The sequence below is a fragment of the Mucilaginibacter sp. OK283 genome, assembly GCF_900110415.1.
Lineage (GTDB): Bacteria > Bacteroidota > Bacteroidia > Sphingobacteriales > Sphingobacteriaceae > Mucilaginibacter.
On the sequence record NZ_FODR01000001.1, the window covers coordinates 805,391 to 1,036,076 of the forward strand.

199 protein-coding genes (2 of these 199 cut by a window edge) are annotated in these 230,686 nt (G+C 44.0%); 125 read left to right on the plus strand and 74 right to left on the minus strand.

From position 1 onward, the window contains the following. From BMX56_RS03430 to pepT, 4 genes are all read right to left on the minus strand, one after another. Nucleotides 1-68: the beginning of a hypothetical protein gene (locus BMX56_RS03430; RefSeq protein ID WP_090640798.1), read on the minus strand. The gene continues 487 nt to the left of window position 1, outside the view; 68 of the gene's 555 nt are visible here — the first part of the coding sequence; it begins with the start codon at nt 66-68; its stop codon lies beyond the left edge, outside the window. Nucleotides 69-493: 425 nt separating this feature from the next. Continuing rightward, nucleotides 494-2,512, minus strand: coding sequence for a M13 family metallopeptidase (locus tag BMX56_RS03440; protein ID WP_090640803.1), 2,019 nt, complete (start codon nt 2,510-2,512; stop codon nt 494-496). Nucleotides 2,513-3,030: 518 nt separating this feature from the next. Beyond that, nucleotides 3,031-3,525: a GNAT family N-acetyltransferase gene (locus tag BMX56_RS03445; RefSeq protein ID WP_090640806.1), complete on the minus strand. Its 495-nt coding sequence runs from the start codon at nt 3,523-3,525 to the stop codon at nt 3,031-3,033. Between the two features lie 48 nt (nt 3,526-3,573). After that, on the minus strand, nt 3,574-4,824 hold the full coding sequence (gene pepT, locus BMX56_RS03450; RefSeq protein WP_090640809.1) for a peptidase T: 1,251 nt from the start codon (nt 4,822-4,824) through the stop codon (nt 3,574-3,576). A 74-nt stretch (nt 4,825-4,898) separates the two neighbouring features. On the opposite strand from pepT, the gene BMX56_RS03455 reads away from it, so the two are divergent. The 4 genes from BMX56_RS03455 (at nt 4,899) to BMX56_RS03470 (ending at nt 8,513) form a co-directional block, all read left to right on the plus strand. Next, nucleotides 4,899-5,660 (plus strand): hypothetical protein, encoded by a 762-nt coding sequence (locus BMX56_RS03455; protein ID WP_090640812.1) that lies wholly within the window; start codon nt 4,899-4,901, stop codon nt 5,658-5,660. After that, on the plus strand, nt 5,657-6,013 hold the full coding sequence (locus BMX56_RS03460) for an MmcQ/YjbR family DNA-binding protein (RefSeq protein WP_090640814.1): 357 nt from the start codon (nt 5,657-5,659) through the stop codon (nt 6,011-6,013). The genes BMX56_RS03455 and BMX56_RS03460 overlap by 4 nt, the downstream gene beginning before the upstream one ends. 124 nt (nt 6,014-6,137) lie before the next feature. Continuing rightward, nucleotides 6,138-7,883 (plus strand): M14 family zinc carboxypeptidase, encoded by a 1,746-nt coding sequence (locus BMX56_RS03465; protein ID WP_090640817.1) that lies wholly within the window; start codon nt 6,138-6,140, stop codon nt 7,881-7,883. Next, nucleotides 7,884-8,513, plus strand: coding sequence for a rhomboid family intramembrane serine protease (locus BMX56_RS03470; RefSeq protein WP_090640819.1), 630 nt, complete (start codon nt 7,884-7,886; stop codon nt 8,511-8,513). It abuts the gene before it with no gap. Here BMX56_RS03470 and BMX56_RS03475 read toward each other — a convergent pair. Then, the gene (locus tag BMX56_RS03475) at nt 8,482-9,498 is read right to left on the minus strand and encodes a hypothetical protein (protein WP_255369760.1); all 1,017 of its coding nucleotides are present in this window, start codon (nt 9,496-9,498) and stop codon (nt 8,482-8,484) included. The genes BMX56_RS03470 and BMX56_RS03475 overlap by 32 nt on opposite strands. 27 nt (nt 9,499-9,525) lie before the next feature. On the opposite strand from BMX56_RS03475, the gene BMX56_RS03480 reads away from it, so the two are divergent. From BMX56_RS03480 to BMX56_RS03610, 27 genes are all read left to right on the plus strand, one after another. After that, nucleotides 9,526-10,545: a dipeptide epimerase gene (locus tag BMX56_RS03480; RefSeq protein ID WP_090640822.1), complete on the plus strand. Its 1,020-nt coding sequence runs from the start codon at nt 9,526-9,528 to the stop codon at nt 10,543-10,545. A 178-nt stretch (nt 10,546-10,723) separates the two neighbouring features. Further along, nucleotides 10,724-12,208, plus strand: coding sequence for a 1-hydroxycarotenoid 3,4-desaturase CrtD (gene crtD, locus BMX56_RS03485; RefSeq protein ID WP_090640824.1), 1,485 nt, complete (start codon nt 10,724-10,726; stop codon nt 12,206-12,208). A 195-nt stretch (nt 12,209-12,403) separates the two neighbouring features. Then, on the plus strand, nt 12,404-13,807 hold the full coding sequence (locus BMX56_RS03490; protein ID WP_090640828.1) for an aminopeptidase P family protein: 1,404 nt from the start codon (nt 12,404-12,406) through the stop codon (nt 13,805-13,807). Nucleotides 13,808-14,247: 440 nt separating this feature from the next. Beyond that, entirely contained in the window at nt 14,248-14,925 is a 678-nt protein-coding gene (locus tag BMX56_RS03495) for a tetratricopeptide repeat protein (protein ID WP_090640830.1), read from the plus strand. Between the two features lie 272 nt (nt 14,926-15,197). After that, complete coding sequence (gene ribH / locus BMX56_RS03500; RefSeq protein WP_090640833.1) at nt 15,198-15,692, plus strand: 6,7-dimethyl-8-ribityllumazine synthase; 495 nt, start codon at nt 15,198-15,200, stop codon at nt 15,690-15,692. 378 nt (nt 15,693-16,070) lie between these two features. Next, nucleotides 16,071-16,400, plus strand: coding sequence for a bacillithiol system redox-active protein YtxJ (gene ytxJ, locus BMX56_RS03505; RefSeq protein ID WP_090640836.1), 330 nt, complete (start codon nt 16,071-16,073; stop codon nt 16,398-16,400). 341 nt (nt 16,401-16,741) lie between these two features. Further along, the gene (locus BMX56_RS03510) at nt 16,742-17,065 is read left to right on the plus strand and encodes an ArsR/SmtB family transcription factor (RefSeq protein WP_090640839.1); all 324 of its coding nucleotides are present in this window, start codon (nt 16,742-16,744) and stop codon (nt 17,063-17,065) included. A gap of 5 nt (nt 17,066-17,070) precedes the next feature. Next, the gene (locus BMX56_RS03515; protein ID WP_090640842.1) at nt 17,071-17,538 is read left to right on the plus strand and encodes an SRPBCC family protein; all 468 of its coding nucleotides are present in this window, start codon (nt 17,071-17,073) and stop codon (nt 17,536-17,538) included. 8 nt (nt 17,539-17,546) lie between these two features. Further along, on the plus strand, nt 17,547-17,948 hold the full coding sequence (locus BMX56_RS03520; protein ID WP_090640845.1) for a DoxX family protein: 402 nt from the start codon (nt 17,547-17,549) through the stop codon (nt 17,946-17,948). A 1-nt stretch (nt 17,949) separates the two neighbouring features. Continuing rightward, nucleotides 17,950-18,507: a DUF4256 domain-containing protein gene (locus tag BMX56_RS03525; RefSeq protein WP_090640848.1), complete on the plus strand. Its 558-nt coding sequence runs from the start codon at nt 17,950-17,952 to the stop codon at nt 18,505-18,507. A gap of 33 nt (nt 18,508-18,540) precedes the next feature. Continuing rightward, nucleotides 18,541-19,122, plus strand: coding sequence for a YdeI/OmpD-associated family protein (locus tag BMX56_RS03530; RefSeq protein ID WP_369829625.1), 582 nt, complete (start codon nt 18,541-18,543; stop codon nt 19,120-19,122). A gap of 442 nt (nt 19,123-19,564) precedes the next feature. After that, entirely contained in the window at nt 19,565-19,876 is a 312-nt protein-coding gene (locus tag BMX56_RS03535; RefSeq protein ID WP_090640851.1) for an STAS domain-containing protein, read from the plus strand. Further along, a complete protein-coding gene (locus BMX56_RS03540) occupies nt 19,876-20,250 on the plus strand; it encodes a response regulator (protein ID WP_090640853.1) in 375 nt (124 codons plus the stop codon). The genes BMX56_RS03535 and BMX56_RS03540 overlap by 1 nt, the downstream gene beginning before the upstream one ends. Further along, on the plus strand, nt 20,250-22,253 hold the full coding sequence (locus BMX56_RS03545; protein WP_090640856.1) for a chemotaxis protein CheA: 2,004 nt from the start codon (nt 20,250-20,252) through the stop codon (nt 22,251-22,253). Before BMX56_RS03540 ends, BMX56_RS03545 begins: the two co-directional genes overlap by 1 nt. Continuing rightward, nucleotides 22,244-22,717, plus strand: coding sequence for a chemotaxis protein CheW (locus BMX56_RS03550; protein ID WP_090640859.1), 474 nt, complete (start codon nt 22,244-22,246; stop codon nt 22,715-22,717). Before BMX56_RS03545 ends, BMX56_RS03550 begins: the two co-directional genes overlap by 10 nt. A 15-nt stretch (nt 22,718-22,732) precedes the next feature. Then, complete coding sequence (locus tag BMX56_RS03555) at nt 22,733-24,292, plus strand: HAMP domain-containing methyl-accepting chemotaxis protein (RefSeq protein ID WP_090640862.1); 1,560 nt, start codon at nt 22,733-22,735, stop codon at nt 24,290-24,292. A gap of 24 nt (nt 24,293-24,316) precedes the next feature. Further along, nucleotides 24,317-25,966, plus strand: coding sequence for a methyl-accepting chemotaxis protein (locus BMX56_RS03560; RefSeq protein ID WP_090640865.1), 1,650 nt, complete (start codon nt 24,317-24,319; stop codon nt 25,964-25,966). Nucleotides 25,967-25,989: 23 nt separating this feature from the next. Beyond that, complete coding sequence (locus tag BMX56_RS03565; protein ID WP_090640868.1) at nt 25,990-26,847, plus strand: CheR family methyltransferase; 858 nt, start codon at nt 25,990-25,992, stop codon at nt 26,845-26,847. A gap of 21 nt (nt 26,848-26,868) precedes the next feature. Then, on the plus strand, nt 26,869-27,351 hold the full coding sequence (locus BMX56_RS03570; protein WP_090640870.1) for a chemotaxis protein CheD: 483 nt from the start codon (nt 26,869-26,871) through the stop codon (nt 27,349-27,351). 12 nt (nt 27,352-27,363) lie between these two features. Further along, nucleotides 27,364-28,449 (plus strand): protein-glutamate methylesterase/protein-glutamine glutaminase, encoded by a 1,086-nt coding sequence (locus BMX56_RS03575; protein ID WP_090640872.1) that lies wholly within the window; start codon nt 27,364-27,366, stop codon nt 28,447-28,449. A gap of 83 nt (nt 28,450-28,532) precedes the next feature. Beyond that, nucleotides 28,533-29,879 carry a M28 family peptidase gene (locus tag BMX56_RS03580; protein ID WP_090640874.1) on the plus strand — a complete coding sequence of 449 codons (1,347 nt, stop codon included), beginning with the start codon at nt 28,533-28,535 and terminating at the stop codon, nt 29,877-29,879. A gap of 625 nt (nt 29,880-30,504) precedes the next feature. Then, a complete protein-coding gene (locus BMX56_RS03590; RefSeq protein ID WP_090640879.1) occupies nt 30,505-31,377 on the plus strand; it encodes an EamA family transporter in 873 nt (290 codons plus the stop codon). A 334-nt stretch (nt 31,378-31,711) separates the two neighbouring features. Further along, nucleotides 31,712-31,855 (plus strand): DUF6728 family protein, encoded by a 144-nt coding sequence (locus tag BMX56_RS30020; RefSeq protein ID WP_177183700.1) that lies wholly within the window; start codon nt 31,712-31,714, stop codon nt 31,853-31,855. Continuing rightward, a complete protein-coding gene (locus BMX56_RS03595; protein WP_090640882.1) occupies nt 31,852-32,229 on the plus strand; it encodes a RidA family protein in 378 nt (125 codons plus the stop codon). The genes BMX56_RS30020 and BMX56_RS03595 overlap by 4 nt, the downstream gene beginning before the upstream one ends. A gap of 234 nt (nt 32,230-32,463) precedes the next feature. After that, a complete protein-coding gene (gene recG / locus BMX56_RS03600) occupies nt 32,464-34,566 on the plus strand; it encodes an ATP-dependent DNA helicase RecG (RefSeq protein WP_090640883.1) in 2,103 nt (700 codons plus the stop codon). 203 nt (nt 34,567-34,769) lie between these two features. Further along, complete coding sequence (locus BMX56_RS03605; protein ID WP_090640886.1) at nt 34,770-36,155, plus strand: M20/M25/M40 family metallo-hydrolase; 1,386 nt, start codon at nt 34,770-34,772, stop codon at nt 36,153-36,155. Nucleotides 36,156-36,462: 307 nt separating this feature from the next. Beyond that, nucleotides 36,463-37,785, plus strand: a complete 1,323-nt coding sequence (locus tag BMX56_RS03610) for an MFS transporter (RefSeq protein ID WP_255369761.1) — start codon at nt 36,463-36,465, stop codon at nt 37,783-37,785. Between the two features lie 118 nt (nt 37,786-37,903). On the opposite strand, the gene BMX56_RS03615 is transcribed toward BMX56_RS03610, so the two are convergent. Further along, nucleotides 37,904-38,851, minus strand: coding sequence for a tryptophan 2,3-dioxygenase family protein (locus BMX56_RS03615; RefSeq protein WP_090640891.1), 948 nt, complete (start codon nt 38,849-38,851; stop codon nt 37,904-37,906). Nucleotides 38,852-39,122: 271 nt separating this feature from the next. Here BMX56_RS03615 and BMX56_RS03620 point away from each other — a divergent pair, with 271 nt between their 5' ends. Continuing rightward, nucleotides 39,123-39,590 carry a universal stress protein gene (locus BMX56_RS03620; RefSeq protein ID WP_090640895.1) on the plus strand — a complete coding sequence of 156 codons (468 nt, stop codon included), beginning with the start codon at nt 39,123-39,125 and terminating at the stop codon, nt 39,588-39,590. 144 nt (nt 39,591-39,734) lie between these two features. Here BMX56_RS03620 and BMX56_RS03625 read toward each other — a convergent pair whose 3' ends face one another. Both BMX56_RS03625 and BMX56_RS03630 read right to left on the minus strand, forming a co-directional pair. Beyond that, on the minus strand, nt 39,735-41,024 hold the full coding sequence (locus tag BMX56_RS03625) for an HAD-IB family phosphatase (RefSeq protein ID WP_090641689.1): 1,290 nt from the start codon (nt 41,022-41,024) through the stop codon (nt 39,735-39,737). 70 nt (nt 41,025-41,094) lie between these two features. Beyond that, nucleotides 41,095-42,081: an acyltransferase family protein gene (locus BMX56_RS03630; RefSeq protein WP_090640900.1), complete on the minus strand. Its 987-nt coding sequence runs from the start codon at nt 42,079-42,081 to the stop codon at nt 41,095-41,097. Between the two features lie 7 nt (nt 42,082-42,088). On the opposite strand from BMX56_RS03630, the gene BMX56_RS03635 reads away from it, so the two are divergent. Further along, the gene (locus tag BMX56_RS03635; RefSeq protein WP_090640903.1) at nt 42,089-42,319 is read left to right on the plus strand and encodes a hypothetical protein; all 231 of its coding nucleotides are present in this window, start codon (nt 42,089-42,091) and stop codon (nt 42,317-42,319) included. Between the two features lie 298 nt (nt 42,320-42,617). Here the strand turns inward: BMX56_RS03635 and BMX56_RS03640 are convergent, their stop codons facing one another. The 3 genes from BMX56_RS03640 to BMX56_RS03650 form a co-directional block, all read right to left on the minus strand. After that, complete coding sequence (locus tag BMX56_RS03640; RefSeq protein ID WP_090640906.1) at nt 42,618-43,340, minus strand: hypothetical protein; 723 nt, start codon at nt 43,338-43,340, stop codon at nt 42,618-42,620. Next, entirely contained in the window at nt 43,333-43,671 is a 339-nt protein-coding gene (locus tag BMX56_RS29810) for a hypothetical protein (RefSeq protein WP_143065350.1), read from the minus strand. The genes BMX56_RS03640 and BMX56_RS29810 overlap by 8 nt, the downstream gene beginning before the upstream one ends. 162 nt (nt 43,672-43,833) lie before the next feature. Then, nucleotides 43,834-44,802: an NAD-dependent epimerase/dehydratase family protein gene (locus BMX56_RS03650; RefSeq protein WP_090640912.1), complete on the minus strand. Its 969-nt coding sequence runs from the start codon at nt 44,800-44,802 to the stop codon at nt 43,834-43,836. A gap of 247 nt (nt 44,803-45,049) precedes the next feature. On the opposite strand from BMX56_RS03650, the gene BMX56_RS03655 reads away from it, so the two are divergent. The 3 genes from BMX56_RS03655 to BMX56_RS03665 all read left to right on the plus strand — a co-directional run bounded on the left by BMX56_RS03655 (nt 45,050) and on the right by BMX56_RS03665 (nt 48,772). Further along, nucleotides 45,050-46,231 carry a formimidoylglutamase gene (locus tag BMX56_RS03655; RefSeq protein WP_090640915.1) on the plus strand — a complete coding sequence of 394 codons (1,182 nt, stop codon included), beginning with the start codon at nt 45,050-45,052 and terminating at the stop codon, nt 46,229-46,231. 56 nt (nt 46,232-46,287) lie between these two features. Continuing rightward, nucleotides 46,288-47,460: a TlpA disulfide reductase family protein gene (locus BMX56_RS03660; RefSeq protein WP_090640919.1), complete on the plus strand. Its 1,173-nt coding sequence runs from the start codon at nt 46,288-46,290 to the stop codon at nt 47,458-47,460. Nucleotides 47,461-47,638: 178 nt separating this feature from the next. Beyond that, nucleotides 47,639-48,772: a TlpA disulfide reductase family protein gene (locus BMX56_RS03665; RefSeq protein WP_090640922.1), complete on the plus strand. Its 1,134-nt coding sequence runs from the start codon at nt 47,639-47,641 to the stop codon at nt 48,770-48,772. A gap of 96 nt (nt 48,773-48,868) precedes the next feature. On the opposite strand, the gene purD is transcribed toward BMX56_RS03665, so the two are convergent. After that, nucleotides 48,869-50,143 carry a phosphoribosylamine--glycine ligase gene (purD, locus tag BMX56_RS03670; protein ID WP_090640928.1) on the minus strand — a complete coding sequence of 425 codons (1,275 nt, stop codon included), beginning with the start codon at nt 50,141-50,143 and terminating at the stop codon, nt 48,869-48,871. Nucleotides 50,144-50,592: 449 nt separating this feature from the next. On the opposite strand from purD, the gene BMX56_RS03680 reads away from it, so the two are divergent. Next, complete coding sequence (locus BMX56_RS03680) at nt 50,593-52,326, plus strand: discoidin domain-containing protein (RefSeq protein ID WP_090640939.1); 1,734 nt, start codon at nt 50,593-50,595, stop codon at nt 52,324-52,326. Nucleotides 52,327-52,389: 63 nt separating this feature from the next. Further along, a complete protein-coding gene (locus BMX56_RS03685) occupies nt 52,390-52,584 on the plus strand; it encodes a hypothetical protein (RefSeq protein ID WP_143065351.1) in 195 nt (64 codons plus the stop codon). Between the two features lie 69 nt (nt 52,585-52,653). Here the strand turns inward: BMX56_RS03685 and BMX56_RS03690 are convergent, their stop codons facing one another. Together BMX56_RS03690 and BMX56_RS03695 are read right to left on the minus strand one after the other, a co-directional pair. Then, nucleotides 52,654-53,133, minus strand: coding sequence for an anthrone oxygenase family protein (locus BMX56_RS03690; RefSeq protein ID WP_090640944.1), 480 nt, complete (start codon nt 53,131-53,133; stop codon nt 52,654-52,656). Between the two features lie 48 nt (nt 53,134-53,181). After that, nucleotides 53,182-53,988 (minus strand): helix-turn-helix domain-containing protein, encoded by an 807-nt coding sequence (locus tag BMX56_RS03695; protein ID WP_090640947.1) that lies wholly within the window; start codon nt 53,986-53,988, stop codon nt 53,182-53,184. A gap of 248 nt (nt 53,989-54,236) precedes the next feature. Between BMX56_RS03695 and BMX56_RS03700 the strand changes: the two genes are divergently transcribed. Then, a complete protein-coding gene (locus tag BMX56_RS03700) occupies nt 54,237-54,485 on the plus strand; it encodes a 4a-hydroxytetrahydrobiopterin dehydratase (RefSeq protein ID WP_255369762.1) in 249 nt (82 codons plus the stop codon). A 669-nt stretch (nt 54,486-55,154) separates the two neighbouring features. On the opposite strand, the gene BMX56_RS03705 is transcribed toward BMX56_RS03700, so the two are convergent. The 4 genes from BMX56_RS03705 to BMX56_RS03720 all read right to left on the minus strand — a co-directional run bounded on the left by BMX56_RS03705 (nt 55,155) and on the right by BMX56_RS03720 (nt 61,004). Further along, nucleotides 55,155-55,763, minus strand: a complete 609-nt coding sequence (locus BMX56_RS03705) for a murein L,D-transpeptidase catalytic domain-containing protein (protein ID WP_255369763.1) — start codon at nt 55,761-55,763, stop codon at nt 55,155-55,157. Nucleotides 55,764-56,172: 409 nt separating this feature from the next. After that, complete coding sequence (locus BMX56_RS03710; protein WP_090640954.1) at nt 56,173-57,039, minus strand: Rid family detoxifying hydrolase; 867 nt, start codon at nt 57,037-57,039, stop codon at nt 56,173-56,175. A 367-nt stretch (nt 57,040-57,406) separates the two neighbouring features. Continuing rightward, the gene (locus BMX56_RS03715) at nt 57,407-57,649 is read right to left on the minus strand and encodes a hypothetical protein (RefSeq protein ID WP_090640958.1); all 243 of its coding nucleotides are present in this window, start codon (nt 57,647-57,649) and stop codon (nt 57,407-57,409) included. A gap of 682 nt (nt 57,650-58,331) precedes the next feature. After that, nucleotides 58,332-61,004, minus strand: coding sequence for a PAS domain-containing sensor histidine kinase (locus BMX56_RS03720; RefSeq protein WP_090640960.1), 2,673 nt, complete (start codon nt 61,002-61,004; stop codon nt 58,332-58,334). A gap of 210 nt (nt 61,005-61,214) precedes the next feature. On the opposite strand from BMX56_RS03720, the gene BMX56_RS03725 reads away from it, so the two are divergent. Beyond that, a complete protein-coding gene (locus BMX56_RS03725; protein ID WP_090640963.1) occupies nt 61,215-61,406 on the plus strand; it encodes a hypothetical protein in 192 nt (63 codons plus the stop codon). Between the two features lie 102 nt (nt 61,407-61,508). Here BMX56_RS03725 and BMX56_RS03730 read toward each other — a convergent pair whose 3' ends face one another. Continuing rightward, complete coding sequence (locus tag BMX56_RS03730; protein ID WP_090640965.1) at nt 61,509-63,980, minus strand: TonB-dependent receptor; 2,472 nt, start codon at nt 63,978-63,980, stop codon at nt 61,509-61,511. Between the two features lie 574 nt (nt 63,981-64,554). On the opposite strand from BMX56_RS03730, the gene BMX56_RS03735 reads away from it, so the two are divergent. Further along, nucleotides 64,555-66,489, plus strand: a complete 1,935-nt coding sequence (locus BMX56_RS03735; protein ID WP_090640968.1) for a PAS domain-containing protein — start codon at nt 64,555-64,557, stop codon at nt 66,487-66,489. A 206-nt stretch (nt 66,490-66,695) separates the two neighbouring features. Here BMX56_RS03735 and BMX56_RS03740 read toward each other — a convergent pair whose 3' ends face one another. From BMX56_RS03740 to BMX56_RS03765, 6 genes are all read right to left on the minus strand, one after another. Then, nucleotides 66,696-68,402 (minus strand): sodium:solute symporter family transporter, encoded by a 1,707-nt coding sequence (locus tag BMX56_RS03740; RefSeq protein WP_090640971.1) that lies wholly within the window; start codon nt 68,400-68,402, stop codon nt 66,696-66,698. Nucleotides 68,403-69,024: 622 nt separating this feature from the next. Next, complete coding sequence (gene araA, locus BMX56_RS03745) at nt 69,025-70,515, minus strand: L-arabinose isomerase (RefSeq protein ID WP_090640973.1); 1,491 nt, start codon at nt 70,513-70,515, stop codon at nt 69,025-69,027. Nucleotides 70,516-70,567: 52 nt separating this feature from the next. Then, on the minus strand, nt 70,568-71,935 hold the full coding sequence (locus BMX56_RS03750; RefSeq protein WP_090640975.1) for a glycoside hydrolase family 27 protein: 1,368 nt from the start codon (nt 71,933-71,935) through the stop codon (nt 70,568-70,570). A 2-nt stretch (nt 71,936-71,937) separates the two neighbouring features. Then, a complete protein-coding gene (locus tag BMX56_RS03755) occupies nt 71,938-72,636 on the minus strand; it encodes an L-ribulose-5-phosphate 4-epimerase (protein WP_090640978.1) in 699 nt (232 codons plus the stop codon). Then, nucleotides 72,633-74,351: a ribulokinase gene (locus BMX56_RS03760; protein WP_090640980.1), complete on the minus strand. Its 1,719-nt coding sequence runs from the start codon at nt 74,349-74,351 to the stop codon at nt 72,633-72,635. The genes BMX56_RS03755 and BMX56_RS03760 overlap by 4 nt, the downstream gene beginning before the upstream one ends. Before the next feature lie 107 nt (nt 74,352-74,458). Further along, nucleotides 74,459-75,160, minus strand: a complete 702-nt coding sequence (locus BMX56_RS03765; RefSeq protein ID WP_090640982.1) for an NUDIX hydrolase — start codon at nt 75,158-75,160, stop codon at nt 74,459-74,461. A gap of 307 nt (nt 75,161-75,467) precedes the next feature. On the opposite strand from BMX56_RS03765, the gene BMX56_RS03770 reads away from it, so the two are divergent. Both BMX56_RS03770 and BMX56_RS03775 read left to right on the plus strand, forming a co-directional pair. Continuing rightward, entirely contained in the window at nt 75,468-76,643 is a 1,176-nt protein-coding gene (locus BMX56_RS03770; protein ID WP_090640984.1) for an aldose epimerase family protein, read from the plus strand. Between the two features lie 52 nt (nt 76,644-76,695). Then, the gene (locus BMX56_RS03775) at nt 76,696-77,286 is read left to right on the plus strand and encodes an RNA polymerase sigma-70 factor (RefSeq protein WP_090640986.1); all 591 of its coding nucleotides are present in this window, start codon (nt 76,696-76,698) and stop codon (nt 77,284-77,286) included. Nucleotides 77,287-77,432: 146 nt separating this feature from the next. On the opposite strand, the gene BMX56_RS03780 is transcribed toward BMX56_RS03775, so the two are convergent. The 3 genes from BMX56_RS03780 to BMX56_RS03790 all read right to left on the minus strand — a co-directional run bounded on the left by BMX56_RS03780 (nt 77,433) and on the right by BMX56_RS03790 (nt 79,804). Continuing rightward, nucleotides 77,433-77,792 carry a hypothetical protein gene (locus BMX56_RS03780; protein ID WP_090640988.1) on the minus strand — a complete coding sequence of 120 codons (360 nt, stop codon included), beginning with the start codon at nt 77,790-77,792 and terminating at the stop codon, nt 77,433-77,435. Between the two features lie 85 nt (nt 77,793-77,877). Continuing rightward, nucleotides 77,878-78,552: a cyclase family protein gene (locus BMX56_RS03785; RefSeq protein WP_090640990.1), complete on the minus strand. Its 675-nt coding sequence runs from the start codon at nt 78,550-78,552 to the stop codon at nt 77,878-77,880. 226 nt (nt 78,553-78,778) lie between these two features. Then, nucleotides 78,779-79,804, minus strand: coding sequence for a PDDEXK nuclease domain-containing protein (locus BMX56_RS03790; RefSeq protein WP_090640992.1), 1,026 nt, complete (start codon nt 79,802-79,804; stop codon nt 78,779-78,781). Nucleotides 79,805-79,973: 169 nt separating this feature from the next. On the opposite strand from BMX56_RS03790, the gene BMX56_RS03795 reads away from it, so the two are divergent. The 8 genes from BMX56_RS03795 to BMX56_RS03830 all read left to right on the plus strand — a co-directional run bounded on the left by BMX56_RS03795 (nt 79,974) and on the right by BMX56_RS03830 (nt 94,492). After that, on the plus strand, nt 79,974-81,068 hold the full coding sequence (locus BMX56_RS03795; protein ID WP_090640994.1) for a FecR family protein: 1,095 nt from the start codon (nt 79,974-79,976) through the stop codon (nt 81,066-81,068). A 221-nt stretch (nt 81,069-81,289) separates the two neighbouring features. Next, on the plus strand, nt 81,290-84,568 hold the full coding sequence (locus tag BMX56_RS03800; protein ID WP_177183701.1) for a TonB-dependent receptor: 3,279 nt from the start codon (nt 81,290-81,292) through the stop codon (nt 84,566-84,568). Nucleotides 84,569-84,588: 20 nt separating this feature from the next. Next, nucleotides 84,589-86,148, plus strand: a complete 1,560-nt coding sequence (locus BMX56_RS03805) for a RagB/SusD family nutrient uptake outer membrane protein (RefSeq protein ID WP_090640999.1) — start codon at nt 84,589-84,591, stop codon at nt 86,146-86,148. A 144-nt stretch (nt 86,149-86,292) separates the two neighbouring features. After that, nucleotides 86,293-88,347, plus strand: coding sequence for an alpha-L-arabinofuranosidase C-terminal domain-containing protein (locus BMX56_RS03810; RefSeq protein WP_143065352.1), 2,055 nt, complete (start codon nt 86,293-86,295; stop codon nt 88,345-88,347). A gap of 17 nt (nt 88,348-88,364) precedes the next feature. Then, entirely contained in the window at nt 88,365-89,852 is a 1,488-nt protein-coding gene (locus tag BMX56_RS03815) for an arabinan endo-1,5-alpha-L-arabinosidase (RefSeq protein WP_090641003.1), read from the plus strand. A gap of 283 nt (nt 89,853-90,135) precedes the next feature. Further along, nucleotides 90,136-92,109, plus strand: coding sequence for an alpha-L-arabinofuranosidase C-terminal domain-containing protein (locus tag BMX56_RS03820; RefSeq protein WP_218152370.1), 1,974 nt, complete (start codon nt 90,136-90,138; stop codon nt 92,107-92,109). 270 nt (nt 92,110-92,379) lie between these two features. Continuing rightward, nucleotides 92,380-93,384, plus strand: a complete 1,005-nt coding sequence (locus tag BMX56_RS03825) for a family 43 glycosylhydrolase (RefSeq protein ID WP_218152371.1) — start codon at nt 92,380-92,382, stop codon at nt 93,382-93,384. A gap of 124 nt (nt 93,385-93,508) precedes the next feature. After that, nucleotides 93,509-94,492 (plus strand): glycoside hydrolase family 43 protein, encoded by a 984-nt coding sequence (locus BMX56_RS03830; protein ID WP_090641008.1) that lies wholly within the window; start codon nt 93,509-93,511, stop codon nt 94,490-94,492. Nucleotides 94,493-94,499: 7 nt separating this feature from the next. On the opposite strand, the gene BMX56_RS03835 is transcribed toward BMX56_RS03830, so the two are convergent. Together BMX56_RS03835 and BMX56_RS03840 are read right to left on the minus strand one after the other, a co-directional pair. Further along, nucleotides 94,500-94,781 (minus strand): type II toxin-antitoxin system YafQ family toxin, encoded by a 282-nt coding sequence (locus BMX56_RS03835; RefSeq protein ID WP_090641010.1) that lies wholly within the window; start codon nt 94,779-94,781, stop codon nt 94,500-94,502. Nucleotides 94,782-94,790: 9 nt separating this feature from the next. After that, on the minus strand, nt 94,791-94,988 hold the full coding sequence (locus tag BMX56_RS03840; protein WP_090641012.1) for a hypothetical protein: 198 nt from the start codon (nt 94,986-94,988) through the stop codon (nt 94,791-94,793). A gap of 186 nt (nt 94,989-95,174) precedes the next feature. Between BMX56_RS03840 and BMX56_RS30025 the strand changes: the two genes are divergently transcribed. The 3 genes from BMX56_RS30025 to BMX56_RS03850 all read left to right on the plus strand — a co-directional run bounded on the left by BMX56_RS30025 (nt 95,175) and on the right by BMX56_RS03850 (nt 98,432). Continuing rightward, on the plus strand, nt 95,175-95,339 hold the full coding sequence (locus BMX56_RS30025; protein WP_177183702.1) for a hypothetical protein: 165 nt from the start codon (nt 95,175-95,177) through the stop codon (nt 95,337-95,339). Between the two features lie 2 nt (nt 95,340-95,341). Then, nucleotides 95,342-95,821, plus strand: coding sequence for a nucleotidyltransferase (locus BMX56_RS03845; protein ID WP_090641014.1), 480 nt, complete (start codon nt 95,342-95,344; stop codon nt 95,819-95,821). Between the two features lie 151 nt (nt 95,822-95,972). Next, on the plus strand, nt 95,973-98,432 hold the full coding sequence (locus tag BMX56_RS03850) for a PIG-L family deacetylase (RefSeq protein WP_090641016.1): 2,460 nt from the start codon (nt 95,973-95,975) through the stop codon (nt 98,430-98,432). Nucleotides 98,433-98,585: 153 nt separating this feature from the next. On the opposite strand, the gene BMX56_RS03855 is transcribed toward BMX56_RS03850, so the two are convergent. Continuing rightward, the gene (locus tag BMX56_RS03855; RefSeq protein ID WP_090641018.1) at nt 98,586-99,140 is read right to left on the minus strand and encodes a DUF922 domain-containing protein; all 555 of its coding nucleotides are present in this window, start codon (nt 99,138-99,140) and stop codon (nt 98,586-98,588) included. A gap of 21 nt (nt 99,141-99,161) precedes the next feature. Further along, a complete protein-coding gene (locus tag BMX56_RS03860; protein ID WP_090641020.1) occupies nt 99,162-100,100 on the minus strand; it encodes an SPFH domain-containing protein in 939 nt (312 codons plus the stop codon). A gap of 91 nt (nt 100,101-100,191) precedes the next feature. Here BMX56_RS03860 and BMX56_RS03865 point away from each other — a divergent pair, with 91 nt between their 5' ends. Beyond that, nucleotides 100,192-100,377, plus strand: a complete 186-nt coding sequence (locus BMX56_RS03865; RefSeq protein WP_090641022.1) for a hypothetical protein — start codon at nt 100,192-100,194, stop codon at nt 100,375-100,377. Nucleotides 100,378-100,451: 74 nt separating this feature from the next. Here the strand turns inward: BMX56_RS03865 and BMX56_RS03870 are convergent, their stop codons facing one another. The 5 genes from BMX56_RS03870 to BMX56_RS03890 all read right to left on the minus strand — a co-directional run bounded on the left by BMX56_RS03870 (nt 100,452) and on the right by BMX56_RS03890 (nt 104,855). After that, a complete protein-coding gene (locus BMX56_RS03870) occupies nt 100,452-101,285 on the minus strand; it encodes a maleylpyruvate isomerase N-terminal domain-containing protein (protein ID WP_090641024.1) in 834 nt (277 codons plus the stop codon). Nucleotides 101,286-101,500: 215 nt separating this feature from the next. After that, nucleotides 101,501-102,013 (minus strand): shikimate kinase, encoded by a 513-nt coding sequence (locus tag BMX56_RS03875; protein ID WP_090641026.1) that lies wholly within the window; start codon nt 102,011-102,013, stop codon nt 101,501-101,503. A gap of 150 nt (nt 102,014-102,163) precedes the next feature. Then, nucleotides 102,164-103,222 carry an ABC transporter permease gene (locus BMX56_RS03880; RefSeq protein ID WP_090641030.1) on the minus strand — a complete coding sequence of 353 codons (1,059 nt, stop codon included), beginning with the start codon at nt 103,220-103,222 and terminating at the stop codon, nt 102,164-102,166. Nucleotides 103,223-103,224: 2 nt separating this feature from the next. Further along, complete coding sequence (locus BMX56_RS03885; protein ID WP_090641031.1) at nt 103,225-104,376, minus strand: BT_3928 family protein; 1,152 nt, start codon at nt 104,374-104,376, stop codon at nt 103,225-103,227. Beyond that, on the minus strand, nt 104,373-104,855 hold the full coding sequence (locus BMX56_RS03890) for a DUF1599 domain-containing protein (RefSeq protein WP_090641033.1): 483 nt from the start codon (nt 104,853-104,855) through the stop codon (nt 104,373-104,375). Before BMX56_RS03890 ends, BMX56_RS03885 begins: the two co-directional genes overlap by 4 nt. A 164-nt stretch (nt 104,856-105,019) precedes the next feature. Between BMX56_RS03890 and folP the strand changes: the two genes are divergently transcribed. Both folP and BMX56_RS03900 read left to right on the plus strand, forming a co-directional pair. Then, nucleotides 105,020-105,871, plus strand: a complete 852-nt coding sequence (gene folP / locus BMX56_RS03895) for a dihydropteroate synthase (protein ID WP_090641035.1) — start codon at nt 105,020-105,022, stop codon at nt 105,869-105,871. 9 nt (nt 105,872-105,880) lie between these two features. Next, complete coding sequence (locus BMX56_RS03900; RefSeq protein WP_090641037.1) at nt 105,881-106,372, plus strand: GNAT family N-acetyltransferase; 492 nt, start codon at nt 105,881-105,883, stop codon at nt 106,370-106,372. A 186-nt stretch (nt 106,373-106,558) separates the two neighbouring features. On the opposite strand, the gene BMX56_RS03905 is transcribed toward BMX56_RS03900, so the two are convergent. From BMX56_RS03905 to recJ, 3 genes are all read right to left on the minus strand, one after another. Then, a complete protein-coding gene (locus BMX56_RS03905) occupies nt 106,559-108,082 on the minus strand; it encodes a GH3 auxin-responsive promoter family protein (protein WP_090641039.1) in 1,524 nt (507 codons plus the stop codon). A 12-nt stretch (nt 108,083-108,094) separates the two neighbouring features. After that, nucleotides 108,095-108,835 (minus strand): LPS export ABC transporter ATP-binding protein, encoded by a 741-nt coding sequence (gene lptB, locus BMX56_RS03910; protein WP_090641041.1) that lies wholly within the window; start codon nt 108,833-108,835, stop codon nt 108,095-108,097. Nucleotides 108,836-109,499: 664 nt separating this feature from the next. Beyond that, nucleotides 109,500-111,200, minus strand: a complete 1,701-nt coding sequence (recJ, locus tag BMX56_RS03915) for a single-stranded-DNA-specific exonuclease RecJ (RefSeq protein WP_090641042.1) — start codon at nt 111,198-111,200, stop codon at nt 109,500-109,502. Between the two features lie 85 nt (nt 111,201-111,285). Between recJ and BMX56_RS03920 the strand changes: the two genes are divergently transcribed. Further along, nucleotides 111,286-112,062, plus strand: a complete 777-nt coding sequence (locus BMX56_RS03920) for an MBL fold metallo-hydrolase (protein WP_090641043.1) — start codon at nt 111,286-111,288, stop codon at nt 112,060-112,062. On the opposite strand, the gene BMX56_RS03925 is transcribed toward BMX56_RS03920, so the two are convergent. Further along, the gene (locus BMX56_RS03925; protein ID WP_090641044.1) at nt 112,059-112,478 is read right to left on the minus strand and encodes a response regulator; all 420 of its coding nucleotides are present in this window, start codon (nt 112,476-112,478) and stop codon (nt 112,059-112,061) included. The two genes, BMX56_RS03920 and BMX56_RS03925, sit on opposite strands and share 4 nt — an antisense overlap. 811 nt (nt 112,479-113,289) lie before the next feature. Between BMX56_RS03925 and BMX56_RS03930 the strand changes: the two genes are divergently transcribed. Next, a complete protein-coding gene (locus BMX56_RS03930) occupies nt 113,290-114,024 on the plus strand; it encodes an acyl-CoA desaturase (protein WP_090641046.1) in 735 nt (244 codons plus the stop codon). A gap of 226 nt (nt 114,025-114,250) precedes the next feature. Further along, nucleotides 114,251-115,507, plus strand: coding sequence for a pyridoxal phosphate-dependent aminotransferase (locus BMX56_RS03935; protein WP_090641048.1), 1,257 nt, complete (start codon nt 114,251-114,253; stop codon nt 115,505-115,507). Nucleotides 115,508-115,621: 114 nt separating this feature from the next. Here the strand turns inward: BMX56_RS03935 and BMX56_RS03940 are convergent, their stop codons facing one another. The 9 genes from BMX56_RS03940 to BMX56_RS03980 all read right to left on the minus strand — a co-directional run bounded on the left by BMX56_RS03940 (nt 115,622) and on the right by BMX56_RS03980 (nt 123,613). Further along, complete coding sequence (locus BMX56_RS03940) at nt 115,622-116,623, minus strand: glycoside hydrolase family 43 protein (protein ID WP_090641050.1); 1,002 nt, start codon at nt 116,621-116,623, stop codon at nt 115,622-115,624. Between the two features lie 99 nt (nt 116,624-116,722). After that, complete coding sequence (locus BMX56_RS03945) at nt 116,723-117,709, minus strand: helix-turn-helix transcriptional regulator (RefSeq protein WP_090641051.1); 987 nt, start codon at nt 117,707-117,709, stop codon at nt 116,723-116,725. A 387-nt stretch (nt 117,710-118,096) separates the two neighbouring features. Next, complete coding sequence (locus BMX56_RS03950) at nt 118,097-118,600, minus strand: cupin domain-containing protein (RefSeq protein ID WP_090641053.1); 504 nt, start codon at nt 118,598-118,600, stop codon at nt 118,097-118,099. Nucleotides 118,601-118,647: 47 nt separating this feature from the next. Next, entirely contained in the window at nt 118,648-119,721 is a 1,074-nt protein-coding gene (locus BMX56_RS03955; RefSeq protein WP_090641695.1) for an alkene reductase, read from the minus strand. Nucleotides 119,722-119,831: 110 nt separating this feature from the next. Further along, on the minus strand, nt 119,832-120,551 hold the full coding sequence (locus BMX56_RS03960; protein ID WP_090641055.1) for a LytR/AlgR family response regulator transcription factor: 720 nt from the start codon (nt 120,549-120,551) through the stop codon (nt 119,832-119,834). Continuing rightward, a complete protein-coding gene (locus BMX56_RS03965) occupies nt 120,548-121,564 on the minus strand; it encodes a sensor histidine kinase (protein ID WP_090641056.1) in 1,017 nt (338 codons plus the stop codon). The genes BMX56_RS03960 and BMX56_RS03965 overlap by 4 nt, the downstream gene beginning before the upstream one ends. Nucleotides 121,565-121,626: 62 nt before the next feature. Further along, complete coding sequence (locus tag BMX56_RS03970; protein WP_090641058.1) at nt 121,627-122,040, minus strand: c-type cytochrome; 414 nt, start codon at nt 122,038-122,040, stop codon at nt 121,627-121,629. 20 nt (nt 122,041-122,060) lie between these two features. After that, entirely contained in the window at nt 122,061-122,591 is a 531-nt protein-coding gene (locus BMX56_RS03975) for a YceI family protein (protein WP_090641060.1), read from the minus strand. Nucleotides 122,592-122,593: 2 nt separating this feature from the next. Beyond that, nucleotides 122,594-123,613 carry a metallophosphoesterase family protein gene (locus BMX56_RS03980; protein WP_090641062.1) on the minus strand — a complete coding sequence of 340 codons (1,020 nt, stop codon included), beginning with the start codon at nt 123,611-123,613 and terminating at the stop codon, nt 122,594-122,596. 236 nt (nt 123,614-123,849) lie between these two features. On the opposite strand from BMX56_RS03980, the gene BMX56_RS03990 reads away from it, so the two are divergent. Continuing rightward, complete coding sequence (locus tag BMX56_RS03990) at nt 123,850-124,518, plus strand: MgtC/SapB family protein (RefSeq protein ID WP_090641066.1); 669 nt, start codon at nt 123,850-123,852, stop codon at nt 124,516-124,518. A 170-nt stretch (nt 124,519-124,688) separates the two neighbouring features. Further along, on the plus strand, nt 124,689-126,638 hold the full coding sequence (locus BMX56_RS03995) for a glycoside hydrolase (protein ID WP_090641068.1): 1,950 nt from the start codon (nt 124,689-124,691) through the stop codon (nt 126,636-126,638). 98 nt (nt 126,639-126,736) lie between these two features. Here BMX56_RS03995 and BMX56_RS04000 read toward each other — a convergent pair whose 3' ends face one another. The 5 genes from BMX56_RS04000 to BMX56_RS04020 all read right to left on the minus strand — a co-directional run bounded on the left by BMX56_RS04000 (nt 126,737) and on the right by BMX56_RS04020 (nt 130,600). Continuing rightward, the gene (locus tag BMX56_RS04000; protein ID WP_090641070.1) at nt 126,737-127,591 is read right to left on the minus strand and encodes a hypothetical protein; all 855 of its coding nucleotides are present in this window, start codon (nt 127,589-127,591) and stop codon (nt 126,737-126,739) included. A 68-nt stretch (nt 127,592-127,659) separates the two neighbouring features. Beyond that, nucleotides 127,660-128,958: a DUF3570 domain-containing protein gene (locus BMX56_RS04005; protein WP_090641072.1), complete on the minus strand. Its 1,299-nt coding sequence runs from the start codon at nt 128,956-128,958 to the stop codon at nt 127,660-127,662. Between the two features lie 35 nt (nt 128,959-128,993). Then, entirely contained in the window at nt 128,994-129,215 is a 222-nt protein-coding gene (locus BMX56_RS04010) for a DUF4266 domain-containing protein (protein WP_090641074.1), read from the minus strand. A gap of 13 nt (nt 129,216-129,228) precedes the next feature. After that, entirely contained in the window at nt 129,229-130,176 is a 948-nt protein-coding gene (locus tag BMX56_RS04015) for an FAD:protein FMN transferase (RefSeq protein ID WP_090641076.1), read from the minus strand. Beyond that, complete coding sequence (locus tag BMX56_RS04020) at nt 130,163-130,600, minus strand: thioredoxin family protein (RefSeq protein ID WP_090641078.1); 438 nt, start codon at nt 130,598-130,600, stop codon at nt 130,163-130,165. The genes BMX56_RS04015 and BMX56_RS04020 overlap by 14 nt, the downstream gene beginning before the upstream one ends. A gap of 407 nt (nt 130,601-131,007) precedes the next feature. Here BMX56_RS04020 and BMX56_RS04025 point away from each other — a divergent pair, with 407 nt between their 5' ends. From BMX56_RS04025 to BMX56_RS04040, 4 genes are all read left to right on the plus strand, one after another. After that, nucleotides 131,008-133,767 (plus strand): glycoside hydrolase family 2 protein, encoded by a 2,760-nt coding sequence (locus BMX56_RS04025; RefSeq protein ID WP_143065353.1) that lies wholly within the window; start codon nt 131,008-131,010, stop codon nt 133,765-133,767. 356 nt (nt 133,768-134,123) lie between these two features. Continuing rightward, on the plus strand, nt 134,124-136,064 hold the full coding sequence (locus BMX56_RS04030; protein WP_090641082.1) for a sialate O-acetylesterase: 1,941 nt from the start codon (nt 134,124-134,126) through the stop codon (nt 136,062-136,064). 21 nt (nt 136,065-136,085) lie between these two features. Further along, nucleotides 136,086-137,615, plus strand: coding sequence for a glucuronyl esterase domain-containing protein (locus BMX56_RS04035; RefSeq protein ID WP_255369764.1), 1,530 nt, complete (start codon nt 136,086-136,088; stop codon nt 137,613-137,615). A 24-nt stretch (nt 137,616-137,639) separates the two neighbouring features. Next, nucleotides 137,640-138,437: a polysaccharide deacetylase family protein gene (locus tag BMX56_RS04040; RefSeq protein WP_090641084.1), complete on the plus strand. Its 798-nt coding sequence runs from the start codon at nt 137,640-137,642 to the stop codon at nt 138,435-138,437. Nucleotides 138,438-138,536: 99 nt separating this feature from the next. Here the strand turns inward: BMX56_RS04040 and BMX56_RS04045 are convergent, their stop codons facing one another. After that, nucleotides 138,537-139,283 (minus strand): SDR family NAD(P)-dependent oxidoreductase, encoded by a 747-nt coding sequence (locus BMX56_RS04045; RefSeq protein ID WP_090641086.1) that lies wholly within the window; start codon nt 139,281-139,283, stop codon nt 138,537-138,539. A 16-nt stretch (nt 139,284-139,299) separates the two neighbouring features. Further along, nucleotides 139,300-140,331: a LacI family DNA-binding transcriptional regulator gene (locus BMX56_RS04050; RefSeq protein WP_090641088.1), complete on the minus strand. Its 1,032-nt coding sequence runs from the start codon at nt 140,329-140,331 to the stop codon at nt 139,300-139,302. Nucleotides 140,332-140,695: 364 nt separating this feature from the next. Between BMX56_RS04050 and BMX56_RS04055 the strand changes: the two genes are divergently transcribed. The 24 genes from BMX56_RS04055 to BMX56_RS04170 all read left to right on the plus strand — a co-directional run bounded on the left by BMX56_RS04055 (nt 140,696) and on the right by BMX56_RS04170 (nt 172,961). Then, the gene (locus BMX56_RS04055; RefSeq protein ID WP_090641090.1) at nt 140,696-142,879 is read left to right on the plus strand and encodes an alpha-glucuronidase family glycosyl hydrolase; all 2,184 of its coding nucleotides are present in this window, start codon (nt 140,696-140,698) and stop codon (nt 142,877-142,879) included. Nucleotides 142,880-142,902: 23 nt separating this feature from the next. Next, nucleotides 142,903-144,012 (plus strand): glycoside hydrolase family 43 protein, encoded by a 1,110-nt coding sequence (locus BMX56_RS04060; RefSeq protein WP_090641092.1) that lies wholly within the window; start codon nt 142,903-142,905, stop codon nt 144,010-144,012. A gap of 46 nt (nt 144,013-144,058) precedes the next feature. Then, complete coding sequence (locus BMX56_RS04065; protein WP_177183703.1) at nt 144,059-144,859, plus strand: alpha/beta hydrolase; 801 nt, start codon at nt 144,059-144,061, stop codon at nt 144,857-144,859. Nucleotides 144,860-144,926: 67 nt separating this feature from the next. Continuing rightward, on the plus strand, nt 144,927-146,555 hold the full coding sequence (locus tag BMX56_RS04070; RefSeq protein WP_143065354.1) for a GH35 family beta-galactosidase: 1,629 nt from the start codon (nt 144,927-144,929) through the stop codon (nt 146,553-146,555). Between the two features lie 547 nt (nt 146,556-147,102). Then, entirely contained in the window at nt 147,103-147,675 is a 573-nt protein-coding gene (locus BMX56_RS04075) for a Crp/Fnr family transcriptional regulator (RefSeq protein ID WP_090641098.1), read from the plus strand. Nucleotides 147,676-147,784: 109 nt separating this feature from the next. After that, complete coding sequence (locus BMX56_RS04080) at nt 147,785-148,303, plus strand: YceI family protein (RefSeq protein ID WP_090641100.1); 519 nt, start codon at nt 147,785-147,787, stop codon at nt 148,301-148,303. A 29-nt stretch (nt 148,304-148,332) separates the two neighbouring features. Further along, the gene (locus BMX56_RS04085; protein ID WP_090641102.1) at nt 148,333-148,551 is read left to right on the plus strand and encodes a tautomerase family protein; all 219 of its coding nucleotides are present in this window, start codon (nt 148,333-148,335) and stop codon (nt 148,549-148,551) included. A gap of 4 nt (nt 148,552-148,555) precedes the next feature. Next, on the plus strand, nt 148,556-149,290 hold the full coding sequence (locus BMX56_RS04090) for an SDR family NAD(P)-dependent oxidoreductase (RefSeq protein ID WP_090641104.1): 735 nt from the start codon (nt 148,556-148,558) through the stop codon (nt 149,288-149,290). A 73-nt stretch (nt 149,291-149,363) separates the two neighbouring features. Next, nucleotides 149,364-149,744, plus strand: coding sequence for a nuclear transport factor 2 family protein (locus BMX56_RS04095; RefSeq protein WP_218152372.1), 381 nt, complete (start codon nt 149,364-149,366; stop codon nt 149,742-149,744). Nucleotides 149,745-149,753: 9 nt separating this feature from the next. Next, complete coding sequence (locus tag BMX56_RS04100) at nt 149,754-150,842, plus strand: NAD(P)H-dependent flavin oxidoreductase (RefSeq protein WP_255369765.1); 1,089 nt, start codon at nt 149,754-149,756, stop codon at nt 150,840-150,842. Nucleotides 150,843-150,846: 4 nt separating this feature from the next. Beyond that, nucleotides 150,847-151,686: an SDR family oxidoreductase gene (locus tag BMX56_RS04105; protein ID WP_090641110.1), complete on the plus strand. Its 840-nt coding sequence runs from the start codon at nt 150,847-150,849 to the stop codon at nt 151,684-151,686. A gap of 244 nt (nt 151,687-151,930) precedes the next feature. Continuing rightward, nucleotides 151,931-152,512 carry an RNA polymerase sigma factor gene (locus tag BMX56_RS04110; protein ID WP_090641698.1) on the plus strand — a complete coding sequence of 194 codons (582 nt, stop codon included), beginning with the start codon at nt 151,931-151,933 and terminating at the stop codon, nt 152,510-152,512. 75 nt (nt 152,513-152,587) lie between these two features. Then, entirely contained in the window at nt 152,588-153,739 is a 1,152-nt protein-coding gene (locus BMX56_RS04115) for a FecR family protein (protein WP_090641112.1), read from the plus strand. Between the two features lie 228 nt (nt 153,740-153,967). Continuing rightward, the gene (locus BMX56_RS04120; RefSeq protein WP_218152373.1) at nt 153,968-157,237 is read left to right on the plus strand and encodes a TonB-dependent receptor; all 3,270 of its coding nucleotides are present in this window, start codon (nt 153,968-153,970) and stop codon (nt 157,235-157,237) included. Between the two features lie 19 nt (nt 157,238-157,256). After that, nucleotides 157,257-158,879, plus strand: coding sequence for a RagB/SusD family nutrient uptake outer membrane protein (locus BMX56_RS04125; protein ID WP_090641114.1), 1,623 nt, complete (start codon nt 157,257-157,259; stop codon nt 158,877-158,879). Nucleotides 158,880-158,927: 48 nt separating this feature from the next. Further along, a complete protein-coding gene (locus BMX56_RS04130; protein WP_090641116.1) occupies nt 158,928-160,289 on the plus strand; it encodes a BNR repeat-containing protein in 1,362 nt (453 codons plus the stop codon). Further along, on the plus strand, nt 160,286-161,515 hold the full coding sequence (locus tag BMX56_RS04135) for a DUF2264 domain-containing protein (protein ID WP_090641117.1): 1,230 nt from the start codon (nt 160,286-160,288) through the stop codon (nt 161,513-161,515). The genes BMX56_RS04130 and BMX56_RS04135 overlap by 4 nt, the downstream gene beginning before the upstream one ends. Before the next feature lie 609 nt (nt 161,516-162,124). Next, entirely contained in the window at nt 162,125-163,381 is a 1,257-nt protein-coding gene (locus BMX56_RS04140) for a glycoside hydrolase family 88 protein (RefSeq protein ID WP_090641118.1), read from the plus strand. Next, entirely contained in the window at nt 163,382-165,277 is a 1,896-nt protein-coding gene (locus tag BMX56_RS04145; RefSeq protein ID WP_090641120.1) for a glycoside hydrolase family 97 protein, read from the plus strand. 99 nt (nt 165,278-165,376) lie between these two features. Then, the gene (locus tag BMX56_RS04150; protein WP_090641122.1) at nt 165,377-166,324 is read left to right on the plus strand and encodes an ROK family protein; all 948 of its coding nucleotides are present in this window, start codon (nt 165,377-165,379) and stop codon (nt 166,322-166,324) included. Further along, entirely contained in the window at nt 166,314-167,546 is a 1,233-nt protein-coding gene (fucP, locus tag BMX56_RS04155) for an L-fucose:H+ symporter permease (protein ID WP_090641124.1), read from the plus strand. Before BMX56_RS04150 ends, fucP begins: the two co-directional genes overlap by 11 nt. Before the next feature lie 32 nt (nt 167,547-167,578). Further along, nucleotides 167,579-169,207, plus strand: a complete 1,629-nt coding sequence (locus BMX56_RS04160; protein WP_218152374.1) for a glycoside hydrolase family 43 protein — start codon at nt 167,579-167,581, stop codon at nt 169,205-169,207. A 13-nt stretch (nt 169,208-169,220) separates the two neighbouring features. Next, the gene (locus BMX56_RS04165; protein WP_090641127.1) at nt 169,221-170,888 is read left to right on the plus strand and encodes a hypothetical protein; all 1,668 of its coding nucleotides are present in this window, start codon (nt 169,221-169,223) and stop codon (nt 170,886-170,888) included. 57 nt (nt 170,889-170,945) lie between these two features. Then, nucleotides 170,946-172,961, plus strand: coding sequence for an alginate lyase family protein (locus BMX56_RS04170; protein ID WP_090641704.1), 2,016 nt, complete (start codon nt 170,946-170,948; stop codon nt 172,959-172,961). A 51-nt stretch (nt 172,962-173,012) separates the two neighbouring features. Here the strand turns inward: BMX56_RS04170 and BMX56_RS04175 are convergent, their stop codons facing one another. After that, nucleotides 173,013-176,186: an ATP-dependent helicase gene (locus BMX56_RS04175; RefSeq protein ID WP_090641129.1), complete on the minus strand. Its 3,174-nt coding sequence runs from the start codon at nt 176,184-176,186 to the stop codon at nt 173,013-173,015. A 126-nt stretch (nt 176,187-176,312) separates the two neighbouring features. Between BMX56_RS04175 and BMX56_RS04180 the strand changes: the two genes are divergently transcribed. Then, nucleotides 176,313-176,546, plus strand: a complete 234-nt coding sequence (locus tag BMX56_RS04180; protein WP_090641131.1) for an addiction module protein — start codon at nt 176,313-176,315, stop codon at nt 176,544-176,546. A gap of 13 nt (nt 176,547-176,559) precedes the next feature. Beyond that, nucleotides 176,560-176,859 (plus strand): type II toxin-antitoxin system RelE/ParE family toxin, encoded by a 300-nt coding sequence (locus BMX56_RS04185; protein ID WP_090641133.1) that lies wholly within the window; start codon nt 176,560-176,562, stop codon nt 176,857-176,859. 105 nt (nt 176,860-176,964) lie between these two features. Here the strand turns inward: BMX56_RS04185 and BMX56_RS04190 are convergent, their stop codons facing one another. Beyond that, nucleotides 176,965-178,689: a glycoside hydrolase family 3 protein gene (locus BMX56_RS04190; protein WP_090641135.1), complete on the minus strand. Its 1,725-nt coding sequence runs from the start codon at nt 178,687-178,689 to the stop codon at nt 176,965-176,967. A 214-nt stretch (nt 178,690-178,903) separates the two neighbouring features. Between BMX56_RS04190 and BMX56_RS04195 the strand changes: the two genes are divergently transcribed. Continuing rightward, nucleotides 178,904-179,587: a porin family protein gene (locus BMX56_RS04195; RefSeq protein ID WP_090641138.1), complete on the plus strand. Its 684-nt coding sequence runs from the start codon at nt 178,904-178,906 to the stop codon at nt 179,585-179,587. A gap of 81 nt (nt 179,588-179,668) precedes the next feature. On the opposite strand, the gene BMX56_RS04200 is transcribed toward BMX56_RS04195, so the two are convergent. Then, nucleotides 179,669-180,697, minus strand: a complete 1,029-nt coding sequence (locus BMX56_RS04200) for a hypothetical protein (protein ID WP_143065355.1) — start codon at nt 180,695-180,697, stop codon at nt 179,669-179,671. A gap of 287 nt (nt 180,698-180,984) precedes the next feature. Between BMX56_RS04200 and BMX56_RS04205 the strand changes: the two genes are divergently transcribed. Beyond that, nucleotides 180,985-181,878 carry a glycosyltransferase gene (locus tag BMX56_RS04205; protein ID WP_090641142.1) on the plus strand — a complete coding sequence of 298 codons (894 nt, stop codon included), beginning with the start codon at nt 180,985-180,987 and terminating at the stop codon, nt 181,876-181,878. A 6-nt stretch (nt 181,879-181,884) separates the two neighbouring features. Here BMX56_RS04205 and BMX56_RS04210 read toward each other — a convergent pair whose 3' ends face one another. The 4 genes from BMX56_RS04210 to BMX56_RS04225 all read right to left on the minus strand — a co-directional run bounded on the left by BMX56_RS04210 (nt 181,885) and on the right by BMX56_RS04225 (nt 186,770). Beyond that, nucleotides 181,885-182,682, minus strand: coding sequence for a DUF5672 family protein (locus BMX56_RS04210; protein ID WP_143065356.1), 798 nt, complete (start codon nt 182,680-182,682; stop codon nt 181,885-181,887). A gap of 22 nt (nt 182,683-182,704) precedes the next feature. Continuing rightward, nucleotides 182,705-184,573: an ABC transporter ATP-binding protein gene (locus BMX56_RS04215; RefSeq protein ID WP_090641146.1), complete on the minus strand. Its 1,869-nt coding sequence runs from the start codon at nt 184,571-184,573 to the stop codon at nt 182,705-182,707. 143 nt (nt 184,574-184,716) lie between these two features. After that, entirely contained in the window at nt 184,717-185,778 is a 1,062-nt protein-coding gene (locus BMX56_RS04220) for a glycosyltransferase family 4 protein (protein WP_177183704.1), read from the minus strand. Then, complete coding sequence (locus BMX56_RS04225) at nt 185,775-186,770, minus strand: glycosyltransferase family 9 protein (RefSeq protein WP_090641152.1); 996 nt, start codon at nt 186,768-186,770, stop codon at nt 185,775-185,777. The genes BMX56_RS04220 and BMX56_RS04225 overlap by 4 nt, the downstream gene beginning before the upstream one ends. Before the next feature lie 184 nt (nt 186,771-186,954). Here BMX56_RS04225 and meaB point away from each other — a divergent pair, with 184 nt between their 5' ends. After that, nucleotides 186,955-187,821, plus strand: coding sequence for a methylmalonyl Co-A mutase-associated GTPase MeaB (gene meaB, locus BMX56_RS04230; RefSeq protein WP_255369766.1), 867 nt, complete (start codon nt 186,955-186,957; stop codon nt 187,819-187,821). Nucleotides 187,822-187,901: 80 nt separating this feature from the next. On the opposite strand, the gene BMX56_RS04235 is transcribed toward meaB, so the two are convergent. Continuing rightward, nucleotides 187,902-189,194 carry an aminopeptidase P N-terminal domain-containing protein gene (locus BMX56_RS04235; protein ID WP_090641157.1) on the minus strand — a complete coding sequence of 431 codons (1,293 nt, stop codon included), beginning with the start codon at nt 189,192-189,194 and terminating at the stop codon, nt 187,902-187,904. A 148-nt stretch (nt 189,195-189,342) separates the two neighbouring features. On the opposite strand from BMX56_RS04235, the gene BMX56_RS04240 reads away from it, so the two are divergent. Together BMX56_RS04240 and BMX56_RS04245 are read left to right on the plus strand one after the other, a co-directional pair. Further along, the gene (locus BMX56_RS04240; protein WP_090641159.1) at nt 189,343-190,650 is read left to right on the plus strand and encodes an OmpA family protein; all 1,308 of its coding nucleotides are present in this window, start codon (nt 189,343-189,345) and stop codon (nt 190,648-190,650) included. Between the two features lie 168 nt (nt 190,651-190,818). Next, on the plus strand, nt 190,819-191,622 hold the full coding sequence (locus BMX56_RS04245; RefSeq protein WP_090641161.1) for an alpha/beta hydrolase: 804 nt from the start codon (nt 190,819-190,821) through the stop codon (nt 191,620-191,622). An 85-nt stretch (nt 191,623-191,707) separates the two neighbouring features. Here BMX56_RS04245 and BMX56_RS04250 read toward each other — a convergent pair whose 3' ends face one another. From BMX56_RS04250 to BMX56_RS04260, 3 genes are read right to left on the minus strand one after another with little or no spacing between them, the layout of a single operon-like run. After that, nucleotides 191,708-192,505, minus strand: coding sequence for an ABC transporter permease (locus BMX56_RS04250; protein ID WP_090641163.1), 798 nt, complete (start codon nt 192,503-192,505; stop codon nt 191,708-191,710). A 5-nt stretch (nt 192,506-192,510) separates the two neighbouring features. Further along, complete coding sequence (locus tag BMX56_RS04255; protein WP_090641165.1) at nt 192,511-193,410, minus strand: ABC transporter ATP-binding protein; 900 nt, start codon at nt 193,408-193,410, stop codon at nt 192,511-192,513. Beyond that, nucleotides 193,404-193,616, minus strand: coding sequence for a hypothetical protein (locus tag BMX56_RS04260; protein WP_090641167.1), 213 nt, complete (start codon nt 193,614-193,616; stop codon nt 193,404-193,406). Before BMX56_RS04260 ends, BMX56_RS04255 begins: the two co-directional genes overlap by 7 nt. A 234-nt stretch (nt 193,617-193,850) precedes the next feature. On the opposite strand from BMX56_RS04260, the gene BMX56_RS04265 reads away from it, so the two are divergent. From BMX56_RS04265 to BMX56_RS04285, 5 genes are all read left to right on the plus strand, one after another. Then, nucleotides 193,851-194,903, plus strand: coding sequence for a sensor histidine kinase (locus BMX56_RS04265; RefSeq protein WP_090641169.1), 1,053 nt, complete (start codon nt 193,851-193,853; stop codon nt 194,901-194,903). A 129-nt stretch (nt 194,904-195,032) separates the two neighbouring features. Next, nucleotides 195,033-196,367 (plus strand): 3-keto-disaccharide hydrolase, encoded by a 1,335-nt coding sequence (locus BMX56_RS30030; protein ID WP_177183705.1) that lies wholly within the window; start codon nt 195,033-195,035, stop codon nt 196,365-196,367. Between the two features lie 41 nt (nt 196,368-196,408). Next, a complete protein-coding gene (locus tag BMX56_RS04275) occupies nt 196,409-196,720 on the plus strand; it encodes a hypothetical protein (protein ID WP_143065357.1) in 312 nt (103 codons plus the stop codon). 39 nt (nt 196,721-196,759) lie between these two features. Beyond that, complete coding sequence (locus tag BMX56_RS04280) at nt 196,760-197,485, plus strand: LytR/AlgR family response regulator transcription factor (RefSeq protein WP_090641173.1); 726 nt, start codon at nt 196,760-196,762, stop codon at nt 197,483-197,485. Between the two features lie 208 nt (nt 197,486-197,693). Beyond that, the gene (locus BMX56_RS04285) at nt 197,694-199,442 is read left to right on the plus strand and encodes an ABC transporter ATP-binding protein (protein WP_090641707.1); all 1,749 of its coding nucleotides are present in this window, start codon (nt 197,694-197,696) and stop codon (nt 199,440-199,442) included. Between the two features lie 83 nt (nt 199,443-199,525). Here the strand turns inward: BMX56_RS04285 and BMX56_RS04290 are convergent, their stop codons facing one another. Further along, on the minus strand, nt 199,526-199,729 hold the full coding sequence (locus BMX56_RS04290) for a hypothetical protein (RefSeq protein ID WP_090641175.1): 204 nt from the start codon (nt 199,727-199,729) through the stop codon (nt 199,526-199,528). A 334-nt stretch (nt 199,730-200,063) separates the two neighbouring features. Here BMX56_RS04290 and BMX56_RS04295 point away from each other — a divergent pair, with 334 nt between their 5' ends. From BMX56_RS04295 to BMX56_RS04345, 11 genes are all read left to right on the plus strand, one after another. Then, nucleotides 200,064-200,942 carry a cell division protein FtsX gene (locus BMX56_RS04295; protein WP_090641177.1) on the plus strand — a complete coding sequence of 293 codons (879 nt, stop codon included), beginning with the start codon at nt 200,064-200,066 and terminating at the stop codon, nt 200,940-200,942. 127 nt (nt 200,943-201,069) lie between these two features. Next, a complete protein-coding gene (locus tag BMX56_RS04300; RefSeq protein ID WP_090641179.1) occupies nt 201,070-201,357 on the plus strand; it encodes a DUF3098 domain-containing protein in 288 nt (95 codons plus the stop codon). A gap of 122 nt (nt 201,358-201,479) precedes the next feature. After that, on the plus strand, nt 201,480-202,283 hold the full coding sequence (locus BMX56_RS04305; protein WP_090641181.1) for an undecaprenyl-diphosphate phosphatase: 804 nt from the start codon (nt 201,480-201,482) through the stop codon (nt 202,281-202,283). Between the two features lie 492 nt (nt 202,284-202,775). Beyond that, nucleotides 202,776-203,477, plus strand: coding sequence for a tRNA pseudouridine(55) synthase TruB (gene truB, locus BMX56_RS04310; RefSeq protein WP_255369767.1), 702 nt, complete (start codon nt 202,776-202,778; stop codon nt 203,475-203,477). Between the two features lie 134 nt (nt 203,478-203,611). Next, the gene (locus BMX56_RS04315; RefSeq protein WP_090641183.1) at nt 203,612-204,541 is read left to right on the plus strand and encodes a bifunctional riboflavin kinase/FAD synthetase; all 930 of its coding nucleotides are present in this window, start codon (nt 203,612-203,614) and stop codon (nt 204,539-204,541) included. A 302-nt stretch (nt 204,542-204,843) separates the two neighbouring features. After that, on the plus strand, nt 204,844-208,155 hold the full coding sequence (gene secA / locus BMX56_RS04320) for a preprotein translocase subunit SecA (RefSeq protein ID WP_090641186.1): 3,312 nt from the start codon (nt 204,844-204,846) through the stop codon (nt 208,153-208,155). A 212-nt stretch (nt 208,156-208,367) separates the two neighbouring features. Then, nucleotides 208,368-208,832, plus strand: coding sequence for an SPOR domain-containing protein (locus BMX56_RS04325; RefSeq protein ID WP_090641188.1), 465 nt, complete (start codon nt 208,368-208,370; stop codon nt 208,830-208,832). After that, complete coding sequence (locus BMX56_RS04330; RefSeq protein ID WP_090641189.1) at nt 208,825-210,009, plus strand: M20 metallopeptidase family protein; 1,185 nt, start codon at nt 208,825-208,827, stop codon at nt 210,007-210,009. The genes BMX56_RS04325 and BMX56_RS04330 overlap by 8 nt, the downstream gene beginning before the upstream one ends. A gap of 186 nt (nt 210,010-210,195) precedes the next feature. Beyond that, complete coding sequence (locus tag BMX56_RS04335; RefSeq protein WP_090641190.1) at nt 210,196-211,119, plus strand: hypothetical protein; 924 nt, start codon at nt 210,196-210,198, stop codon at nt 211,117-211,119. 246 nt (nt 211,120-211,365) lie between these two features. Further along, nucleotides 211,366-211,674 (plus strand): GIY-YIG nuclease family protein, encoded by a 309-nt coding sequence (locus BMX56_RS04340; protein ID WP_090641192.1) that lies wholly within the window; start codon nt 211,366-211,368, stop codon nt 211,672-211,674. A gap of 264 nt (nt 211,675-211,938) precedes the next feature. Next, on the plus strand, nt 211,939-213,915 hold the full coding sequence (locus BMX56_RS04345; protein WP_090641193.1) for a gliding motility-associated C-terminal domain-containing protein: 1,977 nt from the start codon (nt 211,939-211,941) through the stop codon (nt 213,913-213,915). A 128-nt stretch (nt 213,916-214,043) separates the two neighbouring features. Here BMX56_RS04345 and BMX56_RS04350 read toward each other — a convergent pair whose 3' ends face one another. Beyond that, a complete protein-coding gene (locus BMX56_RS04350; protein WP_090641195.1) occupies nt 214,044-214,565 on the minus strand; it encodes an NADPH-dependent FMN reductase in 522 nt (173 codons plus the stop codon). 289 nt (nt 214,566-214,854) lie between these two features. Between BMX56_RS04350 and BMX56_RS04355 the strand changes: the two genes are divergently transcribed. The 7 genes from BMX56_RS04355 to lepB (BMX56_RS04390) all read left to right on the plus strand — a co-directional run bounded on the left by BMX56_RS04355 (nt 214,855) and on the right by lepB (BMX56_RS04390) (nt 223,266). Further along, complete coding sequence (locus BMX56_RS04355) at nt 214,855-215,658, plus strand: ParA family protein (protein ID WP_090641197.1); 804 nt, start codon at nt 214,855-214,857, stop codon at nt 215,656-215,658. 4 nt (nt 215,659-215,662) lie between these two features. Continuing rightward, the gene (locus BMX56_RS04360; protein ID WP_090641200.1) at nt 215,663-216,586 is read left to right on the plus strand and encodes a ParB/RepB/Spo0J family partition protein; all 924 of its coding nucleotides are present in this window, start codon (nt 215,663-215,665) and stop codon (nt 216,584-216,586) included. 330 nt (nt 216,587-216,916) lie between these two features. After that, entirely contained in the window at nt 216,917-217,597 is a 681-nt protein-coding gene (locus BMX56_RS04365; protein WP_090641202.1) for a DUF5683 domain-containing protein, read from the plus strand. A gap of 186 nt (nt 217,598-217,783) precedes the next feature. After that, complete coding sequence (gene dapB / locus BMX56_RS04370; protein ID WP_090641204.1) at nt 217,784-218,533, plus strand: 4-hydroxy-tetrahydrodipicolinate reductase; 750 nt, start codon at nt 217,784-217,786, stop codon at nt 218,531-218,533. A 15-nt stretch (nt 218,534-218,548) separates the two neighbouring features. Further along, nucleotides 218,549-220,006 carry a signal peptidase I gene (gene lepB, locus BMX56_RS04375; protein ID WP_090641205.1) on the plus strand — a complete coding sequence of 486 codons (1,458 nt, stop codon included), beginning with the start codon at nt 218,549-218,551 and terminating at the stop codon, nt 220,004-220,006. 624 nt (nt 220,007-220,630) lie between these two features. Next, entirely contained in the window at nt 220,631-221,773 is a 1,143-nt protein-coding gene (lepB, locus tag BMX56_RS04385) for a signal peptidase I (protein WP_090641209.1), read from the plus strand. Nucleotides 221,774-221,796: 23 nt separating this feature from the next. Continuing rightward, nucleotides 221,797-223,266, plus strand: coding sequence for a signal peptidase I (gene lepB, locus BMX56_RS04390; protein ID WP_255369768.1), 1,470 nt, complete (start codon nt 221,797-221,799; stop codon nt 223,264-223,266). Nucleotides 223,267-223,405: 139 nt separating this feature from the next. On the opposite strand, the gene BMX56_RS04395 is transcribed toward lepB (BMX56_RS04390), so the two are convergent. The 4 genes from BMX56_RS04395 to BMX56_RS04410 all read right to left on the minus strand — a co-directional run bounded on the left by BMX56_RS04395 (nt 223,406) and on the right by BMX56_RS04410 (nt 226,559). Then, on the minus strand, nt 223,406-223,942 hold the full coding sequence (locus BMX56_RS04395) for an RBBP9/YdeN family alpha/beta hydrolase (protein WP_090641211.1): 537 nt from the start codon (nt 223,940-223,942) through the stop codon (nt 223,406-223,408). A gap of 32 nt (nt 223,943-223,974) precedes the next feature. Further along, entirely contained in the window at nt 223,975-224,460 is a 486-nt protein-coding gene (locus BMX56_RS04400) for an SRPBCC family protein (RefSeq protein WP_090641213.1), read from the minus strand. Nucleotides 224,461-224,595: 135 nt separating this feature from the next. Beyond that, entirely contained in the window at nt 224,596-226,032 is a 1,437-nt protein-coding gene (gene asnS / locus BMX56_RS04405; protein WP_090641215.1) for an asparagine--tRNA ligase, read from the minus strand. Nucleotides 226,033-226,067: 35 nt separating this feature from the next. Further along, nucleotides 226,068-226,559: a hypothetical protein gene (locus BMX56_RS04410; protein WP_090641216.1), complete on the minus strand. Its 492-nt coding sequence runs from the start codon at nt 226,557-226,559 to the stop codon at nt 226,068-226,070. A 175-nt stretch (nt 226,560-226,734) separates the two neighbouring features. On the opposite strand from BMX56_RS04410, the gene BMX56_RS04415 reads away from it, so the two are divergent. The 5 genes from BMX56_RS04415 to BMX56_RS04435 all read left to right on the plus strand — a co-directional run. Next, entirely contained in the window at nt 226,735-227,595 is an 861-nt protein-coding gene (locus BMX56_RS04415; protein WP_090641217.1) for a DMT family transporter, read from the plus strand. A gap of 30 nt (nt 227,596-227,625) precedes the next feature. After that, nucleotides 227,626-228,117 (plus strand): hypothetical protein, encoded by a 492-nt coding sequence (locus BMX56_RS04420; protein ID WP_090641234.1) that lies wholly within the window; start codon nt 227,626-227,628, stop codon nt 228,115-228,117. A gap of 98 nt (nt 228,118-228,215) precedes the next feature. After that, entirely contained in the window at nt 228,216-230,159 is a 1,944-nt protein-coding gene (dnaG, locus tag BMX56_RS04425) for a DNA primase (protein ID WP_090641242.1), read from the plus strand. Beyond that, a complete protein-coding gene (locus tag BMX56_RS04430; RefSeq protein ID WP_090641244.1) occupies nt 230,159-230,530 on the plus strand; it encodes a YraN family protein in 372 nt (123 codons plus the stop codon). Before dnaG ends, BMX56_RS04430 begins: the two co-directional genes overlap by 1 nt. A 5-nt stretch (nt 230,531-230,535) precedes the next feature. After that, nucleotides 230,536-230,686, plus strand: partial view of a glutaminyl-peptide cyclotransferase gene (locus BMX56_RS04435; RefSeq protein WP_255369769.1) — the start only. 929 nt of this gene lie beyond the right edge of the window; only the first 151 of its 1,080 coding nucleotides appear in the window; it begins with the start codon at nt 230,536-230,538; its stop codon lies off the right edge, out of view.

Sequence of the window (230,686 nt, forward strand, 5' to 3'; positions counted from 1 at the left end):
CTAATCTTTGGACGGATTTGATCGAACAATTTTTGCGCCTGCGGTTTTAATGGTTTAGAAGGATACATCTATAGAAAATTACTATTGCATTCAAATGTAAAGAGCAAAGTCTTTATAATGAGCGATGTCGCAATGTAGCGAAAATACAGTCATACGAAAATAGTTGACAAGAATTAATAAAATAAAAGGTGTATTTTAACAAAAATCTGTTAATCAAGGTAAAAGTATTCGTTGATTTAATGGTAGTATGCTCGATAATTAAATATTTATTGACTATTTGGAGAGTAATTAATATAATAGTTGTTAAGTTACTGATTTAATTTTAGCGAAGTGGTGAGGAAAAACAGGTTCTGTTTTTCGTTAGCCGATTGCAATTCTGTCCCAGATACCCGCATGCTAATTATCCTAATATGCAAATCCCGGATGTTAATTGTATCCGGGATCTGGTAATATAAATAGGAAAAAGGGTAACACAAATTGATCGGGGCCCTCCCTACCAAATCTTCACCCGCTCCCCTTCCGCCTTGTAATTTTTATCGCCCGGCTGAACGTTGAATGCTTTGTAAAACGGGGCGAAATTCATTAAGGGGCCGTTTACACGCCACATGGCCGGCGAGTGGGGGTTGGTGTTTACGTAGGTGCGCAGGAACGCGTCCCTGGTTTTTACCCTCCAGATGCGGGCTATGGACAGGAAGAAGCGCTGATCCGGCGTAAAGCCGTCAATTTGGGTGTTGCCTTTGCCTTGTTCGGTCATTTTAAAGGCGTCGTAGGCAATGGCTATGCCGCCATTGTCGGCGGTGTTTTCGCCCAGGGTGAGCGCGCCTTTTATATGTACGGAATCTAAAACGGTAAACGAGCCATATAAACTGGCCAGCTGTTTTGTTTTCGCCCTAAACTTTTCGTAATCTTCTTTTGTCCACCAGTTTTTTACATTGCCGTCTTTATCAAACTGCGCGCCCTGATCGTCAAAGGCGTGGGTCATTTCGTGGCCAATTACCATGCCGATGCCGCCGTAATTGATAGCGTCGTCTGCCGAAAAGTCGAAATAAGGGAATTGCAGGATGCCCGCCGGGAAAACAACCTCGTTAAACGACGGGTTGTAATAAGCGGTAACCGTAGATGGCGTTGTGCCCCATTCTGTTTTATCAACCGGCTTGTTCAGTTTGGCCAATTGAGTTTGATAGTCGTTTTGTTTCAACCACAGAATGTTTTCAAAGTATTTGCTGCGGTTAATCTGTACCTTATCGTAATTGCGCCATTTATCGGGGTAGCCTAATTTTTTGGTGATGGCGTATAATTTTTCTTTGGCTTTTTGTTTGGTGCTGTCGCTCATCCAGTCCAGGTGGTTGATCCTGTTTTCGAACGATTTTTGCAGGTTGTTTACCAATACCAGCACGCGTTTTTTGGCATCCTCGTTAAAATATCGTTTTACATACAATTGCCCCAAAGCCTGCCCCAAATAATTGTCGACGTTTTGCGTCATGATTTGCCTGCGGGTTTTTTGTACGGCCTGCCCGTTTAATACTTTGTTAAACTCAAACGAGGCATCTACAAATGGCTTGCTCAGTATTTCGGCGTAGTTTTGGAGGGTGGCGGCTTTTAAATAAATTTTCCAGTCGGTTATGGGTACCGATTTCAGCAATCCGTTCAACTTATCGTAATAAGCGGGCTGGCCCATATCCAGTGAGTCGGTTTTGGCACCCAGTTCGGCCAGCAATATTGGCCAGCCTATGTTAGCCTGTGTTTTGCTGATGGCGGCAACCGCCACCTTATGGTAATTGGCATTAACATCCCTTAATTGGATATTGGTTTTATGCGATGCCGCGTTTTGCCGCTCGATGCCGTAAGCAATAGCTGCATTTTTTGTGGCGGCGGCAGGGCTACTCCCGGTTAACCGGAACAGCGTGCTTATGTATTTTTTGTAGGCCTGCTGAATGCCAAGCGTAGATGAATCTGTTTTAAAATAATAATCCCTTTCTGGCAAGCCAATGCCGGTTTGGGATGCATGGGCAATATTGATGCTGCTGTTTTTGTTATCGGGATAAATACCAAAGTCGATAATAAGGCCGTTGCCTGCTTTTAGCTGCGCGGCTACAAATTTGATGAGTGAGGGTACATTGGCAATGGCGTCAATTTGTGCCAGTACCGGTTTAATGGGCTGGTACCCGCGCTGGTTAATGGTTGCGGTATCCATACCCGAAGCATAAAAATCGCCCACCTTCTGGTCGATACTGCCCATGGGGTTCCGGGCTTTTGAAACGCTATCCAGGATATTTTGCAGCAACAGTTTTTGCGGGATGTTCATGAAACTATATGAACCCACGCCCGATTGATCGGCAGCAATTTTGGCGGTATCGTACCAGCGCCCGTTAACAAAGCGAAAGAAATTATCGCCGGGTTTTGTCAGGGAGTCGATACCGGCAACATCAACAAAACCTTTTTTATGATCGTCCTGGTATTTCCAGGCACCCAAAACAACTATTGCTACACACAGGTAAAATACTTTATTCATAAACAGTCAATTTGTTTAAAGGTAATTACTTTTTGGAATATGTTGGGGTAGGGAAAGGGGGGAATTTCAAATGGGGGTGCCTGCACCTCTCCGCCCCTCAAACGCTATCGCGTGTTGTATTCATCTTTTAACAAAAGAAAAATGTCGAACGAGCAGGCGCAGGGCAAAAGAGGGGGGCGAAGAGAAACTATATCCTGAGCGACAGCGAAAAATCTTTAACGTCTTGTATCACGAAAGGCTAAGACGATGCAGGGGGTATAAGTTCTCCTCACGCCTCATTCGGGACATTTTCTTTCTTTAATCAGATGTGTACACTCAGTAGTCTATTGAGAGAGGTGCAGATGCCAATGAGCGCAAAAGCAGGGGGGCACCGCACGACTATAAAACGTGCACCTGAACGCTTGACTTAACCCCTATCTTCCCTTCCCCAAGTAAGCAATTGCACACTCTCCCGCTCTTTTATTTCTTTCGAACATTATGGTGTCCAGAGCGATAAAAGATAGAAACTCAGTCGTTCCTTACAACTCTTTTCGCATCACATAATCATTCATCCAGTAAGGGCCTATGGCGATGTCTTCTTCATAAGCAATTACAAAGCCCATTTTTTCATAAAATGATTTGGCCTGGTTATACCGGTTTACGTTAAGTTCGAGAACTTTTTTTCCTGCCTCCCTGGTCTTTTCCGCTATTTCGTTTATCAATATTTTTCCGTAGCCTTTGCCTTGTGTTTGCGGCAGGCAGTATAATTTGTGCAGTTTATATATGTCGGGGTTTTCATCGCGCGGCGAGTATGCCGCAAAAGCAACGGGTGTGCCCTCTTCTGCCAGTAGCAAATAGGTTTGTAGGTTTTGGAAAATTTGTTTTTCTATTTTTTCTGCCGAATAAATCTCGGCCAGCATAAATGCAATTTGCTCTCGCTCCAATATAGCCGAGTAGGTTGCCCACCAGGTGGTATCAGCTATTTGCAGTATGGTATCAATATCGTTAACTGTTGCCTTCCTTATAGTATACATTTTTTATATTTCTGTTAATCTCAAAATTGCTTTCTGCTTTAAGCTTTATCAGGCTTTTTCTTCCCATATCATACAAAGATGCAAAATGGTTTCTACCGCCTTTTGCATATCCTGTACCGATACCCATTCTTGCTTGCTGTGAAAGGCGTGTTCGCCGGCAAAAATATTGGGGCAGGGCAGGCCCATGAACGATAGCCTGGAACCATCGGTGCCGCCCCGTATACTGCACAATTTGGCGGTTAAGCCTGTACGGTTTATGGCTTCCATAGCGTTGGCAACAATTTCGGGATGCTGCTCCAGCACATTTTTCATATTACGGTACTGCTGACTGGTGGTTAAGGTATAGGCAGAATTTGGGTATCGCTTTAAAACTTTGTCGGCCGTTTTCCGAATTACCTCCGCATGGCTTTTCAAATTATCCTCGTCAAAATCGCGGATAATAAAATCAATACCGGCCGTTTCAACATGGCCTTCTATGCTCACAGGATGCACAAAGCCCTGCATTGCTTCCGTATGCTCCGGCGATAGTTCGTCCGGCAAAGCCGCTACAATTTCGCCGGCTATTTTTATGGCGCTTTCCATTTTACCCTTCGCAAAGCCAGGGTGTGCGCTTACACCTTGTATGATCAGCCGGGCGCCATCGGCGCTAAAGGTTTCATTTTCCATATTGCCGGCGCTTTCGCCATCAATGGTATAGGCAGCATAAGCACCAAGTTTGGCAATATCAACATGATCTACCCCGTGCCCTACTTCTTCATCAGGCGTAAATAATATCCTGATATCGCCATGCTTTATTTCGGGATGATTGATTAGCTGGTAACAGGCATCCATAATTTCGGCAACACCGGCCTTGTTATCAGCGCCCAACAGGGTTGTGCCGCTGGCTGTTATTACATCATGTCCAAATTGATTTTTAAGATCGGGATGCTCTGCCAGTTTAATAACCTGGGTGTTATCATCAGGAAGTATAATATCCTGGCCCCGGTAATTTTTATGTACAATAGGTTTTACATTGGCGCCGCTGCAATCGGGCGCTGTATCCACGTGTGAGCAAAAGCAAATTACGGACACCTGTTTACTGGTATTTGATGGAATAGTGGCGTATACATAACCAAATTCGTCGAGGTGGGCATCATGTACACCCATGGCCAGCAACTCATCAACCAATAGGCGGCTTAAGTTTTTTTGCTTTTCTGTTGATGGAAACGTAACCGAAGTGGGGTCTGATTGCGTATCAATGGCAACATACCGTAAAAAGCGGTCGGTCACTGTAAAACTTAGCGGGGAATTAAAACTCATAAGCTATATTAGTAAAATTTTAAAGCCGTTTGTAAATCAGCATCTGCTTTTGTAAATATTGATAAAAATTAACGTTGAAAAAATATATTCTGTTTTTTGTTTTGACGCTTGCTGCTGTAACCGCAGAAGCACAGACTTATTACAACTATAACCAGGTTGGCTTTTCTATTAGTGGGAGTTATGGAAAGGCTGAAGCAGATTTAAAAAAGCAAGATTACCATCCGGCGTTTGGTGCTGCATTTGTATATAACTACAGCCCATATCTACCTATTGCTTTTGAACTACAAAAAGGTACATTTTCGGGAGGTAGCCGTAATCCGTCTATTGATAAGTCGGGCCGGATTTTCAATAACAATTATCTTTCATTAAATATCCACGGAGATTTACAGGCTGGCGAAATTATCGACTACGCGGATAGCTGGTTTTTAGACCGGGTGAAAGGTTTTTACATTGGCACCGGATTGGGCTTTGTGTTTAATAAAATGACAGATATTCAACGTACCAATCAGATTTTGGCTAATGCCGCGATAGGTGATACTGAAGGTTTCCAAGGTAAAAACTCAAGCGTCAATCTAATAGTGCCGATAAGATTAGGCTACGAATTTAAGATTTACGGGGGCGATGAATCAATACCCTTGTGGGGAATTGATATAGGGATACAACATTACTATGCTTACGGTGAAGGTATTGATGGATACAATGATCCAACAAGTAAATATAAAAATAACGCAACAGATCAGTATACCTATTTTACAATTGGCGTTAAATATAACTTTGAATTATCATTCCTGCCGAGAACATCGTATAATAAACCAATAAGAAGATTTGGCTATTGAACATAGAAGAATTACGCGATTATTGCCTGCAAAAACCAGGTACAACCGAAGGGTTCCCATTTGGCGAGGAAACCCTTGTGTTTAAAGTTGCCGAAAAAATATACTTGCTCATAGGTCTTACCAATGGCAACCGTTTCAACGTAAAATGCGACCCCGAACTTGCCATTGAACTGCGCGAGCGTTACCCGGAGGTTATTCCCGGTTATCACATGAATAAAAAATTATGGAACACGGTTTATATGGATGGCTCTTTAACCCGCAGGCAGCTTTGCGAAATGATTGACCACTCTTATGAGCAGGTGGTAAAAAGTTTATCAAAAAAGCTGCAGGCAGAGCTCTCGGATTTAACATAGCAGCGAATGTTTTGCAGCTGTCTTTGAATCTCGATTCTTTTCTCCCTCATTTGTAACGGAATTATTCCACATCTTAAACCTTGAATCTTCACGCTTGATTCTATCTTTGGCCAAAAGTAATTTCATGAGATCATTTTTATCGGCTATACTTCTTTTTTTTGTTTGTATCAGTGCTAATGCCCAGTTAACGCCGTTTGAGCTCAGCAAGGATAAAAACTATACGGCTACCTATGCCGAGGTAATTAGTTACTATCAAAAGGTAAATAAACTGTATCCGCAGCAAATGAAAATGATTAATTACGGTACAACCGATGTGGGTAAACCGTTAACATTGATTGTGCTATCAAAAAATGGTGTTTTCGATCCCGCGCTGATAAAAAAACAGGATAAACGCGTATTGCTTATCAACAACGGTATTCACCCCGGCGAGCCGGAAGGGATTGATGCCAGCATGATGTTGGTGCGCGATCTGCTTAAAAAGAACCAGTTGCCAAAGGATGTTGTGATTTGTTTAATTGCGCTTTATAACATCGATGGCAACCTTAACCGCGGCCAAAGTCGTGTAAGCCAAAACGGACCGGTAGCCTATGGCTTCCGTGGCAACTACCGCAACCTTGATTTAAACCGTGATTTTATTAAAGCTGATAGCCGCAACGCGCTTGCTTTTACACAGATATTAACCACCTGGAAACCGGAAGTGTTTTTAGATAACCACACCAGCGATGGGGCCGACTATCAGTATGTGATGACACTGATAGAAACCCAGAAAGATAAGCAAAACCCGATACTGGCCGATTATACCTCGAAAACATTAACACCCTACCTTTATAGCCACATGAAAAAAAGCGGCTATGAGATGATTCCTTATGGCGCAGGTGAAGAAGGCCTGCCAGACTCGGGTATCGTGAGCTTTTTGGAAACGCCCCGGTTTGCAACCGGCTTTACTGCCCAGCATAACATCATTAGCTATATTACTGAAACCCATATGTTAAAAACCTTTGACAAAAGGGTTTATGCAACGTATGATTTTATGCAGCATTTGATTGACATAAACCAGCGTGATGCTAAACTGATTGGCGACCTGAAGAAAAAAGCCGATGCGGCCGTTATCAGCCAAAAAACATTCCCCTTAAAATGGGAGGTGGATATGAAAGCTGTGGATACCATCACCTTTAAAGGGTACGAGGCCGGCTACAAAATAAGCGATGTAAGCGGGCTAAAACGCTTGTATTATGACAGGAGTAAGCCTTATACCAAAGTCATTAAATTTTACAATACCTATAAAGTAACCGCGACAGCTGATAAGCCCCTGGCTTACATAATACCACAGGCATGGGGTAAAGTGATAGACCTTTTTAAGCTGAATGGTGTAAAAATGCAGCAACTGGCACATGATACCACGTTAAACCTGCAGATGTATTACTTTGGCGATATTAAAACACCAACACGCCCGTTTGAAGGCCATTACCTGCATAGCAGTGTGCAATTAAACCCCGTTGATATGGCCGTGAAATTTTATGCAGGCGATTACGTTGTATATACCAACCAGGCCATTAACCGGTATATTGTAGAAACATTGGAACCACAGGGTGTTGATTCATTTTTTGCCTGGAACTTTTTTGATTCGATGTTGGGCGAAAAGGAATACTTTTCGGACTATGTTTTTGAAGATAAAGCCGCCGACCTGCTAAAGAAAGATCCCGCCCTGAAACAAAAGCTGGATGATGCCAAAACAAAAGACCCGCAACTGGCCAACAGCGCGCAGGCGCAGCTGTTTTTTGTATATAAAAATTCGCCTTACTTTGAAAAAACATACATGCGCTACCCGGTAGGCCGCATTTTAAACGATACAAAACTCGACCTTAAATAAATGGATTACCTTATTGCAACACCTGTAGCATCTTTGATATTTGCTATAACGCTGATTGTTTCTGTTATGGCGTTTTACAATCAGAACTTATATGGAAAATTAATGCTACACCCCTATAATGTTTCGCGCGGGCATTATGTTTATACTATTATAACCAGTGGCTTTATCCATAAGGATGTGATGCACCTGGTGTTTAATATGTTATCGTTTTATTTTTTTGCTTTTACGCTTGAGCAAACCATAGGGCATTGGCAATTTGGTATGTTATATATGGTAAGCCTTATTTTAAGCGATATGCCATCGGTAATAAAACACAAGGAAAATTATAGCTATTACAGCCTTGGTGCTTCGGGTGCCATAAGCGCTGTAATATTTGGATTTATATTGTATTACCCCATAGCGCAAATGGGGTTGCTTATTTTACCTTTTATGGTACCTGCATTCGTATTTGGTATTTTATACCTGGTGTATTGCAGCTATGCATCCAAATACAGCCGGGATAATATTAACCACGATGCCCACTTATACGGTGCATTGGCAGGCTTACTCATTACGTTTTTATTAAACCCGCCGGTATTATCAGAATTCATTCACCAGGTTACCGGGAAAGTTCAATCGTTGCTGCACTAACAAAATCGCCATTGGCATTAAACAGGAAGCTCATGGGGGCATTGGGGTTTTTAATGATCTCTAACAGCAGAAAACCCCAGTTTTTCCAAAAGCTTTCCAGTACCTGGCCATAGGTTTTGTTCATCCAATCATCAAACAAGGGTTTGCTGCTGGTACCGCGTAAGGGGGCGGCTTCTATGTAAATGGTATCGCCCACCGGCATCACCTCATATTCTGGCAGGCGGTTAAACAGGTAGGCCGAGTAAAAGAAGCGCGCGTTCACCTCCTCAAACTGGATGGGGTGTAAGGGCTGACCGGCAATTTTATCCAGCATTTCCTGGTGATAGCGGCCATTTGAGCCATTATCCTGCAGACATATTACCAGGCCAAAATCATTTATCCGCAGCGAGAATGTCAGGGTATTGATCTCATCGCGATAGCCAAAAACATTATCGGCATTATCAACCTTAAACAAAGCAATGCTGTAGGGTTTAAAGCCATCCAACTCGATAGGCAGGTTAAGCGTTTGCAGCATCAGGTGCAGGTTGCTAAACCGGTGAATAATGGCCTGCGAAATATTAAACTCTTCGCCCTGCGCATGCTGCTGGCGGATGCCGGCCTGTATCTCGTTAAAAATTATACCGTATAATAATTTGCCGGCCCATTGAAATAGCTTCAACTCATCAAGTTCTTTTACAGCTTCATAGCCCGTTTCAAACGCGGCGGCTATTTCGGCCTCCAGCGGTTCCAGATATTGTTCGTTTACGGTTGCGCTGCAAGGTAGTTTCAGGTCCTTATACGTGGCCATACTTTCGTCGAGCAATTTAAAGGGCTTGTCTTCCAGGTTATAACGGCTCATGAGCCATTGCGGAAAAACCTGTATCTTTTCTTCTTCAGAATTTAAAGTCTCGCCCGTAAGGAAACATTTGCTGTTGCTGAAATTAAAACGCTGAAACGGTGAATAAATTTGTGCCGGCATGGCCGCAAAGATAAGCACGAAATTCATTCTAAACTTTTAGCTTTGGTTTTTAACATGGAACTGACATATCAACCCTTCGAATTACAACTTAAACACGCTTTTACCATAGCCAAATTTTCGCGCACCACCACGCCGGTTATGCTGGTGCAGGTAAAACATGAGGGCTTTACCGGTTACGGGGAAGCATCGATGGTGCCTTACATGGGCGAAAGCCACCAAAGCGCCACCGAGTTTTTAAGTAAAGTTGATATAGGCCGGTTTAGTTATCCATTTGATTTTGGGTCGGTAATCAGTTACTTAGATAGTATTGCGCCCGGTAATCCTGCGGTAAAGGCGGCGATTGACATTGCCCTGCATGACCTGGATGGTAAGGTTAAAGGGCAGTCCTGCTGGCAGCTTTTTGGCAGCAACCCGGCCCTGATGCCCGTAACCAGTTTCACTATCGGCATTGATACGCCCGAGATGATTATCAAAAAAGTAAAGGAAGCCGAAGGTTTTAAAGTGATTAAGGTAAAGCTTGGCCGCGATACCGATAAAGAACTCATAAGCACCATTCGTTCGGTTACAAACGTGCCATTATACGTAGATGCCAACCAGGGCTGGACAGATTTGCAGCAAAGCCTGGATATGACCTATTGGCTGCAGGAGCAGGGTGTACGACTGATAGAGCAACCCATGCTTAAAACCGACCCCGACAGCAATGCCTGGCTCACAGAGCGCAGCCCTATCCCCATTATTGGTGATGAGGCCGTACAGCGTTTTGAGGATGTAGAGAAAGCCAAAGGCGTATACACGGGCATCAATATCAAACTCATGAAATCGGGCGGGATGTATGAAGCTAAACGAATGATAAACAAAGCACGCGAACTGGGCCTGCAAATTATGATTGGTTGCATGACCGAAACCAGTTGCGCCGCATTGGCCGGTTTAGCCCTCGCCCCCCAATGCGATTGGGTTGACCTGGACGGCCCCTTCCTGGTAAGCAACAACCCCTACCAGATGCCCGGTTTTGCCGATGGCAAGTATATCTTAAATAACGACCCCGGATTGGGGATTCACACCAATTTTAATTAACACGAATTTCACGAAGTAAAGCGAATTTTCTCAAATCTGCTTGGTTAGATAAATTCAAATAATTTGCCCGATATATAAGATTCGTGGAATTCGATTCAATTGATAAAATTCGTGTCTCATAAATTCGTGTCTGTTTAAGATTCGTGTAATTCGCCTAAATTCGTGACATTCGTGTGAAATGAAAGCATTAATCATCGGTTCGGGCATAGCGGGCATCGCGACAGCGATAAGGCTTGCGGTGCAAGGGCACCAGGTTGAGGTTTTTGAGGCGAACAGCTATCCTGGCGGTAAACTATCTGAATTTGAACAGGATGGTTTTCGCTTTGATGCCGGGCCAAGCCTGTTTACCATGCCGCAGTACGTGGATGAGCTTTTTACCCTTGCAGGTAAAAACCCTAAAGATTTTTTTTGCTACCAGAAGCTGGATAAAGTTTGCCGGTACTTTTATGAAGACGGCACCCAATTAAACGCTTATGCTGATACTGAGCAATTTGCCGCCGAGGTAAGTAATGTTACCGGCGAACCTGTTGCATCAGTAAAAAAATACCTGGCCAACAGTGCAACTATCTACAATATAACCAATCACGTTTTCCTGGAACAATCGCTGCACAGGCTTAAAACATTTTTGAGACGGGATACTGCAAAGTCGGTTTTGGGGCTACCGGGAATAGATGCCTTCCGGACAATGCACAAGGCTAACGCGGGTTATTTTAAGGATGACCGCCTGGTGCAGTTTTATGACAGGTATGCCACCTACAACGGATCAAATCCGTATGCTGCCCCGGCCACCCTGAACGTGATACCGCATTTAGAGCAGCATTACGGCGCTTATTTTCCTGTTGGTGGTATGTATAGCATCACCAGCAGTTTGGTTAAACTGGCCGAATCATTGGGTGTTATATTTCATTACAACTCAAAAGCAGATGAGATCGTTTTAGATGACCGCAAAGCTACCGGCCTTAAGGTAGGAGGTAACATCATCAACGGCGACGTCATCATATCCAATATGGATGTTTGGTTCACCTATCAAAGGCTGCTTAAGTCGTATCCCGGGTTGTTTCCTAAGAGAATCCTTGGCCAGGAGCGTAGCAGCTCGGCGCTGATATTTTACTGGGGTATCAGCAGGCGGTTTCCAGAACTTGATTTGCATAACATCTTTTTCAGCACCGATTACAAAGCCGAGTTTGACCATATCTGGAAGGATAAAAACATCTTTCATGATCCTACTATCTATCTCAATATCAGCTGTAAATACAAGCCGGATGATGCCCCCGACCGCTGCGAAAACTGGTTTACCATGATCAACGTACCGGCCAATGTGGGGCAGGAATGGGATACACTGATTGCCACCGCCCGCGAAAACATCCTCAAGAAACTCACCCGTATTTTGGGCGACGATATCGAAAGCCTCATCGTTTCCGAAACCATGCTCGACCCGCGGCGCATCCAAACCAAAACTTCATCGTACCAGGGCTCGTTGTATGGCACCAGCAGCAACAGCCGGTTCGCGGCATTTTTGCGGCACGCCAATAAATCGTCCAAAATTGAAAACCTGTATTTTTGCGGGGGGAGTGTCCATCCGGGCGGTGGGATTCCGCTCTGTTTACTCTCGGCAAAAATCGTAAGCGGGTGGATTGCCGATGATTTTTCTCCAACTTCTTAAATCGATTTTTTTGAGCAAAAAAGCACATTTTTATAGCTAAAAACAGCAAAAAATACATACAAACCTGCTATTATTCCGATAAAAAAACTACAAAAATTAACACTTTTTATCACTTTAAAAAGTACCCTCGCTTTTATTAAAAATTTTCCCGCCAAAGTTCCCCCTTCAGGGGGTTAGGGGGCTTATATTTGCGGCATGGATCTTCAACTATTCGATAAGCAGGTTTATGCCGATAGGCGGCAAGTGTTAACCCAAAGCATGGTCAACGATGGCCTTATTGTGCTGCTGGGCAACGAGGAAAGCAGCATGAACTATAAGGATAACCATTTCAGCTACCGCCAGGATAGCAGTTTTCTGTATTACTTCGGGCTGGATGTTGCCGGGCTGGCCGCAGTGATTGATACCGACACCGGCGAGGCCCTGATCTTCGGCAACGAGCTGAGCATCGACGACATTATCTGGACCGGCGTATTGCCAACCGTGAGCGAGATGGCGGCCCTGGTTGGTGTTACCCAAACCCGCCCGTACAACGATATTACCCACTACATCCACAAAGCGCAAACCACCGGGCGCAAGGTGCATATACTGCCGCCTTACCGCCCCGAAAATAAAATTAAACTGGCCGCCTGGCTCAATGTGAGCCTGCAGGATGTGGCCGATCACGTTTCGGTAAAACTCATCAAATCCGTAATTGCCCAGCGGGTGATTAAAACCCCGCTGGAGATTGCCGAAATGGAAAAAGCGGTATCCATTAGTGTAGATATGCAGCTGGCCGTTATTAAAAATACCCGCCCCGGCATTAAGGGCTACGAGTTGGTGGCCAAAGCCAACGAGGTAGCCATTGCGGCCAACTCCCGCCTGGGCTACCCGGCCATTATTACACCCCGCGGCGAAACCCTGCATACCCATTACTACGGGCATACCTTGCAGGATGGCCAGATGCTGCTATCCGACATCGGCGCCGAAAATGCCATGCACTACGGCGGCGACCTTACCCGCACCGTGCCCGTGGGCGAACGGTTTACTACCCGCCAGGCCGAACTATACGAGGTGGTGCTCAACTCCATGGACCACGCCATCAGCATGCTGAAACCGGGTGTGCGATACAAGGACATTCACCTGGCTGCCTGCCAAAAACTGGTAGAAGGCCTGAGTCAGGCAGGCATCATGAAAGGCGACCCTGCTGAAGCCGTTGCCGCCGGCGCGCATACCATGTTTTTTCAATGCGGCCTGGGCCACATGCTGGGCATGGATACCCACGATATGGAAGACCTTGGCGAACCCTACGTAGGCTACACCGACACCCTGAAAAAAGAAACTACCGTTTTCGGCCTCAAATCCCTGCGCCTGGGCCGCGAGCTGGAAGCCGGCTACGTACTCACCATCGAACCCGGCATCTACATCATCCCCGAACTAATCGACCGCTGGCAGGCCGAAAAAAAATATGCCGACTTTATCAACTACGACGTACTGAACACCTACCGCGATTTCGGCGGCATCCGTGTAGAGGATAACTTTTTGATAACCGATACCGGCAGCCATTTGCTGGGTAAGTACTTGCCCAAGAGTTTGAAGGAGATAGAGGGGGTGAAGGGGTAGATGTGCAGATTTCAGATGTGCAGATGGTTTTTTGAGGTAAGGTTGGTGCTATATAATAAACGACGTCGAACGAACGAGGTACGAGGAGAAATCTGCCCTGCAATACGTTAGGCTTTGAGATGTAAGATGTATAAGATTTTTCGCTACGCTCAGGATATAGCTTCTCTTTCGCGCCACACAATCCTACCGCGTGCGCTATCGACATTTTCGTTTAGTTAAAAAATGTGTACACAATAGTTCTATGAACAGGAAAACACCTTTGTTGGGTGAATGGTTAATCGGGCTAAAATATTCTTATATGGTGAGTGGTTGATTGCTGTTCGCGGCAATCAACTACTCACCTAATCCGGCCCAATAAACTTGCCCTTAAATAATTAACACTAAGCTATTGCCAGAAATTTTGAAAACCGTAACTTTGCAAACTTAATTTTGTTATAACAATGTCAAAAACCCAGGCGAATACCAAAGTTGCAACACCGGATACTACTTTCGGCCAGAGTGGCAACTTCGTACGCGAGAATCAAAAAAGCTTACTTTTTATAGGCGGTGCTGTAGTGGCCCTTATTGTAATTTACTTTTTATACCTTAAAGTGTACTTAGGTCCGCTGGAAACCAAGGCCGCCAATCAAATGTATGTTGCGCAGGATTTTTGGGCTAAAAAAGACTGGGACAAAGCCATCAACGGCGATGCCAGCTACCCGGGCTTCAAAAAAATAATAAGCGATTACAGCAATACCAAAGCTGCAAACCTGGCTTATTTTTACCTGGGCACCGCTTACCTTAACAAAGGCGAATACCATAAAGCGATAGAAAACCTGACCAATTACCGCGGCGATGACAGCATGGTTGCTGCCGAAGCTTTTGGAAGTGCAGGTGATGCTTATGTTGAGCTGAAAGATTACAGCAATGCCGCAACCTATTTTAACAAAGCTGTTGATAAGGCAAAAAATAAATTTTTATCGCCGCTTTACCTTAAAAAATTAGGTTTGGTTTACGAAGAAACCAAAGACAATAAATCGGCAAGCGAGGCTTACAACAGGATTAAAACAGAATATCCTGAAAGCGCCGAAGCACAAAATATTGACGAGTACATTGCTCGTGTAGACGCGAAGCTATAATTTCGGATTCGGAATTCAGATGTTCGATTTCGGATTTGCAGATTGGTAATATTACCTTTGGCAAATCAGGAATCGAACATTTGGTTTATAACCACCTGTCATGCTGAGTGGTAAAATTTCCGAAACTCTGAAGGGGGAATGACAATCAAAAATAAACGACTGTCGTCCTGAGGTACGAAGGATCTATTCGCGAACTTTTCTATCGGTCAGGCACAGCTGATAGATCCTTCGTGCCTCAGGATGACAGGTTAAAAAAATAACGAAAATAAACAATGGCATCGCAATTAAAAAACCTTTCAGATTTTTCGCATACCACCATACCATCTGCGGCGCCGTACCGTTTTGGCATTGTGGTGGCCGAATGGAACGCCGAAATTACCAACGCGCTATACCAGGGCGCTTACAATAGCCTGGTTGCCAATGGGGCTTTAGCCGATAATATTATGAGTTATACGGTACCCGGCAGTTTTGAGCTTACATCCGGCGCCGACCTGCTGCTAAAAACCGGAAAGCTTGATGCCGTAATTTGTTTGGGTTGCGTAATACAGGGCGAAACCCGCCACTTTGATTTTATTTGCAATGCGGTTGCAAATGGTGTAAGCAATGTTGCCGTAAAATATGCAAAACCTGTTATATTTGGGGTATTAACTACTGATAATCAGCAGCAGGCTATTGACCGCGCGGGCGGCAAGCATGGCAATAAAGGCGACGAAGCCGCAATTACCGCTATAAAAATGGCAGCGCTGGCCGAAACATTGAAGGGTTGATTTACGTTATACTGTTAAGCACAAAACACAATGAAAAAATTTATTTACATAGCTATTATAACGCTTGCGGCTGGTAGCATATCGTCATGCTCAAACAAATTATGCCCTGCTTATGGTTCATACCCTAAGAGTGGCCGCTAACAGGAAAATGTCATTTTTGTAATCTGCCGACCACTATCGGCAGATTTTGTGTTATAATTACGTTTGTGACAGAGTCAAGAGGTTAGAATAAAGAGTTAAGACAAAAATAAAATATTACAGTCAGGCAATGTATGCCCATGTAATATTTATAAAAACATCTTATACCTTTTAGCAGAAATTGCATACATCATTGCAGCTATCTTGATACTTGGTTCTTGATACTAAATACTAAAAAAAATGAACTGGATATTGCTTACGTCGGCCGACCAGCTGCACGAGATAAAGAACCGTAATGGTTACAGCCTGATTTTTAAACATAGCACCCGCTGCTCTATCAGTATGATGGCCAAGCGCCGTTTTGAGCTGGATTGGGAAGACCTTCCCGAAGATATGCCCCTTTACTTTTTAGACCTGATTAGCTACCGCGAGTTATCGGCCCAGGTGGCCCAGCTTTTTCATGTTCACCACGAGTCGCCGCAATTGTTACTGATCAAAGACGGCGAGTGCGTGCTTGATCAATCGCATGGCGCCATTTCTGTAGAAGAAGCGCTAAGTGTTTTAAGTTAATGTCCCTCGGCAGGCAGCCAACAGCCTGCCAACCTATAGTGCCGGCGATACAATACGTTTTTACCGACGGCAGGAGGCCCGTTTTCTTATGAAATTGGGGCTGCAATTGTTTTAGGAAGCCCGGGCTTTACCTCTCCCTGATAGTATCTGCATCAAGTTTTGTTAAAAGGCGCAGAATCCGGTGAACAATATTTTCAATATTGGATATCCGCCGGAAGCCCTGCCAGCTATTGACGTATAGAAAGTTCAATAGAAGTGTGCAAATATTTTCAAAAAAAAAATCTGAAAAAAATTGCGTAGTTAAATAGCTACATTTATATTTGTAGTCAAATAGCTACGCAATGAATTTAAGACGAGACGTGTTTCAAGCCATAGCCGATCCAACAAGAAGGGCTATACTGCTGTTGGTTGCCTCACAATCTATGACGGCAGGCGCAATAGCATCAAACTTTGACACTGCGAGGCCAACAGTTTCAAAACACCTGCAAATACTTACCGAGTGCGAATTACTTGAGCAAAAGCAAACCGGCCGGGAAATATACTATTACATTAATGCAAAAAACATGAAAGAAGTAGCCGACTTTATTGAGCCATTCCGCAAGATGTGGGATGACCGGTTTAATAAACTGGAAGATATCATGAAAAACTATCAATCAAAAAAATAGCATATATGGAACTGAAAACAAAAATAGATGCCGGGGAAGGTCAACAGTACCTGGTGATTACCAGGGAATTTGATTTGCCGTTAGAATTGCTGTTTAAAGCTCATGTAGAGCCCGAAATTGTTGAGCAATGGATGGGGACCAAGGTTTTGAAGCTCGAAGGCAAAAAGCACGGCAGCTGGCAATTCGAAACATCTGATGCCAAAGGGAACGTAGTGTTTAGGGCCAATGGGGTTATCCACGAGTTTGTTCCGGAGCAAAAAATTACCCGCACATTTGAAATGGAAAACACGCCTTTTCCTGTTCAGCTTGAGTTTTTGGAATTTGAGCGGCTTACCGATGCTACCAGTAAGATCAGCATCCGCATTGTATATAAATCAGTTGAAGACAGGAACCAATTGCTGAAGCTGCCCTTTGCCCAGGGCCTTAATATGGCGCATAACCGGTTGCAGGATATAGTAAGCAAATTAAAATAATACACATCATGACAAAAAAAAATAAAATCATTTATTGGGTTGCCACTATCTGGCTTGCATTAGGTATGGTATCAACCGCGGCAGTACAATTGCTTAAAATGAAAGAGGGGCAGGGCGGGGTTGATAGCATCATACACCTGGGTTACCCCGTCTATTTTTTAACCATAATAGGTGTTTGGAAATTTTTAGGGGTTATAGCGGTGCTGATACCTAAATTTACTTTGCTGAAAGAATGGGCTTACGCCGGATTTTTCTTTGTGACATCGGGGGCGGCATTTTCGCATATTGCGTCAGGCCATCCGGCTATTGAGATATTTCCGTCATTATTATTGTTAATCCTGACCGTAGTGTCGTGGTATTTCAGGCCTGCCGATAGAAGATCAATTCAGTTAACCAATAAAAACGAATAGCATGAATCTAAATTTGTCGCCAGAACATCGCGAAGATCTACTCAAAGTATTGGAAGCCCGCTTTGAGAAAAACAAGAGCCGCCATAGCAGTGTTGAATGGATTAATGTACAAGCAAAGCTGGAAGCGGATACAAAAAAATTATGGTCGCTTAACGAAATGGAAAAAACCGGCGGCGAACCGGATATTGTTGCTTATGATAAAAGCACAAACGAGTACATTTTTTTCGATTGCTCGGCCGAAAGTCCCAAAGGTCGCAGAAGCCTTTGTTATGACCGTGAAGCGCATGAGGCAAGAAAAGAATTTAAACCGGAAAATAACGCCGTTGATATGGCGGCTGCCATGGGTATTGAGCTTTTAACAGAAGAGCAATACCGGGAACTGCAAAAGCTTGGGAAGTTTGATTTGAAAACATCGAGCTGGGTAAAAACACCTGCCGGTATCAGGAAACTTGGCGGGGCTGTTTTTTGCGATCGCCGTTATGATACCGTATTCCTTTATCACAACGGGGCCGAATCCTATTATGCTGCCAGGGGTTTCCGTGGCTGGCTAAAAGTGTAAATTTGTGCAAGCGATAAATTTAAACCCGAGAATATGATAAATCCTAAGGTTGATTTTTATTTTAACAAAGCCCAAAAGTGGCAACAGGAACTGGAACAACTGAGAATGATTGTTCTTGACTGTGGCCTTACCGAAGAATTAAAGTGGGGCGTTCCTTGCTACACCTTTCATAAAAGCAACATTGTTTTAATACATGTATTTAAAGAATATTGCGCGGTTTTGTTTTTTAAAGGCGCGTTGTTAAATGATGCCAATGGTATTTTAATACAACAAACAGAAAATGTACAGGCGGCGCGCCAGGTGCGCTTTACCAACGTAACGGAGATAGTTGAAATAGCCTCCATCCTGAAAACCTATATTTATGAAGCTATTGAAGTAGAAAAAGCAGGTTTGAAAGTGGAGTTTAAAAAAACTGCAGAATTTACAATTTCTGAAGAGTTTCAACATAAATTGGATGGGATGCCGACCCTGAAAACTGCTTTTGATGCATTAACCCCCGGACGGCAAAGGGCATACATGCTGCATTTTTCGGCCCCCAAACAAGCCAAAACCCGGCAGGAAAGGGTTGAAAAATGCATACCGCAAATTCTTAACGGAAAAGGCTTAAATGATTAATCTTGATAACAGATAACCAATCTTTAAAGGTCATCACTGCATCATGCTGGCCTTTGAAGTTTTAAAAATGGGATTGGGAAATTAAATTCTATATACTTACCTGGTGCCATGCGTTAAATGCACCTTTTTACGGGCAGCTATAATCAACCGCCTGAAACGAGACTATAACCATTATATACTACCCAATTTGTTTTAGGCATACCATTTAAGGCCCGCACATGGGCAGTTTTTTTTGCCTGGCTTACTTGCTATCGTACCCGTCGCCATTGCAATTTTAAAATATTCTGAACTGGCCAATATCACTTCGCGGCCAAATTTTTTAACGGGTTTATACCTGTTATTTTGAAACTAAAACCTGTTTTGCTCAAAACATAACCTTGACTGCTCATTATGCGTTAAAGACCAATAAGTTAAATAAACACGCTAATTAATTGGCTTATACATGGAAAATGTTTCTTTCGAAAATACTTTAATAAGCAACACCGGTATACAGGTACTGATTAGCGGCAGCCTGGAGATCAGGGATGCTGCCGAAATAAAAAATGAGCTTTTGTTGCTCCTTACCAATCATGGCCACGTTGAGTTACTTTTTAAAAATATCGAAAAAATAGACCTCACAGCTTTACAACTGCTCATGGCCTTATCGCGAAGTGCATCAGACCAGGGCAAAAAAGTTGACTATATTTTTGAGCCAACGGCATACATCAGCGAAGTGTTAAATAATTCGGGGTTTAATAAATTCATATCTGTTTAATGAACGGTGCAAGCAAAACAGTGTTATTGGTTGATGACTCTGAAATGGTGATAAGGTTGATAAGCTCCATGCTTAAAAAAGCAGGCTACCAGGTTTTAACCGGTTGCGATGGCGAAGATGCTTTAATTCAATTTGATAAAAAAAATATCGACCTGGTGATTACCGATCTTAACATGCCCAATAAAGATGGCCTGCAACTGATTAACGAGATAAGAAACATGCAGTATTACCGCTTTTTACCTGTTGTGCTATTTGTTTCGGATAGTACCATCAGTATACGCGATTACATCAAAACTTCTGGCGCAACTGTGTTATTGAACAAAGATGCTATCAAAGAAAAATTGGTTTCCACGGTTAAAAAAATGATAGGATAATGGACCAATACCAACAAAACTTTAGCGACGATGCCATGGAGGTGATAGCCGATATGGAAAAGAGCCTGCTTTTAATGGAAACCAGTCCGGACGATCCTGCGCTGATACAGCAGGTTTTTAGGGCCATGCATACCTTAAAGGGCAATAGCTCGATGTTTGGCTTTAAGGTAATTACAGAATTTACTCACCACCTTGAATCAATATACGAACACGTACGTAGCGGGCAGAAAAAAATCACTAAAGAAATTATTGATGTTACCCTCGATTCGCTTGACCACTTAACTTACCTGGCAAAAAACCAGGGCGAATTGGATATTCAGCATCAAAAAACACACGATAGCCTTACTGCAAGAGTAGTGAAAATTTTGAAGGATATTTTGGCCGGAGTAAACATAGAAAGCAACCCGCTTGGCCCGGTTGCCCAAGCAGCAGCATATGAAAATAACGGGTTAAAAAATTATCACATCATTTTTGCGCCCGATAAAGAGATATTTTACAATGGCACTAATCCTGTTTACCTGTTAGAGGAATTGCAAACACTTGGTAACTGTACAGTTATTCCAAATATCGACGACATCCCTTCGTTGCAGGATATCGAGCCAACATATTGTTACACCTCCTGGGATATTTACCTTGCTACCGGCGTTGATATCGATACCATCAGGGAGGTGTTTGTTTTTGTTGAAGGCCGGTGCAAGCTCGAAATTAATTTAATGCCCCAGCCCGAAGAGGCCATGCTGCAGCAAAATGAGAGCGCCGGCTATCCCGAAGAAGCTAAAGATGTTGTGCCGCAGGTTTCAAAAACGGCAGCTGCAGAACCAGTCAAAAAAAACGTGATATCGAGCATCAGGGTGCCATCCGAAAGATTAGACAGCCTCATGAGCCTTGTAAGCGAGTTAATGACCTTACAGGCCAAGCTTGGCACACTTACCGACCAAAACCCGCAATCGGAGTTATTGGCAGTTACCGAAAACCTCGAGAAAATATCAACCAGGCTTCGGGACAACGCATTTAGTATGTGCCTTGTGCCTATTAAAAATATGCTCAACCCGTTTAACCGCCTGGTTAGGGACCTGGCTAACGAGTTGAATAAAGAAATAGATTTTGTTACCGAAGGCACCGATACCGAACTGGATAAAAATATCATGGAGGGCCTGGCCGACCCAATCATGCACCTCCTCAGAAACAGCATCGATCATGGCATCGAATACCCGGATGACAGGGTTAAGGCTGGCAAAAAAAGGCATGGCAAAATTTTATTCAAGGCCTTTTGCGCCGGGGTTAATGTTTACATCGAAATTCAGGATGACGGAAAAGGCATCGACCCGCAAAAAATAAGGGATAAGGCCATACAAAAAGGAATTATTGGCAAAGATGAAGTACTGAGCGAAAAAGAAATATTCAACCTTATTTTCCTCCCCGGTTTTTCAACTGCAGAACAGGTAAGTGAAATTTCGGGCCGGGGTGTGGGTATGGATGTTGTAAAACGCAGGATTGAAGATATCAGGGGGCAGATTAAAATAACTTCTCAGCCAAATACCGGCACAACCATTACTATAAAATTACCAATCACGGTATCTATTATTGATGGCCTGCTGGTAAAAATTAACGATGTTTCATTTGTTATTCCGCTGGCGGCCGTCGATCGTTGTTTTGAAGCGCCTGCCGTGCAGCAACTAAACCGCTTCAACAACCTCATCATACTTGATGGCGAACAAATCCCTTTCATCAGCTTAAGCGAAGAATTTGATGGCAAAGAAAACCTGTCGGGTTCGCAGGAAATCATATTGGTATACTACGATGAAAAAAGGGTAGCCTTAATTGTCGATAATATCGTTGGGAAATTTCAGGCCGTTTTAAAGCCGCTTGGGAGATATTTCCAGAACATGGACCACATTTCGGGGGCAACCATATTGGGGGATGGCAAAATTGCTCTTGTATTAGATACCAATAAAGTTGTTGAAGAATACTTACACCAAAAACGCCTTGCAATATGTCAATAAAACTGCAAACACAATCTTACTTAACGTTTAAGCTTCAAAACGAGCTTTTTGCTATCAATGTGGGCGATGTATTAGAAATTTTAGAAATGAGCCCTATTACTAAAGTGCCCAAATCGCCGGCATTTATGAAAGGGGTAATTAATTTACGAGGCAACATTTTGCCCGTAATGGATGCCCGCAACAAGTTTGCCATGCCCGATGCCGAATTTACTATTGATACCTGTATTGTGGTATTAAATATTGATAGCGGAAAAGAACCATTACTGGTAGGCGCCATTGTCGATTCGGTACAAAAGGTAATAGATATCCCCGATGAAGACATACAGGTTTCGGCAAGTATGGGCGCTATGTACCGCGAGGATTTTATAACCGGCATTGGAAAGGTAGAGGACAACTTTGTGATGATATTAAATATCGATAAAGTTTTCTCGGCCGACGATGTGTATGCTATTACTGAAAGTTAATTTTTAAACGTTTATATGATATTACAAAACATAAAAGTTTCGGCCAAACTTTACATCCTGGTTGGCGTCCTGTTCCTCACAATTGGGGCAATTGGTATTAACGGGCAGCTTAATTTAAAAGAAGTAAACGGATCGCTCCAAACTGTATTTGAAGACCGTATTGTGTGCCTTAAACAATTAAAAGCTGTTTCAGACATGTACCTTATCAATATTAAAGGTGTTACTCAGCAAATAAATGATGGCAGTATCAATTTTAAAACCGGCAAAAAAAGAATAGCAAAGGCGCAAAAGGAAATTAAGACTAATTGGGCGGCGTATGTAGCAACCGGCGCTATTCCCGAAGAAAAAAAACTATCGGCACAAACTACAGAGCTGATGGCCAGCACAGATGAATCGTTAGAGTCGCTTAAAGTTCTTATGGACAAAGAGGATAAGCCCGCGGTAGCGTCCCTTGCTTTCAGCGATGTTAACCCCAAAATTGATTCTATTCTCAATAATGTTAATGCGCTTGTTGATATCCAGGTTTCAGTAGCAAATGACGAATATATAAACGGCCAAAATGTATATTCAACGGCTAAAACCCATGCCTATATCGTGATATTTTCGGGCATAACCATTTCGCTATTACTGGCCTTTTTTATCATTAAAAACATCAACAGTATTGTTGCCAAGCTTAAAGACCTGGTTTCATATGCCCAGGTAGCTTCAGAAAATATTTCATCGGCCAGTTCGCAAATGAGTTCATCGGCGCAGCAAATGTCTGAGGGCGCTACAGAACAGGCTGCATCTGCCGAAGAGGTTTCGTCGTCAATGGAGGAAATAGTATCCAGCATACAGCAAAACACCGAAAACGCTTTGCAAACCGAAAAAATAGCCCTAAAGGTTGTTGAAGATATTGTTGAAGGCAACAAGGCGGTTAATATTACCGTACAATCCATGAAAGAGATTGCCGAGCGGATTTCAATTATTGGTGATATTGCCCGCCAAACCAATCTTTTAGCGTTAAATGCCGCTGTTGAGGCCGCAAGGGCCGGCGATAACGGGCGCGGTTTTGCCGTGGTAGCTGCCGAAGTAAGGAAACTTGCCGAACGCTGCCAAACTGCAGCCCATGAAATTAACAACCTGTCTAAATCGGGTGTAACTATAGCCGAGAGATCGGGTAAGTTACTCGATTTAATTGTGCCCGAAGTTCAGAAAACGTGTAAGCTGGTGCAGGAAATTAGCATATCCAGTATGGAGCAAAATACCGGCGCCAATGAAGTTAATAATGCCTTGCAGCAATTAAACCAGGTTATACAGCAAAATGCTGCAATTTCTGAAGAGATGGCTGCAAGTTCGGAAGAGCTTTCGGGCCAGGCAGATCAGTTGAAGGATATTGTAAATTTTGACATCGGAAACGATGTTAAATCCCGGACAGAGATACGACGGGTTCCGGCTGTTAAACCATACCAGAAAACTTTTGCCGGTAGCCATTATCCGGTTAAGAAGAAACCCGTACCCGAACGTTTTTATAAAGGTATCAACATAGATATGAACGGGAAAGACCCGATAGACGAAAAATATGAGAAATATTAAACCGAACTTAAACGACCAGATGTTATGAACAATATTAAAATTTCGACAAAACTATTTGTCATGGTTTTCCTCACTTCATTTACCCTTGTGGCAATAGGTTTATATGGGCTGAACAACTTAAGCAACGTAAACGGATCGCTGGAAACGGTATTTAAGGACCGCGTAGTATGCCTTAAACAGCTGACTTTAATTGACGAAATGTACGCTATAAATATTGAAGGCGTTACTCAAAAAATGAAGGACGGCGTTATTGATTTAAAAGCGGGTAAAAGAAAAATCATCAGGGCCCAGGAAGAAATTGATGCCAACTGGAAAGCCTATACAGCTACCTATGCCACACCTGAAGAAAAAAAACTGTCGGCTCAAACCGAAGAGCTGATGCGCAATTCCGACGAATCGTTGGAGTCGCTCCAGTCGATTATAGACAAAGAGGATAAAGTTGCCCTGTCAGCTTTTGCCCAAAATGAGCTATCTCAGAAAATAGACCCCATTATAAGCAATATCAACGCATTGATTGACCTACAGGTAGCGGTATCTAAAGAGGAGTATGACAAAGGCCAGGAAATATATTCAGACGCAAAAGTGCACTCTTATATTATTATATTATTTGGCATAGCCATTTCACTATCAATATCATTGCTTATTGTATACAGCATCAAAAAGGCCATTTTAAATGCAACAACAGTAGTATCAAAACTTGCCGAAGGAGATTTAACCGTTGATATTAACGTGGCTAACAATGATGAGATTGGCTTTTTGCTGGAAGATTTAAAAGGCATGATCAATAAGTTTAAAAATGTTATTTCGTACGTAAGCTCGGCTTCTGATAATATTGTGGCGGCAAGCCAGGAGTTAAGCTCATCGTCGCAGCAAATGTCTGAAGGGGCTACCGAACAGGCTGCCGCTACCGAACAGGTTTCGTCGTCGATGGAAGAGATGGTGGCAAGCGTACAGCAAAACACCAACAACGCCCATCAAACAGAAAAAATAGCCATTAAGGCCTCGGCCGATGCCCAGGATGGCAGTGTTGCTGTTAATGAAGCGGTTAGCTCGATGAAGCTTATTGCCGAGAAAATTACCATTATAAGCGATATAGCGCGGCAAACAAATATACTTGCCCTTAACGCTGCCGTTGAGGCCGCGCGCGCCGGCGACCAGGGACGGGGCTTTGCCGTTGTTGCAGCCGAGGTAAGGAAACTGGCAGAAAAATCGCAGGTTGCCGCAACCGAGATTAATGAACTTTCAAAATCGAGCGTTACCATTGCCGAAAAATCGGGCAGGCTCCTGGGCGAAATTGTGCCTAATATTCAGCATACGGCCAAACTGGTTGAAGAAATTAACGCGTCAAGTTCTGAACAGAACCTGGGCGCGGGCCAAATCAATAGCGCCTTGCAACAACTAAACCAGGTTACCCAGCAAAATGCCGCTACCTCCGAAGAGATGGCTGCCAGCGCCGAAGAGCTTTCATCCCAGGCCGATCAGCTAAAGGAAATTATTTCATTTTTCAGGTTCGAAAACGGCTCAAAATACAAGGCGTCAATTGCCCAGCCTAACTCGTTAACAAGGCCCAGGAGGAATACAGCCAAAGTAAGCCATCTTCCAAAATACAAATCATCCTCAAACGGGGTTAGCTTGAACATGGATAGCCTTGATGCCGATTATGAAAAGTTTTAACATGATGTTTTGAGCTGTCCCGTATGGTATATTTTAATATTGATAGTTTTGATAATTCCAAAATGACCGACCTGGACTTTAACAGGCTAAGTACATTTATTTATACCAATTATGGAATTAAGTTGCCGCCATCAAAAAAAATAATGCTGGAGGGACGTTTGCTTAAACGGCTCAGAACTTTAAATATACCATCATATAAAAAGTATTGCGAGTTTATATTCAGCAACGAAGGCCAGCGTTCTGAACTTATTCACATGATTGATGTGGTGACTACCAATAAAACCGATTTTTTCAGGGAATCTGTACACTTTGATTATTTATCAAATAACATATTGCCCGGGGTTTTTCGCGATTATTCCGCCGCAAAACCTTTTAAGGTATGGAGCGCCGGCTGCTCTACCGGCGAAGAGCCCTATACATTGGCCATGGTTTTAAGCCTGTTTGCCGAAACACATATGGGTTTTAGCTTTAATGTATGGGGTACCGATATTTCGAGCAGGGTTTTGCAGGCTGCGGCATTAGCGGTATATACCGAAGATAAAGTGGCCCCCGTGCCAATTGCATTAAAACGCCAGTTCCTGCTTAAAAGCAAGGATGTGCATAACAAAACTGTGCGCATTGTACCCCAGTTACGGGAAAAAGTAAAGTTTGGCCGTTTAAATTTCATCGACGAAGATTTTGGCCCGATAGCAAATTTCAATGTCATTTTCTGCCGCAATGTTTTGATTTATTTTGACCGGCCAACACAGGAAAAAGTTATTCTGAAGCTATGTTCGAAATTAGAGCCGGGAGGGTATTTGTTCCTGGGCCATTCAGAATCCGTGTCGAATATGAATTTACCATTAACGCAAATACGCCCCAATATTTTTAAAAGGAAATAAACGGCCACTATTATTTTTATAATGGATAGATATTATTTATACCCCGGGTCGATTTTTGCGAGCAGAAAGCCTCACATTGTCGATACTATTTTAGGCTCATGTGTAGCAGTGGCCCTTTGGGACCCGGTATTGGAATTTGGAAGTATTAACCATTATATGCTGCCGTACTGGAATGGTGAAGGCACACCATCAAATAAGTATGGCGACATTGCCATCCCGGCTATTATTAATAAAATGCTGGCCTTGGGCAGCAATAAAAGTAATTTAAGGGCCAAGGTATTCGGAGGTTGCGAAACTGGCGCCCCCAATGGCGTATTCCATATTGGCGAACGCAATATCGGGCTGGCTATTGAGGTGTTAAAAAAGGAGCAAATACCGGTTTTAAGCCATAATGTTGGAGGATACCGTGGGCGGAAGGTTTTATTTTACTCGGAAAGTGGTAAGGTAATGATCAAATATATTAAACAAAACTTTCCTGATCAGCAAATAGATACCAAGGGCTAATACCTCACCCGTATGAAGAATAAAATTAAAGTTCTTATTGTTGACGACTCTGCCATATTCAGGCAATTGCTGGGCAAAATTTTAAGCGCCGACCCGGTAATTGAAGTTATGGCCACAGCAGCCGACCCATATATTGCAGCAAGCAAAATGACCATGCAGGTTCCGGATGTTATTACCCTTGATTTGGAAATGCCCCGCATGGATGGGATTACCTTTCTTAAAAAAATAATGTCCCAGCACCCTATTCCGGTCATCATTATAACCGGGCACACCGGGAGGGATATGGAAGTAACGCTGAAAGCATTGGAGTACGGTGCTGTTGAGGTACTTACAAAAGAGATGTTTAACGAGCACGCCCTCACTAATGAAGTCAGAAGCCGGATTTGCGAAATTGTTAAATCGGCAGCACTTACCAAAATTGCCCGCAAATCCATTGCCGAAAAACCTTCGGTGGTGCCTAAATTATCAGCCGATGCCGTGCTGCAATACGTTAAACCTAAAAACCAAAGCATTATTAGTGATAAAGTAATTGCAGTAGGGGCATCAACCGGCGGTACCGAAGCCATAAGGGTATTTTTAGAAGGCCTCCCGGTTGATATTCCGGGTATTGTAATAGTACAGCACATGCCCGAAAACTTTACCCGCCTGTTTGCCGAGCGGCTGGACGGTTTATGTAAGATTGGCGTTAAGGAAGCAGAAGACGGAGACCTGGTTAAGCCCGGCATGGCCTTAATAGCCCCCGGGAACCGCCACCTTTTACTTAAAAGAAGAGGATCGCAATATTATGTTGAGTTGAGTGATAGTCCGCTGGTAAACCGGCATCGCCCGGCTGTGGATGTATTATTCCGCTCTACAGCTATTTATGCCGGGCAAAATGGCATCGGAATAATTTTAACAGGCATGGGCGACGATGGTGCGCGGGGCTTACTTGAAATTAAGCAGGCAGGCGGTAAAACCATAGCACAGGATGAAAGTTCCTGTGTTGTGTTCGGAATGCCAAAGGAAGCTATTTTGCTGAATGCTGCCGATAAGATTTTACCGTTAAAAGATATTTCGCGATACGTAGTCCAACTGGTGAACGACAAGAGGTTTGTTTAAACAGAGGCTAATTGCATTAAAGCCTGAAAATTAAATGCGGCAGATGTAATTCCTCGTCAGCATAAAAACAGCTAAATTGCCGTATGAAATACATTACCATCTCCCTGCTGTTGTTCATTACTGCAGCCGCCTCGGCCCAAACCATCATCAAACCCGATGCCCGGATTAAACAAATGGCCGATGAGGTATCCTCCCAAAACATTGAAACAACCATTCGCAAACTGGTAACCTTTAAAAGCAGGCATACCCTAAGCGATACAACCAGCAAAACCACCGGCAGCGGCGCGGCACGAAACTGGATAAAGGCCGAAATGGAAAAATATGCCCTGGAATCGGGCGGGCGGATGACCGTTGCTTTTGATACATTCACCCAGCCAAAAGGTACAAGGATTGATAAGCCGGTAAAGCTGAAAAATGTACTGGCTATACTGAAGGGTACCGACCCAACAGATAGCCGTGTTTACCTGGTATCGGGCCATTATGATTCACGGATTAACGATGTGATGGACGCAAACGGGGTGGAGCCTGGGGCTAATGATGATGCATCGGGCACGGCGCTTTCGATGGAGCTGGCCAGGGTGATGGCCAAACGCCAATTCCCGGCCACCATAATTTTTATGGCCGTGGTAGGCGAGGAGCAGGGCCTTTACGGTTCAACCAATGTGGCCAAACGCGCCAAAGCCGAAAACTGGAACGTAGATGCCATGCTGAACAATGATATTGTAGGCAATACTCATGGCATGGAAACCGATTTAAAGGATAACCGCAGTGTTAGGGTGTTCAGCGATGGTATCCCCACCAATGCTACCGATAAGCAGGTGGCTGCGCTAAAATCATTGGGCGGCGAAAATGACAGCCCATCGCGCGAGTTGGCCCGGTATGCCAAAGAAACCGGCGAACGCTACGTTGACCAGCTGGATGTAAAATTGATATACCGCCGCGACCGCTACCTGCGCGGCGGCGACCACCTCCCGTTTTTAGAACAGGGCTTTACCGCGGTAAGGTTTACCGAAATGAACGAAGATTTTAACCGCCAGCACCAGAACATCCGCACCGAAAACGGTGTAGACTATGGCGACCTGCCCGACTTTGTTGATTTTAACTACGTACAAAAAGTAGCCCGCATGAACCTGTCGGTACTGGCCAACCTGGCATTGGCCCCTGCCCGGCCCCAAAATGTAGGCATCATAACCAGCGACCTCACCAACAAAACCAAACTTACCTGGGAAGCGCCATCTACAGGCAAAAAGCCCGCCGGCTATTACGTACTGATGCGCGAAACCACCAGCGCCTTTTGGGAACGTAAGTTTTATGTAACCGATACAACGGCTACGCTGGCCTACTCCAAGGATAATTACTTTTTTGCGGTACAGGCTGTGGATGCTGATGGGCATGAGAGTTTGCCGGTGTTTCCCAAGCCGATACGTTAAATATTAGGGGGATGGAACTTCAGTATGTTATCAACTTGGTTGTAAAAGGTATCTTCGAAGGCACCCTCGTTATAACCCCTTTGCTTATTATTGTTCATCTTTTTAAGATCCGGCTATTTAAAATTGATAAACAAGTATTAATACAGTCTGTCAACACCTGTTTACTTTTTGGATCGGTAATGTTTTTAATATCGTTATTTGCCGAATTTTTTAGGGCCTATTATTCTCAGGTAGAATACGAACAGTATGTTTTTGTTAACCGTTACAGCGGCCCCTTTTGGTATTTAGGTTTTGTAGAGATTGCTTGTAAACTGTTAGTGCCTCAAATACTATGGTTTAAAAGACTTCGGAAGTCTATATACACTTTAATGGTGATCTTTAATTTATGGGTCTTTTTATATATAATAAGGTTTGCGTTCGTGTTATTTACACCAGTGTGGCGAATGAGAACTTCTCCAAATGCGGGTGCAGGGATCAATTACCAAATAGGCTACCCCTGGCAAGACCTCTTGGTTTATACCATACTTTTAACAGCCGTCTATTTTATTTTGAAAAGAAAATCTTTAACCAGGGCCGTATTGGTCTGATCGTGATTAATTTTGCTTCAAACTAACGCATCTCGTCAATGCAAAAAAACAAAATTCCAATACGTCCATTATTAGCAGTTTTAGGTTCGATATTAAGCGTACAGGTAGGGGCTGCTATTGCTAAGGGATTGTTTCCGGCTCTCGGTGCTTCAGTTACCGCCACCTTGCGGATAGGATTATCGGCATTGATACTGCTTGTCGTGAACAGGCCAGGGTTAAAAACATTAACCCGCGAACAATGGAATGCGGTTATCCCTTACGGTTTATGCCTGGGTGCCATGAATTTAATTTACTACCTGGCCTTATCGCGTATTCCGTTGGGGATAGCAGTCACCCTTGAGTTTATGGGGCCGTTGCTGCTTGTGGTGTTTAGTTCAAAACGCACCATCGAATTTTTATGGGTACTACTGGCCGCAGGCGGAATTGTATTGATGACACCCTGGAATAACACCAATATTGATTTGTTTGGCGCGGGCATGGCTTTGCTGGCCGGTGCCTTTTGGGCCGGCTATATTGTGTTGGGCCGGCGGGTATCTGCGGTGTTAAATGGCGGTCAGGCCGTTACCATAGGTATGCTGTTTGCGTTAATGGCGACATTGCCATTTGCTTTCGCAAGTGACGGGATGATGAATTTTAAAAGCAGTATGATTATCCCGGCTATGGGGTTGGCGTTATTTTGCAGCGCCATTCCGTTTTCTTTAGAGATGTACGGACTTAAATATATCCCCACCAAAACATTCAGTATCCTTATGAGCATGGAACCAGCCGTTGGCGCCATCTGCGGGTTGATATTTTTGAAAGAATATCTCTCCATACAGGAATATGCCGCCGTAATATTGGTGGTAATTGCAAGCGCCGGGGCAACAATTGGTAACCGGCAGGAGATGGGCAACATAACACCGGAAGGTTAATATATTGCAGGCAAAAAGCTTATTTAAAGAACCTGGTCCTTTCGAACCCTTGAAGGGTGGGCAGCAGCGTAGAAAGGGTTCGAAATCTTTTACGCCCTGCATCTCAAAGAGTTGTTCGGAATGTAGGTTGGATATAGCAAACCCAAAATTGGCATGGCGTAACTCGTAGGGGCAACCAGGTATAAACATATCAATACCCGCTTGGCATGGGCAGCTGAAAGCTGCAACCATGGTACCCACGAGCTAAAAGCTCGCGGGAGCGATGTATGCAAATCAAAAGCCCTCTCCTTTGGAGAGGGTTGGGTGAGGCTCTTTTTTTTACTAAGTTTGTATTATGTATTTCTTTAGAAAAAAAGATCCCAACAGGCCGGATAACATTAACCTGCGCATTATGCATTTTATAAATGCACTGGCCATCCTGATGTTTTTAGCGGGCATCATCTATAAGCTGATACAAGTGTTCATACTTAAAAAATGATGGAAATAATAAACACCAATAACGCGCCTGCACCTATCGGGCCGTACAGCCAGGCTACTGTTGCCGGTAATTTTGTATTTGTATCTGGCCAGATACCCCTTAACCCCGCCACCGGCGAGCTGGTTACCAGCGGTATTAAAGATGAAGCCGTTTTAGTAATGGAAAATATTAAAGCTATTTTAACCGAAGCAGGCATCGGCTTTGTCAACGTTGTAAAAACCAGCATATTTTTAACCGACCTTGGCAATTTTGGCCAGGTAAATGAAGTATACGGCACCTACTTTACATCAAATTTCCCCGCCCGCGAAACGGTACAGGTATCGGCATTACCAAAAGGCGTTAATGTAGAGATATCGGTTATTGCGGTAAAATAAAGCCTCACCCCGGCCCTCTCCAAAGGAGAGGGAGGAGCGACTATATGTCATTGCGAGGAACGAAGCAATCGCGAACTACGAACATCCGCCCTGAAAAGTAGGAGATTGCTTCGTTCCTCACAATGACATAATCCTTTGTGATGGAGAGATACTGAGGATGACGATTATAACACATGGTTTAACAAACACGCAAATCAAAAGTCCTCTCCTTTGGAGAGGATTTAGGTGAGGCCTATGGATCCTTTTCAAACACCACTTACATATTTAAAAGGCGCGGGCCAAACCCGGGCCGAGGTGTTGAAAAAGGAATTGGGTATTGCCACTTTTGAAGATTTGCTGCGCCATTTCCCCTTCCGGTATATCGACCGGACTAAATTTTATAAGGTAAAAGATATTAATCCCGATTTGCCTTACGTGCAGGTTTTGGCCCGTGTTATTAGCAAGCAAATTGTTGGCGAGAAGCACACCAAACGGCTGGTTGTACAAACCCGTGATGATACCGGCACGTTGGAACTGGTTTGGTTTAAAGGCATCAACTGGATAGATAAAACTATTGTGCCCGGCACGGTATACATTGTGTTTGGCAAGGCTGGTTTCTTTAACGGGCAAGCCCAAATGGCGCATCCCGAAATGGAAATCTACTCGCCTGCCAATATGCAGCGGCAGGGTAATGCTACCTTGCAGCCGGTTTACAACTCTACTGAAAAGCTTAAGCAATTTCAGCTGGATAGCAAAGGCATCCAAAAATTAACGGCTACTTTACTTGGCCTGCACGCTAAGGATATTAAAGAAAATTTGCCCTTGTACATTATCCAGCACTTTAAGCTCCTGGGCAGGGCCGAGGCTTATCGCAACATCCATTTCCCGGCCGACGCCAATTTGCTGAACGAGGCTTTGCACAGGCTTAAGTTTGAAGAATTGTTTTTGCTGCAGCTTAAACTCCTGCGCAATAAAATGTTGCATACTCAAAAGTTTAAGGGTAATGTATTTAGCACTGTAGGCCATTACTTTAATGATTTTTACCACCATAAACTACCTTTCCAGCTAACCACGCCGCAAAAGCGGGTGTTAAAGGAGATAAGGCAGGATACCCAGCGCGGCGTGCAAATGAACCGCCTGTTGCAGGGCGATGTAGGCAGCGGCAAAACCGTTGTTGCCCTGATGGCGATGTTGATTGCTATTGATAACGGCTTCCAGACCTGCATTATGGCGCCCACCGAAATATTGGCTAGCCAGCATTACCAAACCATCAGCAGTTTGGTTGGCGATGGTTTTATCGAGGTGGCCCTGCTCACCGGATCAACCAAACAAAAAGACCGCAGGGTGCTGCACCAGAAACTGGAAAGCGGCGAAATGAAGATACTGATTGGTACCCACGCCCTGATAGAGGACAAAGTACAATTCAAAAACCTGGGCTTCGTGGTGATTGATGAGCAGCACCGTTTTGGGGTAGAGCAGCGGGCCAGGCTTTGGCGAAAGAACGTTGTACCGCCCCATATCCTGGTGATGACGGCAACCCCCATCCCCCGCACCCTGGCCATGACCCTGTACGGCGATCTGGATGTATCTGTAATTGATGAGTTGCCGGCTGGCCGTAAGCCTATTCAAACACTGCATTTTTTTGATAACCAGCGCCTGCGGGTGTTTGGTTTTATGAAAAAGGAAATTGCCCTGGGCCGGCAAATTTATATTGTGTACCCGCTGATTAAGGAAAGCGAAAAACTGGACCTTAAAAACTTGGAAGAGGGCATCGAAATTATCTCGCGTGAGTTTCCGTTACCCGGGTATAAGATCAGCATTGTGCATGGCAAATTAAAACCCGCCGATAAGGAGTTTGAGATGCAGCGCTTCATCAAAGGGCAAACTCAAATTATGGTGGCCACCACCGTGATAGAGGTTGGGGTTAACGTGCCCAATGCCTCGGTAATGATAATTGAAAATGCCGAGCGTTTTGGCCTGTCGCAACTGCACCAGCTGCGCGGTAGGGTAGGGCGCGGAGCCGAGCAATCATACTGTATTTTGATGAGCAGCCACAAGCTAAGCCACGACGGTAAGATCCGCCTGGATACCATGGTGAAGACTAACAACGGTTTCGAAATCTCCGAGATCGACCTGCAGCTGCGCGGCCCCGGTAACCTGGACGGTACCCAGCAAAGCGGCGTGCTCGACCTGAAGGTTGCCAACCTTGCTACCGACCAGGAGTTGTTGTTTAAGGCCCGCAAAACGGTGGAGCAAATTTTTGCCAAAGACCCCCAATTGGCCCTGCCCGAAAACCAGGTGCTGCACCATGCCTTCGAAACAAAAAATGCCGGTTTAAGCTGGGATAAAATTTCCTGAGGCTTCCATTATTGCCGCAAAATATTAAATTTGTTTCCGACTGACTTCATTTGATAAGCGCACAGAAATTTCTTTGCAAGAAAGGTGATCCAAAGGTGTTGTAAAGGTATCTGCAGGTAACCGAAAGGTTATTCAAAAGGTGGCCAAAGGATACTGAACGGTGACCCGCAAGAGTGCTTATCGCATAAAAAACAAACATTTAAATGAAAAGAAAATTTACTTTTTTAATCTCCTCCCTGCTGTTATCAGCCAACCTCATCCATGCCCAGGATTCATTAATGATCCGCAAAATTTACGACGAAGCCCTTGTAAACGGCAAAAGTTATGAAAGCCTGCGCTACCTGTGTAAAAACATAGGCCAGCGTATCAGCGGCTCGGCCAACGCCCAAAAAGCTGTGGAATACAGCAAAAAACTGATGGAAAGCTATGGCTTCGATAAGGTTTATTTACAGGAAGTTATGGTGCCCCATTGGGTACGCGGTGCCAAAGAAACAGCTTTTATTATTGATGGCAAAAAACGTATCCCGGTGCCTATTGCCGCCCTGGGGATGACAGTTGCTACCCCTAAAGAAGGTATTACAGCCAATGTTATTGAGGTACAAAGTCTTAAAGAGCTGGCAACCCTTGGAGAAGCGGCTATTAAAGGCAAAATCGTATTCTTTAACCGTGCTTTTGATCCACGGTTTATTGAAACCGGACAAGCCTACGGAACCGCTGGAGATCAGCGCTTTATGGGGCCTGCTGTCGCCGCCAAATATGGCGCAGTAGGCGTTATAGTGCGTTCGCTGACAGAGAGTTTAGATGATTACCCCCATACCGGCGCTACCCTGGCCGATAAAGATGGCAAAAATATCCCGGCCGCGGCAATATCTACCAAAGCGGCTAACAAGCTGAGTGCCATGCTTAAAATGCGTAAATTCCCGGCAGCTAAATTTTATTTTAAACAAAGCTGCCAGTTATTGCCCGACGTATTATCCTACAACGTAGTTGGCGAACTGACTGGCACAGAGCATCCTAATAAGTTCATCACGGTAGGCGGCCACCTTGATTCCTGGGACCTGGCCGAAGGCGCGCACGACGATGGTACCGGTGTAATACAATCGGCCGAGGTGCTAAGGATCTTTAAGGCAATAGGTTACAAACCTAAAAACTCCGTTCGGGCGGTGTTTTTCATGAACGAGGAGAATGGCCACAAAGGCGGCACCAAATACGCCGAACTTGCCGCTCAAAATAAGGAGGAGCACATTGCCGCTATAGAAACCGACGAAGGCGGCTTTACCCCGCGGGGCTTCAGCTTTTCGGATGTATCTAAAGATTTTATAACAAAAGTGAACACCAACTGGAAATCAATATTAGAGCCATACGAAGTTGACCAGCTGACTATAGGTGGGTCGGGAACAGACATTGAGCCGATGAAAGAAAAGTTGCCAAGCGTTGTGCTGATCGGCTTTCGCCCTGATTCTCAGCGCTATTTTGATATCCACCACACACCAAACGACGTATTTGAAAACGTAAACAAACGCGAGCTTGAACTGGGGGGTGCCGGTATCGCAGCGCTGATTTACCTGATAGATCAGCACGGATTTTGATGCGTAGATGATTATTTATTGATGAATTAATTTTTCCGCCGCATGTGTCCTCACATGCGGCTTTTTGCATTAAGGATAGTAGCGGATACCCGTCAATGTGGCTAAGGCCCGTGCAGTATAAGCGCATAGCCTGACCCGAGGAACGAGGGTAATGCCCCAATCTGAATTTTAATAGGTACGATTTACCACCGGCACTTCCACAGGCGTTTTTTTGCTAAAATCTGCACATTTGTAATCTGAAATCTGCAGATTTTTTAAAAATCCTGAAAATCGTGTTGTAAATTTGCGGCACATCTAAAACAACACTGTGACCGAAGAAGGCGAGAGTAAACCCAAAATTGATTCCTTTGCAGCATTGCGATATAAAGATTTCCGGTCTTATATCGGTATGCGTTTTTGTTTCACCTTTGCATATTCTATGCAAGCCGTTATAATCGGTTTTTATATCTATGAGTTAACAAAAGACCCATTTGCTTTGGGTTTGGTAGGCTTATGCGAGGCTATTCCCGCGGTTTGTATCGCTTTATACGGCGGTTATATTGCTGATAAATCTGAGAAACGTAAGATGTTGCTGTTAATATTCAGTGGGGTGATATTCACCTCGATGGTGATGTTTACTGTTACGCTTAAAAGCATGAGCGATATTATTCACGTAGGTTGGGTGGTTCCTATAATTTACGTGATGATATTTTGTAACGGAATTGCAAGGGCGTTTTATGGTCCGGCTACTTTTACTATTTACGCGCACAGTATTCCTAAGGAAGTTTACCCCAACGGCAGCACCTGGAGCAGTTCGAGCTGGCAGGTGGCATCCATTGTGGGCCCGGCTGCGGGCGGGTTGATCTATGGCTATTCTGATAAATTTTTTGGTATAAGCGGCATTACTGCAACTTTTGGTTGTATTATCTTTTTTCTCATAGTATCATTAATACTGGTTGCGCGTTTACGCAAATATCCGCCTGTTTTTGTGCCTAAGGAGAGTATTTATAAAAGTCTTTCAGAAGGAATTTCCTTTGTGTTTGGCAATAAAATGATGATAGGGGCCATGAGCCTCGATTTATTCTCGGTGTTTTTTGGCGGCGCCGTTGCGTTACTACCAGTGTTTGCCAACGAAATATTGAAGGTAGGAGCCGAAGGTTTGGGAATTATGCGGGCAACATCGTCATTGGGGGCTGTATTAACCATGCTGGTGATGACCAGGTTTTCGCCTATGGGCAAGCCATGGCGCAATTTGTTGATAGCGGTAACCGGGTTTGGGTTGTCTATCATTTGCTTTGGTTTATCTAAAAGCTTTTACCTGTCATTGTTGTTTATATTTACCGAAGGAGCTTTTGACAGTGTAAGCGTAATTATCCGTGGTACAATTATGCAGTTATTAACGCCCGAACATATGCGCGGGCGGGTATCGGCTGTTAACCAGATGTTTATCGGCTCATCAAATGAGATAGGAGCTTTTGAATCGGGCACGGCGGCACGTTTATTAGGCACGGTGCCGTCGGTTATATTTGGCGGTAGCATGACTATGCTCATTGTGGGTATAACGTATTTAAAAACCAAACGGCTTGTACCGCTATCCTTAAGCCAAATACAGCCACCGAGCGTTGCGAAGGGAGAAATGGCTGTTAAATAAAATAGCGCGCGGAAGGAACTTGTTTCGGTAACCCAATACCAAGTAGTACACTTCAGGCGGGCCACCTACCCTCTGGGACCTGAAAACAAGTCCGAGATAACGTTTATGTCATTGCGCTCTACCCCAGCACGCTATCTACCCAGGCCTTGCCCCAGTTTTCCACTTCATCGGTGCTCCAGAGTGATGGATAAAAAATGCGTTTCTGAAAGCGCGGAGGCAGGTATTTTTGCCAGTTGGTACCGCCGGTGGCTTTTATTTCTTCGGGTTCGCGGTTAAGATAGCGCACGGCCGATTTGTAGTGCGATAGCGGCCAGTTTACGTTTACATTTACATCCAGCTGGCACAATTCGGCTTTTAACTCAGGTGTAAGGTTGCCTTCGGCTTCAAATTTTAAAGCCAGTGAGTTAAAATTATAGTTAGCATTTGCCTTACCCAGCTCTATAAATGTTTTGGCATACTTTTTTTCGAACTGTTTAAGTGTCAGCGTTTTTTTACCGGTTGATAATTCGGTAGCGCCAAACTTCCAGTACAGGTATTCAAATTGCTCTTCAATAGTGGCTGTACGTAGTTCCTCGCGTTTATCTTTGGCTACCAGGTTGATAAAGTCGGTGGCATATATCTCGATCATCCTGTACTGGCCCGATTGAAAACCGCTGGCGGGTAATAACGACATCCTGAACTTCAGGAACTGCTCTTTTTCCATCCCGTCAACCATAATCTCGAATGATTGGGTTAACGCGCCAAAATACCTGTTAATGCGCTTTAAACGCGCAGTAAAAAAAACGACAGTTAAGGGCTGGGCGGCAGCTATCTGCTGGCACTCATGCAATACCAGCTTAAAATATAATTCGGTTATCTGGTGATAGATGATAAAAATCTCTTCGTCGGGAAAGGGCGTTTTAGGGCTTTGCAGGCTCAATAATGTATCCAGGTGTATATAATCCCAGTAGGTTAAAAAATCGGCGTATAGCAGCCCGTCAAGGTAGGAGTTCATATCCTGGCCCATGGCCTCGTATTTTTCCTGTAACTGCGCCAGGCGCCCTTCAATTTCGGGAGAGAATTGCATAATCAAAGGTAGCAAAAATGGTATGAGGTTAAATAGGGTAAAGTGACATCAAAAATTAAAACATTTCTTGACGCGGGCTGTCTTATGTCTGAATCAGAATTTACAGAATTAAAGAATTTTCAGAATTAAAAAAATGAAAACGCGTGGCTTAATATTTTGTCCGATTTATTCTGTTCATTCTCAAATTCTGTAAATGGCATAGCCCTCTTGAACACCTTTGAAAACAATATACGTGTGAAAAATTCTGATTCAGACAATAACCTTAAACATCATGAAAATCAGTAAAATATTAATAGGTATTGATGATAGCACATACGCGCATAATGCCGCAGCATATGGGTTTGATATTGCACATACTTACAAGGCTGCAGTTGGTTTGGTTCATATTATCGAGCCGGCTGTTTTTCCGCCAGACGCCAATGATAGCTTAGTAGGAATGCCGATTGGAACTATGGGGATAGATCAGTCTGAGTTAATTGATATCCAATCCAGGCAATCTTCATCGCTAATTGATAATATTAAAAAGGAATATGCGGGCGAGCTTGAAGTTACCTCGTTTACCGATTTTAATATTACTGCCGATGGTATACTTAGCTGTGCAAAACAATTTAATGCCGATCTGATTGTATTAGGCACTCATAGCCGCACTGGCCTTGATCGTTTCCTTATGGGCAGCGTAGCCGAAAACGTTGTTCGCCATTCAACTATCCCGGTATTGGTTGTTCCTTTTATCGCTTAATCAGGGTCGGGGTTCGTGTGGTCTGGCTCGGGGGGCGAGTTGCCAGGTTCGGGGTTCGGGCAGCGAGGTTTGTGTAAAACTTTAAATCGGGAGTGCAGGTCAATAACCCCGTAACCCGAACCGCGCAACCCGATCCTCGTAACGCTAATAAAGCAGTCTGAATTTAATGGTATGCTCAATCGCCTTTAACTCGTTGAGCACCTGGGTGTCATAGCCAGTATTTACATCGGTAATTACGTATCCTATTTGTGGATTGGTAACCAGAAACTCGCCAACAATATTGATATTGTGGCGGGCAAATACATCGTTTATTTTAGCCAGGATGCCGGGCACGTTTTTGTGGATGTGGATTAAACGGTGTGCATTGTTAACCCTTGGCGGCTGTAAATCCGGAAAATTGCAGCTGGTATGTGTTTTGCCCTCGTTCATGAAAGCCAAAACCCTTTTTGGCAAAAAATCGCTGTTATGCGGGTTATGCCTCGGATCGTCAAATATAATAATGCCATTTTCGGTGGCTGTTTCGGCAAGTTTGTTATTGCATTTGCCAAAAATACCTATCACTTTTAACCGGCCGGAATTTTGTACCTGCTCGGGCGTTGGCTGGTGGTCTTCATCGCAAAATAAAACACCGGCTTCTTCTAAATATTTATCTTCAATCTCATCCCGGTTACGAATGTTGTACCCTTCTTTTTTCATCTGAGCCTGTGCCTCTTCATCAATTGCACCAACTACTAGGCATTTAATGCGGTTTTTGGGATATGATATGGCGCGAGGTAATTTGTTCAGGTACAGGAACTCGTCAAAGCTTGGGGTAACGTGGTCGGCCTTTTCGGTTACCGATTTACGCTCAATATTTTCGGTAAAGGCATAAAACTTCTTGATCATGCCCGATTCCTTCAGCTGGAAATCGGAGTAGCCATCGCCTATGCCATAAATATCGCCGGGCAGTTGCAGCTCTTTAAGCAATTTAACCTTACCCCCTTCTTGCGACAGCGGGTTGGTGCGGTCATAACCTATAATATTGCCTTCGTCGTCAAACTCGAAAGTATTGGCGTATATGTTTTCTTTTTTAATATGATACTCGGTAACTACAGGCGTAATAAACTCTTTAAAACCGCCGGATACGATCAAAACCTCGTCCTGGTGATTTTTAAAAAAGATGGTATTGCGCGAGAATGAAGTAGATACCTTTTTTTTAAGATGGCTGATGAGTTGCTTTAAATGATCGCGGTTGGCACATAATAATTTAACCCGGGCTTCTAAACTTTGGGTAAAGGATAGCCTGCCTTCCATCGAGGCATTGGTTAAATCTTCTATCTGTTTGTAAATACCCTCACGGTCGGGATGATTTTTGAGGGATATGCGGGCCAGTTCGTCAAGGGCCTCAACCTGTGTAAACGTGCTGTCGAAATCAATAATAAAGTACTGCTCCATCTTGGGTGCAAATGTGCGAATTTTTTTGTTGATAGGATAAGTAGAGTTTTTTTTGTTGTCATGTGGCAACTCACTTCCCAAACCGCTTGCCATATTTAATAGCGGGCAATTCGATATACCGGTGCATTAGCCCGGAAATAAACACCAGGAATATCAATATCGCCACGTCAAAAACAATATTTAAAGCAACATTGGTTTGTATCGCGGTGGTTTTCAAATGCCCTAACAAATAGATGCCGATGGGCACGTGTACCAGGTAAAGCGAATAGGAAACATCGCCATAACGGCTAAGCAAGTTGTTTTTTAGCGGTTTAAAGTGGTTGATAACAATAAGCGCCCCAGTAATTAAGCAAAGTACAATGTAAATATAGGATTGATGGGTTGCATAAAAATCAACTGCTGTAAAAGCCAATAAGGCTATATTAAACCATTTATAGGCAGGCTGATGCAACAACTGGTATAAGGCTACACCAAGGCTAAACAATGGCCACAGGTTTAAAAAGAACAAAGGCCCCGATTCAAATCGGGGTAAAACGATACTCAACAGCGTAACCACTGTTAAAGCAATTATAAAATATTGTTTTTTAAAAAAGGCGCAGGCAAACACAGCCAGGTAAAAAAATACCTCGTACGATAGTGTCCAGTACACCCAGTTGATGGTTTTTATATCGGTTATGGGCGTTGTGGTAAGTGTAATTGTGGCTAATATGCCCGAAATATTTTTAGGAAGCACTGCTACAGAATTTACATGGTTTATCACCTTGAGTAATAAAACTATACCAGCAGTAATAACCAGGCTAAACCAATATGGCGGGAAAATACGGAAGAAGCGCCTTACCGCAAATTCGGTTGGTTTTTTGGCATGGTGCAGCGCAATGAGTATACAATAACCGCTTATGATAAAAAATACAGGTACACCCAGGTGTCCGTATTTACAAAAATTGCGATACCAGTTATCAATAGGTTTTATAGGCTGGTTAAGATGAAAAAAAACTACCCATGAAGCTGCCAGTATCCTCAGCAAATCTATCAGGTGGTTTCTTTTGTCGGGTTGCATTTGAAAAATGAATGGGCAAGGTAATGATATTGTATTTGAATCTGTTTCGAAGCAAAACAGATTTGTTGTAGTTATCTTTTCTTGTTTTTATTTTTTTTTGCCTTGTGGGGCATCTGCTTTTGTTTTATCGCATCATAAGCTTCCAAAAGCTCTTTTCTTATTTGTTTTAGTTTGGCCGGAAAAAGTAAATACAAATCCTCATGGTTATCGAATTTTAATTTTGCTGCCCAGCTTATAACTAAAGTAAAGAGTTTTCGAGTGCAAATTCAACTGTTCCTATACAATTATCAACAAAACGAAAGCATTTTAAGGTGATGGACTTGTCATTTGCATCAAATGTTTTTGCGTATATCTTGCAAAACAACTTACTTGTAGTAGAAAAAGATCGTCATAGTCCTCGTCTAAAACTTTATCTTTTATTTCAGAAGATTTGGCAAGGTCCCGGTTTGAAAATGAATATTTCGGTTCTCCGGTTTGGGTAACGCCCTTTCTAAAAAATGGAAGTTCATTGCTGTGCTATAGCGGTGCACTTTGTGCTACTTCTTATCAGGTTTGCGGATATCTTTCGCCTTATTAAAAGTTGCTAAACAGCTATCCAGCGGTTGACCCTGTTTATAAATGCAATCGCAGAAAACTTCACAAGCTGCGGGGTTTTTGCTGGAAGTACATTGATTTCTGCATTCAGCTTCAGAGTTGCCTGGTACGATCTCATATAAATAGAAAGAACCGACAATGATAAAAGCCAGGACTGCGAAGGAACCTGCAAAAAATATGATCCGAAGACGCCTGCCCAGGGGCTTTTTTAACACCTGAGGCGCCGTTTTCGGCTGCTTAAATGGCAAAATGTATTTTAAACGATCGTAGTCCCAAATTAGTAAAAACAAGTTTGCCAATAACAGCATCGTGACGCCCCGGGTACCGTCAAAGCGGGTAGCATAAGTCAGCACGCAAATGTTGACGATGAAGCAAAAATACATCAGTGCACCGAGAAGGGCTGTTCTCGGGATCAGTAATAATATAGCTGTTATAATTTGAGCAACTCCAATAAAGGCATAGTAATATCCTGTGAGATGTAAGGCATCGAAATAATGTCCCAGGGGGTTATTGGACGGCAGGCCTGCGGCGAATCGTTCGCCCATGATTTTAATATAGCCTGCGGGAATAAAGCTGGCTGCCAGAGCGACGCGGCAAAAAACAGCAAACCGTTTAAACCACTTATCAGCTTTGACCTCGTAGTATAGTTCTTCAATTCTACTCATGATTTTTACGGGTGATTATTTTACTGAGGAGATAATAAAGAACTAATGCCATGGCGGTCCAGTATAAAGCAAACGCAAAAACCAAAATTGGAGGTGCCGGATCCGGCTCTTTAAATAAAGGCGGCAAGGGTCCTATCAAAACCATTTTGATAGGGTATAAAATTGCGGCTACGGTGCTCTTCCAGGCTATTGATGATCCGGTTCCCGGGAACCATTCGCCGGTTACAGGAAAGAGCCGAACTTCAGATCCCAAAATTGAATTAGACATAAATTGAAATGCAAACGCCGAAACGAGGAAGAGAATAACGAATTTTGTTCTTGTAATCTTCATACCGCTGGTTTTTATATTTAACAAAAGAACTTTGAAAAACAAAGTTAAATAAGTTGTTTTATATTTCAATGTATTTTAAGAAAATTTTAAACTGAGATACTACCGGAAAGCTCGTTGCAAAGCATCAATAAATTCGGCTTTAGTTTTTTTGATAATGAATTATTATTGGCCTAATGCTTCACAGATCTCCAGAACGGTTTTACTTATTGGCTTAAACTCAATCCCGATTGCATTCTTAATTTTCGAGTTATCAAACTCCCGGATCACCGATGCCGCCTGTGCCGATGTTTTATCGATAGCCGGATCGCCACCTGTTAACGCGGCTATTACTGCGGCACCGCGCCAGCCAATTTCCATTACCCAGGGTTTGGCTAAAATGGCGGGCGGCTTAATCCCAAATCCGTTTGCTGCTTCGGTAGTTATAGATTGATAGGTGCGATTTTCGGCGCTGATAATGTAGCGCTCGGCGGTGATAACACTGTTCATCAAGCCAACCATACATTTGGCCACATCCTCCACATCAACAAAGCCAATAGTGCCGGCAGTATAAAATTTAAGGCCTTTACGGATGGTTTCAAACAAAGCACCGCTGCCAGCTTTACCCGCGCTTGCACCAATAATAAGCGATGGATTCACAATTACAGCATCCAGCCCTTCGGCAATACCGCGCCATACTTCCATCTCACTCTCCAGCTTTGAAATGGCGTAACCGTCGTTTTCTGTTGATTGTTCCAGGTGATGGTTTTCGGTCGTAAGGTCGCCGGGTTTGGCCAGGCCTATGGCGGCTATCGAGCTTACGTGAACCATCCTGATGCCCTTTTCGGCACATAAATTAACGAGGTTGGCCGTGCCGGTCACGTTAGTATTGATCATCGGCTTTTTATCGGCCGATTTTAACGACACCCACGCCGCGCAATGATAAACCTTGGTTACGCCAGCCAAGGCATTTTCCAAAGCAAAAATATCAAGAATGTCGGCCTCCACCCATTCAATTTGCGATTGAAAAGGAGCAAGTAAGGCAGGTATGGTTGATGTAGCCCGTTTGGTGCAACGAATGTTTGAGCCAGATGTAACCAGCAGTTTCGCCAGTTCGGCCCCGAGAAAACCTGTTGCGCCAGTAATTAGAATCATATATACGGATTTCAGATGTGCAAATATGTTCATAAATGTGCAGATTTTAGATGTGCAGATATGCAGATGCAGGATTTTGATTTTTGAGTGCCTGTTTGGTTTGTTATTCGTCAATTCTACTCATTCAATGATTCTGAAAATTCAGTTCAGGCAAAAAATGTTCACCTGAAATCTGCCCATCAATCATTTGCACATCTGCCCATCAATCTGCACATTTGCACATCTGCACATTTGCACATCGAACATTATGTCCTTAGCTGATTTTTTTAAACCCATCGATCTGAAAAAGATCACTCCTAAAAAGGGCTACTATACCAGTCAGCTTGGCGATAAAATTGTGCATTATTCTGTCGATTTTCCCAACCTGGAGGAGAAAACCGACATGGCCATCATTGGCGTTATGGACGATCGGAATGCTACAGATAACCAGGGCTGTGCCCTTGGGCCCGACTATATCCGCGAGAAACTTTACCAGCTTAATGAGGGTGGCTACAACTTAAAAATTGCCGACCTGGGCAATATCGCCGCAGGCGCATCAGTTACCGATACCTACTTTGCGCTTAAAACCGTGGTATCCGAACTGGTAAAAAAAGATATTATCCCCATTATTTTAGGTGGCGGGCAGGATTTAACTTACGCCCAATACCTGGGTTACGAGGATTTGGAACAGAAGGTTGACCTGGTGGTAGTAGATGCCCGTTTTGACCTTGATGAGGACGAAACCCCGGCCGGATTGGAAACAACATCGCAATCATACCTCAACAAAATATTTTTGCACGATCCTAATTACCTTTTTAATTTTAGCAACCTGGGGTACCAAACTTATTTTGCCAGCCAGGAAAGTTTGCGGGTGATGGATAAGCTTTATTTTGATGTACACCGCCTTGGCGAACTAAGCGGCAACATTGCTGTAACCGAGCCCGCCATTCGCAACGCCAGTATGGTAAGCTTTGATGTGGGGGCCATCCGATCGGCCGATGCTGCAGGCAACGCCAATGCTACCCCCAACGGCTTTAACGGGCAGGAGGCCTGCCAGCTATGCCGGTACGCCGGTTTTAATGATAAGCTAAGCTCTATAGGCTTCTATGAATTTAACCCGGCCTATGATAATAATGGCCAAACGGCTATGTTGCTGGCGCAGATGATCTGGTATTTTATTGATGGTTTTTACGGCCGCAAGCGCGATTTTCCGCTCAATCCAAAATCGCAATACCTTATTTACAAAACCAGCCTGAAGCATGAAGACCAGGAGGTTGTATTTGTGAAAAGCAAAAAATCAGATCGCTGGTGGATGCAGGTGCCCTATCCAACAGGGGGCTCAAAAAACGAACGTTTTCACCTGGTGCCCTGCAGTTATGCCGACTATAAAACGGCCACATCCGGCGAGTTGCCCGACCTTTGGTGGCGCACTTATCAAAAATTAAACTGATAATTGCAATTATAGCAGCATTTTAACGTTATCAATCCTTATAGTTTTTAACACTGATGAAGAAAATATTTTTTTTAATTATAACCTTATTACCGGCCATTGCATATGCCCAAAGTACCGATACCTTTACTATAAATGGTAAATTGGGTAATATAGGCGCGCCTGCAAAAGTTTATTTATCGTATCAGCTGGGCGCCAACAGCGTTATTGATTCGGCCGATATTGTAAATGGTGTTTTTAGTTTTAAAGGTTCGATGCTAAACCCGGTTAATGCCACGCTGGTGGTTGATTACAAAGGCCTGGGAATAGAGAAGTTTACCCAGCAATATAGCGATGGCCGGGCATTATCAAAAAATGCCGATAACCTTAACTTTTTTATTGATAAAGGCACGCTGACTATTACCAGTAAAGATTCTGTTTCAAAAGCGCAGATAACCGGCTCGCAGCTTAACCTTGATAATATTAAACTACAGGCCCAGCTGAAAAGTATCAACCTGCGCGGTGAGCATTTGATGGCCGAAGTGAAGGCCGCTACACCTGAGCAACAAAAGTCGCCCGCATTTCAGAGTGCTATACAAAGTAAGTATAAAGCATTGCAAACGCTGCAAAGCTATACCTTAAAAAGCTTTATAACCGATAATCCTAATAGTTACCTAAGCCTGCTGGCTTTAAGTTCGGTAGGTGGCCCGGCTCCTGATCCCGGTGAAATTGAGCCTTTGTACAACTCGCTTTCGGCCGATGTAAGAAATACCGAAGCAGGTAAAGTGATGAAAGCGCAGCTTGATGCCCTGAGGGTTACGGCAATAGGTGCCACAGCGCCCGATTTTGTGCAAAATGACGCGAATGGTACGCCGGTTAAACTTTCGTCATTCAGGGGCAAATATGTTTTGCTTGATTTTTGGGCTTCGTGGTGCGGACCCTGCCGCCAGGAAAATCCTAACGTGGTGCGTAACTATAATAAGTATAAAACCAAAAACTTTACTATTGTTGGCGTATCGTTAGACAGGGCCGACAGCAAATCGGCCTGGCTTGCGGCTATCAAAAGCGACGGATTGGACTGGACCCAGGTATCTGACCTTAAGTATTGGAATAACGCTGCCGCGGCCCTTTATTCGGTAACCTCCATCCCACAAAACTACCTGATTGGCCCTGATGGAAAGATCATCGCCAAAAATCTTCGTGGCGAAGACCTTGATGCCAAGCTGGCTGAGCTTTTTGGGAAGATATAGATTAGTGAGTGGTTGATTGGGTTAGATTAGGTCGATTGTGTTGGCTCGAAAAAATTAAAAAGTTGTTGAGTGGTTAATTGTCATTGTTTGAGTAAATCCAAAACAATGTAACTTTTTGTTGACTATAAGTAATATATAGTTTTTACGTATTATATTGCAGTTTAAACTTTATCGCTTTATGAAAAAGATAATATTATTTGCATTAACTACTTGGCCTGCTATTGTTTTTGCCCAGGATAACAAGTATGATATACAAGGTAAAATAGGTGATTTTAATGCTCCTGCCAAAATGTACCTGGAATACAGGTTCCCGAAGGGTAAACCCATTTATGATTCATGTACCGTGGTTAATGGTAAATTCCATTTTGCAGGCTCGGTTGGTGCAGCACCACTTAACGCTTATTTATTGTTTAACTCAAAAGGTACCGGCACGGGTAAGGCCGATGGCTATCGGGCCATTTATCTTGAACCTGGTTTAATAAACATAAACGCAACTGATAAAATAGAAAATGCGACAGTTGATGGCCCTAAAACCAACCAGGAAAACGAGAAATATCAGTTGCTGCAAAAGCCCGTAAATGAAGCTTATACCGCTTTGGACGAAAAGCAGAAAGCGGCCACGGACGAGCAAAAGGCCTCTCCTGAATATATTAAAAAAGCAAAAGCCGACGAAAAAGCGATTGACGAGATGAGCGCGGCTATAGATAAAAAATTCATCAGAGAAAACCCCAATTCAATCATCAGCCTGAATGCCCTTGAATCATTAGCCTACAGCGCCGATTATGTAGATCTTAAACCTTTATATGACGCCCTAACGCCTGCTGTAAAAAGTACCGACGCAGGTAAGGCATTAGGCGAGAGGATGCCTAAGCTTAAGGCTGTAGCCCTGGGCGCTGTTGCACCGGAATTTGCCGAGGCTGATACCAGCGGAAAAGTTATCAACCTGTCTTCATTCCGCGGGCAATATGTTTTGATTGATTTTTGGGCATCATGGTGTGGCCCCTGCCGCAGGGAAAACCCCAATGTGGTAAAAGCTTATAACCATTACAAAGGTCAAAAATTTACCATCCTGGGCGTATCGCTTGATAAGCCAAATGCTAAAGACAAATGGTTGGCTGCCATTCACAAAGACGGCCTAACCTGGAACCACGTTTCTGATCTTAAATTTTGGGATAGCAAAGCGGCAGGTTTATACGCCGTTCGCGGCATCCCGCAAAACTTTCTGTTAGATCCCAACGGAAAAATAATTGCCAAAAACCTGCGCGGCGACGATCTGGAAGATAAACTTGCCGAGATTTTTGGGAAAATATAGTTTGGTGAGTGGTTGATTGAGTTAGATTAGGTTGATTAAGTTAGCCAGGTAAAAACCCAATCAACCACTCACTCAATCAACCTAATCAACTGCCTTCTAAAGCAGGTCAAATCCAATATCTTTCCTGAAGTACATGCCGTCGTAATAAATACGGCTGGCATCGGCTGTGGCTTGTTGCAGGGCGTTAAACATGTTGTCTTGCAGAGTAGTTATTGCCAAAACTCGGCCGCCTGTGGTAATCACGTTTTCGCCGTCAAGGCTGGTGCCTGCGTGAAATACTATACTGTCGCGCACGTTTTCGGTGCCGGTTATTACTTTGTTTTTTAGGTATTCGCCGGGATAGCCGCCTGCTACCATAACCACGGTGGCGGCAGTTTTCGGCGAAATAATCAGCTCTTTTTCGTTAAGGTTACCTTCGGCTACGCCCTGCAGCAGGTCAACAAAATCGCTGTCGATGCGGCGCATTACGCTTTCGGTTTCAGGGTCGCCCATGCGGCAGTTGTATTCTATCACCCAGGGTTCGCCATCTTTATTCATCAGGCCTATAAAAATGAAGCCTTTGTATGGGATGCCATCTTTTTTCAAACCCTCTACCGTTGGGATGATAACTAAATCTTCAACCTTTTTAATATAGGCGGCATCTGCAAACGGTACGGGCGAGATTGAACCCATGCCGCCGGTGTTCAGCCCGGTGTCACCTTCGCCAATACGTTTATAGTCTTTAGCTTCAGGTAGTATTTTGTAGTTGCTGCCATCGGTCATTACGAAGACAGATAGTTCAATGCCTTGCAGGAATTGTTCAATGACCACACTTGAGCTGGCATCACCAAATTTGGCTTCGGCCAGCATTTGGGTAAGCTCCAGTTGGGCTTCTTCAAGCGATGTACAAATAAGCACACCTTTGCCGGCGGCCAAGCCATCGGCTTTAAGTACAACGGGAAGGCCGGCGGTGGCCAGGTAAGTAAGACCCTCTTGCAAAGTATCTTTAGTGAAAGTTTTATAAGCAGCCGTAGGGATGTTATGCCTTTGCATAAACTGCTTGCTGAAATCCTTACTACCCTCTAACTGGGCTGCTTCCTGTTGGGGGCCTACAACGGGTACATTTTTTAATTGCTCGTCGGCCAAAAAGAAATCATGAACGCCTTTTACCAGCGGCTCCTCGGGGCCTACCAATACCAGGTTAATGCCTTGTTCCAATACCAGTGCCTTAATGCCCTCAAAATCGGTAACCTTAATGTTAACGTTGGTGCCGTACTGGTGAGTGCCGGCATTGCCGGGGGCTATAAAAAGCTTTTCACATTTAGGGCTTTGCGCAATTTTCCAGGCGAAGGCGCTTTCCCTTCCGCCCGAACCGAGGATCAGGATATTCATGGGGGCAAAGATAGTTTTTTTGGATGAGTAGCATTACTATGGGTGTTCGCTTTTTTGAGTGGATACAGGTAGTGTTCGGGCTTTGTTTGTTAATTTGTTGTTTTATAGTTGTTTAGGTGTTCGGGTTGTTTAAGGTTCAAAAATAGCTTTTGTTGATAATCAATTAGTTATGTATTTTGGTTTAGTTTGCTCCGAACACCTGTTTTGAATAAAATTTCGAATTTTCCGGGCAACATTACGGTGCGATGTTTGGTACCTGCCGGCTCCCGAAATGAACCCAATGAGCACCCGCTGGCCCCCGGTAATACACCGCAGTATACCTGTAATCACCCTATCGGCACTGCCAGAAAAAAAATATTTTTGCGTATTGACGGGAATAAAATATTGAGATATATTTACGTTAAATAGCAGCCGCGCTACCTCGTGTTAATAACCTGCCAACCTTTATCATGAGTAAAATTTTGCGCATATTGCTTCTAATAATTGCTACTTTATTTGCGGGCTGCAACAAAGATGTAGTAGAAATAAACACAAAATCTGCAATTACGTCTAACAGCCAAAGCCTGAAAATATCGCCGGTACATACCGATATTCCTGTTGTGAGCATTTCGGCATCATCAACCTATCCTATGTGGGACGCATCAAATGCAATTGACAGTAATACTGCTACCAGCTGGAGCTCGGCCAGGCATTTAAGTTCAAATGGTGTGGAGTTTGTTCAATTTTATTTTAGCGGTGCCGTTGATATAAATTACGTGAAGCTTACCCCAAGGTACGGCAGCAATAATGCAGGCTTATGCTTCCCCTTAAATTTTACAATTTATTATTATACGGGTTCATCATGGGTGGCGGCAAAGGCGTTCACTAATTTTGCTAATCCGCAAAAAAGCGACAACTATGATTTGCCGGTGACCATACCGCTGCCGGTTACTGTGCATGCCAGCGGCATAAAAATAGAAGTTACCGGGCTACGCGCCGATGGCCCAAACTATTATTTCCAGCTGGCGGAAGTTGCCGCGGGATTTGATGACGGCTTCAATCATTTTAAATGGACCGGCAATGATAACGCGGTCAGGCAAAACCGGATTAATAACGCCGGTTCGGACTCATTTAACCCGGACCGCATTTTCAACTGGACACAAGACGACCGCGACCCCATAATCCGGGGCACAACCAACGCTATTAATCCTAATATTTATGCGCCAAACATAGTTTATAACGGCAGCAATTGGCATATTTATTATGGTGGCTGGGACAATACATCAGCAAAAAACGACCGGATATTTACAACGGTTACTTATGACGATTTTTTAACTTTTGGCACCCATACTTTAGTGATTGGCAATGGCGACAGGCGCCACGTAAACAACGAAACTGTATTAAAGAAGCCAGATGGCAGCTGGCTGATGTATTATACTTCGTTAGCTCAAAACTCGGTTGCCAACAAGCCCAGCTTTGCAACCTCGGCCGATGGCATTGCCTGGGCCCCAAATACCGGCTCGGGCAATGCCTTTTTAAATATGGCCAATTACCCTAACTGGGCCACTGCCGATGTAAACGGATCAAATGTTGCCTATCTTGAAAACGGCATCTATCATTTGTATTTTAATGATTTTGCAACCAGGCCCAAAGCGGTCCATCATGCGGTAAGTACCGATGGGATAAATTTCAATTACACCGGCGATGCGCTGGCCGAGAATCTTGTTGCACAGGACGTAAAAGCCTTTACGTACAACAATGCCACTTACTATTTAATGGGAATGCACCATAACCGGCAGGAATTAAGATACAGCCTAAGCAACAGCCTTACCAGTTTTCCGGCCAGCAGCTTTTTGCTGGGCAATTACAATGCAGCCGATTTATATATTGTGTCGATGGGGTTTGTAACCAATGCCAACAGGTTATACGGCATTATTTATGGCGCAGGGCCTACAGGCGATTTGAGCCACAATTCGTTACACGCCAGGTGGCTTACAAAAAAAATAATTTTTATAAGCGACAGAACAAACGCCCGCTGGGGCGATATTGAAAGAGCGCACGGGCCAAACCAGGTTGTATTATACATGAGTACCGTGATGGAAACCGGCCGCTTTTATGTTTACGACACCGACGGAACCACCCTGCTGTATACCAGCCCGCAGGTTACTATGCGTTCGGGTGATGTGTGGACGTATAAGCAATGATTGATTAGTGGTTTTTCCTTTTTTATGTTTATTTTAAGGACGACCTTTTTCACTGCTTTGCACATGATGATCATTGTAGCTTTTATTTTTGCCAAAATCGGCTCGAAGCGCGTTATCGGGGGCTTCACCAGCTTTTTGCTTTGTTTATTTTTAGCGCCGGCAGGCTGGTATCTTGTTTTGTCATCAAGGCGATTGGATGACCAGGTGTCAGACGCTGCGTTGATAATTGAATTTAGTCAGGGAAAAAGGGAAATATAATTGGTTGCAGAAAATAGCTTCTATCCGTCCAGGTTCTCCTGGAGAGGAACCTGAACGAATGAAATGTTGTTATTTATACCGAAGCAAATAAATTTTATGCAGCGCCATAAAAGAGAAAAAGAGGCCTGCCAGTATAACTAAAGAACGCAGCCAATTCATCCCGCTCCATTCCGATACTGTTCTTTTAAGCAAATCAACATCGGTGAGTTGGGCAGTCTTAAACATAATGTCATTGCGGGGATAGAAATAGGCAAAGGTGAATACATCGGCTAAAATGTATAAAACAAACGCTGCTCCTAGACACAACCGGATGGAAGGAGATGTTTTCCAAAAAAGTACCAGAACTACCAGGCCCAACACCTGGTTCACAGGCGAAAATATCCTGAAGAAATTTCCGGGGTTTACCGTTTTAAAATAATCTCTTGTAACGGCAATGGAGTGAGGAATATCGCTTCCCCACGATTTTACATCAACCAGGGAAGTATACAGGTTTACAAACAGCAGGCCGCAGGCAATACTGATAGAAGCAAATAAAATTATTGTTTTCATGTTTTTTTTTCTGCAAAGATGGCTACCGGATGGGCCGCAGAATTGTATTTAACGGACATCTGTATAAATATGCCCCTTTATTTTGCTCATGTTCCGTTTGTATTCGCCGGGTGTTATTGCCGCGTAAGCTTTAAAAGTTTTGATAAAATGCGATTGATCGGCGAAATGACTTTGAAAAGCAATTTCCGTCAACGATAATTCGCCCTGGTGAATTAAATCCACCGCATGCAGGTATTTTTTGTAAAGTAAAATTTCTTCGGTATTCATTCCCGTTGCATCAAAAAGTTTCCTTGATAAATGACGGGGTGAATAGCATAGTGAATTTGCCAGCACAGTTACCGACGCATCATGTTGATTAGGTGCGTATATAAAACTATTCATTAATTGTTCGCGGGGTTGCCAGGCAATCAAATTTGGCCTGAGCCAGGCCAGGAAAACAGATACCCGCGCATCAAAATCATCTTGTTCGGCAAGTTGCTGCCAAAGTGAGTTGAATGTTGAATCAAGCAAGGTTAAGTCGACTGTAATATTTAAAAACTCGCAGGCGGGCACTTTAAAAATCTCTTTTATGGCCAAAGGTTGAAACTGGACACCAAAAAAAACCTGTTGTTTGGGGAGATGAAGCTGTATTGGCGTTGTGTTGAATCCACTAATAAAGCAATTGGATAAATAATGTAATTTGCCGCCAAGTTGGGCCGGAATAAATGAGCTGTCGCTAAAGTTGAAAATAACCTCTACTACGCCTTTGGGTATAATGTATTCCTTATGAAACTGGTGGAAAGTATCAACCTGCCAAATAGCATGGATAGCATGCTTAAAGCAATACTCGGTGGGTATATAGTGATTGTAGTTCAATTTTTAAGGAATTGATTATAAGGCCCCGTTTAAAAATTATCACTAATGCGGCCAGGAAGCTGAAGATGTGAAATTTCAATTCCTTCGGCTTTGTCGGTTAATATAAAGGAACGGATTTTTATTTTTCGATGCAAGCTACTCAGCGTGAATTGTTTGCGTGCCATCAGGTTCTTTTAGATTGATACTTATCAGCTATAAATAAAACACGATGTTATTTCGCCTGTTAAACAGAAGGAGGTAAAATAAAAATGATGTGGCAGAAAATTGATAACAAACTTTACAGGGCATTTAAATTTAAAGATTTTTCGGAAGCATTTTCTTTTATGACCCGGGTGGCCTTGCTGGCCGAATCGAATAATCATCACCCCACCTGGAAAAATGAATGGAATAAAGTTGAAATCTGGCTGTCGACTCACGACCAGGGAGATATCGTTACTGATAAGGATAGATCGTTAGCCTCCTCTATTGATAAAATATTGGAAGGTGTTTCGGTTTAAGGTTTTTGTGTTCTGCGAGATCCTTTTGCAGATGAATCTATCGGAATGGCGGTTACAAAATAGTTCATAGCCCGGTACGCGGTCTCAGGGTCCTTTTTCAAAGAGACCCTGAGGGGACATAAGAGCCCCTCAAAGCAATTGAGCGTTTTCAACCCCGTAGGGGTATAACATTTGTAGAAAAGATAGAAAAATAATGCCCGTGCCGTAGGTACGGAACTTATGTGGCGTACCTACGGCACGCAAAAATGTTAAATTACGATTGCTACAAATGTTTTGCTCCGATGGAGCAGCCTGTCATTTTCTTAACTTAATAGCTTGAAGGAGAGGAACCAGAGGGAGGATGCCTGTTGTATTGAAATAGTTCATCGCCTTGCATGCGGCCTAAGGGGCTTTTTTCAAAGAGACCCTGAGAGGACATAACTTCGGTGTTGGACATTCGAAATTCAGTGTTCGATATTATTTTTACTTTTGTCCCCTCAGGTGCTCTCGCAGAGGAACCTGAAGGAGAATTGCTATCGTATAAAAATAGTTCATAGCCCGGTACGCGGCCTCAGGGTCCTTTTTTCAAAGAGACTTTAAGGGGACGTAAAGTTGAATTTTTTGCCTTTTCGACTTAGACCTTAAGACTTTGGGCTAAATACAATCCGCCAATTTATTGTTGACACATCCCTAACTATATATCCACATCAGCATCCGTTTTTTTTGCTTCCTGATCAGCGCATCGACAATTTTAAGGGTGTTGTTTGATATGGCGGGGCAGCCCCAGCCTTCGGGCGTACCGTTGGGATATACATCGGCTTCGGCAACTTTTTCCCAGGAGTGGAATACGATTTGCCTGACATAGGCATTATTATTGGTGCTCTCCAACCCGGTTAAAAAGTATTTTACGTGGATGCCCCAGGCGCTGTAAGCCCGGCCATTAATCTGGTATTTCCCCAGGGCGGTACAATGGCTGCCGTCACTATTGCTGAAAACGGGTTTGTCTTTTGTCCACACGCCCGACCACGGCGCACTGGCGCAGCCATGGCTTACCAGGCCGGTAATCATGGTATCGTTTTTACGAAAATCCCAAACCATAAATCGCTTAACACCCGAGTGCAGGCTCATGTCTATCAAAATACAGTAACGGGCATTGTAGCCTTTCTGTTTGCAAAAAGCAAGGCTTTGTTTGGCCTTTTGCCTGGTACGGTTAACGTCGATATGCGGGGCAGCAGCGTTAGCGGCTGCGGTTAACAGCAGGAACTGCAATAGGGCGAGGAATTTAAGATAAGGTTTCACCGGTAATTAATAAATATTGTGATGATGTGAAACGTTTGAAAGAAGCGATTAGTATTCAGGGGGGTGCGTTTTAAATTTTCCGGGCCTTTTGGCCTCTCAGGTTCTCTCAGAGAGAAACCTGAGGGAATGGATGCCTGATGTGTAAAAATAGTCCATAGCCCGGTACGCGCCCTCAGGGTCCTTTTTCAAAGAGACCCTGAGGGGACACAACCTGAGGGAATGGATGCCTGATGTGTAAAAATAGTCCATAGCCCGGTACGCAACCTCAGGGCCCTTTTTCAAAGAGACCCTGAGGGGACATAACTTCGGTGTTGGACATTCGAAATTCAGTGTTCGATATTATTTTACTTCTGTTTTCCCTTAACTTAATAGCATTAAAGAGACCCTGAGGCCGCACATCATGCAATAATTAGTTATTAAAGCCTGCAACCGCCGCAATCTCAATCTGTGCCTGGCGTGGTAACTCCTTAACGGCTATGCAAACCCTGGCCGGGAATTTATGGTGAAAATATTTGCTGTAAACAGTGTTGGCAGCAGCGTAGTTATCCATGCTGGTAAGGTAGATGGTTACATTGACCAGGTCCTGGTAGTTAAGTTTATTTTTACGCAATACCTTGCCAAGGTTTTCCATTACCTGTGTTGCTTCTGCTTCAAATCCGTTGCTTACCAGTGTGCCGGTGTTATCAATTCCAATCTGCCCGGATATATACAATGCATCGCCGTAAATATAAGCATCAGAAAAGGGCAGGCCTGTTTTAGTTTCGCCGGATTTAGCCTTCCCATTATTCTGTTGCTGAATTTCCGTACCTTTCCTGTCAACCTGTATCCAGTATTCAACTATTTTTCCGTTGTAAACCCTGTAAACAGCGCTTCCTATTTCAGTTACTGGCAGCCCTGTAGCTTTAAATTCGTCCACATCCCCAATTTGATTGCCGGTTTGTTTCCAGCGGGCATAAACTTTGTCGTTACCGGCAATAAGTTCGGTAATTTCAAATTGGTAACCGCCATAGCTTTGCAGGAATTCATTGACATGCTGCCTGTAGTTTTCCGGTGTCCTGACAACGGTTTCCGGGTGCTCTGCATTAAGCTGATGTGCTTTTACCGAATCTGCCATAAATTCTGAGGCCCTTTCGGGTGATTTTCCGGAACGAACGATTTCTAAAAAAGCCCTTACTGTTTTTTCTGATTGTTGTGTAGTGCTCATAATTGTATTTTGTGCTTTGCTGCCAAAGGATATTGCTAATAAAAGCAATAGCGTAATGGTGTAATTTTTCATGATCCTGAGTTTAAATTAACGCAACAAATTTGAGCAAATATTTAAAAGCATAACAGATACAGTTTTTGCTTATTTAGACATAACAGATTGATTTTGGAAGTATAAAGCGCGGGAGAGAATGCGCCTGTACGTTGAGATGGCTCATTCACCTGGCATGCGGCCTCAGGGTCCTTTTTCAAAGAGACTCTGAGGGGACAAAAGGACAAATAATATCGAACACTGAATTTCGAATGTCCAACGCCGAAATTTTTCCTTCATTATCCGATATTGGACATTCGGTGTTCGATATTAAACCGACCTTAATTCCTTAACTTAATAGCATTAAAAAGGGCCCGGGCGACAAAATTGTTTTGAGTGCTATCTATTATCAAACAGCCGTAATCAGCGCAGCTCCGGCTTCGTCGATGTGCACGCGGCAATCGGCAACAGAAATATGGTGTTTGAATTTGCCGATGGGTTCAATCCAATCGCGCGAGGTAAAAACAGGGGCCTGGATGTTTACAGATTCTACCAGGATCTCTTGGCCATCCAGCACCAGCCGCCAGCATTTGTCATGGCCGTTGCTTTCGGTATTAAAACGGATTTGGGCAAGGTTAACTTGTATATTCATTATCAATAGGGGTATTGTAAATAATGATGTAGAAACGCCTGGCTTTAAGGATTATTATTTTGACGGATGGGGCGTTACCAAATTGTTACAAAATCTTGTTTACAGCCTCCGCAGCTCAAAATTCAACATATCATGGTAGGCGCAAAGGATTTATCGGGAGCCTTTGTATCTGTAATGTATAGCTGATAGATTCTTCGTATTTACCTATGACAAATCCCATTTTCCTGTCATCCTGAGGAACGAAGGATCTATCAGCTATGCATGACCGATAGAAAAGTTGGCAAATGCTTCGTTCCTCAGCATGACAGTCTTTTATTTTTAAATGTCATTCCTCCTTCATAGTTTACCTAAATTTGATAACTACCCACGACATATTGGGTTTTGGATAAACATTGGGCTTTGAACGCCGGCTACGACTCACCCCGGCTACGCTACGCTGGCCGACCCTCTCTCCGGCTTACGCCGCAAAGAGGGTGAAGCTCAATTTTGGTTTTATTGCCCCTCTATGCGACGCAGTCGGAGAGCGGGGCAGACGGGCGGTGCCTCGTCGGGGTGAGTCGACTAGCCGACATATATCATTTCTCCCTTCAAAATCCGCGGATTTCGCTAACCAGGATTGACACGGGAATTAGGCATTTCCTGCTAAATTTTGATACACGGTACAAGCGATTGGGTATTGCTGTTAACGGTATTCGGAGACCTGGACGGCTTCGGGCGCTAAATGGCTTGATGCGGGCAGGCCTATAGTAAAAACAGATCCGCTGCCTTCCTCGCTATCAATGGTAATATAGCCGCCGAGCGCCTCAATATGGCTTTTGACCAAAAATAAGCCCAGTCCCTTACCTTCAATATTTAAATTGAACCTTTTATAGGGCTTAAAAATGCTGTCCCGGTGTTTTATTAAATCAATGCCTATGCCGTTATCTTCTACGGTAACTATGGTACCTGTAACATCATCAACAATAGTGATAGTTACGCGTGGCGAATTGTTTGATCGGTATTTGATGGCGTTGCTCACCAGGTTATAAAATACACTGTACAAATAAGCCTTATGCGAGTAAATGATATGCGAGCCGCCGTGTATAGAAACCTCGACCTCCGTATGGTATATAACATCTTCAAGGTCGGTAACTACCTGGGCTATCAATGCGTTTAAATCAATTTTTTCTTTGGTAAGGGCTGTCGAACCATCGGTGATGGATACAATTTGGCTTAAGTCTTTTATAACGCTATCCAGCCTGTTCACTACAATTTTTAAATCGTGTGTGCATCTGGCTACCGTATCGGGGTCGTCGCTATCCAGTTCCAATAAATTTGCTATCCCCATGATATTAGCCACCGGCGACCGCAGGTTATGCGATACAATGTATCCAAACTGGTTAAGCTCCTTGTTACGTTCATATAAATCGCCGGCAAACAGTTTAAGCTCCAGTTCTGCCTTTTTTTGTTCGGTAACATCGCGCTGAATGGCCACATAGTGGGTTAAAATGCCCTTGTCGTCCATTACCGGATTAATAGAAAAGTTTGCCCAAAACTCTTCTCCGTTTTTTTTGTAGCTGATGGTGGTAATTTCGCATGGCTGGCTTTTACGTAAGGCTATACCCAGGCGCCGCAATTCGGCCACGTCCGATTTTGGGCCTTGCAGTATCAGGGGCGTTTTACCCATTACTTCATCGGCATTATAGCCTGTCATCCTGGTAAATGCTTCGTTTACATAAACAATGTGCGGCCCCAATCCATCAAACATGTTGGCATCGGTAATTAAAACAGCATCGGTAGTGTGCGTTATTATAGATTGGATTAGTTTTAAATGGTGCACTTCTGTTTTACGTTTGGTAATATCATGCATAGCGCCTACCATCCTTATGGCTTTACCCTTGGCGTTGCGTATTACAAAACCCCTGTCAACAACATAAGCGTAAGTGCCATCGGCTTTCAGGTAGCGGTATTCGTCTTTCCATTTGGTTTCGGTGCCGTCAATTACGGCGTAAATGCCTTTTATTAATTTATCTATATCTTCCGGGTGTATATGGTTTGTCCATGAACTGATGTTGCGCTGAATGCTTTCGCTGTTATATCCAAAAATAATTTCGAAGCCCTCGCCCCAATATAAGTTGTCATTTTCCAAATCCCAATCCCAAATAGCGTCTGAAGTTGCCTTGGTTACATAATTATAGCGCAGGTTAATTTCTTCCAGCGATAACGATAAAAGCTTCCGGGGCGTAATATCCTGCACCGTTCCCCGGAAAACTGCCGGCTGATTGCTGTTACCGGCAACCAGTTTGCCAATTTCATGTACCCATTTCATCGATCCATCGGGCAAAATAATACGGTATTCAAAATCTATTTCCCTGGCGTTATTTACGGCAAAGGCCTGCTCCCGGGCAAACCGCTCCCTGTCATCGGGGTGAATGGTTTTATAAAACAGGCTGTAATCGGCCGCGAACGAATCCCTGTCGGCCCCCCAAATGGTATATACCTCGTCAGACCAGTACCTGTTTTTGCCATCCAATTGCACCTGCCAATAGCCCAACCCGGCAATTTTTGTAGCAATACGTAGTTTCTCTTCCGAGTTTTTTAGTTCGTTTTCTGCTTTTAGTTTCTCTGTTATATCATTTACGAGCACCAGTGAAGCTTTGCGGCCATTAAACTCAATGACATGACCGGTAACTTCAACGTGTATCAGATCGCCGTTTTTTTTCAGGTGCCGCCAGCTTTTTTTGTGGATAGAGCCATAAGATGCTTCGCTTTTTGTGGCTTCATTAATAAGGGCAATGTCTTCCGCGGGGCGTACCTGCCTGATGTTTAACTTTAAAAACTCCTCCCTGCTATAGCCATATTTTATCAATGCTTCTTCATTGCAATCCACAATCTGCAGGGTTTCAAAATCCCAGATAAACATGGGCGATGGGTTGTTATCAAAAAGGAGCTTGTATTTTTGTTCGGATTCGGTTAAGGCTGCTTCCTTGTTTTTTTGGTCGGATATATCGCTAAAAGCAATAACTATTCCTTTAAAAATGCCATTATCAATAATTGGACTTGAGGAATGCCTGATATTGAACGCCGATCCATCGGCCCTCCGGTAAACATGGTCAAGATTGTGTTGTCCGTTAACGGCCTTATTTACGGTGCATATGGCGCATTCGCTTTCGGGGTATACGTTACCATTTATGTCGCGATAATGGATAAGGCTATGCATGTTTTTGCCAATGCAGGCCTGGCGCGGGTAACCAAGCATCTGTGTGGCCGCCTGGTTAATAAACATACAATTGCCTTGGGTATCAATGCCATATACGCCCCTGTTCAGGGTGTCAACAATTTGCTCAAAGTTTAAATAGTGCTGTTCGGCAGGCATCCGGTGTAATTAACTTCCCCTTTTTTACGCAGGTTAAACACAACTTGTTGTTATTGTTTGCATTTTAGTAACCAGCCGGGTTATAACAGGAAGGTGTTTATAAAACAGGTTTATTATATTATTATTAGTGGCCGGGTTGGCAAATATTAATTATTAAAACAAATGTAACCTTTGTTTAAGCGGTGCGTACAAATCAAAAATGATTAAATTATGGATATTGTTGTAATACTGGGTGCCATACTATTGGGTTTAGGTATTTTATTAATAGCGGCTATTCTGTTTTTTAGCGGGGTAAAATATATTCAAAGAAAATATTACCCCACCTGGAAATTTCCGGATTATATTAGCGTGGGATATGCCGAATACCTGTACAGGAAGTATATAAAAAGAAGTAAATCTTAACCCTGAAATCCAAACCTGCCCTGCAAGATTTAAATTAAAAGATAAGGTGAAGGCTATCCGCCCGCCACAAGTGCATAGCACCCTGAATGGGGGCGGTTTTTATTAATTATTGTTATTGCTGCTGCCTTCCTTTAAATCATCATTATTGATGGTTTTTTTAGGTTTTTTGGGCTTTTGAACAGACATGCCACCAAACTTATAAGTAAACGTTACCTCGATGCTGCGGTTGTGCATTATGTTTACGGCATTCTGGTTAATGTTGCCTGAATTAACAACTGTAGGTATTCTGAAGCCGTTAGTCAGAAAGTTATCTGCGCCAATGCCAATACTGCCTTTTTTGTTGGCAAACTTCCTGTTAAAACTTAAATTATATACTCCGAAACTTCCCTGGTAACCCTGTAGCTGTATTTGGCGCGAACGGTGGAAGGCAAATGCCTGTACCGAGTACTTGTCTGACAGGTCATAGCTGCCAAATATGCGGTAGTTGGCCACCCAGCCATGGTTGGATGCCCGGAAAAGCGGATCGGGGTCCTGGTTATCCAAATCAAGGTAATACATATCAAGGCCGCCATTAAGGCTTAGCTTGCTGGTGAGTGTAAGGTTGGCCGATAGGCTCATACCATAGGCATTTTGCTTGCCCAAATTTTGATAGCTGGTTTTTATAGTATCGCCGCTGCTTGTCCGGATGGTTTGGATAGCATCGTTGGTATTGCGCATAAATGCCGAAATATTGAAATGGTTACTTTTAATATTGGTGCTGTAGGCCAGTTCAAAATTGTTGGTAAACTCGGGCTGCAGGCCAGGGTTACCGCTGGTTATATTCAGTGGGTTGGATGCCTGGATATTGGGGTTTAAAAACTCGATGGATGGGCGCTGAATGCGGCGGTTGTAGCCCAGTTTAATCATATCGCCATTATCAAACTTTTTGCTGATGTTGAGGCTGGGTACCAGTATGCCATAGTTGGGAATGGTAACTGCCTGCCCGCTCAGAAAATCGGCGCTGATGGAGGTATACTCGTACCGGGTACCTGCTTTAATGGTGTAATTCTTAAAAGGGTTAAAGGTAAATGATAAATATCCCGATGCCACATTTTGCTTGTAGTTAAACGCGTTTGACAGGCTGGCCGACGATACCGGCTGATAATTGAGTGAGCCGTCGGCTGCCGACAGGTACGTGTAATCGCTGGTTACTGTTCTGATAATATCCTTGGCGCCAAATTCCAGCAGCTGGTTTTTGGCAAGCGGTGTTTGGTAATCGGCCTCCAGGGTAAGCTCCTTATTAACGCTGTTGTTATTATTTTTTAATCCGCCAATTGACGATCCATCGCTTTGATCAAGAAAAATACTTTCAAAATTATTGTGGCGGTTATTCTGGCTGTACTCTGTCAGGAAGCTGAATTCGCGCTCGGGCTTTTTGCCGGTGAGGGTATAGGTTAACGTAGCATCAACCGAAGTGGAGTTGTTGGTGATATTGTTTTTTTGTAGGGACGAACCGGTAAGTACGTCATTCAGATAGCTATTGGTCAAAAAGTTATCCTGTACAGTTGGGTGGTTGTTGGCGCCAAATACCACGCCAAGGCTAAGTGAATTGTGCTCGTTAATATCATAATCAACCCCCGCGTTATAACGGGCAAACAAAAATTTATTATGCGTATTGGCCGATTGTGTGGTGAGCAGGGCATCGCCCGAGGTAAGGCTGGTTATGGTTTGGCTATTGTTAAACTCGCCGGGGATATTGTAACCTGTACGGCCAAAACCACCCAACGAAAAAGTGAGCTTACCTGTTTTGTAGCCGCCGTTAAGGCCCAGGTCGGCGCCGCGTGTGCCGGCTGCCGAGTTTAAGTTTAGCGTAAGCCCCTGCAGTGTGTTTTGTTTCAGGATGATGTTGATGATTCCGCCCGATCCTTCTGCATCGTATTTGGCCGATGGCGAAGTGATCACCTCCACGCTTTTAATCAAATCGGCAGGGATTTGCTTTAACGCGTCAGATATGCTTGCCGAAGCCATAGCCGAGGGTTTGCCATTGATAAGCACTTTAATGTTTGAGCTGCCACGCACGCTCACATTACCGTCAAGGTCAACCGATACCATGGGTACGCGTTTCATTACATCTGTGGCATCGCCGCCGCGGGCAGTCAGGTCGTTTTCGGCGTTGTATACGGTGCGGTCTATCTTCTCTTCAATCAATGCTTTTTTGCCGGTAACCTGTACTTCCTTCAACAGCTTACTATCGGGGCTAAGCAATATGCGGCCCAGCTTAAGCATACCGCCATCAACTTTAATATTGGCGATGGTTTTATTGGCATAGCCCAAAAAGTTTATCCTTAAGCGGTAAGTACCGGCAGGTAATTTATCGATGGTAAATTTACCGTCGGTGGCAGTTATTGTGCCGTTTACAACCTTATTGCTCGCCTGGTCAAAAACAGATACGGTAGCATAATCCACGGGTTTCTGGCTCACCGAATCGATAACAGTACCGGTAATGCCCGTGCCTGCATCGGTAATTAGGTTAGCTGCTTTTACCATGGTGAAAGGTAAAAGGAACAAGAGCAGGAATTGTAATTTTAGTTTCATGCCCCAAATAAAAACCAATACAACCGTTTGGTAAAACGCGATAGACGGGCGTAAAGAAATAATCGACCACGGGGCAAATCACCGGGACGGAGGGTTGTTTAAGTATAGCGGGCAAGGCTTCATCGGCACAAATGGGCGTTTGGTCGATAGATGGGGAGCAATAGATCGTAACAGGGCCTGATGTTCTAAGGATATCCAAAACAGTTGATAAAACCGAGTACAGCTCGCTACCCCCTTCCCCCCGTTAGCGATAGACGCGGATACCGGCCTCGTGCCTAACGCCTGTGCAGTATGAGCAGATAGCGCGGGCAGCAGGTAACGGCATGAAAAGAATCAGTACGCTGGCAATCAATCCTTTTGTCACGATTATTTTACACGATATTTCTTGGCAAACGGGGTATTTTATTTGTGGGCTTTAATATTGGGAGCTATATATTAATTACATTGACAACATACAATAATACGCATGTTTGTTAAAAACCGTACAGCGCTATGGTTGATGCTTATAGATATTTATTGTAACCAATAATGTATTTAAACGTTTAATTTAATTAAATAATTTAACCCGAAGCTAATGCGGCATGGTGCTTTACGGATAGCCCTTATTTACATCATTATCAGTTTGCTCTGGATCACTTTTAGTGATCGTTTGCTGTTTTATCTGGAGCATAACTTTACCGGCGAACAGGTTTTATTCATTAGCAGTGCCAAAGGGTATTTTTTTGTAATTGCCAGCGGGGTGTTTTTGCATTACCTGATAAAAAAGAACGACGCAAAGCTTAAGCAAGGCGAAACCCAGTACCGCAATATGTACGAGGCTAACCCGGTGCCTATGTGGATATATGACGAAGCCCTTAATATAGTTTCGGTTAATGACGCCGCCGTGAGCACATACGGTTACAGCAAGGCCGAGTTTTTAACAAAAAGTATCCACGATATCCGCCCACCCGAAGATGCCGGAAAGGCGATCGAGGCGGTCGGGAGCTTAGCGCCCAATCTGAATTTAAGCGGTAGGTGGCGGCATATCAAAAAGGATGGCAGCATTATCCAGGTAAGCGTTACATCGCATAAAATAACTTTCAACAACAACCCCAATATACTGGTAATGGTGCGGGATATGACCGAACAGCTATTATTTGAGCAGCGGTTAGAAAAAATAAACCAGGATATTTCAAACAAGAAACAAAATTTAAGAGAAACGCAGCTGATATCAAAGGTGGGCGGCTGGGAGTATTTTCCGGATACCCGTAAGCTGCTATGGTCGGATGAGTTGTACACGCTTACAGGTATTGATAAGAATGATGAGCGGGAGCCCTTCGACATTTACCTGGAACATATTTTTCCGGAAGACAGGCCAATGATGATGGCCGGGCTTAACGATTTGATGACCAATGGCAAAACCCTTGATGTAACCCACCGCACTAAAGTGCTTAACGGCGAAACCCGGTATATGCGGCAATTGGCCCGTTTAGAAACGGTACCGGGCATGCCACTAAAAGTAATTGGCTCGATGCAGGACATTACCGAGCTTAAGGAACTTGAAGTAGAAAAAAACAGGCATTTAAGCAACCTTGAAAATACGCTGAACAGCATTAGCGATGCCTTTTTTGCCCTGGATTACAACATGTGCATCACCCGTATTAACCAGGCTTTTAAAGATATTCTTGACGGAAAATTTACCAAAATTGTTGGCGAAAGTATTTTTACGCTCTTCCCCAAAGAGAGGAACCGTATGTACCCTTATTATCAAAAAGCGCTGGAAGAGCGTGTAATTGTACGGATGGAAGAGTATTCGCTGGTGTTAAACAAATGGATCAGGCTGGCCGCCTACCCAACGGATGACGGCGTGGCAGTTTATTTTTCGGACATAACCGAAAATAAATTGAAAGATATTAAGCTTAAAGAAGCCGTAGAGCGGTATGAACTGTTGGCGCAGGCTACCAAGGATGTGATTTATGATTTAAATATACCTGCCGACACCATTATTTACAATGCCAGCCTAACCCAGCTTATTGATGTTTCTTATGAGCAAATAACCTATAACCTGGAGTGGTGGCGCAGTTTGATCCACCCTGATGATGTTGCCGAAGTAGTAACAAGCCAGCAAAAAATTAAAAACGAAGGCAAAACAAACTGGGCCTGCGAGTACCGTATAAATTGCGGCAATGGCGTATATAAGTATATTATGGACCAGGGATACTTTATTTATAACGAACAAAAGGAACCTGTAAGGCTGATAGGCGTTATTAAGGATATTAACGATTTAAAACAATCTATCCAGGAAAATAAACGGCAGAATGAATTTTTAAAAGAGGTGGCCTGGCTAAGCTCGCATGAGATAAGGCGACCGGTTGCTACCATGCTGGGGCTGATGTACCTGGTAGATATAGCCGACAGTAATGACGAGAAAGAAGAAGCATTTGAATTGCTGAAAGTTACTATCAAGGAGATGGACGGCATCGTTCACCTGATTCACAACAAAATTAATGATGCTGTTGATTTATCGTAACAGATTATAACAGGCTGGATCCTTATGCAATAAAAAATCCCCCGGCAATTAAGCCGCGGGGATTCAATCAACGAAACCTATAACAAAGTTTTTGTATTACTGTCGCGTCAACGATAAATTGACGGATAGTCTTTAGCCCAAAGTCTTAAGTTCTAAGCCAAAAAAAATCAACTTTAGACTTACGACTTAGTACTGTTGACTTAACACTACCAGAACTTGGCATAAAGCATGGTAAGTAATAACAGCGTAACTATAATTAATGCCAGGGTTTGTTTATCAACCTTAAACATAGCACGTGGAATATCAAAAGCTTTAGGATTGATTTTTGGCCCGGCCAGGCTGATGATCACCATCACAATAATGGTAAACATGAACGATAAGCCCATACAAATCAGGAATGGAATTTCCCAACCACCTTTACCATTAGGGAAGGCTGTGTAAAGGATGGTTTCGTGACCAAATAAAGCCGGTGCGTAGTTATTAAACAATACCGACATAGCGAAGCCTGTAAGGATCCCCGCGATGGCTGCCGCACCCGTAGTACGTTTCCAGAAGAAACCTAAAATGAATATGGCGAAGATACCCGGGCTGATAAAACCGGTGTATTTTTGGATAAAGGTAAAGCCACCTTCGCCGCCAATACCTAAAAGATCTTTCCAGGTAAGGATGATTGAGAATATAAGCGCAGCAAGAATTGTGAGCTTACCCACCCAAACCATCTTTTTCTCGTCGGCATCCTTAACCATGTGCTTTTTGTAAATATCCAGCGTAAAAATGGTAGATATACTGTTGGCTTTACCAGCCAATGAAGCCACAATAGCCGCAGTAAGCGCCGCTACCGAAAGGCCTTTAAGCCCGGTAGGCAAAAAGCCCAATATAGCCGAGTACGCATTATCCGAATTGAAATGCCCGCCCGATGCCATTTCGTGTTGCAAGCCACCATTTTTGTATAATACATAAGCTGCAATACCCGGTATTACCACGATGATAGGCATGGCCAGTTTCATCAAACCGGCAAACAGGATGCCTGTACGTGCGGTTTTTAAATCGGCACCTAAAGCACGTTGGGTAATGTATTGGTTACAGCCCCAGTAGTTCAGGTTCACAATCCATTGGCCTGCAAAATACATGGCTATGCCCGGCAGTGCCAGGTATTTGGTAATTTCGGCTTGTGGCGCGTCTGGTTTGGGTTTAGCCATCATCATTTTAAAGTGCTCGGGCGAGTCTTTAAACATCATTTTTAAACCGGCTATCGCATCTTTGCCTAAACCAAAATGCTCGCTCACCAGCGTTAAAGCTATGTAAGTGGTAGCCAGGCCGCCTATTACAAGCACCAACACCTGTATTACATCGGTAAAGCCAATAACCTTCATACCGCCAAGGGTAATGAATAAGGCAAACACAGCCAGCGCAATGATGATGTTGTGCATCGAGCTGATGTCGCCGCCTATCAGGTTATTAATGGCCAGTGCGCCCAGGTATAATATACTGGTAAGGTTAACAAACACGTATAAAAACAGCCAGAAGATGGCCATAATAAAGCTCACCGTTTCGTTATACCGCGTATGTAAAAACTGCGGCATCGTGAAAATCTTGTTCTTCAGGTATACCGGGATAAACCATACGGCCACTATAATGAGCGCTATTGCTGCCACCCACTCATAAGCCGCCACAGCTAAACCCACCGCGAAACCTTGTCCGCTGGTGCCGATAAACTGCTCGGCCGAAATGTTGGATGCAATAAGCGAGGCTCCGATGGCCCACCAGGTAAGCGAACCCTCGGCCAAAAAGAAATCATGACTCGCCGATATGCTGGCCTTTTTTTTGCGGCTGTACACCCAGTAACCATAACTGGATACCACAATAAAATAGATCACGAATATGACGTAATCAATGGTTGAAAATTTGTTCATAAATTGGGTTTAAATTAGTTTTATTGTATTTCGTTCTCTCTTTTGCTTTTTATATAAAACACACAACCGGAATCCCATCGTGGGTTGCGTGTTTGATTGTATTTGTTTTAATTAATACGCATGTTATTAAAACACTTGTCATTGCTAAAACATTTGTCATTGCGAGCGCAGCGTGGCAACCTCGTAGTATGCACAGCGGCTCTGCACAGTTCGCGATTGCTTCGTTCCTCGCAATGACAAATTGGTTTTATTTATTTATTTATTCTTCCGTCGTTATCCACCAATCCTCAAAAGTCTTAACTCTTGATTCTAATTTCTTGACTCTTTCCCCGGGCGTTGCCTTTGGCCCGGGCTATCCGCTCATACTGCACAGACCTTAGTCACGGGCCGGTATCCGCTGCTATCCCTAACGCATTGTCTGAATCAGAATTTTCAGAATTAACAGAATTACTCGTTTTCTGCTAATTCTTAAATAATCCGTCATTGCGAGGTACGAAGCAATCTTCAACATGCTAAATCCCACATAGTTCGGGATTGCTTCGTACCTCGCAATGACGGGTTGATATCATGCAAATCAAAAATCTCCCCCTGAAGGGGGAGATTTAGAGGGGGCTTCTTCTTCCTATTTATAAGCCACCTCGTTCCACAAAATCTCATTTCTGAATTGTGGTATTGTTGTATCCTTACCAATTCTTAAAAACTCAATTCCGGCCATATCCGCAAAATCCTGCATATGTTCGGCTGTCAAATTCTGGCTGTAAGCGGTATGGTGTGCACCGCCGCCGTAAATCCAGGCTGCGCAGCCGGTTTTCATGTCGGGCAGTGGTTTCCAAAGTACGCGGGCAACAGGCAGGTTTGGCAGGTCTTCAACCGGTTCAACGGCTTCAACCTCGTTAACCAGCAGGCGGAAACGGTTGCCCATATCCACAATTGATGCGTTAAGCGCAGCACCACCGGCCACGTTAAATACCAAACGCGCAGGATCGGCTTTGCCGCCAATTCCCAGCGGGTGAACTTCTAAGGCTGCCTGGCCATTAGCCAATGACGCGTCCACCTCCAGCATATGCGATCCTAATACCAACGCATTGTTAGGGTCAAAATGGTAGGTATAATCTTCCATGAAGGCGTTACCGCCTGGCAGGCCGGCACCCATCACTTTAAATGCGCGTACCAGGGCCGCAGTTTTCCAATCGCCTTCGCCGGCAAAGCCAAAGCCATCGGCCATCAGGCGCTGGGCGGCAATACCTGGTAATTGGATCATGCCGTGCAGGTCTTCAAACGTATCCGAGAAGCCTTTAAAGCCTCCGTCAACCAAAAATTTGCGCAACCCCAACTCAATCTTAGCGGCATCATATACCGATTGATGTTTAGCCCCGCCTTTTTTAAGGTCGTCGGCCATGGTGTAGGTGGCCTCATATTCTTCTATCAGTTCGCTAACCGATTCTTCGCTTATCGCGTTAATCACCGCAACCAGGTCGCCGATACCATAAGTATTTACCGAGAAACCGAATTTTAATTCAGCCTCTACTTTATCGCCATCGGTAACGGCTACAAAACGCATGTTATCGCCGAAGCGTACAAATTTGGCGCCTTGCCAGTCGTACCAGCCGGCAGCAGCGCGGGTCCAGGTTTCAATCTGGGCCAAGGCTTCGGGATCTTGCCAGTGGCCAACAACCACCTTACGGTTCATGCGCATACGCGACACCATAAAACCAAACTCGCGGTCGCCATGGGCGCTTTGGTTCAGGTTCATGAAATCCATATCTATCGAACTCCATGGAATATCGCGGTTATATTGGGTATGCAGGTGCAGCATCGGTTTTTTAAGGATGCTTAACCCACGGATCCACATTTTAGCCGGGCTAAATGTGTGCATCCAGGTAATGATACCGATACAGTTTTCGGCCACGTTGGCAGCCTGCAGGGTTTCATAAATTTCTTCAGTCGATTTTACAACAGGTTTGTAAACCACACGAACGGGGATATTGCCGGTAGCATCAATGCCTGCAGCTATTTCCTGCGAGTGTTCGGCAACTTTTTTCAGCGTTTCTTCCCCATATAAGTTTTGGCTTCCTGTAATAAACCAAACTTCAAATTTTTTAAGATCGATCATTTTATAATTATTGAATTACTGACTTATTGAATTATTGATTTTTGTTTTTTAATTATTTTGCGGGCGAAAGTCTTAGCAAGGCTGCGCCGTGTAGGTTTATATTTTGCTGATAGCTGGTTTTAAATTGGCCGGCATCCTGTTTTTTCCACAAGTCGCGCACCTTTACTTTGCCTTTAAGGCCCAATGCAGCAAAATCAACCGCAACGCCTTTATTTACATCGCCAATGTTAAACAGGGCCACGTAAACATCTTTGCTGCCGGGGATGGTGGAATACCAAACCATGGCGCCATCTTTTTTATACAACTGTTTGGGATTGGCCCCTTTTTGGTTGGCTGCCAAAACCTCATCGTTGGTAAATAGCTTTAGTTCAAAGTCGCGGTTCTCGGGCATGTTGCCGCCAATCATTAAAGGCGAGCGGAAAATGCTCCAAAAGGTCATGTGGGTAATTTCTTCATCCTGGGTAAAGCGGCTGTAGCGCTCCTGCCCAACAGGGCCGCGTTTACTTAGCTTGCCAATTTGTATCATATCGCAATCGGGCCAATGACCGGGGCCGCTTACGCCTTCCCAGCTTTTGGCATAATCAAACATGTGCAGTATCTCTTTCCAGTTATCCCAAAAATCATCTGCCATGCGCCACATATTGGCATATTTGGTAGCGTGTGCCGCCTGGGCAACCGGAGTTTCGCCTGGCGAAAGGCTTAATACTATAGGCCTGCCACAATTTTGGATGGCTTTTTGGTAGCCTTCCACCTCGGCATTACTATATGGGCGCGATAAGTCATCTACTTTAATAAAATCTACGCCCCATGAGGCATATAATTCTAAAATAGAGTTAAGATATTCCTGGGCACCGGGCTTTTTCATGTCCAGTCCGTACATGTGGTTCATCCAGGGGCATTTGCTGTTGGTATCGGCCACCATGTCGGCAGTGATACCGTTGGTGCCTTTAACAGGTGATTTTGACCAGTATGCTTGCCTTGGAATACCACGCATTACGTGGATGCCAAATTTTAATCCTTTGGCGTGTACGTAATCGCTTAAAGGCTTAAAGCCATTGCCGCCAAAGGCCGAAGGGAATTTGGTAGGCTGCGGCGTTAAACGCCCCCATTTGTCCATAGTAAGCCAGGGCAGGTAGGAGCCATCCTGCAAGCGTAATTGAAACGGGTTACCAATATTGCTACCCGGCGGGTTATCGTACGACCATAAAAAATCGACCACAATGTATTCCCAGCCATGTTGCTTCAGGTTTTGGGCCATATAATCGGTATTGGCCTTTACTTCATCCTCATGCACAGCCGAGCCGAAGCAGTTATAGCTGTTCCAACCCATAGGTGGCGTAGCAGCAACGGTTTGTGCCGATGATGCCTGTGCTCCAAGCAGACCGGCTGCCAGTATAATGATATAGCGTAATGATTTCATAATTATTGGCCGTAGTATGAGTTTGGTCCGTGTTTACGCTCAAAATGTTTTTTGATAAGCGAGTCCTTTAAACGTGGGGCCTGGTTATTAATTTGCTCGGTTAAGTAGGCCATTTGGGCAACAGCCTCTAAAACGGCGCTGTTATAAACTGCCTTATGCGCTGTTTTGCCCCAGGTAAACGGCGCATGGTTGCCTACCAACACCATTTCTACTTCGTTATAATCCAGGCCAGCGGCTGTAAAATGATCCATGATCTGGAAACCGGTTTGGTACTCGTAGTCGCCCTCAATCATTTCATCGCTCATAGGCGGTGCACAAGGGATGTCGGCTGTCAGGTGGTCGGCATGTGTGGTGCCGAAGATAGGAATGTCACGCTGAGACTGTGCCCAGGCAGTGCCATAAGTGGAATGTGTATGCACAATACCCCCAATGTTTGGCCAGTGTTTGTAAAGCACGGCATGGGTTTTTGTATCTGACGATGGGCGCAGATCGCCCTCTACAGTAACCCCATCAAAATCAACGATCACCATTTTCTCGGGCGATAGATCTTCGTAAGGTACACCGCTTGGTTTTATAGCGAAAACGCCCAGTTCCCTATCTACAGCGCTTACGTTGCCAAAGGTGAAAAGCACCAGCCCCAATTTGGGCAGCTGCATATTGGCTTCATAAGCCGCTTGTTTTATGTGTTGATACTTACTCATGCCAAAACAGAATTATCTTTAACGCCCAGGGTAGCTTTTGCCGCTATTTGCTGCGCTATAAAACTGCCTAAGGTTTTGTATTTATTATAACGGGCCAGGTATAAGGCCTCTTTTTCTTTATTTGGATAATACTCTACATCAAATCCGCGGCCCATACCCTGCATGGCATCTTCAACCGTTGGGTAAATGCCCGCAACAACAGCCGCAAACATGGCCGCGCCCAAAGCACAGGTATGTTTAAACTGGTGGATGCGGATAGGCATACCCAATACATCGGCCATCATCTGCATTACAAACGGCGATTTTTTGGCCACACCGCCAATCCCTATAATACCTTTAACCGGGATACCCTCGCTGATAAAACGCTCCACAATGCTTTTAGCCCCAAAGCAGGTAGCTTCGGCCAATGAGCGGAATACGCGCGGTGCATCGCTGCCTAAGCCTAAGCCGGTTATTGCGCCTTTTAATTCCTGGTTGGCATCCGGTGTACGGCGGCCGTTAAACCAATCGATAGATAATTCGTTATCAAAATCCAAAGGCAACAAATCGGCCTGGCGGCTTAATTCAGGGATGATCAGTTCGGCCATTTCGGCTTTTAACGCCTCGGCGGTTGCTGTATCTATAATGGCTGACTGCGATAACAGGTTATTTAAAGGCCATAAAAGCACATTTTTAAACCATGCATAAGTGTCGCCAAAGGCCGACTGACCAGCTTCTAACCCTGTCATCCCTGGTATAACCGAGCCATTTACCTGTCCGCAAATACCGGCTACCAGCTTGCCTTCAACCTCAACAGATGGCGCAACCAAAATATCGCAGGTAGATGTACCCATTACCTTACTTAAATGGTATGGCTCAATCTGGCCGCCTACCGCGCCCATGTGCGCATCGAAAGCACCGGTACCTACAATAACATCGGTAGATAAGCCTAATTTTTCGGCCCATTCTGCGCTCAGTGTTCCTGCGGCTTCGTCGGCGGTGTAAGTATCTTTAAATAGCTTACCGGTGATACCTGTCAATAACGGATCAAGCGACGAGAAAAATTCATCGGGTGGTAAGCCGCCAAATTCCTCGGCCCATAAGGCTTTATGGCCGGCAGAACACCGGCCACGTTTAATTTCTTTAACATCGGTACCTCCGGTTAACAGGAATGGGATCCAGTCGCAATGTTCTACCCACGAGTGCAGGGCGTCGCGTACCTGGGCGTCAACCCTTACAATATGCAGTAATTTGGCCCAAAACCATTCGGATGAGTAGATGCCGCCAACATATTTTAAATAATTGGTATCAAATTTTGTAGCATGTTCGTTTATCTGGGCGGCTTCCAATACCGAGGTATGGTCTTTCCATAAAATGAACATGGCATTGGGGTTTTGCTCGAAACCGGGGGTTAAAGCTAATGGCGTACCTGTTTTATCAACCGCTATTGGGGTCGATCCGGTAGTGTCTACCGATAAACCTTTTACTGCTTTGGCTACTTCGGCTCCGCCAGCCTTTGCAATACAATCTTTTATAGTAGTTTCTAATCCTTCTATATAGTCAAGAGGGTGTTGCCTGAACTGGTTTTCGGCCGGTTTGCAAAATAAGCCTTGCTGCCAGCGCGGATAATTGAATACAGATGAGGCTATTTCTTCGCCGTTGTGCGCGTTGATTAACACGGAGCGAACGGAGTCGGAACCATAGTCCACTCCAATCACAAATTGGTCTTCTCTCATATTGGTTAAATAATTCGTGTTGAAGTAACACTTATTTTTTTACAATAAAAAATTTTTATTAAAAAACATTTAAATTGTTACTGAAACAAGGGGCTTAAAAGCTTAGTTTAAAGTGTATCCGGGTTGGGAATAAAATTCATAAATGCCTGAAATTTAGCATAATAATTTTGCATGTTCAGCTGATAATAGTACGCGCCGCGTTTTGAGCCGGTTTTATCTTTATCGTTTAGCTTAATGAGTAAACCCGTGGCCAAAACGCGTTTGCTGAAATTGCGTTTATCAATCTGGGTGTTAAAAACGCTCTCGTAAAGGGTTTGCAATTGCGGAATTGTAAACCTTGCCGGTAAAAGTTCAAACAAAATAGGGTGCATGGCGGCCTTGTACCTGATGCGTTTTTTGGCTGCCTCTACCATTTCCTGCTGATCGAAAATGAGTTTAGGTACGCGTTTTAGCGGGAACCAATCGGCGTGGTAATCTTTACTTAGCTGTATCTCGTATTTATTTATATCTATTAATGCAAAGTAGGTAATTGATACGGTGCGTTCAATAGGATCGCGTTTTGTGCTGCCAAATGTGTGTAATTGCTCTAAATAGACGCCTTCGAGCCCGGTAAGCTGTTTTAAAATACGGTTGGCAGCCTGGTCAAGGCTTTCGGTAACCTGTACAAAACCACCCATCAAACTCCAGTTCCCCTTCTCGGGCTGGAACCCTCTTTTTATCAGCAGAATTTTTAAAGTATCGCCATCAAATCCAAATATAATGCAGTCAACTGCCAGTAAAAGTCGCGTCTGTTTCGAGTATTTTTGCATGTGATGGGGTAAAAAAAAGCGCCAAATGTAATTTTTTTGACCGCTAAAAATCTAAATATAATGCCATTTTACTGGCAAAACAGCTTTAAAATTGATTTAGCAGGCTTTATTGGTGTTTGGCTTACACCAATAAAAGTAAAAATATTTTAATTGTTTTTTTCACAATTAAATGAATTTTATTCTACCTTAGATTTTGATTAGGGTGGCCAATTGCCCCAATCACAAAACCAAACACCAAATTATAACCAGTTAAACCGCTCAAAAACTTCAAAAAAGTTTAAAAAAGCGACAAAAACTTTCAGGAATTATGCAAAAAGTATACAAAAAACAGTACTTAATTTACAGCTTCGCGTTATCGCTATTGGTAAGCTGCAGTGGCCCGGCCGAAAAAAAGGAAGCAGCGGCAGATTCTACATCAACAGTAGCCGCCGCGGCACCTGATGCCAAAAACTTTGAGGCTACTATAAACGGCAAGGCTGTTAAGCTTTACACATTAAAAAACAACAAAGGCGCCAGCGTAGCCATCACCAATTATGGCGGCCGCGTTGTAAGCCTGCTGGTACCCGATAATAAAGCAGCTTTAACCGATGTGGTTTTGGGCTATGATAGCGTAAAAACTTACCAAAAGCCTAAAGAACCATTTTTTGGCGCCATTATAGGCCGTTATGGCAACCGCATTGGCAAAGGAAAATTTAACCTTGACGGCAAAGCTTACCAACTGGATATAAACGATGGTGTTAATACCCTGCATGGCGGCTTTAAAGGGTTTTATGCACAGGTGTTTGATGCCGCGCAACCAAACGACAGTACCCTTAACCTTACTTATGTATCTAAAGACAGTGAAGGCGGTTACCCCGGCACGCTTACAAGTAAAGTAACATACACCTTAACCGCTGATAACGCGCTTAAGATAGAATATACGGCTACAACAGATAAAACTACCATAGTAAACCTTACCAACCATGCCTATTTTAACCTGAACGGCGCGGGCGACTCTACTATTTTAGATAACATAGTGAAAATTGATGCCGACAACATAACACCGGTTGATACCACACTGATCCCGACAGGGAAATTACAGCCGGTAAAAGGCACGCCTTTTGATTTTACTACTGCAAAAGCCATTGGCGCCAACATTAACGATAAGGACGACCAACTGAAAAATGGTAAAGGCTACGATCATAACTTCGCGCTTAATAAGCATGATATCACCAAATCTATAGCTACGGTAAGCAGCCCAAAAACAGGTATTGTGATGGACATATATACCGACGAACCGGGCCTGCAGTTTTATAGCGGTAACTTTTTAACCGGTGCAACCAAAGACGGTAAAGGCGGTAAAGCGTACCCGCACCGTTCGGCATTTTGCATGGAGACGCAGCATTTTCCTGATGCGCCAAACCAGCCTGCGTTTGCATCAACCGTGTTAAAGCCTGGGCAAACTTATCATACTACAACCATTTACAAATTCAGTAATAAGTAGGATTGTTTGTTTAATTAGTGTTATCGTTTGATGATTATTATCCCGAATTGAGATGTTGGATACCGAAATAAAATATCTGCTAAATGATATTGCTTTAAATAACAACAGGGCATCCTTTAAAAGGGTGTACCTGTTTTATTACAGCAAATTATTTTGGTTTGCCAAATCGTTTGTAAAAACCGATGAGGCCGCCGAGGAGATCATAGACGACGTGTTTTTAAACCTTTGGATGCAGCGCGCGAGGCTAACCGATATTGGTAATTTTAGTAATTATTGTTACATGTCGGTAAAAAACAAATCATTAACACATGTTTCAAAAGCAAAGCTGAACCAGGTAAATATTGATGATGTTGAGGTAGAGATTGCCGATTCGGCAGCTACAGGCGAAGACCGGCTGATCTGTAATGATACTACAGCGCTTATCAACAATTCGCTCAGTAAATTAACCGACCAATGCAAACTGGTTTTTAAACTGGTAAAAGAAGATGGTCTTAAATATCGCGAAGTTGCCGAACTGTTAAGCCTATCTATCAAAACGGTAGAGTACCACATGGGTAACGCGCTGCGGCAGATTTCGGTCGGGATCGTTAATTCGCAAAAAGACCAGCTGCCGGCTCAGGGAAAAGTGGTTTCTGAAAAATAATGGGGGATGGCATCTGTTTATGCTTTCAAAGGCAGCCTGTTTGCCTATGTATGAGTTACAGGGTGGCTAATCTGGCCATAATAAACAGGTCTGTTGCTTCTTTAATTTGGTTGTGATATGCTTCAGTAGCGGTTTCTTTTTCCGCTTTATTTTTTGCTGATCAACTTAAGCTTTAAATACCCACCTAAAATAGATACCGGCGCAAAAATCAACATAGCAAATAGCTGCGTCCAATGGCTGCTGGCAGATGTCAGCATTGAGATGGCTGCCGGCAAAAAGATAACCAAAGCTAAAATGAAATTTAGTGTAAGTTTTGTTTGCCTGGCTATCAATTGCAATATAAATCCGGCTAAAACCGAAAAAAATGTGCCGTAAACTATGGTCAACATTTTAAAAGTGAGTTGCGCATCCTGGTGAGGAGGCTGTGCCGCTAACTTAAACAGCAAAACCGAGCTTGCTGCAAATACAACGTAGCCCACAATTACCGACAATATTTTCCTGGTCATTTTATTATTTTTTAATCAAATATCTGGTATATAAAGCTAAACAGGCTATTGAAAATTGCTTTGTTAACACCACGAAGCTTCCTCGTCAGCCCGTCACTATCGCGTAAGCCCTTACCGGGAAAGTGCCCACACCTTTAAACTTAGGTGGCACGGCGTTAAATTTATAACCATCCGGGGGGAGTTTGTCCAGGTTACATAAATGCTCTACTATTAAAATCCCCGCGCCCAATAAAGTGGTGTGTACCGGCCGGCTTTTACCTGTAGTATCATCAATGTTATGGCTATCTATACCAACCAGTTTTACTGCCTGGTCTTTTAAATATTGGGCAGCATCGGCTGTAACGTAGGGGTGGTTTTCAAAATAGGTATCGGTATTCCAGTGTTTGCTCCAGCCGGTAAATACAATTACTGCCTTACCCCGAACATCTGTATCACGAAAGAAATCGGGCCCAATTGCTGTTACATTGCAGGCATTTATGGTGGTGGCCTCAAGGTTGGCAAATTGTTCTAAAGAAACTTCAGACATATCGGCGCCGTGCTCAAACCGGTGGAAAGGGCAATCAATGTATGTGCCCGTATTGGTTACCATTTCAATTTTTCCTATCTGGAATTCGGTACCGGTTTCATAAAACCCTTTTGATTTTTCGCGGCTTAAATAATCGCAAATGATTGGGGCTGGCAGGCCTTTATAGGTTATCAATCCGTCGAAAATAACGTGGCTGAGATCTATCAGTTTGGGGTTGTTATTGGATTGTTTCATGGGGCACGTTATTGTTGATCTGGGAGTGTTTATAATGGTGTTTAAATGAAATGATAAATTTCCCAGACACCGTGTGGGGAATTTATAACTGATTAAACTTCTTAATCATTGATTAGGAAATTTCGATTTTGGTTACAAAGTAAATTTGCTAAATCGCTCAAAATTATCACGACATTCTTTTTGGAAGTTCTCTTTTTGATAGCCGAAACGGAAAGGACATTTTTGATTAATTTAAACTCTCATCACTATTTAATTGCTCCTCAATGATAGCCCTTAGTTCCTCTCTATCCGGTAAGTAAAGCTGGTATTTACTGACAAACAATTGAGAAGAAATGTTATGCATTGCATATTGTATAAGCAAATCATCCTTTTGTTTGGCTAGGACTATACCTATCGGAGGGTTGTCACCTTCGGTATTTTCTTCGTTCTCGAAATATCCGAGATACATATTCATTTGGCCTATGTCTTCATAACCAGCTTCTTCCTTTTTCAGGTCAATCAGGACAAAACATTTGAGTATGCGGTGATAAAATACCAGGTCTACGTAGTGGTGCCGGTTGCCTAATGTAATGCGGTATTGTCTGCCAATAAAAGCAAAACCCTTGCCTAACTCAAGCAGGAAGTGCTGTAAATGCTCAATAATCCGTCTTTCCAGTTCTGACTCGGTGTACTGATGAGGTTCGGGTATTTTGAGGAAGTCTAATATGTAAGGGTCACGAATAATATCATTAGGGCGTGAAATAGCCTGACCCTGTTTGGCCAATTGCAGTATTGCATCTTTATCTTTTGCAATAGCTAACCTAAGAAATAACGATGCTTTCTTTTGGCGTCTCAGTTCTGGGATCGACCATTTTTCTATTATAGATTGCTGTTCATAAAAACTCCGTTCTAATTTATCGTCAATCTTTAATAATTCAACATAATGCGACCAACTTAATAAGTGAGAAGGCTTCTCACTTATTGGATACCCCAAGTATAAAAGCCTCATATAAATCAGATTACTTCTACTAAACCCTTTACCGTGAATATTGAATAAATCGTCAGCCAGTTTATTAATTAATGATTTGCCATATTTTGCACGTTCAGCACCACCTTGCTCAAATTCGACAATATACTGCCCGATTTGCCAATAGGTTTCCAGTAAATTGATATTCACTGCATGAATTGCTTTAAGCTGACCTTGTTGATAAGTACTGGATATCTGACCTATCAACTTTTTATACTCAAAATTGAAATGAATTGATTCAGTCATAGTTTAATGGTTTTTATAAAAATTGTAAAATATAAAGAGACAGGTTTTTAATTTGCTTTTTGCAAAGGTGAAAAAAGGACCTCTAATTTATATTTAAAAAAAATAATTTTCATTTCCCACCAGGGTGTTTCCATTAATTACAGTCTTTACAATTAGAGAGACGTAAATAATGATCAACAATATCTGGATACTTATTGGTAAAAAGTTAAGTGGGGAGGCTACCGCCGAAGAGCTGGCCGAACTTGAAGAACTTTTGCGGCAAGGCGGTACCGATTTATACCCGGTTGATTTACTGGAAAATTTATGGCGCGAAGAAAATAAAATAAAAGCCGACGACAAGTTGGAAGCTAAATGGGCTGCCTTTGAAGATAAACTTGACGTAGCCGATAAAGCAGAGGCCGACGAGTTGGCCCAATCAGAAAACCAGGAGCACGGTAAATCTAAATCGGGCATTATTAAGTTTCTTAAGTTTTTTTCGATGGTAGTGGCCGCTTGTTTTGCGTTGGTGTTTATTTTGATAAACAAAAAAGATGTAACGGGTCCTGTTAAGTCAAACCAAATAACCGCTCCGCAAAACGGCATCAGTAAAATTCAGCTGTCTGATGGTACAAGGGTATGGCTAAACGCCGGCAGTAAACTAATTTACGATGCCAGCTACGGGCTTGAACAAAGAAAAGTTAGCCTGCAGGGCGAGGCGCTGTTTGATGTGGTTAAAGATGCCCAACACCCGTTTATAGTTACCACATCAACAATCAGCATTAAAGTACTGGGTACCCGGTTTAATGTAAGGGCCTATAACAACGATAAAACATCCGAAGCATCGCTGATACATGGGCGTATAGAATTAACCATTTTAAAAACCCCCGAGAAAAAGATTATTTTAAAAGCCGCCGATAAACTCACCATTAATAATGAGCAGCCTGTTTTAACCGGCAAGGCTTTAGTGCCATCAGATAAAAGCATAACCGAAGAAACGCCATTGATGGTTTTGGGGCAGATTCATCAGGCAAAAAAAGACACGCTGCCTTCTGAAGCCCTGTGGGTTGAAAACAAGCTGGCCTTTGACGCCGAAGACTTTGAAAGCCTGGCCAAACAGCTGGAACGCCGCTATAATGTTACCATTGTTTTTAAAAACGAGGACCTGAAAAAATTAAGGTTTACCGGCAAGTTTAAAAACGAAACCATAGCCAAAGCCTTAAAAGCACTTAAAACAACAACCTACTTCCATTATAAAACCGACAATAATCAAGTTTTAATTTATTAACCATTAAACCATTAATCAAATAGCCTATGCTTAAATAAGTATCTAAACTGAAAACCAAAAAGCGGAAGAATGTTCCACCATTCCCCCGCTAATACGGTAAAAGTTAACTACCAGCCCTTTTGAAAACCAAATAGTTAAAACAACCTTAATGCTAAATTATGAAAAAAAATGTACCCCGCATTAACCAAGTGCGGTTAAACCAATTTTTGAAAATATTTCTTATGTTTAAATTTATCCTTGCCCTGGTGATTGTATCGTCATTTCAGGTTTTTGCAAAAGGATATGGCCAGACAGTTATCAATGTTAATTTCCAGAATGTTACCTTAAAGAAGGCGTTCAAGGAGATCGAAAAAAAATCTGACTACCGCTTTTTGTATAACGACGATATCCTGGCAAAAAATGAATTGCCCGCCAGTCTTAACGTTGCCAATGCATCGTTAGATGAAACAATGGCCGCCCTGCTTGCCAAAACCAACCTGGTTTACAAGCTGAGCGAAAATAACCTGGTGATACTGTCAGAAAAAGGTGCCACAGTATCGATACTTACCGTAACCGGTAAGGTTACCGACGAGGCTGGTATGCCTATGCCCGGCGTAAGCATCAAAGTAAAAGGAACAAGCGCCGGTTCGCAAACTGATGTGCAGGGAAGGTATGTACTGAACATTCCGGACGCCAGCGCCAGTAATGTAGTGTTGGTGTTTTCGTTTATAGGATATACTACGCAGGAAGTACCGTTAAATGGCAGTTCGTCGCTTAATGTTCAGCTTAAAGCATCGTCAAATTCATTAAACGAAGTTATTGTTGTAGGGTACGGATCGGTAAAAAAGAAAGACCTTACAGGCTCTGTATCGGTAGTAAACGTTGATAATGCCAAAAAAACAGCATCATATGATGTAGCCAAACTATTACAGGGCCAGGCAGCCGGTGTAAGTGTACAGGGATCTGGCGAGCCGGGTGGTTTTGTACAAATCAAAATCAGGGGTATATCTACATTTGGTAACAATAGCCCCCTGTTTGTTATTGATGGCGTACCCGTTGATGCCCCGTTTGATTTTCCTACCGATAATATAGAAACCATACAGGTATTAAAAGATGCATCCGCAGCTGCAATTTATGGTTCGCGTGCTGCTACAGGAGTGGTTATCATCACGTCTAAAAAAGGGAAATCGGGCCCTTTAAAAGTTAATTATAACGGCTATTACGGCCTGCAAAATATTGCCAAACGAATGGATGTTACCGATAGGGTAGGTTATCAAAAAATAACTACTGCTGCGGAGTTAAATGCCGGCTTAACCATAGCCCCTGCAAATGATCCTTCAAACGCGGCCTTCATCAGTAAAACCAATACCGACTGGCAAAAGGAAATGTTTAAAACCGGCAAAATACAGGATCATAACCTGAACTTATCCGGCGGCAGCGATGCCATAAGCTATAATGTTGGTCTTGGTTATTTTGATAATACCAGTACATTATCTGGTCCGCAAAGCTACAGGCGTTATAACTTTACCGGTAGCTTCCAGGGTAAAAAAGGCATATTTAGCTTTGGTGGTAAAACAGCATACACCCAATCGCACAAAAATAACCCGGCTATTACAAGTTCGCACGCGGTATTTGGCGGTGGCCTTACCAGCATGCTAACTGCTATACCAACTATGCCGGTTTATGACCCTAACAGGCTGGGCGGCTACGGGGGCAGCGATAACGTAACCCAAAGGGCTATTACCCTTAACGTTATTGGTATGAATAACCTGGTAACCGATTACAGCAACCGTAACAGGATGTTTGGCAATTTTTGGGGCGAGCTGGAGCTGGTAAAAAATCTTAAATACAAGGTTAACGTAAGCTACGACCGTACCGATTATGAGAACTTTCACTACGAACCATCATACGATCTGGGTTTTTATTACCTGAATACCAAATATTACCTTAACGATCAAAACGGTAACGCGCATACTGGCCTGGTTGAAAATACCTTATCGTACCAGTTAACCGCGGGCAAACACAAGCTGGATGTTTTGGCGGGTACATCATACCAGGAAGATCATAACCAGTTTGTTACCGGTACAGCGTCGGCCGCCGGCAGCCTTCAGTTTTTTACCTTCGGTTCCATTGCCGATCCAACCTCAAAAGGCTTAGATGGTTATAAAGACGCCAGCACTTTGTTATCATACTTTGGCCGGTTAAACTACAACTACGATAGCCGTTACCTGTTAACTGTAAACTTCAGGCGGGATGGTTCATCAAGGTTTGGTCCTAAAAACCGCTTTGGTAACTTCCCTTCAATTGCCGCTGCCTGGAACGTTGGTAACGAAAAAGCTTTTCATTTACCATCATTCATAAGCAGCTTAAAGCTCCGCACCGGCTATGGTGTATTGGGTAACCAAAATTTTGCCAACTACATGTACCAGTCATACATCAACGGCAACGCCAGCTACCTGTTTGGCAACACCCTTGCACCTGGTGCAACCACAGTTGCCGTTAGTGATCCTAACATTAAATGGGAATCTACATCAACAGCAAATGCTGCGGTTGACTTTGGCTTTTTCAATGATAAACTGGCATTTACCGCCGAGTATTTTTATAAAAAATCTACTGATATCCTGGCTGGTATTCCGTTGCCTTTATCAGTGGGTTCGGTGCCTGCATCGGTGACGACCAACGCGGCATCAACAGAAAATAAAGGTGTTGAGTTTTCTGTGAGCTATCGCGAAAACATTGGCAAACTACAATTGAACATTACTGCCAATGCCAATACACTTAAAAACAAAGTATTAAAATTAGGCGGTACCAACAACCCTATATACGGCGCGGGCAGTAAAACTGAAGTTGGCCGCGAAGTAGGCGAGCTATATGGCTTTGTTACTGAAGGCATTTTCCAAAACCAGGCCGATATTACCAGCCATGCTACCCAAACATTGGCAGCGCCCGGCGATGTTAAATTTAAAGATGTTAACGGCGACCATGTGATTACTGATGCCGACAGGGTTTACCTGGGTTCGGTAATTCCTAAACTTTATTACGGCTTAAACGTGGGGGCATCGTACCAAAACTTTGATGCATCGTTTTTCCTGCAAGGCAGCGCCGGCAACAAGGTATTTAACGGTGTATATCACGACCTGATGGTTGGCCAGTACGGCAACTCATCAACAGCCGAACTGAATTTCTGGACGCCGACCAATACCAATACCAACATACCGCGACCAATCATTGGCGACCCGAACGGCAACTCGCGCTTCTCTGATCGTTTTGTGGAAAGCGGCAGTTATATCAAATTACAAAACGCGCAGTTAGGTTATACCATACCTAAAAATATTTTAAATAAAACACATGTTTTCAGCAGCTTAAGAGTGTACCTGTCTGGTCAGAATTTATTGATCATTTCTAAATACCGTGGCTACGACCCTGATTTTATAAGCGACGGTTTATTTAGCCGTGGCTATGATTATGGATCGTTTCCAAATCCAAGAACGGTTATGTTAGGTGTACAGGTAGGATTGTAAAATTTATTAAAAACAGAGTCATGAAAACAAACACAAAATATTTTATATGGGCATTCGCAGCTGTAGTATGCCTTAGCGCCTGTACTAAGAAGTTAGACCAGGTAAATCCAAATCAGCAAACAGCGGCGTCATTCTGGAAAACACAGGCCGATGCTATTGCGGGCTTAAATGCCGCTTATGGCAGTTTAATTATTGATGGTACTTACATGCGTTTTACACCGGCTATGCTGGATATCAGGGGCGACGATGTACGCAGCAACAGCCCATGGACAGCATTTTATAACATTGGCCGTTTTGCATTAGGCACAGCAGATGGTGCAGGCTACGGCTGGGCTTATGGCGCATATTACGAAGGTGTTGCCCGTGCCAACCAGGTGCTGGATAATGTGCCCAACATTACAATGGATGCCGGCTTAAAAAGCCGCATACTTGGCCAGGCCCATTTTTTAAGAGGATTGTATTTTTTTCACCTGGTTAACTTTTTTGGCAAGGTATCGTTGCCTACCCATTATGTAAAAACATCGGCCGATTATTTTGTAAAACAATCAACCGAGGCCGAAGGCTGGAAACAGGTAGAAGATGATTTTACCGCGGCTGCTGCTTTGCTGCCGGCATCCTACACATCAACCAACGGACCGGATGCAGGACAGATTGGTCGTGCCACTAAAGGCGCCGCCATGGCATTCCTGGGCAAAGCTTTATTGTTTAACAAAGATTTTGCCGGAGCCGCTACGCAGTTTAAAGCGATTATTGACGCAAACGTGTACAGCCTGGTTGCAAACTACAAAGACAATTTTACCGAAGCCAACGAAAATAATTCAGAATCGATATTTGAAGTGCAGTTTTCACGCGACGCCGGGGGTACAGACCTTGGCTGGGGCGGTGCGCCGGTATCAACCTGGGGCCGTACATCGGCAAGGGCCATTACATTTGCTCCACGCAGTTTTGGGTGGACAGACGTGCAACCTACATTTTCGGCATTGAACGAATACATGATCGAAAAAACAGTTGACGGTAACGTTGACCCAAGGGTTGATGCCACCATTTATTACAACAAACCCGGCGAGACCTTATATGGCCAATCGTTTTTTGAGAGGTACAAAAATAACCCTGCCGATTTGAACGACATATTTTGTCGCAAATATGAAAACGGTGATACCCGTGCTGATGAATTTGACTGGCGCTCGGGCATCAACGAAAGGATTATGCGCTACGCCGATGTGTTGCTGATGTATGCCGAGTGCCTGAACGAGACCGGCCAAACCGCACAGGCTTATCCGTACATACAAATGGTACGTACCCGTGCCAAACTTCCCGACCTGGCAACTACCAAACCAGGCATGACCCAGGCCCAGATGCGCGATCAGCTGGCACATGAAAGGTTGTTGGAGTTTTGTTTGGAAGGTCACCGTTTTGATGATATCCGCCGTTGGGGATGGTTGCAGGATCCGGCCAAACTGGCTTTATTAAAATCGCGCGATGCCGAGTTTAATACTTACCAGGCAGGCCGCGAATATTTTCCTATCCCGCAATCAGAAATTGATAACAACCCTGGTTTTAAACAAAACGCTACTTATTAAGTAAGGTTAAATGTTATGCAGGGGCGCTTGTTTACGCCTCTGCATAAAATAAACACAGATTAGGTTAAAGCTGTGCCGTTTTTTATAAACGGTGCGGCTTATTTAACTCCAAACAAAATTTTTGCGGTGATAAAAAAACTTTGCTTGATAATTTGCATATGCCTCGCGTTTCAGCAACGGGTTAATGCGCAATCCATAAATCAAAAGGAAGCCGTTGTTGATGTTACCATTGATGCAGGCCGCAAAGGGCCGCTAATATCAAAGCTGGTATACGGGCAGTTTATTGAATTGCTGTTTAATTATTTTGAAGGGGGCCTGTGGGCCGAAATGCTGGGCGACCGGAAATTTTTTTACCCGGTAAATTCAAATGAAAAATTAATCCCCGGCAACTCCCGCAATTATTTAGGCCGATGGAAACCGCTTGGCCCCGATGCATTTGTAAAAATGGATAGCGCGAACGCCTATACCGGCGAGCATTCGGTTAAGGTTGTTATGGACAATAAATCAACGCATGGTATACAGCAAGGCGGGCTCACCTTTTTAAAGAATAAGGCTTATGCCGGTTACATAATTGTTAAAGCCAAAAAAGGCGCAATAATTAACATTGATGTTATTGCCGATGATAACTTAGGTAACCTGAACATCGCCCTCCCGGTGATAGCTAACGGGTTTCATAAATACTCCTTTAAGTTTAGGGCTACTGCAGGCAACGCCACTTTTAAGGTATGGGCAAAAGGCAATGGTTCCTTTAATGTTGGTGCGGTTTCTTTAATGCCTGCTGACAATGTACAAGGCTTCAGGGCCGATATTTTACATGATTTAAAGGAGATGAATTTGGGCATCATCCGCTGGGGTGGTAATGCTTCATCCGGTTATGATTGGCGAAATGGTATTGGCGACAGGGACAAGCGAGCCCCCAAATATGATTACGCCTGGAGCGCCATGGAATCAAATGATGTGGGCACAGATGAATATATGACCCTTTGTAAGTTACTGAATGTGGTGCCCTACATAGGCGTAAATGCCGGTTTTGGCGAGGCATATTCAGCTGCTCAATGGGTACAATATGTTAATGGATCTGCATCGACACTAATGGGTAAACTAAGGGCTCAAAACGGGCATCCGCAACCCTATAATGTAAAATGGTGGGGTATAGGTAACGAGATGTATGGCGAGTGGCAACTGGGCCACATGCCTATAAAATACTACGTGATTAAACACGAGGTTTTTGCCCGGGAAATGAAAAAGCAAGATCCATCAATAATCCTGGTGGCATCCGGTGCATCACCATTTGAAATGGGTGCGACATCGGTATACGTTAGCCACCCCGAAATTGCACATGTGCCATATAGCTACGGCTCGGAGCAGGATTGGTCGGGCAATTTACTGACCCACGATGCTAAGTACATGAATTTTATAGCCGAGCATTTGTACCCCATATCCGATTCGGCCTACAACGAAAAAACGCAGCAGTTTGATCATGTAAACGATTCGTTGCCGCAACGCATCAGGCGCCTGCCTAACCGCATCAAGGGCGCGGCCGAAGCTTTTGAGCAATACATGAACACTATTCCCGAAGTTAAAAGCAGGAACATCCTGATGGCGATGGACGAATGGCGTATGAAAGATGGCTGGGGACTGGAAGACGCACTGGCAACCGCAGAAGGCTTTAATGAGATAGCCCGGCATACCGATATTATCAAAATGTCGGCCTATACATCAACAAGCGCGCCGCTGGGTTTGTTGTACAACGCGACTGCAAGCGCCATGCAGCCCAACGGCCTCGTTATTAAACTATATGCTGATCATTTTGGCAGTATCCCGGTAATGGTAAGCGGCAACGCCAATCAGCCCCAGGTTGCCGGTACCACCGGTGCCGACAGGCCCGCCACGTCATCAGGCAGCAGCACTTATCCATTAGATGTAATGGCCGCGCTGACTAACGATGGCAAGAAAATAACCATCGCGGTGGTTAACCCAACAAGGCAAACACAAACACTGCAAATACTATATAAAAATATAAGCATTGCTGCCGACGGGCAAAAATGGACCATAGCAGGCAGCGATTTAAAAGCCATCAATGTGCCGGGAGCTAAACCAACTATCGGCATTGTGCCATCGGCAGTTAAAAATGCCGGCGAGTCGCTCAGCACCGAGCCGTTAAGCGTAACACTATTTGAACTGAACATTAAACAATAACAAAACCGGGAAATAGCATGATGAAGAAAGCAAAATACCTATTGGCGATAACAGGGCTGGCAACAGTAATGATATCCTGCTCAAAAAAGGACACGCCTACGCCAACCAAAACGGATACAACTACAACACCGGTAACGCCGGCAGCTTTCAATATTAATTCGATTACGGATACTTATGCCGATATCTCGGCTTTTACTTATTACCCAAAATGGACGGTATACAATGTACACGATCCATCCATCAAAAAATTTGGCGATTACTATTATTGCTACAGTACCGATGTTGGTTTTGGGATAGATGTCCGTTCGGGCCTGCAAATCCGCCGGTCGAAAGATCTGGTGCAGTGGGAATATGTGGGTTGGGTATTTTCATCTTTACCTGCGCAGGGTTCGGCATACATTACCGGTAAAGGCGGCACCCCGTTCAACTCGTTGTGGGCACCTTATGTAATGAAGGTAGGATCTGAGTATCGCCTGTATTATTCCCTCTCATCGGCGGTAGCGCGGTTAAGTGTTATCGGTATGGCAACCGCCACATCGCCCGAGGGGCCATGGACCGAGAAGGGGGTAGTGGTAACATCGGCCAATGATGCATCCATTCAAACCAACGCTATCGATCCAACGGTGGTAACTACAACCGCAGGCGAGCAGTATATGTATTACGGTTCGGCATGGGATGGTATCTATATTTTAAAGCTGGATGCTTCAACCGGCCTTGCGGCATCACCCGGCGATAAAGGCAAACGGATTGCCAACCGCGGTTTTACAGGCGGCAAATACAATGGCAACATTGAAGGTGCCGAGGTGATTTATAACCCCGACCTGAAAAAATATTTCCTGTTTATCAGTTACGATTGGCTGCAAACCAAATACAACGTTAGGGTAGGCAGGGGCGATAGCCCAACCGGTCCGTTTTATGATTATAACGGACAAGATATCAATACCAATGTTGATCATGGGCCAATGATTTTGGCCCCATACCAGTTTAACGGCCATGGCGGCTGGCAGGGAACCGGGCATTGCGCGGTATTTGATGATGGCAGCGGGCAATATTTTATGGCACACCAGGGCAGGCCGGGCGTTAACTCCTATTTCATGGACCTTCATGTTCGCAAAATATCATGGACACCTGATGGCTGGCCGGTGGTTTCGCCGGAGCGTTATGCCAATGTTGCCCAAACAGCTATTGCTAATGCCGATGTCGTGGGTACTTACGAGAAGATAACTTTAGGTTACCATATTGTACCTGGCTACGGAACCGAGCAAACCAATCCCGATTTCCAGGTAGCTACTACATTTAAACTGGATGCTGCCGGTACCATAGATGGCAGCGCCACCGACACCTGGACTTATGCATCACCATACATCACCCTAAAATACGCTGCCGGCGCCACCTACAAATTAAAAGTTGAACGCGAACGCGACTGGGAAAACAAAGTAGCATCAACCTTAATATTTACCGGGCTGGATAATATAGGCACGGCTGTTTGGGGGAAGAAGAGGTAAACAGTAACAAGTTGTAGGATATAGTCATTCTCGCTTATCCAATTTTCCTGTCATCCTGAGGTACGAAGGATCTATCAGCCGTTCATAACCGATAGAAAAGTTCACTAATAGATCCTTCGTGCCTTAGGATGGCAGTCTTTTATTTTTGAATGTCATTTCCTCCGTCAGAATCCGTGGATTTTAAAACTCGAAATGACATTTTTTTATTTTTTAAAATAATGATTGTGAAAATTACACTTATTAATATTTTTTTGTAGTTTTAGCGTACCAATACAAACCAACAATGATCAGGAAAGCTTTTTTTACTTTTTGCGGTGCAGGCATGCTTTTATCTGCACAGGCGCAAACGCCACGGGTTTATACCATACAGGCCGATAAAATTAAAACGCCCATACAAAAAACCATGTACGGTATCTTTTTTGAAGATATTAACCAGGCTGCTGATGGCGGTGTTTATGCCGAATTAATAAAAAACCGGTCGTTTGAGTTTAACATGCCGATGATGGCCTGGGACGATCATAAAAAAGACGGCGGCGAAGGCCGGGTAGAAGTAATTAACCGCGCTACAGAAAGGCCGGAAAACCCGCACTTTATAAAGGTTTATGTAACATCAGAAACCGGATCGTTCGGTTTGGAAAATGAAGGCTTCCGTGGCGGAACCGGCATTAAGGAGGGCGAAACATACAGCTTTTCGGTAATGGCAAAGCAAAACGGCGACAGTAATGTAAAACTGAATATAGAACTGCATGGCGATAATGATGCCATTATAGGCAAAGCCGATTTGAGTGCACCCGATAAGGAATGGAACCGTTACAGCGTAAAATTTACTGCATCGGCCACAGCTAAAAAAGCAAAGGTTTATGTTTGGCTAACAGGCAAAGGTGTTATCGACCTGGATATGATCTCGCTGTTTCCTGAACATACCTGGAAAAACAGGCCGGGAGGTTTACGCGCCGACCTGGTACAAAAGCTTGCCGATATTAAACCTGGCTTCCTGCGTTTTCCAGGCGGATGTATTGTAGAAGGAAGAGAGTTGAACACCCGCTACCAATGGAAAAAAAGTATTGGCGATATTGATAAGCGCACCAATATTATTAACCGCTGGAACACCGAGTTTGCGCATCGTCCGGCGCCCGATTATTACCAAACATTTGGCCTGGGCTTTATGGAGTATTTCATGACCGCCGAAGATATTGGTGCATCGCCGCTGCCTATCCTGAATTGCGGTATGGCCTGCGAGTTTAATACATCCGAAATGGTTCCGCTTGATCAGCTTGATCCTTATTTGCAGGATGCACTTGACCTGATTGAATTTGCCAACGGCGATGTAAATACCAAATGGGGTAAGTTACGTACTGATCTTGGTCACCCGGCTCCTTTTAACCTGAAATTGATTGGTGTGGGAAATGAGCAATGGGGCCCGCAATATATTGACAGGTGGAAAATATTTGCCAAAGCTATTAAAGAAAAATATCCCGATGTAAAAATTGTATCGGCCTTAGGCCCGTTCCCGAAAGGGCCGGAGTTTGATTTGCTGAACAAAACTTTCCGCAGCCTGGGTGCCGACATCCTGGACGAGCATTATTACGCATCCCCAAAATGGTTTAGGGACAATGCCCGCCGTTATGATAATTACGACCGCAAAGGGCCAAAAATATTTGCCGGCGAATATGCCGCGCAAAGTGTACAAACCGGTAGCCCCCTGAACAAAAATACCTGGGAATGCGCCCTTGCCGAAGCAGCCTTTATGACCGGTCTTGAGCGTAACGCCGATGTTGTTAACATGGCATCATACGCGCCGCTTTTTGCCCATGTAGACGGCTGGCAATGGACCCCCGATTTGATCTGGTTTGATAACCTGAAAAGCTACGGTACACCAAATTACTATGTACAACAATTGTTCTCGCTAAATAAAGGCACCGATGTAGTGCCCCTGATGCTGGGCAATGAGTCGGTTGCCGGGCAGGATGGCTGTTATGCCACCGCCAGTTTAGATAAAAACACCAATGAGCTGATCATCAAATTTGTAAATACTGCCGCCACTGCCCAAAACGTAAGCTTTAAAATAAACGGTGGAAGCTACCAGAAAAAAGCTACTGTAATAACACTGCATAGCGAAAAAGGCAGCGACGAAAACTCGTTGGATAACCCAACGGCAATAAGCCCGGTACAAAGCACCATGGCGGTAAGCGGTAAATCGGTAAATGTTAATGTGGAGCCTAATACGTTTAAGATAATCAGGTTGAAGAATAAGTAGAAACTAAGTTTATGTCATTTCGAAACGAGGCACGAGTGAGAAATCTTATACGCTTTGCAGCCTAGTCAGCTTGTTAAATGTAGGTTGTTCAAGATTTTTAGCATAGGTCAAGAGAGGGTTTCTTACTTGTTATTTGTTTACGTATAACATATCCAATTTTCCTGTCATCCTGAGGTACGAAGGATCTATCAGCTATACGTGGCCTTATAGAAAAGTTCGCAAATAGCTCCTTCATACCTCAGGATGACAGTCTTTTATTTAAACATTATTTTGAAAAAACTAACTATCGCCATCCTCCTGATAACCTCCTGCATCATCACTCATGCGCAGGAGTTAAAAACTGGTATCTCGGTGCATGATCCGGTGATCATGAAGCAGGATAGCGCGTATTACATTTTTTGCACGGGCATGGGGATATCCATGTGGTCGTCGGCAGATAAGGTGCATTGGAAGCGCGAACAGCCTGTGTTTGCCAGTGCGCCACAATGGGCTGTTGATGCTATCCCCGGTTTTAAAGGGCATATCTGGGCACCCGATATTTCGTATTATAACGGCCTTTACTACCTGTTTTATTCAGTATCGGCATTTGGCAAAAATACCTCGGCTATTGGCGTGGCTACCAATACTACTTTACATCCTAATGATGCGGCTTATAAATGGGTTGATCATGGTAAAGTGATCCAATCTGTCCCCGGTAACACCAATTGGAATGCTATCGACCCTAATTTAATTATGGATAAAGATGGCACGCCATACCTTGTATTCGGCTCGTTTTGGGATGGACTGAAATTGGTTAAGCTTAATAACGACAGGTTAAGTGTTGCCGAAAATATAGAGAATATCCCAACCATCGCAACGCGCAGAAAAGCAGTTAACGAAAATCTGCCCGCTGTGGATGGCAACCCGGTTGATGCCGGTGGTAACGCCATTGAAGGCCCGTTTATTTACAGGCACGATAAATACTTTTACCTTTTTGCATCGATAGACTACTGCTGCAAAGGACCTAAGAGTACTTATAAAATGATCATTGGCCGCTCAAAAACGTTAAAAGGGCCTTACCTTGATAAGACCGGCCTGGCCATGAACAAAGGCGGCGGCAGCATTTTATTGGAAGGCGACAGCAACTGGTATGGCGTTGGCCATAATGGTGTTGCCCACTTTGACGGCGACGATTACATCATTTACCATGGTTACGACGCGGCAGACAGAGGCATATCCAAATTGCAATTAAAAAAACTGAACTGGGTTAATGGATGGCCGGTGATAGGGGAATAGAATTTAGATAAGAATCTTGTCATGCTGACGAAGGAAGCATCTATTTGCCGATTTGCTTAGCCCGGCGGAAGGGCTTGTAAATAGATCCTTCGTTCCTCAGGATGACAACAGGAACAGAAATTATATGAAAACATCAAAATATCTACTCGCATTGACAACCATTTTGGGCTGCCTTACCTCGGTACAAGCCCAAACGGTAAAATCGGATTCCATTATTCATACCGATGGTAACCCCATTATCCGCCATGAGTTTACCGCAGATCCGGCTGCGATGGTATATAAAGGCAAAGTATACCTGTATACCGGCCATGACGAAGCGCCAACCAACCACAACGGTTACGTAATGCATAATTGGACGTGCTTCTCGTCGTCGGATATGGTCACCTGGACAGAACATCCTTCGCCAATGAATGTAAAAGATTTTACCTGGGCACGGGATGATGCCTGGGCATCGCAGGTAATTGAGCGCAATGGCAAATTTTATTGGTATGTAGCTGTTGAGCACGCCACCATACACGGCAAAGCCATTGGTGTAGGCGTTAGCGACAGCCCAACCGGCCCCTTTAAAGACGCCCGCGGAACGGCCTTGGTTACCAACGATATGACCAAAGCCGTTAAACACTCCTGGGACGACATCGACCCATCGGTTATTATTGGTAAAGACGGGCAGGCCTACCTGTTTTGGGGCAACGGCATTTGCTATTATGCCAAGCTAAAACCCAACATGACCGAACTTGACGGAGAAATTAAAACCATTACCCTGCCGCATTATACCGAAGCGCCATGGATACATGAACGTAATGGATGGTATTATCTTTCATACGCCTATGAGTTTCCCGAGAAAATAGCCTACGCCATGAGCCGCAATATCAATGGCCCTTGGGTTTATAAAGGCATCATCAACGAAATTGCCGGCAACTCCAACACCAATCACCAGGCTATCATCAACTTTAAAGGCAAAGATTATTTTATATACCATAACGGCGCCCTGGTGCCCGATGCCGGCAGCTTCCATCGCTCGGTATGTATCGATTATTTGTACTATAATAAAGATGGTACAATAAAAAGAGTGGTGATGACAAGCGAGGGGGTGAGTAAGGTTAAATAGGATTTGATTAAAAAAGATCGGAATGCGTGCCTGTGCGCACCAACTCAAGAAGCATTATTTGTTCATTTTCATCCCAAATAAGTAGCAGATCTGGTTTTACGTGACATTCCCAATAACCCTTATAGTCGCCGCTGAGTTTATGGGCATTGTGTTTTTTTGACAGTCCGCTATGCCCTTTTTCAGCAAGCGTAGTAATAACCTGTTGCAATAATTGTAAATCTTTAACGGATCGTTTTTTAAGCAGTTTTAGATCTTTTAAGAATTTTGTGGAAGTAACTATTTCAAACATCTTCCTTGATCAGATACTGTCGAACAATTCATCTACGCTTTTGTATTTCCGTCCTTTTCCGGCTTTAAGTTCCGCCATAGCGGCAATAGTATCCGCATTTGGAATGCCGGATTGCTTTTTTACTTTAACAGTCACTCCAAGTTCCTTTAAAAATTGCTTAACAAGGCGGGTTTTATTATCTGGTACATTTATTTCAAGTATTTGCATAACAAACTTTTTGGATGTAATACAAATTTACTTAATTGTAATCAGCTTGAATAAAAACATGTCATATTTTTATAAGCCGGATCAAGTTTGCAATCACTTTAGCTTTAGTCGTTATGCTTAAATACCTGTGTTAATTATTTTGACCGGTATTTTCCTTAAATTTGATAATATTTAATGGCTTAAGTTATGGAAAAAGTGAAGCAATCATTTGATCAGGCCGAATTAGAACTTTTAAAAGAAGGTTTAAAGCGAAGCTATAAAGAGCGTTTTGAAATGGCTACCCGTTTATATAAAATACAGCAAGCTGCCAGCAAAGCTTCAATAACTCATAAACCATTTATCAGTAAATAATTGTGGATGTATTTGATGAGGAAATTGTTAATTTCTGGAAAGCCCTGCAAGATTACCATGTGCAATATATTCTGATAGGTGGCTACGCTATAAATTTTCATGGTTATCAGCGTTTCACAGGTGACCTGGATATTTGGATTAACGACAATTTAGAAAACAGGCAAGCCTTACGTAAAGCTTTCATAGCCTGTAATATGGGTGATTATCCAATAATAGAAACCATGCAATTTGTGCCTGGCTGGACTGAATTTCACCTAAACAACAGTCTCCGGCTTGATATACTCACCGAAATGAAGGGCCTGGAGCAATACAGCTTTGAGGAATGTCTGCAAATGGCTTCTGTGGCCGATATTGAAAATGTAAAAATACCATTCCTGCATATCAATCAACTGATAATCAACAAAAAACGGGTTAACAGGCCGAAAGATCAAAGCGATGTTTTGGCGCTTGAACAGATACGTAAATTAAGGGATGATATCTAAATTTGTTTATCTCCGGGGTATCGGGCCTGTGCGATACCAATAAATTAAGCAGCGCCAGTGATTCTACTGCGCTTTGTGCCAAAAGTCGGCCTAATGTTATATTATTGATACAGAAAATTGTAAATAGGTATCTTTCAATATATTTGTTTTCATGAAGCGTACCTCCTTTGTTATAGCCTTATTATTCCTTTATAGCTGTGTAACCGCCCAAACTTCGCCACCAACGGATATCGGCACTATTCAGCAAAATCTTAAAAAGCTAAATACCCTGGGCAGCGTATTGTACGTGGCCGCCCACCCCGATGACGAAAATACCCGCCTGCTGGCCTACCTGGCGCAGGAAAAGCATTACCGCACGGGATATTTATCGGTCACGCGCGGTGATGGGGGACAAAATTTAATAGGTAACGAGCAAAGCGAGCTGCTGGGGCTTATACGCACGCAGGAACTGCTGGCCGCCAGAAAGGTGGATGGTGCCGAGCAATTCTTCACCCGTGCCAACGACTTTGGTTTTTCCAAAGGGCCCGAAGAAACTTTGAAAATTTGGGATAAAGAAAAGGTTTTGGGCGATGTAGTTTGGGTTATCCGCAAGTTTAGGCCGGATGTGATCATTTGCCGTTTCCCTACTACAGGCGAAGGTGGCCACGGGCATCATACCTCATCGGCTATATTGGCCCAGGAGGCTTTTAGCGCGGCTGCCGACCCAGCCAGGTATCCCGAACAATTAAAATATGTAAAACCATGGCAGGCCAAACGCCTGATGTGGAACACCTTCAACTTTGGCAGTACCAATACCACCGCCGCCGACCAGTTTAAGATTGATGTTGGCGTATACAACACTACCCTTGGCAAAAGCTATGGCGAATTAGCCGCCGAGAGCCGCAGCAACCATAAAACCCAGGGTTTTGGCTCGGCTAAGCAAAGGGGCGAGTCCTTTGAGTTTTTTAAAACTATTTTGGGAGATGCCCCGCAAACCGACCTGATGGATGGGGTAGAAACCGGCTGGAAGCGTGTTAAAGACGGCGCGGATATTGGCGAGTCGATAAAAGTAATCAGGCGGAATTTTGATGTGGAAGCCCCCGAAAAATCGGTAACGCCATTGGTGGCATTGCTGGGTAAGGTTGAAAAGATATCGGACGTATACTGGCGCACCCAGAAGACAAAAGAACTGGGCGATTTAATAGCTGCCTGCGCAGGCTTGTGGTTTGAGGCTTATGCCACGGAGGCCACTTATGCGGTAGGGGATAAGATACAGATCCGGTCGGCAGTGGTGAATAGGTATAATGATAAGGTGAAGATCAATAAAATAGGCGTTGGCAACGATGTTTTGGACCTGGGGCCAAAAGTTATTCCAGCCAACCAGCAGCAAAGTTTTGAAAGTTCAACTATAGCCGATAAAATAACACAGCCTTATTGGTTAGCGTCAGATCATAAGATAGGCACCTACAATATCCCTGATGATGCAATGGCCGGCAACCCCGAAAATCCGAATCTGCTTACCGCCAGCTTTCAGTTTATAATTGAGGGCAAACCGGTAAACTTTGAGCGCAGCCTGGTATACAAATATGTTGACCCGGTACGCGGCGAAGTTTATCAGCCATTGGAAATTACCCCGCCGGTTACCGCTAACATCGACGGAAAAGACTGCATTTTTAACAGCCAGAAACCGCAAAGCATCCAGGTTAAACTCAAAAGCTTCACTGTAGCCAGCGGTAACGTGAGCATAAAACCTGTAGATGGCTGGAAAATAAGCCCGGAAAAAATTGAGTTCAGTGATAAAAATAAAAACGATGAGTGGACGGTTTCTTTTACTGTAGCGCCCGCCGATAATAAGCCAAAAACTGCCGACTTGCAGGTTATTGTGATGGCAAACGGCAAGCCGTATTCACTATCGTTACGCAGGATAAGGTACGATCATGTGCCTGCTATTACCCTGTTCCCTGCGGCCGAAGCCAAGCTGGTAAACCTCGACCTGAAAACTGCAGGCAAAAAATTAGGCTACATTGCCGGTGCCGGCGATTTGATGTCCGAGGCCCTGCGCCAGGTTGGTTATGATGTGCACATGCTATCAGAAAACGAGATCATGAACGGCGATTTATCAACCTATGATGCCATTATTACTGGGGTACGTGCTTACAACGTAAACGAGCGCCTTGCTTTTGAGCAGCCCAAGTTAATGGAATATGTAAAAAATGGTGGCAACCTGGTAGTACAATACAACAATAATTCGGGCCTGGTTACCAAACAAATTGGCCCATATCCCTTTACCGTAGTTAACAGGAGGGTTACCGATGAGGATGCGGTTGTAACCGTTTTAGATCAGCCGAACCCCGTACTCAACTACCCCAACAAAATTACCCAAGATGATTTTAAAGGCTGGATTCAGGAACGCGGCCTATACTTTGTAAGCGACGTGGACCCCAAATACAAAGCCATTTTGCAGATGAATGATAAAGGAGAATCGCCCCTTAACGGATCGCTCATAGTTGGCGACTATGGCAAGGGCAGGTTTGTTTATACTTCGCTTGCCTTTTTCAGGGAACTGCCCGCCGGAGTACCGGGGGCGTATCGTTTGTTTGTGAATCTATTGAGTAAACCCGGTGGTGAGTAGTGAGTAGTGAGTAGTGAGTTGGATTTGTTAAATAGTTAAAACAATCTTCGTCAAATCAACTTTTCACACTGACCACTGACCACTGACCACTGACCACTGACCACTGACCACTGACCACTGACCACTGACCACTGACCACTGACCACTGACCACTCACTCCTCAGATGGTTCAAACTCCAGCCGTTTTTGGAAGTATAAATCCCAGCTGCGTTGTTGCTGGCGGTTGGTCATGTGCTGGGTGTCGTCGTCGTAATTGGAGTTAAGCTGCTTGTATTTGGCATCTATGCGGTTAAAAAGCGCCATCGCTTCATTTCGGTAATTGTAGCTGAAACGGGTTTTGCCTATCTGCCTTAATATCTCCTGCTGCTCCAGGTAAGCAATCAGGTAGTGGCCCTGTTCGTGCTTCAGTATTTCAGAAAGCATCTCCTGCGATGTTACACGGCTCCTGTCAAGCCATGATTTGTAGTTATTGAGCAGCAGGTTTACGGTTGCCGTAAGGATATACGACCCGCTGCGGTTACTGGCCTCGTATTTAAAATCGATGGTACAGTTGGTGTATGCAACAACACCACGGGCATCTGGCCTCGGGGTTCCTAAAAAATCATTAATAGTTAGCGGATGATAACGTTGGTACTGCTGCGCTCTGGCAGTCATCGTCATTAAACATATGGCGGCAGCGCCAATCAACTTCACTAATCGTACTTCCATTAAGTGCAGGGTTTAAAACTTTCACTTTTTGACGTCGTCGGTATGTAAAAGGTTTAAGGCCATCATTTCTTTTAATGTATGCTGCATGGCATCGGTAGATCCATCCAGGAAAATCACGTTCCCTTTTGAGTTTTCAGAGAAGTGTTTGATAGATTCTGTCCACATGGTAAACAGTATTACCGAAGTATCCATGTTGGCACCGGCCATTTCTTTGGCGGCAACCGTCATACCACGGGCAACTTCCTCGCGGAATAAGGCTATACCCTGGCCACGTAGCTGTGCAGCCTCGCGCTCGGCCTGGGCCGAAATCTTGATGGCATTACCCTCCGCTTCCGCAGCTTTGGTTTTGGTGATGAGCAGGGCCTGGCCTTCGTTTTCGGCGGCGGCCTTCAGGTTGTTTGATGCCACTACCTGGCTCATCGACTTCATGATCACATCATCAAAAGTGATGTCGTTCAGCTGCAAATCCTGCAGGTGGTAGCCCCAGCCTTCCAGTATCACATCTAATTGTTCCTTAACATGCTCCACAATATCGCGGCGCAGTATCAAAACCTCGCTCTGGCGTTTGGTGGCCACAAACGCACGGATTGAACCTTCAACGGTGCGGATAAGCGCCTGCATCAGGTTGCGTTCATCAACAAATTTAAAAGCTACATTTTTGATGGTTTCTTCCTGCTGATCCAATACCGAGTACAACAACATCGCCTTAAAGTAAACGTTAGCCTGATCGTAAGTTACCGCCTGGAATTCTAATTCCACCGATCGGTTCTGAATTGAGATTTTGGAGTAAATGTTTTCGATAAATGGCAGCTTAAAATTAAGCCCCGGTGTAAGTATGCGGCGATACTTGCCAAATACGGTAATTACCACTATTGTGCCCTGTTTTACAGACACAAAGGATGATAATATGATTGCCAAAATAATAAATACAATGAGTAAAGTGATGATTGAACCTGTCATAAGGGCTTATTATTAATTAAATAAATATAGGTAAATTATTGGTGTGCTATTTGTTTTTATAAAAAAGCTTATTTAAACGGCATACACTATCATGAACTTAAAACGCACTTTCGGAGCCATACTTACCGTACTCGGTATCATCGGCTTAATTTATGCAGGCATTGGTGTTATAAACCATAGTAGCCAGGTTACCACACTAATTGTAGTAGCCATAATAGCTATTTTATTTTTCTTTACAGGTATCAGCCTGGTGCGCAATACTAAAGACGAGGCCTGATTATAGTCTTAAGTTCTAAGTCTTGAGTTCTGAGTCAATATCTTGACTTAAGACTTCTGACTCAAGACCTTCCGCTAAGCCATCACCGATACCATATTAAGCACCTGCCCGGCAAGCGTCGCATTCCCGGTTATTTCAACCCGCGTTTTTACATCGTCCGGGCGGATGCTTTTCGAAAATAATTTCCAGGCGATATCCGGGGGGATTTTTACGGTAGCGGCAAAGCTCTCTGTATCGGCCTCTTTTAATAAATGCCATCCGTCTTTTATTTTCTTAAGGTACCAGTTACCGCCAATTCCGGATGTGATGGTAATTTTTATAAGGGTATTTACCGGTGCCCCCGTGTTTTTAAAAGTATGGGGCAGTCCTTTGAAAAAAGTATCGATAAAGGGATAAAAAAACTCGCGCGTCATAATGCCATCGCGGCCGGTTGCTTCTCTTATTTGCTGCTGGTGATGCCATTTTTCGGTGTATTCGCGGGCAAGGTGCATCCAGTTAAGGCTTTCCTGTTCGCCGGCCCAGCCAACAGAAAATATGGCGGTGTCATTAGGATTCAACGATTCATAATAGGCAGATGCCAACCGCCCGGTTGTTTTATGCAGCAGGAGCAATATATCGGGGCTTATTCTTTTGGTGGCGTTCACCCAATCGGCATTGAGTTTATTCAGCCAGTCAACCAGGTCGTGATAGTTGTTGTTGGCAGGCGCCAGGTCGCCAAAATATTTATCGCGCTGAATGGATAAGGCGCGGATGTTACCATCAAGCAGGTGCGATACCACATCTTTCACTTTCCAGGCTTTGGCCACAGTTTGCTTGTTCCAATCTGCCGGAGTTAATGATTCCAGCAATTCCATCAGTTTTCCATCCAATGGTTTAAAAAGATGCCTTACTTCAACGCGGTTTTCCATGGCGATAAATTTATTGGTGTGATAAAACAATTTAGCATATCGTTTTTAATTCCCTCCCATGGGAGGGGTGTGGCTGGAAAATGAGCGCAAAGGCAGGGAGGGGTTTCTACGCCATGTAGTCCCGAAAGCTCATAAACCTCTACCTTCCCTTCCCCAAGGAAGGAATCGCACATCCCCCGGCACGTTTATTATCAGTCGTGAGGTCTATATTTCTTCTATACCACCTCGCCCAGTCCCAAAGCACCTTCCAGTTTCTCAACCGACATGTCGATACCATCTACATGATGATGTGCTTTCAAATAAAACCCTTCGCGCTCGGCCAGTTTGCCGGTTATAAATTCAACCAGGTCATCGCCTTTTTTGCCTTGCAGTACCGGGCGCACGGTTTTGCTGTTTTCCAGCCTGTCGGCCAGTGTTTTGGGCGATAGTTTTACGTAAAGGGTTTTGCCGTTGGCATTCATCCAGTCCATATTATCAAAAAAGCAAGGTAGGCCGCCGCCGGTTGATACCACAACGTTTTCGGGGTATTTGGTTTGCTTTAGCAGATCTGATTCCATCTGGCGGAAGGCATCTTCGCCAAAACTCGAAAAATATTCGGCTATACTCATGCCTACTTTAGCTTCCAGTGCATGGTCAAGATCAATAAATTCGTAGCCTAATTTGGCAGCCAGCTTACGGCTCCAGGTGGTTTTGCCACAACCCATAAACCCGACTAAAAAGTACTTCATAATTTTTATAGATGTGCAAATTTCAAATATGCAGATTTCAGATTATTCAAAAAAATCCGACTCCAAAAACTCCTTTATCCTTCCGCCTTTGCTCCTTTGTCCCAAAGTCCTTGCTCCTTTATACCATATCCAAAAATCCTTGCTCCGCCTTCAACTTAATTTTACCCGCGGATCTATCCAAACGTAAATTATATCTACCAGGATACTAATCACTACAAATATAAAGGCAATAAAGAGGATTGAACCCATCACTACCGGAAAATCCGACATTTCCAGCGCATCAACCGTGGCTTTGCCCAGGCCGTTATAGCCAAAAATGTATTCTACAAAAAATGAACCGGCCAGCAGCGATGCAAACCAGTTGGCAATGGCGGTTATTACCGGGTTTAGTGCGTTTTTTAGCGCATGTTTATAAATGATGGTATTGTTGCTTAATCCTTTGGCTTTTGCCGTACGGATATAATCCTGCCCTAAAACATCGAGCATGGCATTACGGGTGAGCTGGACAATAATAGCCAGCGGACGCAAGCCGAGGGTGATCATGGGCAGCACCAGGTTTTTAAGTGTCATCACTTCGCCCCGGAAAGGATCGTAACTAAATAAACTGCCCGACATGTTGAGGCCTGTATATTTACTCAGCTCAAAACCAAATATCCAGGCGATGATGATACCCGCGAAAAAAGCCGGCGCGGAGATACCCAAAGTAGAAAAGCCTATTGCCAGTTTATCAATCCAGGTATCTTTATGTACAGCACTCAGCACGCCTAAAAATACGCCAATAACAATAGCGAAGATCATAGCCGTGGTAGCCAATACCATAGTATTTGGGATAACCTCTAACAGTAAACTGGCCACATCCTTATGGGTTTGGTACGAGCGGCGCAGGTAAGGCCATTTTAGCCCAAGCACTTTGGCATCGCTTACCGCAAATAGTTTTACGTAGTGATACCGTTGCTGTTCTTCGGCAGTATTCAGGTGGATACCTACGGGCGAAAGATCATTGATGTAATATAGAAATTGTACAGGCTTTGGCTTATCCAGCCCAAATTCTTTGCGTACGGCTTGTAACGATTGCACGTCGGCCCGCTGGCCCTGCGTCATGCGGGCGGGATCAACCGGTAAAATATTAAACAAAAAGAAAACTACCAGCACCACCCCCAGCATTACGGCCAGCCCGTAAAATAATTTGCGGATAAGGTAGCTGATCATGGTTATTGTTTTTGAAAATACGTTTTCGCCAGGTCATCATACTTAGGCACCGAATGGTAATGCCATTTATTGATGACGACACCATTCTTCAGCAGGATTACCCCTGGGTTAGAACGGATCATGGTTTTAAGCGGTACGCCATCGGCATAAAAAACCTCGCTGATCATCCGGTGTTTTTTTACGAACGCCTGCGCGCTTTGCGGCGAATTTGCGGTAAGCAGCATGGTGCGGATATTAAAGTTTTGGGTAGCATTGATGGCCAGGGCATTTAGTTTGTTTATCGCGTCATCATCGGTTTTATCCAGATCGTAAGCTACGATGATAATGCTGTAAAAAGGGCTTGCCAGCAACTCTTTGGTAAAATCATTACGTTGGGCATCCTGGATAGACAGATCGCGGATTGGCGGCTCGTAACCTTTTGTTACCAGGCGGTTTTCCGGGTCGCCGTCGGTTTCCCAATTGGCATCTTTCCAGATGCCGGAAGTCAGGTATTCCTTATCGGTCATTACCTTAGTTTCCTTAGTCTTCTTGTTTTTTAGTTTATAAGTAAGCACGAAAACATCTTTGGGCGCATTGGGCGGGGTATCCATTTCGGCCGAAATATTGGCGCCTATTTTATAGGGCAAAAAGTCGATTACCGGCAAAAAGTTATAGGTGTAAAGGCCAAACCCTACCGAAACAAGGGCAGCGCCGATAAGCCATTTGTCACCTGCTTTTGCGCTAAATATGGGTTTTATTTTAGCCCGGTTTACAAATATCACGGCCACTAAAACCAGTAATACCATATCCTTGCTAAACGACTGCCATGGGGTAAGCGGTATAGCATCGCCAAAGCAGCCGCAGGTTTGCACCACTTTAAAAAAGGCTGAGTAAAAAGTTAAAAAACCGAAAAAGATAATGAGCAGCAATAAGCCCCAGGCTACTTTTACCGGCCGCACGCCAATAAGCAGGGCAAAACCCAGGATCATTTCCAGGGCGCAAAGCAAAATAGCTATGGTTAACGAAAGATCATTAAGGAACGTGATATGGAAAACCTCGAAATACTCCACCAGTTTATAGGAAAAGCCCAGCGGGTCATTAGCTTTTATTAATCCGGAAAATATAAACAGTAAGCCTACCGCTATCCTGCAAAACCAAATCAAAGCGTTTTTCATTTTACTCCAAGTTTTATAAGGGCAAATACCGCGTAGTTCAGCATATCCTGGTAATTGGCTTTTACCCCTTCAGATGCTTCGGTAAGGCCCTGGTTGTCTTCAATTTGTTTTACACGCAGCAGTTTCATGAGTATCAGATCGGTTAATGAGCTGATGCGCATATCGCGCCAGGCCTCACCGTAATCGTGGTTTTTGGCAAACATGAGCTCTTTGGTTTCCACGACTCTTTCGTCAAACATGCGTTCCACATGGTCAACTGCCAGTTCCTGTGGCGTTTCGGGCGAGCTGTCCAGCTGCATCATGGCTATAACGCAGTAGTTTACAATTCCAATGTATTCGCCGGTAATATCGTCGCCCACTTTCGAAATCTTTTTTTCTTCGAGTGTGCGGATGCGTTGTGCTTTAATAAAAATCTGGTCGGTGATAGATTGCAAACGAAGGATGCGCCAGGCGGTGCCATAGTCGCGGGTCTTTTTCATGAAAAGACCCTTACAATTGTTTATTACCGCGTCGTATTCTGCTGATGTGTTAGCCAATGGTCTGAATATTTTAAAGTTGGGGCGTTGTAATTACGGGGATATGCTACCGCGATAAAGTTATTAACTTTACCGCATTAACCCCTGTCAATATTACAACAAACAAAGTGGCTAAAGATACATTTTTTCGTAAAAAGATAACCCTGAATGCAGGAGGGAAACTTATCAACCTGGCTGCGCCGAAGGTAATGGGCATTATCAATATTACCCCCGATTCTTTTTATGCCACCAGCCGCAAGCCATCTGTTGATGAAGCTTTGCAGCAAGCCCAAAAGATGCTGGCCGACGGTGCTGCGTTTTTAGATATCGGTGCTTATTCGTCTCGCCCCGGTGCTGTTGATATTACTGCTGCCGAAGAGGCCGACAGGTTGCTGCCTGTTATTGAGGCAATTGTAGCTGCCTTTCCCGATGCTGTTTTATCGGTAGATACCTTCCGCTCACAGGTTGCCGAAGCGGCGGTTAAAGCGGGTGCGCATTTGATTAACGATATATCAGGCGGCACGTTGGATGCCGGTATGTTTGCCACGGTGGCCCGCCTGCAGGTACCTTATATTTTAATGCACATGAAGGGCACCCCACAAAACATGGTGCAAATGGCGCAGTACGATGATGTTTTTAACGAGGTGCTGGATTATTTTGTAAGTAAATATCAGCAGCTAAAACAACTGGGCGTACATGATGTGATTATCGATCCCGGATTCGGCTTTGCCAAAAAACAGGAACACAATTATGCACTGATGAAGCGCATGCAGGATTTTGATATTTTGGAATTGCCGTTGCTTGCAGGTATATCGCGCAAAAAAATGATCTACGGTTTATTGGGAGGCACCGCTGCGGATGCATTAAATGGCACAACCGCTTTAAATACCATCGCACTAAGTAAAGGCGCCAATATTTTGCGGGTACATGATGTAAAAGAGGCTGTTGAGGCGGTGAAGATATGGGAGGCTTGCCAGTAAGTATTTCATATGGAAATCCAGGTAGCTACAACGGCAGATATTGAGGCGATAACCCGTGTGGAGATTGACAGTAAATTACAATCGTTTCCCGAATTGATGGAGCCGCACGATATCGACTTTGAAACAAGGGCTTACCGCTGGAAAACTTATTTTGCAAAACAATCGCCCGCCAGCGCCAGGCCGCAAAGGATTGTATTAAAGGCTATTGACCAGGATAGGATGGTAGGCTATCTGGCGGTACACCTTACAAGCCGCTATGATAAGGATGCCGAAATTCAATCGTTTTACGTGTTGAAAGAATATCAGCGCCGCGGCATTGGTACCGCACTTTTAAAGGAGGCCGCAAGCGGGGTTATGAACCTTAATGCCAAAAGTTTGTGTGTGGGCATAGCCCCGGAAAATCCATATCAACAATTTTACCTGAAATATGGCGGCACTTTTTTAAACCCGCACTGGATTGTTTGGGATGATATCAATCTGCTGAAATCAAAATTGGGCTGAAGATGATTTCCCGACTGCCGCGAGGTTCCAACTCGTGGCTAAACATGGTTTCAGCTTTCAGCTGAACTGAAGCCAAAGGCTTCAATCGGTTTTACCCACGAGCTACGCTACGCTAATCTCGCGGGAGATTAATAAGATTCAAGGTTTTTGTCTTAACTCTTGGTTCTTGATTCTTACCTCTAACGTCTATTCCTCCACCAATTCCATCACCTTCAATATAGCATCCACATACTCGCGGTCATTAGCCAGGCGGGGTACTTTATGCTGGCCGCCTAATTTACCTTTTTCTTTCATCCAGCTAAAAAAAGTGCCTTCGGGGGCGCGGCGTACTATGGGGCGGCGCAGGGCCAGGTCTTTAAAGCGCTTGGCGTCGTAATCGGAGTTGATGCGGCGCAGGGTTTCGTCAAGGATATCCACAAAACGTTCAAATTCGTTGGGTTGCTTTTCAAACTCAATTATCCATTCGTGGGCGCCACAATCGTTACCGTTAAAATAAACAGGCGCGGCAGTGTACTCGCAAATGACGGCGCCGGTTTGCTGGCAGGCTTCTTCCAGGGCTTGCTCTGCATTGTCAATAATCACTTCCTCGCCAAAGGCATTGATAAAATGTTTGGTGCGGCCCGTTACCCGGATGCGGAAAGGGGCCAGCGATGTAAACTTAATGGTATCTCCTATCATATACCGCCAAAGCCCGGCATTGGTACTGATGATGAGCGCGTAGTTTTTATCCAGCTCCACTTCATCCAGCGTAAGCGTTTCAGGATTATCGTGGTGCAGGTGTTCAAGAGGTAAAAATTCGTAAAAAATGCCATAATCCAGCATTAACAGCATATCGCCCGGTTCGCGGGTATCCTGGATGCCGAAGAAGCCTTCGGATGCATTGTAATTTTCCAGGTAGTACATGTCGTCGCTGGGGATCAGGGCTTTAAACTGATCGCGGTAGGGGCCAAAGTTAACCGCGCCATGGAAATACATTTCCAGGTTGGGCCAAACTTCCAACATGTTTTTTTTGCCGGTTATTTCCAATATCCGTTTAAACAGCACCAAATTCCAGGTAGGCACGCCGCCAATGCTGGTTACGTTCACATCCTTGGTTGCCTGGGCTATTTTTTCTAATTTTTCTTCAAAGTTATCCAGCAGGGCAATTTCCAGTTGCGGCGTACGGTGAAGCTCGGCCCAAAGGGGCAGGTTTTTCATGATCACCGCCGATAGATCGCCAAACGAAGCCTCCGGGTTTATGGTGCTTACCTGGTGACTGCCGCCAAGCGTAAGCACCTTACCGGTAAACATGCGGGCGTTGGGCTGGTTGTTAAAATAGATGGTGAGCACATCCTTGCCGCCCTTAAAGTGGCACTCTTCCAGGGCTTCCTCGCTCACGGGGATAAACTTGCTCCTATCATTAGTTGTCCCCGATGATTTGGCAAACCAGCGGATCTCTGACGGCCATAACACATTTTTTTCGCCTTTGAGCATGCGCTCTATATAGGGCTTAAGCGTATCGTAATTTTGGATAGGCACCCGCTCCTTAAACTGGGTAAGGTTTTCGATGCTTTTATATTGATACCTGCGGCCCCACTCGGTACTCTCGGCCATGGATATCAGCTGCTCAAACCATTCCTCCTGTACTTCGTTGGGGTATTTCATAAAAAGCTCAATCTGGTGAATGCGCTTTTTCATGAACCATGTAAATACGGAGTTAAAAATTGTCATACAGCTGGTTTATTATTGGGGGAATACTTTTCTCTTCAGAACAAAGTTAGCACCTAAATATACTTTCCGCACCATCTCATTTTCGGCCAGTACCTCGGGCACGCCCGATTCTAAAATTTTACCTTCAAAAAGCAGGTAAGCGCGGTCGGTTATTGACAGCGTTTCCTGTACGTTGTGATCGGTAATCAGGATGCCTATGTTGCGGTGCCTAAGCTTGGCTACCATCGCCTGTATCTCTTCTACCGCAATCGGGTCAACCCCGGCAAAGGGCTCATCCAGCAAAATAAAATTAGGTTCGGCTGCCAGTGCACGCGCAATTTCCGTACGGCGACGCTCTCCGCCGGATAGCAGGTCGCCCCGGTTTTTGCGCACTTTGTGCAGGCTAAATTCGTCAATCAGTTCTTCCAGTTTGTCTTTTTGCCTGTCTTTAGGCATGCCGCCCATCTCCAGCACCGCTTTAATGTTATCCTCAACCGTCAGTTTGCGAAATACCGACGCTTCCTGCGCAAGGTAGCCTATGCCTTTTTGCGCGCGGCGGTACATGGGGTCCTGGGTTATATCCTTATCATCCAGAAAAATAGTGCCTTCGTTAGGCTTTATCAAGCCAACTATCATGTAAAACGAAGTAGTTTTACCGGCGCCATTCGGCCCCAGCAAACCCACAATTTCGCCCTGCGCCACATCAAACGATACATCGTTAACAACGGTACGCTGTTTGTACTTTTTTACTAAATTTTCTGCTCGTAGTATCATTTTTCAAATTCAAAAGTCAAAATTCAAAAGTAAAAACCTGTCGCTTTACCTCTGCTTTCAACTTATACGTTTTCAAATTCAAAAGTCAAAATTCAAAAGTAAAAACCTGTCGCTTTACCTTTGCTTTCCACCTATATCTATAATCCTCCGGCCAAAATTTTTGACTTTTGACTTTTTAATTTTGACTTTAACCCGGGCGTTCCTTCGGCCGGGCTTTTTGTTCATACGCCTGCAGGCCTTAGTCACGGGCCGGTATCCACTTCAATCCCTAACGCGTTTTACTCCGGCCTGAACGCTGGTCACGACTCACTCCGGCACCGCTTCGCTGGCCGACTCTCTCTCCGGCTTACGCCGCGAAGAGGGTAAACCCCATATTTATTTTTTTCGCCCCTCTATGCGACGCAGTCGGAGAGAGGGGCAGACGGGCGTAGCCTCGTCGGGGTGAGTCTTCGCCGACATGCATTGCCGACAGAATGTTCATCAACAAATCTATCATTTCCCAGGTGATGCTTTTTTGTCATCCCGAGGAACGAAGGATATCAGCTATGCATGACCGATAGAAAAGTTCGCGAATAGATGCTTCGTTCCTCAGCATGACAGTCTTTTATTTTCGTGTGTCATTCCTCCAGCCAAAATTTTTGACTTTGAATTTTTAATTTTGCCTTTAAAACCTTATCCCCTTTATGTTCAACTGTATGCTTCTCCTCTCACGCCAAATGTTTTCTTCAATGCTGTAGCAAATATCAAAGGGCACGCCTGGCTTTAATTGCGGCAGGTATTCGCCGTGGTTAAAGGCAATACAATCAAACGCCGCCGTACCTTCCTGCATTACGGCCATTTTAATATGTGCCTGCCCCACCAGGCCTGCGTTACCGCTAACATACACATTTTTACTTATGAAAACCGGCGCCATATTTTCGGGCCCGAAAGGCGCAAACTGGTTCAGTATCCTGAAAAATTTCGGTTCTATCTGGCTTAAACGTAATTCGGCATCAATTTGTATCTGCTGAATCAATTGTTCTGGCGATATTGTAGCGCTCACCACTTCTTCAAACCTATCCTTAAAAGCTTCTACGTTTTCGGGCAATAGGGTTAAGCCCGCCGCGTATTTGTGCCCGCCAAACTGGATAAGCAGATCCTTGCACTCGCAAAGCGCCTCGTAAAGGTCAAATCCCAAAACAGAACGTGCCGAACCGGCCACATGCCCGTTTGATTGGGTAAGCACAATGGTGGGGCGGTAATATTTTTCGGTAAGGCGCGATGCCACAATACCAATAACGCCTTTGTGCCAATCTTTGTTAAATACCACGGTTGATTTTCGGCCTATCAGCACTTCGTCGCCATCTATTATATCAAGCGCCTGGTCGGTAATGGTAAGGTCGTGCCCTTTGCGCTCGGTATTGCGGGTGTTTATCATGAGGCCTTTTGCCCTGGCCACGTTTTCATCACAAGCTATCAGCAATTCAACGGCGTGTTTGGCATCGTCAATACGCCCGGCGGCGTTTATCCGTGGGCCTATCAGGAACACTACGTCAGATATAGTTAAGTTTCCGGGTGTTTTGCCGGCAACCTCAATCAGCGTTTTTACACCAATGCACGGGTCGGTATTTATTTTTTGCAGGCCAAAGTGTGCCAGCACCCGGTTCTCGCCGGTAATATGTACAATATCGCAGGATATGCTGATGCAGACCAGGTCAAGGTATTGCGCTACCGCTTCAAATTGGATCCCGTTTTTTTCGGCATAAGCTTGTATCAGCTTAAAGCCAATACCGCAACCCGATAATTCTTTGTAAGGATATTCGCAATCGGCGCGTTTGGGATCAAGCACCGCTACGGCGGCGGGTAGCTGCGCTCCGGGCAGGTGATGGTCGCAAATTATAAAATCTATCCCCAGGGTATTGGCGTAGTCAATTTTATCAACCGATTTAATGCCGCAGTCAAGTGCAATAATAAGGCTGAAGCCATTTTGTGCAGCATAATCAATCCCCTGGGTTGATATGCCATAGCCCTCTTTATACCTATCTGGAATATAATATTCCATGTTTTTATACTGCTTGTTAAAAAAGCTGTAAACAGTGGCAACAGCGGTTGTACCATCCACATCGTAATCGCCATAAACCAGTATCTTTTCGCCGGCGGCAATGGCGGTTTCAATACGTATAACGGCTTCCTCCATATCCTTCATCAAAAAAGGATCGTGCAGGTGCCGCTGATCGGGCCTGAAAAAGTACCTGGCGCTCTCGAAATCACTTATCCCCCTGTGTACCAACAGGCTGCTTAAAACGGTATCAATATTCAGTTCGGCAGATAATTTGCGTACCAAATCCTCATCGGCATTATCCCTTATCGCCCAACGTTTATTCATATCTTTGCAGCTTTTATAACAGTAAATATATTTTTTTGGTATTTAAACGGCCAAAGTTACATTCAAAATCTGATACATCGCAGCTATGGAAATTTTCGCGTTAGGAGAAGGCTCATATTCAGTTGATTCGACTAAAAAATTTATCCCTTTTAATCCCGAAACCGACAATTTCAGGGACCGCCCGGGTTCATTGTTCATCCATGTAAACCCATTCCTGATAAAAACCAGCCACCACCTTATTGTGCTGGATACCGGCCTTGGTTTTAAAGATACCCGCGATGAGCTTATCCTGCATCAAAACATCCGCAATGCGGGATTTGATCCGGACGATGTAACACTGGTGCTCATGTCGCACCTGCATTATGACCACTCGGGCGGTTTGGTTGTGGAGCGTAATGGCAAGCTGCAGCCCAGCTTTCCGCAGGCCAGGCACGTGATACAAAAAGGGGAGTGGGAGTTTGGCATTACCGGCAAATCATCATCATACCATAAAGAGATTTTTGAAGCCCTTGACGGTGCAGTAGATATTATGTTTGTAGAGGGCAGCGGCGAATTGCTTCCGGGTATCCGTTATGAATTATCCGGCGGGCATTGCCCCAATCACCAGGTATTCTGGATAGATATAGAAGGCTCAAAAGCGCTGTTTGGCGGCGACGAATTACCTGAGCCTGAGCAACTGATACGAAAGTTTATAGCTAAATATGATATGGATGGGCGTAAGGCAATGGAGCTGCGCCAGGAATATGGAAAATTAGCATCCGAAGAAGGATGGACCTGCCTGTTTTATCATGCCAAAACAATTGCTATTGGCAATGTAAGCAGCGATGATGGCGGCGAACACTTTAAGGTAACGCCGGCTTAGTCTTGTGGCTGAACTTCAAAAAGCTCTTTAATTTTTTCGACGTTTAATGGTTTGCTGATAAAATCTTTTACCAGCGGGTATGAGCGCGCTTTGTTAATATCGTTACTGAATACTGATGATGAAATAATAAAGATTTTGCTTTTGCCCAGCGGATCGAGATTTAAACGTTTGTATTCGTCCAAAAACTCCCAGCCATTCATAATGGGCATGTTAATATCAAGCAAAATATAATCGGGCAGTTTAGCCGGGTCTTTTTGTTGTATTTCAGATAACTGCTCAATAGCAAACTTACCGTTTAAACAAGCCATGATCTCGGTGTTTAATAAAGCTTTCTTTATTAATTTAATGGAGATGAAGTTGTTTATCTCATCATCATCAACCAATAATACACTAACGGATTTTGTGTTAATTGTCATAATACGCTTAAAATCGATATGCTTTATACGGAACCTTAAATTAAAAGGTTATACCCCCAAAAACGGTATTTTACTAAAATATTTTATGCCCTGATTAAATTAAACCGGCAATAATGACGGTTTATTGATGAAGATGGTTTTAGCCCGGATAAACGTACTGATTAAGAACTGGAAATGATGTTGGTGTAGTGCCAGATAGCGCCTGATAAAGCATGTGAAAGCTAAAAAATTAGGATATTGATTACCCCGGAGGGTGCAAAAGCCATAAAAAATGTAATAAGTTTGTTACATTTTATTGGTATTTAACTAAATTAATCACCCAACCATAAAACTTAAACCATATCCCCGCGGCAAGCCCATGCGTATTTTGGTGCTGACATAATTATTATAGATACAAAGAAAAGTTGAACACGCAGCGTGCTTGATAGTAGCCGGCCAGAAGGGAGCCCTGCTGCCGGGCTGAGTATAATCCGCCACAACCGTTACGGGTAATTACCGGCACGCCATCCCAAAATAAACTGAAGCTAACCTGGTTAGCCGGCAATTATGATGTTGATGAAATAATGGCAGTTACCATCTGCGAAGATTTTAACTACAGGCTGCAATGATACCGGCTGCCAGCCCAACAATTTGAAATACAGTAAGTGAGCAAAATAAATATTTTAACCAAAAAGGCGGTTTTTGCATACATGAGCAGCTTTTATTGGATATAGAATAGTTTCAAAAAAAAACAGGTTAAAACTTTTTATGCGTTTTAATCGTATCTTTGGAAAGATTATAAATAACAGTTCATTCTAATCATTCTAATTCAGTGGTAATAATAATTTTCTTCATCGGGCACTGGTTCCTGTCGCTCTTTTTCCAAACGTTCTTTTTACACAGGTATGCGTCTCATAAAATGTTCACTACCAATAAATTTTTTGAGGGTACATTTTATCTGCTGACATTTATTTGTCAGGGTTCATCGTTTTTAAACCCGCGTGCCTATGCAATTATGCACCGTGAGCACCACGCTTACAGCGATACGGAGAAAGACCCGCATTCGCCACATTTTTTCAGGGATGTTTTCCAGATGATGGTGTACACCGCCAAAAGTTACCGCATGCACGAAAAAAGGCTGAAAGATCCTGAAGAACGTTTTAAAGGGAACATTCCCGAATGGCGTACGGTTGATTACATTGGTTCGTCAATGGTATCGCGCATAGCCTTTGGTGTGTTATATGTTGCTTTTTATGTTGTATTCGCTACCCAATGGTGGATGTACCTGTTAATTCCGGTTCATTTTTTAATGGGCCCAATACATGGCGCTATTGTTAACTGGTGCGGTCATAAATATGGTTATGCCAATTTTGATAACGGCGACAAATCAAAAAACACTACCCCGTTTGATTTTTTAATGCTTGGCGAATTGTTCCAGAACAACCACCACAAACGCCCTAACCGTGCCAACTTCGGCGCCAAATGGTTCGAGATTGACCCGGTTTACCCTGTAATGAAAGTAATGCACTGGATGCATATCATCAGGCTAAGGAAAGCATATTTATAGAAGGTAAAAGGATAAAGGCGAAAGGTAAAAGGTTTTTTGCCCATATATAGAAGCGAAAAGCGACCTGAATGGATTAGCTTTTCGCTTTTTTGTTTTGAGGCCATTTTAGCCTGACCCCCTAATAACCACCTTTTGCCTTTCGACTTTTACTTTTTTCACCTTTCGCCTTTAACCTTTAGCCTTTCACCTTTTTCCCCCTATATTTGCCACTCATAAAATCCACAACATGAGTGTTTCTAAATTAGCTCAAAATTTACGCGGCTCGGAGATCATTAAGATTGCGGGCGAGATAAATGAATTAAAACGCCAGGGGCAAAATATTGCCAACCTAACTATTGGCGATTTCGACTCCAATATTTACCCCATCCCTGCCGATTTAAAAGACGGTATTGTTGATGCTTATAACCACAACCAAACTAATTATCCGCCGGCTGATGGTATGCTTAACCTGCGCGAAAGTGTATCGGCATTTTTAAACAGCCGCATGGGCTTAAATTATAAAGCTAATGAGATATTGATTTCGGGCGGCTCGCGTCCGTTGATCTATTCAACCTTTTTGGCCCTGGTTGATCCGGGCGATAAGGTGGTTTTTCCGGCACCGTCATGGAACAATAATCACTACAGCGACTTAACCAGTGCAAATGCAGTTATTGTAGAAACCAAACCCGAAAACAACTTTATGCCTACGGCTGATGAAATTGCACCGCATTTAAAAGGCGCAACTTTACTGGCACTTTGCTCGCCCCTGAACCCTACAGGCACCATGTTTAATAAAAAAGACCTGGAAGAGATTTGCGACCTGGTAATTGCCGAAAACAAAAAACGCGCAGCCGGCGAAAAGCCTTTGTACCTGCTTTACGATCAAATATATTCGCAATTAACCTTCGGCGATTTTAAACATTACGATCCGGTTACTTTACGCCCCGAATTAAGGCCATATACCGTATTTGTTGATGGCGCATCCAAATGTTTTGCCTCGACAGGCGTACGTGTGGGTTGGGGTTTTGGCCCTGCAAACATTATTGATAACATGAAAGCCATTGTTGGCCACATGGGGGCATGGTCGCCAAAGGCCGAGCAGGTTGCCATGGCTCATTTTATTACCGATACCGCCGCTGTAGATACCTACCTGGATGATTTGAAAGGAAAAATCCGCGCCAGCTTAACAACCCTGCACGAAGGTTTCCAGGCACTGAAAGCCGAAGGTTTCCAGGTAGATTCGATAACGCCTATGGGCGCAATATATCTTACCCTTAAAATCGATTACACCGGCAAGACCACGCCAGATGGTAAGGTATTAAAGGACTCGGCCGATATTAACTTTTACCTCATCAAAGAAGCTAAAGTGGCCCTGGTGCCATTTTCGGCATTCGGTACCGATGATTCGGTTAACTGGTTCCGTGCATCAGTAGGTGCAAGCACACTGGAGGATATTGAGCAGCTGATACCGAGGGTGAAAGCGGCTTTGAGTAAGTTGAAGTAATTGTCAGAATCAGAATTTACAGGATTTTAGAATTAACAAAATCCTGTAAATTCAATACTGTAATAATTCTGGGCATTCTTTAATTCTGAAAATTCTGATTCAGACATCTTCAAATCATTTTATCTCCCTCGCCGCAACTCCTTCGTTGGTAATCTTCACCGGCTGTATCATGCCATCTTTATCAAAGTACATTTTATCAATGCACATTACGCGGTGGTTGCCGTCGGTTTCGGTCAATGGTCGGCGGTGGTATACAATATACCATTCATCGGTGCCAGGCACGTTAATAACCGAATGGTGGCCCGCGCCGGTAGCAATACTGGCATCCTGTTTTAAAATAGTAGCTATCCGCTTAAACGGACCGAATGGGGTATCGCCTACAGCGTAAGCTACCCGGTAATCGGGGCCTGTCCAACCGCCTTCGCTCCACATAAAGTAGTATTTGCCTTTGCGTTTAAACATTACCGGTCCCTCTACATAGCCCTCGGGGGTTATTTTCCTGTAGGTAACGCCATCCTCAAAAGGTACCACGCCGGTAAAGTCGTCTTTTAGTTTTACAATATTGCACTGGCCCCAGCCACCGTATATCATATAGTACTGGCCGTTATCATCCTTAAAAACAAACTGATCTATAGGCTGGGCTTTGTTAATAATCTGGTCTATCAGCGGCTTGCCCAGGTAATCCTTAAACGGGCCTGCCGGGTTATCGGCTACGGCTACGCCGATGCCGCCTTTTTCGTTATTGTTCTGGATGTCGTTTGCGCCGAAGAAGATATAATATTTACCGCCTTTTTCGGTAACGGCAGGCGCCCAAAGCGCCCGCCGAACCCATTTTACGCCGGTGGTATCAACAATGTGGGGGTGTTTGGTCCAATGTACCAGGTCGGGAGATGAGAAGGCGTCCATGAAAACCTGCTCGTTATATTTAGCCGAGTAAGTTGGATATAGCCAATATTGCTTGTTGAAAATTTTAGCCTCCGGATCAGCGTACCAGCCCTCAACAACCGGGTTGCCTGATGTTTTTTTATCCTGGGCCAAAGCATACCGAGCCGGCACAGCCATAGCGGCTATTGTCACCGCAGTTAAAAAGATTTTATGATAAATACCCGTTTTCATAATAAAGCTGATGTTTTTGAGATTGCTAATATAACAGCTAAATTGGTTTAGTTGATACGGTTTCTGCAAATCATATCCTCGGCTATACCCGTAATAAGTTTATCTCAACGCCAATCCATCTTTATATCGCTTGGGTTTTACCTGGAAGTGCCTTTCAAACAAGCGCCCGAAATGGCTCAAATTGGTAAAGCCCAGCTGGTAGCCGGTTTCGGATACGGATTGCATAGCCAGCAAACGGGCGGCCTCGTTCATCCGGGCCGACTGGTAATAGTTATAAATACTATCGCCAAAAATCTGCCGGAAAAGCTGTTTCATTTTGGTAAGGCCGATACCTATCTTGCCCGATAACTCGGGAAGCTGCGGGGTTAAGCTAAGGTCGGATAAAATGGCGGCCCGCAGTTTGTATATCTTTTCGGCATCGGCCTGGTCTACCGTGATAGAAGCGGTTTCGGCACGGTGCATCAGCTTGCTGAACAGCAGGTATATGAGTTCTTCGGCCTTGTTTTTGTAAAGCAGTGTGGCCAGGGTGGTAGTTTCGTCAATTCGGCTTAATTGTTTTAGCGCGCGTTCCATCTCTAAAGTCATTACCTCATGCAGCACAAACGATGGGCTTTCCTGCAACAGCGATGCTATGGGGCAGCTGGCCTCCTGCAAATCCAAAGTATTGATGAGTGTTTGGCGGGATGCACCAATGACCAGGAAATTAACATGCTGATTGGCCGGAACAATTAATTCCGAAAAAAAGTTGCCGGTACCCAGTTCAACCTCGCAGCCGTTGCTGCCTGTAAATAAAGGCCCGTGCGGTAGGTCGGCCTCCTCCACCGGGATGCGCCTGCAATCAAACTTTAAGGTGAGCATGGTTGATGATGAAGCTGCCAGGCGGCGCAAAACAAGATCATCCTTAAGCCAATACCGATGGATGCACAGCGACAGGCCGTTATTCAGGAATACTTCCTGTATAAAACCCTCGCCAATTGATTCGGGCAGCGTTACCCGGTTATGGGTTATTTGGGCACCAAAACGCCCGGCAAAAGCCAGGCCAAAATGAAAACCTTTGCCTACTTCAAATTCAAATTCTATCGGCATAAAATATATTTAAACGGTTGTTATTGAATAGCTTATTGCCTGATTTTCTGTCATTCTGAGGTACCAAGAATCTGTTAGCCGTACATGACCAATAGAAAAGTTCGCGGATAGATTCTTCGATCGTACCCATGACATATCCAATTTTCCTGTCATCCTGAGTAACCTTTATTTGCGCACAAATGATCGCATTGCAAATGACCCTTTTTTCACAATTGATAATCAGATATTTGCAAATGTGTCAATGGCAGGCACGAAGGATCTATCAGCTGTGCATGACCGATAGAAAAGCTCGCCAATAGATCCTTCGTGCCTCAGGACGACAGTCTTTTATTTTTGAATGTGATTTCCTCCTTCAGAACTTTACAACTCAGCATCACAAAATGAGGCCTATTTATCCAGATAATCCGGCGGAAACATCTTTTGTCCGTATTTTTCGGCCAATGCACCCATTTTGCTTTTTAGCTCGTTGGTCATTGGCGGCAAAGGTAAAAATGTACCAAAAGGTGCGGGTTCGCCCGCTTCCGTAAAAAAATCTTCCATACCGGCGGGCATTACCGTGCAAAGCAAATGAGCCATTTGGTTGGATTTATTGCGGAAACAATGAACAATACCCCCGTAAGGTATATTCACAAACGAACCTTTTCCCGCAATATAATTGCCCGCTTCAGATTTTACCTCAACCTCGCCTTCAACAACGTAAAAACTTTCCTGTACATCGGGGTGGGCGTGCGGTATAGGGCCGCCCCCCGGTGGTACCAGCATATCTATCAACGCGTATTCACCATCGGTTTGCCTGCCCGATATCACTACCCGGTACGAGTTGCCTGCCATGGCAATCCCTTGCCCTTCTTCCGGGCCAACAAACGTTACTGTTTTTTGTGTGTTTTCCATCGTCAACTAAAAATAGATAAATGTAAGATAAGTATTGCCCGCCAACATCAGGCCACAGCCATTACCGGGTAATCGGTATAGCCATGAGCATCCGGAGTATATAAAGTTGTAAAATCAACCTCATTCAAAGGGGCGTTTTGCTCCATACGGGTCACCAAATCGGGGTTAGCCAAAAACGGGCGGCCAAATGCAAGTACATCGGCAAAGCCTTTGGCTAAGGTATCGGCCGCTGTGGCGGGTGTATTGCCGTTACAAAGTATAATGGTTTCTGTAAACGCGGTACGGATAGCATCAAATGTTTTCTGTGGGATTTTTGGCGAAAAACCGATATGAATATAAGTGATACCTATTTTGTTTAACTCCTGCGCCAGGTAGACATAGGTATTGTGTACTTCATCGGCATCATACTCCTGCAAATCGCCAAGGGTTGAGAAGGGGGAAAAACGGATACCTACTTTTTCTTTACCAATAGCATCGGCAATTTGCTGCACCACTTCCAGCGCAAACGAAGCGCGGGCTTTATAGTCGCCTCCATATTGGTCGGTACGGTTATTTATGTTGGGGTTTAAAAACTGTTCAACCAGGTAGCCGTTGGCGCCGTGTACTTCAACGCCGTCAAAGCCTGCTTCTACGGCATTTTTAGCGGCCTGTACATATTCTGCAATGGTTGCTTTAACAGCTTCGGTAGTAAGGGCTACAGGAATTGGGTAATCCTGCATTCCCATGCTATCGGTATGCATCTGGCCTGCCGCTTTTATTGCAGATACGCCTACTACGGTAGCCCCCGCTGGCAAATTGGCCTGGTGGGCTATGCGGCCTGTATGCATTAGTTGTACAAATATTTTACTGTTACCTGCATGTACCGCGCCGGTAACTTTTTTCCAGCCCTCAACCTGTTCACCACTAAAGATGCCGGGGATACGTGCGTAACCCAAACCATTGGGCGATGGCGATATGCCCTCGGTAACAATAAGGCCCGCGCCGCTGCGCTGGTGGTAGTATTCGGCCATTAAATCATTAGGGATATTGCCAATGGCCCGGCTACGCGTCATGGGAGCCATTACCAGGTGGTTTTTTAACTGAAGTGTTTTTTGGGTGTATGGAGCTAATATAGTGTTCATGTTTTTTTTGTTTTGATATTGTATATCAAATGTCGGTACAGTCATGAACTTAAAATAGCTATAAAGGTTTTAAAAATAGTCTGATCGGACGGAATAAGACAGGCGGCTTTTTATCTTTTAAAATACTTCCCTTTTAAAATCCTGTCCATTACTTCGTCATAAAAACGCTGGCCTATGGTTACCCTGGCGCTGCCCAGGTTAAGCATATTGCCTTCAATGGTGTTAATCATTTTAAGGTTAACAATATGGCTTTTGTGTACCTGTAAAAACCTTTCGGCAGGGAGTTTTTCCTGGATACTCTTGATAGTTAAATAAACCACCAGTTTTTTGGGGATGGTATACAGCACTACGTAATTGGCCATAGCCTCCACATAAATCAGATCGTCATACAACACACGCTCAATTTTGCCATCGCATTTAACATAAAAATGGTCGGGCTCCGTTTTAACCGGGGTAAGTTGTTTTTGCCTTAATGATTTTAACTCCAGGGCTTTTTGTGATGCTTTTAAAAATCGATCTAACGAAAATGGTTTTACCAGGTAATCAACCACTGCCAGCTCAAAGCCATCCAGCGCATATTGCCCGTATGCCGTAGTCATGATTACCATGGGGAGGTTGTTGGCCGAGCGAAGAAACTGAAGCCCGTTCATTTTTGGCATATTAATATCCAGGAACACCAGGTCAACATCCAGCTCATTTATCATCGCCGTTGCCTTCAACGGGTTTTCGGCCGCGCCAACCAACACCAGGAAATCAATCTCTTCAATATACTCCTGCAGCAGTTTGCGTGCAATGGGTTCATCATCTATAATAAGGCAGTTAAGCGTCATACATTAAACAGGGTTAAGGTTACCTCATAATCAGTATCGGTATTAACAATTTGGAGATGGTGCCTGCCGGGATATAAAATTTCAAGCCGGCGCTTTGTATTGGCAATCCCCAGGCCTGATGACTTTTCGGTTTGATTCACAAAGGTATCTCTAGTGTTAAACACATGGAATACCAGGTTGCTATTTTGGTATTGCAGGCCAATGCTGACCTGATTTTGCCTATCCTCATTAAACCCAACATATTTAAAAGCATTTTCTATAAAAGTAATGAACAGCAGCGGCGCTACGTTAATTTGCCCGTTTATACCATCGGCACAAAAAGAAACGACTATACGCTCATCAATGCGGCCCCTTTGTATGGCTATGTAATTGCGTATGTAGTTAATTTCGCTGTCAAGGGCTATTTGTTCAACATTGCATTCATACAGCTGGTAACGCAACATTTCTGAAAATACCAGCAGCATTTCGCGGGCATCTTTGTTTGATTTATCAATGTGCCCGTAAATAGAGTTGATGGAGTTGAACAGGAAATGCGGGTTAAACTGCGCCCGTAAAAAATTAAGTTCGTTGGTGGCCTTTTCTTTTTCAATCTGTTCGATATACAATTGCGACCGTATTTTTTCGATAACCAGGTGCGCCGCCAGGATGCAGGCCACCCAAAAGAAAATATTGACAAACGAATCTAAAAAAATGCCGGGAAAACTAAACCTGGTGTTTTTTACCTTGAAAACGTAGGTAATAACAGCTATTGATACCGGTACCCTCATGAGCGCCGTAACAACAATCCCCCCTAAAAAACACAGGCCGAATTTTACATACCGTTTTTTATTAAGCAATTGCGGAATGGTATACAGCGCGTTGAAATAGTAATTTGCCGATATAAACAACAGGTAGCAAAACTGGATGGTAATAGCATGTGTAAATACCAGCGTACCGTTCCTGAAGATAAATACCCAGGACAGGTACGCCAGTACCCAAAATGTAAGGTGATATATTGTTTTGCTGGTTTTCAAGGTATACGCCCGGATTTGTTTATTAAAGTACGTTAATATGATGTACAAAAAAAATCGATTGGTTATTTAGGTTCCGCACCATCGGGAAAGGCCTGCCCTTTATGACAGGTGGTGCAAGATACAATCAGCGTAGCATTGCCAATTTCAGGATGCTTTACTTTTAAATATTTTTTGTTGATACCAAGGGTCATGCGCATCATGGTGCGCGTAATCTGTTTTTCGGGCTTTGCATCGCTGGCAAAATCAAGCCCGTGGCCATCTTTATTACCGGCGTGGCAAAAACCACAACTTACCCCAAGGCCGTCGTCAAAATCGTCGGCCATAATGCCCTGCAGTTCTTTGGAACTTATGTTTTTTGGCAGCACTTTTAAATTGGTGTATTGGGGTGTATCCGGGATTTTATCAGTTGCGGCCACAGTAACACTTACTATAGCGGCCAATGCAATAACGGCTATAAACTTCCGGTTTATTTTCATTTGAATTTGGTATAAAACTGTTACCCTTTTTTTGCAAACACATCCAGGTTAACATCCAGTTCGTCGGCAATGGTGCTTGTGCCGCCAATGCCAAAATCCTTGCGCTTTATTTTGAATGAGCCTTTAAATTGGTAGCCACCTGCGTAGGGTGCTGTTGTAAAAGAGAACGCTATTGCCTGGGTTTTACCTTTAATAGTTAGTTTGCCGGTTAGCAGATAGGTGCCTCTTTTGCCGGTTACTTTTGTTGATAGCAGCCTTATTTTAGGATTATTTTTAACATCGAAGTAGCTATCGCCCCTTAAATGCTCATCGCGCAGGTTGTTATCTGTGTTAACCGTTGCCGCATCAACCGTAACATCAAAATTCGCTGCATCCGCATTGTCAGGATCAAAATTTATAACCCCATCCAGGCCGCCGAAAGATCCGTCGACATCAAAGCCCAGGTTTTTAATGGTAAATTTTAATGACGATCCCTGGTTTACTGGTTTGTATTGCGCGTACGTGATGTTTACCCCGCAAAGTATCAGCAACAATAAAATTATCTTTTTCATGCCTATTGATGTTCCTCTATTTTATCGGCCTCAATCAATGGCGTATCGGTAATGGCCAGTGAGTGGTTATGCTCAACATAATTTACGGTAGTTAAGCCCAACATGCTGCGCAACTTTTCGGCAGGTACCTTCAAAGGACCAGGCGAAGGTGCGGTGCCCGGTGCTGGCTGCGGGAAAGCGGTGGAGCATGCGGTATGGAAGGTTATATTGCCCTCAACCTTTTGAATGGTTTGGTGGATGTGTCCGTTTAAAACCGATACCGAGCCAAAGCGTTTGAGCAGCGCCAAAGCCTGTGCGCTGTCATCAGTTCCCCAGCCCCAGGCCGGGTAAATGGCCCAAAGCGGGATGTGTGCAAAAACCACTATTGGTGTGCTGTTGGTTAGTGGCTTCAGGTCGTTCTCCAACCATTTTAACTGGGCAGCACCAATATACCCCAGCCCGCCATCAATATGATTGGTAACATTTACAAGGCCGATGAAATGTACCCCATGCGAATCGAAACTGTACCAGCCATCGCCCAGCGTACCTTTGCCATAACGCTCCAGGTAAAGTTTGCCGTTGTCGGTTACGTCATGCTCGCCGGGAACGTAAAATATTTTTTCGGTTTTTACCGCTTTTAACGATTGTTCCAGCGTGTCAAACTCTTCGGCCTGTGCCAGGTGCGATAAATCGCCGGTGTGCAGCACAAAGGATGGCGCTACTGGCATTGTATTGATTTTGCCGATGGCTGCGTTTAGCGTACCGACCACATCTGTATTGGCCGGTTTGGCAAAGCCGATGTGGCTATCACTAATCTGCACAAAGCTAAAATCGGATTTGGGCATCAGCAAGCCTTTTTTGAGGCCGCCTGAAGTTTTATCAATCATCTGGCTCATGCCGTATGATTTCAGGATGCCGCCGGTCATCATCCAGAGTACGCCGGTACCTGCCCAGGCCATACATTCCAGGAACCCGCGACGGTCAATACCGTCGTTATTGGCTTCAGGGTTTAACGCCTCTTCGGGGCGGAAATGGGTTTTCATAACGGTTATCTTTTTTTGTTGGTTAATGAATTACACCGCTAAAAAAGATAAAGAAAGCCGATGGCTATATTATTTTACATGAAGCAAGCCTATTACTTGATGAACGATGGTTTTTTGAATGGATTTGACATTGCTAAAATATACCCGGTATTTGTTGTAAGTTTAATGTGCCAAATTTTTATTTTTATTATTGCTAACAGGCTGTTATTAAACAGCCAAACCAATTCCTGTTATACATGAATTTTTATAGTACCATTTTGCTGAACCCTAACCATAACATATATGGCCACGAAATATTAAAACTGTTTTTGGCCATTATAACCGGCTGTATTCTTGGGCTGGAGCGGGAGATCAGGGGTAAATCTGCGGGGTTCAGAACGTTGGCATTGATTTGCCTTGGTGCAACTGTTTTTACCATATGTTCCTATATGCTGGGAGTTGAAACCAACCGCGACCGGATTGCGGCCAACATTATTACCGGTGTGGGCTTTATTGGTGCAGGGGTAATTTTTCGTAATAACTCGTCTGTATCGGGAATTACCACGGCGGCATCTATATGGATATCGGCGGCCTTAGGGATGCTTTTAGGTATTGGCGAATTTGCCCTTGCCGGCGTTTCACTGGTGGCCACCCTGTTTGTATTGTACGCCCTTGATTTTATACAGATTTGGATAGATAATAAATTTGAACACCGCCACTACCGGCTGGTTTTTAAAAACGCCTGCCAGTTAAGTACCTTGTACAACCAGGTAACCCCGCTTAAGCTGAAAATAGTTAAAATGAAAACTTCACGTAAGGACGTACAAACCATCCTGGAGTTTGAAATATCCGGGCGGGAGAAAAACCTTGCTTCGTTTAATCAATGGCTTATAGATAGTGAGGAAATCCTCTCGTTTGAATGGTAGGCAGTTGGCCCAACTGGTATTCATTTGATAAAAGCTGATACAAAATAAACCGATAGCCATGATGCCGTGTTTATTGAACTATATTGGACAATCTATTTTAAACAGGTTAGCGAAATTTGCCTGATCCAAAATCGCTGATCAAACCAATATTCAAATAGTTTAATAACATCATGACTCATCAACATTCGGGATATATAACCAAAGCCATCTTTTTCCTGGCTGCTATCTGCACGCTTGCTGTCCAAAAAAGCCAGGCCCAGGCCGAACTGATGCCCTATGGCAACCTCAACGGCATTCGCGTAAAAGGCCAGCTAATGGCTTTTAACACCAGTATTGATGTGGTTGGCAACAGCTGGCACAAAATAAACGCGACAGCAAAGGAACATCAACGGCCGAAGTTTAAACGGGAGGGCAATGTTGAAATCGTAAATACAGCTATTGATAGCCTGGTATTTACCGAAACTGTTACCGACGTAGGCAAGGGTAAAATCAAAATAAACATCATATGCAATGTACGCAGGGATACCAGCATCATAGGCGTTTACCTGGGCCTGCGGTTGCCCAAGGCGGTGTACGCAGCCAGCCAGGTTACACTAAAAGACCAGGCCATGGCCACTGAAGTACTTAAAGATGATATGCCTACTGTAACGGCTAAGGGCATTAACTTTAAATCGCCCAGGCAACAATTCAGCATCACTACCAATGAGGCTGCGCTTATTATAAGGCCGCAAAGCGAAGATTTAAAATACATCCAGCTGTACTTTCCAATTTGCGAAGGCACGCTTAAAAAGGGCGATTTATTTGAGAAAACCTTCGAGATTAAAGTGGCCGGCGATATTGATAACACCGATGCAACTATGCAGCTGGATACCGCCGTACAGGGCCGTGAATTTGCCGGGCTGGGTGGCAACTTCCGTCTGCAAAATGCCAAAACCGACCCGCAGGTGATAGACTATTGTTTGAAAAACCTGCGCGTAGCCTGGGGCCGGGTTGAGATGCCCTGGCGCGATTGGCAACCCGATATCAGCACCGATCCTGTAGCTGTGGCCGATAGTGGTAAACTGAATAACCACGTCAAACAGTCGATGGAGATGGCGCAACGGCTGGGGCAAATGAATATGCCTGTGGTATTAACGGCATGGGCGCCGCCGCAATGGGCGGTTGTTGGTAAGCTAAAGTACCGCCCTACACCGGATGGCGTTTGGGGCAACCCGCTTAATAATGATAACACGCAGCAGATTTACAAATCAATTACCGATTACATCATCTACCTCAAAAACCATTACGGCGTTGAGGTTACTTACTTTTCGTTTAATGAATCGGACCTGGGTATCAATATTCGCCAAACCGGCGAGGAACACCTGGCACTGATAAAAGGCCTGGGTAAATATTTTGCCGATAAAGGACTAAAAACCAAATTGCTGCTGGGCGATAACTCAGATGCCACCACCTACAAATTTATTTACCCGGCCATGAATGATCCGGAAGCCAGGCCATACATCGGCGCGGTATCGTTTCACTCCTGGCGCGGCTGGGATACCCCAACACTACAAAAATGGGCCGATGCCGCTACCCAACTAAACCTGCCCCTTTTGGTTGGCGAAGGTAGTATTGATGCCGCCGCATGGGAGTACCCGGCTTACTTTGAAGAGCAATCATACGCGCTTGAAGAGATTAACCTGTACACCCGGCTGTTGGCTATATGCCAGCCCTTATCTATTTTGCAATGGCAGCTCACGGCAGATTATTCGCCATTGAGCGGCGGCGGTATTTTTGGCAATAACGAGCCCCTGAAACCAACACAGCGTTTTTGGCAGCTAAAGCAGCTGGCATCAACCCCGGCCGGCCTGAAAGCGCTGGCGGTTACTGTTGATAACCCTGCCATATCATGCGCGGCTTTGGGCGATGCAGGCAAGCGCAAATACGTTATCCACATGGTAAATAACAGTGCGGCACGTAAAGTTTATTTAAAGGGCTTACCGGCATCTGTTACCCGGCTTAAGGTTTACGTTACCGACAAAGACCATAACGTTAGCCAAAAAGGCAACATTGAGGTTAATAATAATCAGGCAGCGTTTAAGCTAAGCGCCAGGTGCTTTACAACGCTGGAAAGCGAGTAGTCTGAAGCCAGAATGTCCGAAAGTCCGGAAGTCCGAAAGTCAGAGCCATCAATTTTTTGACTTTCCGACTTCCGGACTTCCCGACTTAAAGCCTGCTTTCAGGGATATTTAAACCCGGGGAATACAAGATGGAAAATGCTCCACCAATTGTCTTCCAGGGAAAAGTATAGTTTAAAAGGCCCTTCAAAATGAATGGTTTCGTTGTTTTCCAATACGGCATCATATTTTACCGATCCCTCGGCATGGCCAAGGCCAGAATTTGAGCCGGGTTGTAATTGAAAGCCGATGTCGTAAATAAAATATTCTTCGTTGTTAAAGGCGGTGTAAGCGTTAAAAATATTGTTAACCTGGTGTACTATTTCAGTCCTGCTATAGGTTTTCCGGTCGGGGGCAACAAACGAATCGCCCAGTACCCAACTGTGGTCGTCAAAGCTTTGCTTAAACCATTTGGATAAAAACTCCAGGGCCTTGTTTTCAATATTAGCTTTATGGTTGGGATGAAACTCTTCATAATCAAAATGGCTTGTCATGCCCGGGATTGTAAAGTCGTCAGTCTCGTGATCAAACAACTCTTCGGTAATAAAAACATATTTGGTGCGGTTGTCCAAATCGTCAGAAAAATCGACAACGATATTCTTGCTCAATAGCAAATCGGTAATTTGCTGCAAGGCGTCCTCTACCTGTTCATCAGTTAATCCGCCTGCCGGTTTAAATTCGGGCTGCCCCAATAAATCGTAAACCTTAACCCGTTTGGCGTTGGCGTAGTTATGCTCAAAATCGAAAATATTCTTTAAAAATATATTTTCAATTTCCGGGTCAACAGGGTTAATCATGTGCGGGTCGGCGCCCAATTCGGCCTGCAATTTTAAACGCAGCAGTTCGTTTTCCATCCGCAGGTTTTCTTCCGGGTCGTCGCTCAGGGGTTTGTCAAAAAGGTCGTCGGTGTTTTCCATAGTGACGAACAAAATAGGCAAAGCCCGGTAAAATTTAAAACTTTACCAGGTTTTTAATTTTGATTATTTTATTTAAAGCCAAGGCTTAACGATACCACATCGGATACCAAACCCACATTTTGCTTGTAATGGCCGTATCGCAGTTCCAATTCATGTAAACTTTCCCAGCCTAACACACCTTTTGGCGGTGCTATCCTGAAACCTGCGCCGAAAAACTGGCTGTTGAACTTTGCATACTCGTAATTACTGGTAAAGTATGCCTGCGTTGGGCTGTTTTGCTCATAAGGCGCAAAGTATTTGGCCGCAGTTTGTGTATAGTACCTGTAAAACGGAGATATGGAAAAGAACGGTGTAACCTTGTATGCTATTTCCAGATTGGCGGTGTTTGATTTACTGCCCCAATTATCGGTATAATAGCGGTAGTACGACCGCAGGATAACATTATCGCCCAGGAAATAATTGGCCCTGAAGCCTAAAGGCAGCTTAAACCGCGACGATGGCAATCGTTCTATGGTATCTTTTCCGTTCGAAAAATATACCCGGTGAAATGGCAGGCTTAAAAAGCCATGCTGGGTAACCACATCGGCCAGGAACATGATTTGCAACCTTGATGTTACTATTTGTGAATAAGAGAATGAGGCCGTATAAGTATTTCTTGGGCTTGATGGAATCCTGGCTTTGCCCTCACTTTCGGAACTTGATGAATTGCCGCTTGCTGTTGTAATTGTTGTAACCGTTGTGGTTGATTGCGGGATAAACTCCGATGGATATATCAGCTTTACATGGTCAAAATAGCCTTGTAGTTTTACACCAAACTCGCCCATTTTATTGGCTGTTTTTGCCGAAAAGTGGAGGTCGGCGCCCAGCGATTTGTAGTTATACTCGCTGGAATAGTAAGTGCCAATACCAAAACTGGTGCCTTTTTTTGAGTTTTCAACAGTCCAATCCAACGATGGGTATATTCTGCTTCCGCCGGTATTTGATGCCCCGGTTGTTGATACATAAGCTGCTGAAGCAGAAGTGTGATGATCAATACCGAGGCCCACAGATAGCGTGTTTTTATTCATCGCATTGTTTAGCCAAACCAGTTTAAGATCGATACCATTTGAAAAATCGGTTACTTTTTCGGTACCAATGCCGCCGGTTACGGCCGAGTGGTTACCATTTTGATTGTAGTAGCTGGATACAAAATTTACTTCGTCAACCCGCAAAGCGCGCGGCCGGTAGGCGTTGGTATCCTGGCCGGTTGATGTTGCCAGGCTGAAACCCGGGTTAAGGCGAATAATGCTATCTTTTGATGTTTGTGCATACGCACTCATCCTGCATATCAGGGAAAACCCTAATACGGATAAATATATTTTTTTCATGTTTTAAGAAACCAATAGAAAGGGAATGAAAACGATTAGTTACAGCCGCAACCGCCGCCGGTTTTACCGGCATTGGCTCCTGAAGCACTTTCACGGTACGATTGAAAATTCAGCTCGTTTTTTTCAACTTTACGGTTGCTTAACGCCATTTCAGAATCGTTTATCCTGTTTTTTTGGTATTCTTTTAGTTGAACACATGATGTAAACGAGCCCGCCAATAGCAGGCAGGCCGTAACTTTAATCAATTGTTTAGTCATTTTTATAGGGGATTTATTTAATGTTTATATTTTTTGAGGTGTAAAGCCTGTCGTTATCGTCAATAACTATAGCCTCAATATCCTTCATCTGGTTAATCATATCCAGGCCGGCGTGTACACCCATTATGGTTACCGGCGTGGCCATAGCGTCGGCAATTTCGGCATTGGTGGTAATAATGGTTACGCTTTTAATGCCGGTAACTGGCAGCCCTGTACGCGGGTTTATAGTATGCGAGTATTTTTTTCCATCTATCATAATAAACTTCTCGTAGTTACCCGAGGTAGCTACCGCAAGGCCCGATATACTCAAATAGGAGAAAATTTGTTGCGATGCATCGGGATTGGCTATACCAACCGTCCACTTGTTGCCGTTTGGCTGCGTACCCCAGGCTGTTAAATCGCCAGATGCGTTTACCACGCCGCTTGTAACACCCTGTTGTTGCATAATCAGTTTGGCACGCTCGGCGGCATACCCTTTTCCTATCCCGCCAAAGCCTATGCGCATGCCCTTTTCGGCTAAAAAAATAGTACAGTCATTATCGTTTAATATAATGTTGCGGTAATTGATAAGCCTAACCATTTGCCTGGCCGTTTCTGCATCGGGTAAAGCCGTCATTTGCTGATCAAAATTCCATAGCCGCTTGTCAATCGAGCCGTACGAAATATCAAAAGCACCCTGCGTTACTTTTGATATCATGATAGATCGTTTTACCAATTCAAAAGTTTCGCGGCTCACGGGCATGGGTTTGATGCCGGCGTTTTGATTTACCTGGTTGGTTTCGCTATCCTCGCTAAAGGTGGTAAGCAGCTTTTCAATCCGGCTTATTTCGGCTATTCCATCATCAATCCGGTCATTTGCCCATTGCTCGCTATCGGCCACAACGCTTAATTCAAAGCGGTTGCCCATCAAACGCAGGCTGCGTTTGTAAATAGTACCTACATTAACGTTAGTTGGCACCATTGGCAAACTGATTTATCTGTTCAATAAATTTTTCAGGCGTTTCATCAGGGTAGCCATCCCATTGCTTCAATACCTTGCCGTGTTCATCAACCAAAAGCGTGAATGGAAATTTACCTTCGGCATTATATTTATCCGCCAGCGCTTCATTTAACTTTACCTGGTCTTTATTCAGCTGGTTTTTCTTTTGGCGCGGAAAATCTGCGCGTACTAATAAAAGATGGTCTGCTGCGTAGTTTTCAAATGCCGTGGATTCCAGGATCTCTTTTCGGAGCCTGATGCATGGTCCACACCAGTCCGATCCTGAGAAATTTATTAATATCAATTTGTGTGATTGCTGTGCCTCTGCCTGGGCTTTGCTAAAATCGCCAAGCCAGTTAACAGGCGATGAGATAAGAAAGAAAAATGCTATTGTTAATAGTTTCATTTTAACGGATAATTAGGGGAAAAGAATTAATAACACTTAAAGTTTAAATACCGTTGGTAACCACAAACTTGCAGTTATAAACCCGCATTAATAATCAGGTGCGGATGAATGCCAATATTGTGTCGATTAACCAGCTGATGTTAATCTTTATACTTCAATATTACCGGCAAAATCTGTAGTTGAAATGAAAATTGAGGTATTTAACAGATTTTAACAACTGCCTGACAATGTGATTACCGCTATTTGACAGGAAGTATTGCATGCCACCCCGGTAATTAAAGTTTCCTGAAATAGTTTCCGGGAACGATTGCACAGTTTTAGTTGGGGATATTTTTTTTAAATCGCCTGTTAGTAATTAACCTTGTTTGCTGATTAAACCTGTGCCACCTGTTTTTGTAAACCCAACTATGAAAAAGATACTATTGCCATTATTGCTCATACTTGTTTGCCTCGATGTTTTTTCGCAGGAAACCATTGTTAAATACCTGTCAGGAACGGATAAGGACCATACCGTACCCTGGGATTTTTACTGCACCGGAGGAAGAAAAAGCGGCGTATGGACAAAAATCGCGGTACCGTCAAACTGGGAATTACAGGGCTTTGGCAGCTATAACTACGGGCATGACAAGGTTAAAAGCAACGAGCAGGGGTTGTATAAACATGATTTTTTTGCAGGTAACCTAACCGGTAAAAAAGTATATATCGTTTTTGAAGGATCGATGACCGATACCAAAGTTACAATTAACGGCAAGCTGGCCGGGCCGGTACACCAGGGTAGTTTTTATCAGTTTAAATATGATATAACCGGTTTGATAAAGCCCAATGCGCAAAACCTGCTCGAAGTAACAGTTGATAAAACATCGGCAAACTCATCGGTAAATGATGCCGAGCGCCGCAACAGCGACTTTTGGGTTTTCGGCGGAATTTACCGGCCCGTTTACCTGGAAATTGTTCCGGAAACTTTTATTGACAGGATGGCGGTAAACGCGAAGGCCGATGGATCCTTCCGCTTAGATGTATATGCTCAAAACTTAAAGGGCGATGAGCTGATTGAAGCCCAGGTACAAAACCTTAATGGCCAAAATGTAGGTAAGCCATTTAATGCAAAAGCAAACCTGGCAGCCGACCATATAGAATTACAAGCCAATTTTGCTAAACCGTTACTATGGAGTGCCGAGTTTCCTAATTTATACCAGGTTGTAGTTACTGTAAAAAACAAAACGGGTATTATTCACCGGGTTAAACAAAAATTTGGCTTTCGTACTGTCGAGCTGCGCACCAACGATGGCTTGTATGTAAATGGCGCAAAAATAATGATGAAGGGTAGCGACAGGCACAGCTTTTGGCCCGAAACCGGGCGTACCCTGAGCCATGGTGTTCACTTAATGGATGTGAAGCTGATGAAGGAAATGAACATGAATGCTGTCCGCATGTCGCACTATCCGCCTGATCGTGATTTTTTGGATGTTTGCGATTCCCTGGGCATATATGTGTTGGATGAGCTTACCGGCTGGCAGGCTAAATATGATACTGTGGTGGGCCGCAAACTGGTTAAAGAGTTGGTAGTGCGCGATGTAAACCACCCTTCCATCCTGTTTTGGGATAACGGTAACGAGGGCGGCTTTAACCGGGGGCTTGATAATGACTATGCTTTATATGATCCGCAAAAACGCACCGTAATTCACCCCTGGGAAAAGTTTAACGGCACCGATACTAAACATTACCCCGATTACAATTACATGGTTAACGCAGCGGCCAACGGACAGGAAGTCTTTTTCCCCACAGAGTTTATGCATGGCCTGTATGATGGCGGGGCCGCAGCCGGGCTTGACGATTTCTGGGCACAGATGATAAAACATCCGCATGGGGCGGGCGGCTTTATCTGGGCGTTTTTAGACGAGGCTGTAATCCGAACCGATAAAAACAACACCTACGATTCTGACGGCAACCATGCCCCTGATGGTATTGTTGGGCCGCACCGCGAAAAAGAAGGCAGCTTTTATGCAATAAAAGAAATATGGTCGCCGGTTTACATCAATCCACAGCCTATTGATGCCGGTTTTGATGGAAAAATAGCCGTCGAAAATCGATATGCGTTCACTAACCTTAATCAATGTAGTTTTAAGTGGAAACTGGTTAAATTCCCATCAGCACAAAGTAAAACCACCGCTGCTATAGTAACCGCAACGGGCTTACTAAAAACCATTGAGCTTAAACCCGGCGGGAAAGGGACATTGAACTTAACACTGCCCGCATCGTGGAAAAAGAATGATGCACTATATCTAACAGCTTACGGGCCGGATAAACAAGAACTATTTACCTGGAGCTGGGCTATTGGCGCACCGGCTGACATTGCCGGCAAAATCGCGTCATCTCCGGCCAAATCGGCTATAAAAACAACCGAGACAGATAAATTATTAACCATCAAATGCGATGGCATCAGCTACGATTTTGATAAGGTTACAGGTTACATTCAAAAAGTGCGTAAACCGGCAGGCGCAATTTCGTTATCGGGCGGGCCTGTGTTGGCCGGTGTTAGTACCCAGTTAAAACAGTTTACACACAAAGCCGATGCCGGCAAATATATTGTAGAAGCCGATTACCAGGGTGTAAGCTCATTACACGTAACCTGGACTTTCGTTTCCGGGCGGCCAGTTAAGCTTGAGTACCAATACGCACAACAGGGCGATGCCGATTTTATGGGTATCACCTTTAATTACCCCGAAGAAAAAATTACCGGCATGAAATGGCTTGGCCGCGGACCCTATCGGGTTTGGAAAAACCGCCTGAAAGGCCAGCAGTTTGGTATTTGGCACAAAGCCTATAACAATACTATTACCGGCGAAACCTGGGGATACCCGGAATTTAAAGGTTACCATGCCGAAGTTAACTGGGTAACTATCGAAAATAAGGAGTCGCCGTTTACCGTTTACGCTGCCGATAAAAACACTTACCTGCAAATGCTGCACCCGGCAAGGGAAAAAGATGCGCTGAGCAATAACAATGTGGAGCCGGCTTTTCCTGAAGGAAGTATCGGGTTTTTAAATGCCATTGCGCCTATCGGCACCAAATTTCAGCCGGCAAAAGTAATGGGGCCACAAAGCCAAACCAACCATGCCAGCGGCGATAAGATAAGCGGAATACTTTGGTTTGATTTTATACATTGAGCCTTATGAAGCTGGATTTAGTCGGTTATCAAGTTGTTGCTTCTAATGAGGCACAAAATCCGCGAATTCTGAAGGAGGAATGACATTCAAAAATAAAAGACTGTCATGCTGAGGAACGAAGCATCTAGTCGCGAACTTTTCTATCGGTCATGCACAGCTGACAGATCCTTCGTACCTCAGGATGACAGGAAAGTTAACTATGTCATAGGTAGGTACGAAGACAACCGACCGCAGGGTCAATAACATAGTTGTTTTGAGCAATAACGCAAAAAAGATTTGTGCAATCGATTGCACAAATCTTTTTTTATTTGTTACTTCGTAAAAGTAAACCTCCAAACTAAAAGTTCCGGCAAATTATGAAATCAGTGAAGATATTGCTTATCGCGCTGTGCATCAGTTTTATACTGCCCACTTATGCCCTTGTGCGGTTGCCGCAGCTGGTTGCAAATGGCATGGTACTGCAACGCAATACACATGTGAATATCTGGGGATGGGCAGACGCAGGCGAAAAGATCAACATTGTATTTCGCGGCAAGTCTTTGCATACTATTACCGATAAAAATGGCTTATGGAAAGTGGTTTTGCCGGCAATGCCCGCGGGCGGGCCCTACACAATGGATATACAGGGCAACAATCGTATCACCATCAGCGATATTTTAGTTGGCGATGTTTGGTTTTGTTCGGGCCAATCAAATATGGCATTACAAATGGAGCGGGTAAAGGAGAAATATCCCGATGAGATAGCTACTGCCAATTACCCGCAAATCAGGAACTTTTTTGTAAAAACCGAAGCCGATGTAACCAAACAGCACACCAACCTGTTACCCGGGAAATGGGTAAAGGCAGATCGGGAAACAGTGCTGGGTTTTGGCGCTACCTCCTGGTTTTTTGCCAAACGGCTTTATCAAAAATACCATGTGCCAATAGGCATCATTAACTCAAGCGTAGGGGGCACGCCCATAGAAGCCTGGATTAGTGACCAGGGGCTCACGGATATCAAACCTTATAATAATAGGGTAAAGCAATTTGGCGATGCCGCTTTTATGGATAGCGTTTTAAAAAAGCATTTGCCGCCTAATAATCCGCTCAATACATCAGCGCTCGGAATTGACAAGGGCTTAACAGAAAATAAACCGTGGTACGATACCGCCTACATACCGCATAACTGGCACCATTACTGGCTCCCCGGTTACTGGGCCGACCAGGGCGTTAAAGGCCTTAATGGTGTGGTTTGGTTTCGTAAAGAAGTTAACCTGCCGGCATCTTTTGATGGCAAAGCAGCTAAATTGTTTTTAGGTAGGATAATAGATGCCGATCAAACTTATGTTAATGGCAGGCTTGTAGGCAGCATTACCTACCAGTATCCGCCCCGGCGTTATGATGTGCCTGCGGGTTTGCTAAAACCTGGAAAAAATGTAATCGTTGTGCGTGTGGCAAACACTGCCGGCAAAGGCGGTTTTGTGCCCGATAAAAGATATTACCTGGGCGTAGCGGCCGACACCATCGACCTGCGCGGCGATTGGCAGTATAAAGTAGGGCAGGTGTTTGAGCCGGTTAAGCCCGTTGCCGAATTTATTGCCCAAAATGAACCGACCGGCCTTTACAATACCATGGTTGCGCCGGTGATTAACTACACCATCAAAGGGCTGGCCTGGTACCAGGGCGAAAGTAGCGTCAATAGCGCAAAAGCATACGGCGTTTTATTAAAAGCCCTTATTGCCGACTGGCGCGATAAATGGCAGCAGGGCAACCTTCCGTTTGTATATGCCCAGCTCCCTAATTTCAACGAGGCGCAATACGCGCCGGCCGAAAGTGATTGGGCTGTGTTGCGGGAGGGACAACTTGAGGCGCTTGCCTTACCAGGCACAGGCATGGCTGTAACCATTGATGCCGGCGAATGGAACGATATTCATCCGCTTGATAAAAAAACGGTAGGCGAGCGCCTGGCCATAGCTGCCCAAAATGTGGCTTATGGTGATAGCAATGTAATCCCTTGCGGCCCGGTTTATCAATCGGCACGGGTAGATGGTAATAAAATTGAACTGACTTTTAAATACACAGGCACCGGGCTTGTTGCTAAAAATGGGGATGAACTATCGCAATTTGCTATAGCTGGCGCCGATAAAAAGTTTGTTGGGGCCACCGCCGTTATTAAGGGCGATAAAGTGTTGGTATGGAGTGATAAGATACCGACACCATTATATGTAAGGTATGCCTGGGCCGATAACCCTGATGGAGCCAACCTGTATAACAAAGAAGGTTTGCCTGCATCGCCTTTCCGTACTGATAAACCATAATTGACCATAAAACCCGTAAAAATGAAAACTGCCATTTTCTTTTTTTTACTCGCATTACCCGTAGTAGTTAGCGCCCAAAGCCTGGCCCCGGTAAATTTTACAGCCGAACAGGATCATCAGAATATGATGAAACAGTTGGGTATTAAAACACTGCGCAATGGCCCAAGCGGTGATGAAAATGCCCCCAACCACGCTAACTATGATGAGGCCTTGGCCAACCCTTTCCCCGGTTTGCCGGATGCGCTTACCCTTAAAAACGGTAAAAAAGTAAGTACTGCTGATATGTGGTGGAAACAACGCTGCCCCGAAATCGCAGAGGATATGGAGCGTGAAGTTTACGGCAGGATACCGGCTAATGTACCCAAAGTAACCTGGACGGTTAAGGTAACTGATAAAGAACGTGTAGGTTTTTATCCCGTAATAGCCAAACAACTGATTGGCCATGTTGATAATACCGCCTGCCCCTCAATCAACGTCAACATTGAAATGACACTGGTGCTGCCGGCCTTTGCCAAGGGCCCTGTTCCTGTACTAATGATGTTTGCCCGCAGTGCGCTTCCGGCGCCGGCGCAACCATCGCCTGCTGACCTGGAAAAGATAAATAGCGCTTTGAAGGAGTTACTTGTAAAAGAACACCCGGAGCTGAAAGCCATTTTTGAGCAATATCCCGCTTATAACCCGGTAGCAGAGCAATCGCCGTTTGGGCCGGGTGGTTTCCCGGTAATAAAGGGCGATCCGCCTACGGCCATGCAGCTGATAGCCAATGGCTGGGGTTATGTGCTGATTGATCCTTCATCGATACAGGCAGATAATGCCGAAGGGCTTACCAAGGGTATAATTGGCCTGGTAAATAAAGGGCAGCCCCGTAAACCCGATGATTGGGGTGCCTTACGCGCCTGGTCATGGGGCGCAGCAAGGGCTTTGGATTACCTGGAGACCGAGCCCGCCGTTGATGCCAAACATGTGGGTATTGAAGGGGTATCGCGCTATGGCAAAGCCGCATTGGTTACGCTGGCTTTTGAGCAGCGCTTTGCCATGGGGCTTATCGGTTCGTCTGGTGAGGGTGGCGCCAAGCTGCACCGCCGCAATTTTGGCGAAGCGGTTGAAAGTTTAACCGGCGGCGAGTATTATTGGATGGCAGGTAATTTTATGAAATACGGGGCCAGCGACGCCACCTTCGGTGCTAAAACAGCAAAAGACTTACCCGTAGATGCGCATGAACTGATAGCCCTTTGCGCGCCAAGGCTTACATTTATCAGCTACGGCATTCCCGAACAGGGCGACGCCAAGTGGCTGGATCAGCAGGGGAGTTATATGGCTACAGTTGCCGCCGGGTCGGTTTTTAAATTACTGGGGGTAAAAGATATCGGCGTAACAAACGATTATAAAACAGAAAAAATGCCGCCCGTTAACACCGGGATGCTGGACGGGGCATTGGCCTGGCGGCAGCACGACGGCGGCCATACCGATGCCCCCAACGTAAAATACTTTATTGCATGGGCCAAAAAAATGATGGAACAGGAGAAAGCCGGCAATTCCATAGCTAAATAACCAAATCAAAAAACGGAATATTAAATGAAACCAGTTAAATACATTATCATATCAGCTTTATTACTGCTTGCGCTTACTTCCAAATCTCAGGACAAGCCCTTGTGGAATAATAAACAGTGCGCGGTTGTATTAACCTACGATGACGCAATTAATGTTGACCTTGATAACGTACTGCCTGCGCTCGACTCGCTCAACTTGAAAGGAACATTTTACCTTATCGGCTCATCGCCGGTTGTGGTAAACCGGATGACGGAATGGCGAAAAGCCGCGGCGCATGGCCACGAGTTGGGCAATCATTCTCTTTATCACCCCTGCGATGGCAGTTTGCCCGGCCGCGGGTTTGTAACCGCCGAAACCGACCTGAGCAAATACTCGCTTGACCGTGCAGTTAAAGAAATAAAAGCAACCAATACCCTGCTTAAAGCAATTGACGACAAAACGGCGCGTACCTTTGCATTCCCATGCGGCGATCTTAAAATAGGGGATAAGTATTTTTACGATTACCTTAAAAACGATTTTGCAGGCGCACGAGGCGTTGCCCCAGGACTACAGACATTAAAACAGGTGAACCTGGATAACATCGATAGCTTTATGATTAACGGGCAATCTGCCGATTATTTGATTAACCTGGTTAAACAGGCCATGCAATCGCACACGTTGCTGGTGTTTTTATTTCATGGCGTTGGGGGCGGGCATAATCTTAACGTTAGCCTGGATGCGCACAGTAAGTTGTTGCACTACCTTAAACAACATCAAAAGGACATTTGGGTTGCCCCAATGGTTGATGTTGCCACTTATATCAAAGCTGGCCAGCAAAAATGAAAGCCCGCTGCCCAATCGGGCAGGTTTGCAGATGCGTGCTGATGTAGATGATATAACAAACTTGAATAACAGGGGCGAAGGCAGCAAGGTAAAAATAATTTAAAACCCAATCGAATTCCCGCCATCCACCTGCAATATTACGCCTGTTACATATTTGGCGCTATCTGTGGCTAAATAATAAATGGCCTCGGCAATGTCGGCAGGTTCGCCCAGCTTGCCCATGGGGGTGCGGCCTAAAACTTTTTGCTTCCTGACGGGATCATTATCCAATGCTTTTGCCGACATATCTGTAGCAATAAAGCCCGGCGCCACGCAATTAACCCGGATGCCCTGTGGCGAAAGCTCGGTGGCCATGGCGCGAGTCATGCCTTCAATAGCGGTTTTTGATGCCGTATAAGCTATCACGTAAGGAATACCGTACTGCGCCGCCATCGAACTTACATTAACAATGCTGCCGCAGCCTGCAGTCAGCATGTTTTTTATAACTTCGCGGCTCAGGGCAAATACTGCCACCAGGTTTGTTTGTATAATTTGCTGAAAATCCTCGTCGGTAACCTCTGTAAACGGCTTTTTATGGTTAATGCCGGCATTGTTCACCAGGATATCGGGTACGCCAAACTCCTGCACAATTGACGCCACTAAAGCCGGTATCCCGGCGGTTTGGCTCAAATCATACGGTTTATAATGGCAAAGTTCGCCAAGTTCATGAGCCACATTGGCCAGCTTAAGCTCATCACGACCGATAATAATTGTCCTGATGCCTTGTTCAATAAATTTCTTTGCCGTGGCTAATCCCAGGCCCGATGCGCCTCCTGTAACTATGGCCAGTTTTGTTTTTGATTCCATTATCTGTTAGTGGTCATTACTTTTTCCTTGCAGATGATTCCCGTACAATCAACTCCGATCTTAGTATCATGCTATGGGTTTGTTGCAGGTCGTTTTTGTTTACCAAATGATTGATGAGCAAATTGGCGGCAACTTCGCCCATTTCAAATCCCTTGTAGTTAATGGTGGTTAAGTTGGGTTCAATTACGCACGATACCGGGTCGTTGTTAAAACCCGCCACGGCAATATCCCCGGGTATTTTTATCCCTGCTTTTTTGAGTACCTGTATACAGCTTACCGCACTTGCGTCGTTAGCGCAGAATAAACCATTGGGCAGCGGGTTCATTTTTAGTATTTCCTGGGCGGTTATGGCTGATGCTTTGGCGCTCAAATCATTAATGAACACTAAACTTTCGTCGAATTGAATACCGTGTTTTTCCAGCGCGGCTTTATATCCCCGTAACCTTTCCGAATAAACATTTCTTAAAACGTTGGCAGTAATATGTGCCACCCTTTTACAACCCTGTTCAATAAGGTGGCCGGTAATTTCGTAGGCAGCTTTGTAGTTATCAATACAAATTTGCGGGTAATGATCATGCTCAAATACCCTGTCGAAGAAAATTACAGGAACGCGGCGTTTTATAAACGGTTCAAAATGCTCAACACCAGTAGTATCATAAGCAAGCGATACCAGCAAACCATCCACCCGGTTGTTCAGCATAGCTTTCGCGTTGCTGATCTCTTTCTTCATGGTTTCCAGCGATTGGCTGATGATGAGGTTATAATTATTATCATTTACAACCTTTTCTATACCTGCTATCACGTCAGACATGAAACTGCTGTTCAACCTTGGTACTATAACGCCGATGATATTACTGTTTTTGCGCCTTAAGTTGCTCGCGAAGGAGTTAGAGCGGTAGCCCATTTCTTCGGCCGCTTTAACAATCATCTTTTTGGTGTTTTTGTTTACCCGTGGATGATCCTGGAGTGCGCGGCTTACTGTAGCTGCCGAAACATTGAGCTTTTTGGCTATATCGTAAATGGTAATCTCTTTTTCGCTGCCGGGCATGGGTTTAATTAAAGCGCTTAAAACTAACTGCGTAACGTGCCATAAATGGCCGACGATTATTTAATGGATAAATGTAAAAATTAAATGCTTGTTTAGCTAATTTAGGGCAATCGATTGCATCGATTTATGTCCTATTACCTGGGACTGACCAAAATGATTTCAGCAATAATTGAATAATTGGTTTTGAATTGCTAAATATAAATAAAGGTTTATATATTTGCAATCGATTGCATAAAGCTTAAGTCATTATAAACCATTGTGGATAGGACATGTATAACACGTGTGCTTTCAGAAATTTTAATGCATCATTTTATTGTTTTTATAACCGGGCAAAAAACTTTACCAACGCTGAAATATTAACGCCATGGCCAAATATTTTGTAAAAAAAAATAGGTGTTTGCTAATCCTGCTTTTGTTAGGTGTGGTAAGCAACGCATTTGCCGATGATGGCTATAAACTTTGGCTCGGGTATAACAAAATAGCCAACCGGGCGGCGGTAGCGGTTTATAAACAGCAACTGAAGTATATGATTTTCCCGGCGGAATCCGATCAGCTAAAGGCCGCTAAAGCCGAACTGACAAAAGGGTTGGAGGGTATGTTATCGATGCATCTTGCCGATACTAAAACCATAGCAGGCGGGCAAACAATTATCATTGGCACACCGCAATCGTTAAAAGGGCTGGCTGTTGTCGTTGCGGACAGCGTAGGAAGCGAGGGTTATCTTATAAAGACAGCGCTTATAAATCAAAAAAAATGTATCCTCATCACAGCCAATACCGATGTTGGCGTGTTGTATGGTGTTTTTAATTTTTTAAAGCTGCTGCAAACCCGGCAGCCAATCAATAATCTTAGTATCACAGATCGCCCGCGCATAACGTACCGGGTGCTTGATCATTGGGATAACCTGAACCGCACTGTAGAGCGTGGCTACGCAGGTTCATCTATCTGGAACTGGCATAAGCTGCCGGGGATTATAGACCAGCGGTATATTGATTACGCGCGCGCCAATGCCTCGGTAGGCATCAACGGCTCGGTTATCAATAATGTGAATGCCGACGCGTTAATACTCTCGCCTCAGTATTTAATTAAAATTCAGGCGCTGGCCAATGTTTTCAGGGCGTACGGTATTAAAATTTATTTGTCGGTAAAATTCAGCAGCCCGGTAGAGTTAGGTCACCTGAAAACAGCCGATCCGCTTAATGACGATGTGAAAAAATGGTGGGCTGATAAGGCCGACGAAATTTACCGTTACATTCCTGATTTTGGCGGGTTTTTAGTGAAGGCAAACTCCGAAGGGCAGCCTGGTCCCCAAACCTATGGCCGCAGCCATGCCGATGGCGCCAACATGCTGGCCGATGCGATGGCCCCACACCACGGAATAGTAATGTGGCGCGCCTTTGTGTATGATAACAACGTGCCCGACGATAGATCGAAACAGGCATATAATGAATTTAAGCCCTTTGATGGGAAGTTTAAAGATAATGTAATCATCCAGGTAAAAAACGGACCGATTGATTTTCAGCCGAGGGAGCCTTTTCATCCCTTATTTGGAGCTATGCCCAATACCGCCTTGATGATGGAATTCCAGCTAACACAGGAGTACCTTGGCTTTTCGACCCATTTGGTTTATGAAGCGTCGTTATTTGCAGAAACACTGCAATCAGACACCTACACGCAGGGGAAGGGTTCAACCGTATCACGTATCCTTCAGGGTAATTTCAATAAAAAACTAATAACAGGTATGGCCGGTGTAGCAAATATTGGCACAGATTTAAACTGGTGCGGTCATCCCTTTGCCCAGGCTAACTGGTATGCCTTTGGCCGCATAGCCTGGAACCCCGATCGGTCACCGGCGGCTATAGCCGATGACTGGCTAAAAATGACTTTTACCAATGACGCTGGCTTTGTATCCCCGGTAAAAAAAATTATGCTACAATCAAGGGAGAATACAGTTAATTATATGACTCCGCTTGGTTTGCACCACATCATGGGTGTATCTACCCATTATGGCCCCGGCCCATGGGTTGACAATGCCGGCCGGCCCGATTGGAATGCCACTTACTATCACAAGGCTGATTCGGCCGGGATTGGCTTTAACCGAACAGGTACAGGCAGCAATGCACTGTCGCAATACGCGCCACAGGTTCAATCGCATTGGGAAAACCTGCAAACCTGCCCCGATGAATACCTTTTATGGTTCCACCATTTAAGCTGGACCTACAAAATGCGTTCGGGCAAGTCGTTGTGGGATGAGATGGTTCACCATTACTATATGGGTGCCGATTCTGTTAAGCAAATGGGTTTAACCTGGGATAAAATGCAGGGCAAAGTAGATGCAGAACGTTTTGCCCTGGTACAGCAGCTGATGAAAGTTCAGTTAACCGAAGCCACTACCTGGCGCGATGCCTGCGTTTTATATTTTCAAGCCTTTTCAAAAATGCGTGTCGGAGCCGTATATCCTAAGCCGGAGCATCCGCTATCTTACTATAAAGAAATGAAGTTTTACTATGTGCCGGGTATCGGGGGCAACAATTATATGACCAATTAATCATCACCATAAACCAAACGCCAATGAGCAAGCAATTTACCACCGCAAAATTAATTACTACGCTTTTTATAGCCGCAGGCATGTTAAGTGCATGCGACCCTCCCACAAAAAAGGCCGCCGATGCAGACAGCAGCAAAGCTCATACCGGCAAAAAGGTAAAATTCCTTTCGCAACCGCTTATCAGCTCCATTTACACTGCCGATCCATCGGCTCATGTGTTTAACGGCAAAATTTATATTTATCCATCGCATGATATTAATGCAGGCATCCCCGAAAATGACAATGGCGACCATTTTGCCATGAAAGATTATCATATTCTTTCGATGGATAGCATTGGCGGCAAGGTTACTGATAACGGCGTTGGGTTTGATATTAAAGATATTCCCTGGGCCGGCCGCCAGCTTTGGGCGCCCGATGCCGCTTATAAAAATGGCACCTATTATTTATACTTCCCGGTAAAGGATAAAAAAGACGTTTTCCATATCGGCGTGGCTACATCGGCCAGCCCCGTTGGGCCGTTTAAGGCAGAGCCGGAGCCTATTGCCGGAAGCTACAGCATTGATCCGGCTGTGTTTACCGATACCGACGGTAAAACCTATATGTATTTTGGCGGTATTTGGGGCGGGCAATTACAGCGCTGGTCGACCGGAAAATATGAGGCAGATGGCTCAAAAACCGATTCGAAACAGGAAGATGCCCCGGCCATCAGTTGCCGTGTAGCCCTGTTAACACCTGATATGAAAAGCTTTGACGGTGCGGTAAAGGATGTTGTTATTTTAGATAGCCTGGGCAAACCGTTATTAACTAAGGATCATGACCGCCGGTTTTTTGAAGGGTCATGGATGCACAAATACAATGGTAAATATTACTTCACTTACTCAACAGGCGATACGCACTTGCTTTGCTACGCGATAGGCGATAAACCGCTTGGGCCATTTACCTACAAAGGCGTATTTATGAAACCGGTACAAGGATGGACTACCCATCACTCCATTATCGAAATAAAAGGCAAATGGTATATATTTTACCATGATACCCAAATATCGGGTAAAACCCACCTGCGTAATGTAAAGGTGACGGAGCTGCAGCATAATACAGATGGCTCTATTAAACTCATCGATCCATTTTTGTAATAACGTTGCTATGAAGGTGCTCAAATTAATATCAATAACTTTGTTGTTGAGCTGTATATTGTGCGGATATGGCTTTGCCCAGCAGGCAAGGCTGGTTACCATACCCAACTCTAATCATCTGCAGATGCATTCCAAACTGGCAGGCAATCAATATGATATTTATATCCATTACCCGACGGGTTATGATACCGCTAAGCGAAAATTCCCGGTATTGTATGTTGTTGATGGCGATAATGATTTTTCGCCTTCACTGGAATATCTTGGGCTTTTGATGGCGGAATACCATATTCCCGAGCCTATATTGGTGGCCATTGGCGATGGCGGTTTAATAGGTACGCCGGGTAATAAACGCAATCGCGATTTTACGCCGACAAAGAACCCTGCAATGCCCGAAAGTGGTGGTGCACCTGCTTTTTTAGCCTTTATCGAAAAAGAACTTATGCCCACTATCGACGCGGGTTTAAAAACAGATACTGCTAATCGAACCTTATATGGCTATTCTATGGGCGGCTTATTTGCCACGTATGCCTTGTTTACGCAGCCAACCCTTTTTAAAAACATTCTTATAGGTAGTCCGGCTTTAGGTTATGATAACGGCAGTATTTTCGGTGTAGAAAAAAGCTATTTCGGCAAACATAAAAGCCTGCCTGCAAATGTTTTTATTGAAGTAGGCGGGCTTGAAGCGCCGGGGCAGGTAGTGCCCAATAAACAACTGGTTGCTTTACTTGATGAGCGTAATTACCAAAAGCTTGTTTTTAAGCACATCATTATCGACGATGTTACCCATTTATCGGGTAAGCCGGTTACAATGCTTAAGGCGCTACAGTGGGTATACGCGGGCAAGTAACAGGATCATTTGGAAAGGTATTAATTGTTTTATCATTGGGATTAAGCATTAAAGTAATTCAACCGTTATGAAATCAGTTGTTTTAGCATTTATTTGGTGTTGCTTGATGGCTTTTGAAACCAAAGCGCAAAACAGCAGCCCGGCAATGCCGCAAATTAAATACCGGGGTGATAATGCCGAATTGCTGGTGAATGGCAAACCCTTACTGATGACTGCCGGGGAATTAGGAAACTCAAGCGCTTCAAGTACAGCGTACATGGATTCTATTTGGCTCAAACTCAAAAAAATGCACCTGAATACCTTGATAGCCCCGGTATATTGGGAGTTGATGGAGCCAAAGGAAGGTGCGTTTAACTTTATGCTGGTTGATTACCTTATAAAAAGCGCCCGGGAACATCAAATTAAACTGGTATTACTTTGGTTTGGCACCTGGAAAAACAGCATGAGCTGTTACGCGCCAGCGTGGGTTAAAACAGATCAAAAACGCTTTCCGCGTGTGCAAAGCAGCGAAGGCCGATCTGAGGAGATCATTACGCCGTTTTCTGAAAACGCATTGAAGGCAGATTGTAAAGCTTTTGCCGCGTTCATGCGGCACTTAAAACAAACAGACAGCCAGCAGCATACGGTAGTAATGATACAGGTAGAAAATGAAATAGGCATGCTGCCCAGTGCCCGCGACCATTCAAAGTCGGCCGACGCTGCTTTTGGCCAGGCTGTTCCCGAAAAGCTAATCGCTTATTTGAATTTGCATCGGGATAAACTTGTACCCGAAATTCAAACGGCCTGGGAGGGCAATGGCTATAAAAAAGCAGGTAGCTGGGAGGCTGTTTTTGGTAAAAGCACGGCTACCGATGAAATGTTTATAGCCTGGTATTTTGCCAGCTATGCCAATGAAGTAGCCAGGGCAGGTAAAGCGGTTTACCCGTTGCCAATGTATGTAAACGCGGCCCTTAACGCGCCCGGTAAGCAGCCCGGGCAATACCCAAGCGGTGGCCCGTTGCCCCATTTAATCGATGTTTGGAAAGCTGCCGCCCCGGATATCGACCTACTTTCGCCTGATTTTTATAACCCCAATTTTAAGTATTGGAATGACCGCTACACCCGGCCGGATAATGCCTTGCTGATTCCCGAACATCGTTTTGAAGAAGGGGTGGATGCAAAAGCTTTTTATGCAATTGGTCACTATAAGGCCCTGGGTTTTTCTCCTTTTTCGATTGAGTCTGGCAAAAAGCCCGAAACAGAATCGTTGGGCAAATGCTATGATATTATTAACCAGTTATCGGGCGAGATTAGCAAAGCCAAAAAACAAGGTTTGATGGAAGGGATGTTGTTAAGTAAGGTTGTCGATACTGTGAAATTGGAAATGGGCGATTATATATTAACCGTTGCGCACGATTTAACCTTAGGTTGGTCACCAAAGGCCAAAGAAGCAACCTGGCCGCTGACGGGCGGCATCATCATCGCTTTATCAAAAGATGAGTTTTATGTGGGTGGCACCGGGCTGGTAGTAAGTTTTAAACCCAAAAACCAGTCGCAACGGGCAGGAATACAAAGTGTTGATGAGGGCACTTTTGTTAACGGTAAATGGCAGGCACGACGTCGTTTAAACGGCGATGAAGACCACCAGGGCCGGCACCTCAGGATCCCGACGGGCGAATATGGCATTCAACGTATTAAGCTTTACAACTATGAATAAGCAGCGACCTCAATTATGACATTTATTTCACGCAAAAGACGCTGATAAGCAAAATGACTGGCTTGTTTTTTCTTAGTGTTTTTGGCAAGAAACGGTAAACAGCGATTATATGGCAGAAGATTTCAAAAGTGATTTTCCCACAAGCGCATTGCCAGGAAAATCGCACATAGTTGGGTTAACATAACTTAACACATTTCAGATATATTTTAATTTAAATACTTAATAATCAACATATTGAATTTTGACATGGTTAACACTAAACTGATCGTGCAATTTAGGTGCATCCAAATATTTGTGCCTGTTGTTGGCCAATACAAGTCCCTTGTGTACCTGGATCATTTAACCGCGATAAGCCAATAAAAATAAGGTATCGCTTGATGCTTATATCTTCCCGACGCTATAAGCTTATTCCGTTAGCTATTATTAAATAACAGCTTATCGCCTTTAACTATTTAGATGCGTTTGCCCTGAAGCACATTGCCAGCTGATTTGGAATTTATAATTAATTCCTAACTTTAAATTGTCAGCGTACCAGTTATAACTGCCAATGGAAACCAAAGAAATTTTAAAAGCGCACGTAGCTAAAATAGCCAGTTTGACCGACGAGCAGTTTGACTATTTCTTTTCGCATTTTAAACAGCAGCGTTTTCAAAAAGGGCAGGCCCTTATTACCGAAGGTGATAAGGTAGATTGTGAATATTTTGTAATCTCCGGCTGCTTAAAATCCTTCTTTATCAACGATGATCTCAAAATGTTTATCCTGCAATTTGCCATGCCCACCTGGTGGGCATCAGATTATAATGCGTTATATAATAATACCAGGGCTACCATCAATGTAGATTGTATTACCAATACGGAGGTTCTTTGCCTTAGTAATGAGGATAGGGAGAAGCTATGTAATGAACTCCACAATGCCGAACATTTTTTTAGATGGAGAACTAATAAAGGATACGTGGCTGCTCAAAAAAGGCTGTTATCGTTCATGAATAATAATGTGAAATACCGGTATGAAGAGCTTTTGAAGCTTTATCCGGAGCTTTATAATATTGTCCCTAAAAACCTGATTGCTGCATACTTAGGCGTTTCGAGAGAAACCCTGAGCCGGCTTTATAACACCTGAAAGTGATGTATATCACATAAATATCGATTCATTTTAAATGTGATGTAGGTCACACGTGCCCCTGAAATTTCCTGCCGTACTTTGTTGTGTAATTAAAAACACAAATAAAATGGAAACTCAAAAATTTGAAATCGTAAGCACCCAAAGCAATATTGATTGGGTAGGCCGTAAGGTAACCGGGGCACACAATGGTACCATAGCCGTTAAAGAAGGTGAATTTATTTTAAATGATGGTAAACTTGCCGGTGGTAAATTCACTATCGATACTACATCTATCAAAATACTGGATGTAACCGACCCTACAACCAATGCGCAGTTTGCTGGTCACCTTGCTTCTGATGATTTTTTCTCTATTGAAAAATATCCGGAGGCAACTTTACATATCACCTCAGTTTCGGGCAATCATGTTGAAGGTGATCTGACCATCAAAGGCATCACGCATCCTGTTGGTTTTGATGCAGCCATCAACATAAATGGTAACCTGTTAACTACAACCGGAAAGCTGGTAATTGACCGCACCAAATACGGAATAAAATTCCGTTCAGGTAATTTCTTTAAAGATCTTGGAGATACGCTGATTTACAATGATTTTGAACTTAAAGTAAATGTAACCGCAAAAGCTGCCTGATAAGCAGCTTTTGCATAAAAATTAAAGCCATGCCATACGTAAAAATTGAAGTAACCCGTGAAGGCGTTACCAGAGAACAAAAACAGCAACTGATTAAAGGGGTTACCGATCTGTTGAGTGATGTATTGAACAAAGACCCGCAATTAACCTTTGTAGTTATCCAGGAGGTTGACCTTGACAACTGGGGCCATGCCGGAGAGCAGGTATCTGTGTTGAGAGAAAGAGGCATAACTGCTGATAGAAAATAAGAAAATGAAGAAGCAAACAATAATAGTTACAGGTGCCTCATCTGGCATAGGTAAAGAAGTAGCCCGCCACTTTTTGGCCAACGGCGACAATGTAGTGATCAATTCGGCAACTGCCGAAAAATTAGAGCAGACTTACCAGGAGCTGGGCGGGGGCGAAAACCTGGCTATGGTAGCCGGTAATGTGAAACACAAAAGTACCGGGGAGAAACTCCTTGCAATCGCACTTGAAAAATTTGGCTCGGCAGATGTACTGGTGAACAACGCAGGCATCTATGAAACCAGGCCATTCCTTGAAGTAGACGAAGCTTACCTCGACCGCTTTTTGGATACCAACCTGAAGGGTACATTCTTCACCACCCAGGCTGTTATTCCGCAAATGCTTAAACAGCGCGATGGGGTAGTTATCAATATCGGCACACCGCTGGTAGTCCATGCTCTTGGAGGCGCTCCCTCCACCGCACCCGTTGCATCAAAGGGGGCAATCCATTCGCTCACCTTACAACTTGCGGCCGAATTTGGCAAAGATAACATCAGGGTTAATACAATTGCGCCGGGAGTTATCCGTACGCCTATGCACGGCGCCGAGGTTGACAAAGGCGCGGGATTGCACCTGGTGAACCGCGTTGGCGAGGTGGAAGATATCGCTCAAATGGTTTATACCGTTGCCAAAAGTAATTTTATTAACGGTGCCATCATCAACGTAGACGGTGGTATGGGAGCCGGGCACAACTTGAATTAACATGAAAACGCTTTTATTGACCGCTTTTTTGTCATGCACTTTGCTGGTATTAAAAGCGCAAAATTCAAAGAAAATGGAAACTAATAATCAAGATTCATTAGCCATCACCCAGGTGCTGGAAAATTATTACTTCAAAGGCATCTACGAAGGTGATATTAATACACTGAAACAGATTTACAATCCCGGCACTTTATTATTCGGCGATGTTAAGGGGCAGCCATATGCCAAAACGCTCGATGAATATCTGGATGGCGTCGCTCATCGTCAAAGCCCGAAAGATTCCGGCAAGCCTTTTAAGGGGACAATCATCTCAATTAATGTGGTCAATTCAATAGCGGTGGCCAGGGTGCATGTTAAAATGTACGATTTTAATTATGATGAGTTCCTGTCGTTTCATAAAATTGATAACAGCTGGCTTATCGTTAATAAAATGATTAGCGATGTAGCCCAATAAATTTTAAAGATGATGTGGTACCAAACAAAAGCATCCCAAATACTGGGTATCCAATACCCTATCCTGCAAGGGCCATTCGGCGGCAACCTGTCGTCTGTTGAGCTGGTGTCAACAGTATCTAACGCCGGCGGGCTTGGTGGTTACGGAGCTTACACGTTAAGTCCGCAGGAAATAATCGAAGTAGATAAGCAAATCAAAACGGCAACCAATAAGCCCTACAATATTAACCTGTGGGTTTCGGATACAGATGCCGTGAACGGTACTGTTTCAGACGAGCAGTTTAAACAGGCCGAAGAATTATTCAGGCCTTATTTTGATGAGTTGGGAATTGCCCTGCCCCAAAAACCTATGGTGTTTACATCGCGTTTTGAAAATCAGGTCGAAGTTATCCTGCATCAAAGGCCGCCGGTATTTAGCTTTATGTTTGGCATCCCATCTGCCGATATTCTTGAACAATGCCGCCGGCTGGGCATTGTTACCGTAGGCGCGGCAACTACGCTGGATGAAGCCATAGTGCTGGAATCAGCCGGGGTCGACCTCATTATCGCTTCCGGTTTTGAAGCGGGAGGACATCGCCCATCATTCCTGGCACCGGCAGAATCATCTACCACCGGGACTTTTGTTTTGCTTCAACTGATTAAGGAGAAGGTAAAAACCCCGGTTATAGCTGCAGGTGGTATTGCCAACGGAAAAGGTGTTGCCGCCGCGTTGGTACTTGGCGCAGATGCCGCACAAATTGGTACCGCGTTCCTGGCAACCGATGAATCGAATGCTACTGCAATCCACCGGCAAATGCTGTTTTCTGATGCGGCTAAGTATACCGCCTTATCGCGAGCATTTACCGGGAGATTGGGCAGAGGCATAACCAGCCGCATTGCAAAGGACCTGGTGCATAAGGAAAAAGGTTTTCTTCCCTTCCCGCTACAAACACAGTTTATGGCGCATTTACGAAAAGCCGCTATCGAACAGGAAAAATGGGATATGATCCTGTTCTGGGGTGGGCAGATAGCGCCGGTGCTGAAACATACAAAGGCCGCCGAACTGATGAAGTCTATATTGGAAGAAACCACAGTGTATTTTGACCATTTAAAAGTATGATATCATGAACACTTCAAAAGTATGGTATGTAACCGGGGCCTCCCAGGGATTGGGGCTGACCCTTGTAAAAAAGCTGCTTGATCGTGGCTACCGGGTGGCCGCAAGTTCGCGCGATGCCAGGGCGTTAAGCCAGTCCGTTGGGTTGGTAGACAAAGAGCGTTTTCTTGCGCTGGCTGTCGATTTAAATAACCCGGATTGTATTGATGAATCGATACAACAAACGCTGGGCGCATTCGGACGGATTGATGTGGTAGTTAATAATGCCGGCTACGGAATGGCCGGAACCGTGGAAGAAATAGCCGAACAGGAGATCAGGAATATTTTTAATGTTAACGTGCTGGCAACCATAAATGTGGTACGGGCGGTACTGCCGGTAATGCGTAGTCAAAAATCGGGCTATATTATAAATATCGGTTCGGTGGCCGGTTTTGTGGGTGCCCCAGGCTGGTCTGTTTATTCGGCCACCAAAGCTGCGGTGGCTGCTTTTTCGGAAGTGATTGCGCTTGATGTAAGAGAATTTGGAATAAAGGTTACTGTAGTCGAACCATCAGGCTTCCGCACAGGTTTTTTAACCAAAAACTCACTTTCCCTAACAGTCAGCAAGATAGAAGGCTATGAAGCCGTAAGAAATACGCAGGACCGTTACCTGTCCATGAACGGACAGCAGGCCGGGGATCCCGATCGCGCCGCGGAGATATTTATTGAATTAGCCGAAACTCCGCAGCCGCCGATGCACCTGTTTCTGGGGAACGATGCCTATAATAGGGCATCAGAAAAACTGGCCGCCATGTCTGCAGAATTAGAACAGTGGAAATCCACAACTATCGCGGCCGATTTTAAATAACAATACTACTTAACTACAGTTTTTTGTTTTAAAGCAATATCCGGTTCCAGTTTCATTTCTCATCTGGTGATAGAGTGGAATACTACTTACTACTTTAAGCCAGGCGTTTGTGAAAACCGATAGGTTGAGCCTTGCCGGCATGGAAAAAAAGAACCTTCTTGTAAAAAGACGGGGAAGGTCACGATGGTTTACACGTATTGCAATTTTTGTAAAAAATGCATTACATTCGTTAATTAAACCAGTTATGCCCCTAAAACGGTTGCTTATTGACCAGGAGTTGATAGCGTTGTTAAAAAACGACGACCGGGAGGCCTTTGCCGAAATTTATAAACGGTACTGGACGGTAATGTATATGCATGCGCTGAAAATGCTCCGCGACGAAGATGACGCCAGGGATATTATACAGGAAACTTTCACTTCGTTATGGCTGAAAAGGGAATGCATAAGCTCAGACGCTAATTTAGCCGGTTATCTTTTTATATCGACAAAAAATAAGGTGCTTGACCTAATAGCGCGCAAGCGGGTACGGCTGGATTACCTGGATTCGTTAGCCGCCTTTGCCGAAGCCAATAGTAACCAGACGATGGAGCGGATAGAGGAAAAAGAAATAATGGAAGCGCTGGAAAAAGAAATTGCACAGCTTCCCCTTAAAATGAAGCAAATATTTGAAATGCGGGTACATCAGCACCTTACTTACAAAGAAATTGCCGACGAACTCGATATATCCGACAAAACCGTTAAAAAACAAATCAGCAACGCTATCAGGATAATCAGGCCTAAGCTTAACCATCTTTCGGCAATCGTTTTAATTTTGTCGGGATTATAATTTTTCACTTTTTTTTAATTTTATCTACTACTTCATCCCTGGCTGGCCGTTTCATTAAATAACAGCCAATAAACCATGACCAGGGAACAAGCACAGGAATTATTAAATAAGTATCAACTCGGCAACTGCACGCCCGAAGAACAGCAAATGCTGGATAACTGGTATTTGCACGAAGCCGATAAGCAACCTGTAGCCGAAGGGCCGGCCGATCCGTTAATGGAAGAGGAGTTGATGTGGAACAGGATTGTTGATGAAATTCCCGAAACTGCCAAAATCCGGCACTTTAAAAAGTGGTACTCTATTGCTTCGGCTGCTGCCATCCTTGTTTTTGTTTCATTTGGCGCCTATCTGTTTATTAAAAAACGGCAGGCACCTGCGCAGCTTGTCCATCGGTCTAACCCTAAAAATGATATTTTGCCTGGCGGTAATAAAGCCATACTTACCCTGGCAAATGGCAAACAAATTACTTTAACCGGCGCCCGCAACGGCACCCTTGCTGTACAGGGCGCGGTAGCAATTAATAAAACTGCCGATGGAAGAATTGTTTACGATTCATCTGAAAAATCGAGATCTGATGAGGCGGAATTAAATACCTACAACACCATGACTACGCCCCGCGGCGGCCAATATTGGGTTGTTTTGCCCGATGGCAGCCGGGTGTTGTTAAATGCGGCTTCTTCGTTAACCTATCCAACCACATTTAGCGGCACCGAGCGTAAAGTTGAGCTTACCGGAGAGGCCTATTTTGAAGTGGCGCATAACGCTGCCAAACCGTTCAGGGTTTACAGTAAATCGCAAATAGTAGAGGTGCTGGGCACACATTTTAACATTAATACCTACGATGATGAGCCGGCCATTAAAACCACGCTGCTTGAAGGTAAGGTAAAAGTAACATCAACCGCTAAAAATCAAACCCGGATATTACAGCCAGGGCAGCAGGCTTTTTTAAATGCGCTTGCATTTAATGTAAGTGATGTTGATGTAGATGAGGCCACTGCCTGGAAAAATGGACTGTTTGTTTTTGAAAGTAATGATATACAGCAAATTATGCGGATGGTATCCCGGTGGTACGACGTAGATGTGGCATACACCGGCAACCTGCCCTCCGACAAGTTCAGCGGTTCTGTATCCAGGTTCAGCAATGTTTCTGAAGTGTTGAATACGTTGCAGCTTACCCGGAAAGTGCATTTTAAAGTATCGGGTAAAAAAATATCCGTATCGGAATAAATTATAACCAAGCCAATAAACAACCAATATAATAATCTAAAAAACCGAGAAAAAAATGAAAAGAAAACTACGAACGTAACCCTAAAAACGGGACTTAAAAAAAACGTGAAAGTGTACCACCACTTCCACGCCAAAAATTTGAGTTAACCCGTTAATCTGTTCGCCGTTCCGGCGCATAGAAAAATTATTTGTCAATAAACCTTGTTTTAACCCAAACTATTCAAAAGTATGAAAATATCTACTTTTAACATAGGTATGCCCAAACTATGCATACCTCAAAAGTTATTATTAGTTGTGAAAATAACTGTACTCCTTTTTTTTGTCGCTATTATGCATGTCAGCGCTTCATCTTATGCGCAAAACATTAATCTTTCGGCAACAAACGCACCATTAAAAAAACTCTTTAAAGAGATCAGGAAGCAAAGCGGCTACAACTTTATTTATACCGAAGGTATGATGAAGGATACCAGGCCGGTTAACATTCATGTTAGTAATGCTTCTATCGATGTTATACTCGATAAGGTATTTCATGATCAGCCGCTTTCCTACACCATCAGCAACAACACCATTGTAATTAAGGAAAAGGACAGCCAACAAACCAGTAATGCGATAATAACCATTACCGGTACCGTTAAAGACGAAAAAGGCGAACCTTTGCCAGGTGTTACGGTAGCAGTTGAGGGTATAGCCAATGCCACATCAACCGATTATAATGGTAAGTATACCATTAAGGCTAATGCAGGGCAAACTTTGGTGTTTTCATTTATTGGTTATAAAACTGTAAAAAGGCTTATCAATAACGAATCCCTGATAAATGTCTCTTTAGAGCCGGCTTCAAGGGATTTAACCGAGGTGGTTGTGGTTGGCTATGGTACCCAAAAACGGTCGGATATAACTGGTGCGGTTGCATCGGTACCAAAAGCCCGTTTATCGGAGTTGCCGGTTACCAACGTACTGCAAGCTTTAGAAGGTGCCGTGGCAGGGGTTACCATAACCAATACATCATCTGTACCGGGGGCAGTGCCTGGCTCAATAGTGAGGGGACAAAACTCCATTAATGCGGGTACCGGCCCGTATGTGGTTGTAGACGGTATCCCGCTTAGTAAAACCGGCGGCTCACTTAACGATATCAACCCTAATGATATCGCTTCTATGGAAATATTAAAGGATGCATCGGCAGTTGCCATTTACGGAACCAATGGCTCCAACGGGGTTATCCTGATCACTACCAAAAGAGGGAACAGCGGCAAACCCGTTATCCGTTATAGCGGTTATGCTGGTATAGAAAATCTTGCGCATATCCTGGAGCCGCGCGACCCGGCATCTTATATTCAAAAGTATGCCGATTACCTTTCGCAAACAGGCCAAACACAAACCAGCCCGGTGCCAAACAGCTCCGAGCTGCCTAATTACCAGGCAGGTAAAACCATTGATTGGGTTAAAGAAACTACCCAGCAAGGGGTAATGCAAGATCATAACCTCAGCGTTTCTGGTGGTAGCCCCGATGTTAAATATTTTATATCGGGCGATTACATGAAGCAAAAAGGCGTGGTAAAAGGTTACCAGTATAACCGGGTAAGCATCCGCTCAAACCTTGATGTGAATGTTACCAATTTTTTAACTGTTGGTATGTCATCCTTTTTTTCCAACAATAATTACGATGGCGGCAGGGCCAACCTGTTATTCGCTACAGCCATGAGCCCCTATGGTAATTTATATAATGCCGATGGTACTTATACCATTTACCCTATGGCGCCCGAATTGTTGTATACCAATCCCTTATTGGGTTTAACTACCGACCAGGTAAACCGCAGCGTGAACTTAAATGGCAACGGCTACGCCGAGATTAAATTTGGCGGCGTACTTAAAGGGCTGAAATACCGGGTAAACGCCGGCTACACCTATTTGCCAACCCGTGTTGATAGCTACAGCGGCCGTTTGGCAAATACGCCTTTGGGCTCGGCCAGTGCTGCAAGCTCCGAAACAACGGCCTATACTATCGAAAACCTGTTGTACTACAACAAGGACATCGGCAAGCACCACTTTGATTTTACGGGTTTATACAGCGCGCAGCGCCGCAGGTATTTTACGTCCACAGCAGCAGCTACTGGTTTCGTAAACGATGAACTTTCATTCAATAATATTGGTGCAGGTGCAACACAAACCTCGTCGTCATATTCAGACAGGTATGCGCTTAACTCGCAGATGGGGCGTGTCAACTATTCCTATAACAGCCGTTACCTGTTCACGGTTACCGCCCGCCGCGACGGATCGTCGGTTTTTGGCGCTAATACTACCAAGTATGGTGTGTTTCCATCGGCAGCACTTGGATGGAACATTAGCCAGGAAAACTTTTTGAAGGATTCAAAAATAGTTAGCAGTTTAAAATTGAGAGGCTCATACGGAAAAACCGGCAACGAGGCAATAAGTGTTTATCAAACCATTACAACAGATGGTACTGTTCGTTCGCCGTTTAATGGGGTAAGCACTATTGGGGTACAGGCCAGTAACCTGGGCAATGCCAACCTGCTTTGGGAAACCACGGTGGGAACCAATATCGGGGCCGATTTCTCCTTATTTAACAGCCGAATTAACGGATCGGTTGATGCTTACAAAACGCGCACATCTGGTTTGTTGTTAAAGCGGAGTCTTCCGGCTATTACCGGTTATTCGTCAGTATGGGATAATATTGGCAAAGTGGCCAACAAGGGTATCGAGGTTACGTTGAATACAAAAAACATTGATGGCAGGGATTTCCGTTGGGAATCAAACATTGTATATGCTATAAACCGTAATAAAATTGTGAGCCTTTATGGGGATGGGAAAGATGACATAGGCAACAGGTGGTTTATAGGTAAGCCTATCAGCGTAATATATGATTACAAAATGACAGGCGTTTGGCAAACAGGCGAGGATGCCTCCAAACAAGATCCGGGTGCAAAACCAGGCGACCTGAAATTTGCCGATACCAATGGCGATGGCAAAATTACTGCCGATGACAGGGTTATCCAGGGGCAAACTACGCCAAAATGGACCGGTGGTATTACCAATACTTTTCACTATAAGCAGTTTAACCTGAGCATATTCATACAAACAGCACAAGGTATGCTTAAAAACAATGCCGATTTAAACTATGCTGATGAATCGGGCAGGAGGAATACACCGGCGGCCATAGAATACTGGACACCATCAAACGGCAACAACTCGTTCCAGTCTTTATCTTATACCAATACCCGGGGATACGGCTATCCGCGCGATGCCAGCTACACCCGCATTAAAGATGTAACATTTAGTTACGTTGTGCCGCAGGTACTGTTAGATAAAGCGCACATCAACGGCTTAACGTTTTATGTAAGCGGCCGAAACCTGCACACTTTTACCAAGTGGATTGGCTGGGATCCTGAAAATAATTATTCGACCAGGGGATCCGGCGATTGGACAAACAATTATCCAACTACCCGCACATTTGTTTTTGGTGCCAACATTTCATTAAAATAAACTGATAAAAGATAACGATATGAAAAAGTATTCAATTATAGTGGCTTCTGTATCAGTGCTTATTATCGCATTTGCATCCTGTAAAAAGTCATACCTGGCCGAAAAGCCTTACTCCTCATACACCCCGCTAACGCTTAACGATTCATTGGGCTTTGAAGCCGCCGCCGTGGGCCTTTATAACTACGAAAGTACTATTTTAACCTATTCAAGCGCCCAGGGCTGGCCAAGCGTTTGGCAGGTGGGTACCGATGTGGCCAATGCTACTGCAAACCAGCAAGGTATTGAAGTGCCATATTATAATTATGCACAGCTTACACCAACAGATGGGGCAGCTTCATATATCTGGGGTAAATATTACGCGTTAATTAACAACGCCAACATTATTATCAAGGCCGTTGAAGATCCGTCGAACACCAAACTTACCGCCAAAGGCAAAAACATGATAGATGCCGAAGCCAAGTTTTTTAGGGCATATGCCTATAATAGCCTGGCTACATTATTTGGCAAAGTGCCATTGGTAACGGCCCCGCTTGCTGCGCCGAAAACAGATTTTGTACGTGCCCCGCTTGATCAGGTCAACAATCTTATTATAAGCGATCTTACGTTTGCAAGCGCAAACCTGGCTGACTTAAATGCAGGTACATCTAAACTAAACGTACAGGGCAAACCTGTGGATAGGGCCAATAAATATATGGCCATGCAGCTTTTGGCCGAAGCTTACCTGCGTATGGGTAAAAATGACCTGGCCGAGCAACAGGCGCAGGCAGTTATCAGCAGCGGTAAATTTAGCCTGATAAGCAGCCGTTACGGTGTAAGGGCAAGCGGCGCCGGCGATTATTACTCAGATATGTTTGTGTACGGTAACCAGCGCCGCAGCCAGGGCAACTCTGAAGCTATATGGGTTATTGAACAGGAAAATCCAAATTCGGTAGTCGGTGGTAATACAGATAATGCCCAGCAACGCCGTGTGTGGGGAGCTGCTTATTACAATATCAGCGGCATGGTAATTTGCGACTCGCTTGGCGGCCGTAGTATTGCAAGGTTAAGGTTGAGTAATTGGGTGTTGTACGGTTTATATCCAACAGGCGATCTACGTAACTCGCAATATAGTATCAGGAGGCGTTATTATATCAACAACCCGGCCGCTGCCAACTTCGGCCAGCAGGTGCCTTTTACAGGACCGGATACCTTGTATAAAATATGCCCAAGCATAACCAAATGGGGCGCGTTTGACCCTAACGATACCTTTGGCTATGCCATGATTAAAGATTTTATGATGATGCGGCTGGGCGAAACTTACCTGTTGCTTGCTGAAGCACAGGTGAAGCAAAGCAAAACAGCCGAGGCAGCAAACACCATTAACGTTTTGCGCACAAGAGCGCAGGCACCGCAGGTCACCGCCAGCCAGATGACGCTGGATTTTGTACTTGATGAACGTGCCCGCGAATTGATTGGAGAGGAAAACCGCAGGATGACGCTGATGCGTACCGGAACCCTGGTTGACCGTGCAACACGCCTCAATTCAAATGACGTACAGCACCCCACAACCGGCCTGGCAGCAAAAAATTTGCTGCTCCCTATCCCTTTATCAGAAATTCAACTGAATAAGGATGCAGTTTTAGAACAAAATCCGGGTTATTAATATAATCATAGTGTGTGGCGGTGTATATTGCCGCACACTTTACTACTTATGCTTTTTAACCGCCTCAAACATTCCCTGTTTATAGTTTTACTGATAGGTAGCTTTCTGCATTCAGGTGCGCAAACTTACCCGGTAAAAGTTAGTACCATCGGCCCCGGGTGGGCTAATAACTCGGTGAATACAGTTATTTTTCGCAAAAACTCGCTGGTTACTTTTAAAGGCGAGCAATATGCCGCCTATTATGATCAGCAGCAGGTATTAACTCTGGCCAAAAGAAAAAGCGGGTCAAATAAATGGCAGGTTGCTGCCACAGCCTACAAAGGCGATGCTGCCGATGCCCATAAAACCATCAGCATTATGGTTGACGGGGCAGGATACCTGCATGTGGCCTGGGGCTTGCATAATGAGCCATTAAACTATGCTGTGGGCATTGCGCCCGGCAGCATCGCTTTATCGGCAAAAAAATCAATGACCGGCATCGCTGAAAACCGTGTAAGCTACCCTGAATTTTATAAGCTGCCCAAAGGCGATTTGTTATTTCTTTACAGAAATGGAGCGTCTGGCAATGGCAACCTGGTTATTAACCGGTACCTGGCAACAACCCAAAAATGGGTAAATGTGCAAAGTAACCTTATTGACGGCGAAGGTAAACGAAATGCTTATTGGCAAATGGCCATTGATAAAAAAGGATTTATACACCTGTCGTGGGTATGGCGCGAAAGCCCTGACGTGGCCAGTAACCATGATATGTGTTATGCGCTGTCAAAAGATGGCGGTATAAACTGGGAACGCTCAACAGGGCAAAGGTATAATTTGCCAATTACCGCCGCTACTGCCGAACACGCTTGCGAAATTCCACAGAAAAGCGAGCTTATTAACCAAACATCTATGGTTATTGACGACGAAGGCAGCCCATTCATAGCCAGCTACTGGCGCGAGGAAGGGCAAACGGTTCCGCAATATCATATTATCTATAAAAATAATGGCCGGTGGGCCAACAGTAACCTCAATTTTCGCAAAACCCCTTTTAGTTTAAGCGGAATGGGCACAAAGAGTATCCCCATATCACGCCCGCAGGTAATTGCCTGGAAACAGGGTAAAAATATGGCCGCGGCCTTAATATTCAGAGATATAGAACGGGGAAATAAAATTTCTGTCGCGCTTACCGGTAACCTGACCGCAAATAAGTGGACGGTTAATGATTTGTCGGCTTTTACCATCGGCGCCTGGGAACCAACTTATGATACCGAACTATGGAAGGATAAAAAGATACTTAACCTGTTTATACAAAAAGTAGTACAGGTGGATGGTGAAGGGCAGGCCAATATTACTGCCCAGCCGGTACAGGTGCTGGAGGTGGATTGTGCTTCAATTCTGTCTGCGACTTTAAAGAAAAAACAACTGCTATGAAAAAATTATTGTTTTTGCTTTGCATAATGTTATTGACGCTTAACCTATGGGCGCAAAAAAATATATCAAACGGCCTTGCCGACAGGAAACTGTGGCTGGCGTACATGGATAAAATAGCCCGGCCCGTAATATCAAACCTGGCCGAAGATAAGCTGAAGCAAAATATGCCGGTTAGTTTATCTGATCATATAGATAATAAGGAAGGGCGTTCAAAAGTAGCTTACCTGGAAGCGTTTGGCCGCACCTTAAGCGGAATTGCTCCCTGGCTTAACCTGGAAGGGGGCGATGCCGCTGAAGTAAAACTGCGTAACCAGTACCGCGCATGGGTGTTAAAGGCGATAGCCAACGCGGTTAATCCGCAGGCTAAAGATTATTTGCAATGGAATGGCGGGCAGCCTTTGGTTGATGCATCGTACGTAGCCTTTGCGCTTGTCAGGAGCCCCTGGTTATGGGAACACCTGGACGATAATGTAAAAAAACAGGTGGTTGATGCCATGAAGATAACCCGTAACACGGTGCCGGTTTACTCCAACTGGATCCTGTTTTCGGGGATGATAGAGGCTTTCTTTTGTAAATACGATTTAGGGGACGACCCTTTACGTACCGAATATGGTATCCGCGAATTTACCCAGCACTGGTATGTTGGCGATGGCCTGTTTTCTGATGGGATGACCTTTCACCTGGATTATTACAACAGCATTGTGATACAGCCCAATTTAGCCGCCATGCTACAGGTGCAGGGCGAAAAAAAGAAGAACTACCAACACGAGCAGGAGCGCGTAAAAGCCATAGGCCAACGCTATGCTGAAATATTGGAACGCTTAATTAACACCGATGGCAGTTACCCGGCAACCGGCCGCTCAATAGTTTACCGGGCAGGGGTTTTTCATCATTTGGCCAATATGGCTTATATTAAACAACTCCCGGCATCATTGGCACCGGCACAGGTACGTTGCGCTTTAACCGCTGTTATCAAAAAAACATTGGAGTCGCCCGCTACATTCACCGCGGATGGATGGCTCAATATCGGCCTTTACGGCAAACAACCCGGCCTGGCCGATTTTTATATTACTACCGGCAGCTTATACATTTGCAGTAATGTTTTTGTACCCCTTGGCTTGCCCGAAACGGACGAATTCTGGAGCGCCCCACCCCTCAAATGGACGGCAGTTAAAATCTGGAGCGGAGAAGATGTAAAAGCCGATCACGCCCTGGATATGAAGTAAAGAAAGGGCGGGCATCTAAACTGGGTTAACATAACTTAACACATTTTAATTTTATTTATTATAAATAACTGATAATTAACATATTGTAAATATGCATGGTTAACACTAAACTGATGTTTGTGCATTTAAGCGCATCCAAATGTTTGTGCCTGTTGTTGGCCAAAACAGGTGCTGAAGCGACTTGGCTCGTTTGACCAGGATCAGCTTCTTTACATCATAAGCTTATTCCGTTAGCTATTATTAAATGACAGATCATCGTCGCTAAATATTTAGATGCGTTTGCCCTGAAAGAAAGAGGAAGATATTTGACAGAAATAACGGCAACGATATTAACTTAGCTCATGCTGTTGCTTGTTGAAGCCAGGCCGCATTCCCGATAATCATTTTTTTTGCCAAATAGACTTCTTCTCCCCCTTATTTGACCTAATGCACCCCCCTGCGGGTTTTTGTTTTAAACTACTTTCGAAACTCAATTATAAATGGTTGCTCCAATTTTGTTTGCGCTCGGCGGCAGATCGTTTTAGCAATTAGCAGATCGGCCATTTTTACAATTAACAACATAGGTGTCTGCCGAGACGGAGTACAAAAATTGAGAACCAATAAAATCGTATGAAAAGGAATTATCTAAAAAAACGTTTCGATACCAAAGCGCTGTACAAAATTTTATTCGTCCTGATGCTCTCGGGTGCCGGATTCGGGGCCCATGCTCAAAAAAGCTTGCAGGTACTACCCAATATAAACTATTGCGTAGCCCAGGCGCAAAAAACACTAAGTAATATTCCGGCAAATGGGAATAACCTGCCTCGTAATATAGATAAAGGCAAAACAGACTGGCGATATGTAAATTCCCAGGATTGGTGCAGCGGTTTCTGGCCCGGCATTTTATGGTATCTGTACGAAGGTACCCACGATGAAAAATGGAAAACAGCAGCTGACAAATTCACACAGGAATTAACCCCAATTTCCCAACACAGTGGCTTCGACCATGATTTGGGTTTTATGATATTTAACAGTTTTGGCAATGGGTACAGGCTAACGGGAGACTCAGCGTATAAACAGGTTATATTAAGATCGGCAGATTCATTGGCCACTTTGTTTAACCCCAAAGTGGGTACTATTTTATCGTGGCCGCCAATGGTTAAAAAAATGGGCTGGCCCCACAATACCATTATCGATAACATGATTAACCTCGAGCTGTTATTCTGGGCCTCAAAAAATGGCGGCAGCAGGCATCTATATGATATTGCGGTTAAGCATGCCGAAACCACCATGCACAACCACTTCAGGCCCGATTATACTTCTTACCACGTAGTGGTATACGATACCATTACCGGGAAAAAGATAAAAGGCATAACTCACCAGGGTTATGCAGATAACAGCATGTGGGCCAGGGGGCAATCATGGGCGATATACGGTTTTACCATGTGCTACCGCGAAACCGGGAAAGCGGAGTTTTTAAACTTTGCACAAAAAGTAGCAGATGTGTACCTGGGCCGTTTGCCCGCAGATTTGATCCCCTATTGGGATTTTGATGATCCGGCTATCCCCAATGCTGCTAAAGATGCCTCGGCAGCATGTGTAACGGCTTCTGCATTGTTGGAGCTATGCACTTTTGTAAAAGATAAGGCCAGGGCAAGGATTTATCGGCAGAAGGCCGAAGCTATGTTGCAAACGCTTTCCTCGCCGGCTTACCAAAGCCATAATGTAAACAACGCTTTTTTACTGCATGCTACCGGGCATCACCCCGCCGGGACAGAAATTGATGCGTCAATTATTTATGCCGATTACTATTATTTGGAGGCCTTGTTAAGATTGGATAAATTACAACATGCCAAAGCTGCTTACCGTCAATATAAATCGCACTAAATGAGATATTTTATATTAGCTGTAGTTTCATTTATCACGTTAGCTGCCAAAGCGCAAAACACGGCGACGGGTGCTCCCCTGGTAATTCAATCGCCGGGTAAAAACCTGACCTTGAAGTTTTATCAGAAGCAGTCGGCCGATAATAAGCGGACCATGTATTACCAGGTAACTTACCAGGATAAACAGGTTATAGGCGAGTCGGTGCTGGATATTCAGCTGGATAACCAGTTGTCAGAAAAAGCGATGGCGCTGAAGATAGATCAGCATAAAAACTGGTGCGAAAACCTGGTGATAAAAGATATAAAAACCACCACGCATGATACCAGCTGGATCCCGGTAAATGGCGAACGCAGCCAGATAAGGGATCATTATAATGCTGCCGATATCACCTTGGTGAAGGATGATAACCCAATGTATGTGATGCAGGTACAGGTTCGGGCTTATGATGAAGGTGTCGCCATTCGCTATTATTTCCCAGAAAATGAAAAAGGAACGTATTACAACGTCACCGCCGAAAATACCGGATTTAGTTTCCCGGCAGGTACCCAGGCCTGGTTTGCCAACTGGGCCCAGGCACCTTATTACAAGCTGCCACTGGCTAACTGGCCCGGTGAAAGCGAACGCCCGCTTACATTAGAGCTACCCAACGGGCTGTTTGTAGCGCTTGGCGAAGCGCAATTGGTTGATTATGCCCGCACCAAATTCAAATTAAGCGACGATAAGCCAAATACCCTTGTAACGTCTATGTTTGGGGGGGCACAAATCGTGTCGCCGGTTGGTACACCCTGGCGCGTAATTATGGTGGCCACAACTCCGGGCGATTTGATAACGCATAATTACATAATGCTTAACCTGAACGAACCATCTAAAACAACAAATACTGATTGGATAAAGCCAGGCAAAATTATGCGTGTAATGACTCAAACTACTGCCGATGCCAAAGCCAATATCGATTTTGCTGTAAAACATAAGCTGCAATACATACTATTTGACTGGAAATGGTATGGGCCGGCATTCAGCTTTAATTCCGATGCGACAAAAGTGGCTATACCTGATTTTGATTTGCCGGGCATTATTCAATATGGCAAGGATAAAGGCATTGGAATATGGCTATACGTTAACCAGCAAGCGTTGCTGGTGCAAAGCGACAGCCTGTTTGCTGTATATAATAAGTGGAGGGTAAAAGGCGTAAAATTTGGTTTTGTACAGGTGGGTTCGCATCGCTGGACTACCTGGGTAGAGAAAGCCATTCAGCAGGCGGCGGCCAGCCATATAATGGTTAATATTCATGACGATTGGCGCCTCACCGGCGAACAACGTACATGGCCCAACCTGATGACAGCCGAAGGGGTACGCGGCAACGAAGAAATGCCCGATGCAACCCACAATACCATATTACCTTTTACCCGCTACATAGCCGGCCCGGCCGATTATACTATTTGTTATTTTGATAAACGTATAAAAACAACCCATGCGCATCAGCTGGCATTGGCCGCCATTTATTACAGCCCCCTGCAAACGCTTTACTGGTATGATAAGCCATCGGCAGAGCATAACGAACCCGAACTGGAGTTTTGGGACAATATTCCGACCAGTTGGGACGAAACAAGGGTAATACAAGGTAAACCGGGGGAATATATTACTACTGCCAGGCGCAAAGGAACGGAATGGTTTGTAGGTACCATTACCAATAACAAAGCAAGAACTTTGAACGTGCCGCTCACTTTTCTGGCCCCGGGCAAAAAGTACAGGGTCAAAATATATAGTGACGATGCCTCCGTGGCTACAGCTACGCATGTGCGGGTTAGCAGTAGCGTGGTTAGTAGTAAAACAGTGTTAAACATTAGTCTGCAACCATCAGGAGGTGAGGCAATGCATATAGAAGAAATTAAATAGAAGCTAAAAGCAGAATGCACAAAGCTTAAAGCAGACTCTTTGATAAAGAATATATGTGAAATTAATTAACAGATCCTATATAAATGAGCATAATCAATAATGAGTTTTACAGTAACACCAGACCGCGACATGTCAATTGAAAACGTATTTACACCATATATTTTAAGCGCGGATATTGGCGGTTCACATATAACGGCAGCAATATGTAATTATAAAACAAACACGATTGTTGAACAAAGCCAGGTAAGGATTGATATTAACAGCCAGGGTTCGGCGGCAGATATTTTATTTGCCTGGAGCAATATATTAAAACAGGTTTTAGAAAGGGCCAATGTTCATATATCAGGCCTGTCGCTGGCCATGCCGGGGCCTTTTGATTACCACAATGGAACCTCGTACATCAAAGGGCTCAATAAATACGAATCTATCTACGGTATTAATATTAAATTTCACCTGGCCAACACATTACAAATACATCATAAACGCATTAAATTCCGGAACGATGCCGAAGCTACTGTTGCAGGCGAATGCATTGCAGGAGCGGGAAAGGGATATAAAAATGTGATGGGGGTTACCTTGGGGACAGGTTTTGGATCGGCACATTTCATTGACGACGAAATAACTGATTTGAATTTGGGTAGTTTATCATTTAAGGAGACCATCGCAGATGATTATTTATCAACCCGGGGATTTGTAAAGCGATATCATGAACTATCGGGCCAATCAGTTAAAAACGTAAAGGAGCTTGCTTTTATAGCCGATATGGATGTGGTTGCTAAACAGGTGTTTGAAGACTTTACCGAAGACCTAAGTAGTTTTCTCGAACCTCATATCCTGGCCATATCTCCGCAATGTTTAATCCTATGCGGTAATATAACCCTTGCGTCCGACCTTTTTTTGCCGGCTTTAAAAAGTCGGTTACCAAACACCACTATTGAACTTGCCCGGTTAGGGGAGTACGCGCCGCTTATAGGGGCTGCCAATTTGTTTAAGCCAGTTGAAAAAGCCGTAGCTTCAGTTAAAAAAATCAAAATCAATGACCAATAAACCAGCTTTTACCGAAAAGAAATTTATCGTGACGTTTGTTTTCGTCACCTCCCTTTTTTTAATGTGGGGATTGCTTCATTCCATGAGCGATGTATTGAATAAACATTTCCAGGATGTATTGAACGTTTCCAAATCACAGTCAGGGCTAATACAACTGTCTGTTTTTGGCGCCTATTTTGTCATGAGTATACCTGCAGGGTATTTTTTAAAGAAATACGGCTATAAACCGGGTGTTATTTTGGGTCTGATGCTGTTTGCCGTTGGCACCTTTTTATTTGTGCCCGCAGCGAATGCGAACTCATTTAACTTTTTCAGAATAGCCTTGTTCATTTTAGGTTGCGGTATGGCCACGCTGGAAACGGTAGCGCATCCATTTGCAGCATCTTTAGGCGATCAGCGCACCAGCGACCAGCGTATCAACTTTTCGCAGTCATTTAATGCCATAGGCACTATTATTGGTCCCGCCCTGGGGGCGTATTTTTTTTTCCGTACAGCGGGTGAACACTCTACTGATTTGTCGTCGGTTAAAACATTATACGTTGGTATAGGGTGCGTAATTGTATTTATTGCTATTGTTTTCTTGTTTCTTAAAATACCTGTATTAACTGCTCCCCATATAGGAGTATCGGAAGTGGACGCCGATGCAGTAAATGTAGATGTCGCCCCAACAAAAAAGCTATATGAGCACGGTCATTTTGTATGGGCTGTTATTTCGCAATTTTTTAACGTAGCCGCGCAGGGCGGTACCTGGGCCTACTTTATTAATTACGGGCACGATGTTATGGGTTTCAGCAATGAAACCGCCGCCGGGTATATGAGTGTTTTTATGGCCATGATGGCTGTTGGTCGTATTATAGGAACTTTCCTGATGAGATTTATTGCCCCCAGTAAGTTATTGGCCGCATTTGCTTTAGGAAATGTTATTATGTGTATTGTAGTTGCCCAAGGCCATGGATGGATATCATATATCGCGTTAATGATGATCAATTTTTTCTTCAGTATCATGTTTCCCACTATTTTTAGTCTTGGCCTTAAAAATCTGGGCAAACATACCCAGCAAGCTTCTTCCTTTATTTCTATGGGGGTAGTTGGCGGAGCATGCTTCCCGTTGCTGATGGGGCTTATTGCCAACCATAATGTGGCCAAAGCCTATTACCTGCCAATAATTTGTTACGTGGTGATCTTTTTGTTCGGTGCAAAATTTTATAAAGTGAAACATTGATGCGGTTCAAATTATACATATTATTCTTGAGCATGCAGGCATGCAGTCAGTTTGTTATAGCGCAACAGGGGCATTTACAGGGCGCAACAGCTGAGGGCCCTGTGTCTGAAGTTTGGGTAGCAGATCAGGGGAACGGCACTTATAAGAACCCTGTTTTGTACGCAGATTATTCAGATCCTGATGCCATACGGGTTGGAGATGATTATTACCTGGTTGCTTCAAGTTTTAATTGTATGCCGGGCCTGCCTGTTCTTCATTCTAAAGACCTGGTTAACTGGAAGCTGATCAATTACGCGTTAAAAGAGCAAGTTCCCGAAACTGTTTATGATAAGCCACAGCATGGCAAGGGCGTTTGGGCGCCCAGCATCCGTTTTCATAAGGGCGAGTTTTATATCTATTACCCCGATCCCGACTATGGCATTTACATGATTAAAACCATAGATCCGGCGGGCGTTTGGAGTAAACCGCTGTTGATTTTGCCGGGCAAGGGAATTATTGACCCCTGCCCGTTTTGGGACGATGATGGGAAGGCCTATTTGGCGGTAGCCTGGGCGGGCAGCCGCGCCGGTATTAACAGTTTGCTAACCATCTTTCGGCTAAATGCCGAAGGGACAAATGTTATGGATGATGGTAAACACGTTTACGATGGTCATGACAAGAATCCCACTATAGAAGGCCCCAAACTATATAAACGTAATGGCTACTATTATTTGCTGGCGCCGGCAGGCGGTGTAGCCACCGGATGGCAGCTTGCATTGCGGTCGAAATATATCTATGGGCCATATGAGGCTAAAATAGTGATGAACCAGGGCCGAACCGCGGTGAATGGTCCACACCAGGGTGCGCTGGTGCAGACACAAACCGGCGAGCCCTGGTTTATTCATTTCCAGGATAAAGGGGCTTACGGCAGAATACTCCACCTGGAACCGGTAAAATGGATCAATAACTGGCCGGTAATTGGTAAAGACGACGATGGTGATGGCATCGGAGAGCCCGTACTTACCTATAAAAAGCCATATGCAGGTAAAACCTACCCGGTAATAACTCCGGCTGAAAGTGACGAGTTTAATGCAGATCGGCCTGGTTTACAATGGCAATGGCACGCTAATCCCAAAATACAATGGAGTGCATTAATCCCGGGTTCGGGCTATCTGCGGTTGTTTGCTTTTCCAACAGAACCGGGTGTGGCTAACCTTTGGCCTGTGCCTAATCTGTTGTTGCAAAAATTTCCGGCTGCCGATTTTACGGCAACAACAAAGGTTAATTATAAAGTGGAATGGGATGTATGGCAAAGTAAAAAAGCAGGTTTACTTATTATGGGGAATGACTATGCCTATCTATCTGTTTCCAAAGATGAAAAAGGGTTTAAAATAAGCCACGTAATTTGTAAAGAGGCATTAAACGGCAATACAGAACAGGTTGTGGCCGAAAATAGGATCAATCAATCTGCTGTTTATCTCAGGGTTCATGTAAGTGCGCCTGACGCCCGGTGTAGTTTTAGTTACAGCGAGGATGGGGCCAATTTTAAAGAAATAGGAACATCATTTACGGCCCTGCCCGATAAATGGATAGGAGCAAAAGTAGGCCTGTTCTGTATTGGCAAACCGGATGTGCGCACGGGCGGATATGCCGATTTTGACTGGTTTAGGATAACACCATAAGCCCTTATTCAGGATGATTTTAAAAGTACATGGTGAGGTGAAAAGGAGCAACAAAATAAGAGCATTTTTGTGGATAGCTAAGATAGTTCCTTTGCTGCTGGCTATTTTTGTGTCAATTAGCTCCAAAGCCCAGGATAGTCCGACTCTGCATGTTTATCAATATAGCGTGAAGGTTGGTGCCCGGACTGCCTTTTTATGGATACCACCGGATTGCAAACGGGTTAAAGGAGTAATAATATCCCTGGCCAACTTGCTTGAACGTAACTGGCTCGAGGATTCGTTGATACGCCGAACAGCGGCAGAGATAGGTTTAGGCATTATTTGGATTGGGCCGGGGCAACGGAACGACCAATCTTTAACTGCCGATATGAAGCCCGGCATGGAAATAGTTTTTCAGCAAATGATGGATAACCTGGCACAGGAGTCGGGCTATTATGAATTGAAAAATGCGCCGGTAATACCAATGGGGCATTCGGCCAACGGGCATTTTGCCTGGACCTTTGCAAATGCCTTGCCCGAACGAACAATAGCATGCATCCCCGTAAAAACCGTTCCCCTACCTGATTCCCTGAAATTTAAAAACATTCCGCTTTGTTACATCGTAGGCGAGACTACCGAGTGGCCTCAATACCGTGTGCCCGACCCGGCCACCCAACCGGGCGACCGTGACTTTTATTGGCCGGTGGTAAAACAAACCGCATTAGCTTTACGTGCCCGTGATGCCGGTAACCTGGTTAGTGTGGTGGTAGATCCCGGCGGAGGGCATTTCGATTGGTCTGCCCGTCTGGCAAATTTTATTGCCTTGTATATCCGTAAAGCATGTCGGTTCCGTTTACCTGAACAAGGGCAACTGGTTTTAAAACCGGTTGAAAAATCATCGGGCTGGTTAACCGGTGCCGGCGGCATGGAAAAAGAGACGTTTTTACCGGCTCCTCATAACTCATTTAAAGGCGGAAGCGACAACGGCTATTGGTTTTTTGACCAGGAAACGGCGATAGCGGCTATGAAATTTGAAGGCGACCGCGCAAAGCGCAAACGGCAAATGCTTACGTTTATACAGGATGGCCGGTTATTACCGGTAGCCAAACTGGGTTATGCCGATTTGAAGTTTGAACCGGAAGAAGATGGCGTTTCTTTCCGGCTAAAAGGAGGTTTTTTACCGGAAATGCCACCAGAACTTATTGGCGCAGGTCAAAAACTGGGTCACGCATCGGGGGCAATTAATTTCAGGGTGATTTCTGGCCCGGCGGTACAAACCGGGCCATCGTTATTCAGGTTACAGTTTGATAGGATGGGAATGGGCGGCGAGCTTTGGATACAGGAAGAAAATGCCGGCGATGCGGCATATCGCCACGCTGTACAACCCGGCAAGATGAACATCCCTGCCAAATTAACAATTGGGAAGCCCCAGGCAATAACCTTTCAGAAAATACAGAATGTTAAATTTGGCACGAAAGAATTGGCTTTACATGCCACCTCAGATTCGGGATTGCCTGTGGGTTATTATATTATTTCGGGGCCGGCATACGTGGAAAACGGTATAGTTAAGTTCACCCCTGTTCCGCTCAAAAGTAAATACCCGGTAAAAATAAACATCGTGGCCTATCAGTGGGGGAGGATAACAGGGCCTTTGTGGCAATCTGCCACACCGGTTGAACAAACCTTTTATATATCCAGGTAATAAGACATGAGCTTTTTGAGTATTTACAACAAAGAGATTATCTATAATAAGAACACAATGAATTATCTAAAAGGACTATGCTTACTATTATGCAGTTTTTTATCAGTATGCTTATCCGGACAGTTACAGGCGCAATCATTCATTCATCCAGGCTTGCTGCAAAATGCGCAGGATATAGCGCGGATGAAAGCGGCTATACTGGCGAAGCAAGAACCCGTATATAGCGGTTTCCTGGTTTTTCAGGCCCATTCTCAGTCGCAAAATACCTATCATATGCAGGGCCCTATGGAGATGGTAGGCAGAAATCCAACAGTTGGGCAGGGTATATATGACGCTGATGCTAACGCTGCTTATCAGGATGCATTGATGTGGGCGCTTACCGGCACGCAATTATATGCTGATAAAGCCATCGAAATAGTTAACGCCTGGTCATCAACATTAAAATCAATAACCGGGCGGGACGCTGTGTTAATGGCCGGCCTTGGGCCCTTCAAAATGGTGAACGCTGCCGAGATACTGCGGTATACCCACTCGGGCTGGTCGGCGGCGGATATTGAAAGAACAGAGAGCCATTTCAGGGAAGTGATTTACCCGGTTATCAAAGATTTCGCGCCATTTGCCAACGGCAACTGGGATTCTGCAGCTATGAAAACCATGATGGCGATTGGTGTTTTTTGCAATGACCGCCCCATATTTGAGCGGGCTTTACACTATTATATTAATGGCGCGGGCGATGGCAGCCTGCTTAATTATATTATTAATGAAACCGGGCAGTGCCAGGAAAGCGGGCGCGACCAAAGCCACACCCAACTGGGCATAGCGCATCTGGGCGATTGTGCTGAAATGGCATGGCACCAGGGATTAAACCTGTATGCATATGCCGATAATCGCTTACTAAAGGGGTTTGAATATACAGCTAAATTTAACCTGGGCCAGGATGTGCCTTATGTGCCTGCAATGGACATGACCGGTAAATATTGGCACCAGCGCATCTCGGTTGAAGGGAGGGGAAGGCTAAGGGCTGTATATGAGCAAATTTATAACCATTATGTTAATCGCATGGGCTTAGCCGCGCCTTATACCCAGGCGGCAGCTGAAAAAATCAGGCCCGAACAACAGGGGCTCCCGGGTGCCGATCATGTAGGGTTTGGAACATTGCTTTACTCCAGGACGGCAGGTAGTGATGATATAAATACTATTCCCGCTGCCCCGGCAGGGTTATTGGCCCAAACAACATCAACAAATGGCAATACAATTAGCTGGGTGGCCTGCAGGGGAGCAAATTATTATACCTTAAAAAGATCAGAACAGAAAAACGGGCCTTATACGGTTTTAGCCGGCAATATCACTGGTTTGTTATACCGGGATACAAAGGCGCTGCAGGGACGAACTTATTATTATACCGTGTCTGCTTCTGATAAATCGGGCGGGAGTGCGAACGCGTACCCGGTTAGTATTACAACTGGTTTTCCAATCAAATGGAAAGCGGCGGATATTGGAAGTAATGGCGAACCGAAAGGTTCGGCGGTATTTGATGGCCGGCAATTTACTATAACATCCGGGGGAATGGGTATCGATAGTGTGCAGAACCAGTTTAAGTTTATATATACAACTTTAAAACCTAACGGAACTATCACAGCCCGGTATGTGCCGCAGGTTAGTTCACAATTTTCCGGTTTTGGCCTGGCCATCCGCGAAGGACTGGAAGATAGTGATATACAGGCAGCTTTGATAGTAAAGCCGGAGCTTAATGGGCAGCCCGAATCACCAGGCTGGCATACAAAGCTCCTTTTTCGCGCCGCTAAGGATAGTACTATAAAAGATATTGCATCGGGCCCTGTTTTGTCGGAACCGGTTGTTACTTTCAGCCGTCTTACCGGTTATTACTGGCTCCGGTTGCAACGAAAGGGAGCAATAATTTCTGCTTATTCATCTGTTGATGGAAAAAACTGGATAAAAACAGGCTCAGTAGTCATTCAAACAAAAAATCAACTATTAGCAGGTTTAGTCGTTTCTTCCGGTTTAGCATCTGTCCCTACTGTAGTCAAATTCGATCAGGTTATGGTTTATTAAGCGGCAATATTGTGTAAGTCCAGATTAGGACAAATCACAAAAAATAATTTATCATATATCTTCTTCCTCTTCGCTCACCGCGTTTAAAACCACCTCAGCCTGTTTAAAATTCGTTTTTACAAAATGGCACCAGTCGCATTCCTTTTTGCCGCAGCCGGTGCTGAATTCGTGGGCCATAATTTTGGCGTAGGTATCGGTGATCTGGTCCGTTACCATTTCAATATCTGCCGGGCTAATCACGTATTTTTCCCGGTAATATTCGCCTTCGCTTACGGGCTCTACAAAATCAAAAATGGTGTCGATAACTTCCCAGTCGTTGGTGCGGTCATGGTCGACCAAAATTTTGTAAAATACGCCCTGGCGCCAGTAATCGCCGCCCATGGGGGCATCAAATGTAGGCCGCAACAGTTTGTCTTTGGCGTTCCGTACTTTCCCTGTTTTATAATCAACCACGGTAACGTTTTTACCGTCGAACTCCATTTTATCCAGGTTGCCTTTAATAGGGACACCGTTTATCTCGATGTTTTTGATCGATTTTTCGGTTACGGCTATTTTGTTCCAACCGCCTACGTTTTGTTCATAATAAGGCGGCAATATCTTCTCGCCGTAGGCCAGGCGTAGCTTATATTCATCTTTGGTGAACGAATCGCGGTTGCGGGCCATATACCATTTAAATTCGTTCATAAATTGCTCGGTCGACAGGAACTCGTTTTCGTTTTCCTTTAACAGGCGATATGTTTTATTCAGTGCCCAGTGTACCGCCTGCCCAAACGTGGCCGACGGACTTTTACCCGATGGCACCCGGATTAAACACTGAAAATAAAACCGCAGCGGGCAATCAAGGTAGTTGTTTAAATGCGTTACCGATAGGGTGTAGCTTTGCAGCAGCTGGTTAATGTAGTTTTTATCCAGCAATTCCACCTTTGGTTTTTCTATCTCGCTAAACTGGGTGGCAATAAAATCGACCATGGTATCAGCGGGCACCTTGGGGTATTGCAGTTGGGTATCGGTACTGGCTAAAATTTCGCCTATAAACTGGCTTGCTTCCTGGTCTTTCCCTTTTTTATCCTTGCCGGCGTATGATATCATAAGGCATTGTTTGGCACGGGTAACCGCCACATAAAACAAGCGACGGGCCTCTTCCTTCTGGGCAGTATCGTCAGATACGGCGCGGGTGAGGGTATCTGGCAAGCTAAACCCGCTGTTACGGCCTTTGCTGTCCCAGGTGCGTTTGTCGCAACCTATGAAGAATACGTGCTCAAACTCCAGCCCTTTGGAGCCATGGGCAGTTAAAAAGTTAACGCCGTTATCGCTGAAGATCACTTTGTTCAAATCAAGCCGGATGCCGTTCTTTTTCATCAGATCGATGGTGGCTATCAGGTCGGATAATTTGATATCGGGATTCTTACGGCTTTCATCCTTTAAAAAATCGAAGAAACTGGTGAGCATCTGCATGTAGGCGCCTTTATCCTCTTGCTGCATAATATATTTCAGGATGCCCATTTTGGCAATCACATCCTGGAAAAACGCCTGCAGCGTTGAATTTACGGCCGATTTAAGCAAATTATCAATATTATTCATGAGATACCTCATCTCCATGTACTTATCCGGCGCAAACAAATCTGGCTGCGCGGGCGGCCGCAACTCGCTAATGTAGCGGCGGATGGATGTTTTAACCTTATCGCGGCTGTTGGCAGCAAAGTTTTCCTGCGATACCGCTATGCTGGCCTTGGCGATTTCTATGGGTGCTATATTAAAGAAATCATAGTGCAGGATCTCGAATAGCAGCTCATCACCGCTATAAGGCGAATCCAGTTCCATCATGAGGTAGCTCATGATATTGATGATCTTTTCGCCAAAGGGCTGGGTGAGGATATCTATTTTACGCTTGGTGTTCACCGCTATTTTTTTCACCTCCAGGTATTGGATCATTTCCTCTACCTGGCTGTGGTTGCGGTAAATCACGGCTATCTCGCCGGGCTCGGTGCCCTTGTCAATCAACTGTTTTATTTGTGCCGATACATCTACCAGTTCCTGGTCGGGGTTTTCGTACTCGCGAATCAGCGGCTCAATTGCCATGTCCGTGAAGCGCGGATGGGAGGCCTGCAAATCCTTATCCAGTTTAAGCTGCTTGGTTAAACGCTCCTGGTTGTTGTCAATCAGCGCTTTGGAGATATCAAGTATGTGCTGGTTCGACCGGTAGTTATGCTTCAGCACCACCGTTTTAAGGGTGCTCACATAATCGCTTGCAAAATCAAGTATGTTGCTCATGTTGGCACCCTGGAACTTGAAGATCGACTGATCATCATCGCCAACCACAAACACGTTGGGCACATCCCAGTAGTTCAGCAAAAAGCGCAGCAACTCGTTTTGCGATCCGCTGGTATCCTGGAACTCATCTACCAAAATATACTGGTAGCGCTCCTGGTATTTGCGTAATATCTCTTCGTTATCACGGAAAGCACGCAGCACCCAAATGATCATGTCGTCATAATCATAACGGCCCTTGGCTTTCATTTTAACATCGTAGTTCTGGTACTCACGCACGGCGGCAACCAGTTTTTTCATCAGGTCATGCGCGGCATCAATATCCTTTTGTTTGGGGTCGCCTACCTTAATGCCGGTTTTGGAGTTGGCCCGTTTGTACACAAACTCCTCGCGGTTAGGGATGTCGTCAAGGTATTCCTGCACGGCTGTCTCGATCATAACCGCATCCCAGTTCTCGCGCTTCATGGTGCTGAACAGGTCTTTCAGGCGTTTGGTATCGTAATGCACATCGCCGGTAAAACGTTTCAGCAAATGGTCATTATCAAACTCATCCACCAATTCGCGAAACAGCATGGCCGATTCCAGGTCGGACAGCGACTCCAGATTCAACTTGCCAAAATATTCGAGGTTTTCCTGGATGATCTCGTTACAAAAGGCGTGGAAAGTGTAGATGTTAATGCGGTAAGCATCCGGCCCAATAAACTCAAACAAGCGCTTGCGCATGGCTACGGCCCCGGCATCGGTATAGGTAAGGCACAGGATTTCGCTGGGCAGGGCATCGGTATCGGTTAATATTTTGCCAATACGTGCCGCCAATATCTGTGTTTTGCCTGTACCCGGCCCGGCAACTACCAAAACCGGCCCGTCCATTTTATTTACGGCAGCCAATTGCTCGGGGTTTAGCCCGGCTAAGGCAGATTGGAATTTATCGTTGTATTTGTTGAAGTTGGATTGCATAAGCCCTCTTTAAATCTCCACTTGAAGGGAAGATTTGTTTCGTTTTTCAAAATTAAACTTATTTTGATCTTAAATTCCATATTCCCAATGCCTGAATTTTATTAAATTTGTGAAAAGGCTAATTATATGCGCACATCTCAAATACGGAAACAACTGCATGAATATATTGAAACCGCAGAGGACAATAAATTAAAAGCGATATATACCTTGCTGCAAAATGAAATCTCCGATAGCTACGAACTCACCAAAGATCAGAGGGATGAATTAGACAGGAGATACCATGACCATCAAAATGGAGTCGGTCAATCTTTTACCTGGGACGAGACCTTGGCTATGGCAAAACAAGCTTTAGTAAAATAGCCGCCTTTTGTTAATGAATTATGATCTGAAGATCCGCCAGGAGGCCTCAAAAGAATTTTCGAATGCATTTGTATGGTACGAAGAGCAACAATCGGGACTTGGCGATGTGCTTGAAACCGCCATCCGCAGAAAGTTAAATCAAATTAGCAGGAACCCTTATCACTACAAGGCCGACTATAATCAATTTCACCAGGCATTAACTGAAAAATTTCCTTTCCTGATTGTTTATATAATCGATGAAAATCTGAAACAGATTACCGTGATGGCTATATTTCATACCAGTCGCAATCCAAACAAAAGATTTCGAAAATAACCTTTGGGGCGTTACCTACGGTCCGGGCTGTATGCTCATACGCCTTCAGGCATTACACACGGGCCGGTATCCGCGCCCATCCCTAACGCAAAAAACTCACCCCCATTACAACCCTATCCCCGCCCCCGTAGGGAAAAACATATTAACACTCACCGGCAATTTACCCGTTGGCTTCAAAGTACCCATTAGCACTTTTACCACTGATTTTTGCAGCTCGGGGCTGTTTTGGTAGCATACCATCAGGGCGTTACTTTTTTCGATGCCCGGCAGGCCGGCTATGGTGTAGGCATTGGCAAAAACACTGATCACCGTGTTAGGCCGACCGGCCAGATCGGCTATCATGAGTTTTACGTCGCTGCTGTAATCAAGCTTGCTTTGGGGACGAAGGCGGGTTTCATGCACGCCAACTATTACTTGCTGGTACTGGCTTAACAAGGCCAATATATTTTTAAGGCCTATGACCGGGGTATTTTTATCAACCATAAACAGTTTGCAGTTGGGGAAACTTTTGGCGGCTTCCTGCTGTAACGCGGTTGGCGAGGATACACCAATACTCACAATGGCAGTTTTTAAAAACGGGTTTAGCTTAATGGTTGATGCATCGCCTTTTAATACGGTTACAGCGGCATCACTTAGCTGCTGCACCAACTCTTTTTGGGCCGGGCTGTTAATATCGGTGTTAAGATTTAAGGGGGATGCTTCCTGGTACTGGTTAAGCCCGGCCCAGTATTTGGCAGCAAGTACTTTTTTTACCTTGGTTTCAAATTCCTGGCTACTGATAGCACCGTGACGCAATGCTTTGCGGATGAGTTTAATGGCACGATCTGAATTTTCGGATAGTTCAATAACATCCATACCGGCAATAAAGGCTTTTACATCGGCTTCGCCATTGGGGAAGTATTTTACAACGCCTTTCATCTCCATGGCATCTGATACTACCAGGCCTTTAAACTTCAGCGAATCTTTTAAAATACCGGTAATGATGGGGCGCGATAATGTCGACGGCAAATGGGTGGTAGTATCCAATGCAGGGATGCTCATATGTGCTATCATCACCCCGCTGATGCCGGCTGCAATAGCCTCACGAAAAGGGTATTCTTCCAACGAATCCAGCCGGGCCCGGCTATAAGGCAACAGGGGTAAATCAAAATGCGAATCTACATTGGTATCGCCATGGCCCGGGAAGTGCTTCGCAGCGGTGAGTAAACCGGCATCCTGCATGCCTGTAAAATAGGCTATCCCTTTTTTGGCCACGTTATATTTATTATCGCCAAATGAGCGGTAATTGATCACCGGGTTATTAGGGTTATTGTTCACATCCATATCGGGTGCCAAATTAAAATGAGCGCCGATGCGTTTAAAATCGGCGGCCACCTGGCGCCCCATTTTGTATATCAGTGTATTATCCTGTATGGCGCCAAGCGTCATTTGGTATGGGTATGATACAGTCGAATCCAGGCGCATGCCCAGGCCCCATTCGCCGTCCATAGCTATCAGCAAAGGAATTTTTGCCAGTTTTTGATATTGGTTAACCAGGTTTAGCTGCCGGCCCGGGCCGCCTTGAAAAAATACCAGGCCGCCAATTTGCTGATCCTTGATCACCTTACCTACCGAATCGGCATAGGCCTGCCCCTTATTGGTGTGTGCCCGCACGAATAATAATTGTGCAATACGGTGCTTACGGCTCAGTTTATGATAAACAGAATCCACCCAATGGTTTTGCGTATTGAGGCTTTGTATATAGCTTTCTTTTTGCGCGAAAGCGTTTATAAAGATAAAATTAAGGAAGATTACGAACGCGAAACGATAGCTGGTTTTCAATTTTGGCATGTTCAAATGTAAACAGGAAACACCAATTGTTACTAATTAAATCGAATTTTGAAACACGAATTACTGCTAATTAAAGCGAATTGCACGAATTGATAGTGGCATAGACAAGGCCTGCCCGCGGGTTGGTGTAATTAGAAAAATTCCGCGGCATTAGTGTGCACATTAAACCTTTGCGATATTTTTTATTCTATGGATATATAAAAAACACACTAACATGAAGAAGATTATTTTTTTTGCTATCTGCCTGTTTGCAGTATATGACGCCAGCGCACAAGGATATTACGGCCCGCCACGCCGCAGGCCCCGTTACCGCCAAGAACGCCGCGAACGCCCGCGCCAAAGCCAGGACGATTTTTACAGGATAAAAGTTGGGCTAACCGGCGGCTTAAATATTTCAAACACCATTGATGCCGATAACTCCAACTTCAGCACCAACTCTATCGCTGGTTTTAACGGTGGTTTAACTTTGGATATCCCTATTGCTTATCCAATATCATTTGCCCCCGAAATTTTGTATTCGGGCAAGGGTTATACAGCCAATACCGATTACGGGAAGTTTACGCAACGCACCAATTACATTGATGTACCATTGTTGTTAAAGGTTAAGCTGGCACCGCAATTCAACTTTTTGGTAGGCCCATCCATTAACTTTTTGGCATCAACCAAAAATACTTATGAAACCGGTTTTATTACCGAGCAGGAGCAATACTATAACAACCGCGGCGACCATACCGACGTAAGCGGCGTTATTGGCCTTAGTGTTGATTTGAGCCGGAATATTGAGCTTAGGGGGCGCTACAATATCGACCTTACTACCAGTCGCCCGGATGATAACTCCTACCTGCCTAACTACCGCAACCAGGTTTGGCAAATTGGTTTAGGGTTTAAATTTCAATAAAGCTTGTTGAGCTTAAAGCCGAAGGCCTAAAGCTAAAAGCTATTGAACAAGAGCCATTCCGGGATTGCCGGGTGGTTCTTGTTATTTATCCTTCACAAATACTTTTTGAATATCTTGTTCAAACTGATCTTCTTCCTTGTAAAGTGCTTGCCGATAAGGTGCAAAATCTTTTACCAATTCATGGTAGTTAGTTAAACATTCATTTATCCGATTGATAATTTCCGGGATTTGATCCTCGCTTTTATCAAACCTGTACTTTTCAGGAATGGGCATGTCCTGCTGATATGCCGCCGAACCTGTTTTGCCAATAATCATACAGCTGCGCATAATACAAGCCTCGCGCGGCATACGCTCTTTGCCGGGATGGAAGCCAAAATCGACATATAGTTTGGCTTTGTTCATCAGTGCGGCTACTTCGGCAGGTGTCATGTTCTTAATGGGCACCCATTTTATCGTGGGCGTAAGGGCAATAATCTTGTCTAAAAAAACGTCGTTTTTAATGGGGTTGTATATTACCAGGTTTTCTTTGGGCGTACCTTCATTTACCATATCAAAAAAAGCACTGTTCATGTAATCTGATATCCGACCAATCGGCTTTATACCCTGCTCGAGCAAGTGCACCTGCGAGTAGTAAGAGTGGCTGATGTGCTGTACATCGTTGCGGCGTTTAAGCCTGCCGAATGAGGCGGTAGGATATTTGCCCAGGTAACTTTTTAGTTTAAAATGTTTTTTGTGCTGTAAACTTTGGGTGAGATTGTTTTGGGTAATATAATAGTTAACCACGCTAAGCCACCAGATAACTTTGCGCACCTGTTTATAACTATCGTCAAAAATGGGCAGCAGGTGCGTTTCGGGCAGTATGATGATATTTTGAGCACTGTTTTCGATGCTTTCGGTAACAGGCACGTTGTATTTTTCATAGTTTTTATGCACAATATCTACACTGCCGGGGGTTGAATAGTAATACATGAATGCATTAAAATCCAGGCGCTTTAGCTTTGCTCCCAACTGGTGCAATGCCTCGGGCCCGCCGGTGGCATATCCTGCCGGGCAAAAAATATAAATTTTGGTTGCGGGCAGGCAATTTATTTCGGTCAAATTCTTCGTCAAAACTGGCTTGTTGTTTTTGGCAATTTAAAATCCGGTGTAATCATTATTGTAACTCCCGCTTTATTGCAATACGGCATTATTTATATATCTACAACAAATCAACAAATACTATCCTGTATTTCTTTGTTATCTGAAAAAAAAATAAAAAACTTTTTTTAGTAAAAGTTGTATCACATTAACGAAAACGCACGTAATTGATTTAATCGCAATAAAAATTGTATTAAATACGATTTTTATTCGTTATATTACTAACAGCTACTTTTTTTACCGGAAAAACATATTACTGAATGATATCAATTATTATTTCATCCGTTAATAAAGCTAACCTACAGCAGGTAAGTGAAAATATCAATGCCACAATCGGAGTGCCGTTTGAAATTGTTGCTACCGATAACAGCAAAGGCCAAATGGGCATCTGTGAGGTATACAATAAGGGGATGATGCGTGCTCAATATGATATTTTATGTTTTATACACGAAGATGTATTGATAAAAACCAATAACTGGGGGCAAAAACTGTTGGCGTTATTTGAGCAAGACCCCAAATTAGGTTTGGTTGGCATTGCGGGCAGCAGTTATAAACCGCTAACTCCTTCGGGGGTGGGCGGAATTGGGATAAATACTTATTATAGTAACCTTATCCAATCATATAAATATAAAAAAACAAAATCGAAACACGTTTATAGCAATCCCGATAACCAAAGCATTGCCGAAGTAGTGTGTATAGACGGCGTATTTATGGCAACAACAAAAGATGTTGCCGAAGAATTTATGTTTGATGAAATAACATTTAAAAAATTTCACGGTTACGACATTGATTTTTCGCTATCGGTAAGCCAAAAATACAAAGTGATGGTTACGTTTGATATTCTGCTGGATCATTTTTCGGAAGGTTTATACAACGACATCTGGATGATTGAGAACCTGAAATTGCATAATAAATGGAATAAGCACCTGCCCTTAACCGTATGCTCGTTTACACCAGAACAGATCGCCTATATAGAAAAGCGGACCTTTAAAAATTTTATCGATCAACTTATAAGCTTCAACTTCCCTATGAAAACAGCTTTGGGAATGCTGTGGAAAAATCAGAAATTTTTACGGCTTAATTTCAAGCTGTTTTTTAAACTTAAGTTTTATATCTTTAAAAAGTATGCTTCAGTTAGTACCACGCAGGCTTAGCGTGAATTAAATATCATATCCGTAGTTTTTAAATATAGGTCGCCAAAAATCAAGGTGTTTATCCCAGGCGTGGCATCCAAAAGGTATTTCATTATTATTGAGTTTTAACGATTTGGCAGGCGCAAGTTCTATGGCAAATTTCAGCGCTTTTCTATAAGCAGGAATCTTGAGTATTTTGCGTTTCCGGTTTACTTCAATAGCCCAAAAAATATCTTCATTAAACTCATGCTCGGTGCGGGTTAGGTATTTATCCATTTTGTGGCGAAGACTGATACTCAGGTCATGAAATTTTTTTACTCTACGTAACGAAAAACCGCCATTGCCAACCTTAAACTCATATTGCATTGGCGATGGAAATCCATGTTTTTGAACATCAAAACGCGCATGATAATAAAACTGAATTTTTGATTTCACAGCTTTGATAAAATCGGGATATTCGGCTACCCTTATCCATGGGGCACCAATATAATCGTACCCCTGATTACACCAATAGCTTAACTTATCACTAAAAACAAACGCATCCAGCTGATGGATGAGCATAAACTCATAGGCTAAAAATTCTTTATAAAAAACATCAGAGAGCATTAGCGCGTTGTAGCCCTGCACATCTTTAAAATAGTTATCGTCAAAATTTATTACTGATGTAAAAGGAAAAGTCGCTGCGTGGCCGGTTAGTACAAGGCTGGCGGGTTTAATGGCGATAATGGGATAGCCCGACAATACCTTACCTATCTGCTCCAAAGCTATTTTCTCAAGCCCGGTTAAATTGTCTTTATAAAAAGGGATAACAACAACTACCTCCATATTTATTTTTATACTATAGCCTTTAACCGTTAAAGGCCTGCATGTCAATCAACCTTCTGTAAACGCCGCCGTTTTGCAAAAGCTCCTGATGGGTGCCTTGCTCAACAACAGTTCCTTTTTCAAGCACCAGTATTAAATCGGCATTTTGAATGGTGCTCAAACGGTGCGCGATGATTAATGAAGTGCGGTTTTTCATCAGGTTGTTCAGGGCATCCTGAACCAGCTTTTCCGATTCGGTATCTAAAGCAGATGTTGCTTCATCAAGCAGCATAATTGGCGGGTTGTTGAGTACCGCCCTGGCAATGCAAATTCGTTGTCGTTGCCCGCCGGATAATTTAGTCCCCCGGTCTCCGGTGTTGGTTTGGTAGCCCTTATCGGTTTCCATAATAAAATTATGGGCATTAGCTATCCGGGCTGCGGCTTCTACCTGTTGCTGGGTTGCGTTTGTTTTACCAAATGCAATGTTATTAAATATGGTATCATTAAAAAGGATGGATTCCTGGTTTACAATACCCATTAACGCTCTTAGCGATTCCATGGTTACAGCCTGTATATCCACGCCATCAATAAATATTGCGCCAGCCTGAGGTTCAATAAAACGGGGCAGCATATCCATCAATGTTGATTTACCACCACCTGACGGCCCCACAAGGGCAACTGTTTTCCCTTTGGGTATTACCAGGTTTAGGTTTTTCAATACCCACTTATCTATGTCGTCCTTACCTGTTTCTGCAATATCGTTTGCGGCCTGTTTATCGTTATAGGCAAAAAACACATTTTCAAATTTAATACTGTCGGTAAAATCTTTTACTGCAACAGCGTTTGGGGCATCGTTTATTAAAGGCTTTTCATCAATAAGGGCAAGCACGCGTTCACCGGCAGCTATGCCCGAGTGGATATTGCTAAAAGAATCCGAAATCGCCTTTGCCGGGCGCATGATCTGCGAAAACATGGCGATGTATAATATAAAGTTCTCCGCAGTTAACGAGTCGTCATGGTTAATGATCAACGAACCTCCGTATAAAACAATGCCTGAAACCATTAACACACCTAAAAACTCTGATACCGGCGAGGCCATTTGTTGCCTTTTGGCCATAGACCTGGTTATTCTTGAATATTCCTGGTTTTCATGATCAAACCTCTTTTTAATAAACGAGGCTGCGTTAAATGCCTTGATGATCTTGATACCTGACAGCGCTTCATCAAGGTTACTGATCATATTGCTATATGTTTGCTGCGACTCTTTTGCCTGCTCCCTAAGCCGTTTTACTATGCGCGATATTACAAAGGCCGATACCGGAATGATGAGCATCGAAAACAAGGTTAACTTAACCGATACTACAAACAAGGTAACCAGATAAAACAAAAGCTGGAAAGGCTCTTTAAACGCCACCTGTAAAGTACCGGTAACCGAAAACTGCACCACCTGTACATCGGCAGATATTTTTGAAAGTATATCACCCTTGCGCTCGTTATTAAAATAGCCAAGGTGCAAATTCATTACGTTATCAAAAACTGTGCGGCGTAAATTAAGCAAGGTAAAAATGCGGAGGTTTTCCATAATACGCTGTGAAAAATACCTGAATACATTACTCAGTAATACTGATGATATAATGGCCGCGCAGATAAATTCAAGTGCGCCTAAAGTGCCGAACCGCTGATTTGCTAATTGAGCGAAATAGGATAGGTCATTTATAGGGTTCCACCAATTTGCAGGCTGCACCAGCGCTTTTCCGGCCGATCCGGGATTAAAGATTGCCTTTAATAGTGGTGCTAACAACACATAATTTAAGGTGTTAAATACTATAGATAGCAGTGTTAAAATAAAGTATGGTACGGCAAATTTTCCAATCGGCCTGGCAAAAGAAAGAAGCCTGAAATAGATTTTCATTTTTTATATTAAAGTGCAAAACTATGCAAAATTAGCCATGTGAAGGCATTGAATACTTCTGGGCCTTAAGGCAACGCTTAATAAAGGCGCTAAATAGGTTGCCGGTTATGCATCATTGTCAGCAAACTAAAACGCAAATACAGTTATTTATTATGAAGGCAATTGTGGTACAATTGTAAATATTGCTGCGCGGTTTTGTCCCAGTTATATTTATTAGCATGTAATATAGCTTTAGCGGCCTGCCCGCCATTACTAAAATGATGCATTCCATTATTAAAGGAAGTCTGCATATCGTCCGGGTCAAAAGTGTTAAAGTAGTAAGCGGCATCGCCGGCGACTTCTGGCAACGATGTTGACGTTGAGGCAAACACCGGTTTGCCAAAATGCATAGCTTCGATAACCGGTAAACCAAATCCTTCGGCAATGGAAGGAAAAACAAAAGCCTCACAATTTTCATAATACCAGGCGCGGTCGTTTTCAGAAATTGGGCCGGTAAGCTTAACTCTTTCTTCTACGCCAAACTTTTTTGCATTTGCTATGATAACATCTTTATAGGGGGTTAATATGCCTGATATAATCAATTCGTAATCGTTACCCGCAAGCAACGCCGGCAATACATGAAAGTTTTTTTTTTCAGCAACTATACCTATCGAAAACAAAAACGGCTTTTGGGGTTTAAACGCAGGTTGATGACCAGGCGGTACCTCCAGTTTATCGGCACCGTTATAGATCACACTTATCTTGTCGGCAACATCAGGGAAATAGGTTAATACATCGTTGGCCGCGAAATGAGATATGGTAATAATTTTTTCACAAGGGTATATCCGTTCACCTAATTTTTTTAAATAAAGTTTTAATTGTTTAGCTGTTTGGTTTTCATGTACCTGATTTATATCATGTATAGTCATGATCTTTTTTCCCGATTTAACCTTCTTCGGCTTTAACCTTGAATGCTGATCTGTAAAGTGAAACAGGTTTATATTCTTGTTATTGACATAAAAAAACTTGTTATATTTTTTAAAATATTGTTTTTTTACATCAACTGCGTCAAATTCTGATGTATTGGGGTGCAAAAAAAAATGCAGGTCAAACTGCCCGTCATTTTTCCGAAGGAGCGCTTCTCCTAAGCTTCTACCAAAGTAATACAAGCCTGTGTTTGGGTAACGCATGGAATCCAGCGTAACTAATATTTTGGAGGTGCTCATTTTTTCCATAATTTAATTTGCTCATTAATTATTTCTGCAGATATAGGTTTTATATCAACTGTTCCGCTTTCCATAAATTCAGCTTTCTTACCCAATGGCGCCCAGCGCCCAGGATGGATCGGCCTTACCGAGGGGAACAAACCAAGGGTATTTATCCCCGCCATAGCTGCTATGTGCAGGGGGCCTGTACCCGAGGCTATCAATCCATCTGCCTGGCTGATAAAACTAATAAGTTGCGGCAAACTGAATTTTCCAGTCATATCAACTACTGTACCGGGCAGGGTTGTAATCCAATCGGTCAGTAATATTTTTTCTTTATCAGATCCGGTTATAATAATATTAAATATATCCGACGGGAGGGTATCGATAAGCTCCGCGTAGTTATCAAGGCCCCACTCCATACCGCTGCCGTGCGATTTTGGGTGGATGATGAGGTTAAACTTATCGCCGGATAGTTTACCGGCCAAGTCTGGCGGAAGTAGCGCCCTGCTTTCAAAACTGATATGTTCAATAATATCCTGCAACGATGGTACAGATGCCAGGCCTAAAGGTTTTAATAAAATAAGATTGAGCTGTGCCTCATGCAGATCTGATTTTTTACGGCTCAGTTTTACCAGCTTATTACAGGTAAACCAATGAAAAACGCGGTTTGTGGTGCCTATACGTAATTTAATGCCAGCAGCCCTGGCTATTTGAGCCACATGCTTATTAGGAAAAACGTGAATAATAATGTCTATTTTTTTTTCTTTCAGATAGTTAATTTGCTCTGTTTGGGATAGTTTCTTTATCTCATCATAATTAATAAAAAGATCAACCGCTGCACAGGTATTTATAACAGGCTGGGTATAAGTGCGTCCTAAAAACGAAACCGCAGCTCCCGGTAACATCTCTTTAATATAAGCAGCCATGGGCAATGTAAGCACCACATCGCCGATAGCATCTGTACGGTTTATTAATATGTGTTGTATTTTTGTTTTGAGGGGCTGGGGCATTGTTGCAAACGTTGAATATGCTATGGGGCCGAATACCGTATTTATTCTTTCTTTACTCAGAACTTAAAACTCAACACAGACCGCACAAGTGCAATAATAAAGATTAAATTGCCTTTTATTATGATAATTTTCGTCATTTGCATTTACAAATATGAATGTGGCAGCTGTTTTTAACAAAACCGGAATGACAAATAGCATTAACTTTAAACAGGTCGCCCGTGCATTAACCATTGTTGAAAACGACCTGCCCGGAAGCCAGCAACTATTAAAGGGCCTTACATTTAATAAACCTGCCCCGGTAATTGGCGTAACCGGCCCGCCCGGCGCAGGCAAAAGCACCCTGGTAAATGCTTTGATAGATTTGCTTTTAAAAGATGGCAGTAAAATAGCGGTTTTGGCTATTGATCCCACATCGCCTTTTAACTTCGGCTCCCTGCTTGGCGATAGGATTCGGATGTCTTCGCACTTTAATCATCCGGATGTTTTTATTCGCTCGCTGGCTACCCGCGGTTCATTAGGTGGCTTATCGGCCAAAACCATAGAAATGACCGATGTATTACGTGCCGCCGGATTTGATTATGTGCTGATAGAAACGGTTGGTGTTGGCCAGTCGGAAATTGAGATAAGCGGACTGGCGGACGTTACCCTTGTGGTACTGGTACCCGAGGGGGGCGATGAAGTACAGCATATTAAATCGGGCCTGATGGAAATTGCTGATGCTTTTATTGTTAACAAAGCCGACAGGGCCGATGCAGATGTATTTGCCAATAACCTGAAAAAAATTATAGGACAAAAAAAAGACGGACAGCCTCCTGTATTTAAAACAACAGCATTGCAGGGTACGGGGATTGCCCAGGTTGCCGGGTTTATCAAAACATCAATGCAGGTAAAAAACCCTCGTCGGCAGTTACTGCTTACCGAAAAGGCTTACAAGCTGTTAGCACATAAATTAACGCATCATATAGATAAAAAAAAGCTTCAGCAAGATGTTACCGTCGCTTTAAATTACAAGGATTTTAACCTTTATAGTTTTGTTGATTCGTATTTATAACCACTTGACCAGGCTTAAGTCGAAAGCCTTAAGTTCTGAGCCTGAATTGTCATTTTCGACTTAGAACTTGAGCCTTTCGACTAAAAATTATTCATAATCTCTTCAATATGCTCTGCCTCAACGGGAATATTGGCCATCAGGTCGCGATTACCATTGTTGGTAATTAAAATATTATTCTCAATTCGTATACCCAGGCCTTCTTCAGGTATATAAATACCTGGCTCGCAGGTTAGTATGTTGCCAACCTCGAATTGTTTATACCTGCTGGCAAAGTCATGAACATCCAAACCCAGGTGGTGCGATGTGCCATGCATAAAATACTTTTTATATAATGGCGCGTTGGCATCCTGCTTTTCCACATCATGTTTATCAAGTAAGCCAAGGCCTATCAGTTCGCTGGTCATTATTTTGCCAACCTCGTCCTGGTATTCGGTTAAAACAGTGCCGGCCACAATCATGCTGCTCGCCTCGCGCATTACACGTAAAACGGCATCATAAACAGCTCGCTGGCGTGGGGTAAACCTGCCATTAACCGGTACCGACCGGCTCATATCAGCGTTATAATTGGCGTACTGGGCGCCAAAATCAAACAGAATTACGTCGCCATCATTACAAACCTGGTTGTTATCAATATAATGCAGCACGTTGGCATTTTTGCCCGAGGCAATTATTGGGCTATAAGCATGACCGGTAGCCCTTTGCCGTAAAAACTCGTGTATAATTTCGGCCTCTATTTCATATTCGGCAACACCGGGTTTTATAAATTTAAGTACGCGTACAAAAGCATCGTGGGTGATGTTACAGGCTTTTTGGATCAGCTCAATTTCCGGCTCCGATTTTATAACTCTTAAATCTCTTAATATCAACGCCGAGCGTTCGTATTTATGCAGCGGATATTTTTGGCGTAATGCTTCATACATCCGCATATCCCGGTATGGTACAGTATGTACATACCGGTCGTTTTCGTTAGTGTTTATGTAAATATTTTCGGCATAATTGATAATGCTATGTAAAATAGCGTCGTATTCATGCAGCCAGTAAACACTCTCGATACCAGAAACTTGTCTCGCCTCCTCTTTTGTATACTTGTGTCCTTCCCAAATGGCAATGTGCTCGTTGGTTTGTCTTAAAAAAAGTACTTCTTTGTATGCCTTATTAGGACAATCGGGGTATAGCAGCAATATGCTTTGCTCCTGGTCGATACCCGTAAGGTAAAAAAAATCCGGATTTTGTTTAAAAGCAAAAACCTGGTCACCACTCACCGGAAACTCATCATTAGAGTGAAAAACAGCCAGTGAGTTTGGTTTTGTTCTCGAAACGAAATTTTTTCTATTATTTGTAAATAGCGAATGGAAAATTTCCAAATATTTCATATTTAACTCTTGATTATTTTAATAAATCATTTTTTTTTCCTTATTTGTGTAACTATTACAATTTTTGGAACAATGTTTGGTCATCGTTTCAAACATAATTACTAAATTTGAAAAAAATCACAATTAAAATCGTTTAATCTTAAAAACTATGAATTATTCTACATTAAAGAAAACAGCAGCACTGTCGTTTGCTTCTTTGCTGGTTGCGGGTATGGCTAGCGCTCAGACCGACTCCACAAAAACTGGATCTGCCAAATTGTTTGGCGGCATCGGACAGTACAACACATTTAGTATCGGCGCAAGCGTTGGTGTAACATCTGCCCTTGTTCCTTTCTCAATCAATTCAACCAATAAGTTTAAGGCTAGCTTAGGCTATGGTGTGTCGTTAAGGCAGCAATTGTCACACACTTTCAGCTTACAGTTAGACTACTTAGGCGGAAAAATTAAAGGGACTGACAAAGCTGGTACTAATAAATACGGCTTTACAGATTTTGAAACCACTTACAATGCTGGATCATTAAGCGGCGTATTTAACATTGCAAGTGTGAGTTTTTTACATCGCGAAAACGCTGTTAATTTTTATGGGTCAGCCGGTTTAGGTCTGGATTTTTATAAACCAAAATCATATACCCGTGCGGTAGATGGTCTTGTTTATCCTCCTTACCCTAAAACTGTAAAAGAATTATACGCTCCGGTTGGTGTTGGCGTTAAATTTAAGTTATCTGACGCGTTGGCATTAAATTTTGGTTATACAATTTCTTTTGTTCAAGGTTACAATTTCCAGGGTTTCAAAACTTATCCTCATCAAAACCGCTACTCATATAGCTATGGTGGTTTAGAGTATACTTTTGGTCCAAGTTCAAAAAAGAACTTAGAGTGGGTAAACCCAGTTGCTCAAATGTATGATGAATTGTATGATGCAGCTTTACGCGCAGAAGTTGAAGCTTTAAAAGGCCGTGTAACAAACGTAGAAACTGCTGTTAACGACCTGAAAAAAGATTCAGACGGTGACGGTGTTGCTGATCAGTTTGACAAATGCCCAGGTACTGCTGCGGGCAGCGTAGTTGATGGTTCTGGTTGCGTTATTGTATTCCCTAAACCAGCTGCTGATTCAGTTGTTGCTAAACCTACTGCTTACTCAAACATCCAGTTTGAATTTGACAGCTCGGTATTACGCACTTCATCTTACCCGGTGTTAGATGCTACTTCTGCAGATTTGCGTGCTTCTGGCAAAGGTGTTGAAGTTGACGGCTTTGCTTCATCTGAAGGTACTGCCGCTCACAACATGTCTTTATCAAAAGATCGTGCTAACTCAGTAAAAACTTACTTAGTTAACTCTGGTGTTGATGCTAAAAAAGTAAAAATCAAAGGCTACGGCGAAACCATGCCAATTGCCGATAACTCAACCGAAGAAGGTCGTGTATTAAATCGTCGTGTTCAGTTTAAACAAAAATAATCGTTGATAAAACATTATTTGCGAAAGCCCCGGATAACCCGGGGCTTTCTTCGTTTAACACGATTTAAGGATTCTTGCAGTATTAAGATGACTTTGGAAACGCATCTCCCTGCTCTTTACTCTTTTTTGACATCTATGTTTAGCAGGAATGTTATCTTTAAGTAATTCATGAACATCATTTTAAAAGTAACACTTTGGCTTATAGGTATTTTTACAGGCATTTACCTGGTCATTTGTTGTTTCTTTTATTTTTCACAGGATGATTTGATCTTTCAGGGAACGCGATATCCTGCCGGATATCGGTACGATTTTCGGTCCGCTTACAAAGAGTATAATATAAAAACTGCCGATGGCAATACATTAAACGGCGTTTTATTCCTCTCCCAAAAACCAAAAGGGCTTGTTTTTTTCCTGCATGGCAATGGCGGTACAATTGATAGCTGGCATACAGTTGCAGGTAATTACAATAACGTAGGGTATGATGTATTTATGCTTGATTATCCGGGATACGGCAAAAGTACAGGCAATATTAAATCGCAGCAGCAACTTTTTGATGCTGTAAAAATGGCATACCAACATGTCAAAACATTATATCCCGAAAATCAAATTGTCATATTAGGCTATTCTATCGGCACAGGCCCGGCAGCCTGGCTAGCATCACAAAATCATCCACAAAAACTCATCCTACTTGCTCCTTACTATAGCCTGGTTGATGAGGCGAAAACGCTGTACCCATTTTTGCCCTCTTCTATTTTAAAATACCCACTCCAAACTTATGAGTACATTCAGCATACTTCTGCTCCTATTGTCATTTTTCACGGTGATGAAGATGAGTTGATAAACCACTCTTCGTCCTTCCGACTCCAAAAATACTTTAAGCCCGGCGACAAGCTAATTATCCTGAAAGGGCAGCATCATAACGGCATAGATGATAATACCAAATACAAGGATTCATTGAAAAAAGTCCTGTAAACAAAATAGACGTGTGCTACACGTCTATCCAATTTTTATTCTGCAGGCAATTTGCACATCTAAAATCTGCATATCCGCACATTTATCACTTAACGCTTTTCTTCTGCACAATAAAGTATCCTGCAATAAATACAACTATGGCTACTGCCATACTTACAAAAACATCTTTTGTAAACACATCTATTTGAATGCCTTTTTGCACCCCTTCGCCTCGATGCATCATGGTAGTAATAGCTTGCATGGGGTGCGAATAAGGGAAAAGATAACAATACTCCCAGTTTTTTGAGGCCAGGATAACACCGGTAATGGTGCACACAAAGCCGATGCCCATCGGCTTTAAAAAATCGGCCCAAAGTAAACTGAGCAAAAACTGGATGGATAAGATGCCCAGCGATGACAAAAATAATTTAAAATATATCTGCGCCAGCTCCTTTTCCATGTGGTAATCATCAAACCTAAGTTCGGGTTTTACGATGCTCAATAAGTTGCCAAACCCTATTGTAAACAGCACAAACAGCGCAAGTGTTAAAAACACCAGGAATACCGCATAAGTATATTTGGCGCCGTATACCGCCCAACGCGAAATAGGCAAACTGAACAGGCTTTTCCAGGTATCGGCCTTGTGCTCAATACTATTTACCGAGTAGGCTATAAAAATAATAAACATGGGCAGCAGTAATGAACCCATTACGCCTAATATGGCGCCGGCAAATTGCAGCCACAGCATTATGGGTGGTGTGCCTGTAAGTTTTTCGGCCTTGAGGTAAAAGCCCACAAAAAGTAAAGTGGAAATAAACAGCGGTAGTATAATGGCAGCCCAAAAACCCAACGTTTTTCGGCTTTTGTAAAATTCCGACCGGAACGATAGTATAAATCCTTTCATGGGGTTCAGGCTTTTTGGGTGATATCTAAAAACAGGCGTTCCAAATCTTTTTGCTGTTTACCTATACTAAATATGGCATGGCCGTTATTGTGCAACAGTGCATTTATTCCCGCCGTTTTTTGCTTGCTCGCGTACGGAACATACAGGTAAGTATCGGTAACATCGGTAACGGTATAACCGTTACGGGTAAGCAGGTTAGCGGCATCAACTGTGTTATCTGTCTCGATGCATACAAGCGGCTGGCTCAAGGCCTGCAACTCGCCGATGCTGCCCTGAAACAGCAGCTCGCCATGGTTAATAATACCTACGTGGGTGGCCATGCGTTCAACCTCGGCCAGTAGGTGGCTTGATATAAATACCGTTTTTTTATACTGACCAACCAGTTTAATGAGTAACTCACGCACTTCGATGATCCCGTTAGGATCAAGGCCGTTGGTGGGCTCGTCAAGGATTAAAAGTTTGGGATCGGCAAGCAGGGCAAGGGCAATGCCCAGGCGCTGTTTCATACCCAGGGAGTATTGTCCGGCTTTTTTGTGGGCCGCATTGGTAAGCTGCACAAGAGCCAGCATTTCGTCAACGCGTTTAACAGGCACCTGTAATAACAAGGCCCTGTTTAATAAATTCTCTTTCCCGGTAAGGTGTTGGTATATAGCAGGCTGCTCAATAAGCGAGCCTATTTGCGATAAAATTTGAGCGCGGTGATGTTGAATGTCCTGTTCAAATATTTGGATGCTGCCGCTTTGGATTTTGAGCAGGTTTAACAGGAGTTTGATAGTAGTGGTTTTCCCGGCACCGTTTGGGCCAAGAAAACCATATATGCTTCCTTCGGGTACCTGTAGCGCAAGTGATTTAACTACTTGCTGATTACCGAAGTTGAAGGATAACCCTTCGGTACTAATTACCATACATTGTTACTTTTGGCAACTGAGCAAACAGTTTTAACAAGGGTAATGCCCTTGTAAAACAACGAGGTAGCGTGTACCGCTGATGTCCCCATTACTGCTGATTCCTTTTTTTGTTCAAACTGGTAGCTTACACCTAAAATAAGGGCGAACATTACCGGTATCAACAACATGATAAAAGGGTTAGAATTTTTGATAAGCGTTTTCATTGCGAGTGATTTGATAGAACAAAGAAATACTTATTTTACCACCTGCTAAAAAGTATTAGACCAACACACGGAGTTTATAGATGAACGCCTTTTTAAACATTTTAACCAGTTTATCGATTATAAAAGCCAGTTCATCGACAAATTGAATTACTATATATAAATAAACGCCCGTATAACAATCAAAATACTAAATTACATCACATTAAACCTTTTTATTAAGGGATAAAACGGCACATGCAGAACACTATTTCACCTGATAATCAAACACGCGGTTTAAAAACGGCCTGGCATATTTTCTGGCATTTACTTTTTTGGCTTGGGATGATCTCGCTGTTCATTTTCCTGGCCCGGATGAATGACCATATAACACTAAGGCAATTGGTTATTATATTTCTGGTGTTCCCGATCATCAATATCGGGTTGTTTTACATTAATTTCCTGGTATACATTCCCCGCTTCCTGGATAAAAAAAGGTATTGGGCTTATGCCTGTGTAGCTCTGATAACCATTATAGTTTTCGGTGTTGTTAAATATGGGGTAGGCCTGTTGTTTAAAGATGTGATACTGATACACAACAAGGGGCAGCAAATAAGCTTTGCCGCTTACTTTTTCAACACCGTTTTTACCAGCCTGATTTTTATTTTTTTAAGTACGGTGCTTAAATTCACTACCGATTGGTTCCTGAACGAACGCATTCAGCATGATCTTGAAAACCAGCGATTAAGCGCCGAGCTTGCTTTTTTAAAATCGCAGATAAATCCGCATTTTTTATTCAATTCCTTAAACAGTATTTACTCGCTGGCCTATCAAAAATCCGAAACAACGCCCGAAGCTATCCTGAAGCTATCCGAAATTATGCGCTACATGCTTTACGAGTGCAATGACAACCGGGTTGATTTAAGCAAGGAGTTGCAATACCTGCACAACTACATCGATTTGCAAAAAATCCGCTTTGGCAACAAGGCTTTTATTGATTTTAAGGTAATGGGCGATGTAACCAACCAGCAAATTGTACCCTTATTATTAATAGCCTTTATCGAAAACGCTTTTAAGCATGGCGTGGCCAATGATGTGATGACGCCAATTAAACTGCTCATTAATGTTGACGAATGCCAACTGCACTTTTACATTCAAAATAAAAAACATACCCATAACCGCGACGCCATTGGCGGGATAGGACTAACCAATGTGCAAAGGCGTCTTAATCTTTTATATCCCGGTAAGTATACTTTAAATATCAGGGATACAGAAGATACCTATACTTGTGAATTATCAATAATCTTGTGAAAGTTCCTCTGTCATGCTGAGGTACGAAGCATCTGCTCGACAACTTTTCTATCGGTCATGCAAAGCTGATAGATTCTTCGTACCTCAGGATGACAGGAAAATTGGATAAACATAAACATTACCCAAACCATGAACCAGTTAAAAACCATTTTATTAATGCTGTTGTTAGCCGTATGCAGGTACAGCGCCTCGGCACAAAATGATCCAAAACTTACCGAAATTTGGGATCCGGAACCAGCCATAGTGCATCCGGGCGTTGGCGATAAAGCGCCGTCAGATGCCATTGTTTTGTTTGATGGAAAAAACCTGGACGAATGGACAGATCAAAAAGGAATGCCCCCCGGCTGGACAATTAAAAACGGTATCCTTACCGTGAAACCCGGCAGTGGCTCCATCATCACCAAAAAAAACTTTGCTGATTGCCAGCTGCATATTGAATGGCGCACACCGGCCATTGTAAAAGGCGAAGGCCAGGAGCGCGGCAACAGCGGCGTAATAATGCAAAGCCGTTACGAGCTACAAATACTGGATAGTTATAAAAATCGCACCTACTCCAACGGGCAGGCTGGCTCTGTTTACAAACAACACGTGCCTTTGGTAAATGCTTCGCTTAAACACGGTGAATGGCAAAGGTATGATATCATTTATACCGCGCCGCGTTTTAATTTAGATAGTTCGCTTAAAACACCGGCTTACATTACGGTTTTACACAACGGCGTGCTGGTACAAAATCATGTGGCTATAAAAGGCACAGTAGCCCATGTTGGCCAGCCTAAATACACCAAGCACAATTTTGCACAGCCGTTATTGCTGCAGGAGCATGAATTCCCCGTATCGTTCCGCAACATCTGGATCAGGGAGATCAACGTTCAAAAACTTTTTAACGGCCGGGATAAAACAGGTTGGTATACATTTTTAGATACATTGGGCAAAAACAACGATATCCATAACAATTTCATTGTAGAAAATGGTGCGGTGCATGTAATGGGTAAATATTTTGGCTATATGAGTACCCTAAAATCCTACTCCAATTATTACCTTAAAGTGGTATTTAAATGGGGCACCAAACAATACTTTCCACGCCAAACCGGTAAGCGGGATGCCGGTATCCTTTATCATTTTGGATTGATGGAAAAAGATACCGTTTGGCCAAAATCAATAGAATTTCAGATACAGGAACAAGATTGCGGCGACTTTTGGTGCGTTAAGCATACCAATGTAGATTCGCCAAACAAATGGGAAGTAGCCTGGGATCAAAAGCACATTTTCCGCACAGAAAATTTTGAAAAGCCAAGAGGCGAATGGAATACGCTGGAGATTATTTGCAACGGTAACCAAATTGAACATTATGTAAACGGGCACCTGGTAAACTGGGGTACAGGTTCGGTAACCGAAGGCAGGATACTATTACAATCAGAAGGGGCCGAGATATTTTATAAATCGGTAGAGTTAACGCCGCTATGATGAATGTGAAAAGCATCACTGATCCTCACTTAATATACACCGTGGCTGATTCCAAAAAAAACAAAATTATCTGGACTAAATATACAGCAGGTAGTGAATGGCTTTATTGGGGAGATATCGACAATATGAATAGGAAGCTTGTTACTGACGCTATTAACGTTCACTTCAGTGAAGAAACACTTTATATCGTCACTACGCGCATTGGATCGAGGCCAGCAACAAAGTATACTGTTGAAGAAGATATTTTAAGCCTGCTATGTGTCCACAATTTTACAATATGGGACAAAGCGTTTAAACAAGTAATTGAGTTTAACAAAATTGGAACAATGCGTTGTGGACAATCATTAGTATAAAATTTATTTAATAAACCATTTAACTCTTATTTTTACAACATGATCAGATGCCTGGTAGTTGATGATGAGCCTTTAGCGCTGCACATTTTGGAAGATTATATATCTAAAATGCCTTTTTTGCAATTGGTGAAAGCCACAACCAATCCTATTGAAGCCCTTACCCTGGTACAGGCGGGCAATGTGGACCTGGTATTTTTAGATGTGCAAATGCCTGAGTTAACCGGTATTCAATTCCTGAAGATAGCCAACGGTAAAGCCAAAGTGATACTTACCACCGCTTACCCGCAATACGCTTTAGAGGGCTATGAGTTGGATGTGGTTGACTATTTATTGAAACCCATCGCTTTCGATAGGTTTTTTAAGTCGGTACAAAAAGCCCAAAGCATTATACAGCCCGTAACCAAAACTGTAATACAGGCCGAACCTGCTCAGCAGGACGATTTTTCGACGGATTTTATCTTCGTAAAAACCGAACATAAAATTCAGAAGGTTTACCTGCACGATATTTTGTTTATTGAGGGATTGAAGGATTACATCTCCATATTTACCTCTGCAGAGCGGATTATTACCCTGCAAGGCATGAAAAAAATGGAAGATGCCCTGCCCGAAAGACATTTTGTACGGGTGCATAAATCATACATCGTAGCACTTAACAAAATTGACAGCATCGAGCGAAGCCGCATCCAGATAGGCGAAAAAATTATCCCCGTTGGCGACACCTACCGCGATGAGTTTTTCAAGATCATTGATGATAAAAACGTTTAGTATTCCCAATCCAATTAAGACAATTGTGGCTTGCAAGAAAATTCTATAATTTGTAATTACATTAATTTTGAAATAGGTGAGTACAAATAAACAAGATACCGAAAAAAAAGCAGGTGATGCAGCTAATCAAAAAGCATCCCCTTCAGGGGGCGGGGGGGGCTCCTCCGTTACCGGTAAAGCGCTTGATTGGAAATTGTTAAAACGGGTTATGCGCTATGTAAAGCCCTACAATACCACATTTGTGATTGCCGTTTTTTTAACGGTGTTTTTGGCGGTTGGCGCATTACTGCAACCTATCCTGATTCAACGTACCCTGGATGTAAATATACTGAATGACGATTACGATGGGCTGGTTTTTATGGTTGGCCTGATGGTGGCGCAACTGATTATTCAAACTGTGGCCCAGTATTATCAAACTTATTTAACCAATACATTGGGTCAATCCGTTATTCGCGATTTGAGGATTGACATTTTTAACCATATCACCAGTTTAAGGCTAAAGTATTTTGACAGGACACCAATTGGCATGCTTATCACGCGGACGGTATCCGACCTGGAAACCATTGCCGATATATTTTCTGAAGGACTCATCAGCATCATGGGCGATATGCTGCTGGTGTTTGCTGTTATCGGCCTGATGCTTTGGCAGGACTGGAAGCTGGCATTAATTACTCTTATCCCTATGCCTTTCCTGTTTGCATCGACGTACGTTTTTAAGGAGGCCATCAAATCATCGTTCCAGGAAGTGCGTACCCAGGTGGCCCAGTTGAATACTTTTTTGGCCGAGCATATCTCGGGTATAAGCGTTATCCAGCTTTTTGCACGGGAAGACCAGGAGATGCGTAAGTTTAAAGCGGTTAACGTAAAGTACCGTGATGCCAACATCCGCAGTAACTGGTATTATTCTATATTTTTCCCTGTGGTCGAGATTTTGTTTGCCATTTGCATAGGCCTCCTGGTTTGGTACGGTTGTAAACGGATGCTTACCGATGGGCAGCTGGCCAGCTTATCAGCTTCAAAAAAAGGGATTACCCCAGGATTGATAACCGGCTTTATTGTGCTGCTGAATATGCTTTTTAGGCCCATCCGCCAGTTGGCCGATAAATTTAACACCCTGCAAATGGGTATGGTTGGCGCCGACAGGATTTTTAAAGTACTGGATACCGACGAGGTTGCTATTGACAATGGCACCCTGAAAACCGGCAGACTGCAGGGCGAAATAGAATTTGACAAAGTGTGGTTTGCCTATAACGACGAAAATTGGGTGCTAAAAAACATCAGCTTCCACGTAAAACCCGGCGAAACACTGGCCCTGGTAGGTGCTACCGGAGCGGGCAAATCATCTACCATCAATATCCTTAACCGTTTTTACGAGATAGGAAAAGGCAGCGCCAAAGTTGATGGTCATGACATTCGCAACTATGAGGTTGAGTTCCTCCGGTCGCAAATAGCAACGGTTATACAGGATGTGTTCCTGTTTACTGATACCATTGCCAACAATATCAGCCTTAATAATCAATTAATCACCCGCGAGCAGATCGTCGCGGCAGCAAAAGATGTTGGTGCCCACGAGTTTATTGAACGCCTGCCCGGCGGCTATGATTATAATGTAATGGAACGCGGATCGACCCTTTCGGCGGGACAATCGCAATTGATATCTTTTATCCGCGCGCTGGTATACAATCCGGCCATTTTGGTTTTAGATGAGGCTACCTCGTCGGTAGATACCGAAACCGAGATACTGATCCAAAATGCGATCAATAAACTGATGCAGGGCCGTACGGCGATAGTTATTGCCCACCGCCTTTCCACCATTCAAAATGCCGACAGGATTATCGTACTTGACCACGGCGAGATCATGGAAATGGGCACCCACCAGGAACTCCTTAAAATTGAGCACGGGCACTACCGTAAACTTTACGATTTACAATTTAACTCGGCTGGGATAGCAAGATAGGTTGTATGTTTTACGTGCTACGTTATAGGTTTTTAACTGTTCTAACTAAATGTATAACTTAAAACGTACCACGTAAAACCCCGTTAATTTTTAGGTACCGTCTTTACCGAATGCACCGGTTGTTCTTCCCGTTCGTGTTTTTTGGCAATGTTGCCGCCATGTGGTTCGTCGGCATGATACTGCTTGTCTTGGGGTTTTACCTTGCTTTTGCCGCCATTATCGTTAGGCCTATGGGTTGGTGTATCCGAAGGCGATTGTTTGTGTTTATCGTTTGCTGGCTTTGTCATGAAGGTATAACAGGGTGGGGACGGGAATTGTTTATGTTGTCTGAATCAGAATTTACAGGATTTTAGAATATTCAGAATCAATGCGCTACTGACAAGCATTCTGTCCATTCTAAAATCCTGTAAATTCTGATTCAGACGTTAATAAATGTTAAAACCCGCACACTATTACGTTATTAAACCATTTTTATAAACAATAAACTTTTACCTTTAACCCGTGTTTCTTAATTTCGCACATTATAGATGTGAGATATGAGATATGAGATGTGAGACAAGCTGCCGAATGCGATTGTTTTTATCTCAAATCTCAAATCTCACTTCTCATATCTAAACAAATATGGAAGAATTTGAAGCAAGCTCATCGTCAAAAAAGGTAAAAACCATATACATTTCAACCGTATTTGGTATTGCCATGGTGTTGTTAATGGTGGGTTTGTTAGGATTACTGCTAATAGATGCCAATAACATTTCGCGATACGTTAAGGAAAATATTGTATTGAATATTTTTGTTGACGACGCAGCACACGAAACTGACGTACTGCAGTTGCAAAAACAACTGGATGCCAACCCTATGGTGAAGCAAACCCAATATGTAAGTAAAGAACTGGCTGCCCGTAACCTGCAAAAAGACTTAGGCGAAGATTTTGTGAAATTCCTTGGATATAACCCCTTATCACAATCGCTGGATATTTATATGAAGGCCGATTTTGCCAATAACAAGGATATCGAAAAGTTTAAAGCCGACCTGCTGAAAAACCCATTGGTTAAGGAAGTTAAATACCAGCAATCGCTGGTTGATAAAATGAACGAGAATGTGAAATCTATCAGTCTCATCATTTTAGCCTTCGCGGGCATTTTCGTAGTGTTATCAGTAGCTTTAATTAATAATACTATCCGGCTTGCCATTTATTCGCAACGGTTTTTAATTAAATCTATGCAGCTTGTTGGTGCAACTAAGGGCTTTATCCGTAAGCCATTTTTACTATATGGCATCTGGCACGGGCTTTTAGGGGGCTTAATTGCTATAATCCTGTTAATTGGTGCACTATACCTGGCTTATCAACAAGTGCCCGACCTGGTTTTCCTGCAAAGCTATTCGGAATTTGGAATGGTATTTTTAGGCGTGGTAGGGTTAGGCATATTTATATCAGCCTTTAGCACATTCCTGGCTGTTAACAAGTTTTTACGTTTAAAAATATACGACCTATATCGATAGGTTAAAGGCAAAAGGATAAGACCAAAAGGTTTTATCGCGTAGCCAATAAAAAAACAATATTTAAAAAATATCGAAGCAGTAATTGAATCAATAATTCAGTAATTCGATAATTCAATAATTAAAAAACATGGCACAAAAATTTAAACCAACAACGCCTTTAAAAACATCGGCAACTGCTTCGGCGCCAAAAGCGGCAAAAACTATCAGTAATGAGCCTGTAGAGTTTATCTTTGATAAAAGCAACTACAAGTTTTTAATCATCAGCGTATTAATAGTAGCCTTTGGTTTTGTGCTGATGTCTGGTACTACCGATATTTATAGCAATACCAAAATTGTTATAGCCCCTATTGTAGTACTGGCTGGCTTTGCTTTAGGTTTTTACGCTATTTTAAAGAAGCCTGAAGTTAGCAAGTAGCTAATTGGTTGATTAGGTGAATGGCTGATTGGGTTAACCGTTTCAGCTTTGTTTGCCAAATCAACCGGATTCATTATCTTTCCAATACATCATAATATCTACCCCAACCCCAAAAAATCACAATGAATCTGATCCACGTTATCGTGCTTGCAATTATAGAAGGCATTACCGAGTTTTTGCCGGTATCATCTACCGGGCATATGGTTATTGCCTCGGCGTTTATGGGAATCGGTACAGACGATTTTGTAAAGCTGTTTGAAGTTGCCATACAGTTAGGTGCCATTCTATCAGTTGTAATTTTATACTTTAAGCGTTTTTTCAAGTCGTTTGATTTTTATTTTAAACTGGTAGTAGGCGTTATACCGGCTGTTATAGTAGGCGTATTATTCAAAAAGAAAATTGATATTTTATTAGAGAGCCCGCTTGTAGTGGCTTGTTCATTACTAATAGGCGGTGTAGTATTGTTATTTGTTGATAAATGGTTTAATAAGCCGGCCGTTAAAGAAGAAGGCCAAATAAGCTATGCAACCGCGCTTAAAGTTGGTGTTTTTCAATGTTTGGCTGTTGTCCCTGGTGTTTCCCGTTCGGCTGCAACCATTGTGGGTGGTATGAGCCAAAAACTTACCCGCACCGCGGCTGCCGAGTTTTCGTTCTTTTTGGCCGTGCCTACCATGTTTGGTGCTACGCTGAAAGAAATCTGGGATTTTCATAAAGCCCATGCTACGGGACCGCTATTTACCGGCGAGCAGATTAAATTTTTAGTTGTTGGCAATGTTATAGCATTTGTTGTGGCTATGCTGGCCATCAAATCATTCATTACTTTTCTTGAGCGTAAGGGCTTCAGGCTTTTTGGCTGGTACCGTATTATAGTTGGCGCTTTTATTATCGTTTTGATATTAAGCGGTCACCAACTACAGGTATTGTAGCCCCCCAAACCCTCCCCGGAAGGGAGGGCTTCAAAAGCAAATTGAAGATTATTTGAATTCTCCCCAACCGGGGCATGCAAACGCATCTAATTGGGTTAACATAACTTAACATATTTCAGATATATTTTTTGTAAATATTTGATAATCAATGTTTTGAATTTTAACATGGTTAACACTAAACTGATCGGGCAATTTAGGCGCATCCAAATATTTGTACCTGTTGCTGGCCAAAGCAGGTCCGTTTGGCACCTCGATCATTAACCACGATCAGCCAACAAAAATAAGGTGTTGTTTGATACTTATTCTTCCCGGCGCTATAAGCTTATCACATCAGCTATTATTAAACAACAGCTAATCGCCGTCAACTATTTAGATGCGTTTGCCCTGGCAACCCGGGGGAGGGGTATTCGGGATTTGATTTTTATTGTACTCATGATTGCTATGCAATTTAGAGGTGGCTTTTCCATACCTTTGCCGCTTTAACAACATTACTTGAAAAGTACTTACCAAAACATCCAGGAATTTGCCGATGGCCAGCTGTTGCTGGTGAACAAACCGTATCAATGGACAAGCTTTGATGTGGTGGGCAAAATCCGCAATTCTTTTAAGCCTTTAAAATTGAAGGTTGGCCATGCTGGCACGCTCGATCCGCTGGCTACCGGATTGCTCATCATCTGCACCGGTAAAATGACCAAGCAGATTGATACCTTCCAGGCCGAAGAAAAAGAGTACACCGGTACCATGGTACTTGGCGCAACCACGCCATCGTATGATATGGAAACCGAACCCGACAATAAGTTTGATACCGGCCAACTTACCGAACAACAGCTGCGTAGTAACTGCGCACAGTTTACCGGCGACATACAGCAATACCCGCCTGCGCACTCTGCAATTAAAATAGACGGCGAGCGTTTGTACGAAAAAGCCCGCCGCGGCGAAGAAGTGGAACGACGCCTGCGTAGCGTTACCATAAGCGAATTTGAACTTACACGCGTTGAATTGCCCGAAGTTGATTTCAGGGTGGTATGCAGTAAGGGCACTTATATTCGTAGTTTGGTGCACGATTTTGGTGCTGCTTTAAATAATGGGGCATACCTGTCTGAATTGAGGCGTACCCGCAGTGGCAGCTATAAGGTAGAGGATGCCTGGGAGGTGATGGAGTTGTTTAATACTATTAAAAGTCTTAAGCCCTAAGTCGTTAGTATTAAGTTTGTCATTGGAATGGAAGTGATTTCGCGCGACTTTTGACTTAAGACTGACTACTTGAGACTACGGACTTAACATCCGAACTTAAACTAAAAAACTAAATTTGCGTTTTTACTCATCAAATGAGGATATACAACAATATTGACGAATTTACGGCGATAAACAACGCGGTTGTCACCATTGGCACATTTGATGGTGTGCATATTGGCCACCGTAAAATTATTGCGGGTATTAAAGAGCTGGCGCAGCAAACCGGCGGTGAAACCGTTATCCTTACCTTTTTTCCGCATCCGCGGATGATACTGCATCCCGAGGATGAAAGTATTAAGCTGATAACCACCATTACCGAAAAGGCTCAATTGATGGAGCAGCTTGGCGTCGATCATTTGATCATCACCCCATTTTCGCGCGATTTTAGCAATCAAACCGCCGAAGACTATATACGCGATGTGCTGGTTAATAAAATTGGCACCAAAAAAATTGTGATAGGGTACGACCACCGTTTTGGTAAAGACCGCCAGGGCGGCCTGGAAGACCTGTTGAAACTTGGCCCAGTTTATGGTTTTGATGTAGTGGAAATTCCGGAGCAGGATATTGATGAAGTTGCCATAAGTTCAACCCGCATCCGCGCGGCGTTGTTAAACGATAAGATCGATTTAGCAAATGCCTTTCTTGGCTACCCTTTTTTTATAACCGGCAAGGTAGTGCGGGGCGACCAGATTGGAAGGCAGATAGGCTACCCTACAGCCAATATCGTGGTAGAGGAAAAATACAAGCTTATACCGGCTGATGGCATTTTTGCGGTAACGGTAATAATTGCCGGCGAAAGCTACAAGGGTATGGCCTACATCGGCAGCCGCCCAACCGTAAACGGCCTCACCCGCAACATCGAAGTAAACATTTTTGACTTTGACCGGGAGATTTACAACCAAACCATCAAAATGGAATTTCACCACTACGTGCGCGGCGATGTAAAGTTTGCCGGCCTTGATGAGCTGAAGGCGCAACTGGCGCAGGATAAGGTGGATGTACTGAGGTTGCTGGCTGTCTGAATCAGAATTCTCGCGTTTGATTATTTGTGGGTGCTCAAGAGCGCTACGCGGTTTACAGAATTTTAGAATTCTCAGAATGTCTTTAGACTGAGGGCACAGCAGTAAGTCTTTTATAATTCTGTAAATTCTGATTCGGACAAACAAATCTGGCAAAATACCCGCGCATCAAACCTCACCCCACGCATCAAATCCCTCATAAATCCCTTAAAACTAAAAACTAAAACTGTACCTTTGCCTGTCAATATGACTTTAATTGTCGCTGTGGCGTAATTATTGAGTTTGTTGCATCATATAAAAATAATATGTTAGATTTTATAAGTAAGCTTTTTGGAAGCAAATCAGAGCGGGATGTAAAAAGTATTAAGCCTATAGTCGAAAAAATTAAGGCTGAATATGCAAAACTCGGTAACATCAGCAATGATGAGCTTAGAGCTAAAACAATAGGTTTTAAACAAACAATTGCCGAAGGCCTATCGGGCATCGACAGCGAGATACAAGCCATAAAAGATCGTACCGAAAACGAGCTGGACATGGATGTATCCGAAAAGGTTGAGTTATACACTCAGCTGGATAAGCTGGAGAAAGACCGTAATAAAGAGCTTGAGGATATATTGATCAATATATTGCCCGAGGCGTTTGCCGTGGTTAAAGAAACCGCCAGCCGCCTTGCTGCAAATAAATTTATAGAAGTTACCGCAACCTATTTTGACCGCCAGCTGGCTGCCCGCAAAAGCAATGTAACGATTAAAGGCGACAAAGCTTTTCACGCAAACACCTGGCTTGCTGCCGGTAACGAGGTTACCTGGAACATGGTTCATTACGATGTACAGCTTATAGGCGGTATAGTATTGCACCAGGGTAAAATATCTGAAATGGCTACGGGTGAAGGTAAAACACTGGTTGCTACACTGCCTGCATACCTTAACGCGCTTGCCGGCCAGGGGGTACACATTGTAACGGTTAACGACTACCTGGCACGCCGCGATAGCGAGTGGATGGGCCCCTTGTATGAATTTCATGGTTTATCGGTTGATTGTATTGATAAACACGAGCCCAACAGCGAAGAACGCCGAGCTGCTTACCTGGCCGATATAACTTTTGGCACAAATAACGAGTTTGGTTTCGACTACCTGCGTGACAATATGACACGTAGTCCTGAAGAGCTGGTTCAACGCAAATTGCATTACGCCATGGTGGATGAGGTGGATTCGGTTTTAATTGATGACGCCCGTACACCTTTAATTATATCTGGACCTATCCCACGTGGCGACGAGCACGAGTTTTACGAGTTGAAACCACGCATCGAGCGTTTGGTTAACGCCCAAAAAGCGTATGTGAATACGGTATTGAACGAGGCTAAAAAAGCCATTAACGATGGTGACACCGATCCGGAAAAAGGTGGATTGGCTTTATTGCGTGCTTTCAGGGGTTTGCCCAAAAGCAAAGCGTTAATTAAATTCCTGAGCGAAGGCGCTAACAGGAGCACCCTGCAAAAGGTTGAAAATTATTACATGCAGGATCAAAGCAAGAATATGCCTAAGGTAGATTCGGAGCTTTATTTTGTTATCGACGAAAAAAACAACCAGGTTGAGCTGGCCGAAAAAGGTATCGAACTGATTACCTCATCGGGCGAAGATCCTCACTTTTTTGTAATGCCTGATGTAGGCACCGAAATTGCCGAGATTGAAAAATCAAATCTGAGTACCGAAGAAAAGATTGCCCGTAAGGACGAGCTGATGCGCGATTTCTCGATCAAATCTGAGCGTATTCACTCTGTTAACCAATTGCTGAAAGCGTATACCTTATTTGAAAAGGATACCGAATACATTTTGGACGAAGGCAAAGTGAAAATTGTAGATGAGCAAACAGGCCGTGTATTGGATGGTCGCCGTTACTCTGATGGTTTACACCAGGCAATTGAAGCTAAAGAAAATGTTAAGGTTGAGGATGCTACCCAAACTTTTGCTACCGTAACCCTGCAAAACTATTTCAGGATGTACCACAAGCTTTGCGGTATGACGGGTACTGCCGTTACCGAAGCAGGTGAGTTTTGGGAAATATACAAGCTGGATGTGGTAGAAATACCAACAAACACCCCTGCAAGCCGCGAAGACAGGCAGGATTTGGTATACCGTACCATCCGCGAAAAATATAATGCCGTAGCCGATGAAATTGTAAAACTAACGCAGGCCGGCAGGCCGGTACTGGTTGGTACAACATCGGTAGAGATCTCGGAGTTATTAAGCCGTATGCTTAAGCTGCGCGGTATTAAACATAACGTACTGAATGCCAAAATGCACCAGAAAGAGGCCGATATTGTGGCCGAAGCCGGGCAGGCAGGCACAGTTACCATTGCTACCAACATGGCTGGCCGTGGTACAGATATTAAACTGGGTGCTGGTGTTAAGGAAGCAGGTGGTTTAGCCATTGTAGGTACCGAGCGCCATGAATCACGCCGGGTTGACAGGCAGTTGCGCGGTCGTTCCGGTCGCCAGGGCGATCCGGGCTCTTCACAGTTCTTTGTATCGCTGGAAGATAACCTGATGCGTTTATTCGGATCGGAAAGGATCTCGAACCTGATGGTGCGTATGGGTATCGAAGAGGGCGAAGTTATCCAGCACTCCATGATCTCCAAATCAATTGAGCGTGCACAGAAAAAGGTAGAAGAAAACAACTTTGGTATCCGTAAGCGTTTGCTGGAGTATGATGATGTGATGAACTCGCAACGTACCGTTGTTTACACCAAACGCCGTAACGCGCTGTTTGGCGAACGTTTGGATGTTGATTTGAGCAATACCATTTTTGACGTGGTTGAGGATATCACTACGGAATATAAAGAGGCTAACAATTACGAAGGATTTAATTTAGAAATGATCCGCCTGTTCTCGGTTGATGTGGAAGTTGATGCCGATAAATTCGCTGTAAATTCAATTAATGCCCTGGTTGATCACGTATTCCAAACGGTGATGGACTTTTACAAACGTAAAGGTGATGCTGTATCTGCCCAGGCTTACCCCGTATTAAAAGATGTTTACGATACCCGAGGCCAGTATGTAGAAAATATTGTGGTTCCGTTTAGCGATGGCATCCATGGCATACAGGTTTCTGTTCCGTTGAAAAAAGCGGTGGAGAACCATGGCCACGAGGTGTTTAAATCATTCGAGAAAAACGTTACCCTGTACCTGATAGATGATGCCTGGAAAGAGCATTTGCGCGAAATGGACGAATTGAAACAATCTGTTCAAAACGCGGTTTATGAGCAAAAGGACCCGCTGTTGGTTTACAAATTTGAGGCTTTTAATTTATTCCGCGGCATGCTGGCCAATGTGAATAAAGAAATTGTGAGCTTCCTGTTCCGTGGCGGCATCCCTGTTCAGCAGCAGGCCGAAGAGGTGAGGGAAGCCAAACCAGAGCCAAAACTGGATCTGCGTAAGCTAAAAACCACCAAAGCCGAAATGGTAAGCGAAAGCAACGGTGTGCCGATGGACGATTTTCCGCAGGAAATTCAAAAAGCTACCCCTGTAAGGGTTGAGCAAAAAATTGGCCGTAACGACCCTTGCCCTTGCGGAAGCGGTAAAAAATATAAAAACTGCCACGGCGTAGGGCAGAATTAAGAAGCTCGGCCTCCCTGAGGGAGGAGGAAAGAAAGCCCGTCATCGGGGGTGGTGAAATCCACTAATTTTGAAGGGAAAATGACATTCGAATATAAAGGCTGTCATGCTGAGGTACGAAGCATCTATTCGCGAACTTTGCAAGTGTACTATGCATGACGTAGAATAGATTCTTCATTACGTTCAGAATGATAGTTTTTTTTAGATTAATAACCATGAAAAAAGCGATACTTGATCATAAGGCCAAACACAGCTTGATCAGGTATTGCTTTTTTTTTATACTAATACTCGCATCCACCCAAACCCTTGCCCAAACCCGTGGGAGGGTTGAGGTAGTTAAAGATCCACTGGTTGATACCCTTATTGCTAAGCGTTTTACGCTGAACAAAGAAACAGGTGTAGCGCCGGCGGTAACATCATCTTATGGCTACCGGGTGCAATTCTTCAGCGGATCGAGCAGGCAGGATGCTTATAATGCCCAGGCCCGGCTGCAACGCGACTATCCTGAACTGCGTACCTACATATTATACAGCGAACCTAATTTTAAAGTACGTGCAGGCGATTTCAGAACGCGGTTAGAAGCTCAGAAACTTATACAGGAATTGCGGCCTTCGTTTCCGAGCCTGTTCATCATATCCGAAAAAATAAACCTGCCCAAAGCCGACACTGACAATGATTAAAGAAAAAATACAGGAGCTATCCCAAAAAATATTTGATGATGTGGTAGCCAATCGCCGCCACCTGCACACCAATCCCGAACTATCGTTCCACGAGCAAAAAACATCTGCTTTTGTGGCCGGTAAACTGGAAGAACTGGGCTTAACCTACGAAAAAATGGCCGATACCGGCCTGGTAGCCCTTATCAAAGGAGATTTGCCGTCAGATAATGTGGTAGCCTTGCGGGCTGATATGGATGCTTTGCCTATTACCGAGGCTAATGATGTTCCTTATAAATCGCAAAATGTGGGGGTAATGCATGCCTGCGGCCATGATGCGCATACCTCGTCGTTATTGGGCACAGCCCGTATTTTAACAGAGCTGAAAAGCCAGTTTGGTGGTACGGTAAAACTGATTTTTCAACCGGCAGAAGAAAAGCTGCCCGGCGGTGCAAGCCTGATGATTAAAGAGGGCGTGCTTGAAAATCCAAAACCACAGGCCGTTTTGGGCCAGCATGTAATGCCATTGATTGAGGCAGGTAAAGTAGGTTTCCGTGCTGGTAAATACATGGCCTCAACCGATGAGCTGTACGTTACAGTAAAAGGTAAAGGCGGCCACGGCGCCCAGCCGCAACAAAATATCGACCCCGTAATTATCACCGCACATATATTAACAGCCTTACAAACGGTTGTAAGCCGCTTTGCAGATCCTAAGAGTCCATCGGTATTGTCATTTGGTAAAGTAATAGCCAATGGCGCCACCAACGTGATTCCCAACGAAGTTTACCTGGAAGGTACCTTCCGTACTATGGACGAGAACTGGCGCGCCGAAGCCCACAAGCGCATGAAAAAGATGGCCGAAGGCATTGCCGAAAGCATGGGCGGCAGCTGCGATTTTAATATCATGCGTGGTTACCCTTTCCTGATTAACGAAGAAGTGCTAACCCACGCCACCCGCGGCCACGCCGAAGATTACCTGGGCAAAGAAAACGTATTGGACCTGGATATCTGGATGGCAGCTGAAGATTTTGCCTACTACTCGCAGGCTGCCGATAGCTGTTTTTACCGTTTAGGTACCCGCAACGAAGCCCGCGGTATCACCTCATCAGTACATACCCCTACGTTTGATGTGGAAGAAGATGCATTTAAAATAAGCACCGGACTGATGGCTTATCTGGCTATTAAGCAGTTAGGGAATTAACTAAAATGTACCTATAAACCGATTGTCATCCTGACGAAGGAAGGATCTGTTAGCCAACGCGCTTACGGCCATGTAAGGCCGAAAGAAAAGTTCGCGAACAGATGCTTCGTACCTCAGCATGACAGGGTGAATTTAGGGGAAATGCAATTGTAACAAATCCCTAAACCAAACCGTCAATAGTTAGTGATGAAGAGATTCTTATTATTTGTAGCGTTTACTATTCTCAGCAGCTTTGCTTTTGCCCAGCAAATACAGCGCTTTAACCCCGATACCATCCGCACCATTGTTATCGATTCAGCAGTTGATATTCGTTCGCACAAGCTGCGCGCTCAGGACTTTATCGATGCAGTAATGGCCGATACCAGTTTTTATAAGGCTTTTCAAAATATGAAAAAATATGCCTTTACCGCCGAAAACCGAATTTATACCTACGATAAAAAAAACAAAGTTGATGGCAAGGTTTACCGTAAGCTAAAGCACAGCAATGTGGTAGGTGGGCATAAAATTGAATATTTGGTTAAACAGGATAGCGGCACAGTGTACAAAAAAAACGGCAAGTACCAGCTGTACACCGTAGAGATGTTCGACTATATTTTTATGAACGCCTATAACTCCGATTTTATACAGGGCGATGGCGTCCCGATAGAAGGGAAAAACGAAGGTTACAAAGCCAAATTAAAAACACTGGTATTTACGCCTGGTCGGCGGGTGCGGGGAATCCCTTTTATTGGCGATAAAACCGAGATATTCAGCAAGGATATGCAGCAGTTTTATTACTATGAATTTGCCCGCGGCAAATACCTGGATAGCATTCCTGTATATCGTTTTAAGGTAAGGTGCAAACCCAGTACATCCGACGGTGATACGATGATTAAGGAAATGACCACCATTTTTGACGAGCGCACCTTCGAGATCCTGGGCCGTTACATCGACCTTAAATTCAGTAACCTGTTCGTCGATTTTAATGTGCAGATGAATATCGAACTCAATAACTTCAACGGCCAGTTGCTGCCCATTAAAATAACCTACCAGGGCAATTGGGATATCCCCTTCCACAAAGAAGAGCGCGCCAGCTTTTTAATTGTACATAAGGATTATAAAAGGGAGTAGGGGCGTCTTTCAAAATTATGTCATTGCGAGCGCAGCGCGGCAATCGCAAACTATGAATGCTGGATTATATTTGTGGAGCAAAATCAAATAACTCAATTATGTCATTGCGAGCGCAGCGCGGCAATCGCGAACTATTCTGGCAGGATGATATTTGTGGAACAAAAAGCCCCTGTAAGCACGAATAATTACTAACATCTAAGTCCTTTTTTGTGTATTTTGCCTTACTCAAAAACAGTGCCTTATCACATGAAAATACACCAATACTATGTTTACATTTTAACAAATAAATTAAATACGGTTTTATATGTTGGCGTTACCAATGACCTGGTTGGCCGTGTGTACCAGCACAAGCAAAAGTTATTTAAAGGCTTTTCGGCTACGTATAACTGTAATAAATTGGTGTATTACGAAGAATTTCAGTGGATACAGGACGCTATCGCAAGAGAAAAGCAATTGAAAGCCGGATCCCGGCAGAAAAAGATCGATTTAATTATCGAAGACAATCTATCGTGGGATGATTTGAGCAATGGGTGGTACGACGATGTGTCATGCTGATTTCGGAAAAAAAGTATGTCGGGGCATGCTGGTGATGCGCAGTTCGCGATTGCCACGCTACGCTCGCAATGACATATTTTGAAATGTCATTATCCTTTTTCAGACGGGATGTTCTTGCTGATTCTCTTTGCAGTTAATTTTTTTAATATTCATTTATTTAGATAACCATCTGCTTTGTAAGTATTTCAATATGGGGTGTTATTTATACACATCGCCTCAATAAAAAGATATATTTTTGATGGATAACTTTTTAAGTTAAACCAATTGAAGCGATTTCGTATCCTTAAATTAATTTTGCTTTTTACTGCTATTCTTAATTTTACGCCGGCGCGTGGCCAGTCGGTAAATTGTGTAGGTAGTTTGGGCGATCCGGTAATTACCGAAACCTTTGGATCGGGCTCAAATCCGGGTAATCCGCTGCCGGCGGGCATAAGCAACATGGCGTTTACCAGTTATTGCCCCAATGACGGTTCCTACACCATTGTAAATGCTACCAATATATACGGTGGGGCAACAGGCAATTGCCATCCCGCAACCTGGCAGGACGTGTTTCATGACCATACCGGTGATGCAAACGGCTATATGATGATGATTAATGCATCGTATACGCCAAGTATATTTTTTACAAAGACTACACCCGCGGTGTTATGCGAAAATACTACGTATGAATTTTCGGCATATATTTTAAACCTGATCAGGGCGGGTTCGTCAGGCATCCGGCCAAATATTAAATTCACTATCGAAACTGTTGACGGCCTGGTGCTTGATTCTTTGGTTACCGGCGATATCCTGGAATCAAATAGTGGCGATGACTGGATACGCAAGAGTTTCTTTTTTACAACCCCGCCAAATACCAGCCAGGTGGTTTTAAAAATGACCAACCAGGCGCCCGGCGGCAACGGCAACGACCTGTTGCTTGACGATATTAACTTTAGGGCATGTGGACCAGTGGTGCAAACCGGATTTTCTACTGTCGACGCCAATCAGCCGCAAAATCAATGTGTGGGCGAAAGTAAGGTTTATACGCTTAAATCGAAGATAGGGGCCGGGTACGCCAACCCTAAAATGCAATGGCAGGTAAACAAAAACGATGGCAATGGCTGGCTTGATATTGCCGGGGAAACTACGGATACCTATACTTTTACAGTGGGCAGCAACACGCCTGGTGTGTACCAATACAGGCTTGCCGCGGCGGGGGGCGCAAACATTAACTCGGCTACCTGCCGGGTGTATTCGGAGCCGTTGAGTGTCGGCGTAAACCCATACCCCGTTGTGCCCGATGTGCCGCCCGTTCAGGAATGCGAGGGCAAAACCGTTACTTTAAATGTATTTGGCGGGGCAACTGTTGATTGGGCCGGCCCCGGAATTACTGCGGCTAATAAAAATCAAAACCCATTGGTACTTACAAACATAAAACCTGCCGATGCTGGTACTTATAACGTTATAGTAACATCCGCCGCCGGCTGCTCCATTTCTAAGTCGACAACGGTTACGGTTATCCCCAGGGCGGTTATCACCTTGAATGGCCCAACGGTTACCATTTGTAAAGGAGCTGCCACTAATTTAAGCGCGAGCGCCCCGGGTGCCATCAGCTACAAATGGACGCCTGGCAAGGGTCTGTCCGATAGCACTATAGCTAACCCCGTAGCTTCGCCGGCAGATACTACGATATACAAGGTAATAGCCACCAACAATATCGGTTGTACCGATACAGCAATGCTAACTGTTAATGTATTGCCGCTGCCGGTTGCCACTACGCAAACTAAACAGAGCATGTTCCAGGACAGGCCAATTACCCTGGTAGCGTCGGCGCAGAGTGCCGATGTTTTCAGCTGGACACCCACCACCGGCCTTAACGATGCCAATGTGTTAAACCCCGTTGCCAACCCTGCCGATGATATAAAATATACCCTGCATGTAAAATCGAGCTATAATTGTGGCGAAGATACCAGCAGCGTTTTTGTAAAAGTTTATCATAAGATTGGTATCCCCAACGCATTTTCGCCCAACGCCGATGGTGTTAATGACAGTTGGGAAATAGAGGGCCTTTTTACATACCCGGAAAGCATAACAACGGTGTTTAACCGTTACGGGCAGCAGGTATTTAAAAGCATTGGCTACGCCAAACCCTGGAAGGGCACCTACAACGGCGCCAAATTACCGCCCGGTACTTACTACTACATCATCGACCTTAAAACCGGCCAGCCCAGGCTAACCGGATGGGTGTTGATTGTAAATTAGTTTTATAGATTATATTGATTTTATGTGATTTCACAGATTACTGATTTCGCCGAATGGGTTATTATGAGATCATCCAGCGATGTAAAATCAGTAAAATCGATCCTAACCGGTGGAATCACCAATAAAAACTAAAACAAGATGAACTTATCTATCTGCTCGTTGGTAAACTTAATGGTATCGGCGTTTAACAGCTGGCCGGTTCCGTCAAACTCTTTGTGGATGCCTGATACGTGGAGTTTAAGAGCCATCACATTCAGGTGTACATAGTGGCAAACCCCGGTAAAATGATCGATGCCCCGGATGTTGCCGTATTTGCCCGATGACACGCCAACCAGCGCTGCCTTTTTATCATAAAAACTCGCCGGAAAATCGCAGGCGTCAATAAAAACTTTTAGTACGCCGGGGTAGCTGCCATTGTATTCGGGTATTACAAATATAAACTTATCGGTTTGGGTAATGATTTTCTGAATTTCGGCAAATTCAGGGCTTCTTTTGCCGTAAAGGTCGGTTTCAATAAGATTTGGCGGTAATTGGGACAATGAAAGTAAACCCGCTTCAACTCCCTTTTCCTGCAGTTTTTGCTGATAATATTTGGCCATTTTTAAGGTAGAACTGCCGGGACGGTTGGTTGATGCGATGATTGTAATCATTCTTTTTAATTAGTGAATTAATGAATTAGTGATTGAGCGATTTTGAATAAGAACAACTTTGTAATAGCTTAAGCCTTAATTATCAGCGTTCAAGCTAATCACTAATTCACTCAATCACTAATTCGCTAATTAAACGAATATGTTTGTAAATTGACTAAACCTGTGGATTTCCTAATTGTTTAATTCCGTATCTTTATCACCAGATAAAAACTTTACGAAAGTAGAAATTTCTGACCCTACTTTTCGTTTATATAAATCATTGTAACATCAAAATTTTTTATACTATAGAATGAGTAAAATTATTGCTTTAGCCAACCAGAAAGGTGGCGTAGGAAAAACTACATCATCTATAAATCTGGCTGCAAGTTTGGCCGTATTAGATTTTAAAACATTATTGGTTGATGCCGATCCGCAGGCAAACTCTACCTCGGGTATCGGTTTTGATCCACGCAACATAAAAAACAGTATTTACGAGTGCATTATTAACCAGGTTGACCCGCACGAGGCTATCCAGAAAACGGAGACCCCTAATCTTGACTTGCTGCCTGCCCATATTGACCTGGTAGGTGCCGAGATTGAGATGATTAACCTGAGTGGCCGCGAGTACAAAATGAAACAGGTATTTGAGGCCGTGCGCGATGAATACGATTTTATTATAATTGATTGTTCGCCTTCGTTGGGTTTAATCACCATCAACGCGTTAACCGCAGCCGATTCGGTAATTATACCGGTACAGTGCGAGTACTTTGCATTGGAGGGTTTGGGTAAATTGTTAAATACCATCAAAATTGTGCAATCGCGCCTTAACCCGCAGCTGGAAATTGAAGGTATATTATTAACCATGTACGATGTGCGCCTGCGCCTGAGCAACCAGGTGGTTGATGAGGTGAAAACGCATTTTGAGGATATGGTTTTTGATACCATTATACAGCGTAACACTCGTTTAAGCGAAGCGCCAAGCTTTGGCGTATCTGTTATTATGCACGATGCTACCTGTAAAGGTGCCATCAATTATTTAAACCTGGCCCGCGAAATTATCCAGAAAAACGGCCTTGTAAAGGCCGAAGCAACAACGGTAACAGCAACAGTATAAGTAAATGAGTAGTGAAAGAAGAAACGCCCTGGGCAAAGGATTAAGTGCGCTGTTGAATGACTCGGTAAACGTACAACCATACCAAAACAAAAATACCAAAAAGGAAGAGGCATCAACTTCGGCCGCCGAGGTGAGTAGCCTGGGCTCGGTTAATGAGATCAGGCTGGATGAGATAGAGGTTAACCCTTTTCAGCCACGTACTGATTTTGATGAGCTTGCCTTAAATGAACTGGCCGACTCCATCAAACTGCAGGGCCTTATACAGCCTATAACTGTTAGGCGTATCAACGCACATAAATACCAGCTGATATCGGGCGAACGCCGTTTCCGGGCGTCAAAGCTGGCCGGGCTAACCCAATTGCCTGCTTATGTACGTACGGCCAACGACCAGCAAATGCTGGAAATGGCCCTCATTGAAAACATCCAGCGCGAAAACCTGAACGCTATTGAAGTAGCCCTGAGCTTTCAGCGGATGATTGAGGAATGTAACCTGAAACAAGAAGAACTGGGCGACAGGGTAAGCAAAAACCGGTCGACAGTTACCAATTACCTGCGTTTATTAAAATTGCCGCCAAGCATCCAGGCATCCATCCGCGATGGGGCGCTTACCATGGGCCATGCCAAGGCGCTTATCAATATTGATGACCCTGCCAAACAATTATATTTACACCAGCATATTATTCAGCAGGGTTTATCCGTTCGCAAGGTGGAAGAGTTAGTGAGGGAGATGCAGAAGGCGCCGGTTAAAAAAGAAGGCAAACAGCCCGAGCCGGTATCCTATCAACTGCAAAAAATCCAGGACGATCTGGCTTCAAGGTTTAGTTCGCGGGTAACCCTTAAAGTTGGTGCCAAAGGCAATGGGGTTATCGAAATCCCCTTCCTGTCGGAAGATGACCTGGGCCGTATCCTCGAGATGCTGGACTGGTAAGTAGTGAGAATCAGGATGCAAGAGTCAGGAATCAAGATAGAAAATGATAGGCTGTTTTTTGTGCGATTCGGATAGATGTAATTAAAATACAAGAAATAAAAGGCCGGCCGCTGATAAATATTTATCGGCGGCCGGCCTTTTTGTATAATAGTTAATACGTACATAATAATTAGTGATTAAACCTGTTAATGATTTGTTTAATAAGGTGTTTTTGTAATGGTTGGATATAGCTTCTTAATCCGGCTATAAAAATTACCTTTGTAATCAAATAAAATCAGGCCTCTTATCACTGTTTTAAAGGCCCGGGTTTATTAAAATTTTATCAGCTGCATGTATAAATATTTGTTAATTACTGGTTTTATGATGCTGTTTGCCTTTGCCGCCACAGCGCAGCAACAGCACACAGATACGGCATCGGTAACCAAAAAAGATACTATTAAAAAGGCATCAGGTACTACGCCGGGTTCCTTTGCGCCGCCTATAAAAAAAGAGAAAGTATACCATCCCGATACCACCCATAGTCCGCATAAGGCGGTAATGCATTCGCTGATGATACCCGGCTGGGGGCAGTTGTACAACCACCGTTGGTGGAAAGTGCCTATTATTTACACAGGTATTGGTTTGCTGGCGTCTGCGGTTATATTTAACCAGCGGTATTATAACGAGTTTAATGTACTTGCCCATTACTATAAAAGCGGGGTAGCCCCGGTAAAGGGCGATGCCTATTATGCCGAGTATATAGCTTATACAAGCAACCAGGTGCCCGCCCAAAATATATATGATGCGCTCGACAGCTATCGCCGCAACCGCGATTTAAGTATCCTGGGTATTTTGGGTGCATGGGGCATTCAAGCCATTGATGCCTATATTGATGCCAAGTTTATTCATTCGTACTCGGTTGATAATAACTTTGGTTTTAAAGTTAGCCCGGGCTTAATCAACCAGCCGGTTTATGCGCAAACAGCATTCGGTAGCTATATTCCGGCTGTAAAAGTTACCTTTACGTTTTAAGAGCACATTTATAGTTTAGCTATCAACGTGATTCAGGGGGCTAAGGACCAGCTATCAACATGACGATGAAAAGGGTTAACACAAAAATTCCTGTAATTATTGCAAATTAGCCTATTATTGTTTTCTGTCTTGAATCCTGACTTTAACATCACGATTCTTGATTTTAACTCAACACATACATTAAAAATGAAAATAGCGTTACTGGGCTACGGAAAAATGGGCAAAATGATTGAAAAAATTGCCCTTAGCCGCAATCATGAAATTGTTTTAACTATCGATCACGAAAACCTGCACGAGCTTACTGCCGAAAACCTGCAGAAGGCCGATGCCGTAATTGAGTTTAGCATGCCGGCAACGGTATTGGCCAATATCCAGCATTGCTTTAATGCCGGTGTACCCATAATAGTAGGCACCACCGGCTGGTATGATAAATTGGATGAGGTAAAACAACAATGCCAGGATAGTAACGCTTCATTAATGTATGCCACTAATTTTAGCGTAGGGGTAAATATATTTTTCCATATCAATAAGATGCTGGCCAGGGTGATGAATAACTATCCCTACTACGATGTACAGGTAGAAGAGATTCACCACATGCAAAAACTGGATGCCCCAAGCGGCACCGCCATTACCATTGCCGAAGGGATTATCGATAACCTCGACTCCAAAAAAGACTGGCTGAACGTGCTGACTACAGATGACCGGCCCGACGACGAAACCCCGCTGCCTGACCAGCTATTGATAGAATCGCTGCGGATTGACAGCGTACCCGGCACGCATACCGTTATTTACGATTCGGAGGTGGATACTATCGAATTTAAACATACCGCGCATAACCGTAGCGGCTTTGCCCTTGGCGCGGTATTGGCCGCCGAATGGATACAGGGCAAAAAAGGATTTTACACGGTTGATGCCATGTTCGATTTTAAAAGCTAACCCCAGTTTTTATCAATGGATATAGCGGGTTACGCAGGCGTTTATTTGCTGTTGGCCCCTGTATTGTTATTGATGCAGGTTGGCCTTTGGAAGCTGTTTCAAAAAGCCGGCCGCCATGGCTGGGAATCGTTGATCCCGGTATACGCTACCTATGTAATGCTAAAGTTAAGCGGCAGGCCTGTGTGGTTGCTGCTGCTGTTATTGATACCAGGTATCGGTTTTATTGTAACTATTGGCATCACCATTGATTTTGTGAAAAGCTTTGGCAAAACAAAAATGCGCCAGATAGCCGGCGCGGTACTTTTGCCATTAATCTTTTTGCCCAAATGGGGTTTTGATGAAAATACCCGGTACCTGGGCCAATCGGCCAGCGATGAGTTTCGCGAAGAATATCACCACCTTTTACATAAATCATCGGCCCGCGAATGGGCCGAGACTGTTTTTTTTGCTGTGTTGGCTGTTACGCTTATCCGTTTGCTGCTTATTGAAGCTTATACCATACCATCTTCATCTATGGAAAGCTCGCTCATGGTGGGCGATTACCTGTTTGTGAGTAAGCTTAACTACGGCGCCCGGTTGCCTATAACACCGGTTTCATTTCCGTTTACACATAACACCATGCCCGGCATGGGTATCAAATCATATTGGGGTGGCATCAAATTCCCATACTTTCGGCTGCCGGGTTTTGGCGATATCAAAAAGGGCGATGTAGTGGTTTTTAACTTCCCGATGGAGGCCGATTCGCCATGGTACCGGCCGGTTGATAAGCGCGAGCATTACATTAAACGTTGCGAGGCAACCCCCGGCGATAATGTGAGGTTGATAAGCGGCCAGGTGTATATTAATGGCCAGCCCGTACCACCACCGCCTAATGCCGAGATGGAATATGCCATACACACCGATAGCAACACATTTAACTTAAATCCCGAGCTGATTTATAAACTTCATATATCCAATATCCAGGGCTTTACAAGTACCGATTATCTGATGACCATGACGCGGCAATCGTCGCTGGCGTTAAAAAAAGTTGGGGGTGTCAAATACATCAGGCCTAATATCCAGTTTGGGGGCGTGTATGATCCCGAAGTATTTCCGCATAATCCGGGCCACCGCTGGAATGTGGATAATCTTGGCCCCTTTACCGTGCCCAAACGCGGCCTAACAGTAAAATTGGACACGCTTAACCTCCCAATTTACCGCCGCGCTATCGAAGTTTACGAAGACAACAAGCTACAGGTAAAAGGCGGCACCATCAGCATCAACGGCCACCAAACCAATACCTACACATTTAAAATGGACTACTATTGGGTGATGGGCGATAACCGGCACAATTCCATCGACTCCCGCTTCTGGGGTTTTGTACCCGAAGACCACATTGTAGGCAAAGCCATCTTTGTTTGGATGAGTTGGGATACCAATGCCCCTTTTACCGATAAAATACGCTGGGACAGGGTGATGCGAATAATCAGGTGATGTTTTTAGATGTGTAGATTGTGGATGTGTAGTTTGTGGATGTGCAGATATGCAAATTTCAGATGTGCAGATGAAATCCCCATGCCATACGGGTGAGCTGCGGCCGGGCTCGAAAAAGTAGCAATGATTTGGTTTAAAATGAGGCTGTTTTGGTTTGTTCTGTTTATAGCCATATGTTTTGTTTGCACATCGGGGCTTGTTTAACACGAATCAGAGGCGTAGCCTTGGCCAATTTTGTAGCCACGGGTTTTAACCCGTGGAGAAAACGAAGAAAACGAGTGAGCGCCGTAGGTTCGATCCATATGAGCAATGCGTATATGTCGTTCAAGATTGCCCTGAAAAGTACCTGCAAATAGTATTAGGTATCAGATTTTTGAAGTAAAGAACCATATTTTTCAACTTTCGGACTTCCCGACAAAAGACTTTCGGACTTAATCTTCATATTGCCTTTTTGAAATTGCATATTTGCACCGCTAAGCGGGTAACATATTGCTTACATGGTAGTCATAGGGAAATAATTAATAATATATTCATCAAAAAATAGACAAATTTGTGAAATATAAGTGTGCATTGATCTTATTCATCTGCACATCTGAAATTTGAAATTTGCACATCTGATCAAAAATGAACTGGAAATTCTGGAAGAAAAATAAAACCACGCCGAAAAAGAAAAAAGGGGCCATCCGTGAGTGGGCCGATGCCATTTTATTTGCAGTTATAGCGGCCACCCTTATCCGTACGCTTTTTATTGAAGCCTATGTAATCCCCAGCGGATCGATGGAAAGCTCATTGCTAATTGGCGATTACCTTTTTGTAAGCAAGGTTAACTATGGCGCACGGATGCCTATAACACCACTGGCCATACCGTTTACGGCCCACACCATTCCGTTTACCGAAACCAAATCGTACCTGGATGTGAAATTGCCTTACTATCGCCTCCCAGGCCTTAGCGATATTAAAAAAGGCGATATAGTGGTATTTAACCTGCCAATGGAGGCCGATTCGCCATATTACCGCCCGGTTGACAGGCGCGAGAACATTATTAAACGCTGCCAGGGTACGCCCGGCGATACCTTAAGCCTGGTAAATGCGCAGGTATACATCAACGGCAAACCCGAACTGGCTTCGGTAACCGGCGAGATGGCATATAAGGTAAAAACCGACGGCAGTACAATTAATCCCGAACTGATCAATGAACTGCATTTGACCGACATAGCTTATTACGAAAATTCGACTACCGATTTTAGAACAAACACCACGATAGAATCGGCCAATAAGTTGAAAAGTTATTCCAATATTAAGTCGGTAACGCCTGATATTGCTATTAAAGGCGTGGTTGATGATTTTAACCCGGTTTACCCGCTATCGCACCCCGACTATAAAATAGGTGCTATGCCTCGCTACGGCTGGAATGTAGACAACTTTGGCCCCGTTATCATCCCCAAAAAAGGGTGGACGGTTAAGCTGGATAGCCTTAATTTTCCTATATACGGCCGCGCTATTGCCGTTTATGAACATAATACAGTTAAAGTTAATGGCAAGGATATTTTTATAAACGGAAAAAAAGCCGATACTTACACCTTTAAAATGAACTATTATTGGATGATGGGCGATAACCGCCATAACTCCACCGATTCGCGCTATTGGGGCTTTTTGCCCGAAGATCACGTAGTTGGCAAAGCCTTGTTTACCTGGATGAGTATTGATAGTACGGCATCGTTTGCAAATAAAATAAGGTGGAGCAGATTGTTCAGGGGTATAAAATAGCTGTTACTTAAAGAAAATATATAGTGAATATTATAATTGCGTTTTTGTTATTTGTTGTTCTGCCTTTTATTGGTTTATATAAATTATTTGAAAAAGCCGGCAGGCCGGGTTGGGAGGGTGTAATACCCGTTTATAATATTTACGTAATGATAAAACTGAGTGGCAGGCCATTATGGTGGCTGGCACTTATGTTATTGCCAGGGTTAAATATATTGGTGTTTATTGGCCTTATGGTCGACTTTTTAAAGTCGTATGGCAAGTTTTCATTGAGCGAACATATTGGCGGTGTTGCCCTGCCCTTTATATTTTTGCCAAAATGGGGTTTTGATAACGATACTAAGTACGTTGGCCCATCGGTCAGCCTGGAGTTTAGGGAGAAATATAAAAAGGCACTTAAAAAGACCGTTGCACGCGAGTGGGCCGATGCCATTATTTTCGCGGTGATAGCTGCTACACTGATTCGCACGCTGTTTATTGAAGCGTACGTAATCCCGAGTGCATCTATGGAAAGTTCGTTACTTATTGGCGATTACCTGTTTGTGAGCAAGGTAAACTATGGCGCACGGTTGCCCATGACACCTGTAGCCTTTCCGTTTGCACACCATACCATGCCCCTTATTAATACCAAGGCTTATTGGGACGGCATCGAGTTGCCTTATTACCGCCTGCCCGGTTTAAGCGAGATTAAAAAAGGCGATGTGGTGGTATTTAACTACCCTATGGATGCTGATGCGCCTTTGAGCCGCCCGGTTGATAAACGCGAGAATTTTATAAAACGCTGCCAGGGCACACCCGGCGATACGCTTAGTGTGGTAAACGCGCAGGTGTTTATTAATGGTAAAGCCAAAACAACTCCTGTAAATGGCGAAATTACTTACCGTGTACAATACGACGGGACGGCAATTAACCCCGACCTGATAAGTGAATTGCACCTGGCCGATATTGCCACAACGGATAGGGCTAATGAGTTTATAACAAACACTACGGTAGCATCGGCCAATGCTTTAAAAGGGTACGCGAATATTAAGTCGGTTACACCCGATTTGACTAAGCCCGGCGCTTTTGACGGGTATACTGTTTTTCCGTTGAAATACCCTAACTATAAAATTACCCCAAGTTTCCCCCGTTTTACCTGGAACCAGGACAACTACGGACCTATCATTGTGCCTAAAAAAGGCTGGACGGTAAAGCTGGATAGCTTAACATTCCCGGTATACGGCCGCGCTATCGAAATTTACGAAGGCAACAAAGTTGAAGTGGTTGGTAAAGACATCCTGATTAATGGTAAAAAAGCAGATAGCTATACCTTTAAAATGAATTACTATTTCATGATGGGCGATAACCGCCATAACTCTGAAGATTCACGTTTCTGGGGATTTGTTCCCGAAGATCATATTGTTGGCAAAGCCCTGTTTATCTGGATGAGTGTTGATGACCAGGCCAGCTTCCTGCACAAGATCAGGTGGAGCAGGTTGTTTAATGTTATTAGATAGGGACTAAAGTCAAAATTCAAAAAAAGGGCAGTAAGCTAATTGGTTTACTGCCTTTTTTGTTTTTTATAATATAAACGATTGAATAAGCTGAATTAGACTTACGAAGTACGCGGCTTGCCTTTGGCCTTTCACCTTTCGCCTAAAATCCGTCCAGTTCCTGCAGTAATCCCAGGCCTGCTTCCCATGTTCCTAAACCAGATGCCGCGTTAATGTGGCTGGCGCCGCCTATGCTCACCAGTTTGCTGCCCCAGGCATCGGCAAATAGTTGGGCACGCTCGGGCGTTACATAAAAATCATTGGTACTCATTACCGTGGTGCTTTTAAATGGCAGCTTTATCAGCGGCACGGGTGCAAAGCCGGTTGTTCCGGTTGGGTAGCTTTGGGCTTCTGTGTCGCTTGGGGCAACCAGCAGGGCAGCTTTGATGGCTACGTTATATTCCTTTGCCCAGTAGGCTATAGTGGCGCAGGCCAGGCTGTGGCCTACCAATATCACATCTTTAGGGTCATGTCTGTCTACATAAGCCTGCAGGGTAGTTATCCAATCGGCACAAACGGGTGTTTCCCAGTCCTGCTGTTCAACGCGGGTGAAACCAAACTGCTTTTCCCAAATCGATTGCCAATGCTGCGGCCCCGAATTACCCAGGCCCGGGATGATGAGGATAGTTGATTTAAACATGATTTTACAAAGTTAACAGGCTTTTTGAAACCTTAACGCCGCGTTCCAACTCCCCCTTCAGGAGGCTGGGGGGCTTCCGCCGCTTTTTTAATTTCCTGGTTACGTTGTTTCAGCAAGCGGGTCATATATCGTTCCAAAAACAGGAAGTTAGCTATAATTCCTAAATATCCCAAGGGGGCGTCAAACATAAAAATATCCTTCATCAGGGTTTGGTTATTGATGGGATAAAAATAATGTTCGTGACGGAAGGCTTTAAATGCTCCCCGAACCATTTCATCGGTGAAGTATTTGGGATAATCCATTTCGGTAACCTTCGAGGTTAAGGTTTGCCAGATGCCGAAGTGCTTTGCCCGCCAGGTAACGGTTTCGCCCAGTTCAATAAGGCCACTGGTACGCCCGGCAACGGCCGTTTCGCCGCTTTGCTGCATCGAATCTACATGCATATCAATGCTCCTGGCCAGATCGAAACACCGGGCAACGGGGGCGTTAATGTGGGTGGCTAATTCGATAATGGGCATGGTAAATAAAATTAAGCCATCATGTCATTGCGAGGTACGAAGCAATCGCGAATTTGCAAAGCGGAAATGCAAAGTTTGCGATTGCCACGTCGTTCCTCCTCGCAATGACATGTTTTTTTTCAACAGAAACCCTGATTAAAATTCCGCATTCTTTGGGAACCTTGGGAAAGGGATCACATCGCGGATGTTGCCCATACCGGTAACAAACAGCACCAGGCGCTCAAAGCCTAAGCCAAAACCAGCGTGAGGGCACGAGCCAAAGCGGCGCGTATCCAGGTACCACCAAAGTTCATCCTTAGGGATGCCCATTTCGTCCATGCGTTTTTCTAACAGATCCAAACGCTCTTCACGTTGCGAACCGCCAACAATTTCGCCTATGCCCGGGAAAAGGATATCCATAGCGGCTACCGTTTTACCATCGTCATTCTGGCGCATGTAAAACGATTTAATCTCCTTAGGGTAATCGGTAAGGATCACCGGTTTTTTAAAGTGTTTCTCAACCAGGTAGCGTTCGTGCTCGCTTTGCAGATCGGTTCCCCAGCCTTCCACGATATATTGGAATTTCTTCTTTTTGTTCGGTGTCGATTCTTTTAATATTTCGATAGCCTCGGTGTAGGTAAGGCGTTCAAAATCGTTATCTAAACAAAAGTTCAGCTTCTCTAACAAAGTCATGTCAGATCGCTCGTTCTGTGGTTTTTGCTTTTCTTCTTCGGCCAGGCGCTGGGTTAAAAACTCAATATCATCGGGACATTTATCCAGCGCGTATTTGATCACGTATTTCAGCATGTCCTCGGCAAGGTCCATGTTGTCGTGCAGGTTGTTAAAGGCCACTTCCGGCTCAATCATCCAAAACTCGGCCAGGTGGCGGGTAGTGTTTGAGTTTTCTGCACGGAATGTTGGGCCGAAAGTGTAAATATCGCTCAGAGCCATAGCGCCCAGTTCACCTTCCAGCTGGCCGGATACGGTAAGGTTGGTTGATTTACCAAAAAAATCCTGCTTGTAATCTACCTCGCCGGTATCTGTTTTAGGGATGTTGTTTAAATCGAAGTTGGTTACGTGGAAAGCTTCGCCAGCGCCTTCGGCATCTGATTGGGTGATAACCGGGGTATGCAGGTAAATAAAGCCACGCTCCTGGAAAAACTGGTGTACCGCGAATGCCAGGCTGTTACGCAGGCGGAATATCGATCCAAAGGTGCTGGTACGGAAACGCAGGTGGGCGTTTTCCCTTAAAAACTCCAGGCTGTGTTTTTTGGGCTGGATAGGATATTTTTCAGGATCGCTGTCGCCTAAAATTTCGATATCTGCTGCAATAACTTCAACCGTTTGGCCTTTGCCTAATGAAGCGATGAGTTTGCCCGATACGCTTAGTGCCGCGCCAACTGTAATGCGTTTTAGCAAAGCAGGATCGGTGTTTTCAAAATCAACAACAATCTGGATGTTATTATTAGTTGAGCCATCATTCAAAGCAATAAAACGATTTGACCGGAAGGCGCGAACCCATCCTTTAACTGTTACATCAATATCCGTTTGCTGGCTTTGCAGCAATGCTTTGATCTTTGTGCGCTGACTCATAATAAAGTATAAATTTTAGAGCCGCAAAAATACAATTAATTCTGTAACCGCACTTTGAATTTTCCGTTTAAAAAGCGGATGCTGTCTGGTTGCCCGGGCCCGCCGGCACCGGTCATCCGCGTAAAATGTAGCTCAAAAAAGCCCTGGATTATCTTGTCCTTTTCATTAGCGCCAAATACGGCAATGGTGCTGCCTTGTGTTAAACTAAGTTTATAGCTGCTTACAGTAAGGTTGTTTTTAACAAAGGTATAATAAGCCTCGTTGCTTTTTAATTCGTAATAGCCCAGGCCATCAAACCGTATTTTAAAACCAAACCGCTCTTCTGTGCCTGCAATAATATTACTGCCCGATACGATGAAGGTATCTTGTTTAATGGCCGAATTTGAAGGAGGGATATTCCAGGCTGCCCCGTTTTTATCGGCCAGGATAAAATCCTTGTACACCGGGAAATCGCAGCACTTTTTTTTAGCGCACGAATTCAAAAGCAATAAGGTAGCGTAAAAAAATGAAAGCAGGCATTTTTTCATAACGGTGAAACAGCAGTGGGTTGGTAATAAAGGTTGTACTAAAGGTATACAAATTAAGGGATATGCTTTAAGGTATTTAATTGGGGCACAAAGTTGCCCTATGATATATTCGACGGTTAACGCGCCCGGATGATGACCTATTTGCTTAAGTTTGCCGCTCAATAAATACGTTATCATGAACCCTAAAGTAAGCCTGGTTATTGGCATTTTATGCATCTCGTTTTCGCCAATATTTGTGAAGCTTGCAGGGGTATCGCCAATTGGCTGCGCATTTTACCGGGTGTTTTTTGCCTGGCTTTGTTTGCTGCCCTATTGCATTATTAAAAGCAAATTCCGGGTTAAAAAAAAGCAATTGGTAATTGCCATCATAGCGGGCATAATTTTCGCCGCCGATGTAGCCGTTTGGAATTTATCGCTGTTAAAAATAAGCGCCACCGTCTCAACGCTGATTGCCAACCTGGCGCCGGTTTGGGTTGGGTTGTTCAGTTTCCTGTTATTCAAAAAAAGTTCGGGCAAGTTGTTCTGGATAGGTACCGTGGTGGCCATAGCGGGCATGGTGGTGCTGGTAGGCTATCAGCATATTTTACACCTGGAGCTTAACGCAGGTATTTTGCTTGCCGTACTGGCCAGCCTGTTTTACGCTACGTATATCATGACATCAAAAAACATCATGGGTGGCATTGATGTTTTTACCTTTATGTTTTACAGCATGATGGGGGCAAGCGTGTTCCTGCTGGTTGTTAATAATTTTATGGGCACAAGCATTTTGCATTTCCCGGTAAAAGTTTGGCTGTGCTTTTTAGGGATGGGGGTAATTTGCCAGCTTGTTGGCTGGCTTACCATTAATTATTCTTTACGTTACCTCGAATCGACCAAGGTATCTATCGCCTTGCTGAGCCAAACTGTTTTTGCCGCCATACTGGCCGCTATTTTACTGAACGAAAAGCTGGAGCTGAACGAGATCATCGGCAGCGTAATTGTGCTGGCCGGTATTGCGGTAACATTTTTAAAGCGCAGGCAAGCAAGCATGGTTTAGGTTAAGGATATAATTTATTACCTTCAATTAATGAATTTTTTTCCCTTCGAAAACCTTGTCATTTTAACTCCGCATCAGCCGGCCGAGGTTGAAGCGATTTTGCAAAAGGTAGTTAAACCACGTCGTGAAAGCTTTGAATCTTGGAAGGTTTATCATAAAGATGCGCCATTATATATTGGGGATGTTTACGACATGAAATTCAGGTTTCAGCGTCCACGATACCATGATCGTAATGATACACTGGTGGTAAAGGGAGTTATTCAATCCGAAAACAATGAAAGCCAGCTTAGCCTGAAAATTTTCCCGTCGGCTATTATAGTCTTTCCAATTATCATGTTTCTTGGTTGGGAGGCTGCATTTATATCTATTGCAAACTCTTCAGCAGATAATTTTAGCCGTTGGCTGCCATTTATATTTCCCATGGGCGCATATTTCCTATTTATTGTTTTGTTTAAATATGCGGTAAGCGGCGTAAGGACAACCTTGCTCAAGTTAATGAATGGCAAGCTTGCAAAACGTTAAGCTATAATTTTAAACCCCTCGCCATCAAATAAAAGTGTAATTTAACGTTTGCGGATTTAGGGCAACGCGCATCTTTGCCTACATTTGCATTTTAGCGCATGATCATAAAATCCACCATCGACCGTATTATGGAAGCCACCGACATTGTGGAGGTGATAGGGGAATTTGTGCAGTTAAAAAAGCGCGGGGCCAACTATGTGGGCCTTTCGCCATTTGCCAATGAGCGTACACCATCGTTCACGGTATCGCCTGCTAAAGGCATTTTTAAAGATTTTTCTACGGGTAAAGGCGGCTCGGCAGTTACTTTTTTAATGGAGCTGGAAAAATTCAGCTACCCCGAAGCCTTAAAATGGCTGGCCAAAAAGTATGGCATCGAGGTAGAGGAAACCGTTGAAGCCCCCGAAAACCGGGAAGAAGACCTGCGCCGCGAAAGCCTGATGATTGTATCGGGCTATGCCGCCAAATTTTTTCACGAAAGTTTGCTTGAAACAGACGAAGGTAAAAGCATCGGCTTAAGTTATTTTAAAGAGCGCGGCTTCAGTAACGATATCATCAAAAAATTTGAGCTGGGCTACTCGCCCGATCAATGGGAAGCGTTTACCGGCAGCGCCCTGAAGGAGGGTTATAAAGAACAATTTCTGGTAGATAGTGGCCTGTCTGTAAAACGGGATAACGGTACTTTGTATGACCGTTACCGTGGCCGGGTAATGTTCCCGATACATAATTTTACCGGTAGGGTTATCGCGTTTGGCGGCCGTACCTTAAAAAAAGATAAAAACGTACCCAAGTATGTAAACTCGCCCGAGAGCGAGATCTACCATAAATCAAACGTACTTTACGGCTTATATTTTGCCAAAAAGGCCATCCGCGAGGAAGATAACTGCTACCTGGTTGAAGGCTACGCCGATGTACTTTCGGTAGTGCAGGCCGGTATCGAAAACGTGGTGGCATCGTCGGGTACATCCTTAACCGTTGAGCAGATCAAGCTCATCAGCCGGTTTACCAAAAACATTACCATTTTATATGATGGCGATGCGGCGGGCATAAAAGCGGCCATCCGCGGGCTGGATATGATCCTGGAGGAAGGCCTTAACGTAAAAGTGGTTACCTTTCTTGATGGGCACGATCCTGACTCGTATGTGCAGGCCAATGGCTCAAGTGCGTTTAAAAAATACATCGAGGATAATAAAAAGGACTTTATCCTTTTTAAGGCTAATACACTGCTAAAAGATGCAGGCAACGACCCGATAAAAAAGGCTGGTGTTATCCGCGAGATTGTAGAAAGTATTGCCAAAATTCCCGATTCCATCAAGGCATCGGTGTTCATTAAAGAGTGCAGCTATATTTTGCAGATTGATGAACGCGCGTTGCTATCCGAGCTTAATAAAATGCGGCAGGCCAAATCCAAAAAGGATGGCCAGCAACAGCAAAATCATAACCGCTACCAGCCGGAGATGCCGCCTGATGAGCCTCATTTTTTTGACGAGGTTGATCTTGCACCAAGCGCCCCTAAAAAAGAATATTTCCAGGAGAAGGAGGTCATCCGCCTGCTGTTATTATACGGCAGTAAAATGATTGACTGGGATGGCATTGCCAATACCTACATTGGCCCCTTTATGATAGCCGAGCTGGGCGATGTTACCTTTGAGCATGAAACCTGCAAGCTGTTTGTTGAACTTTATCAAAAAGAAGTTGAAAACGGTATCCTGCCCGAGGATAGTTATTTTATCCACCACAAGGATAAAGGCATTGTTGATATCAGCATTGATTTACTGAGCTCCAAATATACCCTGAGCGAAAACTGGTACGATATGCACAAGATCATGATACATGACGAGCAGCATAATATGAAGGCCACTATCCTGGGCGCTATTTTTCACCTTAAAAAGCATAAGGTTGAGGGAATGCTGGATAACCTGCGGATTGAACTTAAAAATGCACAAACCGAAGCCGACCAGGAAATACTGCTTAACCAGTATATGCGCATGAAAAAGGTTGAAAAAAGTATCTCCGACTTTTTGGGGTCAGTAATTATCAAATAATGGCCCAACACCTTGATCTTGGTCGCGCGGGCGAGGCTTTAGCCAAAACACACCTGGAAAATGCCGGTTATGAGATCCTGGACGAGAACTGGACACACGGCAAAGCCGAAATTGACCTGATTGCATATAAAGACAAGGTTATTATATTTACCGAAGTGAAAACGCGCACCGGCACCGGCTTTGGCATGCCCGAAGATTTTGTTGATGCGCGCAAGCAAAAGCTACTGGCCGATGCCGCCGATGAATATATTTACATCATGAACCACCAGGGCGAGGTGCGGTTTGACATCATTGCTATTTTGTTTGATAAGGATAAAAATTATATACTAAACCATATCGAAGACGCGTTTTGGCCGTCGGGCACATTATGAAAAACATGAATAACACATTAAAGATATTTTTTGCAGCAGGTTTACTTTTGGCTTTGGGCTGTAACAGTTGCAAACAAAAACCGGCCGATAACGGTGTCGATTATACGATCAGCCCGGAAGCGGGCACTACTTACAAAGCGGGCGATGTAGTAAAAG

Bases quoted from the DNA above. Each gene is read 5' to 3' on its own strand.
- BMX56_RS04395 (WP_090641211.1), bottom strand. From the start codon at position 223,942: ATGTTTAAATCAACTATCCTCATCATCCCGGGCCTGGGTAATTCGGGG.
- BMX56_RS04030 (WP_090641082.1), top strand. From the start codon at position 134,124: ATGAAATCAGTGAAGATATTGCTTATCGCGCTGTGCATCAGTTTTATA.
- BMX56_RS04145 (WP_090641120.1), top strand. From the start codon at position 163,382: ATGAGATATTTTATATTAGCTGTAGTTTCATTTATCACGTTAGCTGCC.
- dnaG (WP_090641242.1), top strand. From the start codon at position 228,216: ATGATCATAAAATCCACCATCGACCGTATTATGGAAGCCACCGACATT.
- BMX56_RS03800 (WP_177183701.1), top strand. From the start codon at position 81,290: ATGTTTAAATTTATCCTTGCCCTGGTGATTGTATCGTCATTTCAGGTT.
- BMX56_RS03830 (WP_090641008.1), top strand. From the start codon at position 93,509: ATGAAAACATCAAAATATCTACTCGCATTGACAACCATTTTGGGCTGC.
- BMX56_RS03860 (WP_090641020.1), bottom strand. From the start codon at position 100,100: ATGACAGGTTCAATCATCACTTTACTCATTGTATTTATTATTTTGGCA.
- BMX56_RS03480 (WP_090640822.1), top strand. From the start codon at position 9,526: ATGGAACTGACATATCAACCCTTCGAATTACAACTTAAACACGCTTTT.
- BMX56_RS03885 (WP_090641031.1), bottom strand. From the start codon at position 104,376: ATGAAAAACGCTTTGATTTGGTTTTGCAGGATAGCGGTAGGCTTACTG.
- BMX56_RS04315 (WP_090641183.1), top strand. From the start codon at position 203,612: ATGAGGATATACAACAATATTGACGAATTTACGGCGATAAACAACGCG.
- BMX56_RS03635 (WP_090640903.1), top strand. From the start codon at position 42,089: ATGAATGGGCAAGGTAATGATATTGTATTTGAATCTGTTTCGAAGCAA.
- BMX56_RS04125 (WP_090641114.1), top strand. From the start codon at position 157,257: ATGAAAAAGTATTCAATTATAGTGGCTTCTGTATCAGTGCTTATTATC.
- BMX56_RS04165 (WP_090641127.1), top strand. From the start codon at position 169,221: ATGATTTTAAAAGTACATGGTGAGGTGAAAAGGAGCAACAAAATAAGA.
- BMX56_RS03820 (WP_218152370.1), top strand. From the start codon at position 90,136: ATGATCAGGAAAGCTTTTTTTACTTTTTGCGGTGCAGGCATGCTTTTA.
- purD (WP_090640928.1), bottom strand. From the start codon at position 50,143: ATGAATATCCTGATCCTCGGTTCGGGCGGAAGGGAAAGCGCCTTCGCC.
- BMX56_RS04190 (WP_090641135.1), bottom strand. From the start codon at position 178,689: ATGCCAAAATTGAAAACCAGCTATCGTTTCGCGTTCGTAATCTTCCTT.
- BMX56_RS04055 (WP_090641090.1), top strand. From the start codon at position 140,696: ATGGCCAAATATTTTGTAAAAAAAAATAGGTGTTTGCTAATCCTGCTT.
- BMX56_RS04210 (WP_143065356.1), bottom strand. From the start codon at position 182,682: ATGGAGGTAGTTGTTGTTATCCCTTTTTATAAAGACAATTTAACCGGG.
- BMX56_RS03555 (WP_090640862.1), top strand. From the start codon at position 22,733: ATGATATTACAAAACATAAAAGTTTCGGCCAAACTTTACATCCTGGTT.
- BMX56_RS03870 (WP_090641024.1), bottom strand. From the start codon at position 101,285: ATGGAAAACCGCGTTGAAGTAAGGCATCTTTTTAAACCATTGGATGGA.
- BMX56_RS04220 (WP_177183704.1), bottom strand. From the start codon at position 185,778: ATGAGCACCTCCAAAATATTAGTTACGCTGGATTCCATGCGTTACCCA.
- asnS (WP_090641215.1), bottom strand. From the start codon at position 226,032: ATGAGTCAGCGCACAAAGATCAAAGCATTGCTGCAAAGCCAGCAAACG.
- BMX56_RS04070 (WP_143065354.1), top strand. From the start codon at position 144,927: ATGAAATCAGTTGTTTTAGCATTTATTTGGTGTTGCTTGATGGCTTTT.
- BMX56_RS04215 (WP_090641146.1), bottom strand. From the start codon at position 184,573: ATGAAAATCTATTTCAGGCTTCTTTCTTTTGCCAGGCCGATTGGAAAA.
- BMX56_RS04025 (WP_143065353.1), top strand. From the start codon at position 131,008: ATGAAAAAGATACTATTGCCATTATTGCTCATACTTGTTTGCCTCGAT.
- BMX56_RS04195 (WP_090641138.1), top strand. From the start codon at position 178,904: ATGAAGAAGATTATTTTTTTTGCTATCTGCCTGTTTGCAGTATATGAC.
- BMX56_RS03725 (WP_090640963.1), top strand. From the start codon at position 61,215: ATGGATATTGTTGTAATACTGGGTGCCATACTATTGGGTTTAGGTATT.
- BMX56_RS04285 (WP_090641707.1), top strand. From the start codon at position 197,694: ATGCGCTATGTAAAGCCCTACAATACCACATTTGTGATTGCCGTTTTT.
- lepB (WP_090641209.1), top strand. From the start codon at position 220,631: ATGAACTGGAAATTCTGGAAGAAAAATAAAACCACGCCGAAAAAGAAA.
- BMX56_RS04340 (WP_090641192.1), top strand. From the start codon at position 211,366: ATGAAAATACACCAATACTATGTTTACATTTTAACAAATAAATTAAAT.
- BMX56_RS04160 (WP_218152374.1), top strand. From the start codon at position 167,579: ATGCAGGCATGCAGTCAGTTTGTTATAGCGCAACAGGGGCATTTACAG.
- BMX56_RS03655 (WP_090640915.1), top strand. From the start codon at position 45,050: ATGTCCTTAGCTGATTTTTTTAAACCCATCGATCTGAAAAAGATCACT.
- BMX56_RS04325 (WP_090641188.1), top strand. From the start codon at position 208,368: ATGAAAAAAGCGATACTTGATCATAAGGCCAAACACAGCTTGATCAGG.
- BMX56_RS03815 (WP_090641003.1), top strand. From the start codon at position 88,365: ATGATGAAGAAAGCAAAATACCTATTGGCGATAACAGGGCTGGCAACA.
- BMX56_RS03640 (WP_090640906.1), bottom strand. From the start codon at position 43,340: ATGAGTAGAATTGAAGAACTATACTACGAGGTCAAAGCTGATAAGTGG.
- fucP (WP_090641124.1), top strand. From the start codon at position 166,314: ATGACCAATAAACCAGCTTTTACCGAAAAGAAATTTATCGTGACGTTT.
- dapB (WP_090641204.1), top strand. From the start codon at position 217,784: ATGAAAATAGCGTTACTGGGCTACGGAAAAATGGGCAAAATGATTGAA.
- BMX56_RS03995 (WP_090641068.1), top strand. From the start codon at position 124,689: ATGACTCATCAACATTCGGGATATATAACCAAAGCCATCTTTTTCCTG.
- BMX56_RS03530 (WP_369829625.1), top strand. From the start codon at position 18,541: ATGATAAATCCTAAGGTTGATTTTTATTTTAACAAAGCCCAAAAGTGG.
- BMX56_RS03980 (WP_090641062.1), bottom strand. From the start codon at position 123,613: ATGAAAACCCATTTCCGCCCCGAAGAGGCGTTAAACCCTGAAGCCAAT.
- BMX56_RS03855 (WP_090641018.1), bottom strand. From the start codon at position 99,140: ATGGAAGTACGATTAGTGAAGTTGATTGGCGCTGCCGCCATATGTTTA.
- BMX56_RS04050 (WP_090641088.1), bottom strand. From the start codon at position 140,331: ATGCCCGGCAGCGAAAAAGAGATTACCATTTACGATATAGCCAAAAAG.
- BMX56_RS04100 (WP_255369765.1), top strand. From the start codon at position 149,754: ATGATGTGGTACCAAACAAAAGCATCCCAAATACTGGGTATCCAATAC.
- BMX56_RS04115 (WP_090641112.1), top strand. From the start codon at position 152,588: ATGACCAGGGAACAAGCACAGGAATTATTAAATAAGTATCAACTCGGC.
- BMX56_RS03630 (WP_090640900.1), bottom strand. From the start codon at position 42,081: ATGCAACCCGACAAAAGAAACCACCTGATAGATTTGCTGAGGATACTG.
- BMX56_RS04015 (WP_090641076.1), bottom strand. From the start codon at position 130,176: ATGGTGCCAACTAACGTTAATGTAGGTACTATTTACAAACGCAGCCTG.
- BMX56_RS03490 (WP_090640828.1), top strand. From the start codon at position 12,404: ATGGATCTTCAACTATTCGATAAGCAGGTTTATGCCGATAGGCGGCAA.
- BMX56_RS03840 (WP_090641012.1), bottom strand. From the start codon at position 94,988: ATGCAAATACTTGAAATAAATGTACCAGATAATAAAACCCGCCTTGTT.
- BMX56_RS04350 (WP_090641195.1), bottom strand. From the start codon at position 214,565: ATGATTACAATCATCGCATCAACCAACCGTCCCGGCAGTTCTACCTTA.
- BMX56_RS03975 (WP_090641060.1), bottom strand. From the start codon at position 122,591: ATGAAAAAGATAATTTTATTGTTGCTGATACTTTGCGGGGTAAACATC.
- BMX56_RS03785 (WP_090640990.1), bottom strand. From the start codon at position 78,552: ATGAAACAATCCAATAACAACCCCAAACTGATAGATCTCAGCCACGTT.
- BMX56_RS03570 (WP_090640870.1), top strand. From the start codon at position 26,869: ATGGATAGATATTATTTATACCCCGGGTCGATTTTTGCGAGCAGAAAG.
- pepT (WP_090640809.1), bottom strand. From the start codon at position 4,824: ATGAGTTTTAATTCCCCGCTAAGTTTTACAGTGACCGACCGCTTTTTA.
- BMX56_RS03730 (WP_090640965.1), bottom strand. From the start codon at position 63,980: ATGAAACTAAAATTACAATTCCTGCTCTTGTTCCTTTTACCTTTCACC.
- BMX56_RS04255 (WP_090641165.1), bottom strand. From the start codon at position 193,410: ATGGTAATTAGTACCGAAGGGTTATCCTTCAACTTCGGTAATCAGCAA.
- BMX56_RS03650 (WP_090640912.1), bottom strand. From the start codon at position 44,802: ATGATTCTAATTACTGGCGCAACAGGTTTTCTCGGGGCCGAACTGGCG.
- BMX56_RS04240 (WP_090641159.1), top strand. From the start codon at position 189,343: ATGAATTATTCTACATTAAAGAAAACAGCAGCACTGTCGTTTGCTTCT.
- BMX56_RS03525 (WP_090640848.1), top strand. From the start codon at position 17,950: ATGAATCTAAATTTGTCGCCAGAACATCGCGAAGATCTACTCAAAGTA.
- BMX56_RS03690 (WP_090640944.1), bottom strand. From the start codon at position 53,133: ATGAAAACAATAATTTTATTTGCTTCTATCAGTATTGCCTGCGGCCTG.
- BMX56_RS03535 (WP_090640851.1), top strand. From the start codon at position 19,565: ATGGAAAATGTTTCTTTCGAAAATACTTTAATAAGCAACACCGGTATA.
- BMX56_RS04420 (WP_090641234.1), top strand. From the start codon at position 227,626: ATGAATTTTTTTCCCTTCGAAAACCTTGTCATTTTAACTCCGCATCAG.
- BMX56_RS04110 (WP_090641698.1), top strand. From the start codon at position 151,931: ATGCCCCTAAAACGGTTGCTTATTGACCAGGAGTTGATAGCGTTGTTA.
- BMX56_RS03900 (WP_090641037.1), top strand. From the start codon at position 105,881: ATGGAAATCCAGGTAGCTACAACGGCAGATATTGAGGCGATAACCCGT.
- BMX56_RS03850 (WP_090641016.1), top strand. From the start codon at position 95,973: ATGAAGCGTACCTCCTTTGTTATAGCCTTATTATTCCTTTATAGCTGT.
- BMX56_RS04005 (WP_090641072.1), bottom strand. From the start codon at position 128,958: ATGAAAAAAATATATTTATCCGTATTAGGGTTTTCCCTGATATGCAGG.
- BMX56_RS03595 (WP_090640882.1), top strand. From the start codon at position 31,852: ATGATGGAAATAATAAACACCAATAACGCGCCTGCACCTATCGGGCCG.
- BMX56_RS03550 (WP_090640859.1), top strand. From the start codon at position 22,244: ATGTCAATAAAACTGCAAACACAATCTTACTTAACGTTTAAGCTTCAA.
- BMX56_RS04000 (WP_090641070.1), bottom strand. From the start codon at position 127,591: ATGGAAAACACCGACGACCTTTTTGACAAACCCCTGAGCGACGACCCG.
- BMX56_RS04035 (WP_255369764.1), top strand. From the start codon at position 136,086: ATGAAAACTGCCATTTTCTTTTTTTTACTCGCATTACCCGTAGTAGTT.
- BMX56_RS04135 (WP_090641117.1), top strand. From the start codon at position 160,286: ATGAAAAAATTATTGTTTTTGCTTTGCATAATGTTATTGACGCTTAAC.
- BMX56_RS04265 (WP_090641169.1), top strand. From the start codon at position 193,851: ATGCAGAACACTATTTCACCTGATAATCAAACACGCGGTTTAAAAACG.
- BMX56_RS04245 (WP_090641161.1), top strand. From the start codon at position 190,819: ATGAACATCATTTTAAAAGTAACACTTTGGCTTATAGGTATTTTTACA.
- BMX56_RS03440 (WP_090640803.1), bottom strand. From the start codon at position 2,512: ATGAATAAAGTATTTTACCTGTGTGTAGCAATAGTTGTTTTGGGTGCC.
- BMX56_RS03905 (WP_090641039.1), bottom strand. From the start codon at position 108,082: ATGACAATTTTTAACTCCGTATTTACATGGTTCATGAAAAAGCGCATT.
- BMX56_RS03770 (WP_090640984.1), top strand. From the start codon at position 75,468: ATGCAAAAAGTATACAAAAAACAGTACTTAATTTACAGCTTCGCGTTA.
- BMX56_RS04150 (WP_090641122.1), top strand. From the start codon at position 165,377: ATGAGTTTTACAGTAACACCAGACCGCGACATGTCAATTGAAAACGTA.
- lepB (WP_090641205.1), top strand. From the start codon at position 218,549: ATGGATATAGCGGGTTACGCAGGCGTTTATTTGCTGTTGGCCCCTGTA.
- BMX56_RS04295 (WP_090641177.1), top strand. From the start codon at position 200,064: ATGGAAGAATTTGAAGCAAGCTCATCGTCAAAAAAGGTAAAAACCATA.
- BMX56_RS03880 (WP_090641030.1), bottom strand. From the start codon at position 103,222: ATGATCAGCTACCTTATCCGCAAATTATTTTACGGGCTGGCCGTAATG.
- BMX56_RS03750 (WP_090640975.1), bottom strand. From the start codon at position 71,935: ATGAAATCATTACGCTATATCATTATACTGGCAGCCGGTCTGCTTGGA.
- BMX56_RS03515 (WP_090640842.1), top strand. From the start codon at position 17,071: ATGGAACTGAAAACAAAAATAGATGCCGGGGAAGGTCAACAGTACCTG.
- BMX56_RS04130 (WP_090641116.1), top strand. From the start codon at position 158,928: ATGCTTTTTAACCGCCTCAAACATTCCCTGTTTATAGTTTTACTGATA.
- BMX56_RS03835 (WP_090641010.1), bottom strand. From the start codon at position 94,781: ATGTTTGAAATAGTTACTTCCACAAAATTCTTAAAAGATCTAAAACTG.
- BMX56_RS04260 (WP_090641167.1), bottom strand. From the start codon at position 193,616: ATGAAAACGCTTATCAAAAATTCTAACCCTTTTATCATGTTGTTGATA.
- BMX56_RS04300 (WP_090641179.1), top strand. From the start codon at position 201,070: ATGGCACAAAAATTTAAACCAACAACGCCTTTAAAAACATCGGCAACT.
- BMX56_RS03700 (WP_255369762.1), top strand. From the start codon at position 54,237: ATGATGTGGCAGAAAATTGATAACAAACTTTACAGGGCATTTAAATTT.
- BMX56_RS03715 (WP_090640958.1), bottom strand. From the start codon at position 57,649: ATGAATATACAAGTTAACCTTGCCCAAATCCGTTTTAATACCGAAAGC.
- secA (WP_090641186.1), top strand. From the start codon at position 204,844: ATGTTAGATTTTATAAGTAAGCTTTTTGGAAGCAAATCAGAGCGGGAT.
- BMX56_RS04090 (WP_090641104.1), top strand. From the start codon at position 148,556: ATGAAGAAGCAAACAATAATAGTTACAGGTGCCTCATCTGGCATAGGT.
- BMX56_RS03990 (WP_090641066.1), top strand. From the start codon at position 123,850: ATGAATTTTTATAGTACCATTTTGCTGAACCCTAACCATAACATATAT.
- BMX56_RS03615 (WP_090640891.1), bottom strand. From the start codon at position 38,851: ATGCAATTCTCTCCCGAAATTGAAGGGCGCCTGGCGCAGTTACAGGAA.
- BMX56_RS04140 (WP_090641118.1), top strand. From the start codon at position 162,125: ATGAAAAGGAATTATCTAAAAAAACGTTTCGATACCAAAGCGCTGTAC.
- recJ (WP_090641042.1), bottom strand. From the start codon at position 111,200: ATGAATAAACGTTGGGCGATAAGGGATAATGCCGATGAGGATTTGGTA.
- BMX56_RS03475 (WP_255369760.1), bottom strand. From the start codon at position 9,498: ATGAATTTCGTGCTTATCTTTGCGGCCATGCCGGCACAAATTTATTCA.
- BMX56_RS03565 (WP_090640868.1), top strand. From the start codon at position 25,990: ATGGTATATTTTAATATTGATAGTTTTGATAATTCCAAAATGACCGAC.
- BMX56_RS03470 (WP_090640819.1), top strand. From the start codon at position 7,884: ATGGATTACCTTATTGCAACACCTGTAGCATCTTTGATATTTGCTATA.
- BMX56_RS04330 (WP_090641189.1), top strand. From the start codon at position 208,825: ATGATTAAAGAAAAAATACAGGAGCTATCCCAAAAAATATTTGATGAT.
- BMX56_RS04010 (WP_090641074.1), bottom strand. From the start codon at position 129,215: ATGACTAAACAATTGATTAAAGTTACGGCCTGCCTGCTATTGGCGGGC.
- BMX56_RS03625 (WP_090641689.1), bottom strand. From the start codon at position 41,024: ATGGAGCAGTACTTTATTATTGATTTCGACAGCACGTTTACACAGGTT.
- BMX56_RS03940 (WP_090641050.1), bottom strand. From the start codon at position 116,623: ATGAAAACGGGTATTTATCATAAAATCTTTTTAACTGCGGTGACAATA.
- meaB (WP_255369766.1), top strand. From the start codon at position 186,955: ATGACAAATAGCATTAACTTTAAACAGGTCGCCCGTGCATTAACCATT.
- BMX56_RS03925 (WP_090641044.1), bottom strand. From the start codon at position 112,478: ATGACAATTAACACAAAATCCGTTAGTGTATTATTGGTTGATGATGAT.
- BMX56_RS03580 (WP_090640874.1), top strand. From the start codon at position 28,533: ATGAAATACATTACCATCTCCCTGCTGTTGTTCATTACTGCAGCCGCC.
- BMX56_RS04095 (WP_218152372.1), top strand. From the start codon at position 149,364: ATGGAAACTAATAATCAAGATTCATTAGCCATCACCCAGGTGCTGGAA.
- BMX56_RS03540 (WP_090640853.1), top strand. From the start codon at position 19,876: ATGAACGGTGCAAGCAAAACAGTGTTATTGGTTGATGACTCTGAAATG.
- BMX56_RS03790 (WP_090640992.1), bottom strand. From the start codon at position 79,804: ATGACTGAATCAATTCATTTCAATTTTGAGTATAAAAAGTTGATAGGT.
- BMX56_RS03620 (WP_090640895.1), top strand. From the start codon at position 39,123: ATGAAAATCAGTAAAATATTAATAGGTATTGATGATAGCACATACGCG.
- BMX56_RS03735 (WP_090640968.1), top strand. From the start codon at position 64,555: ATGCGGCATGGTGCTTTACGGATAGCCCTTATTTACATCATTATCAGT.
- BMX56_RS03780 (WP_090640988.1), bottom strand. From the start codon at position 77,792: ATGACCAGGAAAATATTGTCGGTAATTGTGGGCTACGTTGTATTTGCA.
- BMX56_RS04105 (WP_090641110.1), top strand. From the start codon at position 150,847: ATGAACACTTCAAAAGTATGGTATGTAACCGGGGCCTCCCAGGGATTG.
- BMX56_RS04400 (WP_090641213.1), bottom strand. From the start codon at position 224,460: ATGCCCATTATCGAATTAGCCACCCACATTAACGCCCCCGTTGCCCGG.
- BMX56_RS30030 (WP_177183705.1), top strand. From the start codon at position 195,033: ATGAACCAGTTAAAAACCATTTTATTAATGCTGTTGTTAGCCGTATGC.
- BMX56_RS04205 (WP_090641142.1), top strand. From the start codon at position 180,985: ATGATATCAATTATTATTTCATCCGTTAATAAAGCTAACCTACAGCAG.
- BMX56_RS04060 (WP_090641092.1), top strand. From the start codon at position 142,903: ATGAGCAAGCAATTTACCACCGCAAAATTAATTACTACGCTTTTTATA.
- BMX56_RS03970 (WP_090641058.1), bottom strand. From the start codon at position 122,040: ATGAAAATAAACCGGAAGTTTATAGCCGTTATTGCATTGGCCGCTATA.
- araA (WP_090640973.1), bottom strand. From the start codon at position 70,515: ATGATCGATCTTAAAAAATTTGAAGTTTGGTTTATTACAGGAAGCCAA.
- BMX56_RS04120 (WP_218152373.1), top strand. From the start codon at position 153,968: ATGAAAATATCTACTTTTAACATAGGTATGCCCAAACTATGCATACCT.
- BMX56_RS04170 (WP_090641704.1), top strand. From the start codon at position 170,946: ATGAATTATCTAAAAGGACTATGCTTACTATTATGCAGTTTTTTATCA.
- BMX56_RS03775 (WP_090640986.1), top strand. From the start codon at position 76,696: ATGTTGGATACCGAAATAAAATATCTGCTAAATGATATTGCTTTAAAT.
- BMX56_RS03755 (WP_090640978.1), bottom strand. From the start codon at position 72,636: ATGAGTAAGTATCAACACATAAAACAAGCGGCTTATGAAGCCAATATG.
- BMX56_RS04290 (WP_090641175.1), bottom strand. From the start codon at position 199,729: ATGACAAAGCCAGCAAACGATAAACACAAACAATCGCCTTCGGATACA.
- BMX56_RS03935 (WP_090641048.1), top strand. From the start codon at position 114,251: ATGAGTGTTTCTAAATTAGCTCAAAATTTACGCGGCTCGGAGATCATT.
- BMX56_RS03590 (WP_090640879.1), top strand. From the start codon at position 30,505: ATGCAAAAAAACAAAATTCCAATACGTCCATTATTAGCAGTTTTAGGT.
- BMX56_RS03495 (WP_090640830.1), top strand. From the start codon at position 14,248: ATGTCAAAAACCCAGGCGAATACCAAAGTTGCAACACCGGATACTACT.
- ytxJ (WP_090640836.1), top strand. From the start codon at position 16,071: ATGAACTGGATATTGCTTACGTCGGCCGACCAGCTGCACGAGATAAAG.
- BMX56_RS04235 (WP_090641157.1), bottom strand. From the start codon at position 189,194: ATGAAATATTTGGAAATTTTCCATTCGCTATTTACAAATAATAGAAAA.
- BMX56_RS03875 (WP_090641026.1), bottom strand. From the start codon at position 102,013: ATGAAGTACTTTTTAGTCGGGTTTATGGGTTGTGGCAAAACCACCTGG.
- BMX56_RS04305 (WP_090641181.1), top strand. From the start codon at position 201,480: ATGAATCTGATCCACGTTATCGTGCTTGCAATTATAGAAGGCATTACC.
- BMX56_RS04185 (WP_090641133.1), top strand. From the start codon at position 176,560: ATGAATTATGATCTGAAGATCCGCCAGGAGGCCTCAAAAGAATTTTCG.
- BMX56_RS04410 (WP_090641216.1), bottom strand. From the start codon at position 226,559: ATGAAAAAATGCCTGCTTTCATTTTTTTACGCTACCTTATTGCTTTTG.
- BMX56_RS03510 (WP_090640839.1), top strand. From the start codon at position 16,742: ATGAATTTAAGACGAGACGTGTTTCAAGCCATAGCCGATCCAACAAGA.
- ribH (WP_090640833.1), top strand. From the start codon at position 15,198: ATGGCATCGCAATTAAAAAACCTTTCAGATTTTTCGCATACCACCATA.
- BMX56_RS29810 (WP_143065350.1), bottom strand. From the start codon at position 43,671: ATGAAGATTACAAGAACAAAATTCGTTATTCTCTTCCTCGTTTCGGCG.
- BMX56_RS04280 (WP_090641173.1), top strand. From the start codon at position 196,760: ATGATCAGATGCCTGGTAGTTGATGATGAGCCTTTAGCGCTGCACATT.
- BMX56_RS04075 (WP_090641098.1), top strand. From the start codon at position 147,103: ATGGAAACCAAAGAAATTTTAAAAGCGCACGTAGCTAAAATAGCCAGT.
- BMX56_RS03465 (WP_090640817.1), top strand. From the start codon at position 6,138: ATGAGATCATTTTTATCGGCTATACTTCTTTTTTTTGTTTGTATCAGT.
- BMX56_RS03560 (WP_090640865.1), top strand. From the start codon at position 24,317: ATGAACAATATTAAAATTTCGACAAAACTATTTGTCATGGTTTTCCTC.
- BMX56_RS03445 (WP_090640806.1), bottom strand. From the start codon at position 3,525: ATGTATACTATAAGGAAGGCAACAGTTAACGATATTGATACCATACTG.
- BMX56_RS04225 (WP_090641152.1), bottom strand. From the start codon at position 186,770: ATGCCCCAGCCCCTCAAAACAAAAATACAACACATATTAATAAACCGT.
- BMX56_RS03865 (WP_090641022.1), top strand. From the start codon at position 100,192: ATGAACTTAAAACGCACTTTCGGAGCCATACTTACCGTACTCGGTATC.
- BMX56_RS03760 (WP_090640980.1), bottom strand. From the start codon at position 74,351: ATGAGAGAAGACCAATTTGTGATTGGAGTGGACTATGGTTCCGACTCC.
- BMX56_RS03950 (WP_090641053.1), bottom strand. From the start codon at position 118,600: ATGGAAAACACACAAAAAACAGTAACGTTTGTTGGCCCGGAAGAAGGG.
- BMX56_RS03920 (WP_090641043.1), top strand. From the start codon at position 111,286: ATGGAAATTTTCGCGTTAGGAGAAGGCTCATATTCAGTTGATTCGACT.
- BMX56_RS03955 (WP_090641695.1), bottom strand. From the start codon at position 119,721: ATGAACACTATATTAGCTCCATACACCCAAAAAACACTTCAGTTAAAA.
- recG (WP_090640883.1), top strand. From the start codon at position 32,464: ATGGATCCTTTTCAAACACCACTTACATATTTAAAAGGCGCGGGCCAA.
- BMX56_RS03720 (WP_090640960.1), bottom strand. From the start codon at position 61,004: ATGCCTGCCGAACAGCACTATTTAAACTTTGAGCAAATTGTTGACACC.
- BMX56_RS04080 (WP_090641100.1), top strand. From the start codon at position 147,785: ATGGAAACTCAAAAATTTGAAATCGTAAGCACCCAAAGCAATATTGAT.
- BMX56_RS03685 (WP_143065351.1), top strand. From the start codon at position 52,390: ATGATGATCATTGTAGCTTTTATTTTTGCCAAAATCGGCTCGAAGCGC.
- BMX56_RS04040 (WP_090641084.1), top strand. From the start codon at position 137,640: ATGAAACCAGTTAAATACATTATCATATCAGCTTTATTACTGCTTGCG.
- BMX56_RS04085 (WP_090641102.1), top strand. From the start codon at position 148,333: ATGCCATACGTAAAAATTGAAGTAACCCGTGAAGGCGTTACCAGAGAA.
- BMX56_RS04250 (WP_090641163.1), bottom strand. From the start codon at position 192,505: ATGAAAGGATTTATACTATCGTTCCGGTCGGAATTTTACAAAAGCCGA.
- BMX56_RS03710 (WP_090640954.1), bottom strand. From the start codon at position 57,039: ATGAAAAATTACACCATTACGCTATTGCTTTTATTAGCAATATCCTTT.
- BMX56_RS03960 (WP_090641055.1), bottom strand. From the start codon at position 120,551: ATGACGCTTAACTGCCTTATTATAGATGATGAACCCATTGCACGCAAA.
- BMX56_RS03805 (WP_090640999.1), top strand. From the start codon at position 84,589: ATGAAAACAAACACAAAATATTTTATATGGGCATTCGCAGCTGTAGTA.
- BMX56_RS30025 (WP_177183702.1), top strand. From the start codon at position 95,175: ATGGAAAAAGTGAAGCAATCATTTGATCAGGCCGAATTAGAACTTTTA.
- crtD (WP_090640824.1), top strand. From the start codon at position 10,724: ATGAAAGCATTAATCATCGGTTCGGGCATAGCGGGCATCGCGACAGCG.
- BMX56_RS03740 (WP_090640971.1), bottom strand. From the start codon at position 68,402: ATGAACAAATTTTCAACCATTGATTACGTCATATTCGTGATCTATTTT.
- BMX56_RS03890 (WP_090641033.1), bottom strand. From the start codon at position 104,855: ATGAAAAAGACCCGCGACTATGGCACCGCCTGGCGCATCCTTCGTTTG.
- lptB (WP_090641041.1), bottom strand. From the start codon at position 108,835: ATGATACTACGAGCAGAAAATTTAGTAAAAAAGTACAAACAGCGTACC.
- BMX56_RS03665 (WP_090640922.1), top strand. From the start codon at position 47,639: ATGAAAAAGATAATATTATTTGCATTAACTACTTGGCCTGCTATTGTT.
- BMX56_RS03795 (WP_090640994.1), top strand. From the start codon at position 79,974: ATGATCAACAATATCTGGATACTTATTGGTAAAAAGTTAAGTGGGGAG.
- BMX56_RS03660 (WP_090640919.1), top strand. From the start codon at position 46,288: ATGAAGAAAATATTTTTTTTAATTATAACCTTATTACCGGCCATTGCA.
- BMX56_RS03605 (WP_090640886.1), top strand. From the start codon at position 34,770: ATGAAAAGAAAATTTACTTTTTTAATCTCCTCCCTGCTGTTATCAGCC.
- BMX56_RS03765 (WP_090640982.1), bottom strand. From the start codon at position 75,160: ATGCAAAAATACTCGAAACAGACGCGACTTTTACTGGCAGTTGACTGC.
- BMX56_RS04175 (WP_090641129.1), bottom strand. From the start codon at position 176,186: ATGCAATCCAACTTCAACAAATACAACGATAAATTCCAATCTGCCTTA.
- BMX56_RS04430 (WP_090641244.1), top strand. From the start codon at position 230,159: ATGGCCCAACACCTTGATCTTGGTCGCGCGGGCGAGGCTTTAGCCAAA.
- BMX56_RS30020 (WP_177183700.1), top strand. From the start codon at position 31,712: ATGTATTTCTTTAGAAAAAAAGATCCCAACAGGCCGGATAACATTAAC.
- BMX56_RS04355 (WP_090641197.1), top strand. From the start codon at position 214,855: ATGAGTAAAATTATTGCTTTAGCCAACCAGAAAGGTGGCGTAGGAAAA.
- BMX56_RS03520 (WP_090640845.1), top strand. From the start codon at position 17,547: ATGACAAAAAAAAATAAAATCATTTATTGGGTTGCCACTATCTGGCTT.
- BMX56_RS04335 (WP_090641190.1), top strand. From the start codon at position 210,196: ATGAAGAGATTCTTATTATTTGTAGCGTTTACTATTCTCAGCAGCTTT.
- BMX56_RS04020 (WP_090641078.1), bottom strand. From the start codon at position 130,600: ATGAAACTATTAACAATAGCATTTTTCTTTCTTATCTCATCGCCTGTT.
- BMX56_RS04180 (WP_090641131.1), top strand. From the start codon at position 176,313: ATGCGCACATCTCAAATACGGAAACAACTGCATGAATATATTGAAACC.
- BMX56_RS04360 (WP_090641200.1), top strand. From the start codon at position 215,663: ATGAGTAGTGAAAGAAGAAACGCCCTGGGCAAAGGATTAAGTGCGCTG.
- BMX56_RS03575 (WP_090640872.1), top strand. From the start codon at position 27,364: ATGAAGAATAAAATTAAAGTTCTTATTGTTGACGACTCTGCCATATTC.
- BMX56_RS03945 (WP_090641051.1), bottom strand. From the start codon at position 117,709: ATGCCGATAGAATTTGAATTTGAAGTAGGCAAAGGTTTTCATTTTGGC.
- BMX56_RS03545 (WP_090640856.1), top strand. From the start codon at position 20,250: ATGGACCAATACCAACAAAACTTTAGCGACGATGCCATGGAGGTGATA.
- BMX56_RS04045 (WP_090641086.1), bottom strand. From the start codon at position 139,283: ATGGAATCAAAAACAAAACTGGCCATAGTTACAGGAGGCGCATCGGGC.
- BMX56_RS04415 (WP_090641217.1), top strand. From the start codon at position 226,735: ATGAACCCTAAAGTAAGCCTGGTTATTGGCATTTTATGCATCTCGTTT.
- BMX56_RS04365 (WP_090641202.1), top strand. From the start codon at position 216,917: ATGTATAAATATTTGTTAATTACTGGTTTTATGATGCTGTTTGCCTTT.
- BMX56_RS03680 (WP_090640939.1), top strand. From the start codon at position 50,593: ATGAGTAAAATTTTGCGCATATTGCTTCTAATAATTGCTACTTTATTT.